The organism is Paraburkholderia sp. BL9I2N2 (assembly GCF_004339745.1).
In the GTDB taxonomy this organism is placed as follows: domain Bacteria; phylum Pseudomonadota; class Gammaproteobacteria; order Burkholderiales; family Burkholderiaceae; genus Paraburkholderia.
Genome location: NZ_SMGP01000005.1, coordinates 1 through 230,686 on the forward strand (window position 1 = coordinate 1; position 230,686 = coordinate 230,686).

A 230,686-nucleotide genomic window follows, 5' to 3' on the forward strand; every position below is an offset into this window, starting at 1 on the left:
AAGACATGGTGCGCACCAACAAGTTCTTCGAAGACGCGCGCCTGCCGGACGGCGAAGGCGCCACGCTCGCTGACTACAAGCGCAGCGGGTTCGATCGCGGTCATATGAGCCCGGCGGGTAATCGCTGGAATCAGGACGCGATGGCACAATCGTTCTCACTGGCCAACGTCGTGCCGCAAAACCGCGAGAACAACCAGCGTTTGTGGGCGCGCATTGAAACCTCGGTGCGCAAGATCGCCGTGTCGTACGACGATACCTATGTCGTCACCGGCCCGATCTTCAACGGCCAGCAGTTGCAGACCATTGGACCAACGCGCGTGTTCGTGCCGACGCAGTTGTTCAAGGTGGTCTACGTGCCGTCGCGGAAGCTGGCGTTCGCCGTGGTGGGTGGACAACGTCTCGACCAACCGTTACGACATCAAGACAATTCACGAACTCGAAGCAGCATCGGGCATCCGTTTTCCGGGCATTCGGAGAACCTCAAAGATCAGCGACCGGAGGACTGAAAGGTGTTTAAACCCTATTCGAACGACGACGATGTGCTGAACATTCAGGGCGATGCGTTGACCGTGAGTAACGGTACGACGCGCATCGTGCTGAATGGCACGCTGGAACTGACGCAGGATCAGCGCGGATTGAAGGCGGCGCTGGCACTCAAGGAAGCAGTGGATGCGATCGTGACCAGCTTGCAGGCGCAGAGCAATTTGCCCGCGAAAGTGAAGGATGAACCGGATGCGAAACCGGGGGTCGTCCAGAACCCGTTTCAATGACGCGCTAACTTAGCGCAGTCATGCGGAGGCGCGAAGACGTTCGCCGCCTTCGCCTTTCGCACGCGGTCTCACGTTTCGGAATACCCCTGCTAGCGCATCGTCGTATCCGGCACCGTTCACCGCCGTGGGCCGCGTAGCTGAAACTGCTTCGGGATCCCCAATATGTTTCAGCGGTTACGTTTTGTCACCACACCGTCGTCAACTCCTGTCTCCCCGCCAACGTTAAACCGGCAGCGCTGAAACATTTCAGCCGCGATACAAGAATCAACCAGGAATCAACCGGTTAACCAGGAGTTAAACCATGAAGACGCTTTTTCGCCGCTCTCGCTTCCGCTCTGCTCGTGTCGACCGCTTTCGCTCAAACGGCCGCACCGTCCACCACACAAGCCGCCCAGCCCGCGCAGACGCAGCCCGCTGGCCAGGCGAACCTGAAGGCGAGCACCGCCGTGCAAACGGGCGCCACGGACGAAGGCGCCGCGGCAACGAAAGCGCCGGCCAAAGCCGCCACCAAAGCGCAAGTGAAGAAGACTTCCGCCCATCACACGGCAAAAGCCCACAAGACCACCAAGAAAGCCGCGGCAGAAACGAGCGCCGCCAAGACTAAAACGGAGAGCGCGAAAGAGGCCAGCAATGCCCCGGTGAAAGCCGACGGCGCAAAGACCGACACGACGAAAACGCAATAACACGTGATCGGTTCCGGCACGCACCGGCCAGGCATGTGTAGGTAATCGAAGCCGAATGTGCCGTTCAGGGAGGGCGAGTCATATGACTCGCCTTTTTTCATGCGCGTTTCGGATCGCGTCGAGTTCTTGCACGTTAAGGGAGCCGTATGATTTTTCCAACGAACACCCCAATTTTTGCACCGCGTTTACCCGCAGACGTCTAATCTGAAGCTGTCTTGATCAACCATGGCGTCGACGAACGCCGCATCACATGGCTCTCACACAATCAATCGACAGTTTTGCCACTCAGCCGCTCAACGAGCCGCACGTTCAACGCAACAACGTCATTCCCTTTCCCGCGACGCGCGTCCGCTTGCAGGTAACCCTGCCGCACCGATCGTACGAACTTCCCGGCACCCAGCTTCGCGTCCTGCTTCATTCTCCTCTCGGTGTCTACGTCGTCTCCACAGAAGCGGTCCGCCAGGAAATCCGCGTGCAACTCGACATTGCCCCCGACGACCTCGACTTCACGCTGCACACGCTGATCTCGACGCTTCCCGCTGCGACGATCGGGCCATTGAAGCGCCGCAGCGCGGCCGCAAAGGCGCGCTAATCATGTTCTCAGGTATCTGGTTGCCCATCGTTACGCCGCTGCGTAACGGCGAAGTCGATATCGACTCATTGCAGCGCCTCGCGGAATACTACTTGCGCACGGAGATCAGCGGCATCGTCGCGTTGAGCACGACGGGCGAAGCCGCCTTGTTACAGGAAGCCGAGCGCCTCACCGTATTGCAGGCGCTGACCGAAGTGACCGGCTCCCGTCTGCCGATGCTGATCGGCGTCGGCGGGTCGAACACACGCGACGTCCTGCACGATATTCAGCGCTATGAGCGCTGGGAATGCGCGGGCTATCTGGTCTCCGCGCCGTCATACGTGTGTCCGGATCAGGCAGGCGTGCAATGGCACTTCGAGCAGGCCGCGCTCGCGACCGAGCGCCCCATCGTCCTGTACGACGTACCGCACCGAACCGGCGTGACGATCGCGCCGGATACCGTCGCGCGACTCATCGAGTGCGGCAACATCGTCGCGATCAAGGAGTGCGTGAAGGAGCATTTCGACAAATTGAGCGCCCTGCCGATCAACGTCCTGTGCGGCACGGACGAAGCGTTGGACGATTGCCTGCATCACGGCGGAACAGGCGGCATTCTGGCCAGCGCGCACGTCTGTGCGGATCTGCTGGTCGCGTACCAAGACCTGCTCGGGGCTGAACGCGAGGTGGACGCGCGCAATCTGTTCGCCAGCTTGCTGCCGGTCTTGCGGCTCCTGTTCGCCGCGCCGAATCCGTCCGCAATCAAAGCCATGCTGGCCTTCGATCATGCGCTCAGCGACGAAACACGCATGCCGATCTCGCGCGCTTCGGCGCAACTCGTCGATCGTCTGAGCACCGCGCGCGACAGGCTGCAGGATTTGCGTGCCGAGTTTGCCGGCGTGATGAACTAGCGCACTCCCATTCGATCTATCCTCACTGCGCCGCGAATGAGTACTTCATTCGCGGCGCAAGCTTGCGTCGAAACGCTGCATATTCAGCACGACGCGGCGCGCATAGCCACGCCCGCCGCCGCTGTAGCGAAACAGCGCGGCATCGATATCGCCGTCGCTCTCGTCGAGGTAGCGGCGCAGAATGGTCGAGCCGATCCGCACATTGATTGCCGGATCCGACAGATCGGTTGCGCCCGCGATCAATTGCGGATGTGCGGCGGGCAGGATCTGCATGAGCCCTCGCGCACCCGCGACGCTGACCGCATGGCGATCGAAGCTCGATTCAACCGCCATTACCGCAAGCAGCAAGACGGGCGAGATCGCGTGGCGATCGGATTCGATCAGCACGGCGCGCGCGATCTTCAGCGATTCCATTGGCGCCACGCGAAATTGCGCGCGCAACATGGCGGTGATATCGCTGAGAGCCGGCAAGCTGGTTTCTGAAGTCGCCTCGCTCGCAACGATGGGGGCCTGTGCAACCGGCTGAGCGTCAGCCGCATGCGCGGCAGTGGCGCATGAGACGAAGATCGCCGCAAGCATGATCGTCAAGCCGGATACCGGATAGCGGCCGGCTTTTCGTTGTACTGGCACACCATCCAGAACACCATTTCCACGCATATTTTCACTTCCTGACCGGGGTGTCTCGACCTTACCGGGCTGGATGTAGCGAATCGCAAAAGAAACAGGGGCGCGCCGTAAAATGCTTATAAAGATTTCAGCGCCGCGTAGTGAATTGCGGCGGCCGTATACATCTCTTTTGCACCGGGCGGCGCGTTATTGAGCCATTCGATATGGCGGAAATGTCAGACTCCAATGATCGATCATCGGAAAGTCATCATGTCCAGTCTGAACATCCGCCAGCACGCCGCCGTTTCGCTAGATGACACCAGCGACACGCCGCAACGCGCATCGCTCGCCGGGCGGAAGACGGCTCGTCAGCGCACGCTTGTGCTGACCGTCGCGAGCAGCGCCATCGCGGCCATCGCTATTGCGGTGGGCTTGCCCTCGATGGGTATCGCGGTCTATCTGGCCGCCACGCTGCCGTTTGCCTTCTTCTCGTGAGCAAGGCGAAAGAAAAAAAGCAAAAGCACAGCAATCAATCCGCAGCGGGATTCAACTCCGCCAGCGCGCCAAGTTTTTGCACATCGGTGATTTCGATTTCCGCATAGCCGAGTTTCAGCGCGCCTTGTGTTTCGAACTGCTTCAACACCTGGTTGATCGTTTGCCGGGAGAGCGCCAGCATCAATGCGAGGTCTTCTTGTGGGACTTTGAGCACGCGCCGCAATGCGCCGGGCTCGCCGTAGCCACCTGCCATCAATAACAAGCGGCGCGCCACGCGTTGCGCGGCGGGCAACAACGCGGTCTCTTCGATCGCGTCGAACGCAAGACGCAGCTTTTGCGTCAACAGCAAACCAAAAAGATGCCAATAAGCGGGCGTGCGTTCGAGCAGCACGGCGAGTGCGGCGCGCGGCACATGAAACAGCTCGGAATCGCGTTCGGCATACGCGTCATGGGTTCGCGGCCGGTTGTCGAACAGCGCAATCTCACCGAACCAGTTCACCGGCTCGATGACGGCAAGCAAGGCCTCCTTGCCCGCCGAACTGGCCGCGCCGATTCTCATCAGGCCATCGAGCACACAATAGAGGCCATCATCGGAATCGCCGCGCGTGAAGAGTCGCTGACCGGCAGCGAGACGTTCGACACGCCCCGCTTCGATCAACTGCGCCTGCATCGCGGGCGGCGCCGAGCGAAACCACGCGCTGCGCCCGAGCAACGCGGCAAGCTCATTCGATGAAAAACTCGCAGTCATAGAACGGCACTCATGCCCGATTGTCGGCTACCCGATGGTTTCAAATTCCGCTGCCCGCGATTATGCTGACTTTGAAGGAGGAGCGGCATCCATGAGAACGCTGACGCAACAGCTTACGCAATACGCGGCCTACCATCGTGACCGGCGCAATATCGCCACGCACTTCGTCGGCATTCCGATGATCGTGCTGGCCTTGGCGGTGTTATTGAGCCGGCCTGCTTTCGCTGTCGGCGAATGGCCGCTAACCTTGTCGCCGGCGTGGGTGTTATTCGTCGCGGCAACGCTGTATTACCTCGTGCTCGACGTGCCGCTCGGCGTGATGATGGCGTTCGTGTCCGCCCTCTGCGTCGCGTTCGGCCAGTGGACGGCCACGCAATCCACGTTCGCGTGGCTCGTGATCGGCGTCGGGCTCTTTCTGATCGGCTGGGTGTTTCAGTTCATCGGCCACGTTGCCTACGAACATCGCAAGCCGGCCTTTGTCGATGATGTGATCGGTCTGCTGATCGGACCGCTGTTCGTGCTGGCCGAAGCGTTGTTCGGCTTCGGCTGGCGGCCCGCGCTACGCGAAGCGATCGAAGCGCAAGTCGGTCCGACGCGTATCAATGCTGACCGTACGGCGGCACATCGCTGAAGCGCGCCGCCCGCTTCATCGCCGGGACGCTCGATCCGAATCAACCCAACTCAGTTCGGCGCGAAGCGAACGAGGCGCACGCTGTGCAATGCCGTCAACGCGACCGCGATCCAGATGGGAATGTAGGTGGCCAACTGTCCCGCGCTCAACGTTTCACCGAGCAACGTGATCGAGATCAGCACCAGCAGCACCGGCTCGACGTAGCCGAGAATGCCGAACAACGCGACCGGCAACAACCGGCTCGCCTTGAGATACGACGCCAGCGCAATGGTGCTCAGCGCGCCGAGGCCAGGCAACAACAGACACCACATGTCGAGACGGCCGGAGATCATCGGCAGCGAGCCACCGCTGATCACGAACACGATTGCCGGCGGCAACAGCAGCACCATCTCCACGGTGAACATGGCGAGCGAATCGTGATTGATTTTGCGGCGCAACACGAAATACGGCGGATAGCCGAGCGCGACGAGCAAGGTCGGCCACGAAAACGCGCCCGTGATCCACAGCTCATGTGCGACGCCCGCCGCCGCGAACGCAACGGCCCACCACTGCAATCCATCGAGGCGCTCGTGGTAGTAGAAGCGCCCGACGAGCACCATCACCAGCGGCAGCAGGAAATAGCCGAGCGAGACGTCGAGCATCCGGCCGTGCAGCGGCGCCCATAGAAAGACCCACAGTTGCGCGCCGAGCAAGGCCGCGCTTACGATCATCGCGACGCCGAGTCTCGGCTCGGTCACCATGCGGTAAAGAAGTTGCCGGAGAATCGGCAGGCGCTTTCGCAACGCCACCAGCAGTAGCGCGCCCGGCACAGTCCAGACGATGCGCCACGCGAAAATATCGAGGCCGCTCAGCGGCGCGAGCAATGTGGCGTAAGCGGACAGTAAAGCAAACATTGTCGATGCGCAGACCGACAACGCGATGCCGCGCTTTGGGTCATACTGGTTCATCGAGCGCCCCGTTGGGCAAGCGCGTCGACGTGCAAGACGGCGCGTGTGCAGGCAGATATGTTTGTAGCGCAGCATTCAATCGCGCGGCGTTCGTTGTTGTCATTAGAAGTGAGGTCTCACAAGCGGGCAGTGCGTATCCGGCACTGCGTTTTTTTGTCTTCGATAAGCGACGCAAAGGCGGCATTCTAGACGGGTTATCCGTTCGCGACTCCGCATGGTGTCGTCGGCGGGCTGAAATTATTCCGTGCGCATCGCGCGTCGATGGACTAGAACATAACTTCACGTGCGGCCAACAACGCCGGGCTTTTCACCGGCAACGCCGCACATCATCTCGCGCCAAGCGGCTCAAGCGCGAATCTTGCTACTTAGTCTTGCGACGCTGTTTGCGTCACCGTTCGCAACGCCCTGCAGGAAGTCCCCTTGGGGACGGCATGTGCAGCATCCATGAGCCGGGCCGGCGATGGCAGTCCTACGGACCGAGCCCGCCCTTCTTCTCCGCGGCACGCCTCAACTGCGTTTCATCACGCGTGCCGCCGCCCGGCAGCAATCCCGCTCATCGAATGTGACTACTGGAGCCAGCATGACCCAGCCAGCCCTATCGCACGACGCATCGCCCGACCTACGCTCCGCCTTTGCCGCCGACGTTCGCGCAGGCCTCACCCATACGCCGCAGAAAGAGCTGCCATCGAAGTATCTGTATGACGAAGTGGGCTCCGCGCTGTTCGAAGTGATTACCGTGTTGCCGGAATACGGCGTGACACGCGCCGAGGAACGTCTGCTGACCAGGCACGCCGCGGATATCGTCGCGCATCTGCCGCACGACGTGACGGTCGCGGAACTCGGCAGCGGCAGCGGCCGTAAAACACGGCGCATTCTGGAAGCGCTGTGTAAAAAACGCCCCACTTCTTACTGCCCAATTGAAATTTCGCGCAGCGCATTGCAGTTGTGCAGGCGCGAACTCGGCGACATCGAGCGCATTTCGATTGTCGGCTACGAACGCGATTACCTGGCCGGCCTCGCTGAAGTGAGCAAGCAACGCGCGGCGGACGAGCGGTTACTCGTACTGTTCCTTGGCAGTACGATCGGTAATTTCGGCAGACTCGCGGCGACGCGTTTCCTGCGCGATATCCGCAACATGCTCGCTCCCGGCGACGCTTTGCTGCTCGGCACGGACCTGATCAAGCCGACGCCCGTCCTGGTGGCCGCTTACGACGACTCGATCGGCGTCACTGCGTCGTTCAATCTGAACCTGCTGGCGCGCATCAATCGTGAACTCGACGGCGACTTTCCGCTGGAGGCGTTCGAGCACGTCGCGCGCTTCAACCCGGACGCGCGCAGCATCGAAATGCATCTGCGGGCGAAGCGCGATATCACCGCGCGCGTGGGCGCAGCGCAATTGACGGTGTCGCTCAAGGCGGGTGAAACGATCTGGACCGAGAGCAGCCACAAATATCGCGCGGAAGAAATGCCCGCTATCGCGGACGACGCCGGCTTCGTGTGCAGCCATCAATGGATCGAAGACGAATGGGGCTTTGCGGAGAGTCTGCTGGTGGCGCGTTGAGCGCGGACGGCCGCTGACTGGGCCGCTGACTGAAGCACGGTCACGCAAACAAGGCGGCGCGCCATCGTGCATGATGGCGCGCCGCCTTTTGTTTTTGCGTGTCTTGCGTGCTGTACGTGCGGCCGCTCAGTGCTGTTCGAAACGTTCGTAGCGCTTTTCGGTGGCGCGCTCTTCGCCGGTCACCTCGGTCACGCGCGCCGCCGGCGGCCCGTGACGCAGCCACGAGAGCATCCGGTCGACCTGGTTGGCCGAGCCCTGCAACATGGCTTCGACGGAACCGTCGTCGAGATTCGCCACCCATCCCTTGATGCCGAGCGCGTGAGCCTGCCGCACGGTCGCGTGGCGAAAGCCGACGCCTTGCACGGTGCCGCGCACGCGCACGTAATACGTTTCGATCCGCTGGTCCAGATCCGGGGCCATGCCGTCCTCTCTTCGCAAACTTTCAAGCCGGCATTCTAGTCGTGTCGCGGCGAGCTTGCTCGGCAAAGCGCGCGTTCAACCGCGTCTCGTTGAAACGACCCGCACGACACACGGCGCGCGCGCCACGTACAATCCGTCGACTGTCATGCAGGGAATGGAAACAGAATGACTGAACAGAATCGCGATCTCGTGCTCGTCACCGGCGCTTCCGGCTTCGTCGGCTCGTCGGTGGCGCGCATCGCGCAACAGAAAGGTTTCAAGGTGCGTGTGCTGGTGCGCGCCACCAGTCCGCGTCAGAACGTCGAGTCGCTGGACGCGGAGATTGTGATCGGCGATATGCGCGACGAAGCGTCGATGCGCAACGCGCTGCGCGGCGTGCGCTATCTGCTGCACGTGGCCGCCGACTATCGTCTGTGGGCGCCTGACCCGAGCGAAATCGAGCGCTCGAACCTCGAAGGCACCGAGGCGACCATGCGCGCGGCGCTGAAGGAAGGCGTCGAGCGCATCGTCTACACGAGCAGTGTGGCCACGCTGAAAGTGACCAGTTCCGGCCAGTCGGCCGATGAAACCTCGCCGCTCAAAGCCGATCAGGCGATCGGCGTGTACAAGCGCAGCAAGGTGCTGGCCGAACGCGCGGTGGAGCGGATGGTCGCCGAAGACGGCCTGCCGGCGGTGATCGTCAATCCGTCCACGCCGATCGGACCGCGCGACGTCAAGCCGACGCCGACGGGACGCATCATCGTGGAAGCGGCGCTCGGCAAGATTCCGGCGTTCGTCGACACGGGCCTGAATCTCGTGCATGTGGACGACGTTGCGGCCGGCCATTTCCTCGCGCTCGAACGCGGCAAGATCGGCGAGCGCTATATTCTTGGCGGCGAAAATCTGCCGCTTCAACAGATGCTCGCGGATATCGCGGCGCTGACCGGCCGCAAGGCGCCGACGCTAAGCTTGCCGCGCTGGCCGCTCTACCCGCTCGCCATGGGTGCCGAAGCGGTCGCCAAGATCACGAAACGCGAACCGTTCGTCACCGTCGACGGGTTGAAAATGTCGAAGAACAAGATGTATTTCACGTCGGCGAAAGCGGAACGTGAGCTTGGCTATCGCGCCCGGCCCTATCGCGAGGGCTTGAGCGACGCGCTCGACTGGTTCCGGCAAGCGGGCTATCTGAAGCCGTGATGTCTGCGTGAATAAGCGGCTCGCACCGGGCGATCCGGTGCAGCCGCAAGCATTTTGTTACAACGTCACTGTGTTAGCGACAGGTAAAAGCCTACGCGCAGCAGTTAAAATCGTGGGTCTTACCAGAGAAACCTCGCATGAATCTTCACGAACAGCTCGGCGCACTCGAATTGGGCGTCGATCAGCTCATTCAGGCTGTCGTGGCCCCGCAGGCCGAAAACATCCCCGAGACACCCGTAGAGCACGCTGCGCCGCAAGCGCCGGCGCAGCAGGCCGCGTCCGAATCCAATGCGGAAGCAACTGAGACCGAGGCGGTCGTCGTCGAAGACGAGGCGGCGGCTCCGAAGCTTCAGCCCACGCTCGAAATCAATCGCCCCGCGCAGAACGAGATCACCATGACGATCGGCGGCCAGACGGTCGCGCTGCGCGCGGAGCAGATCGGCCAATTGATCGAAGAGTTGTCGAACGCCCGCGCGTCGATGACGCCGGAACCGCCGCCGGGCATTCCGCCGGGCTGGCGCTTCGTGTCCACGAAAAATCCGGTCATGGCGGTGCAGAAGCAGTCGAACGGCGATCGTTTGCTGGTCATGCGCCACACCGGCCACGGCTGGGTACCGTTCACGTTCTCGCCCGACATGGTGATCCAGCTCTACATGATGCTCACCAAAGGCTGATGTGAAAAAGCGGCGCCGAGAGCGCCGCTTTTCTATTCCGCTGCGATTGCTGACCGCTGCTTCAGCGTTCCTGCACCGGCGCCTGAACCCGCGCCTTCCATTGCCCGCCTTTGCCGCGCCAGTAGCGCACCGCCGACGCAAACGTCGCGCCGACATAGAACAACGCGACCAGCGGCAGAAACGGTGCCCACAGTGGTGAGCGGCGATAATAGCTCAGCATCGGCGCATAAGCGCAGCACATGGCCGCCCACGCGAGCCACGCCGGCCAGCCCGTCGGACCGAGCACCAGTGCGGCCACCGGCGGCATCAGGTAAATGATCGCCATGCCGGCCAGCGTACCCGCCAGCAGCAGCGGCGAGTAATGCAACTGCGTGAAGGCGGTACGCGCGATCATGTTCCAGATCTCACGCCAGCTATCGTACGGACGCAGTGACACGCTGCGCGCCGCCACATCCAGCCGGATCGGATGACGCCCCGTGCCGCGATGCTTGATGCGCGCGGCGAGACTGCAGTCGTCGATCAACTCGGCGCGGATCGACTCGATGCCGCCCGCTTCTTCCAGCGCGCTATGGCGCACGAGCATGCAGCCGCCCGCGGCCGCCGCCGTACGATTGCGCGGGTTGTTGACCCACGAGAACGGGTACAGCTTGGCAAAGAAGAAGACGAAGGCCGGAATCAGCGCCTTTTCCCAGAACGAATCGCAGCGCAAACGCACCATCAGCGAGACGAGATCGCGCTGTTCCGCATCCGCACGCGCGACGAGTTGTGCGACCGCGTCGGCGGGATGGCCTATGTCGGCGTCGGTCAACAGAAGCAAGTCCGCGGACAAGCCGAGCGTGCGCACGGCCTCGATACCTTGCGACTGCGCCCACACCTTGCCGGACCAGCCCGGCGGCAGTGGCTTCGCGCTCAGCACGGTCAGACGGTCCGGGCATTGCAGCTGCAACGCGGCCGCGCGAGCGGCGTCGGCGGTGCCGTCGGTGCTGTGGTCGTCGACGACGATCACATGGAATTCGCCTTCGTAGTCCTGCTCAAGCAGCGTGGTGACCGCCTCGGCGATCACATCGACTTCATTGCGGGCCGGTACCACGGCCGCCACCGCCGGCCACGTTGCGCGCGGCTCGATGGTCAGCGGCGCAGCGGGGCGCGCGCGCCAGAAACCGCCGCGCGCAAACAGCAACACACACCAGATCAGCAAGGAGAGACACGAAAGAAGAAACAGAACCACCGCCATTAAGCATTACCCTCGATTGAACGCGCTTGCACGCCGACGCGCCGCGACAGCCACATCACCACGGTGCGGGCCGCGACGACGCACCAGTCAAACGTATTGAGCACCGGCCGCTCGTGAAACACGTCGTAGCCCGCCTTCTCGATCCGTTCGAGAAAGCGCAGGCCGCCGTGAACGGCGCCGCACAACTCGAGGCCCAGCCGCCCTGGAATTCGCAACGCGAGCGGCGCGCCGCGCACCAGCGTCTCACGGACGAAGGACACTTCGTGCGCCATGAGCGCCCGCCAGTCTTCGTCGGCGACACCGTTGGCGATGTGCGCCTCGGTCACGTTGAAGCGCCGCATATCGGCGCGCGGCAGGTACACGCGGTCCTTTTTCCAATCGGCGGAGACGTCCAGCCAGAAGCTGATCAACTGCGACGCCGTGCAAATCGCGTCGGCGTCGGCGAGATTTCCTGGCGTGGCCGCGCCGATCAGATGCAGCATCAGATGCCCGAGCGGGTTGGCCGAGTGGCGGCAGTAGTCGAGCAGCGCGGCGCGGTCGGCGTAACGACTGGTGTCGATGTCCTGGCCGCACGCGTGGAGCAGATCGTAGAACGGCGCGAGCGGCAGTTTATACTGTGCGACCACGCCGGCGAGCTTGCCGAACAGCAGCGGATGGACTGGCGCCGCGCGCCGCTCCGCTACCGCGTCGAGGCCCGCGCGGAAGTCGGCGAGACGGGCGTGCCGCTCGGTTGCGCTCCAGTCGCCTTCGTCGGCAATGTCGCCGGCCGTGCGGACAACCTGGTAGATAATGCCGATCGGCGTGCGCAGCGCCTTTGGCAGCAACACGCTCGCGACCGGAAAGTTTTCGTATTGATCGACGTCCATCCAGCGAGCCTCGAAACCCTTTTGTAAGGCGGGCGCCCACGCGCCGCAGGACTACGTAGTTTAAGGGTTCCGTCAAACCGTTGCAGCGTGCAATCATTGCCACATCCACATTGCCGCAACCAGCCGCTCAGGGCGCCGGGCATCGATCCGCTGCTGCGGCGTCTGCCCAACACCCGCCGGGCGCCGCCGAAGCAAAGCCGGCCTGATAGCGTTAGAATGCGCGTTTGGTTTTGCTGTACCGGCACGTCGCCGGGGCTCAAGACGTCAACTAATTAGATGGTCGCGGCGATAAAGTCATATTTACCGACTTCTTCGAAACCCGCGTCAGTCGGAGTTCGCCAACTTATGCGAGTCATCCTTGCTCAACCCCGCGGCTTTTGTGCGGGTGTTGTTCGCGCAATCGAGATCGTCGATCGCGCGTTACAGCAACACGGCGCACCCGTGTATGTCCGCCACGAGATTGTTCACAATCGCCACGTGGTCGACAATTTGCGCCAGAAGGGCGCGCGCTTCGTCGAGGAACTCGACGAAGTGCCGCAGGGCGCCGTGGCGATTTTCAGCGCTCATGGTGTCGCTCAAACCGTGGAGCGTGACGCGCAAGCGCGGGGTCTCGACGTGCTCGACGCGACCTGCCCGCTGGTCACCAAGGTGCACGTGCAGGGCCGCCAATACGTCAGCGCCGGCCGCACGCTGATTCTGATCGGCCACGCCGGGCATCCGGAAGTGGAAGGCACGATCGGCCAGATTCCAGGCAAGGTGCTGCTGGTGCAGAGCGAGGCCGAGGTCGCGCATCTGGACCTGCCGCTCGACACGCCGCTCGCTTATGTCACGCAGACCACGCTGTCGGTGGACGACACGCGCGGCATTATCGACGCCCTGCTGCGCCGCTTCACCGACATCGTCGGTCCGGATACGCGCGACATCTGCTACGCCACGCAGAACCGCCAGGCAGCGGTGCGCGAGTTGAGCAAACAGGTCGACGTGCTGCTGGTGGTGGGCGCAACCAATAGTTCGAACTCGAACCGGCTGCGCGAAATCGGCAGCGAAAGCGGCGTGGCGAGTTATCTCGTCGCCGACGGTTCGGAAGTGAAGCCGGAATGGTTTGCCAACGTGCAAACGGTCGGCATCACGGCCGGTGCTTCGGCGCCGGAAGAGATGGTCAAAAACGTAATCGATGCGCTGAGCGCATTGGGGCCTGTCGATGTCACGACGATGGCGGGCCGTGAAGAAAAAGTCGAATTCAAGTTGCCATCGAAGCTGATGCAACCACTCGCTGCACGCGAAGTTTAAGGAGGACGTCTTGTCTATTCCGCTGCTACAGAAAGTCCGGGTCGGCGCATACATCATGCGTCAGCATCTGTCCGGGAACAAACGCTACCCGCTCGCCCTGATGCTGGAGCCGCTGTTCCGCTGCAATCTCGCCTGCAATGGCTGCGGCAAGATCGACTATCCGGATCCCATCTTGAATCAGCGTCTGTCGCTGGAAGAATGCCTCGGCGCTGTCGACGAATGCGGCGCGCCGGTGGTGTCGATCGCAGGCGGCGAGCCGTTGCTGCATAAGGAAATGCCGCAGATCGTGAAGGGCATCATCGCGCGCAAGAAGTTCGTGTACCTGTGCACGAACGCGCTGCTGATGGAAAAGAAGATGGACGACTACGAGCCGAATCCTTACTTCGTCTGGTCGGTTCACCTCGACGGCGATCAGCAGGCTCACGATCACTCGGTGTCGCAGGAAGGTGTGTACGACAAGGCTGTCGCCGCCATCAAGGAAGCGAAGCGCCGCGGTTTCCGCGTGAACATCAACTGCACGCTGTTCAACGACGCCGTGCCGGAACGCGTCGCCGCGTTCTTCGACACGCTGGGCCCGATGGGCGTGGACGGCATCACCGTCTCCCCGGGTTATGCGTATGAGCGCGCGCCTGATCAGCAGCACTTCCTGAACCGCGACAAGACCAAGCACCTGTTCCGCGAGATTTTCAAGCGCGGCAACAATGGCAAGAACTGGTCATTCAGCCAGTCGGGCATGTTCCTCGACTTCCTGGCCGGCAATCAGACATACGAGTGCACGCCGTGGGGCAACCCGGCGCGTACCGTGTTCGGCTGGCAAAAGCCGTGCTATCTGGTCGGCGAAGGTTACGTGAAGACCTTCAAGGAACTGATGGAAACCACGCAGTGGGAAAAATACGGCACGGGTAACTACGAGAAGTGTGCCGACTGCATGGTGCACTGCGGCTTCGAAGCGACCGCCGTGATGGATACGGTGGCGCATCCGCTGAAGGCGCTGAAGGTCAGCCTGCGCGGTCCGAAGACGTCGGGCGCGTTCACCAAGGACATTCCTTTGGATAAGCAGCGTCCGGCCGAGTATGTCTTCTCCCGCCACGTCGAGATCAAGCTGGAAGAGATCAAGGTGTCCGGCAAGGGCAAGAAAGTGCAGACGGCGACGGCGGCACACTGAGCGGTCGATGGGGCGGTCTAGCACCGCCCCTGGTCGTGAATACAAAAAAGCGCGGTGGCCAGCAAGCCACCGCGCTTTTTTTATACCTCAGGCCTCACGCACGACGTCAGGCCATCAACCGTCACCCCGCGCTGCGCGCATTGTGAGCGGTCAAAAACTTGATCAACCCGTCGATGCCGCCTTTCGAAATCTGATCGGCGAATTGCGTCTGATACACCTGGATCAGCCAGGCGCCCATCATGTTGATGTCGTAGACCTTCCAGCCGGCGGCACCCTTGGTCATGCGATAGTCGATCGCATCATCGCCGCCGTTGCTCAACACGTGCGACTGCACGACAACGTCTTTGGCGCCGGCCGGAACGTTGACCGGCAAGAACTTGAACTTCACGTCCTGATCACGCAGTTGCGACAGCGAGGCCGCATAAGTGCGCGTGAGCAGCAGCGTAAACTGCTCGTACAGCTGCTTTTGCTGATCGGGTGTCGCGGTAGCCCAAGCCTTGCCGACCGCGATCCGCGTGGTTCGCTGGAAGTCCGTGGCCGGCAGGAAGCGTGACTCGACCAGTTGGGTGATCTTCGCCATGTCGCCGCCGCGCGCCTGCGGGTCAGCCTTCATCGCGGCCACCGTGCCCTCGACAGCACTTTTTACAACCGCGTCGGGCGCGCTTTGCGCATATGCCGCGGTGGATACCACGGCCGCAGCCAGAAAAGCAGACAGATAACGTTTCATACGCTCGACAGAACCTGAAAGAAGTAAGCGCCGCCGGGGTTGCAAGCACGCAGCGAACGCAGGATAGACCAGTATACCGAGATTGCGTTCCCGCCCCGAAGAGCGTCTGCGGGAGCCGCACTTGCTACCGAACCGGAGACTGAGCCCTCCGGCTCTGTATACTTGTGCACTTTCGTCAAAAACAACAACCGTGATAAGGCCACGTTCGCCTACATGCTGAAGTCATCTATTGTCCGTCTTGTCGCCTATTCAGTGCGTCATCCGATGAGGATCGTCGCGCTGTCGCTCGTGCTCGCCGTTTTGAGCGGTTTCTACGTTGTCTATAACTTCAAGATCAACACGGACATCAGCCGTCTCGTCGAGACGGACAAGCAATGGTCGTCGCTCGAAAATGCCATGGACCAGGCGTTCCCGGATCGCGGTCAAACCGTGCTGGTGGTCGTCGAAGCGCGCGCGCCGGAATTCGCCGACGCCGCCGCGCAAGCCCTGACCACGGCGCTCAAGGCCGATCCGAAGGAGTTCGTAGCGGTTTCGCAGCCGGCCGGCGGTCCGTTCTTCGAACACAACGGCCTGCTGTTCCCGTCGACCGACGAAGTCATGTCGACCACCTCGCAGCTCGTCCAGTCGCGCCCGCTCGTCAACGCTCTCGCACACGATCCCAGCCTGACCGGCCTTGCCGGTACGCTGACCACGAGTCTGTTGCTGCCGCTTCAGCTGGGTCAGGTGAAGCTCGGTGACATGAGCCATCTGCTATCGCAAAGCGCGGCCACGCTCGACCGCGTGCTGGCCGGCCAGCCGGCCGCCTTCTCGTGGCGTGCGCTGGTCGACAAGAGCGCGGCCACCGAGCCGGCGCGCGCCTTCGTCATCGTGCAGCCGGTCGTGAACTACGACGCGCTGGAGCCGGGCGCGACGGCCTCGAAGTCGATCCGCGACACCGCCGCCGCGCTGCACCTCGACTCGCGCTTCGGCGCCACTGTCCGTCTGACGGGCGAACAGCCGCTCGCGGACGAAGAGTTCGCGTCGGTCAAGGACGGCGCGGTGCTCAACGGCATCGGCACCTTCATCGTCGTGCTGATCATTTTGTGGCTGGCCCTGCGCTCGGGCCGCATGATCGCCGCCGTGTTCATCACGCTGTTCGTCGGACTCGCGATCACCGCGGCGCTCGGCCTGATGCTGGTCGGTGCGCTCAACATGATTTCGGTCGCCTTCATGGTGCTGTTCGTCGGGCTCGGGGTCGATTTCGGCGTGCAGTTCGGCGTCAAGTATCGTGAGGAGCGCAATCGCGACAATCGTCTTTCCGCCGCGCTCATGCATACGTCGCACAGCATCGGCGTGCCGCTCACGCTCGCGGCGGTCGCCGTCGCGTTGAGCTTCTTCTCGTTCCTGCCGACGGCTTATCGCGGCGTGTCCGAGTTGGGCGAGATCGCGGGCGTCGGCATGTTCGTCGCGTACTTCACCAACATGACGTTGCTGCCGGCCCTGCTGAAGATCTTCCGGCCGCCCGGCGAAGCCGGTTCGCCAGGCTTCAAGCGCCTCGCGCCCGTCGACGATTTCCTGGACCACCATCGCAAGCCGGTGCTGATCGGCACGCTGATCATCGTGATCGGCGCCACGCCCTTGCTCACGCATTTGCGCTTCGACTTCAACCCGCTGCATTTGAAGGATCCACACACGGAATCGATGGCGACGCTGCTGTCGCTGAAGGATTCGCCGGAAGCGGCGGTCAATAACGTGCATGTGCTGGCACCGTCGCTCGCCGACGCCGACCGCATGGCCGCGCGTCTGCGTACGTTGCCGGAAGTGGGCCGCGTCAATACGCTCGACACCTTCGTTCCCGCCGACCAGCAGCAAAAGCTGATGCTGATTGCGAGCGCCGCGCAGCAGCTGTTGCCCGCGCTGCAGCAACAACCCGCGCCACAAGCGACGGACGCGGTGCGCGTCGCCGCGCTCAAGCGCGCGTCGAACCAGCTCTCGCTCGCCGCCGACGATCACCCGGGCCCAGGCGCCGCCGAAGCCAAGCATCTGTCCGCCACATTGCAGAAGTTAGCCGCCGCCGATGCGGCCACGCGCGATCGCGCCGAAACCGCGATGTCCGACACGCTGCGCATTGCGCTGAAGCAGTTGGCCAACCTGCTGCAACCCACCGAGATCACCCGCGAGAATCTGCCCAAGGAAATCTCCAAAGGCTGGGTTTCGAAAGACGGCCGCGCCCTCGTCGACATCTCGCCGAAGGTGAAACCCGGCACCGATCCGAACGACGACGTCATGCTCGCGCACTTCGCCCACGCGGTGAAGAAGGCGGAGCCGGGCGCGATCGGCGGTCCGATTTCGATCCTGCATTCGGCCGACACCATCATCAAGGCGTTCCTGCAGGCCGCCGGCTACGCGCTCGTGTCGATTGCGATCCTGCTGTGGATCGCGCTGCGGCGCATCGGCGACATGTTGCGCACGCTGGTTCCGCTGCTGGTGTCGGCGCTCGTGACGCTCGAGTTGTGCGTGGTATTCGGCATGCCGCTGAACTTTGCGAATATCATCGCTTTGCCGCTGATGCTCGGCGTCGGCGTAGCGTTCAAGATCTACTTCGTGATGGCGTGGCGCCACGGTCAGACTGGCCTCCTGCAGTCGAGCCTGACGCACGCTGTGCTGTTCAGCGCGGCGACCACGGCGACGGCGTTCGGCAGCCTCTGGCTGTCGCACCATCCGGGGACGTCCAGTATGGGGCGCCTGCTGGCGCTCTCGTTGTTCTGCACACTGATCGGCGCAGTGGTGTTTCAACCCGTGTTGATGGGCAAGCCGCGCTCACGTCGCGCGGAGCAAAAAGGAATATAAGCATGAAGCTGCGTAACACCGCGCTGGCACTCGTCGCCACCGGTTTCATTTCTGGCTGCGCCACCGGCCCCGACCGTAAGCCCGGCGACCCGCTCGAGCCGATGAACCGGGCCGTGTTCAATTTCAACGACGGATTGGACCGCTATGTCGCCGTTCCAGTGGCGAAGGGTTACCAGAGGGTGACGCCGCAACCGCTGCGCACCGCCGTGAGCAACTTCTTCTCGAATCTGGGCGATCTGACCAATGCCGCGAATGCGCTGCTGCAGTTGAAGATCACCGACGCGACCGAGGACTTCGTCCGTTTCGCGTTCAATTCGACCTTCGGTCTGGGTGGCCTGCTCGATTGGGCGACGCCGGCCGGGCTGCCCAAGCATCATCAGGATTTCGGCCTGACGCTGGGTCACTGGGGCATTCCGTCGGGCCCGTACCTGGTCCTGCCGCTGTTCGGCCCGAGCACGGTGCGTGACAGCATGGGGCTTATCGTCGACGTGAAGTTCAACCCGCTGAACTACATGGAGCCGGCGGTGCGCAATCCGCTGTACGTGCTGCAGTTCGTGAGCGTGCGCTCCGACCTGCTGGGTGCGTCGGACCTGCTGCAACAGGCTGCCTTGGACAAGTACTCGTTCGTGCGCGACGCCTACACGCAACAACGTCGTGCGCGTCTGCGCGGCACCAGCGACAACGCGGCGCCGCTGCCGAACTATGACGATCAGGGCGATTCCGGCGCCTCGTCGGCGCCCGCAGCGGGCGCGCCGGCAGCAGGCGCTCTGCCCAACTACGCGGATCCGGGCGACGCCGCGGAAGCCCCGAATGCGGCCTCTGGCGCCGCCACGGGCGCCCCGGCAGGCGTGCCCAACTACACCGATCCGGGTGAGACGCCCGCGAGCGGCGCAGCGGGCTCGACTCAGCCGGCCGCGCCGGCTGCGGCACCCAACGGCGCTTCAGGCACGGCCGCACCGACACCGCCAGCGGCGCCCTCCGCAGCGCCGGCCGACAGCACCCAGCCGGCCTCAGCGCCGGTGACGCAATAAGTATCGGGATTCAGGCGGGGGCCCAGAACGGGCGCCCCGTAAAGCCGAGCTAGACGCCGGCCAAGACAGGACAAGCTACAACTTCGGCGTGCAACGCGCCGCAACCTGGGTTAGAGCCAATCAACCGGCTCAATGCAGGCTATCCACCTCGGCGCGCGACGCAACCCGCTCTTCTTCCACCGCAACCGCGCCTTGCGGCACCGGCCGCGAATTCTCGCGATAGCGGGCAAACGCCTCATCCGCATAACGGATCCGCGTGCGCCCGTGAGGCGCCGGCTCGCCGTTTTCGTCGAGATTGACGAACACCATCTTCTCCACGGTCAGGATACTTTTGCGCGTGATCTTGTTGCGCACTTCACAGCGCAACGTGATGGAGGTGCGGCCGAAATGCGTGGCGGTCATGCCGAGTTCGATGATGTCGCCCTGCCGCGCCGAACTGACGAAATTGATCTCGGACATGAACTTGGTCACGACGCGCTGATTGTCGAGTTGGCAGATGGCGTAAATCGCGGCTTCTTCGTCGATCCAGCGCAGAAGGCTGCCGCCGAACAGCGTGCCGTTGGGGTTCAGATCTTCGGGCTTGACCCACTTTCTGGTGTGGAAATTCATTCGGTACTCCGTGTTCGAGGCACCTGGGCCGCGCGCTTGGCAGCACGACATAGGGTTAACACTGACATTGTACCAAATATAAGGGTTTTCCCTAGTATTTCAATATCTGCTGAATAAAAGGGACAGCGCCGTCGCGACGCGCGCTTCAGATGGTGGCCATGCGCAAGGCCCCGGCCTCGCCCATCGCACGCCGTGCCTGGACCAGCGAGAGGCGCGCCGCCCGAGCGTCGACGGCAAGCTGGAGCAGCGCGCCGAGTTGCGACGGCTGCCGGATCAATTCCCGCAGAATCGGCCCGAGCGCCGTGCTGCCGTCGTCGCGCAGGCCGGCGGTCGCCGCGGAAGGCAGCGTGCGCCACGCCGGATCCACGATCGCGCGGCACACGGCAAACGGAACCCCATGCGCGGCAGCCTTCGCGCCGGCAATGTGCGACTCCATATCCACCGCCAAAGCGCCGTTCGAGCGATGCAGCACGTCCTTGTCGCCCGCCGTTACCAGCGGCGCGGTGACGGCCGCCATGAGACCGCGCCGCAAACGCGCGGAGAGCGGCCCGGCCGCCAGCGCGGCTGCGAGCCTGTCGGACCATGGCCGATCGGTCTGGAGGCGCCCAAATGGCCCGTCGACGGCATCCGCAACGATCAGCGAGCCCGGTTGCAGATCCGGCGCCAAACCGCCCGCCGTGCCGAAACTGATGATGCCCGAACAGCCTCGCGCCACTGCCGCGCTCAACGCGCGCTCCAGCAGATCGGCGCGCGCCGCGTAGACGACCTCGACGCCTTCGCCACGGGCGATGCGCGCCTCGAACGCCATGCCCGTCACCACGATCACCGGCGAGGGACTGCGGCCGTCATCGGCTGACGGCGGGGTGGATAGCGGCATCCGTTACATCCCGACCGCGACGCGCGTGAGGCCGTTGCGCTTCAGATGACGGAAGCGCGCCAGCGCCCACAACGGGAAGAACTTGCGATAGCCGTGATAGCGCAGATAGAACACGCGCGGGAAGCCCGTCGCGGTGAAACGCGTTTCGTCCCACAGGCCGTGCTCGCGCTGTTCGCGCTGCAAATACGCGACGCCGCGCGCGACCACTTCGTGATTGACCTCGCCGGCCGCCATCAGGCCCATGAGAGCCCACGCGGTTTGCGAAGCCGTGCTCGGCGCGCGCTCATAGCCGTGGTAGTCGAGCTTGTAGCTCTCGCCGCCCTCGCCCCAGCCACCGTCTTCGTTCTGGATCGACAGGAGCCATTGCGCCGCGCGCTTCATGCGCGGGTCGTCGTGCGGCATGCCGGCGGCGTTCAGCGAACACAGCGCGGTCCACGTGCCGTAGATGTAGTTCAGGCCCCAGCGGCCGTACCAGCTGCCGTCCGATTCCTGCTCCTTCAACATGTACGCGAACGCGCGTTGCGCCGGCTCGCTGTTCTGCGGCAGTTCGCCGAGTTGCGCGAGCATCGACAGACAGCGGCCCGAGACGTCCGCGGTCGGTGGATCGAGCAAGGCGCCATGATCCGAGAACGGAATGTTGTTCAGGTAGTACTGCGTGTTTTCCGGCTCGAACGCGCCCCAGCCGCCGTCGCTGCTCTGCATGCCGATCACCCACTCGCGCGCTCGCGCAATCGCTTCGCGATCGACATCCGATTGCGTAATCGTCGCCGAGCGCTGCATCGCCATCACGACCACCGCCGTATCGTCGACGTCCGGGTAGTGCGCGTTGTTGTACTGGAACGCCCAACCGCCCGGCCGCACATTCGGACGGCGCGAAATCCAGTCGCCGCGCACATCGAGAATCTGCAGCGGACGCAGCCACGCGAGTCCGCGTTCGGCGGCCTGTTCGGCATGCGCCTCGCCGGTTTCGAGCAGCGCGTGCGCCGCGAGCGAGGTGTCCCAGACCGGCGACAGACACGGCTGGCAATATGCTTCGTCATCCTTGATAACGAGCAGCTTTTCGATCGACTCGCGAGCAATCGCGCGATTCGCATGATCGGCCGGATAGCCGAGCACGTCGTACATCATTACCGAATTCGCCATGGCCGGGAAAATCGCGCCGAGGCCATCTTCGCCATTGAGCCGTTCATCGACGAAAGCCACCGCCTCGCGCACGGCGCGCTCGCGCGTGGCCTTCGGGAACAGGCCGTCGACGGCGCGCAGCAGCACGTCCACGCCACTGAAAAACCGGAACCAGCCGGCATGCTGATGCGGCGCCCGATCGCGCGGACCGGTGTTGACCGGCGCGCCGCGGAACAGCTCGTCGATCCGCACACGGCGCGGGTTGCGCGCCACCGGCCGCTTCGCATTGAGCACGAGGAGCGGCACGATCACGGTACGCGCCCAGTACGACACCTTCGACAGATGGAACGGGAACCACATGGGCAACAGCATGATCTCGACGGGCATCATCGGCACCGCGCGCCAGGACACCACGCCGAACAGCGCGAGCAGAATCCGCGTGAAGACGTTCACGGTTTCGGCGCCGCCGTTGGCGAGAATCGCCTCGCGCGCACGAACCATATGCTCGGCGTCAGCCGGGTCGCCGATCATCTTCAGTGCGAAATACGCCTTCACGCTGGCGCTGACGTCGAGCGCGCCGTCGGTGAACAGCGGCCAGCCGCCGTCGGGCAACTGGATGCGGCGCAGATAGCGCGCGATCTTCTGTTCGAGTTCCACGTTCGGCGTTTCGCCGAGGTAGTGGACCAGCAGCACGTATTCGGCGGGAATCGTCGCATCGGCTTCGAGTTCGTAGACCCAGTGGCCGTCCGCCTTCTGCGCGGCGAGAATCGCATCGGTCGCGCGCGTGATCGCGGCGTCGAGCGATGCCTTGGGCACATCACCCGCAACAGCCGGCGCGGACGCGCCCGGCGCTGCGTCAGCGAAATCGGACAGCACGGCGTCCAGCGGCTGGGCTTGAGATAAATCGTTCATCGGCGTTCCATCGGTTCATTCAGCAACGTATCCGCGGCCTTCTGGCCGGAGCAAATCGCGCCTTCAATCGTCGCGGGCAGGCCGGTAGCCGTCCAGTCGCCCGCGAGCATCAAGTTATTCCAGCGAGTGCGCGTGCCGGGCCGCCGCGTTTCCTGATCCGGCAGCGCAGCGAAGGTCGCACGTTTTTCCACGACGACTTGCCAGGCCGGCATCGGCGCGACCGGCAAGCTCGCCGCCTGAGCCACTTCGGCCCAGACGGTGGCCGCGAGTGCTTCATGCGGCGTGTCGAGCAACCGCTCAGCGCCGTTCACCGTCACCGACAAGCGGCCTTCGAAGGCGAACAGCCACTCGGCCGTGCCGTTGAGCAGCCCGGTGACCTGCGGCAAACCAAACGGCGGCTCGACCGCGAAATGCACGTTGACGGTCGCCGCGAAGCGCGTCGGTGCGCGCAAACCTTGCACGAGCGTTTGCGCGATTTCCGGCGACACCGCGAGAATCACGGCCTGATTCGCGTCGAGCGCGATGCTTTCGGCGGCGAAATTCAGCGCTTGCACGCGGCGGTTGTCGGCGGCAAAGACGATTCCGTCGAGGCGCGAGCCCAGCCGGATCGCCGCGCCGCCGTGCTGCAACAGCCGCAGCGCCGGATCGACGAACGCGCTGCCCAGCCCGTTGCGCGCCACCAGCGGCCGGCACGCGAGCCCGCCGGCAAGCAGCGCCTCGCGCACCATGGCGCCAGTCAGTTCCGCCGACGCTTCACGCGGCTCGATGTTCAGCATGGCGTGAAACAGCGGCCGCAGCAGACGGTCCCACAGCGGTCCGTTGCAGCGCATGGTCTGCGCGACGCTGCGCCCGGGTTTGGCGAACAGCAGCGGCGCGAGCGCCAGATAGTCGCCTGGCCCGGTGTTCGGCACGCGCGCGTTCGGGTCGAAGATCCACCACGGCAGGCGTCCCGGCGACAGACGCACGGTCCAGCGTGCCCGCGTGGCCAGATCCACGAACGGATATTCGGGCTGGGCCGGGCCGACCAGTTCGTCGGCGGCGCCGATCGCCCGCGCGTAGTTGAGCGTCGCGGCATTGCCCGACAGCACCATGTGATTGCCGGTGTCGAGCGTCGCGCCCAGCTTGGAGTCGTAGTACGAACGGCAACGGCCGCCCGCCTGGGCAGCCGCTTCATGCAGCACGACGTGCGCGCCGCGCCGCTGCAACTGCACTGCGGCGGCCAGACCGGCAAGGCCCGCGCCGACCACATGTACGAGCTTTTGCATCAGCTCAGAAGAGCGCGTAACGCGCGACGATCCACAGCATGCGGAGCTTTGGCTTGCTGACCTTCGTGCGCGGAATGTCGAAGCCGCGCTCCAGCGTCCGTTCGAGCAGCACGCGATACACGCCCGACATGATGCGCGGCGCCCGCACCTGGTTGCGCGGCTCGCGGTCCATGATCGCGTCGGAGGCGGCGAAGTGTTCCTTGGCCCGCTCGGCGAGCGTGGCGCACACGCGCGGCAGCGACGGGTCGTCGGCGATCTGCGTGGGGCTCGTCACCGCAATGCCTTCGCGCGCCAGCAATTCGTGCGGCAGATAGCAGCGGTTGATGCCGGCGTCTTCGTCGATATCGCGCAGGATGTTGGTGAGCTGCAGCGCGCGGCCCAGATGATGCGCGAGCAAACGGCCGGGCTCTTCCTGCATCCCGAATATCCTCACCGATAGACGGCCCGCCGCGCTGGCGACACGGTCGCAATAGAGGTCGAGCGTCTCTTCATCGGGGGCGCAGATGTCGGCGGCGGCGTCCATCGCCATGCCGTCGATCATCGCGTGAAAATCGTCGCGTTGCAGATGAAACGTGTGAATGTGCCGCGTCAGCGCGCGCAGCGAAGCGCGCGGCGCGCCGGCGTAGCACGCGTCGATATCGGCACGCCAGCGTTCGAGCGCGGCGGCGCGTTCGGCGGGCGGCAGGTCGCTGTCGGCGATATCGTCGACAGCGCGGCAGAAAGCGTAGACCTGATACATCGCGTCGCGCTGCGCCGCCGGCAGGATGCGCATTGCGAGATAGAACGAGCTGCCGGATGTGGCGGCAGCGGCGTCGATTTCTGTATCGTCCACGACAAGATTGGAAACAGCCAAGACGATCTCCGCTGGAGGCGCCCGCTGAAAGGCGTTCAAGAAGTTTTATGCCTGCCCGCAGGGCCGGCGGCACGCGCGCGGGGACACGCGCGAAACACCCGGCTGGGAGGCCGGAAACGGCGAAAAGTATATCAACGTTTGTGAGATGCCGCAGTTTCGTCGGCGGATAAGGGGCCGGAAGGAAGCCTGAAGCGGGTCAGGCAGTGCGCTTCACGCCATCCACTGTGGCTTGTACGGCGCCGCTGGCGAGGCGGAACGCCGCTGTGGAGCGGCGCTAGACGAACCCGACCGAGCGGTTGCGTCCTTGCCGCTTCGCGCTATACAGCGCGGCGTCGGCTTCGTTGATGAGCACGTCATACGAAGGCACGCCGACCCGCGCCGACGCGCCGCCGACGCTCGCCGTCACCGGCACGCTCGTACCCTGCACTTCGACCGGCGTGTCGGCGATCGTGCAGCGGATCTTTTCCGCGACGCGCATCGCGTCGTCGAGCGGCGTGCAAGGCAGCAGCAACGCGAATTCCTCGCCGCCGAAGCGCCCGAAGGTATCCTGCGCCCGCACCACCTCGGCGACGCGCTGCGCCATCACGCGCAACACCGTGTCGCCGACACCGTGGCCGAACTGGTCGTTGATTTTCTTGAAGTGATCGAGATCGAACAGCAGCACCGACATATCGCCGCCGTAGCGCTGCCAGCGCGTGTATTCGTCGCGCAGGCGCGCTTCGAAGAAGCGGCGGTTGGCAATGCCGGTCAGGCCGTCGCGATCGGCATATTCCTGCAGCTTCGCGACCGCCTCTTCGCGTTCGCGCTGCACGATGCTCACGTGCGTGACGTCGGAAATGGTCACGCACACGGCCACCACTTCGCGCTCGCGCATGAGCGGCATGAAGGTGCAGTCCTGCTGCATGAAATCGACGCCGCCGGTAATCGGCCGGTCGTGATCGAACTTGAAGAGATACGGGCGCTGTTCCCACGAGCTGAATGCAAAACTGCCGAGCTGAAACACGCTTTCGATCTTGCGTGCCAGCCACACGCGCGGCAGTTCGGGAAAATGCGTGAAGAGCGACTTGCCGACCACCTGGTCCGGCGTCAGTCCGCTGTGATCCTGCATGAAGCGGTTCCACATGAGCACGTTCATGTCGCGATCCAGCACGAAAATGCCGAAACCGACACGTTCGACCACCAGATCGCTCAACGAGTCCACGGGCACATTCATAGGCTCGACAGCAGCGCGTCGAGCGCGCCGTTCATGTGGCGAATCGATTCTTCGGCCATCAACATCACGAGATGCGCGCGGAAGCTCTGGTCCTCGAGCGCGAAATTCACTTCGACCAGCAAGGCCACTTCCCATTGCAGCACGCCGGGCTGGAAGACCTCGTCGAGCGTCATGGCTTCGCCGAGCAAACCCGGCGCGGAGAAGATCGGCGTGCGGCCGAGCTGGTCGAGAATGCACGACACGCAGGCGCCGGTCAGCACGTTGGCCACATCGAACACCAGCTCTGTCTGGCTCACCGCTTCGTAGGACGAGCGCGAGTACGGGTCGCTGACAAGCGCACACAGTTGCTCGATGCTGTCGCTGCGGCAGATCACCAGCGCCTCGCCCTTGATATCGGAGCGAAAGCCCTGGCGCACCGCGCTCACCGTGTCCTCGATCCCGGTCATCTCCCGCAGCGCCTGCGCCGCCTCGCTGACCGCCACCACCTTCACGCGCGGCACCGACAATTCGATGAACGCATCGAGCAGCCGCGCCAGACGCGTCGCGGCTTGACCCATCGCCAGATTGGCGACCTCTTGCAGCGCGTCGCGCTGATCTTCGTTGAGGACTGGCTCAGACATACAACCCGTACTCCTTGAGGATGGGCAGTACCGCCTCGGGCGTCACGGGCTTGGCGATGAAGGCCACGGCGCCGAGCGCGCGCACGCGCGACTGGGCCATCGGCTGAACATCGGCGGAGACGACGATGACGAAGGTGTTCAGATCCTCGTGCTGCAACGCTTCCAGCACCTGATAGCCGGTCATGTCCGGCATGGTCAGGTCGAGGAACATCACCGACGCCTTGCCTTCGCGATACAGAGCGAGCGCTTCGCGCCCATTCGATGCGTAAGACACGTCGACCTCCCAGTCCGGCGGCAATGCCTTGGTGAGCACTTTGCGGGCAAGCAATGAATCATCGGCGATCACAATGGGCAAAGGCATGGGCGGGTCGGAAAGCGGAATTAGCTCATTCGCGTTAACGGCGGATCGAGGCGGATTCTTTAGCGCGAAGTCTGTCGACCAGCGTCAAAGTCGGCTGAAGCTTGCTGAAATGCGGATTGCAGGCGAGCGGGGAGCGCGCGCGGCGAGGCGCGTTGGACGGAACCGGTGGGAACGCCTGAAAGCGTACGCGCACGGTGGACGACGGCTATGACCGGCATGTTCGAAGCCTACCCCGTAGATGAATCTGCGCGGCTTCATGGATCGGGCTGGTCCCTTGCCGCGCACGTGATTCCGCGAACGCCTTCCGCCACGCGTGGTACGCATGGCCTGGCTGGGTGCCCTCGCGGCAGATGCATCCGAACATGGCGGACGCATTTTTATCATGGCGCTGATTTTCGAAGTAAAACGGCGGAAAGGCAACTCGCCAATTTCACTTTCATTAAAGAGATTTTCCCATTAAATACTATTTTTGAAAATCTTTTGGTAGATTTGGAAGAGATTCTTTTACTTCCATCCTTTTGTGTACGTTTGCGCTTCTCGATTCGTCGCTGTTTTAAAAAGCAGACAATTGAGTCGTCAGTCGATGGGCGGTCCGACAGCCGCCCGAGGCGGTCCGGTTGCCGCGGGTAACTTCTACCGCCGCTCCGTGTCTATGCTTCTCGTATGATGCTGACTCCCGGCCTCTGTCCCGAACGACCTTCGCATTACCGACAATGACACCAGACCGGTTCGAACCGCCGCCCGCGAGCCGCCTTGCCTCTCACCGGCAGGACGAGGCATTGTTCCCCGCCGTGCCGGAACAGAATTTTCAGGTGCGGCGCATCACGTTGATCGCGCTGCTGATCGCTGCGATCGTCTTGCCTTGCGTGTATGTCGCGGCCATGGCGCTCAGCGATCTGCGCACACGCGAGGCCGACGCCACCGACATGACGCTGCGCACGGTGCGGATCGCGGAAGAGCATGCGCTGAAAGTGTTCGACATGAACGAGACGCTGGATGCGCGCATCGTCGATCTGACCGAGGGTCTGGACGACGACGGCATTCGCGAACGCGAAGCCGCCATTCACGAGAAGCTGCGCGTCATGGGCGGCGGCTATCCGCAAGTGGCCGCCGTGTCGATCTTCGGGCGCGACGGCGCCTTGCTCGCCAGCAGCCGCTACCTGCCGTCGCCGGTCATCTCGGTCGGCGAGCGCGAGGATTTCACCGGCATTCGCGACGGCAAGGATCTCGAGCATGTGTCGAAAGTCATGACGGGACACGTGGCCGGCGAACAGGTGTTCAACATGGGCGTCGAACGGCCCGCCGCCGACGGCTCGTTCGCCGGCGTGGTCTCCGTTGCGCTGCGGCCGAGCTATTTCGACGCGTTCTACCGCGAACTGCTCGGCGGCAACAACAGCGGCACGCCGATGACCATGAGCCTCGTGCGCACGGACGGCTCGATCCTCGCGCACTATCCGCGCACGCCGCGCGAGCCCACTGCCATGGCACCGCAAACGCCGTTCGCCGAAGCGCTCGCGCAGGGACGGCGGGCCGGCGTGGTGCGCATGCATTCGAATGTCGACGGCGAAGATCTGATTCTCGCGTTCCGCCACGTCGGTTCGTATCCCGTCTACGTGGTGTGCGGCTATCGGGCCTCGGCGATCTGGGCGGCGTGGTACCGGCATCTCGGCGTGCTGATCCTGTCGATGTTCACGCCGTCCATCGCGCTGTGGTGCGTGATCTGGTTGTCGCTGCGCCGCCTGGGCGCCGAACAGGAGGCGTGGGAGCGCTGGCAGGCCGAAGCGTCCATGCGCCGCTCGATCGAATCGGCGTATCGCCAGTCGCGCAAGATGGAAGCGCTGGGCACGCTGGTCGGCAGCGTCGCGCACGATTTCAACAACCTGCTGATGATCCTCTCGGCCAACGTGCAGATTGCGCGGCGGCGCGGCGTGACGGGTCTGGACCGCGAATTGTCGGCAATGGAGCGGGCGCTCAAGAACGGCCAGTCGCTCACGCGGCAATTGCTCGGCGTGGCGCGCAAACAGCCGCTGCGCAACGAGACGCTGTCGCTCGAACGCTGGCTGCCGGCCTGCCGCGAATTGCTGCGCGCCTCGCTCGGCGCGAAGGTGTCGCTGGTGATCGATATCGGCGTCGAGATCTGGCCGATGCGCGTCGACGTCGCGGAACTGGAGCTGGCGCTCATCAACGTCGCGGTGAACGCGCGCGACGCCATGCCGAACGGCGGGCGCTTCACGGTACGCGCCACCAATATCCAGTTCCGGCACGAAGACGGCTTTCCGCTGACGGGCGACTTCGTGCAACTGTCGCTCGAAGATACAGGCGTAGGCATGGCGCCCGACGTACTCGCGCGCGCCTTCGAACCGCTGTTCACCACCAAGCCGAAAGGCATGGGTACGGGCCTCGGCTTGCCGCAGGTTTTCGCATTCTGCGAGCGTTCCGGCGGCCTCGCCGCGATCGACAGCGCGGTCGGCGCGGGCACTTCCGTGCGTCTCTATCTGCCACGCGCCACGGCTGAGCCGGAGGTCGACGGACCGCCCGAAACCGGCGCCGAGGAGAACGGCGCGCCGCCGGGCTTGCGCATTCTGCTGGTCGAAGATAACGAGGAAGTGGCAGCCGGCACCGAAGCCCTGCTGCAGATGATGGGCCATCAGGTCACGTGCGTCTTCAACGCTGACACCGCGCTGCGCCTGTTCGACGACGCCCACGCGCGGCAAGCGCGCACCGGCGAACCGCTGCCGTTCGATCTGGTGCTGTCCGACATCCATATGCCCGGCACCATGAACGGCATCGATCTGGCCGAGGCGGTGCTCGCATTCGAGACCAAACTGCCGGTCATTCTCGTCACCGGCTACGCGGAAGAACTCGACCGGGCGCGCCACGTGGATGTGCGTGTGCTCTCCAAGCCTTTCGATATCGGTTTGCTGGAAGAACTCCTGCAAGCGATCCAGCACGATCTGACGCAGACGGGCGCCGACCCGGCGGCGCATCCGGCGGAGTAAGCCCGCGTTGGCGGGCGGGGGACCAAATCTGACATTTACCGGTGGTTGTAAAAGCGCGGTGGCGGCATGCCGCGCTTTTTTGCGCCGCCGCCGCGCGCAGGTCGGTGCGGGCGGGCGCGGCAGGCCCGTCGCACGGGCCCGGCATGATCGTTGCGGCGTCAAAATAAGCAACGGGAGCGGCGCGTTGGCGCGTCGTCCGTCCTGCCTAAATACGTCGGGAGACAGCCATGCGACACACCGTGATTGGTTTATTCGACACCTTTGCTCAGGCGGAAGCCGCGCGCGACACGCTCGTCCAGACCGGTTTTGGACGCGAGACGATCGAATTGCAGGCGAATCCGGAACCGTCGGTGGGTTCCGCAACCGACGAAGTCGCCAGTTCGGGCGTGCTGGCAAATATCGAGCGTTTCCTGTCGAGCCTGTTTGCAAGCGGTCCACGTGCGCCGGAAACAGCGCGCTACGCCGAGGCCGTACGCCGCGGCGCGGTGCTCGTGTGCGTCAACGCGGCGAGCGAAGCCCATGCGGACCTCGCTCGCAATACCTTGACGAGATTGGGCGCGACCGATATCGGCGAACGCTCGCCCGATTGGGACACGCCTGTGGAAGACTCCGGCCGCGAGCATTCCGTCCTCGATGAACTCGGCATCGGCTCTATGACGCCCCGTACGTCGAGCGTATCGACGCCCAGCGCGGCCGCGACTACGCGGCCTGCCACGATGGCTGATCCAGGGTACACCGTGCCGCCCGGCAGCAGCGACGCCGAGCCGTTCGTGCCGCCGCCGCTCAGCGAGCGCCCGCTGACGGATCCGGTCAACGAACCGGTCAGGGACCCACTGGTCGGCGACGTAGGCCGTAGCGCGATCGCTGCGGGCTCGGTACCGGGTTCGGGCGCGATCATGCAGCCCTCCGAAGTCGTCCCCGAAGCGAGCCAGCCGACCGCCGGTTTAGGCGGCCAAATGCCGAACGAATATCTCGAGTACGAGGAAGACTTCCGCGCGCACTACGACGAGCAGTACGCCTCCGAAAACGCACGTTATGAAGACTATGTGCCGGCCTACCGCTATGGCGCGGAGATCGGTAAGGACATGCGGTATCGCGACCAGCCTTGGGACGACGTCGAACCGGAAGCACGACGTCATTGGGAAAGCACCTCGCCGGACAGCACGTGGGAGCGCTTCAAGCTGGCCGTGCGTCATGGCTGGGAGCGCGTAACGGGACATCATCACGTCTGAGCCTGAGCAATTCGTGGCGGCATGCCGTGGAGGTCACGGCAATGCCGCCGCGTTCAGTCTCGTCTGACGCGCTCGCGCCTTTCGCTTCAAGCAGCGGTCTGGTGCTTGACCCACGCGACGTAGCGGTCGACGAAAGTCTGCAGAAATTTGCGTGTACCGTCGCTCAGGATCTCGCCTTTTTCGTTGATGACCGCCGCATCGTGCTTGATGAACACCTCGGGTTGGCCGAGCGTCGGCACATCGAGATACGCCAGCACATTGCGCAGATGCTGTTGCGCCAACGCCGTGCCGGTCGCGCCAAGCGACGTGCCGATCACGGCGCCGGGTTTGCCGGCCCATGAATTGGTGCCCCACGGGCGCGAACCCCAGTCGAGCGCGTTTTTCAGCACGCCGGGCATGGACCGGTTGTATTCGGGAGTGACGAACAGCAGGCCGTCCGCGGCTTCAATGCGCTGCTTCAAGTGCTTGCCGGCTTCGGGATAGTCGGCGTCGTAATCCTGGCTGTAAAGCGGCAGCGAGCCGATGTCGATGAATTCGAAGGTGAAGTCGGACGGCGCCAGTGAAATCACGGCTTGCGCCAACTGCCGGTTGAACGACTCGCGGCGCAAGCTGCCGACGACGACTGCAATGTGATGGGCCATGATTCGCTTCCTTGTTGTGAGGCGCTCGGGGCGCAAAGGGTACGAACTGTCCATGATAGGCAATAGCTGCGCGCGCGGCGGCGACGGGCGGCAAAATACTGCCCCGCGACTATTGGGGCAGGTACGGCAGCGGTGCGCGGTGGATAACTCTGCATCCCACAAAGTTATCCACAGATTCACTGAATAACCTTGTGGATAACTGGTACTTTTGCCTTGTCAATCAAGCATGCTTTCGGTCTAGGACGTTTTGAGGCAAACAAGCGTTTGTTGCCTGTCCTGCTCAGCCGGAAATCCACGCGACGGGCATAAATGACCGATGACGCGCGCCGCGTGAGCAAGTCTACTTGATGGAGGATCGAGCCATGAGTCCGAATTACGCAGGTAAATCCCACGACGAAGCAGTGGCTGCTCGCAACAAGGAAAAGCAGCGGGCACAGGAACAGCCCGGCGGCGAGATGGCCGTCGACGGTACGGAAGCGGACGCCGCGCATAGCAGCGGCGAGTTGTCCGAACGCGGCAAGGAAGTGTGGCGCCGCGGTAGCGGCATGGATGGCGGCGGGAAGATTTAGTTGGCGGTAGCGCGGCGTGCCTATTGTCTTGCGCCGTCGCGCAGCGCTTGGCGTTCCGCGGTTCGCGACGGTGGCGCCTTACCAAGCCATGAAGGCGAGGCGTTGTGCCTTCCTGGCTTACGTCACGAGTTGGTCTCGCTGCGTGTTCAGCGTCTCACTCCGGCACGGCAATGTCGCCATCCACCAATTGCCAGCCGTAGGTCTCGGCAAACAACTGGGCCGCATCGGCGTCTTCGAAAAAGGGCATGTCGGCGTGCCCCTGGAACGGGTAGATCACCCGCTCGTCGCTCAAGCGGATCACTTTCAGTGTCGGCACCGTGCCGCTCGAGGTACGGCGCGACGACGCCATCACCTGATAGTTCGCACGGCCCGTAAGTGCCGGAAGATTCGCGCCTTGCGAGCGCCTGGAAGCTTGACTTGCCATTGGCGCGCGCATCAGAGCCCAGCGATCGACTGGCCTGCAACCATGCCGTCGATGACCTGCTCGGCGTAGGTGGCTGAAGCAATGCGCGCGTCGCCGGCCGCGCCGAACGGTGAACGGCTCGGCACGCGAAACACTCTGCTGCTGGTCATCGTATCGTCGGTGCCGCGCCGGCAGATTCGCACGGCGGCATCGAAGCCCGAATCGTAGTGGCGAACGCCATCGAGACCGCTCGGCTGGTGCGGATACACCAACGGATAGATCTCTAGACCCCGGTAGCTTCTGATCGTATTGCCCATGATGCTCGTCTCCGATGAAGGCTTTCGTGGAACGTGGCGTCGTTGTCGGGCGCAATGCCGGCCGGACCGCGGCGTACCAGCGAAACGTGATGTTGATCGACGATGCGTACAGAGCGGCCGCATCAATCAAGCCGGGCCGACGACATCGCAGAACTGTGTAGGAGGAAGGGACCCTGTTCGGTGCAGGGCGCTGTGATGCGAGGCGTTTGCGTCAGGGACTGCGCGCGATGCGCAGGAGAACTGCAAGCTGTTGACCCACTGTAACACGTTAGTAGGGTGAACATTGAACGCATTTGTGTGCCGGGCGCGAGTGTTGCTTCGGAGTGCCGGGTATTGTTTTCCGCTGCTGCGATGCGCGGCGTCTCCTGGACCGAGTTTCTATGGATTTTTTGCCCGATGGCGTTCGCCGCGTTGATTCGGGCGTGTAACGGTGTTGCACGGACGACCTCATGCCAGAATCAGGCAGTCAGTCTAATTCTCTGGTTCAAAAGCAAAAGGGCGCCAACATCGGCGCCCCTCTTTTTGTCTTCGAAAAACTTTCTCGTCGACGGGTCCGTGCCCGTCAGCCGATCAGTTGCCGAAGAATACGTTGCAATAAGACGCCGGGCCGTTGCACTGCGACGGAGCGGCAGCCTGGGCTGCGCCGGAAGCGGCGGCAAACAGGGCGACGGAAGCGATCAGGGCGGAAAGAATGCGTTTCATGGTGCTGCTCCTCAGCGTTTGGTTCGCGATCTGGTGCGATCGATGGACTGAAGAATATCGACTGAGGGTTCGCCGACAAACAGCGAAGTCAATAAGACTTTTTTTCAAATATTGAAATAATCCGGTAAGCCGCCTGGTGTAGTTTCGGGCACCAATTGGCGGTGGGTATTGCTTGCCCGGCGCTACGCCGCCAACATCAATCGCGAGCGATTTCACTTTCCGCAATAATCTATTGTCATTGTCATAACGGCCTGCACGGCGCGACTAAGCTCATCTGGTCATCGCTCATGGTCGGGCCTATGTTCAATACCGATTCGATTGCGCAGGCGCTCGCGGGAGAATGGCGCACGAGCTCAGCCACAGTGCGAGGAAAATCACCCGCTCATGAATCACTACGATCCAAGAAAAAACGCGCGGCAGGCAGGATCGCGTCAATGGGGCAGTCCATGGCGCAAGTAGGCGGCACGGCGCTCGACGATCCGGTTTATCTGACGCAATTGCGGCGCGACCTGGTGCGTTTTGCCCGTCTTCAATTGCGCGACGCCGCCGCTGCGGAAGATGCCGTCCAGGAAGCGCTCGCCGCGGCATGGACGCAAGCCGATCGATTCGCCGCACAGTCGGAACACAAGACATGGGTGTTCGGCATCCTGCGGCACAAACTCGTCGACACCCTGCGTGCCCGGCGACGCACGATCAACCTGTCGGCGCTCGAATCCGAACTCGACGGTGAAGCCTTGCTCGATCGCGAGCTGTTCAAGGACAACGGCCATTGGTCGCGCGAAACAAAGCCGCGTCCCTGGCCGACGCCGGAAACCGCGCTGCGTCAGCAGCAGTTCTGGGCCCTGTTCGAGATGTGCCTCGAACACTTGCCGGAGCACATCGGACGCGTGTTCATGATGCGCGAATTCCTCGATCTCGATACCGAGGCGATTTGCGCCGAATTGCAGATGACCGCCAATCATTGCAGCGTGCTGATCTACCGCGCGCGGCTGCGCTTGCGCACTTGCCTGAGCGAAAAGGGCCTATCCAGCGAGGATGCGAATGGGGAAATGTAAGCACATCACGCGCTTGTTGTCCGACGCGCTCGACCGTTCATTGACGACCGGCGAATGGGTCGCGATCCGGCTGCATCTGCCGACCTGCAGCGGCTGCCGCAACTATCGCAAACAGATCCGTCTGCTGCGCGTGGCGGCGCATACCGTCAGCGGAATCGCGACGCCGGGCGCGTTGAATAGCGACGATTGAAGCGCGCTGTGCGTCGTGCTTGGATGGCAGGGCATGCGTGGGCGCGCCGCTTGGTCTAGCGCTCGCCGGGCGGCGTGTTCTGGTAGTGCTCGAAGAAACGCGCATGCGACGCTTCGTCGATCGAAACGGGATGCGGTGTGGCGCCGGCCGGATGTTTCTCGAGCTGCGCGCGCGTGCGAATCGGCCGATGCTGGAAATTGCCGCCGCAGTTCGGACACACGTTGCGCAGCGTAGTGAGCGCACACACTTCGCAGAAGGTGCACTCGTACGTGCAGATCATGGCATCGGATGCGTTCGGCGGCAGTGACTTGCCGCATCCTTCGCAGGACGGTCTCAGTTCAAGCATGGTGACTCCGCGTTTTCAGGGAAGCGAGCTGCGGGACCGCTGCTCGCCTGCCAGGCAGTGTAAGTGGCGTCGGCCGCCCGGAATGGACAGCCGCGCATCAATTCCTGCCAACGCCGCGAGAGCCTGGTGCGTGCTCACGTCAGCACGGTCCACAACACGAGCGTGAGCGCGAGGCCGACGACGGACACGATCGTCTGCAACACCGACCAGACCAGCACCGTCTGCTTCAGTTGCAGGCCGAAATACTCGCGGACCATCCAGAAGCCCGCATCGTTCACGTGGCAGAAAAAGACCGAACCCGCGCCGATGGCGAGCGCCATCAGCGAATTGTGCGTCGTGCTGAGACCGGCGACGACCGGCGCGACGATGCCTGCCGTCGTGGTGGTGGCAACCGTCGCCGAGCCCGTCGCCTGGCGCAGCGCGACGGCGATCAGCCACGCCAGCAGAATCAGCGGCATGTGCGCGCCGACCGCGATCTTGCCGATGGTCGAGCTGATGCCCGCCACCACGAGCGCCTGCTTGAGACCGCCGCCGGCGCCGATGGTCAGCAGCAGCGCGGCGATGGGCGGCAAGCTCTTGCGCAGAATGCCGCCGACGCGCTCGCGCGCCATGCCGCGCGACCAACCCAGCGCCACCACGGCGAACAGCACGGTGAGGCCGAGCGCGACCAGCGGCTCACCCAGGAAATTCAACGTGTTGAACAGGAACGTTTCGGGCTGAAGCAGCAGCTTGGCGACGGTGCGCCCTAGCATCAACACGACGGGCAGCAGGATCGTGATGAGCGAGATCGCGAAACTCGGCGGCTCGCCAGTGTCCTCCTTGGCGCTGAAGAGCTTGCCCATTTCCTCCGGTTCGACCACGTGCATCCGCTTGGACAACCAGATGCCATACAGCGGACCCGCGAGAATCACCGCGGGAATCGCAACGATCAGACCGAGACCGAGCGTGAGGCCGAGATCGGCGTGCAATGCGCTCACCGCGATCAGCGGACCCGGGTGCGGTGGCAGGAGTGCGTGCAGCGTGGTCATGCCGGCCAGCGCAGGAATCGCAATGCGCAGGATCGGCTGCTGCGAACGGCGCGCCATCACGAAGATGATCGGCACCATCATCACGAGGCCGACTTCGAAGAAGAGCGGCAAGCCGATGATCAGCGCGACGACTGCCATCATCCACGGCAGCGTGCGAGGCGTCGAGTGTTTGAGAATGGTCGAGACGAGCCGGTCGGCGGCGCCGGATTCGGCCATGAGCGCACCGAGCATGGCGCCGAGCGCAATGATGATGCCGACGTCGCCGAGTAGCGCGCCGGCGCCTTTACTGAATGCGCTGGCGACAGCCTCGAGCGGTAGGCCGGCGGCGAAACCCGCGGCGAACGTGCCGACCAGAATCGACAGGAACGGCGCGAGTTTCAGCACGCTGATGAAAACGATGATCAGTGCGAGCCCGAGCACGCACGACAGAATGAGTTGGGTGTCGTGGGATGACCACGGCGCGAGTGTTGTCGTCAGATGCACGATGTTCCTTTTTTGTCGAATGACGCAGCCGCGGCCGGGCGCGGATGACGAATTGTAGCGGCCGCTTCAGATTCGACGCAGTTACGCGGACAGATTCGAAGGCCGCAGTGCTTCGTTCCGTCCGCGTGATTTGCTTATGCGAATTTATCGGTTCGTCCAGGCTTGCAGACGAATTATCGTCGGAGCCAATCGGTCCGTTTTGCGTCCGTCTTTTTTACGAGCCCTGTTATGTCACGTCATCCGCTGCTCACGCGCCGCGCGTTCATTGCCGGCGTGAGCGCAACGCTCGCTGCCGCCACGCTGCCCGTCATTTCCGCGTCCGCTTTTGCCGCCGAGGCGCACGCCAAGGAATTCCGCATCGGTTATCAGAAAGCCGCCAATACGCTCGTGTTGCTGAAGGCGCACGGTACGCTCGAAAAACGGCTCGCGCCGCTGGGCATCACCGTCAAATGGACCGAGTTTCCTGCGGGGCCGCAGTTGCTCGAAGGACTGAATGTCGGCGCCATCGACTTTGGCTATGTCGGCGAGGCGCCGCCCGTGTTCGCGCAGGCCGCCGGCGCGAACTTCGTCTACGTTGCCTATGAGATCCCGACGCCGCATGCCGAAGGCATCCTCGTGCATCAGGATGCGCCGATTAAAACGCTGGCCGATCTGAAGGGCAAGAAAATCGCCTTCAACAAAGGCTCGGATGTTCACTGGTTTCTGGTCGCCGCGCTGCAGAAAAGCGGCGTGAAGTACAGCGAGATTCAGCCAGTCTATCTGGCGCCCGCCGATGCGCGCGCCGCCTTCGAACGCGGCGCGATCGATGCGTGGGCGATCTGGGATCCGTTCCTCGAAGCGGCGAAGCGGCAGTCGAATGCGCGCTTGCTGGCGGATGCCGACGGCATTGTGAGCCATCACCAGTTCTTCCTGAGCGCGCGACAGTTCGCGCAACAGGACGCCGATGTGCTCGCGATCACGATGGACGAAGTGGGCAAAGAAGGCGCGTGGGTGCGGGAGCATTACAGCGAGGCTGCCGCGCAACTCGCGCCGATTCAGGGGCTCGACGCCGGCGTGATCGAAGCGGGCTTGCGGCACTATGCGCACGTGTATAAACCTGTCGATGCCAATGTGCTCGCGGAACAGCAACGTATCGCTGATACCTTCAGCGAGCTGCGCATCATCCCGACGAAGATCGTTACCAAGGATGCGGCGTTGCCTGGTAGCAAGGTCTAGTCTGCAGGCGTAGCTTCGATTTGCTGGCCTTGCTACGCCATTCAGGCGAACAGTGCGGCGACGTTTTCCGGCGGGCGGCCGATTACCGCACGCCCGTTTCGCACGACGATCGGCCGTTGCAGAAGGATCGGATGTTTCTCCAATGCTTCGTATAACTGAGAGTCAGTCAAGGAGGTGTCGGCGAGTTGCAGTTCCTTGTATTCGGCTTCGTTGTCACGAATCATTTCGCGGACTGTGCAGCCTAGTTGTGCGTTCAGTCGCTTGAGCTGTTCGACCGTGAGCGGATGCCTCAGGTACTCGACAATTTCTGTCGCTTCGTTTGCGCTGTTGTAGGTGGTGGTGATTAGCTCGCATGCGGCGCGTGATTTTGAGCAACGGGGGTTGTGGTAGATCGTGATCATGGGTTTTGGGGTGGTGTGGGTGGTTGCGGGATGCTTGTGCATGGCGCACGTTGGATGGGATTTTAGCGGGTGGGGAGAAGGCGGAGCGAGGCGGTGCTGTAGAGATTTTTGAATTGGCGAGGTCGCGAGATAAGCAGGCAGTGGATGTGGCTTCGGAGAGGAAAGGCGAGACATAACCGTAATCGCGTGACGTGCGTGATGGTCACGTTCGGCTAGGCTTTCGCGTGAAGAGGTATTTTTCTGTTCGCTTCACTTCCGAGTTCATTGCGTCTGCGAAATGGTATCGGGCGCGGCAGGCCATGCTAGGTCTTTGTAGATTACCTCCCCTGCGGCGCGTGAATGCGATTTGGCGAGTTTCCGAACGCCATACGATCCATGAACTCCCGGCTAGTGCGACTTGCGGGCAAATGGCTCGGCTAAACGGAGCTAAGTGGTGAACGGCGCCCCCCTGTTTGTAATTGCTCAATTTCGCAGTTTATGCGCATAAACTGTCCTACCGACTTCCGCGATGGTCGGATTTCTCAAGCGGCGCAGCCTTCGATCTGCGCATGCTGTGCACAACCGTCCTCGGTGCTCGTGGGTGTAGCTGGTGCCTACGCTACTCGGCTACTCGTGTAGTTCGTTGCACCGATCATCGTGGCAACGCATTGAACTGCGGGCCGGCTCTCTCTAGCAAATCACGGTCATGGCAAAGCCCGCTGCGGGGCTTTATGCGCATAAATCTCGCGGCCAGTTCCGGCGACCTATCACGGGTTCATCGGCAGCGCATGTCACGTTGCCGACAACGCTCGCGTTGATGAATACAGCGATCCGAACACGGCGCGAGCGCAATCGAATTGGCGCCATGCAGGCCAAACCGGTCAGCCGGCACATCGCCCCAGCACCCTCTCTCAACCTCAACAGCGCCGCCCATCACCGCGCCTCCATCCTTTATGCGCATAAACCTATCCGAACGGCTAATCCTTCTCGTGTTTACACAAAAACGATTGAAATACGAATTCATCCAGGTAAAATCCATTTGCGTCTAAAAAGAGGAGGTGAAGATTGGCAGCTGAAATCATCGCGGTAACTCAGCAGAAGGGCGGGGTCGGGAAGAGCACAATCGCGATGCACCTCGGCGCTGCATTTCATGAGAAAGGCAAACGCGTCCTCGTCGTAGACGCAGACGGTCAAAACACGCTGATCCACTGGGCCAGTGCATCATCAGACGGCGACACCGGTATCCCCTTTCCAGTCGTCAACCTCTCCGAAGCAGGCAGCCAGATCCATCGCGAGATCAAGAAGTTCGTGTCTGACTACGACATCATCGTCGTCGACTGCCCGCCGTCTATCACCGAGAAAGTCTCCGGCGTCGTCCTTCTCGCTGCGAGCGTCGCGGTGATCCCGACATCCTCATCGCCCGCGGACTACTGGTCGAGTATCGGACTGGTGAAGCTTGTCCAGCAGGCTCAGGTCATGAACGAAGACCTCCGTGCCGTCTTCCTGCTCAATAAGACCGAAGAGAAACGGATGCTGACGCGTGAACTGAAGCGTGCGTTGGAAGAGCTCGGGTTCCCGCTGCTCAAAACACAGATCCCGACTCGCGAGGCCTACAAGCAGGCTATGGCGTTAGGGCAAACAGTGCTTCAGATGAATGATCGCGGCGCCAAGCTGGCCGCCATCGAAGTACGGGCATGCGCGAATGAGATCGCCGCCTTGCTCCCGTGAAATTTATGCGCATAAAGGACCCTGAATGAAACCCTCCCAATTCGCCAAAGGCTTTCAAGCACGTCCTGATTCGACCAGCAGCGAAAAGCGAACCGCGCTCGATCGCCTGAACGCTATCGACGGACTGGTCAAGAATGACCCGAAGAATAGCGAGGCGGCGGGGCGTACCCTCGCGCCCGTCATGACATCGCAGAGCGTTGCCGAAGTCGACGCTGTTGACACAGCCAATGAATCGGCGGCCTACCGCACCTGGCGCAACGAGCACGGCTACCGGCCAGGCCAGGTCATCGAGCTGGCGCTTAAGACGATCAAGCCGAGCCCGTTCAATCCGCGGCACTTCTATCTGAAGTCGTCGATTGCCGAACTCGCTGTCAATCTGGCAAAGCAGGGGCAGCAGCAGGCGATTCACGTCATCCCGGATTACGACAATCCCGGCACCTACTACGTCAGCGATGGCGGACGACGCGTGCGGGCCCTGAAAGAAGCAAACAAGGAATCAGTGAAGGCGATCGTCATCGATCTGCCGATCGGTATCCAGAGCTACAAGCTCGGTTACGACCTCAACGTCCAGCGCGATTCGCAGACGGTGTTCGACAACGCGGTCGTATGGAAACGCTTTCTCGACGACCGGCATTTCCAGAGTCAGAAGGAACTCGCCGAACACCTGGGGCTAGACGAGTCGACCGTTGCAGTCGCCTTGTCGATTGCCAAATTGCCTGAGGTCGTCATGCACGAGATGGTCGCGCGACCAGACCGCTTCGGCTCGAACATGGCGTATCAGGTGGGGCGTTATCACACTGCCCGCGGCGCCGATGCAACGCTGCGTCTGATCAACAAGATCCTCTCGGACGATCTGAGTACGCGGCAAGTCGCAGACATCGTCAAGGGCAGGGCGAGCGCTCAGGAAAGCACCAAACCAGCGGGCCGGCAACGCTATGCGCAACGTCTGGAAATCAAACTCGACGGTGTGTCGGTCGGCGATCTCAAATCGTACGGCGATGATCGAATCGAACTGCGTCTGAAGGGGCTCACGCGTGAAAAGCGCGACGACATCCTTCGCCAGATTGAAAAGATGTTGAAGTAAGAAAGACTAGTACAGAGATGGGGCACGCGGCAGCCAGGAGCCGCGCCCCGCTCGCTAGATGATTACGCCGCGCGCGATTGGCTCAGCGTGAAGGCTAGCAGGTCACCGTCAGTCGGCTCGCCCCAGGTCTTGCGAGCCAGCCAATCGAAGAATGCCGTTTCGACAATCTTCGAATCCAGCCCTCGGCGGCGCCAGTCGTCGCGCATGTGCGTGCCAAGTCCCGGCAATTCATCTTCTTCAAACGACTGCCGCGCGATCTCCCGCTCGGACTCACCTTGTTCGTCGTACAACTCGCGCGCTTCCTTGCGGCGATACGCCGAGTACTCGCCGAGCAGACGCGCCTTGAGGTCGTCGGCCGGCGCAGCAACCGCAGCCTTGCCGCCACCACTCGACGGCAACGCTTCGACCGGCGGCGCGTAACCTTTCTTCAATGCGTCCTTGAACAACGCGGGCGCACTGCGCACCGGCGGCAACGACGTGCTGCGCATGCGTTGCTCGGTCATCTGCAGCGCGGCGCGAATGCGATTTTCTTCGCTGTCGGCGTAGAGCGTTTGCGCTTCTTTCAGCGGGATGCCGATCTTCACCATCCGGTCGACCAGCGTACTGTCGAACACGTTCGGATGTTCGTCGAGCGCGAGCATCGGCTGCTTGCGTTCGGTCACGCGAAACTGTATCTCGGCGACCCGGCGTCCTTCCCGGTGCTCGATCAGTTCGACGAAGATGTTCGTAACGGCGTTGACCTCGGCGATGGCCGGGCGCAAGTAATCACGTTTGAAGTATTTGTACTCGCGCTTCGCTTCATCGCCCGCTTCCGTGTCCGGCGTGCCGGAGAGGATAGGGCGCCACCACTCCCACGTCTCGCGCATCGTCAGATGGCTCGGGTTGGTCAGGTAGCGCACGCAAATCTCGTACAGCGCGAGACCCGCGCTACTGCGCAACTGGCTCTGGAACTGGAGACTCAAGCGGGCATACTGAACCGGATCGAGCAGCTTCTTCTTGATCTTCGGCGCAAATGAGAATTCCACCCAGACACGGCGGGTGGTGGGGTCTTCGAGAATTTCGGCGTCGGCAATCAGCGTGGAAATACCCCATTTCCGCCCCGGCTTCTGACTGGACGTGCCGGTGCTCCATTCGACCTGCACCGACACCATGCGCCGCAAGTGCTCCTTGACGAGCGCGGTGTCGTTGGAATCAAACGCGGAGTTCGCGACGATATCGGACAGCAAGGCCCGATACGTGTCGCCGGATTCGTCCGCTTGCTGAGCCACGGCGAGGAGCACGTTGAACAGTTTGCGGGTAAGGAGCGTGATTTTGCCGCTTTTAGGCTGAATCGCGATCGCCTCGACGGCTTTGCGCAATTCGGCCGAGCTCGGGCTGACTACGTCGGTCTTCTTCGCGCGCTTCGTGGCCATGCGTCTGGTCGAGGAGGGATTTGGCGAGAGCATACCGGCTGCGGTGATACGCGTCTATAGCGTGGATCTCACCGTTGCGGGTGAAGCGAGTTTACGAGGCGCGACTCACCTCGAGCAACTCCCGAAAACCCTCACCTCAGCCGTTTCGCGCCAGGTTCGGGCCATCCTTGCAGGTCGCGGGCCTGGCAAATTCGGACCATTTCCGCAGCGGGCGCGAACCGAAGCCATCTGATCCCGAATGTTCTCACCTCAAAAAAATTCGAGAATTTTGACGGGTTGCCCGCCGACCCGGTGCACTTGCGGTCTACGAAGTCGGTGAACAAGCTTCGAGCAATATTTGGCCAGCAGGGGAGGGCTGCCGGCGCAAAGCGTGCGACGCTGGCAAGCCAAGCGGTCGAATCGACGCCACCCTAACAAGCAACGCCTCCGCATGCGTGCTCCGCTGCGCGAAGAGCGCGCCGAGCACCGCTACAAGCCTGTCGCCGGCCTTCTTGACCCGCCCTGCACGCAGCTCTGCCCATGCATTCACGCGATGCAGCAGCCCCACGGCCGGATCTCGCCGCAGGCGTCGCAAGCTTTCCAACCGTGCACCCGGCCCAGATCGGCACCGCCGGAGCTTCGTGCATTGATGCCACTGCCACTTGTGCAACCGTTATAGGCAGTGGTCGACCAAGACGCCCTGACTCGCTGGGTTCGGATCAACACTCTCGAAGCCCCCGAAAAAGCTCACCTTAATGCTAGCGGCATGCTTGGAACGACGCGGCCTTCAGGCGTGTTGAACTCCCAAAGCACGGAAAAACGGTCCCGAAAAACCTCACCTTAGGGCTATTTGAGGGTCCCCAACCACCTGAAAAAAGAGCCCCCGAAAAACCTCACCTTTGCGAAATCAATCAAAAATACTCAATGATTTCATAATCTTATAGATTTCACTTTAGCCGCGTCATCTGTGAACGCTCCCGTAAAACCTCACCTCATAGCCGATTTCGGTGAATTCCGGAATTTTTGATCCCGGCCGTCGCCGTCCTGAAAAATCTCACCTTTCGATTTCAGCGACCGTAAAACGCAAACGACTTCGGCAGCGTCGGTAGGGCTTTTCCGGGCGATGGAAGCCATTTTGGTCCTGTATTTCCTCACCTTAACGATCGCCGAGCACCCAAACGACTCCTGAAAAACCTCACCTTTGATCCAAACCAGGTGCATTTCATGGACGACGCATGCCACAAAACCCGACCTCCCGAATTTCCTCACCGTTGGCAGGCAGCGATCGGCCGACTCATCGCCGTCGACTTTGGATTCAGCCCGAAAAGCAGCCTCGCTCCCGAAAACTCTCACCTTAGGCACCGGAATGCACAGAAATAAGGCAAAAATGCCACCCCTCCCCCGTAAAATCTCACCTTCGGTTCGCGTTTTCTCCCGACTTGACTCACCAATGGGGTTAACGAGCTCAAAATAAGGCCGAAATTGGGCGGACGAATTCATCCCGAAAGCGCTCACCTTCGCCCTGGTCAACTCTCGAACAGACTTTCGAGCGCTGCCGGGCGATCCACGTCATTCAGGTCCTGCAAAATCTCACCTTTGGTCACACCGCACTTTTGGGGTGGCTCCTGAACCCGCTCACGTTCTGTCCCGGACCCGCTCACCGAGGCCCCCGAACCTCATCACTCGACATTCCCGCAAGACCTCACCACCTCTCCCGCAAAGCTTCACCTTACCGGGCTGGAACCCTTGCCAGATAAGGCTTTGCCATGGCGTTAACGTTTTTAACATGGGTTCAAAGGTGTTTACTTTTATTACTCTCTAGCATTTCCCCGCGTGTCCTTCGGACAAAGCCTTCCAACCAAAGTAGCCTTGATGAAGCGCTCGTGAAACAGTGCACGATCGCTGTAAAATCTTTAAAAGCTCTTTCTTTACAAGACCTTATTGGCTATTCTTCGTTTTGTTTCACGGAAAAAATCAGCTAGCGCAAATCCGCCGACTCACTTCTAGCAACAAAACACGCCTTTTCTCGAATCCATGTCCCAGCCCAACAAATGCGTAGCAAACAGTACGTAAATTGTTATGATTCATCCAATTCGAGCGACATCGAGGTATACATGAATCTGGATCAGGAACGGCAATCCATTCGGAACGAGCTTGAAGCTCTGCGAGCCAACGGGGCACGGCGACAAGAACTTTCGCTGCATGCATGCAAGCGACTGTTTTTTGATCTGGGAATCCGGCCCTCCATGGCCACCGTTCGTGATCTGACCCAGACCGGCAGCGCGAGCGACATTCCTAAGGACATCGACCACTTCTGGGAGCGCATCCGAAGTGTGTCGCGCGTGAAAGTTGGCGCCGGCGCTATTCCGAAAGCACTCGAAGACCGTGCCGGCGAATTGCTGGGCGTACTTTTCGAAGAAGCCGTCGCTCATGCACGCACAACGCTCGACGACGAGCGCGAGGAAATTCGCGCGCAGATCACCGCCGCCGACCAGCGCGCTCGAGAAGCGGAAATTCGTCAGCAAGCATCGGAAGACGCGATCAAGCGCAGCGAATTGCGAGCGGAGGCCGCCTGGGAACGTGTTCGCGCGCTCGAAACCGAGTTGTCGAGCACAACCACACACGGCAATGCTCACCAGGAGGGTTTACAGGCAACGGTGCGCCGACTCGATCACGAAAATGAAGCGCTTCGTCAACGGCTCGACACCGAACTCGCGACCAATGCAACGCTCCGGGACCGGATCGACGCATTGCACGTCGAATTGCGCCAAAGCACTGAACACTATGCGCAGCAGATCAAGGACGCCGTCGCCGAAGCCGAGCGGCGCGTCAAGCCGATGCTGGTCGAGCTCGACTCCTTGCGCAGCATGGCGGGCACTTATCAGTCCGGGGTGCGCGAAGCGAGCCGCAAAGAATTTGAGTTTATTCAGCAAATCGCCGCGGCCAAGGCGCGCGGCGACCGGCTCGACGCTCAGTTGCGCGAGCAATCCGACGAAGTAGACTCGCTCACGAAAGAGGTCGCCGTCCTGCGCGGTCAGCAAGGTATCGATCCGGCGATCGCGAGTCTGCTCTGCTCGCTGGTCGAAGCTGGCCGGTTGACGGGTGACGAATTAAGGGTGATCGGCACGGCGGCGGATGGTCATGTCGCCCTGCCGCTGCGGTGCCCAAAATGTGAGGAAGGTGAGCCGGAACTGTCGCAAGTGGATCACCGCTTCGAACTGCAATGTCCGGAGTGCGATCACTCGTCGGGTCTCGGCAAATCAAGGCTGGAGGCGGTTAGCCGGTTTCTGTCGAGCGACCCGATTGCGGCGTCGGCGTGACGTTTGACGCGGTGCAATAACGGACAAATTGGCAAAGGTGAGGAAATTCGGGACTCGAAAGGTGAGGAGTTTCAGGACTCGGCGTCTCCCCTTTTCCTTGTCAAACGCCCATCACGCCTAGGTGCTGGCAGCGGCGGAACGGCCGGATCCGGCACCTCTGCGGCAGGAGAATCTTGCTGATCCATCCAGTTTTGCCACGCGCGATGCAGACGGTTCGCCGACACCGCCTGCACGAACCCGAGCCACTGCCCGACCAGTTCCGCCTCGACCCCGCTTTCGAACAGATCGGCCGCAAACGTGTTGCGCAATGTTTGCGGACTGGCTCGCGACGCTCGCGACTCGGCGATCCCGGCACCGTCGATCAAGGCGTCGACCGCGCGCAGCATGGTGGCTTTATGCATCGGACGTCCGGAAGGCGATGCGGGAAAAACCAGATTACCCGCCAATTCCGACAGACGCCGTTCGGCGAGCCACGCGTCGAGAATCGCGGCGGCGAAAGGTGCGAGCCGGGTGCGCCGCGTCAGCATCGGATTGGCCGACTCGATTGTTACCCAAGGCGATCCCACATTCACGCAACTAACCGTAAGCGAAGCAGCCTCGCCCGTTTTCAATCCGCCGCCTAAAAACACGGCAATCAAAGCGCGGTCGCGCCGCTCCCGCCAACGTTGCGCCGCAGACAAATCCGGCAACGGCGAAAACAGATGCGCGATCAATGCGGTTCGTTCGGCGTGGTTGAGAAAGCCGGTCGGCTCGTTATCGCGTGCGTTTCGCCACGCTGCTTCGCCATCCTGAGCAATGAAGCGCGCCGGATTGGTCGAAGCGGATTCGATCTCGCGCACATGATCGAGCACTCGCTCGATCAGCCGCAAATACCGTACACGTTGAGTCTTTTTGACGTCGAGTCCGGTGACGAATTCGGCAATCGTGTGAGCTTCGACCGTGACCAGACTCTTTTGACGCGCGCTCAGCCAATCGAGAAAAAGCCCCCACTGCGCCTGGTAGACTTCAGCGGAAGAACGGCGGAAATGTTGTTTGGCTAGCCATGCGTCGAACGCGATTTGCGGGTCGCGGCGCCAGTCTTCACGTTGCTGATCGAAGAGATCCGTGGACGGCGCTGGACGCGGGACCGGGTCGGTCAGGTGAGGAGGTGACATGGGTTATTCTTCCGTTAGTTGCACCCATTGTAGGTGGCAACGGATGGAAATGCAGCCCGGATTCAGTCGCCCCAAGCGCGCGCGTGTTTCAAAGGCGCGTTCTCGGACGACGGCTGCGCAGCCCGCCGTGCCGCTTCTTCATAAGCACTGACCGCGAACGCGAACACCGCCGGCAGTGCCGTGGACGTGCCGAAGTCCACCGCCTCGTCCGTTTCCGGATACGGCAAATCGGACGGTCGTTGAAAAAGACCCAGCATCACCGCGTCGTGCCGGCTGGCGAAGCCGAGGTCAGCCAGCGCTTCGGCTTCGATGGCATGCAGCAAACGCCAGGTGAGCGGCACCTGTTGCACGATGTAGCGCGCAGCAATATTGCGGACGATGTGTTCGAGATCACGCGCTGCGGTTTGATAGCGCAGCGCGGCCAGAGCGTGGTCGGTCGAGTCGGTTGTCAGCTTGTTCATGATCGGCTCCAGTCGATACCCTGTACTGTACAAATATACAGTGTCGGATGCAACCTCGGGCGAAGTCCCGATTCCGCCAACAACTAGCCACGGTGCGCCGGAACATCAGCCGTGAATCACCACCAGCAGCGCCTTCGCCTCGCCCTTGCCGGCGTTGCGGATCGCGTGCGGCTCGTCGGCGACATAACGCGCGGTGTCCGCCGCCTTGAGCCGTTTCGTCGCGCCGGCCGCCTCGATTTCGATCGATCCTTGCAGCACGGTCAGATGCTCGCGCGTGCCGGGTTCGTGCGCGTTCGACACCAGCGCCCCACTTGGCTGCAGCGTCAATTCGTACCACTCGAACTTGCCGGCCAGCTCGATTGGCCCCCACACTCGCAATTGATACTTGGCGTCGTGCCCGCTCAAAGTGGGAATCTCGTGCGGCCCGGAGACAGCGATCGCTTCCGGCGTCTTTTGTGGCGCGAAGAGCGAATCGAGGCTGACGCCGAGCGCATTGGTCAGCCGCCAGGCGACCGCGATGGTCGGATTGGCCTTGTCGCGCTCAATCTCCGAGAGCATCGATTTCGACACGCCGGCCGCACGCGACAGATCGTCGAGCGTCATGCGCCGTTCGGCGCGCAAACGCTGAATCTGTTCGCCGACGCGCGGCGGCGCCGCGACTGCCGGGACCGAAGTTGCGCCTGGGATGGGCGCCGCGTTGGCCGCGGCGCGGCGGATACCCGAACTTGCCATTTCCTGACCCATCGTTTAGAGTTGTTCGACATACCGGATTTTAGTTCGGAAAAACGAAAAAATCCGATAAAACTGACAGCCGACTATAACAGGCCGCCTCGTGGTCGCACATGCCGAACACGCTGACACGGGCGCTATCACCCTTTTCAGGAGTCTGGTTCATGCGTGACCTTTACCTCGCCCATTTGCGCGGCACCCTCGAGCAGATTCGCGCTGACGGCTTTTACAAGAACGAGCGCGTGATCGCCAGCCCGCAATCGGCCGACATTCGTCTGGCTAACGGGACGGACGTGCTGAACTTCTGCGCCAACAACTACCTCGGCCTCGCCGGCGACGCACGCCTGATCGAGGCCGCCAAGCAAGGTCTCGACAACGACGGCTTCGGCATGGCGTCCGTGCGCTTCATCTGCGGCACGCAAACCGTGCACAAGGATCTGGAACACGCGCTCGCCGCGTTTCTGCAAACCGACGATTGCATCCTCTATTCCAGCTGCTTCGATGCGAACGGCGGCCTGTTCGAAACGCTGCTCGACGAAAACGACGCGATCATCAGCGACGAACTGAACCACGCGAGCATCATCGACGGCGTGCGGCTGTCGAAGGCGAAGCGCTTTCGCTACAAGAACAACGACCTCGCCGATCTCGAAGCGAAGCTGATCGAAGCGGAGGCCGCCGGCGCGCGCTTCAAACTGATCGCGACCGACGGCGTGTTCTCCATGGACGGCATCATCGCCGACCTCGCCGGCATCTGCGATCTGGCCGACCGTTACGGCGCGCTCGTGATGGTCGACGACTCGCACGCCGTGGGTTTTGTCGGCGAACACGGGCGCGGCACGCCGGAACATTGTGGCGTGCTGTCGCGCATCGACATCATCACCGGCACGCTGGGTAAGGCGCTGGGCGGCGCATCGGGCGGTTACGTGGCCGCGCGCAAGGAGATCGTGGAGTTGCTGCGTCAGCGCTCGCGTCCCTATCTGTTCTCGAACACGCTGACGCCGAGCATCGCCGCCGCTTCGCTGAAAGTACTCGAACTGCTGGCGAGCGAAGAAGGCGCGCAATTGCGCGCGCGTGTGCGCGAAAACGGCGCGCACTTCCGCAGCAAGATGAGTGCGCTCGGTTTCACGCTCGTGCCCGGCGAACATCCGATCATTCCTGTCATGCTCGGCGACGCGCAGCTCGCTTCGAAAATGGCCGATGCACTCCTGAAGGAAGGCGTGTACGTGATCGGCTTCTCGTTCCCGGTCGTGCCGAAAGGCCGCGCACGCATTCGCACGCAGATGAGCGCCGCGCACACGCCCGAACAGATCGACCGCGCGGTGGATGCATTCGCGCGCGTCGGCCGTGAACTCGGTGTCATCTAATACGGAGGCGCACATGAAAGCATTGGCAAAACTCGAACGCGCTCCCGGCCTCACGCTCACGGACGTCAAGAAACCCGAAGTCGGCCACAACGACGTGATGATCCGCATCACGCGCACCGCGATTTGCGGCACCGATATTCACATCTGGAAGTGGGACGACTGGGCGCAAAAAACGATTCCCGTGCCGATGCATGTCGGCCACGAATACGTGGGCGAAATCGTCGAAATGGGCCAGGAAGTGCGCGGCTTTGCGATCGGCGATCGCGTGTCGGGCGAAGGACATATCACCTGTGGCTTCTGCCGCAATTGTCGCGCGGGCCGCCGGCATTTGTGCCGCAATACGGTGGGCGTCGGCGTGAATCGTGAAGGCGCGTTTGCCGAGTATCTGGTGATTCCGGCATTCAACGCATTCAAGATTCCGCCCGAGATTTCCGACGACCTCGCCGCGATTTTCGACCCGTTCGGCAACGCCACGCACACTGCGCTGTCGTTCAATCTGGTCGGCGAAGACGTGTTGATTACCGGCGCTGGACCCATCGGCATCATGGCGGTGGCGATCGCGAAACACGTGGGCGCGCGCAATGTCGTGATCACCGACGTCAACGACTATCGCCTCGAACTCGCGCGCAAGATGGGCGCGACGCGTGCGGTCAACGTCTCGCGCGAATCGTTGCGCGACGTGATGGCGGACCTGCACATGACCGAAGGTTTCGACGTCGGGCTGGAAATGTCCGGTGTGCCGAGCGCCTTCACCGGCATGCTCGAAGCGATGAACCACGGCGGCAAGATCGCGCTGCTCGGCATTCCGCCCGCGCAGACCGCGATCGACTGGACTCAGGTCATCTTCAAAGGCCTTGAAATCAAGGGCATTTACGGACGCGAGATGTTCGAGACCTGGTACAAGATGGTCGCGATGCTGCAAAGCGGCCTGGATCTCTCGCCGATCCTCACGCACCATTTCAAGGTCGACGACTATCAGGAAGCGTTCGCCACGATGCTCTCTGGCGAAAGCGGCAAGGTGATTCTCGACTGGACGGCCGCGTGAGTTAACACGCGCCGACGCACGGCCACGCTTGCAGTCTCAGCGTGCAGCAAAAAAACGCTTGGACCAACGCCCGCACCGCGCTCACCCGCCTGCGGGCGTTTTAACGAACTCGGCCTGAATGCGCACATGAATATCGTCGCCGACGGCCGGATACCACGTCGCCAGGCCGAACTTCGCGCGACTGAAATGCCCCTCGGCCGAAAAGCCGAGCGTGTCTTTCTTCGTGAGCGGATCGGGGGCAAAACCATTGAAGGTGACGTCGAGCGTGACCGGTTGTGTGACGCCATGAATCGTCAGATCGCCGGTCAACGTGCCGCGCGATTCGCCCGTGCGCTCAAAACGCGTGCTGACGAAGCGAATCTCCGGATAGCGCTCCACGTCGAGCATGTTGGCGCTCTTCACCATTTTGTCGAGCAAAGGCACATTCGTATCGATGCTCGCGGCGTCGATCGTCACCGACGTCGTGCTCTTGTCCAGACCGCCTTCGTTCCAGTCGAGTTCGCCCTTCTTGCGATCGAAGCGCGCCGTGAAGCGTGAATACTTGAAATGATCGATGTCGAAGGTAATGCTGCAATGATCCGGATCGATTTCGTAGCGGCCGGGCGGCACGCGTGTTTCGTTCTGGCTGACCGTGTGCGTGAGCACTTGCACGGGCGTGCAGGCCACCGCCGTCAGTAGTGTTGCGCTGAGCAGGGCGCGCATGAAGGTGGCGCGGAGAGTCAGTGTACTCATGAAGTTCGTTCCCGTTGACCGATCGTGCTCAAGATAACAGTTCGCGCACCCAACCTGCAAAAACGCAAAAGACTTGACGAGGGAGAATGATCGTTCTACCCTTCGTCCATGGCTACCGAAACTCACACTGAACCAGTCGCACCCGGCAGCGCGCGCGAGCGGCTGCTGGACGCGGCTGAAGCGTTGATCTACGCCGGCGGCATTCACGCAACCGGCGTGGACGCGATCGTCAAGCAGTCCGGCACGGCGCGCAAAAGCTTTTACACGCATTTCGAATCGAAAGATGCGCTCGTGGCGGCCGCGCTCGACCGGCGCGACGAACGCTGGATGAACTGGTTTATCGCGGGCACGCAACGGCATGGCAAGACGGCGCGCAAACGCCTGCTCGGCATGTTCGAGGTGCTGCGCGAATGGTTTGCATCGGAGGATTTTCACGGTTGCGCATTTCTGAACGCATCCGGTGAGATTGCCTCCGCGGACGACCCGATCCGGATCGTCGCGCGCCATCACAAGGAACGCCTGCTGGCGTTCGTGCAAACCGAATGTGATGCATTCGCGGCGGAGTCGGACATCGACGCCCGTCGCACGGCGCGCTTGTCGCGTCAATGGCTGATCTTGCTCGACGGCGCCATTGCCGTGGCGCTGGTGAGCGGCGAGCCCGATGCCGCCCTCGACGCGCAAGCTGCAGCCCAAGTCCTGCTCGACGCGGAGTGCGCGGGCGAGCCAGGCATCCCGCCAAGCAAACGACCGCCATCCCGGCGAACCGCAACCTGACTGAGGAATTACCATGGCCGACTCGATTGAAACCCGCCCGCCGCTGCCGCCCTTCACACGCGAAACCGCAATCCAGAAAGTGCGCGCCGCGGAAGACGGCTGGAATACCCGCGACCCCGAGCGCGTGTCGCTCGCCTACACGGTGGATAGCGTGTGGCGCAACCGCGCCGAGTTCACGCATGGTCGCGCGGAGATCGTCGGCCTGTTGCGCCGCAAATGGGCGAGAGAACTCGACTACCGTTTGATCAAGGAACTGTGGGCATTTACGGATAACCGCATCGCCGTGCGCTTTGCCTATGAATGGCACGACGATTCGAACAACTGGTTCCGCTCGTACGGCAACGAGAACTGGGAATTCGACGAGCACGGACTGATGGCGCACCGTCACGCCAGCATCAACGATATGCCGATTCGCGAAGCGGACCGTCTTTACCACTGGCCGCTCGGCCGCCGCCCCGACGACCATCCCAGTCTGTCCGATCTCGGTCTCTGACCTGGCGCAGGTGAACGCGTGCTGCGCGTTCACCGCTCTGCCATCGGTTCTCCGTTACTGTTATGTCTGCGCGGCCGGGCACGTGTTGTGCCCGCGCGCCCGAGCGTGTCCTCAACATCGCCTGTGCGGCTTGAGGTACAGTGCGCGACGGACGGCATGCAAGCATACCCGGAACATAGATGACGCCGGCGCTCGACCGGTGGCGGAGAGGACATGCATTTTCGGCAGATCAACAAGAATATCCGACGTACCGCAGTGGCGCTCGTTGCCAGCCTCGCCGCTGCGTCGGCCGCCCATGCGGGCAATTGGTGCGAGGGCGGCGTATGGGTCGACGCCATGCTGGGTTCGTATCACATCAACCCTGATCCAAACACGCATTTCGAGCAGTTCAATCCGGGTCTCGGCGTCGAATGCTGGCTCAATAACCAATGGGCGTTGACTGCCGGTGGCTTTCGCAACTCGCTGCGCCGGCCTTCCTACTATGGCGGCGGGGTGTGGGCGCCGGAGTTCGCGCACTGGGGCATCGTGCGGATCGCGGCGATCGGCGGGATCATCTCGGGCTATAACTACGGCAACTGGGGCTTGGGCCACGACCATACGATCGGGCCGGTGGTCGCGCCGATCGTCATGGTCGAATACAAGCGTGTGGGCGCGAACTTCATCGTGATTCCGCCGATCCCTTCCGATAATCTTCCGTTCACCATTGGGTTTCAATTGAAGGTGAAGTTCTAAGCAAACTATCGATATCCAGATAGCTTGCAATCATCCGAAGGCACCGGGCAACCAGCAGCCCGAATTACATTTTCTGTCGATTACTGCTTGCAGCAATACGTGCAACTATCGGCACCAAACGAGGGTTGAACGCCGGGATCGAGCTACCACGACATTCAGCTCGAGCGACGATTGCATCGATGGTGACTCGTGCCACTGCACGGTGTGCTCGCTTCGCGAAGTGCTTCAGGCGCCGATCGCTCACAGGATGCCGCGCCCAGATCAGCGCTGCAAACCAACCGATCACCGTCCATCCGAGCAAGACGTTCACCATGGTCACCGCAAAGGCGTCTTTGCGTTCTCTGGCGTCCGCAATCATTGCGGGCGCCAGATACAGCATCAGCGCACCCAGAACCACCGCACCTTCGATAATCTTCAACATTTCAACACCTCGCTACAGCCTCGGTACGCGCACGACTTTCAGATTAGTGACCGGAGTACAAGCGACCAAGAGACTGGTCGGGTTGACGGCTGCCGGATTCCGAAGACGACCCAACTACGCCACCGTACGAATCATTGACCGAACCGACCGCATTGCTGCGTTCGACTGCGACCGTTTGTGCGCTCTGGCCGCGCTGCGACGCCGGGGCGCCAACCGACGGGCGATACGAAGGTGCCGGACCATACCCACTGGCAAATGCGGGAGCAGCGAAAGCGGTAGTAGCTGCGACGAGCAAGGCTGCAAGAAGTTTGCTTTTCATGATGAATCTCCAATGCGATTTTTTAGGAGCACCGCGGGTCGAGTGAGACCCGCGCCGTTGACAAGATGTACTTTAGACGGCGCCTATCTTTTTTCTATGCCAATAGCGTGAAATCACAGTTGCTGCAAACCAAACAATGAAGCGGAGTGCGGCCCATGGCGGGTTTCCGGGCATCACCGTGCTGAGAAAGGCCGATTACGAACAGCCTGCGGGTGACCAAAAATTCGCGTTCAGGACGAACCAAAGGGCGAAAACATGGATTCGCCCGCGGTGCTAGCATCGTTGACGGACAAGTTGTGACAACCGCGCAGTGCAGGCCCGACCTGCGAGTGGAGATCCGAAATGTCATCACGTATCGACAAGTCTTCGCTGGTGTTCGACAGCATCGAAAACGATGAGCACAACCGATGCGTGGACCTGTTCCTACGTTCGGACGGCACGTACGGATTCGAAGAATTTCGTCGCGATGTCGAAGACGGCGGAGCCTGGACGCCGGTCCAATACTATTCGGGCGCTGTGTTTCCTTCGAAGGAGGAAGCGCTCGGCGCGGCAATCAAAGCAGTCGTTTGGCTTGCCGATAGGGTGGCTCGTTGAGGTGAGCCGTTCCAGGATGGTGAGGAATTCCAGGAGATAGCGCCGCACCGATAAATAGTGAGGAATTCCAGGAGATGACATCGCCACGATCAAAGGTGAGGAATTCCAGGAGATGACGCTCATCACGGTCAACGGTGAAGCTTTCCAGGAGACAGACAGCTCAAACTTGCCGAGAGGTGAGGCGTCCCAGGAGCCGGAACAGCACCTTAACCACAAACAAGAGACGGCAAGGTGAGCCGTTCCAGGAGATCACCCGGCAAAGGTGAGCGATTCCAGGAGGTGAGTCAACGCCGCGCTGAATCCGCACCTGAGATAAGGTGAGGATTTCCAGGGAGTTCTCTTCATAGCACGGACGGTGAAGCATCGAGCGCTCAAATACCTCACCTTGAAGCGTATCGGCGCAGCGCCGATGCCGCTCATCTGCTTACATCCTCTTCCATATACAAACAAAGCGTGAACGCGCCAGCTTGCCCGCGCAGCGCTGCGAAAAACCACGTGACCCACGCTATAAGGCGTCACACACACTCACGCGTTTCGCGGCAACGGCCATTCATCGCCGAACTGTAACCGCTTCGTAAAACATGATCTTTCGCCGGTTGATAAGTTGCGCATGACACGCAACGTCGCCGCTCCAAACACGAGCGACGACGTGGCGTGACCATAGACCCATCGAAGGAGAAAGCATGAAGAAGTTATTGGCAATCGCGGCACTGGCCGCCTTGAGCGCTACCTTGAGCGGATGCTGGTGGGGACCGCCTCCGGGTTGGGGCGGCGGCGGTCCGGGTCACGGCGGCCCCGGCGGCGGCCAGGGTGGCGGCGGTCCCGGTGGAGGCGATGGGCCTCATGGTGCGATCTTCGTTCCTGGCAACGCGGCCCAAGCCTGATCGATACACACTGGCCACGCTCAAAGGTGAGGGAATTCGGGAGCAGAGGTCCGAGTTCTTATCGAGCACGTCTCTGCATGAATTTGACATCGATTTCTTGGGAAACTAGCATTCGCTCAACGCATTTTGATGCCTCCCGCGATTAGACGTCCAACCTTGCTAGAAATCACCATGCACGCCAAGCTCGATAAAGCCGGCCGTCGCGCTGCCGAAGACCGCGCGCAGTGCTCGCACAACGGCACGATCGACTTCGGCTCCGCGGTGCGCGCGCTCGGTGAGGCCGGCATCGAATCGTACTTCACCGATTACCGGCACGACGAAGTTCACGTCGAGCGCTTTCTTCAATGACGCCCAACGCCTTCGCCAAAGAAATCAAGGCGGCGCTCGCCCCGCACGCCGACACTGACCGCGCGCTCGCCATGCGCGCCTATATGCGTCACCAGTTCGACTTCATCGGTGTGCCGACGCCGCTGCGGCGGCAAGCGGTAACGCCCGTTTTCAAGCGGCTGGCGGTGGAGAACGCCGATCACTTGCTGGCGTGCGCCAATCGCTTATGGACGATGCCGGCGCGCGAATACCAGTACGTCGCGACAGATCTGCTGGCGCGCAACTGGAAGACGCTTGCGACCACCGACATCGCGCATTTGCTGGCCATCGCGCAGCATGCTTCGTGGTGGGATTCGATCGATCCGCTCGCGGCCGTGGTCGGCGACGTGCTGAAAGCGGCGCGAATCGGGACGCCGCAGGCGCAGGCGGTAATGGATGCCGCGCTTCAGCACGAATCGCTGTGGGTGCGACGTATCGCGATGATTCATCAACTCGGCTGGCGCGGGCATACCGACGAAGATCGCCTCTTCGGCTACGCACGGGCGCTCGCCGCGGAAAATGACTTCTTTATCCGTAAGGCGATCGGCTGGGCGTTGCGCGACTACGCGCGGCACGCGCCCGACGTGGTGAGCGGTTTTTTATCGGCCTCGCGAGACCTTATCTCGCCGCTCACCTTGCGCGAGGCGTCGAAGCATCTTCCGCCGATTCGCTGACGCTTCGATCGCGTAACGTTCGCCCGCGTGCGGTCTAATCACCGCCGTGCGCGAGCGCAACACGCGCTTTGTCTTCCGGACTATCCGCAACGAAATACTTCTTCGCCCACGAGCCATTCGGCGCCAGCATCAAACGCTCATGCGTGCCGTCGTTCTTTTGCCGTATCGCCAACGCACGCGCCCGATAGTGCTCGTAGAGCCGCAGAAATTCCGCGAGATACGTGCCGGCGATGCGGCGGTCGCGAATCTCCAGCAGGTTCTCGTCGTTGAAATGTTCCGAGTTGTTGCTCATATTCGCCGAGCCCGTGTAGACAATCGGATTGGCGCCCTCTGCGTCGATGACCAGGAACTTGTGGTGAATGATGACCGGCGCGTAGCTCGGTGCGTGTTCGCCTGGAAAAAGGCGCAGCTCGGGTTCGAAGCCTGCCGGCACGGTCGCCGGTGAAAAATACTCCGCGTCGATCACGTCGTGCTTGTCCCGGCCGCGGTGATATAGCTCCATGTTGGCGAGCGCGGTCGTCGAGACGATCTGCCCATTTTTCTCCGCCTCCTCTGCCGCCTCCGCCGACTTCGGGCTGATGTGGTTGACGAGGCCGAACATCATCCGGCCTTTGTCGCCGGCCGCGAAACAGGCATCGCGCAGCGGCGCGTCGGTCGGCATGAAGAGGCAGAACACCACGGAGTGCTTCGCCTTGTTGATCGCGTCGACGATCGTGTCGATCTGCAAACGCGAGTCCTTCGCTTCCGGCGAAAAACAGACCCGCACTTTCGCGCTGCCGATCTGAATCGACTCGGACCAACCCGGCGTGAGCTTCGCCGTCGCCGCAATGCTCGGATTGCCGGCGAGCGCCTTGGCGCGTTCGCTGTACAGCGTGGCCAGTTCCGGCGAATCGAACAGATGGAGCACGTTCGCCTGCTCGGTGATGCCTTCGGTGGTGAAGTTGGCCGAGCCCGTCAGTACGCGCGCCGGTGACGCCTCGCCATTGCCGTTGTCCACCACGATGAACTTGTCGTGCATGATGTGCGTCTTGTCGCGCGGCGCGAACGTGGCGACATCGGCGAGCTCGTCGACAGCGGGTTGATTCGGCGACGGTGCCGGTGGCTTGCCCTTCTGCGACACCTTGTGCGAGTCGTAAACAATGGCAAGCGATGCTTTGCCCTGCTTCTTGCCGAAAGCCTCGAAGGCGGGAATCGCCCAGAGCGGATCGGTCAGGTGGTACACCGCCGATGCCGCGCGATGCGCGTGATCGAGCGTCAGCGCGAACACTTCCTGCAAGTCGTTTGCAAGCCAGGTGCGCAGGCGCAATGCCTGTTCCGCCGAAGGCGCTGCGTTCGGCGCGAGATGCAGCGCCTTGACTTTACGCGCGAACGCTTGCGAACTGACCACGGCGCGGTTGAACCACGAGCCGATGTTCGCCTCCATATGCGCGGGCAAAGTCAGCTTGCATTCGCCTTTTTGCGCGTCGAGCAATTGCGGCGCTTCCGGCGTGCCGATCACCGGATAGACGAGATAGGTGAACGACTTTTCCCGATCCGCCTCATCGATTCGCGCATCCCACCACATGAATTTCTGAATGGGCGCCTCATTCGTCGGCGCGTCTTTCTGCGTATCCGGCACTACGCCTTTGAACGTCAACCGGTTGGGGAGCCAACTGCTGGCTTCGCGTTCGTGTCCATCGGCGGCGAGAAAACCCGGCGTCCGTTTGATGGCGAAACCGAGGAAGTCTTCGCGCTTGCCGCCTTCGGGCCAATCGAAAGCGAGTAGGACGAGTGTCGGGGACAGATAGCTGCGCACGCTTACATTCATCATTTGGCTCCATGATGTCGAATGGAGCTTTAGTCTGGATGCGCAGTTTGTTGAAATGGTGACAAGACGCGAAATCAAAAAAAGGTATTGATTAACGGCGTTTTATTCGGAAACTTTAGCAATATATTTAACGCGTTGAATGCGCTCTAAAAGTCTGCGGTCATCGCTTAGTAACATGCGTGCGCAATACTCCGCAGCGCTGCAAGTCAGACCAAATTTCGCATAAAACGCGCTGCTCCCAACGAGGGCTGACGCGAAGGCCAGACCCCGGGGGGTTCACATGACTATTCGTCATCGCATCACGCTATTGGTTGTTTTGATGTTCGTCGCCTTATCGGCGATCGGCGGCTACGCCGTCTACCAGACGCGCGGCAGCGCCGCCGAGGTGCGCAAGGTCACGGAAGGCGTCGTGCCCAGCGCGCTCGCTTCCGCCGACCTCGTGTCGCAAGTCAAGGATGTGCAGCTCGCCACGATGACGCTGGTCTACGCGCCCGACGCCAACATGGTTGCCCAGGCGCAGGACGACCTGACGAAGAAGCGGGCCTCGTTGCAACAGGCGCTCGCCTTGCAAGCGAAAGATGCCGCGAGCCACGCCCAGAAGGGTCTCGTCTCGCAGGCCAACGACAGCCTCGAAAACTATTTCTCCGCGATCGCCGAGACGGCCAAAATGAAGGCCGACGGTAAGAACGAACTCGCGCAGGCGTATCTGTTCGCCAATGTCGCGCAGTATCGCGACGAACTCGAAGGAATCGTCGAAACCTTGCGTGTCGAGAAGAATCGCGAGAAAGACGAGGCGATCAGCACGCTGAACACCACGCTCTCGACCACGACCACGGCAATCGCCGTTGTCACGGGCATCGCGATCATTCTGCTGACTTCCATCGGCTCGCTGCTCTACCGTCAGATCACGCGCCCGCTCAGCCGCATGCAGGCGATGATGAGCGAGATCGCCTCGAGCCAGGACTTTGCGCGGCGTGTGCCGGTGGGCCGCCTGGATGAGATCGGCCATTCGATCGTCGCCTTCAACGGCATGATCGAGAAAATTCAGGAAAGCTCGGCGCAACTCAAGCAGAAAACCGCCGACATTCAGGCGATGTTGCAGAACATGCAGCAAGGCATTCTGACCGTGATCGACGGCGCCGTGATTCACACGGAGTACTCGGCGTATCTGGAAGACATCTTCGAAACGAAGGATATCGCCGGGCGCGGTTTGATGGATCTGGTGTTCGCGGATACCGATCTCGGTTCGGACGCGCTCTCGCAAGTGGATGCGGCCGCGCATGCGTGTCTTGGCGAAGACTGCATCAACTTCGAGTTCAATCAGCATCTGTTGGTCGGCGAGATTTCCAAACGCATGCCTGACGGCCGCGTGAAGATTCTCGACTTGAGCTGGTCGGCGATTACCGATGAAAACGACGTGATCGTGCGCCTGATGCTCTGCGTGCGTGACGTGACCGAATTGCGCAAGCTCGCGGCGGAAGCCAGCGAACAACGCCGCCGCCTCGACATGATCGGCGAAATTCTCGCGGTCAGCGAGGAGAAGTTCCACCACTTCATCGAAAGCTCGGCGGGCTTCATCAGCGAGAACGAGCGGATCATCCGCAAGCATTCGGAGGCGGATCACGCGGCGATTGCCGAACTGTTCCGCAACATGCACACCATCAAGGGCAATGCGCGGACCTACAACCTGCAGCATCTGACCAACGTCGTGCACGAAACCGAGCAGAGCTATCACGAGCTGCGCCAACCGGACGCGGATCGTTCGTGGGATCAGGAGCACTTGATGCGCGAACTGACGCGCGTGCGCGAAGCTATCGACAGCTACGCGAAGATCAATGAACAGAGCCTCGGCCGCAAGAACAAGAACCAGCCGAACGACACCGGCAACTCCGGCCACTACGTGATGGTCGCTAAGGAACATATCCAGCACACGCTGAGCATGCTGGACCAGACCAACGCCGGCGAACTGCATGAGCTTCAGTCGATGCGTGATGCGCTGCGCCGCACGCTGAGCGCACTGGGCAGCGAAAGCGTGCGCGACGCGCTCTCCGGCGTGCTGGACTCGCTGCCGTCGCTCGCGAGCGAATTGGGCAAGCCCGCGCCGACCGTGCGTATCGACGATAACGGCTACCGTCTGCGTGGTCAGGTGGGCGGCACGCTGAACAACGTATTCATGCATCTGTTGCGCAATTCGATGGACCACGGCATTGAAACCGCCGAGGCGCGCAGCGCCCACGGCAAAGCACCAGCCGGCACGATCGCTGTCGAAGTCGGCGTGGACAATGGCGCGCTGCAGATCACGCTCAGCGACGACGGCCGCGGCCTCGCGCTCGAACGCATTCGCGGCATCGCGATGGAGCGAGGCTGGATCGGCCGCGACGACACGCTGAGCGACGAAGCCATCGCCGATTTCATTTTCCGGCCAGGCTTCTCGACCGCGGAGACGGTCACGGAGTTGTCGGGCCGCGGTGTCGGTATGGACGCCGTGCGCGACTTCCTCAAGCGCGCGAACGGCAGCATCGAACTGCGCTTTACCGACGATCACAAGGGCGCGGCGTTCCGTCAGTTCCAGACGATCGTCTGTCTGCCGGACAGCCTTGCCGTCGATACGCTCGGCTTGGACGCGCGTGGCGAAGCCGGCGCACTGCAACTCGACGCGATGGCGGACTGAGCGCCGCATCGGCGTACGTCGCGACGGAATTCGAAGGGAACGGTTGTGATTCAACAGTATGTATTGGCGATGGCTGCAGGCAGCGCGGTGACCGCGCTGCTGGCATTTGCCGCGCACAAGCTGCACAGCTCGAAGCTGACGGCACGGCTGCGCGCTGAAGCGCAAGCCAGCATCTCCAGGCTCGAGGCTGAGCGGGCCGATCATGGCGCAGCCATTCGCGCGCGAGAGCAGGTCGAGCAGGAACTCCTCGCTTTGACCACGCAGTTGCGCGAGGGCCTGATGCAGCAATCGGCAAGCGCCGACGAACTGCGCGCCTCATTGAAAGCGGCCGCCGAGGACAAAGATCAATTGGCGCATCAGGCGCGGCAGATTGCCGGCGAAGCCGAGCGTCTGAAGAGTCTCGGTGCGACGTTCGAGCGCTGGCACGAACAGATGATTTCGCTGATGACGCAAAACCACGACATGCACGCGAAGAATCAGGAGCTGTCGTCGATTGTGCGGCACGTGGTGATCGTGTCGCTGAACGCGTCGATCGAAGCTGCACGCGCGGGGCCTGCCGGACGCGGCTTCGCGGTGGTGGCGAGCGAAGTGCGCGCGCTCGCCGCGCGTTCCGAAGAATTGTCGAAGAGCTATCGCGACAGTTTGCACCGCAACGACCTGACCACGACGTCCACGTTTCAGGACATTCAGGCGGGCGGCAAGATGATCGCGGCATCGCTCGCTAGCGTCGAGTCGCTGGCCCATCAGTTTCATTCGAAGCTGCACGAGGTGGCGGTGTGATCTCGGCCCACGCCAAGGACAGCTTCGACCGCATTTTCCGCAAGGCCGCGCAGGCGCGTTTGCCGCTGAATTCGGGCGAGCTGTGCGAGATCGCGCCGATAGCGGACGCCAGCGTCGGCGTATCCAAAGATACGCAAGTGGTCGTGCTGACCATCTCGTCGATCGTATTCAGGCTGCTGCTGATTCTTCATTTCGACGAAGACGACACCACACGCGGCTACTACCTGAAAGACACGGCGGACGAGCGGTCCTTCCAGGAAGTCTTTCTGGAAATCTGCAACCTGTGTTGCGGGGCGATGAATCAGGAATTGCTGCGCTACTTCCCCGACCTCGGCATGTCGACGCCTTATGTGCTGAACGCGCGTTGCCTGCCGCATCTGCATGAACTGAAGCCGGCTCTGTTGTCGTCGTATGCGATCACGCTCGACTGCAGCGTGCGGTTTGCCGCGACGGTGTGCGTGTGCGCGCATGCGCCGCTCGACTTCGTCGCCGATACGAGCGTTGTCGAAGAAACCAGCGGCGAGCTGGAGTTGTTCTGACCGTGAAATGGATAGCCGCTGTGAGCAGGAACGCGACATGAACATGAACAAGCCGGTCAGCAAAGTGCTGGTGCTGGACGACTGCCCGGCGCACAAAGAGGCGCTGAAGCGCTTTTGCGACGAGAACAATCTGGTCGGCGTGAAAGTCGGCAAGAACCGCTTGCAGTCGGTGCTGCGCTCGAATATCGATCTGGGCGCGGTGCTGTTCGCCGAGAGTTACGGCGGCTCGCCGGAAGCGAGCGCCGAGATCGCGATCAGGATCAACGCGGTGCGCCCCGAGTTGCCGATCATCATGCGCCGGGATAACGACCCAGCCATGGACGGCTTGCCGGAGAGCCTGCGGCGCGTGGTCTGCGCCGCGTACGTCGCGCACGATATGGCGCCGCTGCGCCAGGTGATCGACGACTACATCTTCAGCCTGGATTATCCGAACGCACTAGTGCGCGGCATCGCCGACATGACGCAGGCCATTCTCGGCGACGTGTTCAAGGACCTGACCATCACGTGCGACACGCCGTATATCGTGCGCGACCGCATCATCTTCGGCGAGGTGTTCAGCCTGATTCCGCTGGAAAGCGCCTGGTGCCGCGGCTACATGATGATGCAGGCCGAAGAGACGCCGATCCTCGAACTGCTCGATCGTTATCAGATGATCGACAACGGGCGGCACGGCGAAGCGGATTTCCGCGACCTGAACAGCGTGCTCGGCGAAGTGACGAATCTGATCTGGGGTTCCTTCAAGAACCGCTATGTTGGCGATGCGGACGCGTGGGCGCGCAGCCAGGTGCAGGTGCCGCTGCTGGTGAATCACAAGCACAAGTACATCTCGTTCGGCAGCGGCAATCCGCAACTGTGCTTCACGTACTGGCTGAAGGATCCGCAGTCGAGCCGTGCGGTCAAGTTGCATCAACGTTTTGTGTTCAGCCTGAGCTGGTCGCCGGAAGACTTCAAGGAAGTCACGGACGACGTCGGCGCAATGGTCGAGGCAGGCGAACTGGATCTGTTCTGAGTGTTGTCATAGGAAAAAACATGTCGAAAATTCTGGTGGTGGATGACTCGAGCACGGTGCGCGACGAAGTGGCCGGCTTTCTGAAGAAGAACGGTCTGGACGTCGACACAGCTGTGGACGGCAAGGACGGCCTCGCCAAGCTGAAGGCCAGCCCCGGTATCAAGCTGGTGATCAGCGACGTCAACATGCCGAATATGGACGGTCTGACGATGGTCGAGAAGATTCGCGGCGAGCTCGCCAACAAGACCGTCAACGTCATCATGCTCACAACCGAGAGCAGCCCGGCAATGAAGGAGCGCGGCAAGGCGGCCGGCGTGAAGGGCTGGATCGTCAAGCCGTTCAAGGGCGACGCGGTGCTGGAAACGTTCCGCAAACTGGCAAGCTAAGCGCTTGTTTCGCTGCAAGCGAGCGCAAAGGTGAGGTTATTCGGGAGCTTCGCGCAGGCCGGTGTTTGAGTCTGTTTCGCAGTCGCGGCGACTGTCGAAATACGGGAAAAACGCTAATAAACCGGCTGGCGCAGTGATCGAGGCGATGCTTCCGGATGCCTCCGCTTGATCAAAGGTGAGACTATTCGGGACCATCCGGGTATTCGCACAAGGCTCGCCACAAAGCCTGGTTTATTGCGACATGCGCTGACCATGCCGCTTTTTCTGCTCCTAAAGCCTCATCGCGCCTCGGATCGAAAACGGTGAGCGGCAAATTCGATCGGCACTCACCACGATGCTTTGTTTCAGCACGATGGTGTCGCTGGCCAGCATATATCGATCACAGCACCCATCCCCCGCGCGAATCGCGCGTCTTCATCACGTGCGAAGCCCTGCACGTACACGGCTGCTTACCTGGGTATGCAAATTACTCCATCGGCTTTAAAGGTGAGAGTTTGCGGGAGTGGCCTGTTCTGGAGTAGTCGAACCACGCCCAGCATGCCTTTGCGGCCTGCCCCCAAGCTCGAAAGGTGAGGGTTTTCGGGAGCAATTCGACGCCTGCCTCGTCCCGAACCCCAAGCGCTCCGTGTCAAAGGTGAGGTTTTTCGGGAGCCCACCTGCAAATCGTACGGTGCGCCACACGCGCGGACTCATATCACGTTTCGCGTTGAAAGAGTTGGGAAGAAATTGGCAACCTAGGGGGCTGTTCCGCGTTTTGAGAACAGCCGCATGCGGGGAAGATGGCGACGCGGACGACAGGGTGCGCGGATCGGCTATATCCGCATGCCAGATGCCTGTCTCTGAAAAACGATCGTCTCCTGGAATCAGTTGGATGAGTCAGCATATTCTTTTCGTGGGTGCCGACGCCGGCTTGACTGCCGTGGTGGGCGAATCATTGCGCGGTCAGGGCTGCGGCGTGTCAGCACGTCCGCCTGCTGCCGGGCTCAAGCATGTGGTCGAGATGGAGCGGCCTTCGTTGCTGGTGCTCGACATCTCGGCGCCGCACGGCGACGGCCTCGCCGTGTTGCGTGACTTGCGCATGAGCGGCAACGACGTGCCCGTGATTCTGCTATCGGCAAGCAGCAAAGCGATTGATCGCGTGATCGGTCTCGAACTCGGCGCCGACGACTTCATGAGCAAGCCCGCCGACCCGGCTGAACTGCTCGCGCGCATTCGCGTGTTGCTGCGACGACGCGGCTCGCTCGCGCCCGGCGCGCCGGAGACGCGGCCGCCGTATCGCTTCGGCCGCTGCGAGCTGAACTTCTCCGCGCGCGAATTGCGTCGCGACAACGAGCACTTCGCGTTGCGCAGTTCGGAGTTCGCGTTGCTCAAGATCTTCGTCAATCACGCGATGACCGTGCTCACGCGCGTGCAACTCAACGAGAAACTGCGCGGCAATAGCGTGTTGCATCAAGGGCGCAGCCTGGACGTGTCGATCTGGCGGCTGCGTCGGCTGATCGAAATCGATCCCTCGGAGCCGCGCTATGTGCAAACGGTGTGGGGACGCGGCTATGTGTTCGTGCCGCACGGCGAACTCGGTGCGGCCGAGCGCGATGTGATGGTCGCGCCCGGCGTGTAAATCGGCGGGGAGTCAGGCGAAAGGTGAGGGTTTTCGGGAGCGCTCGATGCGCCCCGTTATCAACGCATTAAGCCGGCTTCGCGATCTCGCGAATGTCCGCGACCGGCGTTTGGCCGAATGCATCGCTCAATGCGTAATCGAGCAACTGGGTGGCGCATTGCTCGGGCGTCGACAGTTGGCCGTTGCGCTTGAGGTCTTCGAATCTCTCGCGCATGGGGAACTGTTCGACGCCGCTGCCGCGAATCTCCGCCTGCATATTCGTATCGATCACACCGGGCGCCAGACTGCAGATACGCAACGCACGATTCGCGTCGAGTGCGACGGCGCGCGCGTGATGATCGAGCGCGGCCTTCGTCGCGCAGTAGATGCTCCAGCCGGGATACGCATTGCGCGCCGCGCCGCTGGAAATGTGCACGATGCGCCGGTCGGTTGCGTCGACGGCGGCCGCGGCGAGCGCGCTGGCCAGCATCAACGGCGTGGCGACATTGAGGCTCACGGCGGTCGCGATGGATGTCGCGTCTTGTCCTTCAATCGGGCCGATGGGCTGCACCATCCCCGCGTTGTTGATCAACAGAACCGTTTGCGCGCCGCTGACGAAGCCACGCAGCGCATCGCTCGCGATCCATTGCGCGACGCGTGCGGTGTCGGCCAGTTCCAGTTCGATTTCTTCGAGCAGCGTCGGGAAGCGCGCTTTGAGCGCGGCATGACGCGAGCGGGACAAGCCCAGCACCGCGATCCCGCGAGCCAGAAGTTGTTCGGCGAGCGCCTCGCCCAGACCGCGCGTGTGGCCGGTGACGATCGCACGGATCGGGGAAGAAGTGGTCATGTCGGTCCTTGGGATCGTTGGCTTGGAAAGGCCGCTATTTTCTCACGCGACATTTTTCCGCGTGCGGCGGCCCTCACTGCGAGCGCGTGCGTTTCACGTCAAGCCGAGCGAAAACGCTCGCGATACTGCATCGGCGTCGCGCCGATTCGCTTGGCGAAGACAATGCGCATGCGGTCCGCCGTGCCGAAGCCGCAGTCGTACGCAATCGCCTTGAGCGCCGCGCCGCTGCTTTCGAGCAGCTTGCGCGCCGCATCCACGCGGGCGCGCTCGACGAATTCATGCGGCGTCACGCCGGTCTCCTGCACGAACACGCGCGCGAAGTTGCGTGCGCTCATGCCCGCGACATCCGCCAGTTGCTTCACCGTGAAGCTCTCGCGAATCCGTTCCATGACGTGCGCCTGGACTTTGGCAACCGGCGAGGTGTCGTCGGCGGGCGCGGTCAGGTAGGGGCTGAATTGCGACTGGCCGCCTTGCCGCTGCGCGAACACCACCAGACGTTTGGCGACGGCGAGCGCCGTGTGCGGACCGTGATCCTCGGCGACCAAAGCGAGCGAAAGATCGATGCCCGCAGTCACGCCGGCCGATGTGACGAGTTGCCCGTCGCGCAGATAGATGCGGTCGAAGTCGACGCGCGCCTTTGGAAATTGCGCCGCCAGTTGCGCTGCGTGCTGCCAATGCGTCGTGACGTTGCGGTCGTCGAGCAGGCCCGCGTGACCGAGCGCGAACGCGCCGGTGCAGATCGAACCGTAGCGGCCGCACTGGGGGGCGACGTTCGCCAGCCAGTCCAGCAGGGGCGCATCAGGCGTGGTGTCCGGCAGCTCGGGGCCGCCCGCGACCAACGCAAGATCGAACGGACCGCGGGCCTTGTCGAAGGTAGTGTCGGCGACCAGCATCATGCCGTTGGATGCTCGCAGCGGTGCGGCTTGAGCGCTGAGCAACCTCACCTCGTAGGCATCGGCGGGCGCGATGAAGCGGTTGGCTTCGGAAAACACGTCGACGGGACCGGCGACGTCGAGCGCCTGCACGCCGGGAAAGATCGCGATCGCGACGGTGGGCATCGGAAGACTTCCTTTGACGAGGGACGGGATCCGCGAGGCACGGCACCTATTTTCTGCATCTGGCGTCAGAATAGGCGGATCGCACAACAACGCGGCGTCTCGCCATGGTAATCAAAAACCTTCTCCGAAGGCTCGACCTCACCACGCTGCAACTCTTCCTCGCGGTTTACGAAGAAGGCACCCTCACGCGTGCCGCCGAGCGCGAGGCGATCGCCGTCTCCGCCGCGAGCAAGCGTCTGCTCGAACTCGAACAGGCGGTCGGCGCCACGCTGTTCCAGCGCAACGCACGCGGCATGACGCTCACGCCGGCAGGCGAAACGCTGCTGCATCACGCGCGCCGCGTGATGCGCGACATCGAGAATATCGGCATCGAACTGGCCGGTCATGCGAGCGGCGTGCGCGGCTATGTGCGCATGATGGCGAACCTGTCGGCGATCGTCGAATTCCTGCCGGAAGATTTGCGCGCGTTCCAGTTGCAGCACGAACGCGTCAAGCTCGATCTGGAAGAGCGGCCGAGCGGCGGCGTGGTCGAAGCCGTCGACGACAGCCTCGTCGACGTGGGCATCTGTTCCGGCGACGCCGACACGCGCGACCTGCACGTCGAACACTACCGGCGCGATTCGCTGGTGCTCGTGATGCGCGACGATCATCCGTTGGCGGCGCGCGAGAGCGTTGCCTTCGTCGAAACGCTGGACGGCGATCACGTTGGCCTGCACGCCGCGAGTTCCATCAATGCCCGCACGCATCTCGCCGCGCGTCAGGCGGGCAAGCCGCTGCGACTGCGCATCCACGTGCCCGGCTTTGACGCGGTCTGCCGGATGGTGCAGGCCGGCATGGGCGTCGGCGTGTTGCCGCTGAAGGTGTATCAACTCATGGGCCGTCCGCTGGGTCTGGTCGGCGCACCGCTCGAAGACGACTGGTCGGAACGCAGCCTCGTGCTGGTGGTGCGCGACGTCGACGCATTGTCGCCGGTGAGCCGCCTGCTGTTCGACCATCTGCGCTCCATCGAAGCCTCGGAAGCCCCGCCCACCACCGCTTGACGAAGAGCGTTCGCCGTTCGCGAACGGTCGTTGGCGAATTGCGGTTGGACGCTGCGGCCGCGCCGCTCATAAGCTGTCTCTCAACACGAAACCAGCTTCGGAGACAGCATTATGGGTGGACCCCTTCAGGGTATCCGCGTCATCGAGATCGGAACCCTCATCGCCGCGCCGTTTGCCGCGCGCCTCATGGCCGAGTTCGGCGCCGACGTCATCAAGATCGAAGCGCCCGAGACCGGCGATCCCCTTCGCAAATGGCGCAAGCTGCATGAGGGCACCTCGCTCTGGTGGTATCTGCAGTCGCGCAACAAGAAGTCCATCTGCGTGAATCTGAAGTCGGCGGACGGTGTCGAGATCGTCAAACGGCTCGCGGCCGATGCCGATGTCGTGATCGAAAACCTCCGCCCCGGCGCGCTGGAAAAGCTCGGCCTCGGCTGGGACGTGCTGCACGCAATCAATCCGAAACTGACGATGGTCCGCATCTCCGGCTATGGCCAGAGCGGCCCATACCGCGATCGGCCGGGCTTCGGCGCGATCGGCGAAGCAATGGGCGGCATCCGTTACACGACTGGTGATGTGGACGGCGCGCCGGCGCGCGTCGGCGTGAGTCTCGGCGATTCGCTCGCGTCGCTGCATGGCGTGATCGGCGCGTTGATGTCGCTGCTGCGCGTGAAGACGGGGCAGGGCGAAGGCCAGGTGGTCGATGTCTCGCTGGTCGAGAGCGTGTTCAATCTGATGGAAAGCCTCGTGCCCGAATACGATCTGCTTGGCCATGTGCGCGAGCGCAGCGGCGGCGCGCTGCCGGGCATCGCGCCGTCGAACACGTATCGCACCGAAGACGAGGGCTTCGTCGTGATCGCCGGCAACAGCGATCCGATTTTCAAGCGCCTGATGCAGGTGATCGGCCGTCCCGATCTCGCCGACGATCCCGCCTTGGCGCGTAACGACGGCCGCGTTCAACACTGCGCAATGCTCGATCAGGCGATCACCGAATGGACCTCGCACCACTCCACCGACGACGTGCTGGCGGCGCTCGAACGCGCTGAAGTGCCGTCTGGGCGCATCTATTCGGTGGCCGACATCGTCGCCGATCCGCACTACCAGGCGCGCGACATGTTGTTGCAGGCGCAACTGCCGGGCGGCGCGTCGGTGAAGATGCCGGGCATCGTGCCGAAGCTCTCGGACACGCCTGGCGAAGTGCGCTGGCAAGGGCCGACGCTCGGTGAGCATACCGGCAGCGTGCTCAGCGAACTCGGATTCGCCAACGAAGATATCGAGCGGCTCCGCCGCGAAGGAGCCGTGCAATGAATCGCGTTTTGAACACCCCGCACTACGACAAACTGATCGTGCAGGAAGTGGCGCCGCGCGACGGTTTGCAGATCGAACCCACCTGGGTCGACACGCCCGACAAGATCGCGCTGATCAACTCGCTATCCACCGTGGGCTTCACGCGCATCGAGGCCGGCTCGTTCGTTTCACCGAAAGCGATTCCCGCGCTGCGTGACGGCGAGGCCGTGTTCCAGCAGATCGAGCGGCAACCGGGCGTGATTTACGTCGCGCTGATTCCGAATCTGAAGGGCGCCGAACGCGCGCTGGCTTCGCGAGCGGATGAACTGAACCTGGTGATGTCCGCGAGTCAGACGCACAACCGCGCCAACATGCGGATGAGCTGCGAGTCGTCGCTGGTGGCGTTCGGCGACATCGTGCAGCACGTGAAGGGCTCGGGCGTGCTGTTGAACGCGTCGGTGGCGACCACGTTCGGCTGTCCGTTCGAAGGCAAGATCGACGAAGACCGCGTGATCAGCATTGTCGATACATACCGCGAGATGGGGATCGAGGGCATCACGCTCGCCGACACGACCGGCATGGCGAACCCGCGCCAGGTGACGCGACTGGTCACGCGCGTGCTCGAACGACTGCCGGCCGCGGCACTCACGCTGCACTTTCACAACACGCGCGGGCTGGGTCTTGCGAATGTGTTGGCGGCATACGAAGCCGGCGCGCGCCGCTTCGACGCCGCGTTGGGCGGCCTCGGCGGCTGCCCGTTCGCACCGGGCGCGTCCGGCAACATCTGCACGGAAGACCTCGTGAACATGTGCGACGAAATGGGCATTCCCACCGGGATCGATCTGGAAAAGCTGATCGCGCTGTCGCGCGGCTTGCCCGCGTTGCTCGGCCACGACGTGCCGGGGCAACTGGCAAAGGCGGGTCGTAACTGCGACCTGCATCCCGTACCCGAATACGTTCTACAAATCTAACCCTCCCCTAATCGATTAAACGACCGGACGGCTTCGCCGAATCCGGCATTGGAGACGAACATGAGTGACCTGGGCGCAGTCGCAACCGGCAACCGCGAGCACAGCGCGAACGATGCTTCGGCCATCATCCGCAAAGTCGCGTGGCGGTTGATGCCGCTGATCATGATCTGCTATCTGTTTGCATTTTTTGACCGCATCAACATCAGCTTCGCGAAGTTCCAGTTGCAGAGCGACCTCGGCTTGTCCGATACCGCATACGGTCTCGGTGCGAGCCTGTTCGTGATCGGTTACGTGCTGTTCGAAGTCCCGAGCAATCTGTTTCTGTACAAGGTCGGCGCGCGGCGCTGGATCGCGCGGATCATGATCTCGTGGGGACTGGCGACGGCCGCGATGGTGTTCGTCAACAACGAGTGGCAGTTCTACGGGTTGCGTTTCGTGATCGGCGCAATGGAAGCGGGCTTCGCGCCGGGCGTGCTGTACTACCTGACGCTGTGGTTTCCGCCGAGCTATCGCGGGCGTATCACGTCGATGCTGTTTCTCGCGTCCGCGTTTTCCGGACTGGTCGGCGCGCCGCTCGCGGGGCTCGTGATCGGACACATGAACGGCGTGCTGGGCATGCCTGGCTGGCACTGGCTGTTTCTGCTCGGCGGGTTGCCGTGCATCGTGCTCGGCTATCTGGTGCTGAAGCTGCTGAAGGATCGTATCGAAGACGCGGGTTGGCTGTCGCCGGCAGAAAAGTCCTTTCTGTCCGGGCAGATTGCGCAGCAAAGCCGTCATCCGGACACCGGGCATTCGTTGATGGGTGCCATCAGAACGCCGGGCTTTCTCACGCTTGGGCTGGTGTATTTCCTGATTCAGGTGGCGTCGTACGGCTTGAATTTCTGGGCGCCGCATCTGATTCACGTGGCGGGCACGAACAACCCGACAGTGATCGGTTTGTTGACGGCGGTGCCTTATATTGCCGGCGCAATCTGCATGGTGGTGGTCGGGCGCTTGTCCGATGCGAGCGGCGAACGGCGCAAGTTCGTGTTCGGCTTGCTGGTCATGTCTGCGATCGGCTTCTTTGCAGCGGGGTTCTTCGACAAGCAGACGGCGTTGCTGGTCGTCGCGCTGGCTGTGATGGGCGCGGGCGTGGTCGCTTCGATTCCGGCGTTCTGGGCGTTGCCGCCGAAGCTCGTCACGGGCGCCGGCGCCGCCGGTGGGATCGCCTTGATCAATACGCTCGGGCAGCTCGGCGGCATTGTGAGCCCGATCATGGTGGGGCGCGTGCGAGACCTGACCGGCAGTACCACGCCGGCCTTGTACGTGATCGGCGCGATGAGCCTGGTGTGCGCGCTGATCGTGTTGTACGGATTGCCTGACTCATTGCGACGCAAGGAAGCCGCGCGGTAAAGGCTGACCTGACGCGATCGGTCAGCCCCTGCCATGCAACGCGGCGATTTCCTGCAGGTCCAGATCGTGTTCGAGAACGCTCAGCAGTTCATCGTGAAGCAAGCCCGTTCGATGCAGCTGCAATAGCTCGACGCGTGCCGCCGAAACGGCGGCCAGCACCACGTCGTAGTGCGCGGCGCGTTCTTTCGCAGGAAAGGTGGCTTCGTCCTGATGGGCCTCGGTAATGCGAGCACGATAGCTGTACTGTTCCAGCAAGCGCGGATGAATCACGCTGCCATCCGCCCCATGCACGAGCGGCTGAATGGCGGCGAGCTGCGCGGCTTCGAGCCGTGCCCACGCCTGCGGCTCGGTCAGATGCTGTTCGTTTCGTTCGGCTGCGTGGTCCGGATTGATCCAGCGAATCAGCGCTCCGATCGTCGTGCCTTGACCGAGCACCGTCACCAGAATCACGGCAAATGAGGCGACCAGGATCAGATCGCGGCCGGGCATCTCCTCAGGCAAGGAGAGCGCGATAGCCAGCGTGACCACGCCTCGCATGCCGGCCCAGCTCGTGACAGTGGCCGAGCGCCAGTCGGGCGTGCCGCCCGTGCGGCGCGCCAATTTGCACACCAGCGCCTTCAACCATTCCACCGCGAAGACCCACACGAATCGCGACAGCACGACCACCGCGAGCACCGCGCCGACGACGGGGGCGAACGCGGCCAACACGTCGCCGACGCCGCCTAGCCGCACGATCACGCCGCGCAGCGACAGTCCGATCAGAATGAACACCAGCGCTTCCATCAGGAAGATCACGACCTGCCAGAAGGCCGTGCCGCGCATGCGTACCGCCGCCGAAAAGACTTCGTGCTGATGCCAGCCGAGCACCATCCCGCAACTCACGGTCGCGATCACGCCCGACACATCCAACGTGTCGCCGACGATATAGCTGGCCCACGCGGACAGGGTCGATGCGGTGATGATGAGGTATGCGTCGTCGAGATAACGCAGAAGCTTGACGAGCACGAAACCGATCGCCACGCCCACCGCTATGCCGCCCAGTGCGAGCACGGCGAAGCGTCCGATCGCATGCTGCGCGCTGAAGGTGCCGGTTAGCGCGGCTGCGACGGCGAAGCGGAACAGCACGAGGCCGGCGGCGTCGTTGAGGAGGCTCTCGCCTTCGAGCAGTACCATCAGGCGGCGCGGCAGCGCGACGCGTTCGAGCACCGCCTTCGCGGCGACGGCGTCGGGCGGCGAGACGATCGCACCCAAGGCGAAGCACGCGCCCCACGGCAGAGCGGGCACGACCCAATGCACGACCAGACCGACCGTGAGCGTGGTGAACGCGACGGCGCCGATCGCGAGCAGCAGGATGCCGCCGAGATTGCCCTTGAACTCGTCCCACACGGAGAAGTACGCGCCGTCCATGAGGAGCGGCGGCAGGAACACGATCAGGACCAGTTCGGGATCGAGATTGAAGCGTGGCAGTCCGGGCACGAAGGCCATTGCGGCGCCGCCGACCAGCAGCGCGGCGGCTGGCGGCAGACGCAGCCGCTTGGCAAGCAGTTCGAGACCGATGATCGCGACGAGCGACAGCAGGACGACTTTGAAGCCCATGACGGACGACATGTTCGGCCTCGGCAAATGGCTGGGGAACTACTTTTTATCACACAGCGGATGGGGTGCCTGTGGTTGTGACGAGACAGGATAGGCGTGTGGCGTCAAGCACTTGGGTGGGCTGTGCGCAGGTTGTCCACAGGCTTATGGACAATTTGTGGGGATAACTGACAGTTCGCGTCGAACCGCATTCCGGCGTCACGCGTTTCCAGCGCATTCGCCCGCAAAGTGCCGACCGGTGCTCACGCATGAACCGCAGGTCGATACCTCCATCGCATCAACCACTTGGCTGGGATGTAAGAAGGTTGTCCACAGGCTTGCCAACATTTTAGGTGGACAAGTTTTACCTTCGGCGCGGACGCCGAAGGCACACCGCCTAGGTGCTCAACTCAACTCAAGTCTTCAACGGCGACGCAGCCACCGCTTCCCGCGACTGCACCTGCAAAACCGCATCGCGCTTATCAAGCAGATGCTGCCGAAGAATCGCACTCAGCTTCTTACCATCCCGCGCTTCAAGCGCCTTCAGCATCTCGTCGTGATCATGAATCGCGCTATCCCACTTCGGAATCTGGAAATTCGACCGAAACCTGAGCGCCTGCAAGCGCCGATTCACCGCGACATAAGTCTGCCGCAGAGCCGAGTTCCTGGCCGCCTCATTGATCTTGTCGTGGATCGCCTGATTGCGGCTGTAGTACCCGGCCAGATCGTTCTGCGTACGGCACGCGAGCATCGCGTAATGCAGCGCCTTGATCTCGGCGAGTTCAGCAGCCGTCATCCGCTCGGCCGCCAGTTCGCCGGAAAAAGCTTCGAGACCACTCATCAATTCGAAGGTTTCGCGCAATTCAGCCTCCGACATCTTCGACACCGACGCGCCACGATTCGGCGAAATCTCGATCAACCCTTCCGCGGCCAACACCTTCAGCGCCTCGCGCAGCGGCGTGCGTGAAATACCGAGCGTTTCGCACAACTCGCGCTCGTTCAATTTCTTGCCCGGCTCGAGCACGCCTTCGACGATGAAGCGCCGAATGTGCTCCACCACCGTGTCGTGCAAGCGCTGCCGCTCGACCTTCGGCATCAGCGGGGAAGTGGCGACGTCGGCCTCGAAATCCGAATTTTGCATACAAAAGCCCTCAACATCTCATTAGCTCGGATTTTATAGGAAGCTGAAAGATTAGTTAATAGCGCGGGTAAACACCGGTGCCAGCGGGCAATTTTCGCCTTGGGATCGTCGGGGTTCGTCTGATATAGTTTTTTGAATGCAAAATTCAATCGGAGGAGCCCAATGCTCAAGCTAGACTTTCACCCCGCTGGCCGTCACTTTTTGCAGATTCCGGGTCCGAGCCCGGTGCCCGACCGTATCCTCCGGGCGATGAGCTACCCGACCATCGACCACCGCGGTCCGGAGTTCGGCGAACTCGGTCTGAAGGTGCTCGACGGCATCAAGAAAATCTTCAAGACGCAGCAACCCGTGGTGATTTACCCGGCCTCGGGCACGGGCGCCTGGGAAGCGGCGCTCTCGAACACGTTGAGCCCCGGCGACCACGTGCTGATGTTCGAAACCGGCCACTTCGCCACGCTGTGGAAAAAGATGGCGGAAAGCCTCGGGCTGAAGCCGGAGTTTCTCGGCCTGCCGGGCATCGAAGGCTGGCGTCGCGGCGTGCAGCCGCAAATGATCGAAGAGCGTCTGCGCGCCGACACGCAGCACGCGATCAAGGCGGTGTGCGTGGTGCACAACGAAACGTCCACGGGCGTGACCTCCGATATCGCCGCCGTGCGTCGCGCAATCGACGCAGCGGGTCATCCGGCCTTGCTGCTGGTCGACACGATCTCAGGCCTCGCGTGCGCCGACTATCGTCACGACGAATGGGGCGTCGACGTCACCGTCTCGGGCTCGCAAAAAGGTTTGATGCTGCCGCCCGGCATCAGCTTCAACGCGATCTCGCCGAAAGCCGTGGCCGCCAGCAAGCAGGCAAAACTGCCGCGCAGCTTCTGGGATTGGACTGACATCGTCGAGATGAACAAGACCGGTTACTGGCCGTACACGCCGAACACGAACCTGCTTTACGGACTCAATGAAGCGCTCGAGATGATTCTCGGCGAAGGGCTCGACAACGTGTTCGCCCGTCACGAACGTCTCGCCGAAGCAACCCGTCGCGCGGTGCGCGCGTGGGGTCTGGAGATTCAGTGCGCCGATCCGTCGGTGTACAGCCCGGTGCTCACGGGCGTGATGATGCCCGACGGCATCGATGCCGATGCGGTGCGCAAGCTCATCTACGAACGCTTCGACATGTCGCTTGGCACGGGCCTCGGCAAGATGAAAGGCCGCATGTTCCGCATCGGCCATCTCGGCGACTGCAACGACCTGATGCTGCTGGCCACGCTGGCCGGCTGCGAAATGGGTCTGCGGCTCGCGGGCGTGCCGCTCAAGGAAAGCGGCATGCCTGCCGCTATGGAATGGTTGAGCCAGCCGACCCAAGCCTCGGGCCTGAAAGCCGCGGCCTGAGGACACGAGGCGCAACCAACGGCTCGCAAAAAAGGGACTTCCCTGACGAAGGAAGCCGCGCACAGAACGCGGCCCGAACTAATGCGATGGTCCCGCGGCGCAAGCCGCTGCCGGGCAACGACGCAGCGCGCCATCTCAGGCCCGCCGTCGACACATGCAATGGAGAGAGACGATGAAGCGGTTTCGTGTGACCAGTGCGACCAGTATCGTTCTAGTGATGCTCTGCATCATGTACTTCATCACCTACCTCGACCGCGTCAACGTCAGCACCGCGGCGGCGGGTTTCGGCAAGGAATTCCATCTCTCGCATACGGAAGTCGGCCTGGTGTTCTCGGCCTTCGCGTATCCGTATCTGATCTTCCAGATTATCGGCGGATGGGTCAGTGATCGCTTCGGTGCGAAACGCACGTTGATATTTTGCGGCGCCATCTGGGGCGTCGCGACTCTGCTGACGGGTTTTGCGGGCGGCCTGGTTTCGCTGCTGGCCGCGCGCGTGCTGCTCGGCTTCGGCGAGGGCGCGACGTTTCCCGCCGCCACTTCCGCGATGGCGCGCTGGGTCGCCAAGGAAAAACGCGGCTTCGCGCAGGGCATCACGCATGCGGCCTCGCGGATCGGCAATGCGGTGGCGCCCGGCCTGATCGTGCTCGTCATGGCGACCTGGGGCTGGCGCGAGTCGTTCTATATCTGCGGCGTGTTCAGCTTGTTGTGGGTCGCCGTGTGGGCGATTACCTTCACCGAACATCCGAAAGATCATCCGCGTATCACGAACGACGAGCTCACCGCGCTGCCCGCGCCGAAGCCGAAAGTCGCCGGCGTGCCGTGGGGCAAACTGTTTCGCCGCATGTGGCCGGTCACGATCGTGTACTTCTGCTACGGCTGGACATTGTGGCTGTTCCTGAGCTGGATTCCGCAATACTTTCTGCACAGCTATCACCTGCAACTTCAGAAGTCGGCGATCTTCGCTTCGGTGGTGTTCTTCGCCGGCGTGATCGGCGACACGCTCGGCGGCATCGTGACCGACGCGATCTTCACGCGCACCGGCAGCCTGAAACGCGCACGTAGCTGGATGGTGTCGGTCTGCATGTTCTTCTGCCTGCTCTCGCTGATTCCACTGATGTTCACGCACAGCCTGTATCTGTCGATGGCGTGTCTCGCGTCCGGCTTCTTCTTTGCCGAAATGACGATCGGTCCAATGTGGGCGATTCCGATGGATATCGCGCCGGAATACTCGGGCACCGCAAGCGGCATGATGAACACCGGCTCGGCACTGGCGGCGATCATCTCGCCGGTGGTCGGCGGTTTCCTGATCGACTACTTCGGCAGCTGGGAATTGCCGTTCGTCGGCAGCATGCTGTTGATGGCGATCGGCGTGGTGCTCGCGTTCCGCATGCAGCCGGAAAGCAAGTTCGCGCTCAACGCAGCTGATAAAGCGCATGTTCCTACCGGCATGGGCGTTTGAGCGCGCTACACCGTTCCATCTTTCCGCCTCACGACACGACACTATGATGACAGCACTCAGCCGGCTTCTCGCCGATGCACGCCGCAATCACGCCACGCTCGACACGTTGCCGCCGGAGCACACACCCGCCGACTCCGCCGCGGCGTATGCGATCCAGCATGAAATCCTGGACGCATGCGGTGCGCGGATCGCCGGCTGGAAGATCGGCGCGAAGTCCGAAAGCGGTCCGATCCAGGGCGCGCCGTTGCCCGACCTCGACTTGCATGCCGACGGTGCGCGTTTGCCGCGCGAAGTCTTCGCGCCGTTGGGCCTTGAACTGGAAATCGCGTTTCGCTTCGGACGGCGCTTCGACGTTTCCACCACGCCGTATAGCGAGGCTGAAGTGCTGGCGAGCATCGGTTCGATCGGCGCGACCATCGAAATCGTGGCGAGCCGCTACGCCGAATGGCCCGCCGTCGACAAGCTCGCTCAACTCGCGGATTTGCAGAACCACGGCGCGCTGATCGTGGGCGAATTCACGCCGTATCGCGAGGATTTTCCGTTCGTGGCGCCGTCGCTGCATTTCGATTTCGACGGAAACGATGTGGTTAAAGCCACGCCTGCCAATCCGGCCGGCGATCCGCGACGCCTGCTGACGTGGCTCGTCAATCACGCCACATCGCGCGGCATTGCGGTGACGCCGGAGATGGTCGTCACAGCCGGCTCCTACACCGGCATGTTCTTTCCGCAGACGGCGGGCACGGCGAGCGGGCGCATTGAAGGACTCGCGCCGGTCAGCCTCACGCTGTACTAGCCGCTTCCCTGTTTTTGCCATAGGCCGACGATATGACGAACCCCACTTCCGCTTTACTCGTCAAGCCGATCCATCTGGTTCCATCCGCCGCGCGCCTGACGAGTCCGCTCGCGCAGCATCTGCGCAAATCACTGCGCGGCGACGTGCTGTTCGATGCGGCGAGCCGCGGCCGTTACGCGACCGACGCGTCGATCTACCAGATCACGCCGATCGGCGTGGTGGTGCCGCGCGACCAGGACGATCTGCGCATTGCGCTGGAAATCGCGCGCAGCGAGAAGGTGCCGCTGCTCGCGCGCGGCGCGGGCACGAGCCAATGCGGCCAGACGGTCGGCGAAGCACTGGTAATCGACACGAGCAAGTGGTTGAACAACATCGTCGCCTTCGATGCCGAAGCGCGCACGGTGACGGTCGAACCGGGCGTCGTGCTGGATCATCTGAACGCGTGGCTCAAACCGCACGGTCTCTGGTTTCCGGTGGACGTTTCGACGGCCGCGCAATGCACGATCGGCGGCATGGCCGGCAATAATTCGTGCGGCTCGCGCTCGATCGAATACGGCAACATGGTGCACAACGTCGACGCGATCGACGCAATTCTCGCCGACGGCAGCGAAGCGCGTTTCGCCTCGTTGCGCGAGGCGCCGCAAGGCGCGCGCTTGCAGCAGATACTCGCGGGCGTGAAGCAGATCGCCGAACGCGAGCGCGACGAGATCGTGGCGCGCGTGCCGAAGGTCTTGCGCCGCGTGGCGGGCTACAACATCGACGTGTTCGATTGCCAGAACCCGCGCGCCTATACCGACGACGGCGTCGCGAACCTCGCGCATCTGCTGGTCGGCTCGGAAGGCACGCTTGCGTTCAGCCGGCAATTGACGCTCAGGCTCGCGCCGCTGCCCGCGTATAAAACGCTCGGCGTAGTCAACTTCCCGACCTTCTGGCAGTCGATGGAGCTGACGCAGCACATCGTCAAGCTGAAGCCGGTGGCGGTGGAGCTGGTCGATCGCACGATGATCGATCTGGCGATGGACAATCCGGCGTTTCGTCCGGTGATCGGCAAGGCGCTGGTCGGTGAGCCACAAGCCATTCTGCTGGTGGAGTTCGCGGGCGAGGACCGCGACGCTCAACTCGCGTCGCTCAAGCAGCTCACGGAACTGATGGCGGACCTCGGCTTGCCCGACTCGGTCGTCGAGATGCCGGACGCGAACGAACAGAAAGCGCTTTGGGAAGTGCGCAAGGCCGGGCTCAATATCATGATGAGCATGAAGGGCGACGGCAAGCCGGTGTCCTTCATTGAAGATTGCGCGGTGCCGCTCGAACATTTGGCCGAATACACGAGCCGCCTGACCGAGGTGTTCCATCGAAACGGCACGGAAGGCACCTGGTATGCGCATGCGAGCGTCGGCACGCTGCACGTGCGGCCGATTCTCGACATGCGGCGCGACGGCGCGGTCAAGATGCGCGCGATCGCCGAGGAAGCCGCGGCACTCGTGCGCGAATACAAGGGCGCCTATTCGGGCGAACACGGCGACGGACTGTGCCGCGGCGAATGGGTCGCGTGGCAATATGGCCCGCGCCTGAATCAGGCGTTCAGCGAGATCAAGGCGCTGTTTGATCCGGACAACCGCTTCAATCCCGACAAAATCGTGCGTCCGCCGAAGATGGACGACGCGCACAATTTCCGCTTCGCACCGGGCTACAAGGAACATCGCATCGAAACGGCGCTCGACTGGTCCGCATGGAATGTCGAACGCGATCCGCTGACAGGACAGGAGACCTTGCCGGGCAGTGGCAACGATCTGTCCGGCGGTCTCGCGAAGGCCGTCGAGATGTGCAATAACAACGGCCACTGCCGCAAGTTCGACGCGGGCACCATGTGCCCGAGCTACCGCGTGACGAAGGACGAACAGCACGTCACACGCGGACGCGCGAATACATTGCGCCTCGCGATTTCCGGTCAACTCGGCGAAGCGGGTCTCGCGAGCGACGACGTGAAGGAAACGCTCGATCTGTGCGTCTCCTGCAAGGGCTGCAAGCGCGATTGCCCGACAGGCGTCGATATGGCGAAGTTCAAGATCGAGGCGCGGGCGGCGCGCGTCAAGCGTCACGGACTGCGTCTGCGTGACAAGCTGGTGGCTTTTATGCCGCGTTACGCGTCGACAGCGAGCCGCATGCCGGGTTTGATGGCGCTCGCCGATAACGTGCCGGTGCTGTCGGCGTGGTTCAAGCGGTCCGTGGGCTTCGCGCCCGAGCGGAGCTTGCCGCGCTTCAAGAAGTCGTTCCTCGCTGATGCGGTGTCATCGCGCAACGCAGCCCAAGGTGTCGCACTCAAAGAAGTCCTGCTGTTCGTCGACACGTTCAACAACAACATGGAGCCGGAAAACGCGCGCGCTGCGCAGCAGGTGCTGGAGGCCGCGGGTTACACGGTGCACTTCAATACGCGCCAGGGTGAGCGGCCCGTGTGCTGCGGCCGCACGTTCCTCGCGGCGGGTCTCGTCGATGAAGCGAAGCAGGAAGCGCGGCGCATGCTCGATCTGTTCAAGCCATTCGTGGAGCGCGGCGTGCCGATCGTCGGGTTGGAGCCATCGTGCTTGCTGTCGTTGCGCGATGAGTTCCTGCACTACGGCTTTGGCGATGAAGCGCAGCGGCTGGCGAAGCAGGCGCTCCTATTCGAAGAGTTTCTGGTGCGCGAGGAAAAGGCCGGACGTTTGCAGCTCGCGTTGAAGCCGTTGGCCAAACAACAGGCGTTGGTGCATGGTCATTGCCATCAAAAGGCCTTCGACGCCTTTACGCCCGCGCAAACCGTGTTGAAATGGATTCCTGATTTCAAGGTATCGACGGTGGAGTCGTCGTGCTGCGGGATGGCGGGCAGTTTCGGCTATGAGGCCGAGCATTACGCGACGTCGCAGGCAATGGCCGAGCTGTCGCTGCTGCCGGCGGTGCGCAAGATGGATGGCAACACGCTCATGGTCGCGGACGGCACGAGTTGCCGGCATCAGATTCACGACGGCGCCGGCGTCGACGCGATCCATGTGGCGCGCGTGCTGGCGATGGCGTTGCAGTAAATGCAGTAGCAGCAGTAGCGCAGAACGCGCCGGCTCGCGCTCAGGCGGCGATAGCCTGCCGATACGCGGTCGGCGCCACGCCGACGCTCTCGCGGAAACGGTGGCTGAAATGGCTGGCGTTGGCATAGCCGCATTGCTCGGCGACCTGCGCGAGCGGCAGCGCCGTGGAGCGCAATAGCGTGCGGGCGCGTTCGAGCCGCTGCTGCGCGATCCACGCGGCGGGCGGCAGTCCGAACGAGGTGCGGAACATGCGCGCAAGATGAAATTCCGATAACGCCGCTACGCCGGCCAGCTCGCCGAGTGTGAGCGTCTGCGAAAGATGGCTTTCGATATAGTCGTGCAGCCGCCGGCGAGTCGCGACCGACAATCCGCCTTTAAGCGACGCATCCGTGCGGCGCACGCCTTGCGCGCGCAACAGCAGACTCAGCACTTGATGCGCGGTCTCATTGGTGCGCAGCAAACCGTCGGGATCCTGCCAGTCTTCGTTCGCAAGCGATTGACACAACGTGGCGATGCGGGCGTCTTCGAAATACGTGCGATCGGCGAGCGTCAGTTCGCGCGGCTCGAGGTCGAGTTCCTGAACCGCACGCTGCGTGAAGTGCTCCGGAAGGAAGTACAGGTGCATGAAATGCATGTGGCCGCGCACCCACCAGCGTGATTCGTGGTCGCCGGGCAGCGCACAGAGCCGCGACGGCGCGCCGTAATGCCCCGGCATTTTCTGACGCTCGGTGCGATAGCCGCCGTCCAGATAACACGACAACGTGTGATGGCCGGGCCGATCGTAGACGGTCTCGGCTTCTTCCGTGTCGCGAGTCCAGACGGCGATGGCCAGCCGATCGCCGAGCCACGCGAAGCGGTCCAGATTCGCGTTGGCGCTGCTCAGCGTGTGACACACCGACTGAAGGCCGAACGGCGATTCGGTGGGGTGGGTCACAGGGGCGTGCGGTCTGGCGTTCACGAAGCGGGCGAAATACTTGTCATGACTGAATAAGCGTCAGTATACGGCCGCCCACGCGCGGCGGCTTGCCACTCCGAAAAAGTGCGCAATCCTGGACAAGTGCGGCCGGTCTGGCTGCGGCATAGTGGGCTTCCGTATTTGCTGCTGCAGGCCTGACCATGAATTTGTCCCTCTATGCCGCCACCGTTTTGATTTGGGGCACCACGTGGATCGCGATCAAATGGCAACTGGGGGCGGTGCCGCCGCCGGTGTCCATTGCATGGCGTTTCTGGATCGCGGCGCTGGTGCTGTTCGCGTTGCTGCGTATCATGCGCCGGCCGATCTGGCCACCGCGCGCCGCATGGCGATTCCTGGTCGCGCAAGGATTGGCGCTCTTCTGTCTGAACTTTCTGTGCTTCTACTACGCTGAACAGGTGGTGCCGAGCGGCCTGGTGGCGGTGGTGTTTTCCACCGCGCCGCTGCTGAATTCGATCAACGGCCGTCTCTTCATGGGCCGGCCGTTGCAACCCACGGCGATTGCCGGTGCGGCGCTGGGGCTCGTCGGTATCGTGTGTCTGTTCGTGCAGCAGATGACGGGACACCTCGGCGATCACGCCGCGTGGTTCGGGCTTGCGATCGCGTTTCTTGGAACCCTGTGCTTTTCGGCCGGCAACCTGTTGTCGAGCCGCATGCAATCGATGGGTCTGCACCCGTTCGCCACGAATAGCTGGGCGATGCTGATCGGCGCCGGCGTCTTGACGTTGGGAAGCGTAGTGGCCGGTTTCTCGTTCGCCGTCGAGCCGTCCGCGCGTTATCTCGGCGCGCTCGCCTATCTCGCGATTTTCGGCTCGGTGATCGGCTTCACGGCTTATCTGATGCTGGTCGGGCGCATCGGACCCGAGCGGGCTGCTTACTGCACGGTATTGTTTCCGATCGTGGCGCTGGCGGTGTCGACGGTGTTCGAAGGCTATCAGTGGTCCGCGCTGGCCGTGGTCGGACTGTTGCTGGTGGTGGCCGGCAATCTGGTGGCGTTCGATCTCACGCGGCGTATCTTCGTGCGGCGAGTGCGGACTTCCTGAGGGACGTTTTCCCGGCGAGGCGGCGCGCTAATCGGCCGCCGTGCCGAGAGTGCTGGAGAGTCACCGTTTGCCAACGCGTCTCTTTATCAACGGTGATGATTCAGATTGGCACGGCCGCACCTGCGGGCGATTGAGGTGAGTATTTTCGGGAGCCTGGAAGGCGGTTGAGAAAAGCTCCGGTGAGCTTTTCCGGGAGTGCGGAAATCAAGCAAAAATCAAAGCTGGCACCTCCCCATCACCTCCGCATTAACCACATGGGTAGACGAACCCACCCATCACCCGTATAATCCCAGCACCCTAACCGCGAAATCGCAGCTAGATAGGCCCAGTTAGAAGGGGTTCGATGCAAACTAGCAGCACTTTGCATCCGCTCTGACGCCGGTTGAAAACCCGGCATTCAAGAGGGGCCCAAACCCCGTCGGACAAGCAGCCCAGCGCTGCTGCCGAATATCATCGATGGATCTGGCACCAGTTTTCCTGACTGGTCCGCCACCGAAGGCGAAATCACACCGCCTTCGCGCCGGGCAAAAACAAACCCCCGGCACCACTCGGTTCAACTCGCGGCATCTGTCGCGTCCCGAACTTCCCATTCGCAGCGTCATCACGACGCCTGCGCGGCGCGGCTATTTCCGCGCGTCGCTCGAACAAGGAGGCGCATCTTCATGATTCAACGTCCTGCCAGACTGATCGGCAGTCTTGTAGCCATCGGTGTCGTCGTCGCGTTGCTGTGCCGCGCGGTCGACCCCAGCGCGCTGCATCAGTACGCGCCCGATCTCGTCTACTACACCAAACGGCACCTGCTGCTCGTCGGCTACTCCATGGCGCTCGCGCTGCTAGTCGGCATTCCCGCCGGCGTATTGCTGAGCCGCCCGTCGCTCGCGCGTCACGCCGAACGCTTCATGCAGATCTTCAACATTGGCAACACGATTCCCTCGCTGGCCGTGCTGGCGATCGCGCTCGGCATCTTCGGCATTGGCGATATTCCGGCGCTCGTCGCGCTGTTTCTCGCGTCGTTGCTGCCCATCACGCGCAATGCCTACGAAGGCATGAAGAATGTCGCACCCGCGCTGCGCGAGGCGGCGCGCGGTCTCGGCATGACGGGCTGGCAGTCGCTGTTGCGCGTGGAGTTGCCTAATGCCATGCCGATCATCATCGGCGGCGTGCGCACGGCGCTCGCGATCAACGTGGGAAGCGCGCCGCTCGCCTATCTGATCGGCGCGGACAGTCTCGGCACGCTGATTTTTCCGGGCATCTATTTGAACAACCAGCAGCAGCTTTTGCTCGGCGCGGCGGCCACCGCGATTCTCGCGCTGGTACTGGACGGCATCGTCTCGGCCGGCAGCCGCTACCTGCTCGCGCGACGCGGGGTGACGGCATGACGAATCTGTTCAAACGCAGCCGCTGGCTCGCCGCCGGCGCATTCCTCTTCACGAGTCTTCAGGCGAGCGCGGCGACGCTCGTACTCGGCGGCAAAAATTTCACCGAGCAATACGTTCTTACCGAGATCACGTCGCAATACCTGCGCGCGAAGGGCTACACGATCGACGCCCGCACCGGCCTCGGCAGCACGCTGTTGCGCAGCGCGCAGGAGAACGGCCAGGTCGATATCACGTGGGAATACACGGGCACCGCCGCGATCGTCTACAACAAGATCACTGAAAAGCTCGATCCGAAGACGATGTACGAACGCGTGAAAGCGCTCGATGCGAAACGTGGCCTCGTGTGGCTGGATTGCTCGCCGCTGAACAACACGTACGCACTCGGTCTGCCGCAACAAGTGGCGCAGCAAACCGGCATCCGCACGATTTCGCAACTCGCCGCGAAGATGGCGGCGGAGCCGAAACAGAAACACGTGTTTGCGATGGATGCGGAGTTCGCCAATCGACCGGACGGCCTGAAGCCGCTCGAAGCCGCGTACGGCATGCAGTTCAGCCGCGCGGAAACGCGGCAAATGGATCCGGGCCTCGTCTACACGGCGCTGCATAACAACCAGGTGCCGATCGGGTTGATCTACACGACGGACGGCCGCGTGAAGGGCTTCAACATCATGCCGCTCGAAGACGACCGCCACTACTTCCCCGCATACAACGCCACGCCGGTGGTGCGCAAGACGACGCTCGACCAGAACCCGCAACTCGCGCCGCAATTGAACGCGTTGTCCGACGCGCTGAACAACGACACGATGCTGGAAATGAACAAGCAGGTCGACATCGACGGCAAGCCGGTGCGCGAAGTCGCGGCGGAGTTCCTGCGCACGCACAAGCTGCCCTGAGCGGAGATCTTCTTTATGACTGTATTCGACTATCTATCGGCCAACTGGCCTGAATTGCTGCAACTCACCGCGCAACACGTGTGGCTGGTGGGAATCGCGGTGGGTTGCGCGATTGCCGTCGGCGTACCCTTGGGTATCCTGATCAATCGGCACGAGTGGCTCGCCGCGCCGCTGCTGAGCATTGCGACGGTGGTGCTGACCTTGCCGTCCATCGCACTGTTCGGCTTGATGATTCCGGTGTTCTCGCGCTTCGGCCAGGGCATCGGCGCAGTGCCGGCGATCACCGCCGTGTTCCTCTATTCGCTGCTGCCGATCATGCGCAACACCTACCTCGCGCTGCGCAATGTCGACGCCGGCATCAAGGAAGCCGGCATCGGTATCGGCATGACGGTGTGGCAACGGCTGCGGCTCGTCGATTTGCCGCTCGCCGTGCCGGTGATTCTCGGCGGCGTGCGCACGGCCGTGGTGATGAACATCGGCGTGATGACGATCGCCGCGGTGGTCGGCGCGGGCGGTCTCGGCACGCTGATCATCCGCGCGATCGGCCAGAGCAACATGATGAAACTGTTGGTGGGCGCCGTTCTCGTGAGCTTGCTCGCGATCGTCGCCGACCTGCTGCTGCAAGCGCTGCAACGCTTGCTGACCCCGAAGGGAGTACAAAAGACATGATCGAACTCGACAAACTGACCAAGACGTTTACGCAGAAGGACGGCCAGCAGGTGAAGGCAGTCGACTCGGTGAGCCTGACTGTCGGCGAAGGCGAAATCTGCGTGTTTCTCGGCCCGTCGGGCTGCGGCAAGACCACCACGTTGAAGATGATCAACCGTTTGATCGCGCCGACTTCGGGCCGCGTGCTGATCAACGGCGAGGACACTTCAGGTCTGAACGAAGTCGAATTGCGCCGCCACATCGGCTACGTGATCCAGCAGATCGGCCTGTTTCCGAACATGACGATCGAGGAGAACATCACGGTCGTGCCGCGCCTGCTCGGCTGGGACAAGAAGCGTTGCCGCGAACGGGCCACGGAGTTGATGTCGATGGTCGCGCTCGATCCGAAGCAGTATCTGAAGCGCTATCCGCGTGAACTTTCGGGCGGCCAGCAACAGCGTATCGGCGTGATTCGCGCATTGGCCGCCGATCCGCCGGTGCTGCTGATGGACGAGCCGTTCGGCGCGGTCGACCCGATCAATCGCGAGTCGATTCAGAACGAGTTCTTCCAGATGCAGCGTCAGCTGAACAAGACAGTGATCATGGTGAGTCATGACATCGACGAGGCGATCAAGCTTGGCGACCGCGTCGCCGTATTCCGCCGGGGTCAACTGGTGCAATACGATCATCCGGATACGCTGCTGGCGCATCCGCGCGACGAGTTCGTCGGCGCGTTCGTCGGTCAGGACAGCACGTTGAAACGCCTCTTGCTAGTGAAGGCCGGCGACGCCGCCACCCAGCCGGAAACCGCGCATGCCGACATGCCGGTCGCGCGCGCATTCCAGATGATGGACGACAGCGACAGCCGCTATCTGACCATCGTCGATGGCAAGCAGCAGGCGCTCGGCTATGTGACGCGCCGCTCGGCGCGCGCGGGCCAGGGTGTGTGCGGCGATCATCTGACTGCATTCAAGGCGACGGTCAGCGCGGACGAGCATCTGCGCATCGTGCTGTCGAAGATGTACCAGTTCAATTCGTCATGGATGCCGGTGCTGGATGGCGACGGCCGTTATGTCGGCGAAGTCACGCAGGATTCGATTGCGGACTATCTGAGCTCGGGCCGCTCACGTCGGCAGACGGGTCAGCCGGCGATCGTGTCGCCTGCTGTCGCCGCGGCGGAAGCGGCGGCCGCGCAAGCTGCGGCCGCTGAGCACGTTTGATATTGGGTAGTCAACAAAACGGCGTGAGCGCGGCGTCGCGAGTCGAATCGAGCACCGGCCACGGCAATGAATCGGCCGGCGGCGCGGTGGCCGTTCTCACCATGCCGGGTGCGCTTTCGAATACCTCGACGAGCCAGTCGACGAAAGCGCGCACGCGTGGTGAAATCTGGCGGCTCTTCACATACGTCACTGAAACGGGCACCGGCGCGGGCCTGCACTTCGGCAACACTTCGACCAACTTTCCCGACGCAAGGTACGGCGCGGCAACCGCGTGCCCAGGCTGAATCAAGCCGAGGCCTTCGAGTCCGCAGGCGAGGTAAGTGTGTTCGTCGTTCACCTGGATGAAGCTGTCCAGTTTCACCTTGCTCGCTCGCGCCGCCACGCTGAAGTCGAAGTCCATGCGGCGGCCGTTACATGGCGGAGTTGCACAAAGACGGACGCGACTGGCTGCTGCTAGAAAACCATTGCCCGATTTGCGCGGCGGCGCGAACCTGCCAGGGATTTTGCCGCACGGAGTTGCAACTCTTCGCCGAGATTGTCGGCGAAGACGGTTCGATTGAACGCGAGGAGCATGTGCTGGCAGGCGCGCGTCGGTGCGCTTATCGCATCCACGTAAATAGCAAATAGCACCGCATTTGTGCGCAGGCTTATGCGCTTCGGATTGTTTGGATAATTCAACATTTAATGCGAATTTTTTATCAATATATTTCCGATTTTTCTATGCGAGGATAAAACGCCAACATTTACGCGTGCGCGATTGCCTATCGGTCCGCACGCCTGCGATGTGCGCCGGACACGCCGACCCTGCGCGCTTCGCACCTTGCAAGGAAATACCGTCGTGACATTGTTCTCTCGCCTGGGCGTGGCCGTTGTTATCTTACACAGTCTTATCCCGCTGAATGCGTCCGCGCAATCGCAACTCAATTACACCACCTCATGGATCGGTAATAGCTTTGGTTTCGGCGACGGCAAATGGATGCAGCAGGATATCCAGGCCATCAGCGTCGGCGGCGACGGCACCGTTTATACCAACGCGCCGTGGGACGAAAGCGGTAGTGAAATCGCCGCCTACCGCGCGGGCGACAAGATCGCTGTCGCGGGTTCGACGCATGGCTGGGGCGCGGCCGGTGGCGACGCGGTCGCGGTGAATCACACGTACCTGTATGCGGCGATGTCGATCGGCAACGAGAGCAACGCCCTGGTCGGCGCGGATTATCCGGCAGCCAATCTGACCTGGTACGGCATCACGCGCCGCACGCTCGCCAATCTGGCGACTGGCGCGCCGTTCAGCGGCGGTATTGGCAATAGCGCCAATGCGACGAAGAACAGTTTCCTGCCGCTCGAGACGGTGGCAACTGGCAACGACGCGAGCATTCGCGGCATGACCGCCACCGACAGCGAACTGTATGTGGCCGACACCTACGCCAACCGGATCGTCGTGTTCGACGCGAATTCGATGCAGCGCTTGCGCTCGTGGAACGTGACATCGCCGGGGCGCATTGCGGTGGATACCGATTCGACGCTGTGGGTGATGAGCGGCGTCTCTTCTGGAAGCCTAACGATTCAGCACTATGCTGCGAACGGCACTGCGCTCGCCGGTACATTGACGCTGCCGGCGGGCGCGGTGCCGGCTGATATCGCGGTCACGCCGGCGGGTCAAATCCTCGTCGCGGACAACGGTCCGTCGCAACAGATTCTTGTCTTCAACAAAGACGCCAACGGTCAACCGCATGCCGCCGCGGCGATCGGCACGCGCAACGGCATCTTTCACGCGGTCAAGGGCGTGCCCGGCAATTGGCGTTTCAACGGCATGACGGGCATCGGCGTCGATGCCGCGGGCAATCTGTACGTCGCGCAGAACGGCGAAGGGCCGCGACCGGTCGGATCGGCATCGGTTGGACAAGGCGCGGTGCTCGAAAGCTACGTGTACAGTTCGCACGCCCTCAATTGGCGCTTGTACGGCCTCACGTTCGTCGATAGCGCCGCGTTCGATCCCGCCACGCCCAATTCGGTCTACACAGGCTCGAAGCGCTTCACGCTCGATTACAGCCAGCCGGTCGGCCACGAATGGTCGTACGCGGGTTTCACGCTCGATCGTTTCGACTATCCGGACGACCCCACGTTTCACGAGCCGCGCGGCGTGCGTGGCGAGCCGATGGTGCGTCGAATCAACGGCCAGCCGTTTCTCTACACGCTCGATCCGGGCGCGCATTATCTGAACGTGTACCGCTTCGATGCCGCGCACGGTGAAATGGCGATTCCGTCGGGCCTGCTCGCGCAAAATCCGCTGCCGGGCACATGGCCCGCGGCGCAGCCCACGTATGGCGAATGGCTATGGCGCGACAGCAATGGCAACGGCAGCGTCGACGCCAGCGAGATCAGCAGCAATCCGTCGACCGGCAGCACCGTCGGCAACGGCTTCTGGTGGGTCGACACGCCGGGCAATGTCTGGCTCGCCACGCCGTTGAGCGGCATCCGCGAAATGCCGCTGCAAGGCCTCGATTCCGCGGGCAATCCGATCTACACATACGCCAGCTCGAAGATGTTCGCGATGCCGCAGCCGTTCACGCGGATAGCGCGGATCGTCTATATCGCGGCGACCGACACCATGTACATCTCCGGCTTCACCAGCGCGATTCCATGGGATGCGACGCATTGGAAAGAGGCCGGCCCGGTGCTCGCGCGTTATGACAACTGGAGTTCCGGCACGCCGACGCAGCAGTACACGATTTCGCTGCCCTGGAACACACAAAGCAATCCGCAAACGACGACCGTGGGCGTCGCGGTGGCGGGCAATTACATCTTCGTGGCCGAGCTGTACACCCAGAAGGTGGATGTGTACGACGCGCGCACCGGCCAGGCCGTCGGCTATATGACGCCGGGCGCGAGCGTCGGCAACACGAGCGGCTGGGTGGACGTGTATCTTGGCATCAGCGCGGCGCAACGCGACAATGGCGAGTACGTCGTCCTGCTCGAAGACGACGCCCGCGCAAAAATTCTGATGTATCGATGGACGCCTTAACGCCGATCGCGTTCGCCCCGTTCACGAATGGACGGCAACGCACGATCGGTATATAACAACATGAAAGGATGGCTTGTTCACCGCTGCATCAACAGGAGCGAAGTTTCATCATGACGCAAGACGTAACGCCTAAGCCACCCACGGGCGACCGGCCCGATCTGGAAAACCTCGACGCAGCGCTCAGTCACGTGGATCAGCAGGTATCGTCGGGCAGCATTGCATCCGGCGCCGCGAAGGGCATCCTGTATAGCCTGATCGAAACGCTCGGCACGTTTGTCGGCGATCCCGATCTGCCGGAGCATGCACGTTCGGGTTACGAAGGGCTGCTGGAAGCCGCTCGCGAGCTGCGCGCGAGGCTGGATCACTAAAGGCGATGGCGCGTTGCCGGTCAGCGGCGCGATTCGCATCGGCATGGATGCCGATGTCGAACGGCCGTTGCTTCTGTTTGGGGTGACGGCATAACGCGGCTGCGATTCATCATCGCATTCGGCCGCTGCATTTCGGCGTCGCCGCTGTCTATGATAAAAAGGCGCACTGTCTCCAATATTGCGCCTTTTTTATGCTCTCTGCGTCTGCTATCGCGCTGCTGGCCGTCGGCATTGTCGTCGTGCTGATCACGCCCGGCCCCACCAATACACTGCTTGCCGCGGCCGGCTTGCGCCAGGGTGTGCGGCGCTCACTGCCGCTGATCGCCGCCGAACTAGGCGGCTATCTCGTCTCGATCTCCGTGTGGGGGCATTTCCTCGTCCAGGCGGCGCATGCGCTGCCCTGGCTGCCCTCGGTGTTGCGCGTGGCGGCCGGCTTGTACATCGCGTATCTCGCCGTCGACATGTGGCGCGCGGCAGTCGCCTTGCCCGACTCGGCGCAGCGGGCGAGCGGCATGCGCACGTTGTTCGTGGCGACGCTGCTCAATCCAAAAGGCTTGCTGTTCGCCGGCACGATCTTTCCGGCTGTCGCTTTCGCGCACCTGCCGGCCTACGCCTTTTCGATGCTGATGTTCGCGTGCCTGCTGGTGCCGATCGCGCTCGCGTGGATCGCGTTCGGCGCGGCGCTCGGCAGCGGCAGGCTCAGCTGGCTCAATCCGGTGAAGATGCAACGTGGCGCTTCGATCGTGCTCGGCGTGTTTTCCTTGTCGATTGCGTGGGCGGCACTGCATTGAGTGCGGCGCTGATCGGGCGTTCAGGCGGCCACGCTGTCGCCCAAGGCGTCGTCGACCATTAACGCGTCGAGCCATTCCGGCGGCGCGGACGTGATTTGTAGTTGCGGCGTGCCGTGCCAATCCGCGCAGCGTTGCAACGCGCGGCGCAGATCGCCGGCGAGACGGGCGCTCAGACGCACGCCCGGTTCGATGTGCAGCGACTTCAGTTCGAACACGCCTTGGGTCCGGTGCGCTTTCGCATCCACGCGGCCGACCAGACGCCCACGGCTCAGCAGCGGCAATACGAAGTAACCATATTTGCGCTTCGCCGCTGGCGTATAGCATTCGATCGCGTAGTCGAAGTCGAACAGCGCCGCCGCGCGCTTGCGATCCCACACCACCGGATCGAACGGCGACAACACGGTAGTGACCGTCGACGAGAGCTTGCCGCTCGCGGCATCGTCGAGTATCGCGGCGAAGTCTCGATGCACGAACGTGTCCTGCTTCCAGCCTTCCACCTGCACCGGAATCAGTTCGCCCTGGTCGGCGAGCGCATGCAGTTCGTCGCGGTACGGGCGTCGTGGCAGCCGGTAGTAGTCGGCGACCCAATCGGCGCGCGCGACACCGAGCGCACGGCAGGTGCGGCGTAACACGGCTTCGGTCACGGTGTGCGCGGGCGGCAGATCGCGCGCGTCGTCCCAATCCGGCAGCACCCGCTCGGTCAGATCGTAGACGCGGTGAAAATTGCGCCGCTCGGCCACCATCAATTGACCGATCGCGAACAGCACTTCCAGATGGCGTTTCTCCGGCTTCCAGTCCCACCAGCCGTTGCTCTTGCCCGCCTCGCGGGCAAAATCCGCGGAGCGCACGGGACCGCTCGCGCGAATGTGCGCGAGCAGCTTCTCAACGTCCTTGCGATATTTCTTGTGCCACTCGGCCGCGTATTTCCAGCCCATGCCGCTCGGATCGAGCATGCGATGGCGCAGCAGGCCGTAATCTTCGATCGGCACGAAACAGGCTTCATGCGACCAGTACTCGAACAGCTTGCCTTCGGCGAGATGCTCGTCGAGCCATTGCTGCGGATAGGCGCCGAGCCGGCTGAACAACACGAGATAGGGGCTGCGCGCGACGACGTGAATCGTGTCGATCTGCAATTGCGCCATGCGGCGGATCGTGTCGAGCACGTCGGCCTTGACGGCTTTGCGGCGCGGCGGAGTCAGCAAACCTTGCGCGGCCAGATGCAGGGTACGGGCGGCGGAAAGCGAAAGAGTCTTCACGCGGGCGTCGATCAGTGAGTGACTGCGATGGGGGCGGACACAAGGCCCGGCCTGGATTAGCAGCCACTACTGTAGCGTGAAGCGCCCAAACTTGCCTTTACCACCCGCGGCCGTGATGCCGATCCCAGCCGCGATGACGGCCATGATCGTGGTGCCAGTGACGGTGGCCGCCGCGATAGTAGTCGTCCCGGTAGCCGTAACCGTAGACCGGTTGGGGCGCATACACGACGGGCGGTGGCGCATAGACCGGCGGCGCTGCGTACACCGGGCCTGGTGTGTTCACGAACACGCCGACGTCCACCCGCGCCGAGGCGGCAGTCGATGCGCAGGCGGCGGCAAGGCCGAAGGCGGCGAAAACGATCGCGCGTTGGAACATGCTTGTCTCCTGTCGAATGGCTGACGACAATATTACGAGACAGAAAGGCAAGCAGGTGCAACCAGTTGAAGGTGTGTGTAACAGCAGGTTACCCGCCGGCGGTTGCAAGGCCGGCGGGCATTTTCAGACCATCGAAATCATTCAGGCGCTCAGCGGGACCGCTTCTCCCGCCGATACCGCAAGCAATTGATGGATCTGCGCGACCACGGCGGCGCCTTCGCCGACGGCCGCCGCGACCCGTTTGGTCGAGCCGGCGCGGGCGTCGCCGATCGCGTACACGCCCTCGACCGTGGTCGCGAGATCGCAGGCCGAGGCGCCGTCGGCACTCGTGCCGGTCAGCACGAAGCCTTTCTCGTCGAGTTCCACGCCGCAGGTACGCAGCCAGTCGGTATTCGGGTCCGCACCGGTGAAAAGGAACAGATGGCGCGTGTCGAAATGATCGGTGCCGTCGGGCAACGGTTTTTTCAGGGCGACCGACGACAAACCGCTTTCGTCCGCATCCAGCCGGCCGATCTCCGAGTTCGGATGCACGAACACATTCGGCAGCGAGCGGATCCGGTCGATCAGGTAGCGCGACATGGTGGCCTCAAAACCGCTGCGCCGGATCAGTACGTGGACCTTGGCCGCATGCGTCGCCAGATAGACGATCGCCTGGCCGGCCGAATTGCCACCACCCACCAGTACGACTTCCTGGCGTTTGCACAGCTTGGCTTCGACCGGCGACGCCCAGTAGTAGACACCGCGTCCCTCGAAACGGTCGAGCCCTTCGAGCGCCGGGCGCCGGTAGACCGCGCCGCTCGCGATCACAATGGCGCGCGCCGTGATATGCCCGCCGCACTTCAGTTCCAGCCGATGCGGCCGCTCCGCGCAATGCAGCGCCTTCACGTTGACCGGAATCGCGACGTGCGCGCCGAATTTCTGCGCCTGCACGAACGCGCGGCCCGCCAGCGCCTGACCGGAGATGCCGGTCGGAAAGCCGAGGTAGTTCTCGATCCGCGAACTCGCGCCGGCCTGGCCGCCTGGCGCGCGGCTGTCGAGCACGATCACCGACAGGCCTTCGGAGGCCGCGTACACCGCGGTGGCGAGCCCAGCCGGTCCGGCGCCGACAATCGCGACGTCGTACACATGCGCATCGTCGAGATCGGGCAGCAAGCCGAGGCACGTGGCGAGTTCCGGCATGCTCGGGTGACGCAGCACCGAGCCGTCCGGGCAGATCACCAGCGGCATGTCTTCTTTTTGCGCGGCGAATTGCTCGATCAGACGCAGCGCGTCTTCGTCGCGTTCGTCGATCACGGAATGCGGATGGCCGTTGCGCGACAGGAAGCCTTGCAGCATGACGAGCCGGGCGTCGCTGCTGTTGCCGATCAGGATCGGCCCGCCCGCGCCCTTTTCGATCAGCGACACGCGCCGCAGAATCAGCGCGCGCATGATGCGCTCGCCGAGTTCCGCTTCGGCGACAATCAGCGCGCGCAGCCGGTCCGGCGGAATCAGCAAGGCTTCCACCGAACCGAGCGCCATGCCGTTGACCAGCGCGGGTCGTCCCGACAATTGACCGACTTCGGCAAGGAAATGCCCAGCGCCATGTTCGTTGATCAGCACTTCGCGTCCAATGCCGTCGCGTTGATAGACCTTCACGCGCCCTTCGAGCACCACGAACATGCCGGGACCGGTGAGACCGGTCTCGAACAACAGCTCACCGGCTTTCCAGTGGCCAATCTCGCCGAACTTGCGCAGACGACCGATTTCCGCGCAGGTGAGCGCGGGGAACATCTGATGCATGCGCGTCGAGAGTGACGAAAACGGCGCGTCGGCGACGACGTCCTGCTGTTGCCCTACTGCTTGTTGCACTTCAGCTTCTTGAGTCGAAAGCATTGAACCGCTCCTTCGGTGTTCATTGATGGATCGAACGAGAGGCGAAGCGGCGCGGCGCCAGAAGGCGCGAATCCAGGTGCGCTGCTTGCGCTATACGGCCTTCGGCGCGACGTCGTCGACCGCCACGTCGGGCGGCGGCATGTTGGGCAGCGAGTCCACCGGCTTGCCCGAGTCGCGCCAGGCTTCCATGCCGCCGCGCAGCGGCAGCACATCGGAGAAACCGGCTTCGTTCAATTGCTTGGCCATCCATGCCGCGGAAATCTCATTCGGGCAGGAACAGTAGATCACCAACTTCTGATCGTGCGGATAGGTCGCGACGATCTCGCCGAGCTGCCGCTCGTCGGCGAATTGCGAGCCCGGAATGATGAACGGATCGAGCTTGCGCTTCTCATGCGAACGGATGTCGAACAGCACCGGCGTTTTGCCCGCCTTCACGAGCGAGGCCAGCTCGTCGACTTCGATGCGCGCGGACGCGAGCTTCGAAATCAGCTGGCGCCGGCGCACCCAGCGATACGCGGCATACGCCAGCAGCAGGCCGACGGCGACCAGCGCGGCCGTTCGGCCAAGGCGTCCGGCCATGGCGAACAGCATGTCGATCTGCCTCGCGAACAGCGCGCCGATGATCAGGCCGGTGCCAGACCACAATGCGGCGCCGATGCTGTCGTAGGTGAGGAACGTGCGGTAGCGCGTGCCCATGGCGCCCGCCATTGGGATCGATACGATCGACAGTCCCGGCACGAACTTGGCGACGGCCAGCACGCGCACGCCCCAGCGACCGAAAAAGCGTTCGGTCTTTTTTACGCAGGTGTCACGCGAGAGCGACAGGCGGCAAATCGTTTTCAGCGTATTGCCGCCGTACATACGGCCAGCGAAATACCACGCGCTGTCGCCGATCAGCGTGGCGAATATCGACAGGATGAGCACCGGCGCCAACTGCGTGCCCACGGAACCGGGATGCATGGCCGCCATCGCCCCAAACAGCACGAGCGACGGCATCGCCGGAACCGGCAGCCCGATCGAGGCGGCGAGCACGTTCACGAAGACGAGCGCCGGCCCATATTGCTCGACGAGATCATGTAGCATCGGCTTACATCCGCAGCCCTTTCGGGCGCGGCGCAGGTAGGAAATGCAAAGGAGAATGCAAGGATTATGGACGCATTTTCAAGACGTGCAAACGCCCTGAAAAGAAGCCCTTTACTTGGGTGTGGAATGCGCAATCTCAAGCACACTCAACCACTTGAATGACGCATTAGCAGCGCGACTTGAACAAAACAAGAAAGGCGTGAATGTCGTGCGATGTTGCTAAAGCGGAAATAATGCCCGATGGAAGGCCGTAGACGCCCGCTCAGCAAGCAATTAGAGAACGGTGATGCTAAAGCGTCACGCGGCATTCACACTGAAAGTGCAATGCCGCGTGACGGATTTCATTGACGATGATTGTGCTGTTCGCCGGGCAATTCGGCGCCGTGCGCGCGAATCGCGGCAATCAGTTCGGCTGGCGTGATTTCGTAGCGCACTTCGCGGTGAATGCCTGGCTTGCGCTCATCGACTTCGATCAAAAGAATGCCTTTGCCGTCTTCTGTCGATTCGAGGCGCAGCGAGCGAAGTTCGCGCGCCGTTGCGTCGTCGTATTCGGTGAGCAGGGCCATTGACCCGGAAGACCCGGTAGTGCGCATCGAAGTTGTCCTCGTTCCGTTGTTGATCGAACCATTGTACGGGCAGGATGGTGCGGCGTCTGTCTCGCCACCGTCACGCTTCACGTGGTTGCCGGCGCAGTTGCCTGCGTGCCGCACGCCGCCAAGCGCGTTGACTGGCGCGGCCCGCCGGGCAGCGCGTGTCGTCACGTCCCGCCGTGACAACCAGTTTAACGCGACTCTCGGCAACGACGGATGCATTTTTCGTGCCCCGTGACGGTGCGATTCTTCTCCATGACTGTCACGCTGTTGACGCGCGCTCCGGTTAGGGGAAATGGGCCGGGCGCGGCGTACGTCGCGGCTAGCGCATCTTGTCCAGATCGCTGAGTTCGGCAACGCGCAGCGGTGCGTCGGCGGCGAGGAAAAACTCGTCGAGCTGCGGCGGGGCGGCCGCTGTGCCGCTCAACATCGCGTGAACTTGCCCGCGATGATGGATCTGATGGACGAACACATGCGGCAGCACGCTGCCGATCTTCTCGCGTTGCACCCCGACCGGCGGACCACGGTCGATCTGGACTTCGCGTTGCAGATCGTCGTCGGTAAGCGATTCGCAGAAGGCGAGCAGTTGCTGATCGCTCCGCGCTTGTGCATCCCACAGGTCGGCTGCGCGCGGATAGGGCAATTCGTTATCGAAAATGGTGAGGCCTGCGCCGCCGCCGATCAGCGCATCGAAGTAGTAGCGGTCCACCAGAAGGATGTGATTCAACGTGAGCTGTAACGATGGGAAGAAGCTCACCCTGCGCTCGGCGAACGCTTCGTCGGTCAAGGTGAGGCAGGCGCGGTAGAGGCGCAGGTTCGACCAGGCGTTGTTGCGCGCCATGGCGGCGAGGTGCGAGGACAGCGGATTGACGCGTGGCGAGTCGGAAGGGGTCACGTCGGCCTCCGGTAGCGGGAATCGGCATGAGGGTGCGCTTGCGCGTCGCCGTGATCGCACGCGTGGCGCGAGAATGGAAACGCTGCCTGTCTAGCGTAGCATCGCTTCGCGCGAGGCGATCGACGTGTGGCGCGTTCGTGAAGACGCGTTCCCGTATTCCCTCACCGTTCGCTTTGTCTGCTGGACGGGTGGCAATAAATGATCGAGGACAAAACCTCAACAATCCTCAACAGCGCAAGCACCGCAGCCAGTCCACAAAAAAAATAGGCCCGTCCACGGAGAGGGCGGGCCGCTAAACGCCGTTGTTACTCGGGTCAGCCTGCCCTTGCAAACAACTGGGCGCTGACGCTTCCATCGTGCTGCGTCAATACTGGACTGTCGAGGTGGGGGTAACGCCGATCTATCAGATTAATTCGGCTTCTTCCTGCTCGACATCGTGTCCGGTGACTGGCGCACGGTGTCGGTTGATCTCAGGCGCCGACGTTTGCGCTGCATCGGCGGCGAACGCTCGACGCTTCGTGTCGGCGGCGCGTTGCGCCGGCGCTGCGTCGGCGACGGTGAACAGGCGCACCGCTTCATCCAGCACGTCCGCCTGTTCCGCCAGACGCTGCGCGGTGGCCGCCGCCTGCTCGACGAGCGCTGCGTTCTGCTGCGTGGCGCCGTCCAGATGCGAGACCGCCTGATTGACCTGGCGAATGCCTTCCGCCTGTTCGCTGCTCGCATTCGCCACGTCGACGATGATCGACGACACGCGCCCCACCGCCTCGTCGATCACGCGCATCTGCGACGTTGTCCGCGCAACCAGTTCGGTGCCGGCCGCGACTTCGGTGGCACTCGCTTCGACCACCGACTTGATTTCCTTCGACGACGCCGCGCAGCGTTGCGCCAGCATGCGCACTTCGCTCGCGACGACGGCGAACGAGCGGCCTGCTTCGCCCGCGCGCGCCGCTTCGACCGCGGCATTCAGCGCGAGGATGTTGGTCTGGAAGGCGATCCCGTCGATCACGCCGGTAATGTCGGCGATACGTCGCGATGCCGCTGTGATGCCCGCCATGGTCTGCTCGACCTGGCCGGCGATCTTGCCGCCGACCGTTGCCGCCGCCTGGGCGTCTCTTGCCAGATCGAGCGCGCGCACGGTGGCGTCGGCATTGGCTTGCACGGTGGTGGTCAGTTCTTCCATGGTGGCGGCGGTCTCTTCAAGCGACGCCGCTTGCAACTCAGTGCGTCTCGCGAGATCGACATTGCCGCTGGAAATTTCGCGTGCGTTGTCGAGCATGCCGGTGATTTGCGCGCGCACGTCGTACACGATCGCCGCGAGATTTGCCTTCAACTGATTCAGCGCTTGCAGCACGTCGCCGAGGTCGTCGTGGCGCGCGATCTGCAGATCGGCGGTCAGATCGCCGGCGGCGAGACGCGTGGCGAATCCCGACATGTCGCGAATCGGCGCGGCGAGTTGGCGCGTCAGCACCTGCCATGACGCAATGCTGACTGCCGTGGTGACGCCGAACGCCATCCAGAACGGCACAGGCGGTGCGCCTTGCCATGCGGCGAGGCCCGTCAGCAGAAGCGCCAGCGGCGTGATCGCGTAGCCGATTGCCGCACGCGTCGCAACAGGAAGGCGCATGAGCGCCTGCAAACGCCCCAGCACGCCGGTGCGCACCACCACGCCGCGGCGCAACTGCACGCCGCGCGACTCGCCGGTGCGCATGCGCGCGTACAGCGCTTCGGCGGCGCGCACCGCATTGTGTTCCGGTTTCACGCGTACGCTCAAATAGCCGACGACCGCGCCTTTCTCCACCACCGGCGTGACATTGGCATGCACCCAGTAGTGATCGCCGTTCTTGCGGCGGTTCTTCACGAGCGCGGTCCAGGGACGGCTGTCGCGGATCGTCGCCCACATGTCGGCGAAGGCTTCGCGCGGCATGTCCGGATGGCGGATCAGGTTGTGCGGCTGGCCGATCAGTTCGTCGCGCGTAAAGCCGGACACGGCGATGAAGGCCGGATTGCAGTACTGGATGCGGCCGGTCAGATCGGTCGCGGATACAAGCATGTGTGACGACGGGAATTCGTACTCGTGCCCGGTGACAGGCTGGTTATTGCGCATGGCTTTCCTTGCTGGTGCTAGCCCGCGCGTGGGCGCGGCGCTTACATGGTTGCAAGGAATATCGGCAATTAACCCCGAGGCCTTGAGGGTTTCCCAGTAAACCACTCAGGTTTAGGCCGGCCTAAGCCGTTAATACAGGGTTGATTGACGCATCGTGGATGGCCGCGTGAAACAGCGCCGGATGCGTCGCGCGATACCTTCAAAAGGTCTACACTGCGCCCGTATAAGGACTGCAGACGCATCTCGTCCCTCGATTTCGCAGCGGTCTGCCTGCGCAAATCTGCCACTCACGCGAGCTGATGCAGAAGATCCTCGACCGTACTCAGGAGTCGTTGGCGCAGGCTTTCGCCACGCTCGCGCAGAACGCGAAACGCCAGCAGCGCCTGTATCTGGCGACGATCGGTTCGCTGATGCTGATCGTGCTGATTTTCGCGCTGGTGCTGGCGGTAGCGGCGGGGCTCAAGCACCTCGAATACCGCCGCACCCTCGAGTCGCAAAATGCCGCCGAGGTTTCCCTGCTCCTGCATCAGGAGGAGTCGTTCCTGCGGCGCGCTGAATTGACGCTCGATTATTACTACGGCGGCGCCGCGGCGCCGAGCGCGCCGGATGCGACACAGCAGGCGATCCTCAAGAGCGGCGTCGCGCGCGGCAAGGTAGACCGGGTGGATGCAGATTTCGACCTGGTGGTCGGCGAAACCACGCGCAACGCGTGGGGCCCGCAACTGGGCGAAAAACTCGGGCGCCTCTACGAATCGGCGCAATCGACGCTCGTGACCCAGCAGGCTTTTGAACTGCGGCAACGGGCGACGCTGATCGGTTTGAACGAAGACTATGCGGTGATCCTGCCTTCGCTGGGGCAACCGCTCGTGGGCCAAACTGGCAGCGCCGATCAGGCCGTCACGTCGACGCCGCAACCGGCGATCGTGAGCTTGCTGCGCGAGACGCTCGAACGGCACCTCGAGGCGCAAACCGGCAAGCGCGTGCCGGGGAAAGGCGAGCGCGTCTGGCTGGGACCGTACCGCGATCCGCTGCAGAACCGTCCGGTGATTTCCGCGGTGAGCGCCTACTATCACGGCGACACGCCCACCACGCTGATCAGCATGAACATTCCGCTGGACGTGCTCATATCGAGTATCGCGCCCGCCGACAGCGAGGGCGTGATCCTGCTGATGACGGCGGATCGCCGCATCGCCGTGTCGTCGACGCCGCTCGACATGCCAATCGCCAACCTGCTGCGGCAGGCGGTGGCGGCAACGCCAAGCCACGTCTTTCACTACAGCCCCGAGGGCACAATTTTTCACGAGCCGCTGGGGCCGGGCTTCGGCTTCCTGGTCGGCTACATACCGTGGAGTGCGCTGATCGTCGCACTTGGCTGGCAACTGGGGGTAATTGGCTGCCTGACGGCGCTCACCCTGCTGGCGATTGCACTGATGGCACGCTATTTCGGGCTGCGGTTGTTACGTAATTCGTTTGCGGAAACGTCACGCGCGCTGGAGAGCGAAACGCTCAACCACATTCTCGTCAGTGCGACGCCGGTTGGGTTGTGCATCGTTCGACAGAGTGACTATTCAATCCTGACCGCCAACGCGCTTGCGGCCGAGTTGCTCGGTATCGAGGCCGACGGCAGCCGGCTTCCGCCGCATGTCGTCGGCGAGTTTCTGGCTCAGGCGCCGGATCAGACGTCGGCCACGGCGATTGCGCGGGTGGCTGCATTCGTCGCGCCCGCGCACCCGGCGCATCAGCATCAGTCTCCGCAGCAGTCGCAAACGGAGCCGCAAACCGCATCGCCATCAGACAAAGGCGGCGGCGCGCCCTCGCGGTTTCTGCAATTCATATACGCGCCCGTGCGTTACGCTGGTGAGAACGTGCTGTTCTGCGCGATTCTCGACGTCACCGCCCAGACCATGCTCGAGCAGCAATTGCGGCATGCACAGCAGACATCCGAGGCGCTGATGCGCGCGCGTACGAATCTCTTCGCCGCGCTGAGTCACGAAATTCGTACGCCGTTGAACGCGCTGCTCGGCAATGTCGAACTATTCGCCCGCACGCCCGGCCTCGAGGCGCATTCGCAACGGTTTGCGACATTGCGTGTTGCAGCAGATGCTCTGCGCCGCGTCGTCAACGACATTCTTGACTTTTCGAAGATCGATGCCGGCGTGATGTGGCTGGTCAGAAAACCGTTTCGTCTCATCGACGAATTCGAAAGCATCGCCCTTTCCTACGCGTCGATGGACGGCGGCAGCTCGATCCGTTTCTATGCGTTCCTCTCACCGACCCTCGATCAGACCTTGATCGGCGATCGAATGCGCATCGCGCAGATCGTCAACAACCTGCTTAGCAATGCGTTCAAATTCACCTCGACCGGCAAGATCACGTTGTATGCCGAAGTGATAGACGATTCACCGGATTGCGCGATTTTGACCTGCCAGGTTTCGGATTCGGGCGCTGGCATGAACGAGGAAACGCTGGCGCGGCTTTTCAAACCGTTCGCACAAGGCGAACTGGGTGCATCGCGCGGTGCGGGCGGCACGGGCCTCGGTCTCGCGATCTGCAGACGCTTATGCGAGGTGATGGGCGGCCAGATTGCTGCGGACAGCGTGCCTGGTGTGGGCAGCGCATTTCGTGTATCGATCCCGCTCGCGAAAGCGCCCGTCGATTCGCTCGCGCCGGCGACGGTCCCCGAGCAACGCGGGACGGTGCTCGTCTTGTCCATGGAACGGGAAACAAGCGAGTTGCTGGACCGCTGGCTTCAGCACGCGGGTTGGATGGGACATCTGGTAACCACGCTGGCCGCCGCGCAACTGTGGCTACGCGTGAATGCTCCCCCTGATCTGTTGCTCGTCTCCGGCGAATACGATCTCGAGGTGATTGCCGCGCTGCGTACGTCGCAGCCGGTCGGCGCCGTGTGGATCACGCGTGGCGGCCCGCATTATCCCGAGGCGCGCGGCGACGGCGTGTTCGAAGTGAGTGAATTCAGCTGGACGGCGATTCTGTCGGCGATCGAACTGGCGCGCGGGGGCACATCCGCAGCGCCGACTCCTGCGCCCGCAATGGCCGATTCGGTGGGAATCCATCCGACGCTGCGAGGTCTCCCAGTCCTCGTCGCGGAAGACAATCCCTTGATCCAGAATCTAGTTGCCGAACAACTGGTCGAATTGGGGTGCGTGCCCACTATTGCCCCCGACGGCAAACACGCGCTGAGGTTATTCGAACAGACAGGTTTCGAGGTGGTGCTAACCGACATCCACATGCCGGAGATGGATGGTTACGGACTGCTGGCCGCGCTGCGCAAGCTGCGTGCGACCGTGCAGGTGCTCGCCTTCAGCGCCGTGGCCGAACATGAGGGGGCGCACAACTGGCGCGAGCGCGGCTTTAGCGGATATGTCGCCAAGCCGGCGACGTTGAGCGAGTTGCAAGCGGCGTTGCTGGAGGTGGCACCGGCTTCGGCACCACTGCAGGTGGCTCCGGAGAACGTAGCGCCTGACAAGGCGATGGCTCCCGCTCCTAACGCAGGGAGCACGCTCAGCGCGGACGACAAGGCGCGCTACTCGGCGATGCTCAGGGAGCACTTGCAAAAAGATCTGCCGAAGCTGCTCGCCATCGTCGAAGAGGAAGATGTGCAGGCGTTGGCCGGCTGGGCGCATAGCGCGAGCGGCGCGTTTGTCGTCGTGCAGGAGCCGCAGTTCGTCGACCAATGCCGGCGGTTGCAACGGTTATGCAATGACACCGGACGCTGGACCACCGAGATGGACGAACTCGCGATCTCGCTGCACGACGCTTTATTGGATCACTACGGACTCGACGAGGAGTCGGCGCATTGACCCGCCATTCTGCTTTGCGGGCTCAACCCGGTCGTTTGGCAATGAAGTCGATTTCTACCAGCGCGTCGCGCGCCAATCCGGTGACGCCGATACAGGTTCGCGCCGGTAGCGCATCGGCGGGGAAGTAGGCGCGGTAGATCTCGTTCATCGGCGCGTAATCGCGCTTGAACTCGGTCAGGAAGATGCGTGCGGCCACCACGTTTTGCAGGCCGAGGCCCAGGCCTTGGAGCACCAGCACGAGATTGTCCATCACGCGCTTGGTTTGGGCGACGACACCTTCGGGAAGCGGTGCGGCGTCGTCGGTTGGGGAGGTCGGCATCTGGCCGGTCAGGAAGACCCAGCCGCCGGCTTCGGCAGCATGCGAGAACGGGCCGACCGGCGTGGGTGCAGAGGGAATCATCCAGAAAGAAGGTGCTGAACTCATGGCAGGGTGTGCTGGGCAAGATCGGATGTCGGGATGACAAGGTAACCGATCAAAAGTCAGGATGCCGGCGCGATGCCGGCATCGTGCCCAGTTCCCGCCCGCTCAGACCAAACCAGTCGCGTAATAAACCGCGATCACAAAGAACACCGCCATCGTCTTGATGACCGTAACCGCGAAGATGTCGCGATACGACTGCCGATGCGTCAAGCCCGTGACCGCCAGCAGCGTGATCACCGCGCCGTTGTGCGGCAGCGTGTCCATGCCGCCGCTCGCCATGGCGACGACCCGGTGCAGCACTTCCATCGGAATGTGCGCCGCTTCCGCGCCCTTGATGAACGTGTCGGACATGGCCGCGAGCGCGATGCTCATGCCGCCCGACGCCGATCCCGTGATACCCGCCAGCGAGCTCACCGACACGGCTGCATTGACGAGCGGATTGGGAATGCTCTTCAACGCGTCGCTGACCACCAGAAAGCCCGGCAACGCTGCGATCACACCGCCAAAACCGTACTCCGACGCCGTATTCAACGAAGCCAGCAGCGCGCCCGCCACCGCAGCCTTGGTGCCGATCGCGAAGCGCTCGCGCACGCGGTTGAACGCCGTTACGACGACCATCACGATACCGAGGAGCAGTGCGCCTTCCACGGCCCAGATGGCGACCACGGCCTTGATCGTGGTCGTGACCGGCGCGTGGATGCCCGGCAGGATGTCCGGCGCCACGGTGTACGACGCGCCGTACCAGTTCGGAATCCAGCGGGTCAGCAGGAAGTTCGCGACGCCGACCAGAACCAGCGGCGCGACCGCCAGCAACGGATGCGGCAGTTGCTTCGATTCCACGCGCTCCGGCTCGTTGACGAGTTCCGTGCCGTAACCTTCGCCGGTCGCCATCGCCGAGCGGCGGCGCCATTCCAGATACGTCAGGCCGACCACGATGATGAACAGCGAGCCGATCACGCCGAGTGCGGGCGCGGCCCACGAAGTCGTCTTGAAGAAAGTGGTCGGGATGATGTTCTGGATCTGCGGCGTGCCGGGCAGCGAATCCATGGTGAACGAAAACGCGCCGAGCGCGATCGCGCCGGGCATCAGGCGTTTCGGAATATTGCTCTGGCGGTACAGCTCGGCCGCAAACGGATAGACGGCGAACACCACCACGAACAGCGAGACCCCGCCGTAGGTGAGCAGCGCGCACACCGCAACGATCACCGCATTGGCGCGCGAGCGGCCGATATAGCGGATCGCGGCGGCCACGATCGATTCCGAGAAGCCCGACAGTTCGATGACCTTACCGAACACGGCGCCCAACAGGAACACCGGGAAGTAGAGCTTCACGAAGCCGACCATCTTCTCCATGAAGATGCCGGTGAAAACCGGCGCGACGGCGGCCGGATCGGTCAGCAGAACGGCGCCGAGCGCGGCGATTGGTGCAAATAGAATGACGCTGTAGCCGCGATAAGCGGCAAACATCAGAAACGCCAGCGCGGCGAGGACGATGACAAAGGACATTGAGTCTCCAAAGCTTGGTTGTTCTACATGGTCGCCGTTCCGAGGGTGCGACGGCACGGCGCCGGGCAAACGCAGGTTCCGTGCCACGCATACGGCAACGGCCAGCCGCTTGATTTCCGCGGACCGAAGGTCGAAACGTGATCGGGCCGATTGTACCCAAACGTCTCTAAAACGGGACGCAAATTGGCTGAAGTTAGGCCAAAGCAAGGTTAAACCCTTATGTAGCAAGCTTGCTGGCGATCTCTTCAATGAGATAAGCTTGTCTACGAAATGAGACAAGCATAATAAAACGATAGCCGGAGACAGCGACAGCATGATGAACGACTGGGCGGGCCTTCCCGCCACCTACGGCGACGTACTGCGCCGGGCGATGGATTCGCTCTTCCGCACATTCGAAAATTTCAGCGAAGGCACATTCATCGTGGATGCCGACGCGCGCGTGGTCTGGATCAACAAGCGCTATGCGGCGCGCTTCGGTTTTTCGGACCCGGAGCAGGCCATCGGCCGCGATTGCGAAGCGGTGATCCCGAACAGCTTGATGCGCGAGGTCGTCGTCACCGGCAAACCGATTCTGCTCGATATTCTGGAAACGGACCGCGAACCGCTCGTTGTGACGCGTTTGCCGCTGAAGGACGATGCGGGAGTCACGGTGGGCGCCGTGGGCTTCGCGCTCTTCGACGAACTGAAGGCGCTGACGCCGCTCTTTTCCCACTACTCGCGCGTGCAGGAAGAGTTGATCGCGACGCGCCAGTCGCTCGCGCAGGCGCGGCGGGCCAAATATACGTTCGGCAGTTTCGTCGGCACGAGCGCGGCCAGCCTCGAAGTGAAGCGCCAGGCGCGCCGCGCGGCGCAGCTCGAGTCACCGGTGCTGCTGCTCGGCGAAACCGGCACCGGCAAGGAGTTGCTTGCACATGCCATCCACGGCGGGTCGGCGCGCGCAAATCAGCCGCTCGTGACGGTCAACGTCGCGGCGATTCCCGACACCTTGCTCGAAGTCGAATTCTTCGGCGCCGCGCCCGGCGCCTACACCGGTGCGGACCGCAAGGGGCGCGTCGGCAAGTTCGAGCTCGCGAACGGCGGCACGCTGTTTCTCGACGAAATCGGCGATATGCCGCTGCCTTTGCAGGGCAAGCTGCTGCGCGTGTTGCAGGACAAGGAGTTCGAACCGTTGGGCTCGAACCGGATCGTGCGCGCCGACGTCCGGATCATCGCGGCGACGTCGGCCGATTTGCCCGCGCTGGTCGCGGCGGGGCGCTTTCGCGCGGACTTGTTCTATCGGCTGAACGTGCTGACGATCCATGCGCCGCCATTGCGCGAGCGAGCCTCCGATATCGAGGCGCTGGCTTACGCCATGCTCGAGGATCTGTCGACCCAGGCGCGTGGCGCCAGTCACTTCGAATTGCAGGATGACGCGCTGCGGCTGCTGTGTTCGTACGGCTGGCCTGGCAACGTGCGCGAATTGCGCAACACGCTGGAGCGCGCGGTGATGCTGTCCGACAGCGAGCGGATCGATGCCCGGGCGCTCGCGCCGTTTATCGGCCCGGCGCACGGCGGCGGGCATCGTCCGACTGCGTCCTTGCCCGAGGCGCTTTCGCCGCTGCCCGCTGCGGGCGCGCAGGCTGGCGCGCCTGAACCGGCCTCGTGGAGCGAGGCGATGGCGGCCTTTGAGAAGCGTTTCCTGAGCGACGCTTTGCGCGCCAACGGCGGCCGCGTGATCGAGACGGCGAACCAGATTGGCATGGGCCGCGCGACACTCTATAAGAAGATTGCGGCATACGGCATCGACGTGTGACAACGTTCGTCGATGGCGATTGACGCAGCGTAATTGACGCGTGGCACAATCGCGTGATCGAAAAACAAGACGTGATCGGGGTTTCAAATGAAACGCAGTCTCTCCTTCTTCGCGCGCCGCGCCTGCGCCACGCTGGCGGCCGGCGTGATGGTCGCGTTGAGCGGTTGCAGCAGCAGCGCGCCGCTGTTTCTGCCGGACGGTCGCGCGACCACGCTGGTGCAGTGCCCCGCCGGTTCCGACTCCTGCTCGCAGCAGGCCAGCGCGGGTTGCGGCGGCGCATTCGATGTCGTGCGCCAGTCCACGGAGAATGGCACGCTGAACCTGATTTACGCCTGCCGGGCGAAATAACGGCTCGCCGGCGCGAAGACCGGCGCGACCAACGCCTTAAGCATCTTTCCTTCAGCCCGCGGTTCGGCAACGAATGCGGGCGTCTCGCTCGCCGCACCGATTTCAGCCGCGCGCGGCAAACTGGTTCACGCGTTGCTTCATGGTCGTCACGATAAGCGTATGGCCGTCATAAAGACCTGTATCTAATGCGGGTTCTCTCCGCGTCTATGATGCGAAATGGGTAATTAATGCCGCGCTTCACATTATTTTTCTTGTCGCCGGGCGCAATTAAAAACGCCGCAATTTTCATCGTTTAGCCAAGTCGGTGCGGCACCCAACGGAACGCGAAGTTTAGCCGCAGTACTCTCTTGCCAGTGGCTCAGGATTCAAGTGGCAAGGAGGTTTTGCCGGTTTGATCGCTATTGCGGGAAGTGTTAGGAAGGATTTTCCGTTCAGCCGAAAACGGAAGTTTTTGCGGCACGCTTTATGCTTCGATTTACGCATTGAAAATAGTTCAACGAGTAATCCGGGGAAAGCAATGAATCATCATCAACTCGAAAAAGATATTGAACATCTCGAACACGTAATCTCGCATATCTCCGCTGAAGACCGCATCCCGCTGTCTTATTGGCGAAACCGTATCGATTCCGTTTCCGGCGCGGCCCTGGTGCCGTCGCAGGCGACCCGCATCAAGCGGCTCAACGCCGCGCTCTCGGCGCTGGAGCGACGGCAGAAAGCCTGAACGCCTGCGCAGTGGACGGCAGTGACGTACCCTTCGATCGGCTAACGTTTTCTGCAAAAATAAGGGAACGTAACGGCCACGCACCGTACGTGGCGTAGCGCATTGTCTCGACACGGTGCAAGCCGCGTCTTTTGATGCGCACGCGCTAACGGCGTCCAGGCGGCGGATGTGCGCCCACCGCGGACGGAAGGCGCGCGTCAGGCAAGGGCGCGCAGGTCGCCACCTCCATCCACTGATTCAGGACAAACATGCAACCAGCAGGACTTTCCGCGTCTCGGCTGACGGCGCTGACCAACGCCATGCAAGGCTATGTGGAACGCGGCGAAGTGGCGGGCGTGGTGTCGATGGTCTGGCGGCGCGGCGAGATCGGTTATTTCGAGCCGCTCGGCTGGCGTGACGAAGCGGCGCAGTTGCCGATGGAGCGCGACACGCTATTTCGCATTGCTTCCATGACCAAGCCGGTGACCAGCGCGGCGATCCTGATGCTGATCGAAGAAGATCGGCTCGCCCTCGACACGCCGATCTCACTCTGGTTGCCCGAACTGTCCGCGCCGCGCGTGCTGCGCGACCCCGCCGGCCCGCTCGACGAAACCGATCCCGCCAGAGCGTCGCTCACCGTGCTGGATCTGCTGACGCACCGCGCCGGCTTCGCCTATCACTTCACTGCAACCGGACCGCTGGCCGAAGCTTACGCCGACGCCTTCAACGGTTTTGAAGCGCGCATGGACGGCAACGCCTGGCTTGCCCGCATTGCGGGTTTGCCGCTGATGTTCCAGCCCGGCTCGCGCTGGCACTACGGCATCGCGACCGATGTCCTCGGCGTGCTGATCGAACGCGTGAGCGGAATGTCGCTCGGCGAGTTTTTCCGGACGCGGATTTTCGAGCCGCTCGGCATGCGCGATACCGCTTTCTGGGTGCCTGACGCGCAACTCGCCCGGCTGGCCACGGCTTATGGCGTCGAACAGGGCACGCGGCGGCGTATCGTCGAGGACCATCCGTCGTCGAGCCGGTGGGCGAATTCGGACCGTTTCCAGAGCGGCGGCGGCGGGCTGGTTTCGACGGCGCAGGACTATCTGCAATTCGCGCAACTGCTGCTTGGCCGCGGACGGGTCGGCACGACGCGTTTGCTGTCGCACCGCTCGGTCGATCTGATGCGCTCGAATTTTCTGACGCGCGACCAACGCCGCGTGTCGGCCTTCGGTCATGCGCTGTGGGCAGGCCAGGGGTTCGGCCTCGGCGTGTCCATCGTCGACGATCCGGCGCAGCAGTTGCCGCTCGGCTATCGCTCGATGGGCTCGTTCGGCTGGCCGGGTGCGTATGGCACCAGTTGGTTCGCCGATCCGGTGGAAGACCTGATCGGTCTGATGCTGATTCAAAGGCGCTCCGTCGAACCGTTTTCAATGACAGTGGACTTCGAACGCCGCGTGTACGATGCAATTGACGATTGAGCGAACCGGCCGCGTCCGGGCCAGCGTCTTTTAAGCGTGTTATCCGCTCGCGGTGTCGGGCTTCTCTATCCGGCAATTTATTCGTCTGATAGTGTCCGCACTTCAGTTCTCGTCAAAATGATCGGAGTACCCGTCATGGCCTCGTACAAGCAGTTGACTGCCCAGCTCGAAAAACTCCACAAGGAAGTCGCGGCGGCACGCGAGAAGGAAGTTGCCCAGGCGATCGCCGAGATCAAACAGAAGGTGGCCGAGTACGACCTGACTGCTGAAGAACTGGGTTTCACGAGCAAGGGCACCGCAGCCCGCAAAACGCCGTCGGTCGCCAAGTATCGCAACCCGAAAACCGGCGAGACCTGGAGCGGCCGCGGCCGTTCGCCCGCCTGGCTCGTAGGCAAGAATCGCGAGCGCTTTCTGATCGAAGGTTGAAGTGCTTCGGCGCATGACGTGCGCGTGAGTCATGCACCGGATTGTCTAAAGTGATGTCGCGGGCGGTTTTTCTCGCACCGCTGAGCAGGTCCCGAAAACGCTCACCTTTCGCGTGAACCTGTCGCGTGAGTCGTGGCCTTGGTCACGTGGCCAACTCAAAGCCTGGTTGCTTCGGTGAGCCTGGTTTTATCGAATTACGCACCTTGCGGCAAGCTTGCCGCGGCAGGCCGCCGTGACTGACCCACTTCCTCCGAAAGCCGTGCCAGCCTTTGCTGGCGGGCGTTCCCAGGCTCTGCGAAGAATCGCTGCAGCCGACCCTTAAGTTTCTCTTAGCTGCATCTAACGCATTCGACGCTGTGCAGACTTTCGCTGCGCAGGTGCGCGACTAATGGTCGGCACGCTCACCGTTTGCTGCGATTCGAGGACGCACATGCTGTGGTCCCGAAAACCCTCACCTTTGCGCTTCCCGATACGCGCAGGCCACTGCGCTCGGGACTAACCCGGAGTTGAGTTCCTCTCATACCCCGCATCAAAACTCATCGATACGTGGTCGCGGATGCCGAACGTCACAATCGGTCATCCACTCACCTCGACGGAAAGACCATGAGCGCATCGACGGACAAACAACTCTTTATCGGCGAAGGATTCGAAGGCCCCGGCGTCAATCTCGCGCACATCAACGTGCTGGTCGGCCCGCGCAACGGTCCGGCCGGGCAGGCCTTTGCTACCGCATTGGCGACGCCTTCGGCGGGCCACGCGCCGTTCGTCGTGATTGCGCGCCCGGGCGTGCCGACCAAGCCGCTCACGCTGTATGTCAACAAGGCGCAGATCGGCAGCGACTTCCACGGCAACGCGACGTGGGGCGCCTCGCAAGCCGGCATCGCGAAGGCGGTGGCCGAGTCGCTGGAGAACGGCACGCTGCCGCCCGAAGCGGAAAACGACTGGGTGGTGGTGTCGGCGAACTGGGTCAACCCGTCGACCGACAATCTCGACGCCGTCTTCGAGAACAACTACCGCGCATGCAAGAACGCAATCCTCGCGGCGATGAAGGGCCTGCCGCATCGCGATGAAGTCTTCGCCGCCGCGCGCGACGTATCGAACCCGTTCTACACACCGAAGCAACGTTAATGGCACGCAGCGCGGCCGGTGAGTGCTCATGCGCAACTAACCGTCCGCGCTGCCGGATGCGATCAGGAAGGAGACACGCACTATGGAATACATTCGCCTCGGCCAATCCGGTCTGAAGGTTTCGCGTCTGTGCCTCGGCACGATGAACATGGGCACGCCGCAATGGAAGCCGTGGATTTTCGACGAAGCGCAAAGCGAGCCGATTGTCCGTCATGCGCTGGAAGCAGGCGTCAACTTCATCGACCTCGCCGATTTCTATTCGACCGGCGTGGGCGAAGAAGTGGTCGGCCGAATTCTGAAGCGTCTCGCGCGACGCGAGGAAATGGTCGTGGCCACCAAGGTCGGTTATGACATGGGCGCGTATCAGAACGCCGGCGGCCATTCGCGCAAGCACATCATGGACGGCATCGACGGTTCGCTCAAGCGCCTCGGCATGGATTACGTCGACATCTACATGCTGCATTTTTTCGACGTGAATACGCCGGTCGAAGAAACCATGGGCGCACTCAACGATATCGTGCGCGCCGGCAAGGCTCGCTATATCGGCGTCTCGACCATGTACACATGGCAGTTCGCCAAGATCATGCAGGTCTGCGAGCGCAACGGCTGGCATAAGCCGATCAATATGCAATTGCAGTTGAACCTGGCGTACCGCGAGGAAGAGCGCGAGATGATTCCGTATTGCCAGGATCAGGGCGTCGGCGTGTCCGTCTTCAGTCCGCTGGCGCGCGGGCTGCTCACGTGCGATCCGAATTCGACACGCAATCAGACTGACTTCTTCACCGCGCAAATGTACGGCGATGTGGCTTCGCGCGAGATTGCAGCGTCGGTGGCGCGCGTGGCCGCGCGGCGTGGCGTTTCGGCCGCACAAATCGCGCAGGCGTGGGTGCTGAACCACGGCGGCGTCGCAAGCATGCTGGTCGGTGCGGATACGCCGGCGCAGTTCGACAGCGCGCTCGCCGCGCTCGGCACGACGCTTTCGGCGGACGAACTGTTCGAGCTCGAACGCAACTACACGCCGTGCGATCTGATCAACGACTACACCGCAGGCAAACGCATTGCGCGCGAAGCGCGCTTTGCACAAGGCGTGTTCGTCGAAACCCTGGAGAAGGCCGCATGAACGAATTTCTTCGCACGGGGCATTACATTGGCGGCGAGTGGTACGAAGGCGCCGACACATATGCCGTGCTGAACCCCGCGTCCGGCGAGGTCGTCGCCCAAGTGGCCAAAGGCGGCGCGGCGGAAACCGCGCAGGCCATCGCGGCTGCCGAGCGTGCGTTTCCCGCATGGCGTTCGCTGACTGCAAAGGAACGTAGCGCCCGCGTCAAACGTTGGGGCGAGTTGATGCTCGAGAATCGCGACGCGCTTGCCGAATTGCTGACGCTCGAGCAAGGCAAGCCACTTGCAGAAGCGCGCGGCGAAGTCGGCTATGCGGCCAGTTTCTTCGAATGGTTCGCGGAAGAAGCGAAGCGCGCGTACGGCGACGTGATCCCGAGTCCCAATCCGAACGCGAAGATCATTGTGACGCGCGAACCGGTCGGCGTGGTCGCGGCAATCACACCGTGGAATTTCCCGCTCGCCATGATTACGCGCAAGGCCGGCCCCGCGCTCGCGGCCGGCTGCACGATGGTGCTCAAGCCATCGGAAGAAACGCCGTTGTCCGCGTTTGCTTTGGCGGTACTGGCCGGGGAGGCAGGCATTCCGCCCGGCGTATTCAACATCGTGTCCGGCGATGCCGTGGCGATCGGCGGCGCGCTCACGGAATCCGACGTGGTGCGCAAGCTGTCGTTCACCGGCTCGACGCGTGTCGGCAAGCTGCTGGCGAAGCAGTCGGCGGACACGCTGAAGAAGCTGTCGCTCGAACTCGGCGGCAACGCGCCCTTCATCGTATTCGACGACGCGGATCTCGACGCCGCCGTGCAAGGCGCAATGGCGTCGAAATTCCGCAACACCGGGCAGACGTGTGTGTGCGTCAATCGCTTCTACGTGCAGGACGGCATCTACGACGCGTTCACGTCCGCGTTGACGCAAGCGGTGCGTAAGATGCGCGTCGGCAACGCGTTGCAAGGCGAGGTCGAACAAGGTCCGCTGATCAACCAGGCCGCGCTGAAGAAGGTCGAAACGCACGTGGCCGATGCATTGGAGAAGGGCGCGAAGATCTTGACCGGCGGCAAGCCGCACATGCTCGGCGGCACCTTCTACGAGCCGACCGTTCTGGTCGACGCCAACAATTCAATGCTGATCGCCGAGGAAGAAACCTTCGGACCGGTAGCCGCGTGTTTCCGTTTCAAGACCGAAGCGGAAGCCATCGCCGCGGCTAACGACACACCATTCGGCTTGTCCGCATATTTCTACACACGCGACCTGGCTCGCGCGTGGCGCGTCGGCGAAGCGCTGGAAAGCGGCATGGTCGGCATCAACGAAGGGATTCTGTCCACCGAAGTCGCGCCGTTCGGCGGCGTCAAGCAATCGGGTCTCGGCCGCGAAGGCTCGAAGTACGGGCTCGATGAATACACCGAACTGAAGTACATGATGATGGGCGGCCTCGGACGCTGATCTTCACACGGCGCGTCCGCCGTACGTCATGCACACGCATGACTCACCGGCGGACGACGCAATCGGGCGCGCGGCAACACGCCGGCCACGCCCGGCGATCCATACTAACGAAGGAGACAGCGTGAGCAATCAGGATATGCAGGCGGCCACTCTCGGCCTCGCCCCCACTTTGCCGGCGGCAGCGGCATCCGCGCACGGCCCCATTCCTCTCGACGACGTTCCACTGAACGCCTTTCACGTCAAGATCGCCGGGCTGACGTTCGGCGCGCATTTCACTGAAGGTTTCGCGCTCGGCACGATCGGCTATGCGCTCGCGTCGCTGAATCGCCAGATGCCGCTCGACGCTTTCTGGATGGGCATGATCGGCAGTTCCGCGTTGATGGGCATTTTTATCGGCAGTCTGGTGTTCGGCTGGCTGTCGGACCGCATGGGACGCCAGAAGATTTTCTTGCTGAGCTTTCTGATCATCACAGCGGCCGCATTCGCGCAGTTCTATGTGCGCTCGCCGCTCGAACTGTGTTTGCTGCGTGTGTTGATCGGCTTCGGCATGGGAGGCGATTTTGCGGTGGGCCATGCGATTCTCGCGGAATTCTCGCCACGCAAACATCGCGGGACCTTGCTTGGCTCGTTCAGCGTGGTGTGGACGATCGGCTACGTGGTGGCGAATGTGCTCGGCATGCACTACGCCGATGCCTCGCCGGATGCATGGCGCTGGTTGCTGGCATCGGCGGGTGTGCCGGCGTTGATCGTTCTCGTGTTGCGCATGGGCACGCCGGAGTCGCCGCGCTGGCTGCATGGCAAAGGCCGCACGGCGGAAGCGAAGTCGATCGTGCTGAAGCACTTCGGCGCGAACGTCATTCTGGATGGCGGTCACGATGAGCACGCGCGATCGGCGGGCGGTTTCATGCGTCTGTTCAAGGCGGATCTGATCCGCCGCACGATTTTCAATTGTGCTTTCTTCGTGTGTCTCGTCATTCCTTACTTCGCCGTTTATACGTTTTTGCCGACCATTCTGAAGGCGATTCATTTGAACAACGATTCGAGCGCGGATTTTCTGTTGAACGGGTTTCTCGTGCTCGGCGCGTTGATCGGCATCTGGTTGACGATCAAACTTCCGCGGCGCGTGTTCCTGATCGGCTCGTTTGCGGTGACGTGCGTTTCGCTGATCGCGTTGAGTTTGCTGCCGGAGTCGGCGACGCTCGGCATGATCGTCGCGTTTGGGATTTTCACGCTCACCATGTCGGCGTTCTCGAATCTCGTCGGCGTGTTTCCGCCCGAGTGTTTTCCCACCGAGGTGCGCGCGTGCGGCGTCGGGTTGGCGATTGCGTGCAGTCGTCTCGGCTCGGCGATCGGAACGTTTCTGCTGCCGCTCGGCATCGTGCATCTGGGCTTCCATATCACGATGATGGCGCTCGCGGCGGTGCTGTTGATCGGCATGGTGGTGTCGATTGCGTGGGCGCCGGAAACGAAGCATCTGACGTTGAACGAAGCTAGCGGCGCTTAACGCGCGCTAACGCTGTAAAGAACCCGCCGCATCGGCAACGATGCGGCGGGTTCTTTTTGTTTTGGACCGCCTGAAAGTCAAGGCGAGCGAACGGAAAAACCTGCTTTTCATTCAACTCGACGGACTACCCGCTGAAATCTGGGATTTTTCTTAATCTACCGTCTCCGATTCAACTGCCGTTGGCAATGTGATTCCCGGTGCGGCTCAGAGATTCACCATCATTGGAAAGTGTTCCCTGAGTACGCTGTTCAACAAACCGATAGTCGCTTGCCCAGGGAGCGGAACAGCGGTGTCCGGCATGACGGGGGTTTATCCAACGAACGTCGCGTGGGTTGGCATGAGGATGCGCGATGCTAACGGCAAACCGATGGTCGGATCCTCTCGCGACGATCAACCCGGCGATGTTTCCGACGGCCGGCTCAGTCGCCGCAAAGACACCGTTTTCTCTGGGCCTCAACTGCCAGTCCGGCGTGAAGGTCTCGGTGACCTTCAGTTCGACGTCGGGCAATTCTGGCGTCGCCTCAGTCCTGGCGAACGCAGGTTCGGCAACGGGCATCGGTGTTCAATTGCTGGATGCGTCGCAGTCGCCGATTACACTGGATGTGGCACTTCCGCTTACGTCGAGCACGACAGGCAATATGTCGTTTCAGTTTTTCTCGCAGTACTACCGGCTGGGTGTTGCGCCCGTGGTTGCCGGAACGGCTCGGGCGACAGCTATCTTTACGATGAGTTATCAATAGCCAGGCCGCGCGCCTAAGCCGTTTTCACTGCGGGATTCCATCTGTCCCCGCGCAGACGTGTATCATTCGTCCCGGCGCTGTTCCAACCCGGCATCCCCGCACTATTTACCGCTAACGCGCGGCGTCTGCCGCCGCGTGGCCCGGATCCGCCGCGCGAGCCGCGTCTACCCGTCCGTTTCCCCTCCCGGCGTGCTTTGCCAGGTGGAACGGAAACGCAAACCGCCGCCCGCCGTGGCCGGCAGTGCCCGAACCCTATTTGTCGCCAGACCCGATGTCAGTCTCTGAACTCAAACGCCGCCGCACGTTCGCGGTCATTTCCCACCCGGACGCGGGTAAGACCACGCTCACCGAAAAGCTGCTGCTGTTCTCGGGCGCGATCCAGATCGCCGGCACCGTGAAGGGCCGCAAGAGCAACCGCTACGCGACGTCCGACTGGATGGAGATCGAAAAGCAGCGGGGCATTTCGGTGGCGAGCTCGGTGATGCAGTTCGAGTACGGCGACGCCGTCATCAATCTGCTCGACACGCCGGGCCACGAAGACTTCTCTGAAGACACGTATCGCGTGTTGACCGCGGTCGACGCCGCCGTCATGGTGATCGACGGCGCGAACGGCGTCGAAGCGCAAACGCTCAAGCTGCTCGAAGTCTGCCGCAGCCGCAAGACACCGATCGTCACCTTCATCAACAAGCTTGACCGCGAAGTGCGCGAGCCGCTGGAACTGCTCGACGAAATCGAACAGCATCTGGGCGTGGCCGCCGTGCCGTTCACGTGGCCGATCGGCATGGGCAAGGAGTTTCAGGGCGTCTACGACATCCAGCGCGACCAGGTGCGCCTGTTCCGCGCCGGGCAGGACAAAGCGGGCGGCGAAGTCGAAACGCTGCAGGCGCTGAGCGACGAGGAAGGCGAACGCCGCTTCGGCCATAGCTGGGTCAAGGCGAAAGAAGAGATCGATCTGATCACCGGCGCGACGCCCGATTTCGATCGTGAGCAGTTCCTGGCCGGCCAGCAGTCGCCGGTGCTGTTCGGCTCGGCGATCAACAACTTCGGCGTGAAGGAAATTCTGGATGCGCTGGTCGATCTGGCGCCGCCGCCGTCCATGCGTATGACGGTGCAGCGTCCGGTTATGCCGGACGAGCCGAAATTCACCGGCGTCGTGTTCAAGGTGCAGGCGAACATGGACCTGGCGCACCGCGACCGCGTGGCGTTCATCCGCGTGTGCTCGGGACGTTTCGAGCGCGGCATGGCCGTCAAGGTGACGCGTTCGAACAAAACCTTCCGCGCTAACAACGTGGTGACGTTCCTGTCGCAGCGTCGTGAGACGGTGAGCGAAGCGTATCCGGGCGACATCATCGGTATTCCGAATCATGGCACGCTGAGTCTCGGCGATACGCTGACCGAAGGCGAGCAGTTGCAATTCGTCGGCCTGCCGTTCTTCGCGCCGGAAATTTTCCAGACCGTGGAAGTGGTCGATCCGATGCGCGCCAAGCAGCTCGGCGAGGCGCTCAAGCAACTCGGCGAAGAAGGCGCGATTCAGGTGTTCCGTCCGGAAGTGGGCGGCCTGATGATTCTCGGCGCGGTCGGGCAACTGCAGTTCGAAGTGGTGTCGCACCGTTTGTCGACGGAATATAAGGTCGACGTGCGCATGGCGCCGGCGCGTTATCGCATGTCGCGCTGGGTGACTTGCGACGATGCAGCCGAGCTGCGTCGCTTCACCGATTCGTACGCGGCACGGATCGCGCTCGACGCGTCCGACGCACCGACGTATCTGGCCTCGCACGTATCGGAAATCGAAGTCGCGCAGAAGGCGTGGCCGAAGATCGTGTTCAACGAATTGCGCGAGCACTCGGGCGCGCCGTTCAAGAAGGCGATGTAAATCCGCCGCGCTGGTCCCAAGCGCAAAGCAAGGCAACGCAAATCAGAAGGCCTCGTCGAAAAACGAGGCCTTTTGCATTGACGCCCATACGGCTGCCGACAAAAATCATCAACGCTCACCCCAGCTTCAACACTTCTTCCCGCATCCACCCCGCCAGCGCCTGCACATGTTCGAGCCCCACATGCCGCTGGGGAATATCGAGCCAGTACCCGAACGGCCCGCTCACTTCGACATCGGAAAACTGCGCGAGACTGCCGTCCGCCAGTTCCTCGACGATCATATTCCGGTCGACGACCGCCAGCCCCGCGCCTTTACTTGCCGCGCGAATCGCCTGCTCCAGCGTCGAGAACTCGATGCCGTTGTCCGCGTAACGCGCGGGCATGCCCGCCTTGGCCAGCCAGTTAGGCCACAATTCGAGCCGGGCGTCATTGTGCAGCACGTGTAGCGCCGGCATGCGTTCGAGCAGCGTGTCGAGCGGTTGACCGAGCAGGCGGGGCGCGCCCACGAGCACGTGGCGCTCCATCATCAGCAATTCGGAGTGCGCATCCGGCAGCGCCTGGCGGCCGAAGCGAATCTGGCAGTGAAAGTCGCCGTGCGCCTCGGTGCGAACAGATAATTCGACGTCAGGCAATTCCACCGCGAGCGAACCCAGCCGCGGCGAAAACCATTGCGTGGCGAAAGTGGGCGGCAGAGCGAGCACGAGACGCCGCCGCCCCTTGGCGGCCGTGATTTGGCGGTAGCCACGCTCGATCGTGTCGAAGGCTTCGGACAGGCATGGCAGCAATTGCAGGCCCGCCTGTGTGAGACGGATGCCTTTGTGGTCGCGCTCGAACAGTTTCGCGCCGAGCGATTCTTCGAGCAGCTTGATTTGCCGGCTCACCGCGCCTTGGGTCACGCACAGCGCAATGGCCGCGCGATTAAAGCTCATGTGACGAGCAGTTTCTTCGAAGAAGCGCAACGCGATCAGCGATGGCAAGCGCCGCATAAATCACCTTCTGTTACTTTTAATCGTGCGCGATTCGGCCGGAAGATGGTCGGACTGCGGACTCTGGTTGTGCTGCGTCGCCAGCCGCGCGTTTGTCTCCTGCACGCGCGATCCGAACCGCCATCGGCCGGCGATTTTTCAACCGGAAGCGGCCATCGTGGCGGCCGGAAGATTGTCGCATTGGCGCCCGTCGTTTTGCTTGATCTCGATAAGAAATATCCGTGGCGGGCCCTGAGCCGTCGACCGCGACCGGGATGCCTACCCGGCGTTCGAGGAGAAGCGCCGCGCGAGCGCTCAACTTCGCCTATGCTGACGAGACGCGCCCGGCCGCCGAGCCGGCTCGCCTTCCCCCGTCTTCGGAGCGCCCGTGACCGTTCGCAATCTCGACGCCTTGTTTCGACCCAAATCCGTCGCCGTGATCGGCGCTTCCGAGCGGCCCGGCAGCACCGGCGCGATGGTGTGGGCGCGCGTGCTGGAAGGGGGCTTCGAAGGCCCGCTGTGGCCGGTCAATCCGAAATACGAAACGCTCGGCGACCATGCCGTGATCGGCGACCCCGGCGACCTGCCGGAAGCGCCCACGGTCGCGCTGATCTGCACGCCGCCGGCGACGTGGCCGGGCATCATCCACAAACTCGGCGGCTTGGGCACGCGCGCGGCGATTATCGTCGGCGAGGTACGCTGCGATGAAGACCGGCTCGCGCTGCGGCACGCGCTCTCGGCCGCGCGCCCGAATCTGCTGCGGATCGTCGGGCCTGGCAGTCTCGGCGTGGTGTCGCCGGCATTGCGCGCGCATCTGGGCGCGCCGTCGTGCACGGTGAAGGCGGGCGGCGTCGCGTGGGTGTCGCAGTCGAACGCACTGACCAATGCCGTGCTCGGCTGGGCGCATGCGCGCGGCCTCGGCTTCTCGCACGCCGTGGCGCTCGGCGGCGAAGCGGACGTGGACGCGGGCGACGTGCTCGATTATCTGGCTAGCGACCCCGGCACGCGCGCCATCCTGCTCGAACTGGATACCGTGCGAGCGGCGCGCAAGTTCATGTCGGCGGCCCGCGCGGCGGCGCGCAACAAACCGGTGCTGGCGCTACGCTCCGGCCGCGCCGATCCTGCGGACGGCCTCTATACCGCAGCGTTCCGCCGCGCCGGCATGGTGCGGGTCGATGCGCTCGACGATCTGCTCGACGAGATCGAGACGCTCGGCGTGGGCCGTGTGGCGGCGGGCGCGACGGCCACGCTGATTACGAGCGACAGCGGCTTGGCCACGCTCGCCTGCGACGCCTTTGCCGCGGCTGGCGACACGCTCGCGCCGTGGCCCGATGAAGCGTCGGATGCCTTGAAGCAGACTTTGCCGTACGCGGTCGGCGGCAATCCGCTGCAACTCGGCGACGACGCGCGTCCTGAGCATTTCGGCACCGCGCTCAAACTGCTCGCGGATCATCGCAGCACCGGCACGGCCTTCGTGGTTCACGCGTCGACGCATGGCGCGCCAGTCGGCGAAGTGGCGCAGGCCTTGATCGCGAATCAGCGTTTCGCTTATCGCGGCTTGCTCGCGTGCTTTTTCGGCGGCGTGGATGCCGCCACGCGCGACGCGCTGCACGCGCAGGGCATCCCGGTTCATACGACGCCGCAGCGCCTCGCGCGCGCCTTCGCACGGCTGCTCGATTACCGGATGGGGCGCGAACTGCTGATGCAGACGCCGGAGGGCTTGCCGGCGCAAATTCCCGAATGCATCGACGCGGCGCAAGCTCAGGTGCGCGCGGTGCTCGGCGCAGGTGAGCACCAACTAACCGGCGAGGCGGCGGCGCGGTTTCTGGGGCGTTTCGGGTTGCGGGTGGAAGCGGGAAGCGGAAGTGCGAGCGAGGGCGGGGCGGCGGACGCTGCGCGAGACGTCGCACGGGGATCGGCGCAGGGTGCCGCGACAGACTCCGCGCAAGGACAGCGGCAGGAACCAGCGTTGGGCGCTACGGCTGGTTTCGCGCAAGGACAGGGGCAGGGCCAGGAGGAGGCGCCGGGCGCTACGGCTGGTTCGGCGCAAGGGCGAAGTCAACAGCAAGCGAGCGCGCAACGCGCTGTGAAAGCCTCAACAGTAGCTTCGGCTGCACCGCAGTCGCCGGACTGCCCGGAAGGAAGCGCGGACTCGTCTACCAGACCCGTCGTCGATATCGCTGTCGAACTCCACGATAACGACAACTTCGGCCCTGTCTTCAGCTTCACGGCGCCATCGGCTGACGGTGTGTCCGAATCGCTGCGCGTCTACGGCCTGCCGCCGCTCAATCCGATGCTCGCGCGCGACATCGTCACGCGTTCGCCGTACGCGCGGCTGGTTGCGCCGGAGCCGGCGCTGGCCGCACTGACGGCGCTCTCGCAAGCCGTCTGCGACGTCAAGGAACTCGTCGGTCTTGCGCTGACGCTTAGGGTGTACCGCGATCACGTGATAGTCGTCGATCCCACGCTAACCGTCGCGCCGACGCGCAGCCGCCTCGCGATCATGCCGTACCCGCGCCGCTTCGAAGAGACGCTGGACTGGCAGGGTACGCGGGTGACGGTGCGGCCGATCCGTCCGGAAGACGAGGCCGCGCACCATGACTTCGTCGAAGCGATGACGCCCGAAGATTTGCGCCTGAGGTTTTTCGGCGCGGTGGGCAGCTTCGACCACTCGCAGCTCGCGCGCATGACGCAGATCGACTACGACCGCGAAATGGCGCTGATCGCCACCGTGCAAAGCGAAGAAGGCTTCACCCGGACGCTGGGCGTGGTGCGCGCGGTCGCCGATCCCGACAACGAAACCGCTGAGTTCGCGGTGGCGGTGCGCTCGGATCAGAAGGGCCGGCGCCTCGGCCAGTTGCTGATGGACCGGATTATTAAATATGCGCGGGTGCGCGGCATCCACTGGCTGGTCGGCGAGGCGCTGCGCGAAAATACCCCGATGATCGGACTCGCCAAAGCCTGCGGTTTCACGATTACGCGGACGGAGGATCCGGGTGTGGTCGGGTTCAGGATGGCGCTGGATGAGCCAGCGGCTAACTGACCGAGCGAGGCGGCGGTAAGAACGGTCGGGGAGGAAATTTCGGGAGATCGTGTTAACGCATGTCGACGTCGCGGCGAACTTTTGAGCTGGCCGTAGTGGGTGCCACTCATTCCGCATACCGACAAAAACCACTAAATCTTCAGACGTTTCTCAAGCCTTGTAAAAGGGAGCTTACATAGACTCTTACAGTCAGATTACTTTCTGGCTCCGAGTATCCGCATAGGTGTATCCAGCGAACTGTTGCTCGGGTGGGATTTTATTTAGCTCTCTTAACAGGTCAACAAATGAATCACAAGAAACGTACCCGCGAGACTCACCAGGGCACGGGGAAACCAGGCTACCGGCTGGCGCTCGTGCCGGCAATGTTGATGGCGGCGTTGGGCTGCGCCAATACCGCTTGGGCCGTCGACGGCGGTGTCGTGGCAGCGGGCGCCGGCGCCATCAAAACGCAGGGCAACAAGACGACCATTTCGCAATCCAGCGACAAGATGATCGTCAACTGGAAGAACTTCAACATCGGTAAAGACCAATCGGTGATCGTCAATCAGCCGGGCGCCACCTCGGCTGTGCTCAACCGTGTGACGACCGCGGACGCGACGCAGATCGACGGCGTGCTGAAGGCAAACGGCCGGGTGTTCGTGGTCAATCCTGCCGGTGTGGTGTTCGGCAAAAGCGCCAAGGTCGATGTGGGAAGTCTGGTGGCTTCGACGCTCGACGTGACCGACCAGCAGTTTATGGATGGCGGCAAGCTAGGCCTGAACGGTAGCAGGAACATCAATCTCTTTTCGCGCGGCGGCGAAGGCAAGGTCACGAATAACGGTCAGTTGACCGCGCAGGAATCGGTGATCCTGTTAGGCACTCAGGCCGCCAACTACGGCACGATCCGCGCCAAGGACGTGACACTCGGTGCAGCAAATGGCGTGGCGATGCAGATGAACGATTCGGCCTTTGGGGTCATGCTTGGCCGGCAGGCGCAGAATGCGCTGGCGGCCAACTATGGTGTGATCGCAGCGAAGGGCGGCGACGTCAATCTGTCCGCGGCGGCCACTGGCGCCATGCTCGCCACTGTCGTTCAGAACACAGGGACGATTGAGGCGACCAGTGCGTCGTCGGGTAAAGGCGGCTCCATCACGCTGGGTTCCGAACTCGACGGCAAGATCGGTGTGGGTGGCCGTCTGACAGCTGACAAGGCTATCAGGATCGTTGCCTCACCGATGGCCTATGTCGATTCTCCGTTCGACGCATCCACGCAACCTGACGGCGGATATTACGGACTCACGGGCCACGATATCACGGTGGAGTCAGGCGCAAAGCTGCACGCGGCGACCGGCGACGTCAGAATCGACACAGCGGGCGGTAATGTCAGCATGAATGGCCAGATTGACGCAGGCAGCGCCGCTATCAGCGCCGATCGCGGCATCGTTGCCACGAACGGCGGGATTAACGCCGACCGTGTGTCGCTGACGGGTGGCGTTATTGACATCAATGCGCCGATCCGCGCGGGGAGCCGCGTAGATGTTTCCGCTGACGGCGATGTGAACCAGCATGCGGACGTGAAGGCAACTACCGGTTCGGTCAACGTGGCCGGCATCAATATCATCCAGGCCGATGGCGTCAAAACCTCGGGCGATACCAGCGTCTCGCTGATATCGAGGTCGGTTCGGCCGCATACGGTGACCACTGGTCAAATCCGCGTGGCGAATGTCACTGGCAAGACCATCAATATCAACGGCGGCGACATCACGCTGGCGGGGGATCTGAAGGCAGACAATGACATCGCGGTTAGATCGCTACGAGGCAGCATTCCGTGTCAAGGAGAGATTTGCATTGCCGTGATGCAAGGTGGCCACCTGGTCCAGACAGGCAACGTGACCAGCCGCAACGGCAACGTTACATTGAACGCCGCAACCACTGTCTCGCAGCAGCCCTCGTCCCTTACCAAAGCCGGTAACGACGTCACGCTTAAAGCCTTCGACGTTCAAACCGGCCGCATTCAGGCCGGCAACAAGATTGCTGTCGATGCGTACGCGGCGCATATCGGCGGCAAACTGACGGCCCGCGAAATCAGCCTGCCGGCCAACACAGAGAACACGGACGACAACATCCGCATTAAGGCCAAGTCCGCGAACCTGTAATAGCAAGCGAGCGTGATGACGCACTTGAACGGTCCTTCATCACGCTAGTTGCAATCTTCCCCAAGCCGGGCAGGCAAGCCGACGTAACGAAGGGAGAGGCGTGCATCGCCTCTTCCTTTCTGACTGCGTAGTCGCAAACCTTCCTCATTCCAGATTCATGCGTCAGCACGGCTCTCATGAGCCTCTGCTGGCATTTATATTTCCAGCCCACTCATCGTGAAAGCCGTTCACCGATATCGGCCTGTACGCCGTCGTTTTGGTGTCGCATGGCTGCCATTACTCGGCGCGACCGCATGGCACACTGCCGCGCAAGCCTACGAGCCGACGAATGCCGGCTCACTGCTTCGGCAAAATCCCGAACTGACGCGCGGAGTCGGCACCGAGCCCGGAATCGACCGATCGGCGCCAACACAGTCTTCAACCCCACCCGAACCCACACCCGAAAACGGCGAGCTTTCATTCGCCGTCCATAGCTTCGACTTTGGCGGTGCGCTGTCCGCAGAGGAAGAACAACGCGCCGACGAATTCCTTGCGCCGTGGCGCGGGCGTAACGTCACGCTTTCGCAATTGCGCGTGCTGCGTGACGCGCTTACCACTGTCCTGTACCACGGCGGCGATTCTCTCGTGCGCGTCATCCTGCCGCCCCAGACAGTGACGGACGGCGTCATACACTTCGAGATCACGCGCGGCCACGTCGAATCGGTCAATGTCGAAAACAGCTCCGACGTGGCGACCAAACGGCTCAGGGAGATCCTCGAAAGCACCAGCAACGGCGCGCCTTCGCTGCGCGATATCGAGCGCAACGCACGCCTTGTCGAGGACATTCCCGGCATCGGCTCGGCGACATCCACGTTATCAGCGGGAACGCAGCCGGGCGGCACGGTTGTCACGGTCGACGTGGCGCCGGGCGATCGCTACTACGGCGCGGCGAGCGTCGATAACGCGGGCTCGAGGCAAGCGGGCTGGCGCAGATTCGGCCTGACTGGTGGCGTCAACAATATGCTGGGACTAGGCGATCAGTTGCAGGCTACGGTCTATCTGACGCCGCGCTTCATGCAGACCAAGGCAGGAGAAGACGGGCAAACCCGCCTGGGCCGCATTTCCTACGACATGCTCACGGGCCTGGGCGCGAGTCGTGCTGGTATCGCGTACTCGCACGTGGATTACCGGCTCGGCGAAATGTTCACGGGCTTGGGTACGGGATCGGCCAATGTCGTCAGCATTTACGGCGTCGAGCCGTTGATCCGTTCAGACTCCGCGAGTCTCGATCTCGGCGCCAATCTCGACCTCAAACGTTCCAGCGACGAAAAGTTCGACAACGTGCTCCAAACTAGCCAGCGCAGTTTCGTTGCATCGGTGCGGGCTGACGGCGCCCTGGCTGGTGCAATCATTGAGCGGCGCAATGTGATCCAGTACAGCGCGGTCCTCAGTCGCGGCACGGCAAAGCAGAGTGAATTCGACTATTCAAACAGCGCGCCCATGCTCGGCAGCCGACGATTCGACTTCTACAAGGCCGAACCAGCCATCGCCTACGTCCAGGCCATTACGCCGACCATCCGCGCGACGGTCCAGATGCGTGGGCAATGGGCCAGCCGCAGTCTCGACAGCTCGGAGCGGATGGGCCTCGGCGGTCCCTCGGCCGTGCGCGCCTACGATCAGAATGCGGCCTCGGTCGACGACGGCCTGATCTTCTCGATCGCCGCGAGCAAATCCATACGCAGTTTGCCGGGTGCCGCCGTGCAGGTGTTCTATGACGATGCACGAGGCAGAACACGTCAGGATGGTCCGATACCGGGCGCCTTCGTGCGATTGCAAGGGTATGGCATCGGCGCGAGCTACAGCGGCAAGCGTGTGGCCGCGCAATTGAGTTACGCGATGCGCGCGGGGCATCCCTTGGCGCAAACGGCTCGGCAACAGACGTGGGTTACGGTATCAACGGTCTTCTAGCGGGATCGAATGGCGGCGACAACGCCCACCCACCACACCCGCGCTCAAAAGAAAAAGGCGGCACGGAGCCGCCTTTCTTGTCATACGCGTATGGAGTGCCACCCGCGATAACAGGGTTCTCAGACTTACGCCGCGAGTTTCTCCGCAGCGGCGTCGACCTGATCACGCGTCACCGCCAACTCCTCCAACCACGCGTCCCCATAAACCGCCCCCGTCTCACGTTCCAAACGCGCAATCGTCGCCGCGCAACGGCTCGCATCCTTCGGCGTCGCGATAAACGACTTCACCGATTCACCCGCCTTGAAGGCATCGAACAACGGCACGCGAATATCGTCCGGCAGCGCGCGCGTCGTCCATTGATACGGCTTGCCGTTGAACGTGAATTGCGGCGGCAGCACCCGCTCCTTCTTCGCGGCCGGAATCAGGCCGTACGTGCGCGCGGCTTCGCCGATCTGCTCCGGCGAAAACAGTTCGTCCGGGCTGATGTCGAATTGCTGAATGAACGTCTCGATGCTTTGCATCGCCGCCGCGCGGTCGTCGCGGCGCTTTTGCGCATGAGCGACGATGTCGCGCAGTTCGTCGGCTTCTTCAGGCGTGATCGTGAAGCTCGACTGCTTCTGCTGGAGTTCGGAAAAACGCTGGAATTCGGAATCGGTCAGAAGTTTCGCCATTGCTTATCGATGAGCGCGCATGAGCGAACCCATGCGGCGTGATTTTTGAGAGGGTCGCCATTCTAAACCATGTGCGCGAGGCGTCGAATTTCGACGAGCCGCCGCGCGGGTTCGCTTGCCCGCATGGCACGCTAGGCGGCGTTCTCGTGAAACATCGACAGCGCCTGGACCGTCTCGCGCAAGAGCGCGGTGGCGGCTTCAAGCGTCGGCGCGACGTATTCGTCGATACGCCGCAAATATGGACAGGTGAGGACCGCGATCGCCTGACCGGAAGGACCCTGGATCGGAAACGTGACGTCGGTCACGCCGAACGTCTGCTGGCTGTCCTTCTGCGAAAAACCCGCCGTGCGAATCCGCTCGCAGGCCTGCTCGAGCGCGGCGCGATCGATGGTGACCTCGCCCTTCACCTTGGTGTGTTCGGCCAGCATCTGTTCGCGCTGCTCGATGCTTTGAAACGCCAGCATCACGCGGCCCGAACCCGTATCGATCAGGCCGACGCGCGAACCGAGCCGCACCGAGATGCCCCACGTACCGGGTCCATCCACCTGCGCGATCACCAGCAGATTGCCGCGGTCGTACACCACGAGGTGACACGACTGTTCGGCAGCGTCGGCAAAGCGCTGCATGAGCGGCAGTGCTTCGGAGATCAGACGGTTCATCGGCGGATGACGGTGGGCGAGCGCGTACAGCTTGAGGCTGAGCGAATACCGGTCGCCCGCCGCCGAGCGCACCACGTACTGACGCGCGACCAGCCGTTCGAGCATGCGATACATCTCGCTCGCATTGCGTCCGAGCAGCTTGGTGATTTCGGCGCGCGTCAGTCCTTCCTTCTGCTCGGCGAGCAGTTCGAGGATGTCGAGGCCTTTGTCGAGCGCCGGGGCGCGGTAGCGGTCGGCGTCGTCTTTGTCGTCTGCGTCCATCGTGAGCGAGGTTCCTTGGGCTGTTCTCATTATGTGGCGCGTGAGTGTAAGTGCGTGACGAATCTCGTAGAGGCGGCGTTCGTCCAGGGAAAACACGGACGGTTAATGCAGTGTACATGCCTTGACTTAAAAAAGTCCGTATATGAATAATACGTTCATTGGTGAATGAGCGCACGCCAATACTCACACGAATCGATCAGAAAGCGCTGGACGAAGTGCCGGGCCCCGCAGCCGGGTTCACGCAGTTCCCACAACAACCATCGTGTATGAGATGGGAGTCAGTGCTAAAGCGCTGAGTCCCATCGACACAGGAGACAACCATGTCGTTCACGAAAGGGCCGCTCACGGCCCGCCGTTTGTTCCGCAGTTCGTTGTCCGCGGTTGCAGCCGCTGCGTGCCTCGCCGGACTCGGTGTGACGGGCGCCGCGCAAGCCGCCGACACCGGCAAGATCGGCCTCGGTCTGCCGCTGCTGACGTCGCCGTTCTGGCAGTCGTACAACAACTATCTGCCCAAATATGCGAAGGAGAGCGGCCTCGACATCCTCGCGCCGGTCAATTCGAATGGCGATCCTGTCCAGCAGATCACGGACATGAACAACCTGCTGAACCTCGGTGCGAAGGGCATCGTGGTCGGCCCGCTGGATTCGGCCGCGATCAGCCGTGCGCTCGACGCCGCCGCGGCGCGGAATGTGCCGGTCGTCGCCGTGGACGTCGCGCCCACGCAAGGCAAGGTCGCGATGGTGGTGCGCGCCGACAATCACGCGTACGGCGAGAAGGCGTGCAAGTACATCGGCGAGCACGTGAAGTCCGGCAAGGTCGTGCAGATCATGGGCGACCTGGCATCGGTCAACGGGCGCGACCGGTCTGAAGCATTCCGCTCTTGCATGAAAGGCTATCCTGGCGTGTCGGTGCTGGAAATTCCCGCAGCCTGGAAAGGCGACGTCGCGGCCACTGCGCTCGACAGCCTGCTGACCGCCAATCCCGACGTGAAGGGCATTTACATGCAGGCAGGCGGCGTCTATCTGTCGCCGACGCTGCAAACCTTGCGGCGCAAGCAGATGCTGTTTCCCGCCGGCGATGCGAAGCACGTCGTGATCGTCAGCAACGACGGCATTCCTCAGGAATTCGAGGCGATCCGCCGCGGCGATATCGACGCAACCGTGTCGCAGCCCGCCGACTCGTACGCGAAATACGGCCTGTTCTATATCAAGGCGGCGTTGGCAGGTCAGACCTTCAAGCCGGGCCCGACCGATCACGGCAGCAACATCATCCAGTTGGCGCCCGGCATTCTGGAAGACCAATTGCCCGCACCGCTCGTGACGAAATCGAACGTCGACGACAAAGCCTTGTGGGGTAACACGGTCAAATGAGCGAGCTCACGCCCTCCGTGCCCGTGGTCGAAGCGCTTGAGGTCACCAAACGCTTCGGCTCGACGGCCGCGCTGAACGACGTGAGCATCCGCGTGATGCCCGGCGAGTCGCATGCGCTCGTCGGGCGCAACGGCGCGGGTAAATCGACGCTGGTGTCGATCCTCACCGGCCTGCGCAAGCCCGACACCGGCGAGGTGCGTTTCAGCGGCGCGGCCGCGCCGTCGATCGCGAATCGCGACGCGTGGCGTGAGCGCGTGGCGTGCGTCTATCAGCATTCGACCATCATCCGCGATCTGAGCGTCGCGGAGAATCTGTTCATCAACCGGCAGCCGTTGCGCGGTGGCGTGATCGATTGGCAAGCCATGCGGCGCGACGCGCGCGCGTTGCTCGATCACTGGAAGATCGACGTGCGCGAAGATGCCCGCGCCGGCGATCTGTCAGTGGAAGCGCGGCAACTGGTGGAGATTGCGCGCGCGCTGTCGTACGGCGCGCGCTTCATCATTCTCGACGAACCGACCGCGCAGCTCGACGGCGACGAGATCAAGCGCCTGTTCCGGCGCATCAGCGAGTTGCAGCGCGAGGGCGTGACGTTCCTCTTCATCTCGCATCATCTTCAGGAAGTCTATGAAATCTGCCAGGCGGTGACGGTGCTCCGCGACGCGCGGCATATCGTCAGCGCGCCGGTTTCCGCGTTGCCGCGCGAGCAGTTGATCGAAGCGATGACCGGCGAACGCGGCGGTCTCGCCGTCGCCGATGCGGCGGCGCGCGCCGCGTTGCCCGCAGACACGGCGGTCGCGCTGGAAATTAAAGAACTGGCCGGCGCCGATTACGAAGGCGTGTCGTTCACTGTCAAACGCGGCGAAGTCGTCGGCTTGACCGGCGCGACGAGCAGCGGCCGCACGAGCGTGGCCGAAGCGGTTGCGGGTCTGCGTGCCGCCAAACGCGGCACGATCAGCGTGGACGGCGCAACCTTGCCGCCCGGCGATGTACCCGCGGCGCTCGCGCACGGCATCGGCTGTGTGCCGAAGGATCGGCATCACGAAGGCTTGGTGCTCACGCAATCGGTTGCGGAAAATGCATCGATGACGATCGCGCGCGTGCTCGGCAAGTTCGGCATCGCGCCGCCCGCGAAGAAGAACGCCTTCGGTCAGAAGATGATCGACGCGCTCGGCATCGTCGCGCAAGGTCCGGAGCATGTCGTGTCGGGTCTGTCCGGCGGCAATCAGCAGAAAGTGGTGATGGCGCGCGCGCTGGCCACCAATCCCAATGTGCTCGTGCTGATCGATCCCACCGCGGGCGTCGACGTGAAATCGAAAGAAGCGCTGCTCTCCGTCGTGGATCGCGTGCGCGAAGAGGGCAAAGCCGTGCTGGTCGTGTCCGGCGAGCTCGACGATCTGCGCACCTGTGACCGCGTGCTGGTCATGTTCCGTGGCCGTGTCGCGGCCGAATTTCCCGCGGGTTGGCAGGACCACGACCTGATCGCATCCGTTGAAGGAGTCAGTCTCCATGAAGAATAGTGTGCCCAGTCCTGCATTCGGCACCGCGCAAGCTGCGGCTCAGCCGCCGTTGGTCGCGCAGGCGTCACGCGGCAAACGCGCGCGCTCCGAACTCGCGCGTCTGCGCGAGTTGGCCTTGCTGCCCGCGCTAGCTTTGCTGATCGTGATCGGCGCGTTTGTCAGCCCGAGCTTTCTGACCAAAGCCAATCTGATCAGCGTGCTGGGCGCGTCGGCGGCGTTGGCGCTCGTCGTGCTTGCCGAATCGCTGATCGTGCTGACCGGCAAGTTCGACTTGTCGCTCGAATCGACGGTCGGCATCGCACCCGCCGTGGGCGCGATGCTGGTGATGCCGGCGGCGTCGGCGGGCTTCGGCATGCAATGGCCGGCGGCGGCCGGCTTGCTCGCCATTGTGGTGGTGGGCGCGGTGATCGGTTTGATCAACGGCTTTCTCGTGGTGCGCTTGCGGCTCAATGCGTTCATCGTCACGCTGGCCATGCTGATCGTGTTGCGCGGCATGCTGGTCGGCGCGACCAAAGGCGGCACGCTGTTCGATATGCCGCCGTCGTTCTTCGCGCTCGCCACCACTATCGTGCTCGGCTTGCCTTTGTCCGTGTGGCTCGCGGCGGTGGCGTTCGCGATTGCGGCCTTCATGCTGCGCTATCACCGGCTGGGGCGCGCGTTGTACGCCATCGGCGGCAATCCGGAAGCGGCGCGCGCGGCGGGGATTCGCGTGGAACGCATCACGTGGGGCGTATTCGTGCTCGGGAGCATACTTGCCTCGGTGGGCGGTCTGATCGTGACCGGCTATGTCGGCGCGATCAACGCAAACCAGGGCAACGGCATGATCTTCACGGTGTTCGCGGCAGCGGTGATCGGCGGCATTTCACTCGACGGCGGCAAGGGCACCATGTTCGGCGCGCTCACCGGCGTGCTGCTGCTCGGCGTCGTGCAGAACCTGCTGACGCTTGCCCAGGTGCCGTCTTTCTGGATTCAGGCGATTTACGGCGCGATCATCCTGGGCTCGCTGATGGTGGCGCGCCTCGCCAGCGGCGAAGGTCAAAACTAATGCGCACGCACCTCGGAGAACTCATTTGACCAACCGCCCATTGCAAACGGACTCACGCCTGATCCTGCTCAGCCCCGCCGACAACTGCCTGATCGCGGCGGCGCGTCTGGACTGCGGCACGCAAGTCGAGATCGAAGGCGAGCGCGTGACGCTCACCAAGACCATCGAACTCGGCCACAAGGTGGCGCGCCATGAACTTGCGAAAGACGACAAGGTGCTGCGCTACGGCGCAGTGATCGGTCACGTGACAGAAGCCGTGGCGCGCGGTGCGCATCTGCATACGCACAATCTCGAAAGCGATTACCTGCCGACGTACACACACGACGCGGGCCACGAATTCGTCCATCACTGATGTGGGCACAATGACGTGGCCTCGCGCCGCGCTGGATCGATCATGACTGACATTTCCGTAGCATCTCCATCTGCCGAATCGCAGCAGCCCGCGTTGCAAGGCTATCTGCGCCGCGACGGCCGCAAGGGCATCCGCAATGTGGTTGCGGTGGCGTATCTGGTCGAGTGCGCGCATCACGTCGCGCGCGAGATCGTCACGCAGTTTCGCGAACCGCTCGACGCGTTCGACGATCCTTCCGCCGAACGCGAACCGCCCGTGCATCTGATCGGCTTCCCCGGCTGCTATCCGAACGGCTACGCCGAGAAAATGCTCGAGCGGCTCACCACGCACCCCAACGTGGGCGCGGTGCTGTTCGTATCGCTCGGTTGCGAGAGCATGAACAAGCACTATCTGGTGGACGTGGTGCGCGCGAGCGGCCGTCCCGTCGAAGTGCTGACGATTCAGGAAAAGGGCGGCACGCGCAGCACGATTCAATACGGCGTCGACTGGATTCGTGGCGCGCGCGAGCAACTCGCCGCGCAGCAGAAAGTGCCCATGGCGCTGAGCGAATTGGTGATCGGCACGATTTGCGGCGGCTCGGACGGCACCAGCGGCATCACCGCGAACCCGGCGGTGGGCCGCGCGTTCGATCATCTGATCGACGCGGGCGCGACGTGCATCTTCGAGGAAACCGGCGAGCTGGTCGGCTGCGAATTCCATATGAAGACGCGCGCGGCGCGCCCGGCGCTCGGCGATGAGATCGTGGCCTGCGTCGCGAAGGCGGCGCGTTATTACTCGATTCTCGGCCACGGCAGTTTTGCGGTCGGCAACGCGGATGGCGGACTCACCACGCAGGAAGAAAAATCGCTGGGCGCGTATGCGAAGAGCGGGGCGTCGCCGATTATCGGCATTATCAAACCCGGCGACATTCCACCGACCGGCGGCCTGTATCTGCTCGACGTGGTGCCGGACGGCGAGCCGCGCTTCGGCTTTCCGAACATCAGCGACAACGCGGAGATCGGCGAACTGATCGCCTGCGGCGCGCATGTGATTCTGTTCACGACCGGACGCGGCTCGGTGGTCGGCTCGGCGATCTCCCCGGTGATCAAGGTGTGCGCGAATCCCGCGACGTACCGCAACCTTTCCGGCGACATGGATGTCGATGCAGGCCGCATTCTCGAAGGCCGCGGCACGCTCGACGAGGTGGGCCGCGAAGTGTTCGAGCAAACGGTGGCGGTGTCGCGCGGCGCGGCTTCGAAGTCGGAGACGCTCGGTCATCAGGAGTTCATCCTGACGTACAAGACGTTCGAACCGGTTGGGCCGGCTTGCTTGCCGTCGAGCGCCGCAGCGCAGCATCGGGTCGTTGCGATCGAGCCGCACTGAGCGGCAGGTCCGCGGGCCTGGCAACAAGCCGTCTGTATACACCGTGGGCAAACCTCGCCCATGCATGGTAAAACACGAATGGGATCGGACTAAGTGCTTTGCATGGGACCAGCGTAGGCGTTGAACCGCCGACTCTGGTCGACAGCGAAAGCGCCAACTCCGATCGACACTGGAGACGCGCTCAATGACCGCAACGATCGGATCGAAGATCGGGCAACGGCGCCGCATCGGCCGCGGGCCTTTGCAGGTGACCGGATTGGGACTCGGAACGGCGCCGCTCGGCGGCCTCTACCGCGATCTGACCGATGAAGAAGCACACGCCACCATTGCCGCCGCGTGGAACGCAGGCGTGCGCTATTTCGACACCGCGCCGCATTACGGCAACACGAAGGCCGAGCATCGTCTGGGCGACGCGCTCCGGCGCTATCCGCGCGGCGACTATCTTCTGTCCACCAAAGTGGGCCGCCGTTTCGTGCCGCGCACCACGCCTTTCGACGACAAGGAAGGCTGGCAAAACCCGCTTCCTTTCGAAGCGATTTACGACTACACACACGACGGCATTCTGCGTTCGTTCGAGGACAGCCAGCAGCGCCTCGGCATCGTCGAAATCGACATTCTGCTGGTGCACGATATTGGCCGTGTCACGCACGGCGACAACCATCCCCATTACTGGCGGCAGCTAACCGAAGGCGGCGGTTTTCGCGCGCTGGACACATTGCGCTCGTCTGGCGCGATCAAGGCAGTCGGACTCGGTGTCAACGAAGGCGCGGTCATACTCGATGCGATGGCCGAGTTCGATATCGATTGCGCGTTGCTCGCGGGCCGTTATACGCTCCTCGAACAGACCACGCTCGACGACCTGTTGCCGGCCTGTGAAAAACGCGGCGTCAGCATCCTGTTAGGCGGCGCGTTCAACTCGGGCATTCTGGCGCGCGGCGTCGAAGGTGATCTGAAATTCAATTACGGCAAAGCGCCGCCCGAAGTGATCGAGCGCGTCGCGCGGCTGGAAGCGGTTTGCCGTACGCACGGCGTGCCGCTCGCGGCCGCTGCCTTGCAGTTTCCGTATGCGCATCCGGCGGTCGCCACCGTGTTGACCGGCGCGCGCAGTGCCGACGAATTACGCGAGAACGCCGCGTCGTTCGAGAAGCCGATCCCCGCGGCCTTGTGGTCCGCGTTGCGCGACGAAGGCTTGCTCGACAGCCGCGCACCCGCGCCAGAGGATTGAGTTGACGATGCATATCGATGCCCACCAGCACTACTGGGATCCCGCTCGTGGCGATTACGAGTGGCTCACGCCGGAACTAAAAATCCTGTACCGGACGTTCGGCCCGGAGGATCTCAAGCCGTTGCGCGAACGCGCGGGCATCGAACGGACGGTGGTGGTGCAGGCGGCACCGACCATCGACGAAACGCGTTTTTTGCTGGACATGGCGCGCCATGAGCCGTCGATTGCGGGCGTGGTCGGCTGGGTGCCGCTGTTGCTGCCCACGGCGCCGGAGGTGATCGAAGCCTTGGCGCATGAGCCGAAGTTCAAGGGCGTGCGGCCGATGCTGCAGGATTTGCCGGACGACACATGGATCGCGAACCCCGATCTCGCGCCGGCGATCGAAGCGCTGATCGCGCACGACCTCGCGTTCGACGCGCTGATTTACGCGCGCCACGTCGAGCCTTTCGAGACCTTCGCGACGCGCTTTCCGGCGCTGCGCATCGTCGTCGATCATGGGGCGAAGCCGCCCATCCGCTATGGACGCGCGGGCTATCCAAGCTGGGCCGATGCGATCACGCGGCTCGCGCAACTGCCGCACGTGCATTGCAAGCTGTCGGGCCTCGTCACCGAGGCATCCCCCGGCTGGAGCGAGGAAACGCTGCTCCCGTACGTCGATCATCTGCTGAAGTCATTCGGTCCGGCGCGCTTGATGTGGGGCAGCGACTGGCCGGTGCTCGATCTGAACGGCGACTATCTGCTTTGGCATTCGGTGGCCAACACGTTGCTCACGTCGTTGAGCGAGGGCGAGCGCGAAGCGGTTTTCGGCGGCAATGCCGCCGCGTTTTATCGACTGTGATTTCTGCAAGAGACCTGAAGCAGAAGCAAATGCAAAGCCCATTCAACTGGAGTCGTAGATGACACAAAGACTGGCCGGCAAGACGGCCCTGATCACAGCGGCAGGACAAGGCATCGGACTCGCCACCGCCGAACTCTTCGCACGCGAAGGCGCGCGTGTGATCGCCACGGATATCCGCATTGACGGGCTCGCCGGCAAGCCGGTCGACGCGCGCAAGCTCGACGTGCGCGACGACGCGGCGATCAAGGCGCTGGCCGCCGAACTCGGCGCGATCGACGTGCTGTTCAACTGCGCGGGCTTCGTGCATGCGGGCAATATTCTCGAATGCAGCGAAGAGGATTGGGACTTCGCGTTCGACCTGAACGCGAAGGCGATGTACCGCATGATCCGCGCGTTCCTGCCCGCCATGCTGGAGCACGGCGGCGGCTCGATCATCAATATGTCGTCGGCGGCATCGAGCGTGAAGGGCGTGCCGAACCGCTTCGCGTATAGCGCCTCGAAGGCCGCGGTGATCGGGCTGACCAAGTCCGTTGCTGCGGACTTCATCACGCGTGGTGTACGCTGTAACGCGATCTGCCCGGGCACGGTGGCTTCGCCGTCGCTCGAACAGCGGATCGTCGCGCAGGCTCAGGCGCAAGGCGCGACGCTGGACGCCGTGCAGGCCGCCTTTGTGGCGCGTCAGCCGATGGGCCGCATCGGCAAGCCGGAAGAGATCGCCGCGTTGGCGCTGTATCTCGGGTCCGACGAATCGTCGTTTACCACGGGCCATGCGCATGTGATCGACGGCGGCTGGTCGAACTGACGCACGCCGACCCACGCCGACTCAAGCTGAACCACGAACCGAACACCACTGAAAGGAAGTGCAAGGATGAAACTGCTTCGTTATGGGCCGAAAGGCCAGGAAAAACCGGGCCTGCTCGACGCGCAAGGCAAGCTTCGTGATCTGTCGAAAGTAGTCGCCGATATCGACGGCGCCGCGCTGACCGACGAAGGTCTCGCCAAACTGCGCGCGCTCGATCCGGCCTCGCTGCCGCTGGTCGAAGGCAATCCGCGCATGGGTCCGTGCGTCGGCAAGATCGGCAAGTTCATCTGCATCGGCTTGAATTACGCGGATCACGCGGCCGAATCGAATCTGCCGGTGCCCTCCGAGCCGGTCATCTTCAACAAGTGGACGAGCGCGATCAGCGGCCCGAACGACGACGTCGAGATTCCGCGCGGCTCGAAGAAAACCGACTGGGAAGTCGAGCTCGGCGTGGTGATCGGCAAGCCCGCGAAATATATCGACGAAGCCAACGCACTCGATTACGTCGCTGGATATTGCGTGATCAACGACGTGTCGGAACGCGAATGGCAGATCGAACGCGGCGGCACCTGGGACAAGGGCAAGGGTTTCGACACGTTCGGCCCGATCGGCCCGTGGATGGTCACGCGCGACGAAGTCGCCGATCCGCAGAACCTGAGCCTGTGGCTCGAAGTGGATGGCCACCGCTATCAGAACGGCAGCACGAAGACGATGGTGTTCGGCGTCGCGAAACTGGTTTCGTACGTGTCGCAGTGCATGAGCCTGCAACCGGGCGACGTGATTTCGACCGGCACGCCGCCGGGCGTCGGCATGGGCGTGAAGCCGAATCCGGTGTTCCTGAAGCCGGGCCAGACAATACGTCTGGGTATCGAAGGTCTGGGCGAGCAAACGCAGAAGACGTACGCGGCGGAGTGATTCGCGCTCGCAAGCTTGACTGCATGAAGAAAGGCGGTTTCTGCATCGACAGGCAGGAACCGCCTTTTTAGTTGGCGTCGTTACCGCTCAGTTGCGCCGTTCCATGAGCAGTCGCCTGAGCGGCGCCGCTACACGATCAACTTGCGTGTCTTCGGCGGCGCCGCTCAGGCGCGTTGTTCCGCAAGCAAGCGCGCGAGCAGCGCCACCAACTGATCGACGTGCGTGTCCTCGGTGCGCCATGACGACACGCTGATGCGAAACGCCGGCCGGCCTTGCCAGACAGTCTGGCCGAACCACGTTTCGCCCGACGCCTGCGCCGCTTCGCGAATCGCCACCGTCTGCGCGTCGGTCTTCGCGCGCACCAGCACCTGGTTCAACACGACGCGATTCAGCACCTCGAACCCGGCGGCGCGCAGACCTTCAGCGATTCGCGCAGCCTGCGCGCAATGCCGGTCGACCATCTCCTGCACGCCGCTGCGCCCGAGCGAACGCAACGCCGCCCAGATCGGAATGCCGCGCGCGCGGCGCGAGAACTCGAGATTCACGTTCTTCTGCGCGTCATGCGCGCCTGTCAGATAGACCGCGTCGCTGTTCATCGCCGATGAAAGCGCCTGCGCGTCGCGGCAGATCGCCATGGCGCCGTCGTAGGGCGTGTTGAGCCACTTGTGGCCGTCGGTGGTCCAACTGTCGGCGCCGTCGATGCCATCGGTCAGCGCCCGTTTCGACGACGCCCGCGCCCACAGACCGAACGCCCCATCCACGTGAATCCATGCGCCGGCCGCCTTGGCGCGGGGAATCAACTCCGCGAATGGATCGAATTCGCCGGTATTCACTTCGCCGGCTTGTACGCAGAAGATCGTCATGTCGTCGAGCGGCGGCAATTGCGCGGGGTCGATGCGGCCATGCTCATCCACGGGCGCGCTGATCACGCGCTTCATGCCGAAGCCGAGCACGCGCAACGCCTTCTTCACCGTGATGTGGGCCATCTCGGAGATCACGACGCGCACCGGCGGCGCGCCGTCCAAACCGTCGTTGTCGAAATCCCAACCCTTGCGCGCGAGCAGCGCGCGTCGTGCCGCCGCGACGCAAACGAGCGTGCACGCCGTCGCGCTGGTGCCGAAGCCGATCGCCGCTTCGCGCGGCAGATCGAGCGCGTCGAGCACCCAGCGCGCCGCGATTTTCTCCAGCGTGGCCGCGACCGGCGAGTTGTCGAAGGTCGACGCGCACTGGTCCCACGCGCCCATCAGACGCTCGGCCGCCGCGGCGGCCGGCAACACCGCGCCGATCACAAAGCCGTAATAGCGCGGATCGTTCGACGCTACCGTGCCGGGCGTTCCGCTTTCGTCGAGCAGACGCAGCACGTCGGCGGGCGCGTGGCCATGTTGCGGGAAGGCTTCGTCGAAGGCGGCGAGTTGCGCGAGCGCGGCCGCATCCGGAAACACCCGGCGCTTGCCGATGCCTGCAAGGTAAGCGTGCGCGCGCCGGTCGGCGTCCGCGAGAATTGCGAGTTCGTCCATGTGGCTCCCTTGATGATCGAAAAACTGTTGGCGCGGTCCCTTGAAGACCACGCGCCTAAAGATTGGCGAGGTCGCGGCCGAGCTTCTGCAACTCGGCGTCGATGCGCTTGTAGTACGTGAATTTGCCGATCCGCTGCGCGCGCACGAGTCCCGCATCGGCGAGGATGCGCATGTGACGCGTGGTGGTGGCGGGCGCTATGCCGAGCTTGTCGGTGATGAACGTGCAGCACACGCCGACTGTTTCGATATCCGCATGGTCCTGATACGGGAAATGCCGCGTCGGCTCTTTCAGCCAGCGCATGACGGCGAGCCGGCTGGCGTTGGCGAGCGCGTTGATGCGGGTGAGTTCGTCTGTCATGAGGCGGCGCGCCGAACGGAGTCAAAGATCGATAACGTTTCGTATATTAGCTAAATGACGAAACGTGAACAAGCGCGGTGATGACGGCGCGATGTGCTTCAGCCACGCGGGTGAAGCCGCGTCAGCCCGAGTGTTCGTGCTCGCCGTTCTCGCTGATCCGGTTGACCGTGCCTTGTGCGACGGCAATCAGCTTTTCGCGGTTGCCTTCCATCACATACACGTTGCATTGGCAGGTCGCCTGATGCTGGCCCGCGTAGACGACCTTCGCGCGCGCGATCAGCGTGCCGTTGATGGCCGGCCGCAGGTAGTTGATCTTGTATTCCCCGGTCACGACCTTCGGCCCGAGCAGCAGCGCGCCCGCGAAGGTCAGCGCGTTGTCGGCGAGATAGCTGATGACGCCGCCATGCACGAAGCCGTGCTGCTGCCGCAGTTCGTCGCGGATCGGCAGACTCAGCGTGAGTTCGCTGGTGCTTGTCTGCATCAACTCTGCGCCCAACAGCATGCTGAACGGCTGGGCATGCAGTGCGCCGCGCGCCCGGTCGAGGAGGTCGGTCATTGTGATTCCTTCGGGCGTGGCCCGCGGTGGCAATCTGCACTGGCCTGCGTCGTGCAGTCCCTACCCACTCTAGGAAGCGCGCACGCACCGCGTCAAGGTGAATCGGTAATTTGCGCCGTGCATTGTTGCGCGAATTGATTGCAATAGTGAAGTTGGCCGATGAAAAGGGGGCGTAAGACGATCTTTGATGGAATTGGGCTCAAGCACGGCGCGCTTATGCCGTTAACCCTGACGTAGCTCCCGTCATTCTTTGTCTTCAGGTATTCACGATGTTCAGCAAGATCAAGGTCGCATCCGGCCTGTTGTGTGTTCTGGCCGCGTTCTGCGTTTTTCAGCTTGTCACGGTGGGTTTGGGGTTCTGGTCGCTCACGCGTACTCATGACGACGTGGGCGATCTGTCGAACATCGCCTTGAAGCAGGTGGACGCGGTCAACGAAACGACCCAGCATTTGATGGACGCGCGCATCAACCTCTCGCGCGCCGGGACGCGCATGGTGCGCGGCGGCTCCGAGCCGACCGATATCGTGCAGCACGCCCGCGAACAGTTGACGGCCGCCGACCAGTCGTTCGCGGCGTTCATGAGCGCGCCGAAGACCGGCGACGAAAACGGCGCCCGCGCCGCCGCGCTCGCCGAGCGCTACAAGAAGCTGCACGACGCGCTCGCGGAACTGGTGCAGTTTCTCGATTCGAACAACATCCAGGCCTTCCTCGATCAGCCGACGCAGTCGTTCCAGGACGCCTACCTCGGCGAGTCGCATAACTTCGTGCAATTCGGCAACGCCGCGAGCCGTGCGTCGCTCGATTCGATCGATACGCGTATGGCGACTTTCCGCGCCGTCAGCATCGTGATCCTGCTGGTGCTGGTGGCCGGCACGTTCGCCGTGTACGCGGCGCTGCGCCGTGGCGTGGTGGCCCCGCTGGAAGAAGCGGGCCGTCACTTCGACCGTATCGCGCAAGGCCGCCTCGATCAGCCGATCGCCGGGCGCGGCACCAATGAAATCGGCCGCCTGTTCTCGGGTCTCGCGAAAATGCAGGCGAGCGTGGCGCGCACCGTGCAGACCGTGCGCGAATCCGCCGATTCGATCCACTTGGGCGCCGACGAAATCGCGACCGGCAACGCCGATCTGTCGGCGCGCACTGAAAACCAGGCGGCGTCGCTCGAAGAAACCGCGTCGAGCATGGAGGAGCTGACGGCTACCGTCCGTCAGAACGCCGAGCACGCCCGTGAGGCCAACGCGCTCGCCGAGACCGCGCTCGAAGCGACCTCGCGCGGCAGCGAAGTGGTCAACGAAGTGGTCGACAAGATGCGCGGCATTGCGCAGAGCTCGGACAAGATCGCCGAGATCATTTCGGTGATCGACGGCATTGCGTTCCAGACCAACATCCTTGCGCTGAACGCGGCTGTGGAAGCGGCGCGCGCGGGCGAGCAGGGGCGCGGCTTCGCCGTGGTGGCGGGCGAGGTGCGCGGCCTCGCGCAGCGCAGCGCGCAATCGGCGAAGGAAATCAAAACGCTGATCAGCGAATCGGTCGCCGAGATTCAGGGTGGTTCGACGCTGGTCGAGCATGCGGGCGAGGCGATGAGCAACGTGTCCGCCTCGATCTCGCGCGTCACACAGATGATGGCGGAGATCAGCGCGTCGTCGCTCGAGCAGAGCACAGGCATCGAGCAGGTCAATCAGGCGGTGGTGCAGATGGATGAGATGACGCAGCAGAACGCGGCGCTCGTCGAAGAAGCTGCCGCGGCGGCGGCTTCGCTGCATCAGCAAACGCAGCAATTGAAGCAGGCCGTTTCCGTGTTCGAAATTTCTGAATCTGTGTTGCGCACGCAACAATTCGACGACGCACGCGGGCCATCGGCCGATTTTTCGTTGTCCGGTATGCGCGCAATTTAAATCGCGCAAGCGCTCAAAAAGAAAACGTCAGACAAAGAAAATGGCCCGCCGAAGCGGGCCATTTTGCATTAGACGCAAGCGCCTAAGGGTGCCTCAACGTACCTGACGGTACTTAGGCCGGCTGGATGTTCGCAGCTTGCTTGCCCTTCGGGCCTTGCTTAACTTCAAACGTCACCTTCTGGTTTTCCTGCAGGGACTTGAAGCCGCTGCCTTGAACTTCCGAAAAGTGCGCGAACAGGTCTTCGCCGCCGTCGTCCGGCGTGATGAAGCCAAAGCCCTTTGCATCGTTAAACCACTTCACAGTACCTGTTGCCATTTTTAATCCAGTAAATGTTGTGTGTTGCATTCGCGACCGCTATTTCTCAACACGAGATCGAGCGCGAAGTAGGAGTTGTATCACGTCTTTATGACGGACGCCAATCAACCAGTATTCGGGTATTCCCCGGCTCCGGCATTTTTGAGGCCTGGAAAGCAATTGGAAGGCTGTTCCCGCGGGTAGGGTAAACTGCTTGTATTACTCTTCCAGGAAAAACATTGACACATTATTTGCAAGAAGAACTTACCTCGTTCTGGAGTCGTTTGACCCCCTATCTGGCGATATTGGAGTCTAAATCACCTCAAGAAGGGGCCCCGGACCCGGTCGGCCGTATCACCGTCGATACCGAAGACCGCCAGGCTTTCGCCCTTCACACAACCGATCAGAAGCCGCACGGCGACACATCGGACACCCCCACCGGCAACAGCGCAACTTATATGCGTTTTAAATCTGCCGACAGCGGTTGGAGCCCCTGGCAGCGCGAAGAGTATTGATCGACCGGGCGGTCGGTTTGTGTTTCCGCGCCCCGTCGTGAGATCGCGGCCGGCGTTCAGCCGGCCGCGATCGGTCGGGCACCTAGCCGTTTTTCGGCCTTAGCCTTTGCGCCCGCTGCGGCGCGTGCGCTCGTAAAAATCATTCGGCTTGGTGCGGATCCAGCGAACGAAGGTGCGTACCGCCTCGTCGTTGAGCAGCGCCTCGACCGTTGAATAGCGCTGCGCCAGTTCGGTTTCCGAGAACAGCGCGTGGAGCTGGCGGTGGCAAATGCGGTGCAAGGCGGCGACTTCCTTGCCGCCTTTCGTTTTCGGCACCCAATGATGCAGGTCGCGTTGGCTCGCCGGGATCGGTCGGCCGCAGAGTGGACACACTTCGTCAGCCGGCGGCGGTCGATACCAAGGTTCGGCGAGTTTCTTGGCCATGGCCAGGATGGCTAGCGAAGTTGAGGCGTTCGCACGTTGCGTGGGTTTTTGTCGGCCGCGTTCAGGTCGGCAACGCGTCGTAGGCGGTCGCGAGGTGATAAGGCGTGGTCGACGGCATGTCGGCGCGCGCCACTTCACCCGCCGGCGTCTTGCATTCGAACCAGCCTTGCGGACGCAGAAAGCGCTGCTGGAACAGTTCGATTTGCCGCGGCAGTGCGGCCCGCGCCGCCGGGTCCCCGTGGCTCGCCAGCGCGCGCAGATATTCGGTTTGGGCCCAGATCCGCTGGGTCGCGTCCTTGACCCGGCCGGTTTCGTCGAGCGAGGCGTACACGCCGCCGGTTTCCCGGTCCACTCCATGTTGCTGCGCGAAGCTGAATGCACGCGGCATGGCTTCGACGAGACCCGAGCCTTCGAACACCGCGCCCGCCTGCTTGACCAGCCAGAACCATTCGAACTGGTGACCGGGTTCCAGACGGTTATCGTCCGCGCCGATCGGCAGTTCGGCGATGCAGCCCGTGGGCGCATGCACGAAGCGCCGCGCGAGCGCACCGGCTAGACGTCGCAGCGCGGCGTCGAAAGCGTTGTCGTGCGTGGCTTCGCGAGCGGCCAGCCAGGCTTCGGTGAGGTGCATTAAGGGATTCTGGATCGGCGTGCCCGTCACGTCCGCGAAGTCCGAGGTCAGCGCGGCGTTGAACAGATCGTCTTCAGCGGCGAAGTTCGACTGGATCAGCGCCGACGTGCGATGCACGACTTCCAGAGCGTCGCGTTTTCCCGAGCGCCGGGCGTACTCCGCGCACGCAAACACCACGAAAGCGTGCGTGTACAGGTCCTTGGTGGTGTCGAGCGGTGCGCCTTGCGCATCCACGCTGTAGAACCATCCACCGTTGCGCGTGTCCTGAAAGGTATGCACCAGCGAATCGAACAGCACCTGCGCATGGGCGGCGTCGCCCGCTTGCGAGAACACGAACAATTGCCGCGCGCAGGCCATGGCCCGGTAGCGCTCGGCAGGCAGCGCCTGATGATCCTCGGCGCTGACCGCTTCGTAGGGCAGCTTCAGTGCGGTGTTGAAACCCGGGCCGCGCCAGATCGGCAGCACCACGCCAGTGAAGTGATCGCGCAGACTGGCAGCGAGTGCGGCGGTGGAAGCGGCGGGTGGGTTCATGCTCTGCATAGTCAAATGGGTCAAACAGGGTATGTCGAAGCGAAGCGGCCGCGGAGTGGGTCCGTAGCCTGAGTTTCAGAGTGCGGCGCGGTTGCCGGCAAACCTGCCGCTGAGCGTGGATGCTACCTGCTTTGCAAATCGGCAACCGCAAAATCGAGACAGCGATTGGGCGCGCGGTCCGCGTGGCGCGTGCGGCTTAGCATAAAGCAAACGGGTTCCACTGGCACTGCGGCGCCGGTGCGGAAAATACTCCAAATAGTTTCCGATAAGGAGGAAAAACAATGCTGGGGAATCTCGAACTCATCGCCCGTCTGGTGGTGGCCGCGGCGCTCGGCAGCGTCATCGGCTTCGAGCGGGAGCGGCTTTCGTGGGCCGCGGGCCTGCGTACGCACATGCTGGTGTGCGTCGGTTCGGCGCTCATCATGATCGTCTCGGCCTACGGTTTCGCCGAAGTGCTGACCGGCGACCACATCGTGCTCGACCCTTCCCGGATGGCCGCGCAGGTGGTGTCGGGCATCGGCTTCCTCGGCGCGGGCTCGATCCTGCTGCGTGGCGAAATCGTGCGCGGACTGACGACGGCTGCGAGCCTCTGGTCGGTTGCCGCGATCGGTCTTGCGGTCGGCGGCGGGCTGTACACGGCGTCCATCGCGGCGACCATCATCATTCTGATTATCCTCGCCGGCATCAAGCCGCTCGAGCGCCGCTTCATCACGGTCAAGCAACGGCGCCAGCTGACGATGATCGTCGAGCGCGGCGCCATGACGTTCCACTCGCTGCACGACGAACTCGGCGCCGCGAGCCCGCGCGTCAAGCAGTTCGTGATGCAGCAAAGCGAGGACGCGCCCGAGTGCGATGAAGTGGTGATCACCTTGCATCGCGTGTCGAATACGGAATATGAGGCGATCTGCGGCCGCTTGCGTCAACTGCACGGCGTCAAGCAGTTCCGGCAGGACGACACGACTTCCTAAAAACGGAAAATCCTCGCCGAATGGCTTCGGTGGGCGCGGGCGGCCATGCGACAATGCGGTCTCGAAAAATTCCAACGGCATTGACGAGCGGTGCTCGGCGCCCGCATTCCGGCGACGACCGCTTTTTTCTCTATGGCAGATTCCGTAGCATCCACGCAGTCCCGGCCTCAGCGCGCCGCTTCGAAGAAGCGTCGCCAGGCCACCGTCTCGACCGAAACTGAAAACAAGCTGGCGCGCGCCGCGCGCTCGGCACAACGCCTCGCGCAACTGAGCGAGGCGTCCCGCGATGACAGCACGCTCGATCTGTTCCCCGACGATCCCACCCGCGCCACGCTGGAAGCGATGAATATCGACATCCGGCAAGGCACGCTGCACGGTTTCGAATTACCCGATGTGGTGTTGGCCGCGGTCGGCGCGATCGATGCCGGCGACAACGTGCCGGTGGACGCGCGGGCTGCGCGCCGCACGCCTCGTGCTGCGAAGTCGGATGATCAGCCGGTCCCGGTCAACGCGCTATTGAGCGGGCTCGAAATCGAGCCGTTGGTGGCGACTGGTTCGGCGGCCGGCGACGTGGGTTTGGGTGACGCGAAAGCGGCGGACTCGGCCACTGCCGCTGAAGAGAAATCGGCGGCACCAGCGCGTGACGCATCGGCGCCGCTTTCGCCCTCGATGGCGGCAGCCACCGTGGCGCGCAGCGTGACCGCGCTGCGCCAGACGTCCGAGCCAGGGGCAGCAACTGACACTGCGACGGTGCCGCCTTCAGGCGGCGGCAAGGCGCCGCAACGCTTTGCGGCGACTTTTGCCAAGGCGGCTTCGGCTTCGGCTTCGCAAGAACCGGCTGCAGTCGCGGCCGGCGTGGCGGACACAACGACGAGCGAACCCGCGTCCGCACAGTCGGACGCTGCTACTGAAGGTTCGAAGGTTGGCTTGCAGGCGTCGACGAATTCATCGGCGTCCGCACAGGCTAACGCCGCGTTTGCCACGCCGTGGCGCGAAGCCCGCCGCGCCGAGGCGGCCGCGGCGGCGCTGCGGGCCGCGCCGGAACTCGATCGTGCGCGGGCAACCGCCTTCGCCGACACCGTCGACGCGCTCTACGGCGTGATCGCCGATCAGCGCCGCGCCGCGACCGATCATTCGCGCCGCATGAAATGGATGCTGTCGATCGTGGTGGGCGCGTTGCTGGTGACGGTCGCGATCGGCATCACGCAAACGTTGCTGCTGATGCGCCTCACGCGCGAGACGACGGCCCAGCAGCATCGCATCGAACAGATGATGCAGAACCAGCAAGCGGCGATGGCCAGTTTGCTCGACACGCACATGGCGATGGCGAACGCAGCCGCCGCCACTGCCGCTTCCGACGCGGCCGTCGCTGCGGCAGCGCCCGCCGCGCCTCAGCAAGCCGCCGCTGCGCCGGCGCATGCGAGGCGCGTCGTGCGAGCGCAGCATGCGCATAAGCCGAAAGCCGTTACCCCGCATTGACAGTCAGTGAGCGCCGTGGCCGGCGATGAGCCGGCCGCGGTGAGCCACTCGGCACTCGCCGGCCGCCGCTCCCCGCTTACCAACGTTCGCGCGGTACCCGCCGACCGCCAAGCTCGCCATTTCACCGGATAGACGCCGTAAGGCGCCGCGCGTTTCCGCCACGCCGCAACTCAAACCCCGCGTTCTACACTTTCAATGCTGTTGCGAAGCCGGACCGGATACGCCAGCGCATCTTCTGACGGGAGCCACCATGCCGACTCGCGAACACAAATACTCCATCGAGGAACTGTTGGGCGCAGTTCTGCGCGATCAGGGCATCCACGAGGGCCACTGGGCGCTGAATGTCGAGTTTTCAGCGACGGGCGCCGCCGTCAAGCCGCAGGACAATCCGGCACGGACGCTGCCGGGGCTGATCGTGTCGGTGAATAGCGCGACGCTGATGCGCGCGGACAACACGGCGGCGGGCGCCGTCGACGCCGCGGTAGTCAACCCGCGCAAGGCCGCGGCGAGCCCGAAGCCAATGCGCAGCAGGAAGCCGGTATCGACCACGTTGCAGTAGACCAGCCCTTTGACCCTGGATTGAAAAAACAGGGACGTTGTCATGATGCAACGCAACATGTGAAAAATACCCGCGACAACGAACCACACCGAAAAATTGCTGCATTGCACTAGCTTTTGCCTAGGGAAAACCCTATACTTCTTCTTAAGGGAAAACCCTAGCAAATGCAGTAACTAACCGGGAGTCGCCATGAGCTTCATTTTTGCATTGTTCCAAAAGGTCAGCGACCTCTTTGCGTCGCCCCATCTGCCGCTGGATGCGGACTACTCGTACGAAGCGCGTAGCCGCGAAGCAGAACGCGTTCGCAGAGCACAAGCTACGTTGTTCGGCGTCAAGCTGAGCGACTAAAAGCAAAGTCGTACCGGCCCAAGCGCGGAGCAACCGCGTACGGGCGCGCATGTCGGATGCGCATCGCATCACCATTGAAGCCACAGTTCGCGAAACGCGTACCGTGGCTTTTTGTTTTTTTCGGACGCTTTTCCGCCGCTCAGGGCTTGTCTCCGAATATTTCCGGGCCGAAATGAATGTAACGGAGCCTGAACGATGGCCGCGGAGCCGGCGTGGCCCGGTCACCGCGCATGGCTTTGTAGACAGGGCGCGACAGGCAAAAAGCGCTTTGGCCATCCGTCCCTTTCTATGAAATGTGCGCTTACAAGTGCTCACGTCTTCATGCGGTTTGCGCCGCTAAAGTTGGTCTCAAGCGTACGGCGTCTGGTTTGAGCCTGAAATTGCAGGTTCAGGTCGATCTCGAGCACGGACGCTGGCTTGATACAAAACTTTGATGGGAGGTCACTATGAAAACCTTGAACAAGACATCGCGTTCGATCATTGCAACCTTGCTGGCTGGCGGCGCGCTGCTCGCAGCTGGCAGCGCATTTGCCCAAGAACGCGTGGTCGTGGAAAACGGCCCGGCGGTCTACGGTCAGCCGCACATGATGCCGGTGGGCGTGTCGATCAATATCGGCTGGCACGGCGATCGTTACTATGACGGCCACCGCTATTGGGCTCATGACGACTGGATGCGCCATCATCCGCACGACTACGATCCGCATCACCACGACGACCATCGTCCGCAGCAGCGCTATTAATCCGCGCGTAACGACGCCGCCGACGCGGCGTCAGTGGGAAGTCCACAAAGCCGGTCCTTCCTTGCGGAAGACCGGCTTTGTCACATTCGGGCTTGCGAGCCGGCGCTCGACGAATTGATCGACGCCGACTGCATCGGCCGCGCAGCCGTCATGCCCGCGTCAGGATCGGCCGTCGAGGATATCGGCCCGCGCCAACCAGCCGCGACAATGCGAATATCTCGTCCGCTAATCGCGGTTCAGGCGTAGGCCCCCAGTCGCTGTGCAAAGCGCCGCGCGCATTCGAGTCCGAATGCCGTTGGAGCGATGCCGCGATCGTGGTGCACGTCAAAGCCCATTCTCCATGCAGCGATCCGTTTACCGTAGCAGGTCAGCGAGTCTAGCGACTGCATCACGAACACAATGGACGGCAGTACTTCTGCATACAGCGCCTCAGCACGCGCCTCGTCTCCAGCAACAAAGGCTCGCTGAATAGCGACCTGCCTGTCGAAGGTATCCGGTGCAACGATCAGGCCGGCGCAACCTGCGCGCAGATTGTCGATGATCTCCTGACCGCCGCGTCCGTTGAATACGGGCAGAGGTGTTCCGAGCGCGCGTAACTGGTCGATGGTCTGACGGACCACAATCGCGGGTCCTTCGCCTTTGAGCCATCGAAAATTGTCGCGTTGACGCGCGAGTTCAACGATCGACTCAGCGGACAGTCCAACGCCGAGATACTCGGGCGCGTTTTGTATGCCAACCGGAGCATGCACGCGCTCCATCACGTCAGCGAAAAAATCGAAATAGAACGATTCGGGCTGATTACGCGCGGAAGGCGGCTGCAGGATCAGCCATGACGCACCACGCGTCACGGCGTAATCGGCAAGCTCGGCCTGGGCGTCAACGGTGTCGCCCGTGATCGTGACGGCGAGCGGCACGCGCGCGCCGATGTCAGTGCTGGCCCAGTCGATTACATGATGCTTCTCTTCGAGCGACATGCGATGCACTTCGGTCGCGAGCCCGAGGATCACAATGCCCGGCGCGCCGGCGTGAATCGTGGCATCGACCTGCGCGCGCATTGCGTTTCGATCCAGCTGATTGTGCGGGTCGAAATACGCGTACAGAACGGGCCAGATTCCACCGGGAGGAAGTGCATCGTTCGCCGTCATTGGACTGTTTCCTTGTCAATGGGCATTAGTGTGAGTCGCGCGGCACAGGTGCGCCGCTCGATCCAACCAGGAAGTCCAGATCCGCGCCCTGATCCGCTTGCAGCACATGTTCGACGTAGAGCTTGTAGTAGCCGCGTTTGGGCGCCTCGGGCGCCTGCCATGCGGCGCGCCGGCGCGCAAGTTCCTCGTCGGTGACGTCAAGATGCAGGCGGCGTGCTTCGACATCGAGTTCGATCATGTCGCCGGTCTGCACGAACGCGAGCGGCCCGCCCGCAGCCGCTTCCGGTGACACATGCAACACGACCGCGCCGTACGCCGTCCCGCTCATGCGGCCGTCCGAGATGCGGACCATGTCGGTGATGCCTTTTTCAAGCACCTTCTTTGGCAGCGGCATATTGCCGACTTCCGCAAAACCGGGATAACCCTTCGGCCCCGCGCCTTTTAGCACCATGATGCAGTGCTCGTCGATGTCGAGTGAATCGTCATCGACTTTGGCGTGTAGTTCTTCGACGTTCTCGAACACCACTGCGCGACCGCGATGCTTGAGCAGCGCCGCGGTGGCCGCCGACGGCTTGATCACTGCGCCATTCGGCGCCAGGTTGCCCTTGAGCACCGCGATGCCGGCCTTCGGCTTGAACGGCTCGGCGAACGTGGTGATGACTTTCTCGTCGTGATTCGGTGCGTTGCGCACGTTGTCCCAGATCGACTTGCCGTTAACGGTCAGCGCTTCTTTATGCAAGAGCCCCTGTTCGCCGAGTTGCTTCAACACCGCCGGCAAACCGCCCGCGTAGTAAAAGTCCTCCATCAGATATTCGCCCGACGGTTGCAGGTTCACCAGACACGGCACGTTCGAACCCAGTTCCCAATCTTCTAGCGATAACTCCACGCCAATCCGCTTGGCCAGCGCGATCAGATGAACGACCGCATTGGTCGACCCGCCGATCGCCGCATTCGTGCGGATCGCATTTTCAAAGGCCTGGCGCGTCAGGATCTTGTCCATCGTCAGATCCTCGCGAACCATATCGACGATGCGCCGGCCCGCGAGATGCGCGAGCACCTGACGGCGCGCATCGACCGCGGGAATCGCCGCGTTGTGCGGCAAGCCCATGCCGAGCGACTCGACCATCGAGGCCATCGTCGACGCCGTGCCCATCGTCATGCAGTGACCGCGCGAGCGGTTCATGCACGACTCGGCTTCGGTGAACTCTTCCTGCGTCATCGTGCCGGCGCGCACTTCCTCGGACATCTGCCAGACACCTGTTCCCGAGCCGATGTTCTTGCCGCGAAACCGGCCATTGAGCATCGGTCCGCCGGAAACGGCCAGCGCCGGCAGATTGCACGACGCTGCGCCCATCAGCAACGCGGGCGTGGTCTTGTCGCAACCCACAAGCAGAATCACGCCGTCCATCGGATTGCCGCGAATCGACTCTTCGACATCCATCGAGGCCAGGTTGCGAAACAGCATCGCGGTAGGGCGCAGATTGGATTCGCCAAGTGACATCACCGGAAACTCGAGCGGCAAGCCTCCCGCTTCATGCACGCCTTTTTTCACGTATTCCGCCAGCTCGCGAAAATGCGCGTTACATGGCGTGAGTTCCGACCACGTATTGCAGATGCCGATAACCGGACGTCCGTCGAATTCATCGTGCGGAATACCCTGGTTTTTCATCCACGAGCGGTGGATAAATCCATCCTTGTCGTTCCTGCCGAACCAGCTTTGTGAACGAAGCTTGCGCATGTCCTGTCTCCTGGAAACCTTCGTGATGAGGTGATGCCGTATCTATTAGAATCGTCCCGGCGCGAGTTGTACTCATAGTCTGAGCTTAATTGGCCATGGCTTAATGGTAATCAATGAAAGGGCATTGCGCCTATCAGCATGCAGTGGTGCCTTCAAGATTCGCAACTCAGAGTCTCATCTCACGGATCGCCGAAATGCAGTCATACGTGATAGCAAAAGGCACGGTAGGCACCGCACCTTTCGACGTGTCGGCCAAAAAATGACGATAATGTTCCCAAGGAACGATTACAGGTCGTGCTCCGTCGTCGGAGACGCCGCCGAATCTAAAAGAAAACATGAGACGACTGCTCCTCGCTGCGTTGGCAGCCACTTCTTTCGTGACCTGCGTTCATGCGCAAAGCAACGCGTCCGGCCCGCTCGTCACGCCCTCGGGCAACCTGCAATTCGTGCGTGTCGACCACGATTTCGTCGGGATGCTCGACAAGGAAGTTTTCGATCGCTTCGGCGCAAACACGCTCAGTCATTTCGATGACGTCGGCAGCTCAGATGACACCGTCACGCGCATGCTCGTGCAAACTGAATCCGGCCCGGTGCTGTACGACTTTCGCCACCATCCGCCGCTTGTGCAACGCTCGGGTAAGCGCATGACGGTCAAGCGCGTGTTCTGGCAAGGCGATGAAGTCGTGATGCAAAGCTCGCAAGGCTGGTTCCGATTCCAACGCGGCGTGCTGACGAAGCTGCAGTCGTCGACAACGACGTACCATTGAATCCGCGCTCATCGGTGATGACATACATCGCTTCACGATGTCAGGCACGCCTTGATCTCGACACCGCGGAGTCTGGAAAAGCTCATGTCATTCCTCCGTCGTTGCAGGTTTTTCCACACTGCATCGACACAGCAAATGCACGGCAAACATCAAAATCACGCACACCTGGCGTTTTGGATGCTGCTGTCGATGCAGGCCAGCGGCCCGCGCCACTCTGCGGTATAAATGCCGTCTCGCCCCATTCGCAAAGCCCCTAAACCCCCATGCCCCACTACTTCTACGACCCCGCCACCGGTCATGGCCTCCCGCACGATCCGTTCAAAGCCATCGTCGCCCCGCGTCTGATCGGCTGGATTTCCTCGCGCGACACCGAAGGCACATTGAACCTCGCGCCCTATAGTTTCTTCGGCGCGTTCGCGACCTTTCCGGCGATCATCGGCTTCTCCAGCGAAGGCCGCAAAGACAGCGTCGCCAACATCGAAGCCACCGGCGAATTCGTCTGGAACCTCGCCACCAAGCCACTCGCTGAGCAGATGAACCGCTCGTCAGCGCCAGTCGCGCCGCACGTCGACGAATTTGAACTCGCGGGCCTCACGCCCGCGCCGGGCCGCAACGTGGCCGTGCCGCACGTCGCCGAATCGCCGGCGGCGCTCGAATGCAAGCTGCTGCAAGTGGTGCGTCTGCATACGCTCGACGGCAAGCCGATGGACAACTACCTGTCGCTCGGGCAGGTGGTCGGCGTGCATATCAACGAGGCGTATCTGAAAGACGGCCTGTTCGACACCCACGCAGCGCAGCCGATCATGCGCGCCGGCTACCGCGCCGACTACGCGGAAATCGGCGACATGTTCCAGATGTTCCGCCCGACCGCATAACGTCACCGCGCTTGAGAACACGTCGCGCCGCGCAAGGCGGCGCGACGTCCACGGCATTGCCTCGGAAGCGCGCAAAAACAAAAAAATAGAGTCCGCGCACTGGCCCGCTTGATGCTTGCAACCGACGCTCCACTGCGTCGTTGTCAATGCCGGCTCACTCGCGAGGAGCGCGATCATGTCCACCGAATTCGCCACGCAATTCAGTCATGTCCGTCCGCAAGACACGTCCTATGAGGATCAGGGCTTGCGCGACTTTTTTCTCTACCGCGATTTAGGCATCGCGCAGGCGACCGGCGGCAAGGTGCTCGCGCAACTCGTCAAGGCGAATCACGCACCAGAGCAAGGCACCGGCTGGCACCGTCATGAGGCCGATTTCCACATTGTGATCATGTTGAAGGGCTGGGCGCGCTTCATGTACGGCGACAAGGAGACGCTCGTTGCCGCCGGCGATTGCGTGCATCAGGCGCCGGGCATCGTCCACTATCTGTTCGACTACTCGGAGGATATGGAGTACATCGAAATCGTCTCGCCGGCCGATTTCAAATCGATCGAAGTCGAAGGGCCGTGCGAGGTGCCCGCAGTGACGCCTTGGAAGAGCGTCGCGGCGTAGCGAAGCCAACAGCGGCCGCCTGTTTGCTTGTGTAGCGTGAGGACTACGCAATCAAGCAAGCCGCCGCCAACAACAACTCATTGCGTCGCTGGCGGCCGCCTGCGCGAAGCACGCGGCGCCTGCGGCTTGATAGCAGCCGTTGAACCCGCGCTCGACGTGGCGCTCGATCCATTCGACCCGACCGACGTCGCCGCATCCCCATCCACATCGACCACCGCCGTCGCCGCCGGCGCCGCGGGAGTGACTTCTGCAGCCGCCGCAGCAGGCACCGGCTGGATCGTGCGCGCGCGCGAACTCACCAGCACCGCACGCGGTTCGTTGTCGTAGATCACGGCGCGCACGCGCGGGTAAATGTGCCGCTCCCAGCGGTGTCCATTGAACACGCCGTAATGTCCCACGCCGGTCTGCACGTGATGGGTTTTCAAATAGGGCCGCAACTTGTCGCACATGTCCTGCGCGGCGAGTGTCTGCCCGACGGCACAGATATCGTCCTTCTCGCCTTCCACGGTGAGCAACGCCGTGCGGCGAATCTTCGACGGTTCGACGAGACGCCCTCGCACTTCGAGCGCATGCAACGGCAGTGCATGCCGCTGAAACACCGTATCGACGGTTTCCAGATAGAAATCGGCCGTCAGGTCCATCGTCGCGAAGTATTCTTCATAGAAAGTGTGAATCGTGTCGGCCTTCGCCGGATCGCCTTTGGCGCGCTCGTAATGCATCGTCTCGAACGAGTCGAGATGCCGGTTGAGATTCATCGCCATGAACGCGGTCAATTGCACGAAACCTGGATACACGCGCCGATGCGCGCCCGCAAAACCGAACGGCACCGCGCTGATCAGATTCTGTTCGAACCACTCGATCGGTTTGCTTTTGGCGAGTTCGTTGACGCGCGTCGGATTGATGCGGGTATCGAGCGGACCGGCCATCAGCGTCATGCTGGCTGGTTGCGCGGGATGATCGTCGGCGGCCATGAGCGCGACCGCGGCCAGTGCGGCGACGGTCGGCTGGCACACGGCGAGCAGATGCGCGCCGGGTCCGATCGTTTCGGTGAAGTCGATCACATGCTGCACGAATTCGTCGAAGCCGAAGCGGCCCTGGCTCAACGGCACGTCGCGCGGGTTGTGCCAGTCGGTGATGTAGACGTCGTGTTCGGCCAGCATGGTGCGCACGGTGCCGCGCAGCAGGGTGGCGAAGTGGCCGGACATCGGCGCGATCACCAGCACACGGGGCTGCGGCGCCGACGGCTGGGTCTCCTTACGGAAATGCAACAGCGAACAGAACGGCGTGTGCGCGGCGACTTCCTCGACGACCGGCACGGATTTGCCTTCGCATATCACGCTGTCGATCTCGAACGGCGGCCGCACGGGCGTGAGTCCGGCCAGCGTCAACAGCTCGCAGGCCGCGCGGATCGAGCGTCCGTGCGATGTCTCGCCGAACGCAGGCCATGCGTCGAGCGAATGATTCACCAGCGAAGCGCCGTGCCGCATCGGCAGCATGATGTCGGCGAAAGCCTGGTATGTAGGATATGCGAACAGGTTCATAACCTTCGCACGAATGCTGAAAAGGAAGGAACCCAAATAAAGGCAAGTCATGTGCCATGCATGCACACGCACGGGTGCAGACGTGCCCCCGCGTTGGCATAGCATTTGCGCGAGTCGGGGCAACGGGCCGAATTTGCCGCGCTTTGGTGCGCGCACGCACGGCAACGTGCACGCATGGCGTCAGGCGTCGACCGAACGCCTCATCTGGAGGAGAATCGTATGGCGAATACCACGCTCACCATCAGCAGCAAGAATTATTCGTCATGGTCGTTGCGCGGCTGGCTGCTGGCCAAGTTCAGCGGCTTGCCTTTCGAAGAGATCGTGATGCCGATCGACGATCCCGCGGCACGCGCTGAACTCCTGCTGCTGTCGCCGTCCATCCTGGTGCCGTGCCTCGTTCATGACGGCATCAAGGTCTGGGACACGCTGGCGATTGCGGAATATCTGAACGAACTGAAGCCGGACGCGAAGCTGTTGCCCGACGATATTCGCGCCCGCGCGCATTGCCGCTCGATCTGCGGCGAGATGCACTCGGGTTTCGGTTCGCTGCGCTCGGCTCTGCCGATGAACCTCAAAGCGCACTTCCCGGGCTTCAAGGTGTGGGCGCGGGCGCAGTCGGATATCGACCGCATCGTGACGATCTGGAGCGAATGTCTGAAGCAGTACGGCGGGCCGTTTCTGTTCGGCGAGCGCACCGCGGCGGACGCGATGTACGCGCCCGTGGTGACGCGTTTCGTGACCTACGACGTCAAACTCGATCCGGAGATCGTCGAGTACGGACAGCGGATCATGGCGCTGCCCGAGATGCAGGAGTGGATCGCCGACGCACAACAGGAAGTGGAAGAGATCGACGAGCTGGACGTCGAGTTCTGAAGAAGCCGGGCGGCGCCGCTGCCGCAACAGCGGGCGGCGTTCGGCGCGATAGGCCGTACTGCAGCGCGCCGCGCCGGCCCCGACTGCGCCTCAATCGCGTCCGCTTTCCAGTTTGAACACGCTGACCACTTGTGCGAGACGCGCGGCCTGATCGCGCAACTCGGCCGCCGCGAGTTCGGCCTCGCCGACAATCGTCGCGTTCTGCTGCGTGGCTTCGCCGATCTGCGTGACAGCGAGATTCACCTGCTCGATGCCGCCCGATTGCTCGCGCGACGCGACGCTGATCTCGCCCATGATCGCGCGCACCTGGCCGACCTGTTGAACGATGCCCTGCATCGTCGAGCTGGCTTCTTCGGCGATCTGGAAACCGCTTTGCACGGTCGCCGTGGACGTCGCGATCAGACTCTCGATCTCCTTCACCGAAGCCGCGCTGCGCTGCGCCAGCGCGCGCACTTCCGAAGCCACGACCGCGAAGCCCTTGCCGTGCTCGCCGGCGCGTGCCGCTTCCACCGCTGCGTTCAGCGCGAGGATATTGGTCTGGAATGCGATGCCTTCGATCACGCTCGTGATCTCGGCGATCTTCTGCGACGAGCGGCTGATCTCGCCCATCGTCGACACCACGCGTTCGACGGCGCGGCCGCCTTCGAGCGCGGCGTCGGCGGCGCGCGTGACGAGCGTGTTGGCTTGCGCGGCGTGGTCGGCGTTCTGCTGCACGGTCGAGGTGATCTGTTCCATGCTGGCCGCCGTTTCCTCGAGGCTGCTCGCCTGCGTGGCGATCCGCGCGGCGATATTGCCGCTGCCGGTGGCGATCTTTTCGGTGCCGTGCGACATATCCGTCGATGCATTGCGCACTTGCGAAACGATGCGCGCGAGACCTTCGCCGATGCCGTCGATCGACTGCATCAGGCGGCCGATTTCATCGGCGCGCGCGTTCGCGCCCTTCGCCACGCGCACGCTCAGATCGCCCGAGGCGAAACGTTCGGATGCCTTGGCGGCTTCTTCGAGCGGGCGGCTTACGAGGCGTCGCACCGCAAAGAGAAACACGGCTGCGAACACGCCGACGAGCACCAGGCCGAGCAGCAGGAATTCATTGCGCGTGGTGATGACGTCGGCCATCACTTCGTCGCGCGGCGCGACGCCGCCCACGAGCCACTGCCATTCCGGCACGGTAACGAACGACACGAACTTGTCGCGCGAGCCGCGCTCGCCGAGCGTTGCATCGGCGGAGCTGTATTCGAGCTGGCCTTCCTTCATGTCGAGCATCTGCTGATACGGCGCGTTCGCGTTGTCGGCATTCTGGCCGGCGGCGGCCGGATGCACGATCAGCTTGCCGCGATCCGCGCCGCTCGACGCGTTGACGACGAAGTAGTAACCGCTGTCGCCGATCTTCAGGCTGCGAATGCCGTCCTGGACCGACTGAATTTCCTTGTCCACGTTCACGCCGACGAACAGCGCGCCGATCACGCGGCCGCTTGCGTCCGTGATCGGCCGGTATTGCGTGATCAAACGTTTGCCGAAGAGCGCGGCGAGTCCGGTGTAAGGCTTGTTCGCGAGCAGCAGCGCGTAGGCCGGCGCCTTGCGGTCGAGCAGCGTGCCGATGGCGCGCGAGCCGTCCTGTTTCTTAAGCGAAGTCGTGACGCGCACGAAATCATCGCCGCTGCGCGCGAAGATGGTGGCCACCGCGCCGCTGCGTTCGAGAAACAGATCGGGGATGGAAAAGTCCATGTTCAGGACTTTGTCGCCCGCCTTGATGGTCGGCGTGGCGACGCCGCCGATGTCGACCTTCTGGGTCTCGTCGAGCGTGTAGCCGGTGGGCAGGAAGCTCGCGAACAGCGACATCGAGCGATCGACCTCGTTCGACAGGGCTTTGTCGAACAGCTTGATCATCGCGGCGATCGAGCGGTCTTTATCGGCGATGCGTTCGAGCACCTGATCGCTGATCTGCTTGCCGGCGGTGCGGGTGAGCGCCCACGTGAACGCGGCGAAAATCAACGCCACCAGCACGCACGAAAGTACGGCGAGCCGCGCGCCGACGCTGGCGCGGCGCAAAGAGAGAAATTCCATGGACGTTTGCAGAGTAGAGGAGGACAGGCGAGGCGCGAGCCATGCGTAGGCATGCCCGGCATCGATGCCTTGTTTACGGCTGCGGTGTCCGCTTTCTTTAGAATTTTGAAAGCGCTTCGTAATTGGTCGTGCTGCCAGCGGCGCTTAGGTCCCGTACCGCGCTCAGTCCGCCGAACTGCGCTGCGCGCCACGCTAGGCGCGCAGCGATAGCGCGTTGGTGACGACGGCGTAAAAGGCCCCGTCGCGTGCGGGGCATTTCTGTCCGCGTTCGCTCAGCGCGCCGAACGATCCTGCGCGCCGCGCCAAGTGCGCAGCAGCAGCGCGTTGGTCACGACGCTCACGCTCGAAAACGCCATCGCCGCACCGGCGAGCATCGGGTTCAGCAAGCCGAAGGCGGCCAGCGGAATCCCGATCAGGTTGTAGACGAACGCCCAGAACAGGTTCTGCTGGATCTTGCGCCACGTCTTGCGCGAGATGTCGATGGCGTCGGCCACGAGCGCCGGATCGCCGCGCATCAGCGTGATGCCGGCCGCATGCATGGCCACATCGGTGCCGGTCGCCATCGCGATGCCGATGTCGGCGGCGGCGAGTGCGGGCGCGTCGTTGATGCCGTCGCCTGCCATCGCCACGATGCCGGCGCTGCGGATCTTCAGGTCGCGAATCACGCGGGCCTTGTCGTCGGGCAGAACTTCCGCGTGGAATTCGTCGATGCCGAGCGCCTTGGCCACGCTCGCCGCGCTGCCGCGGTTGTCGCCAGTGACGAGCACGCTCTTGATGCCCATTTGCGCCAGCCGTTCGACGGCGGCGCGTGCCGTCGGTTTGACGGTGTCGCCGAAAGCGATCAAGGCGAGTGCCGCAGGCGCTTGCGGATTACGCTGCATGAGCCACGAAACGGTGTTGCCCGCCGCTTCGAGTTCGTGAGCGCGTGCAGTGAGCGCCTGCGGCAAGTCGATGCCGAGTTCGTTGAGCCAGCGTGTGCTGCCCAGCGCGAGGGTGCGTCCGTCGACTTCCGCTTCGACGCCGCGGCCTGCGACCGCGCGCGCGGCGCTCGCCTGGCGGGCGAGAGTCTGAACGGATGCGTCCGCGTCGCTACCATTCGTCTGCGCCGCTTCATACGCCTTGACCACCGCGCGCGCCAGCGGGTGATCGCTATGGCGCTGCACTGCCGCGGCAAGCGCCAGCGCCTCGTCGCGGCCGATGCCGCCGATCGGCTCGAACGCCGTCACCGAAGGCTGGCCGAGCGTCAGCGTGCCGGTCTTGTCGAACGCGACGATCGTCACGCGATGCGCTGTTTCCAGCGCTTCGGCGTCTTTGATCAGCACGCCGTGCCGCGCCGCGACGCCGGTGCCGGCCATGATGGCTGCCGGCGTGGCGAGGCCAAGCGCGCACGGGCACGCGATCACCAGCACGGCGACCGCGTTCAGAATCGCGGTTTCGCCGCCAGCGCCGGCGATCAACCAGCCCACTAGCGTGAGCGCGGCAATCGCCAGAATCGCCGGCACGAAGATTTCGCTGACCCGGTCGACGAGGCGCTGGATCGGCGCCTTCTCCGCCTGCGCGCTTTCCACGAGCCGGATGATTCGCGCGAGCGTCGTTTCCGCGCCGATCGCGGTCGTCGTCACGGCAATCGCGCCTTCGCCGTTGATCGAGCCGGCCGTGACCGCGTCGGCCACCTGCTTCGGCACCGGCAGGCTTTCGCCGGTGATCAGCGATTCGTCGATATGCGTACGGCCTTCGAGCACCGCGCCATCGACCGGGACGCGTTCGCCGGGACGCACGATCACCACCGTGCCGACGCGCACTTGCGCGAGGGGCACGTCGCGCTCGTCGCCGCCGACGCGAATGCGCGCCCGGTCGGGACGCAGCGCATTGAGGGCGCGGATGGCGTCCGTGGTCTGGCGCTTGGCGCGCGCTTCGAGCCACTTGCCGAAGCGCACCAGCGTGATCACGACCGCCGACGCCTCGAAATACAGATGCATCATGTCGCCCGGATGGGTCGCCAGTTCGTAGACGCTGATGCCATACGCCGCCGACGTGCCGAGCGCCACCAGCAAATCCATGTTGCCCCGCGCCGGCCCGCACGGCGCGATAAGCCGCGCGATAGAAGCGCGCGCCGAACACGAACTGCACGATCGAGGCGAGCGCGAGTTGCAGCCATGGCGAGAGCATCGCGTGCAGGCCGAACCATTCGCCGACCATCGGCGCGACGAGCGGCAGCGTCAGCACGGCGGAGGCGAGCACGGCTGCCAGTTCGCGGCGGGTCTGGTCGCGCTTGCGGTCGGCGGGTAAGGCGTGGTCGGCTTGATCGGCCGCTGCCGTTTCATCCGGCGGCACGATCAACGTCGCTTCGTAACCCGCTTTCTTGACGGCGGCGATCAGCGCGTCCGGCGCGGCAGTCATGCCATCCAGATTGACGGTTGCGGTTTCGGTCGCCAGATTCACCGACGCGCCGACCACGCCCGGCACCTTCGCCAGCGCTTTTTCGACGCGCATCGCGCACGAGGCGCAAGTCATCCCGCCGATCGCCAGTTCCGTCGGCTGCTGCGCAACGAGTGGCGCGGTCTCCGTGGCGGCGAACGGCGTGGCGTCGTAGCCCGCCTTGCGCACGGCGTTGGCGAGTGTGTCGGGATCGACGCTGGCGTCACTTTCGATGCGCGCTCGCTCCGTGGCAAGATTCACCGACGCACGCGTGACGCCCGGCACTTTGGCGAGCGCTTTCTCGACGCGCAGCGCGCACGAGGCGCAAGTCATTCCGCCGATGTCGAGTTCGGCGGTCCGGGCGGAAGGGGCGGCAGCGTCCGTGGGGCGCTGCGGGTCGGCAAGTTCTGTCATGGTAGGCAAGGCTCGTGGCGGCATCGGGCCGCGTCATGAACCCAGTATTGACCTTCCCATGATGGGAAGGTCAAGGGCGAATTGCAGGGCGCGCTTCAGAGCGCCGATATCTTGCCGAAACGCCCGCTCAGAAGGCCGGCGGCGCATCCAGCATGGCCTGGCCGACGGCCTGCTGTTCGTCGGTAGAGCGTGCCAGCAGGGTTTCGGCCGCGCCGCGCCGGTCGTCCGCAAGCTTGTTCTGGCCGAGCTTCCACTTGCCGACCAGGCGCGTCACCTCGATCTCGATGCCGACGATCGCGCCGAGCATCTGGGAGATGAAGTCGGCGGGCGCGTCGCCCATCTTCCACGGCACCGGTTCGCCGGCTTCCATCTTGCGCGTCAGACGCGCGACCAGGCCGCGCACGAAGGACTCCTCGTCGCGCACGACGATCCGGCCATGGGCGTGCACCACCATATAGTTGTAAGTCGGCACCTGCCGATGCGCCTCGCGCTTGCTCGGATACCAGTTCGGCGAGACGTAGGCGGCCGGACCCTGGAAGATCACGAGCGCATCCGGGTTCGCGGCCGCTTCCTGCCACACCGGGTTCGCGCGGGCGACGTGAGCGCGCAGGATGCCGTGCGTTTCACTGGCCGCGGACGGGGCTTCGAACTCGAACGGCACATGGTTCGCGTCGAGCCCGTTCGGTCCGTTGGTGATCAGCGCCCCGAAAGGCTGCTCGGCGATCAGGCGATGGAGAACCTCTGGGCGGTTCTCTTCGAAATGGGCGGGCATATACATAAAGCGCTCCGGATACGAGGGGGCGAAAGAGCAGCGATGAAAGGTCGCCCAAGGCGTGGGGCGCCGGGGCGGATGTAACAAAAAACGTCAACCGTACCGCAAAAGGACGGCGTGCGCGCGCGAACCCGCGCTATTCCTGCCTTTGCGCTTGCCTGGTAATCAAGGATACGATACAACCCGATGTTGTCGGCATCGCGAACCGCGGACTGGCTGCGTTGGGCTTTGGGAGGCCGCGCAAACAGGGTTCGCCGCACGCCGGCGTCTCCCTTAGGACCACCCGTTCCGCCACCTGAACGAATGATAAAAAATCGCCGAGATTTGTTTTCGATTCACTGGACCTGCGCATCGTTCGCAGGCCTCGCATTTCTGGCCGGTTGCGCGTCGACCCCCACTGCGACACAAAAATCCACCGGCTGGATCAAGGACGAAGTCGCCGACTCGTACGTATTCGGCTACCCGCTGGTGCTGATGGGCGTCGCGCGCGACGCGGCGGTCGGTACCGATCCGGGCCAGGCGCCGCTCAATACGCTGCGCCACGCGCAGGCATTGCCGCCGATCGGCGCGTCCAATCCGATACGGCCGAGTCTCGATACATTCGATTCGACCGGCTGGCTGGACGTCGGCAGCGAACCGGTGATCGTTTCGCTGCCAGACTCGCACGGCCGCTATGTCGACGCCCGCGTGCTCGACATGTGGACCAATGTGGTGTGGTCCACCAGTTCGCAGTTCGCCACGCGTGCGGCGGGCATCAAGGCGCAGGCGATCGCCTTTGTCGGTCCGGGCTGGCAAGGGGACTTGCCCAAAGGTGTGACGCGCGTCGACGTGCCGACCCGCAATGCATGGGTGAGCGTGCGTATCCAGTCGAACGGCACGCGCGATCTGACGGCGGTTCGTAAGCTGCAGCGCGCGATTCGCGTCGCGCCGCTGAGCATCTACGCGGGCGACGGCCGCTCCGCCTCGATCACACCGCCGCGCAGCAATGCCGCCGACGCGGCAGCGGCCGCGTCCGGCACGCCGGCCGCGCAAGTCGCCGCGCTCGACGCGAACGGCTTCTTCACGCGACTCGCGCAGGCTTTGCCTGACAATCCGCCGACGCCGGCCGATCCGCACGCGCTCAAATTTCTCTCGGACCTCGGTGTGACGCCCGGCGAGCCGGTCAAGCTGCCGAACGCGCCGGAGGCCATCGCGGCCGGTCTCGCCGACGGTCATGAACGCGTCGTCTCGCCGCCATCCAACTTGCTGAGCGGCAACGGCTGGAGCTGGTTCGGCGACGGCGTGGGCAACTACGGTCCCGACTACGCGATGCGCGCCTATGCCGCTTACGCGCAACCCGGCATCGGCACGAAAGACGACGAAGTTCGCGCGGTCGCCACCCAGGACAGCGACGGTCATGTGCTCAACGGCGCAAACCGTTACGTGATCCACTTCGCGCCGAATCAGTTGCCGCCGGTGCGCGGCTTCTGGTCGATCACCGCCTACACGAAGGACGGTGCGCTCGGTGAAAGCGCGCCGGCGCGTCTGGCGGTCGGCGACCGCAACGGCGCGCGCCGCAATCACGACGGCTCGCTCGACGTGACGGTGTCGTCCGCTCGCGGCAAGAGCGGCAACTGGCTGCCGGCGCCGCGTGCCGATCTGCAACTCGTGTTGCGTCTGTATGCGCCCAAGCCGCAAGCCACCGACGGCAGTTGGCAACCGCCGGCCGTCGTGCGTCAGTGATACCTGCGTGTCCATGACGTGACAGCCGCGCATCAGTGACGAGCGGTTAGCGCATCGCGAAACGCATGTCCGCCGCATCGACTCGGCGGACATGCGACGCTATCGCGCGGAGGAATGTGTAAGCCACGCCTTACATTTATATCCGACGAAAGATTCACGACTTATACTGCCGCTTGCGGGATTTTCGTTTTCGCGGCGGGCTTGCCGCCGCACTACCCAAGACCGAGCATGGCAAGCCTCAATAAAGCATCACTAGCCTCGTCCATGCAGACCGTGCGCGATGTCGCGCAGTCACGCCGCACCCGGCGTGTCATTACCGGTCTGCTGATCTTCGTTGTACTGTTTGGTCTGCTGGGCTTCTTCGCGGCGCCGCCGCTGATTCGCCACATTGCCGAACAACAGCTCAGCAAACAACTCGACCGCCCTGCCACCATCGGCCGCATTGCGCTCAATCCGTACACGCTCAAGTTCGAAGCCGATCGTGTGCATATCGGCGAGCGCGGCGGCGCGGGCGACTTCGTGGATATCTCGCGGCTCATCGTGCAGCCGTCGTGGAGTTCGCTGTTTCGCGCGGCGCCGATCATCGACGAAGTGCAGCTCGATTCGCCGCGCTTTCACATTGTTCGCTACGATGCGCAGCGCTTCAATTTCACCGACCTGATCGAGAAATTCGCAAAGCAGCCGGCCAAGCCCGATAGCAAGCCGACTCTGTTCTCCGTATCGAACATTCGCCTCGAAAACGGCCAGATTACGTTCGACGACATACTGCTCGGCGCGACGCATGTGATCGATCAATGGAAGCTCGGCGTTCCGTTCATCGCCACGCTGCCGTCGAAAACCGATATCTTCGTCGAGCCTTTGCTGCGTGCGCGGATCGACGGCAGTCCGCTTGCCATCGACGGCAAGACCAAGCCGTTTGCCGCGTCGCGCGAGTCGGAAGTGTCGTTGCGCTTCGACGGGCTCGATGTGCCGCGCCTCATGTCGTACGTGCCGACCAAACTACCGGTGATCGTGCAGTCCGGCAGACTGTCCACCGATCTCAAGCTCAACTTCGTGGTCTCCAACGACGCGCCTTCGTTGCGCGTGGCGGGCACCGTCGATATGAACGACGTGGACGTGCAGGATCAGAGCAAGGCGCCGTTCTTCGCGGCGCGCGCGGTGCATGTGGCCGCCGCCACGCTCGAGCCGTTGAAGAGCCTCTATCACTTCGACGAGATCCGCATCGAGGCGCCCACCGCCAATCTTGCGCGTGACAAAGACGGCGTGGTGAGCGTCGAGAAGATGTTCGCGCCCGCGCCCGCATCTGAAGCGGATGCGGCGCAACCGGCCGCGAGCGCGCCGCTTGCGGCGTCCGGTTCGAAGGCCACCGAAAAGACGGCGCCGCCGCTGGATCTGTCGATCAAACGCTTCTTGCTCAATGACGGCACCGTGAATGTTCACGACGCCGCCGCCTCGCGCCCCATGGACGTCGGCCTGCAAAAACTGGCCGTGACGCTGACCGATTTCTCGACGCTCGCCACCGCGCCCGCGCACTACACGCTGAACACCGATTTCAAGAATGCCGGCGGCTCGCTCGGCGTGGCCGGCGCGTTCGGCCTCGTCGCGAAAACGGCCAGTGCGAAGCTCGATCTGAAGTCGTTGAAGCTGCCGCTGCTGCAACCGTATATCGACACCGCGACTGTTGCGCAGATCACGGACGGCGCGCTTTCGGCCAGCGCCAATGTCGGCGCGAACTGGTCGAAGTCGCCGGTTGCGGTGATGGTCACCGATTCGCAACTGGACCTGCAATCGCTGAAAGTCGGGACGCGCGAGAGCAAGGATCCGCTGATCTCGCTTGCGCAAGGCAGCGTGAAGCTCAAGCAGGTGGATCTGGCGGCGCGCACCGCCGAGATCGCCAGCGTCGATACGACCGGCCTCGCGCTCGACGCGCAGCGTCTGAAAGACGGCAGCATCAACCTCGCCGCGCTTGCCGGCCAGCACGAAGCGGCGCAGCGGCGCACCGCGATTCACGCGGTCAAGAAGGCGCAGGCGGAAGGGCCCGCATGGCACTACAAGATCGGCGAGCTGACCGTGAAAGACGCCACCGCCAATTTCATCGACAACACCACGCCGCAGCCGGTGAAGCTGAACATCACGCCGCTGCAGCTAAAGGTGCAGAACATCAGCGACGACCTGAGCCGTCCGCTGCCGGTCGATCTGCAGGCGACGCTGAACAAGAAGGGCACACTCGGCGTCAAGGGCGACGTCACGGCGACGCCGCTCAAGGTGGCCGTCAAGGTGAACGCCAACCGGCTCGACGCGGCGGCCTTCGAGCCGTACTTCGGCAGCAAGCTGAATGCGGTGATCGCGAGCGCGCTGCTCAATGCGAACGGCGACCTCGCGTTGAATCAGGCGAAGTCGCTGAAAGCGACCTATCACGGCGACGTGGCGCTCGTCGAAGTCCGTATGCTCGACAAGGCGACCTCCGATCCGTTCGCGGGTTGGGGCTCGCTTGCGTTGTCCAACCTTAAGGCGGACTACGACGAGCACGGCACGGTGGTCGACGCGGGCCGCGTCACGTTCACCAAGTTCTATGGACGCGTGCTGCTCGACGCGCAGGGCAAGCTCAATCTCAAGGACGTCGTCGCGCATGAAAGCGGCGCAGCGCAATCGCTGACGCGCGACAAGAGCGGCGCCGAGCCCGTGCCGTTGACGCCGCAAGCGGCATCGACAGTCGCGGCTGCGCCCGCGCCGGCCTCGTCGACCGCGCCCGCCACGGTGACGGCGGCTACGCCGCCGCAAAGCCCGGTCAAGCTCCACTTCGGTCAACTGGTGCTGCAACAGGGCCGCGTGACGTACACCGACAACTTCATCAAACCGAATTTCACGGCGAATCTGGTCGGCATTCAGGGCACGGTCGGCGCGTTCGGCACGCAATCGACCACGGCCGCGCCGGTCGACATCGCCGCGAAACTGGCGGCCAACGGTCCGTTGTCGATTCGCGGCACGGTCAATCCGCTGATTGCGAAGCCGGCGCTCGATCTGACAGCGGTCGCGCACGATATCGAACTGACCAATCTCACGCCGTATTCGTCGAAATATGCCGGGTATCCGATCACCAAGGGCAAGCTGAACGTCGATCTGCACTACAAGCTGGCGAACGATCAACTGGACGCGAACAATCATATTTTCATCGACCAGCTCACGTTCGGCGATCACATCGACAACGATACGGCGACCAAGCTGCCCGTGCGTCTCGCGATCTCGCTGCTGAAGAATTCGCGCGGCGAAATCGACGTGAACCTGCCGGTGTCGGGCTCACTGTCGAATCCCGAGTTCAGTATTGGCGGCCTGATCTGGCATGCCGTGCTCAATCTGCTCCAGAAGGCGGTGACCGCGCCGTTCTCGCTGATCGCCAACGCATTCGGCGGTAGTGGCGAGGAGTTGGGCTATGTCGAGTTCGAACCCGGCTCGGCGAAACTGACCGACGCCGACACCCAGAAACTCGACACGATCGTGAAGGCGCTGTCCGATAAACCGTCGATCCGCATGGACCTGATCGGCCGCGTCGATCCGGCCGTCGACGAACCCGCGTTGCGCACCGGCTACGTGGACCGCCTCGTCAAGCAGCAGAAGATCAAGGACGTGGTGGGCAACGGCGAGAGCGTCGACTTGTCGACCGTCACCGTCGACCCGAAGGACTACGACAAGTATCTGAGCAAGGCCTACAAGTCGGCGGACTTCAAGAAGCCGCGCAATTTTGTCGGCCTGACCAAGAGCTTGCCGGACGACGACATGAAGAGCGCGCTCGCCGCCAACGCCCCGATCGATGAGGCCAGCCTGCGCCAGCTCGCACAACAGCGGGCGCAGAGCGTGCAGCAGTATCTGGACGGCAAGATCGACAGCAGCCGCGTGTTTATCGTCGCGCCTAAGCTGAATGCCGACGGCATCAAGGATAAGGGCGCGACGACGCGGGTCGACTTCGGCTTGAAGTGAGCGTGGTGAGGCCTGGCGCTTCGTGCGTCAGGCAGAATCCGGTGTTTTTCTTGAGCTCGCTGTGTTGAACATAGAACGTTGAACGTTGAGCGCACCGCCGCCGGCCGCGCATGCTCGCGGCGGCATGTGCTCAAGCGGCGCGCGTCGGCGCCTTCAACGCGGTTTGCTCGATCACGCGCGCGAGCGTGTCGAACGCGGGGCCGATCTTGTCGTTCGGCACGCACGCATATCCGAGCAGCAGTCCACGCCGCGCGGGCGTATCGCTGCTGTAATAGCTTGCGAGTGGGCGCACGATCACGCCGGCGTCGTAAGCGGCGGCCGTCACCGCGCGATCGTTCGCGTGATCCGGCAGGCCGAGCACCAGATGCAGACCGGCCTCGTCGCCCATCACCGGCAGTTCGTTGCCGAAACGCGCGGTGATGGCGTCGATCAGGATCTGCCGCCGTTCGCCGTACAGCGCGCGCATGCGCCGAACGTGCGAGGTGAGGTGCCCGTCCATGATGAAGTCGGTCATCACCGCCTGCTGCATCAACTGACCTTCGCGATACAACTCCGCCACGCCCGTGCGGAACGTATCCACCAGATGCTCCGGCGCGATCATGTAGCCGATCCGCAAGCCCGGAAACAGCATCTTCCCCAGGCTGCCGACATAGATCACCTGGCCGGCGTCGTCCAGTCCTTGCAGCGACGCGAGCGGACGGCTGCCGTAGCGGAACTCGCTGTCGTAGTCGTCCTCGATGATCCACACGTTGTGCTGGCGCGCGTATTCGAGCAGCGTGCGACGGCGCGCGAGGCTCATCACCATGCCGAGCGGATACTGATGCGACGGCGTGACGAGCGCGAGCCGCGGCGGCTGTTGCAGATCCTGTTCGCGCGGATTCAGGCCTTCGTCATCCACCGGCACCGGCACAAGGGTAATCCCCGATGACTGCAGCACGCTGCGTGCGCCCCAATAGCACGGTTCTTCCACCCACGCGCGGTCGCCGACATCGGTCAACAGACGCACCGCAAGATCGATCGACTGATGAATGCCCGTGGTGATGATGATCTGGTCCGGCGTGCAATTCACCGAGCGCGCCACGCGCAGGTAGTCCGACAACGCCCGCCGCAATGGCCGGTAGCCGCCGCCGGGCGCGTAGGTGAGCAGATCGGGATTGGCTTCCTTCCACAAACGCGCCTGCAGACGGCTCCACGTGCGCGCCGGAAATTCCGCGACGTCGGGCACGCCCGGCATGAACGCGCCCCACTGTTTGGCGGAAACGCCGGCTTTGTCGATCAGACGGCGTCCGCGGGTCGACAGATCGCTGAGGTCGCGTTTCGGCGGCTTGGGGCTTTCCCTGGCTGTACTGCCTTCTTTGTCGACGCTCGCCACGGTCGGCTTCCTGCGCATATTCACGGCGGCCGTGTCCGGCCGCGTGTCGGCGACATAGGTACCGCTGCCGGTGGTCGAGATCACATAGCCTTCGGCGGTCAGCTGGTCGTAGACGTGCAGCACCGTGTTGCGCGCAATGCCGAGGTCTTCGGCGAGCGTGCGCGAGCTGGGCAGCTTGGTGCCCGGCGGCAGCTGGCCGGTCAGGATAGCCTGCTGCATGAGCCGCAACGTCTGCCGGTAGACCGGTTCGGCGGCCGCGCGGTCGAGCCGCGCGGCAAGCCAATCCGACAAAATCACGGTGTCCAAGTGGTTCTATCCGGAATAATGAAATGGTTCCATATTGTAGAACCGTAACGGTCTATAGTGAGCCACGCAATTGCTGCAATCCCGCTGCTTTGCACGGGAGCCAGCCGGACCGCAGAGGAGACTTGGACGATGAAAACCGAAGACGTGATCGTCAGCTTTCGAGGTGTGCGAAAGACCTACGACGGCGAAACGCTGGTCGTCAAACAGCTCGACCTGGATATCTATCAGGGCGAGTTTCTGACGCTGCTCGGGCCGTCCGGTTCGGGCAAGACCACCTGTCTGATGATGCTGGCGGGTTTTGAATTTCCCACCGGCGGCGAAATCTGGCTGGATGGCACGCTGCTCAATACCGTGCCGCCGCATAAGCGCAACATCGGCATGGTGTTTCAGAACTACGCGCTGTTTCCGCATCTGACGGTCGAGCAGAACGTCGCGTATCCGCTTACCGTGCGCAAGATTTCGGCGGAAGAGCGCGCGCATCGCACGAATAACGCGCTCAAGATGGTGCGCATGGAGAGCTTCGCAAAGCGCTATCCGGCGCAGCTTTCCGGGGGCCAGCAGCAGCGTATCGCACTTGCCCGCGCGCTGGTGTTCGAGCCGAAGCTCGTGCTGATGGACGAGCCGCTCGGCGCGCTGGACAAACAGTTGCGCGAACACATGCAGTACGAACTTAAATCATTGCACGAGAAACTCGGCGTCACGTTCGTGTACGTCACGCACGATCAGGGCGAGGCGCTGACCATGTCCGATCGCGTCGCCGTGTTCGATAAAGGCATCGTGCAGCAACTCGATACCGTGGACCGGCTGTATGAATCGCCGTGCAATGAGTTCGTGGCGAACTTCATCGGCGACAGCAACAAGCTGCGCGGCACGATCGCGAATGTCGACGGCGAGTATTGCGAATTTCATCTGATTGACGGCACGCGCCTCACGGGCCGCAATATCGGCGGCGCGCAAGCGGGGACGCCGGCGGTCGCGTGCATCCGGCCCGAGCGCATGAAGCTGGCCAACGGCTTGTCGCGGCCGGGCGCCAACGCGCTCGCCGGTGAAGCGCGCGGGCTGATCTATTTCGGCGACCACGTGCGCATGCGTTGTGGTCTGCCGCAACAGGACGAGTGCTTCGTGAAGGTGCCGCTCGGCACCGGCGTGCTCGACACCTTCGCGCCCGGCGCACCGGTCGCACTCGAATTCGCACCCGAGCATCTGCGGATTTTCGCAGGGGCGTGAACGCGTCGAACGTGCAAGATGTTCGACGCAGGCAGGGCAGATCAAGCAGCACATAACAAAGTCGCACTGAACGTATGAAGCACACCACCAAAGGAGAGCAACACACCATGAGCAAGATCGGGAAATCGCGCTGCGCCATCGCTGTCGGTGCTGTGGCGCTCGCGCTGGGCGCCGCGCAAGTCAATGCGGCCGAATTGACGGTCGTCAATTTCGGCGGCGCGAATGGCGACGCGCAAAAGGTTGCATTCAACCAGCCGTTCGAAAAGGAGACCAGCAACAAAGTCACCGCCGTCGAATACAACGGCGAGCAGGCCAAAGTGAAGGCGATGGTCGAAGCCAAGCATGTGAACTGGGACGTGGTGGAAGTCGAATCGGGCGATATCGGCCGTGGCTGTGATGAAGGGCTGTACGAGAAACTCGACTGGTCGAAGATCGGCAAGAAGGCGGATCTGATTCCCGAAGCACCGCAAACTTGCGGTGTGGGCTTCTTCGTGTGGTCGACGGCGCTCGCGTACAACGCCGACAAGCTGAAGACGGCGCCGGCCGGCTGGGCCGATTTCTGGGACGTCAAGAAATTCCCGGGTAAGCGCGCAATGCGCAAGGGCGCGCGCTACAACCTCGAATTCGCGTTGATGGCCGACGGCGTGCCGCCGAAGGACGTCTACAAGGTGCTCGCCACCAAGGAAGGCCAGGACCGCGCGTTCAAGAAGCTCGACGAACTGAAGCCGAACATCCAGTGGTGGGAAGCGGGAGCGCAGCCGCCGCAATTCCTCGTCGCGGGCGACGTGGTGATGTCCACTGCGTATAACGGCCGGATCGACGCCGCGCAGAAGGAAGGCAAGAACCTGAAGGTGGTGTGGAACGGCAGCATCTACGACCTCGACTACTGGGCGATTCCGAAGGGCACGCCGAACAAGGCGCTGGCCGAGAAGTACATCGCCTATTCGATTTCGTCGAAGCCGCAACAGGACTATGCGCACAACATCGCGTACGGTCCGGTGAATGTGGCGGCTATCAAGGCGCTCGATCCGAAGACGCTTGCGAATCTGCCGAACTCGCCGGCTAATGGGAAGAATGCGGTGCTGCAGAACCTGGCGTTCTGGACCGATCATGGCGATGAGTTGGAGCAGCGGTTTTCGTCGTGGGCTTCGAAGTAGTTAGTGTTGTGTGAGGGCGTGGCGGGTTCGATGCCGCCGCGCCTTCGAGTTGTGAAATGACGCGCGCGCATGCAGTACCCAAGTGCGCGCGCTTCCAAGGTAAAGCAGGAGACAGGTGTGACTACGATGACGATCGCTGCCGATTCGACGCCTGAATCAAGTGGCCGACTCAAGCGCGAGCTGAAGGCCGCGGAAGCCAGAAAGCGGGCCATGGCCCTGCTGCTGATCGCGCCGCTCGCGATTTTTCTGCTGCTGATTTTTGTCGTGCCGATCGGCGCGCTGCTCACGCGCGCCGCGCAAAATCCCGAAGTCGTCAAACGCGCTGCCGCATACGCTGGCGTCGTTGAGCGCGTGGGATCGCAAGACACCGCCGCCGGATACCGCGTATGCCGCGCTGGCTGTCGACCTCGCCGCGATCGCCGACAGCGACGGCATGGGCGCACTCGCTCGACGCCTGAACGTGGAGATTCCGGGCTACCGTTCGCTGGTCGCCAAATCCGCGCGCGCCATGCCGTTCGTCGACGACAACAGCAAGCCCTTGCAACTGACGCCCGCCCAGATGCACGCGAAATTCGCCGAGCTTGACGAACGCTGGAACGACGTCGCGTACTGGCAAGCCATCGCGAAAAATTCCGGCGCGTATTCGCCGTTTTATCTGCTGGCTTCGCTGGACCACAAACAGGACGCGTTCGGCCACATCATTCCGACCGACCCTGATCAACAGATTTATCTCGCCGTGTTCAGCCGCACCTTTGTGATCGGCGCCGCAGTGACGTTCTTCGCGCTGCTACTCGGCTATCCGCTCGCCTACTGGATTTCGACGCTGTCCGAACGTCGCGCGAATCTGGTGATGATTCTCGTGCTGATTCCGTTCTGGACCTCGATCCTCGTGCGCGTTGCGGCATGGATCGTGATTCTGCAAAGCGAAGGGCTGGTGAACAAGGCGCTGGTCGGCAGCGGGCTGTTGCACGATCCGCTGGCGCTTCTGTTCAACCGCACCGGCGTCTACATTTCGATGACGCACATTCTGCTGCCGTTCATGATCCTGCCGCTCTATAGCGTGATGAAGTCGATCCCGCCGACCTATCAGCGCGCCGCGATTTCTCTCGGTAGCCATCCGTTCGCCGCGTTCTGGCGTGTGTATGTACCGCAGACCTATCCGGGCATCGGCGCAGGCGCGTTGCTGGTGTTCATTCTGGCAATCGGCTACTACATCACGCCGGCGTTGCTCGGCGGACCGAACGATCAGATGGTCAGCTACTACGTCGCGTACTTCACCAACGTGACCATCAACTGGGGGATGGCGTGCGCGCTCGGCGGCTTGCTGCTCGCCGCGACGCTGGTGCTGTACGTCATTTACGGGCGCTTCACGCGTTCGTCACTGAGCCTCGGCTGAACGGAGTCTATTGCGATGAAACTTGCCAAGCCTTTGTTCGCGCCGCATACGTCTTTCGTCGAACGCGTGTGGTATTTCGCGTTGCGTGCGCTGGCGGTGCTCACGCTTCTGTATCTCATCTTGCCGGTGCTGGCGATCGTGCCGCTGTCGTTTTCGTCGAGCACGTTTCTGGTGTATCCGATTCCGGGCTGGTCGTTGCGCTGGTATCAGAATCTGATCGCGTCCGATGAATGGCGCATGGCGGCCAAGAACAGCTTTATCGTCGCGCCCTCGGCGACGGTGGTTGCGACCGTGCTTGGGACGTTGGCTGCAATCGGACTGACCAAGGCGAACTTCCGCGGCAAAGGGCTGCTCATGGCGATCCTGATCTCGCCGATGATCGTGCCGGTGGTGGTGGTCGGCGTCGGCATGTACCTGTTCTTTGCACCGCTTGGGTTGGCCAATACCTACATCGGTCTGATTCTCGCGCATGCGTCGCTCGGCGTTCCGTTTGTCGTGACGACGGTGGCGGCGACCTTGCAGGGCTTCAACTACAACCTGGTGCGGGCGAGTTTATCGCTGGGCGCAAATCCGGTGAAGACGTTTTTCCGTATCACGTTGCCGGTAATCGCACCGGGCGTGATTTCGGGTGCGCTGTTCGCATTTGCGACTTCATTCGACGAGGTCGTCGTGACGCTGTTCCTGGCGGGCGCGGATCAGACTACGTTGCCCCGACAGATGTTCACCGGTATCCGCGAAAATATCAGCCCGACCATCGCCGCGCTGGCGACCATTCTGATTATTTTTTCCACCAGCCTGTTACTAGCGCTCGAGTGGCTGCGTGGGCGAAATGCAGCGCGGGCAGTCAAGGTCTGAGTATCTGCTGATGACAGATTTTATTTGAAACGCATCACAATTAACATTTTCCTGACGCTAATCTAAGATTGCTCCCATTCCCTATGCATCAGCATATCTTCATACTCGTAGCCCTCGATAAGAAGATGCGCTCGACGCGGGGAATCAATGAAACACCAGCTAATGGTGCTTGTGTGCGCGCTAGCCTTAACGGCCTGCGCGGACCACGGCGCGCGTGACCGGCTTGGCGTTCAAGACGCCACCTTATTGCATAGCGGATTCGGCGTCACTCAGGACGAAGCCGCGGGCGCGGTCAACTCACAATGGATCAGCACCTATGCGCCGGTCGTAAGCAGCGGCACGGCGTTGGCACTACTGCAGACGCGGCTCGACCGTTTGCCGGGCGATAAGAACGGCTATTTTCAAGCCAAGGCACAATGCTGGATCAATGCCGCTCAACAGGCGCGGCAAGCCGACGATCACTGGGGCTTTGTCGAAGAAGCGATTGGCCAGGCAGCCATGATCACGATGAGCCTCGAGAACGGTGCGCCGTTATCGGCTGTCAATCCCGCGCTGCGCACCGTGTCCACGGTGCGCCCCGATCTTTGGAAGATCGTCAATACCATCAAGTCGGATCCCGCTGTTGCGCAATGTCCGCAGGCGCTGCCGCCGCTTGCTTGTGCCGAAGTCGAGCTGATGCAAAGCGGGCATGACGCATGGCGACGCAGTTTCTCCAACGCCGAGAAACGCCTGCCTGAAGTGCAGGACAACTTGCGTCAGTCGGCGGAAACTGCGCTGCAATGCAAGCAGGCTGTACAAACGCCGACGTCTGCTCCGGCGCCCGCACGTGGTCCTGCCTCCGCCTCAGCTGCGAATTCGCCGCGGACGATCACGTTAAAAACCGATTCTCTTTTCCGTTTCAACGGCGGTGACGCCGCCGCGATATTGCCCGCTGGCAAACGACAGTTGAACGACGTGGCAATGCGTTTGAAGAAGATTCCTGCCATGCGTGAGTTGAAGATCACCGGCTACGCTGACCGCCTCGGCGACAAGTTTTACAACATCGGTTTGTCCATGCAGCGCGCGCTCACGGTCGAGCGGTACTTGCGAGCGCGCGGCGTGAGCTTGCCGATGACCGCACAGGGCAGGGGCAGTGAGAATCCGTTGGTGGACTGCCGGCAAACGAAGCGAGATGTGTTGATGCGATGCCTCGCGCCGAATCGACGCGTCGAGATTGAACTCGTCGCGGTGGCCCCGTAGTGTGCCCTTGGGTGGAAAGCTAGCAAGCGTGCCGCACAGATCGATGCGTCTTCGACCTTGACGCTGCCAACGATCAATGTCGCAAAGCGTGTATTCAGGAGGATTAAGAAAAGTGTCAACTATTCTGGTTATCGACGACCATCCTGCGTTTCGCATGGTCATCAAAATGCAGCTCGTGCAATTGCTTGGCGTTGAAGAGGTGATCGAGGCCGATAACGGCCAGAGCGCTGTCGAGATGGCCCGCATACACACGCCAGAGCTCGCCATATTGGATCTCGACATTCCGCGCATCAGCGGACTCGATGTGATTCCCCGACTCAAGCTCGTTCATCCTCCGATTCGCGTGATGGTGCTGTCGAGTCACGATCCGGCGACGTTCGCGCCGCGCGCGATGCGCTCGGGCGTGCATGGTTTCGTCGGCAAGTCGCAGGAAATGAAGGAGATCATGCGTGGGGTAGAGGCGGTGCTGGCAGGCTATACCGTGTTCCCGGTGACGGCTAATGGCGGCGGTATGGCGTTCGCTGGTGGGGAGGAAGGTGAAGAAGCCAGGATCGGGCTGCTATCGGATAAGGAGCTCGTGATTCTGCAGATGCTTTCGAAAGGCATGTCGAATAAGGCGATTGGGGATGCCTTGTTTATCAGCGACAAAACCGTCAGCACATACAAGAGCCGTATCCAGGAGAAACTCGGCCTTTCGTCGTTAGCAGGTCTCATCGAGTTCGCGACTTTGCACCGTTTGGTCGAGTAGGTTTGTGGGCTATGAATACTGCGAGTCTGTCTCGTTCCTCTGCGTCCACATGGAGCCAAACGCTTAAAGATCTGCTGGATGCCGCGTCTGTAGAATCTCGCGCGTTTGTCCTCGAAGAGAGCGCGACGAACCTGCGCGAGCTCATCGATGGTGTTTTCGCATTGCTCATCTCGTTTGCATCTCGTCGCGATTTGCACCTGCGTGCGAACGTCGACCACACTGTCGCCGAAACGATTCGCGCCGACGGTGTCCGGTTAGGCCAAGTCCTTTTCCATTTGCTCAACCGAACGGTCCAACTCAGCGCGCAGGGAGAGATTTCGCTCGTCGTGTGGGCGCAGTCGTTGAATTCGGGCTCGCAACGTATCTTTATCAGCGTGGTCGGCGGTGCGGATAAGCATGCTGCCGTCGCGCCGTCGCAGCCTTCGGCTCCAGTCGCTGGTGACTCACAGGTAGCCAAGCGACTCGCCGACGCCGACGCGTGTTTGCCACTCTGCACACTACTGGCGCAGTGCATGCGCGGCGAGCTTTCCATCGCGACCATTTCAGAGAAGGGCCCTCGCGCGACCTTCAACGCGCTGTTCGCCGTCGAACAACAGGAGCCATCCGCGGGAACGGCTAGCGGCAATGCACAAGCGCCTTTTCTTCGGAACACCACGCAGCCACGGGACGTTTCCGCAAGCGCCTCGTTTGAGCCCTTTGAAAGCCGTTATCTGGATGCATTGGCCGAAGAGGGAGTCGATCTTCACGCGTTTCTCAACAACTGGCGTGAAGCAATGAATGACGACCTCGAGCGCCTCAACGCCTTGCATCGTGAAGGCGACTTCGATCATTTCCATAGCGTGCTGCATCGGTTGAGCGGAGCAGTGGGCCTCGTCGGTGCGCGCAGTTTGATGGAGGCGTTGCGGCGTGCGAGTACGTCGCCCCTGGAACACAGCACCGGCTCAATCGACGCGCTAACGGCGCGCGCCAGAACCCTGGTCACGCAACTCGAAGCAACGTCGCGCGCATACCGGAGCACCTCACAATGAATCGACCGCTTGCCTTGATCGAAGGCGACTTGGCGCTTCCAATTCCGCGGCCGTTCGATGTCTTGCCGCCGCCTTTCGGCTCACGGCGTCGGCAGGCCCAGGCCATGGCACAACGCGAACCGCAACCCGCGTCACTCACCGCTGCCCGACAGGCAATCCAGGATGCGGTACAACACCCGTCGCCGCCAGCACGTCGTGGACCATTACCACCCGGTGTGAAGTTTCTTTTTTTCTACAAACTGCCGGCGCAACGCGATCATTCTCATCGGTTTGCGGAGCAGTTGGCCGAAGCCAGGTACTACCTGAACATGGGTCAAGTGCGCCCGAGGTCGACCCGTTCGGATCATATGCTGGGAGCGGCGATCTTCGCGGGCTGCAGCATTGCACTGGCCTGGCTGCTGGCCACCTGTACGACGCACGATGCCGACAGGACGACAGCCACGACTACGGCTGCGGCTAAGTCGATAACGCAGCCGGTTGCATCGGCAGACGGAAGTAAGATGGCGCCTGATCCACGCGAGCGTGCCAAACCGGCACAGCCGCCGGTCGAATTCACCCGCGCGATCGCGCGAAGCATACCCTTGGCCGCTAGTTCGCCGAAGGCGACGAGTCCCATCGCTGTTCCTACGCCAAACACAGCGAAGGCGAGCGAGGTTTCTCGCGAGACGCCGAAGCCGCAGCATGTCGAAAGCCTTGTGCCGCATCCAACCGCACGAGTGTCTATGCATCAGGACACGGCAAGCCAAGCCGCAAAGCCTCGCCATCGGGTCCCAATCACACACCTCAGCAAACTGCAAGCGGACGAACGCCCGGCACCAAGCCACACGGCCAAGCCATCCGGACCCGGACAACCGTCCACGTCGCAACAACCCAATTGGACCGCGCGCCCTCCGTCCGCAACCGACACAGCCGAGCGCGCCGCATTGCTCGATTGGGCGGCCCAGCAACGGCGCGCGAACATCACGACGCGGGCTCGCATCCCGGTGCCGAAAGATACCGACTGGAGCGCCTACCTAACGCAGCGTCGGATCACCGACGACCCTGAAGCCTTCGGCACAAGCGGCGCCGGCAAATAGCGCCCAAAAAGTAAGCAGCCAAAAAAAAAGCCCGACCACCGGTCGGGCTTTAAAGTCAGCTGCGTCCTCCACAGGACGCAGCCCCTGCAAAACAGCTCGCAGCTACTGCACAGGTAAGCGAATACCTTAAGCAGCCAGCAGCGAACGCAGCACGAACGGCAGAATCCCGCCGTGCTTGTAGTAGTCGACTTCGATCGGCGTGTCGATACGCAGCAGCACCTGCACGCGTTTTTCCTTGCCGTCCTTGCCGCGAATCACCAGCGTCACTTCCTGTTGCGGCTTGAAGTCCGCGCCGAGGCCTTCGATGTCGTACGTTTCTTCGCCGGTAATGCCGAGCGATTGCACGCTATCCGAGCCCTTGAACTGCAGCGGCAGAACGCCCATGCCGACCAGGTTCGAACGGTGAATCCGCTCGAAGCTGCGCGCGACCACAACCTTCACACCCAGCAGTTGCGTGCCCTTCGCAGCCCAGTCACGCGACGAGCCCGTGCCGTACTCTTCGCCCGCGAACACGACGGTCGGCGTGCCGGCGTCGATGTACTTCATCGCTGCGTCGTAGATCGACATATTTTCGCCGCTCGGCTGATGAATCGTCAGGCCGCCTTCCACGCGCGAGCCGTCTGCCTTCGTCGGGATCATCAGGTTCTTGATCCGGACGTTCGCGAACGTGCCGCGCATCATCACGTCATGGTTACCGCGGCGTGAGCCGTAGCTGTTGAAGTCGGCCTTCTGCACGCCGTTTTCCTTCAGCCACTTGCCTGCCGGCGAGTCTTCCTTGATCGAGCCAGCCGGGCTGATGTGGTCGGTCGTGACCGAGTCACCGAAGATGCCCAGTGCGCGCGCGTCCTTCACCGCTGCGATGCTGTCGGCCGGCGTCATCGAGAAGTCCTTGCCGAAGAACGGCGGCTCGGCGATGTAGGTCGACTTCGGCCAGTCGTAGACTTGACCTTCTTCGCCTTCGATCTTGCTCCACAGGTCGCCCTTCTTGGTCAGCGACGCGTAGTTTTTGCGGAACGCTTCCGCGTCCAGCGCGAACTTGAGCAGGTCGTTGACTTCATCGCTGGTCGGCCAAATGTCGCCCAGGTAGATGTCCTTGCCGCCCTTGCCCTTGCCGACCGGTTCGGTCATCAGGTCGCGCGTGATGTTGCCGGCGATCGCGTAGGCGACGACCAGCGGCGGCGAGGCCAGGAAGTTGGCGCGGATGTTCGGGTGAATACGCGCTTCGAAGTTACGGTTGCCCGACAGAACCGCTGCCGCGACGATGTCGTTCTTCGTGATCGCTTCGTTCAGTTCCGGCGTCAGATCGCCCGCGTTACCGATACAGGTCGTGCAACCGTAAGCGGCCAGCGTGAAGCCGAGCTTGTCGAGGTACTTCAGCAGGTCGGTCTTCGTCAGGTATTCGGTGACGATACGCGATCCCGGAGCCAGCGACGTCTTGATGTGCGGAGCGACCGTCAGGCCGGCTTCGACAGCCTTCTTCGCCAGCAGGCCGGCGGCCAGCAGCACGCTCGGGTTCGACGTGTTCGTGCACGAGGTGATCGCGGCAATCAGGATGTCGCCGTTCTTCACGTCGACGCCATTGCTCGTCGTGTATTGCGCGTCGAGGTCTTCGGCCTTCTTCGCAAAGCCGTTTTCCGCAACCGGCTTGGAGAACAGGTCGCTGAACGTCGACTTCACATTGCCGATTTCGATACGGTCTTGCGGGCGCTTCGGGCCTGCCAGCGACGGTGCGACCGTGCCCAGATCCAGCGTCACGACTTTGGTGTAGTCGATGTCGCCTTCCTTCGGCACGCCGAACAGGTTCTGCGCCTTGAAGTACTTCTCGAAGGCCGAGATTTCCGCGTCCGTGCGGCCCGTGCCCTTGAAGTAGTCGATGGTTTTCTCGTCGACCGGGAAGAAGCCCATGGTCGCGCCGTATTCCGGCGCCATGTTGCCGATCGTCGCGCGATCCGGCAGCGACAGCGAGCGCGTGCCTTCGCCGAAGAACTCGACGAACTTGCCGACAACCTTTTCCTTGCGCAGCAGTTCGGTGACAGTCAGCACCAGGTCGGTTGCCGTCACGCCTTCGCGCAGCTTGCCCTTCAGGTTCACGCCGACCACGTCCGGCGTCAGGAAGTACACAGGCTGGCCGAGCATGCCGGCTTCCGCCTCGATACCGCCCACGCCCCAGCCCACCACGCCGATGCCGTTGATCATGGTGGTGTGGCTATCGGTGCCGACCAGCGAATCCGGGTAGTACACCGTGTCCGCGCCTTCGGCCTTCTTGTGCACGCCGCGTGCGAGGTATTCCAGGTTCACCTGGTGAACGATACCGACGCCCGGCGGCACGACCTTGAACGTGTCGAATGCCTGCATGCCCCACTTCATGAACTGGTAGCGCTCGTTGTTGCGCTGGAATTCCAGTTTCATGTTCAGGTCGAGCGCGTTCTTTTCGCGGAAGTGATCGATCTGCACCGAGTGATCGACGACCAGATCGACCGGGACCAGCGGTTCGATCGACTTCGGATCCTTGCCCATTTGTTTCGCGACGCCGCGCATTGCCGCGATGTCGGCGAGCAGCGGCACGCCGGTAAAATCTTGCAGCACGACGCGCGACACCACGAACGGGATCTCGTCGACGCGCGCGGCGGTCGGCTTCCAGTTTGCGAGTTGCTCGATGTGTTCTTCGGCGATTTTCTTGCCGTCGTAGTTACGCAGCACCGATTCCAGCACGATTCGGATCGAAACCGGCAGGCGGTCGATCTTGATGTTCAGTGCCTTGCCGAGTTGCGGCAGGGAGTAGAACTTGCCTTTGCCGGAACCGCTGTCGAATTCCTTGAGCGTTTTGTGGAGGTTGTGGGCCATGGTGTTTTCCTTGGTTTGATCGCGGAACTACAGTACTTAACTAGATGACGTACAGATCGACGTATTCATTGACCGGCATGGCTTCGAGCCTTGCCTGATCCAGCGACACGTCGAGAATCGCCAGTTGTTGCTTGACCGGAAAGCGGCGCGCGAGGTTGGTCTTGAACTTCTCGACCAGCAACGGAATCCCGTCTTCGCGACGACGCTTATGACCGATCGGGTATTCGACTACGACTTCGTCGAATGTCGATCCGTCGTTGAATTCGATCGTCAGTGCATTGGCGATCGAACGCTTCTCCGGATCGTGGTAATCCTTCGTGAACTGCGCGTCTTCGACGCATTCCATCTTCGCGCGCAGCACATCGAGCCGCGCGTCCTGCGCGATCGAATCTTCATAGTCCGCGGCCGTCAGCCGGCCGTGGATCAGCGGAACGGCGATCATGTACTGAATGCAGTGATCGCGGTCGGCCGGATTGTTCAGCGGTCCTTTTTTATCGATGATGCGAATCGCGGCTTCGTGCGTGCGGATCGTGATCTTGCTGATGTCTTCGACGCGTTTGCCTTCAGCCGCAAGTTGCGCGTGCAATTTCATCGCGGCTTCCACTGCGGTTTGCGCATGGAATTCTGCCGGAAAAGAAATCTTGAAGAGGACGTTTTCCATCACGTACGAACCATACGGACGCTGGAACTGGAACGCGTTGCCCTTGAAGAGCACGTCGTAAAAGCCCCACGTCTTCGCCGTCAGCACCGACGGATAGCCCATCTCGCCGGTCTTCGCGATCAGCGCGAGACGCACGGCGCGCGAGGTCGCATCGCCCGCGGCCCATGACTTGCGCGAGCCGGTATTCGGCGCGTGGCGGTACGTGCGCAGCGCATGCCCATCGACAAACGCCTGCGACACCGCGTTGATCAGTTCGTCGCGAGTGAGGCCGATCAACTGGCCGACCACCGCGGTCGACGCCAGTTTCACCAGCAATACATGATCGAGCCCGACCTTGTTGAAGGAGTTTTCGAGCGCGATACAGCCTTGAATTTCGTGCGCCTTGATCATGGCGATCAACACGTCTTTCATCGCCAGCGGCTGTTTGCCCGCTGCGATGGCGCTGCGCGAGAGCCAGTCGGCCGTCGCCAGAATTCCGCCGAGGTTATCCGACGGATGCCCCCATTCGGCGGCAAGCCAGGTGTCGTTGAAGTCGAGCCAGCGGATCATGGCGCCAATGTTGAAGGCGGCCTGAACCGGGTCCAACTGGAACGACGTGCCCGGCACCTTCGCGCCGTTGGGGACGATCGTGCCCGGCACGATCGGTCCCATCAGCTTGGTGCAGGCCGGGTAGGTGAGCGCCTCGAGTCCGCAGCCGAGCGTATCGATCAGGCAGTGACGCGCGGTTTCCAGCGCGAGGCTGCTATCGATCTGATAATCCAGAACGTAATCGACGATATCGGCCAGGACTGGGTCCGGGTCGGGTCGCACGTTGGAAATCGGAGCGGACATCGGAGAGCTTTCCTGATGACGATGATTAGTTGCTGGTCTTGTCGATCGCGTTCGATTGCGTCGGAGCCGGTGCGCCTTGCTGCATCGCTGCCGTCTTGCACTCGTCGGCCAGGCGCGAGCTGTCCTTGTCCGAGAACAACATCGCCTTCGTCGGGATCACGACCAGGTCCATACCCGTTGCGGCATCGTGGAAGCGGTCTGCCCCCGTGGTGGTCGCTTCGCGCGGCAGATTGTAATTTTTGTTAGCCCAGTGAACCGTGACGATCTGGTCACGCTTCATGTCGCCCTTCAGTTCGAAAGCCTGGCCTTCGTTGCACGACCACTTTTCCGCGCCTTCCGGTACCGGATCGACCTTCGCTTCCTTGGCCGGGTTCGGTTTGCGCTTGATCAGGCGCTTCGGCTGCGGTTTTTTCGGCGCAGCGCTGGCAGCCGGCTTCGTGGTGGTCGCCGTTTGCGCGGCGGCGTCAGTCGCGACGGACAGCATCGTCGTGGACAGGGCGCCAATCACGGCGGCGATCATCAGCTTTTTCATGGAGAAAACCTTTCTATCTAGTTTCAGTTAAACATTCCGCGGCCTACCGGTCCTGGCGACCGCGTGGTTGAACTGCACGCGCTTTGAAAGCGCACAGCGACCGCTATTTTCTCCTATTTAGCGGCAGGTACTTCAAATTCTCAGGTCCGGTGTAATTCGCGCTCGGACGGATGATCTTGTTGTCGACGCGCTGCTCGATGATGTGCGCGCTCCAGCCTGCCGTGCGCGAGATCACGAAGAGCGGCGTGAACATGGCCGTGGGCACACCCATCATGTGATACGAGACCGCGCTGAACCAGTCCAGATTCGGGAACATCTTCTTTGCGTCCCACATCACCGACTCCAGCCGCTCGGCGATATTGAACAGCTTGCTGTTGCCCGCTTCCCTCGAGAGCTTCTTCGCGATTTCCTTGATGACCTTGTTGCGCGGGTCGGAGATCGTGTACACCGGGTGACCGAAACCGATCACCACTTCCTTGTTCTCGACGCGACGGCGGATGTCCGCTTCCGCTTCATCCGGCGTCTGGTAGCGCGACTGGATCTCGAACGCGACTTCATTGGCGCCGCCGTGCTTCGGCCCGCGCAGCGCGCCGATTGCACCGGTGATGGCCGAATAGATGTCCGATCCCGTGCCCGCGATCACGCGGCCCGCAAAGGTCGATGCGTTGAACTCGTGCTCGGCGTACAGGTTCAGCGACACGTGCATCGCGTCGACCCACGCCTTCGACGGCTCCACGCCGTGCAGCAGATGCAGGAAGTGGCCGCCGATCGAATCGTCGTCGGTTTCCACTTCGATACGCTTGCCGTTGTGCGAGTAGTGATACCAGTAGAGCAGCATCGAGCCGAGCGAGGCCATCAGCTTGTCGGCGATGTCGCGCGCGCCCGGCAGGTTGTGGTCGTCCTTCTCCGGCAGTACGGTGCCGAGCACCGACACGCCGGTGCGCATCACGTCCATCGGATGGGCGGCGGCCGGAATCCATTCGAGCGCGGCCTTGACGTTCGCGGGCAGGCCGCGCAGCGCTTTCAGCTTCGTCTTGTAGGCGGTCAGTTCGGCCTGGGTCGGCAGCTTTTCGTGCACGAGCAGGTACGCGATCTCTTCGAATTCGCAGGCGCTGGCGATATCGAGAATGTCGTAGCCGCGGTAGTGCAGGTCGTTGCCGGTCTTGCCGACCGTGCAGAGCGCCGTGTTGCCGGCCGTCACACCGGACAGGGCGACGGATTTCTTCGGTTTGAAGCCGCTTTGGGGTTCGTTGCCGCCTTGTGCACCGGCGGTTTGCGTCGTCTCGCTCATCTCCCGCAATCTCCTTTGTGCCTGCTCGATGCTTCTGATTGACCCATGCGTTCGACGCTCGCCGTCTGCAGCGCCACATGATGCCGTGCTTCGATTGCCTGGCGGCGTGCGCATTTGCCGCTCACCGCAGCCGCGCTGATTGCCGCAGCGACTTTCATGCTCATGATCCTGCTTGCACGTCAGTGCCCACTTTCGTGAAAAGCGGCGCGGCGTCTTGCGGGACGGCGCGACCGGTGGCTTGCGCGCGGCGCAGTACCGACCAGTAGTAGCGATAGCTGGCGCGGTCGTGCAGCGTGTCGTGATAGCGGGTCGGGCCCCATTGTGCGGACTGCGCGGCCAGCAGGATGTCGGTGGCCGTGGCGATCTCTTCGTCGCGCGGCGCGAATGCGGCGACGATCGCCTCGATCTGCGCCGGATGGATGCTCCACATGCGTGTGTAGCCGAATTCGTTACGGGCGCGCGCGGCGTCGTTGGCGACCACGCTCATGTCGCGCACTTCCGTGCTGACGTTGTGCGACGGCACTTTGCCGTATGCATGGCAGGCCGCCGAGATTTCCAGCTTCGCGCGCCGCACCAGCGGATGATCGAACTGGCCGGGCGAGCGCATGGCGGTATCGGGAATCGCGCCGTCGTGCGCGGAGACGAAGTCCATCAAGCCGAAGCTCAGCGCTTCCACGCCGGGCAGCGCGGCCAGATCGAACACACGCGTCAGCGCGCCGTGCGTTTCGACCAGCAACTGCACCGGCACCGGTTGCGCAATGCCGAGCTCGCGCCGCGTCGCCTCGACGAACGCGACCATTTCGGCGGCATCGGGGACGTTGCGGATCTTCGGAAGAGTGATGTAAGCAGGCGCTCGCTTCGCGGCACGCAGAATGAGACGGACGTCGTCGCGCCAGTGCGCGTGATCGAAGTCGTGAATCCGCACGCCGACGCGGCCGAAGCGGTCGTGCTGGCTGCCAAGCAACGAGGCGACCAGTTCGGCGTGCTGCGCTTCGCGGCCGACCTGCGCGCCGTCTTCGCAATCGAGCGTGATGTCGAACACGGGGCCCAATTGCTGCTGCAATGCCAACGATTTCAGCATCAGCTTTTCGCTGCCGGCGTAGTGATCGCAGGCAGGCAGCACAGCGGGCGGCACTTCGCCGTCAAACAGCACTTCGGCGGGTGTGAGGGCGCGCATCTTCGGCGTCAGGGGCGTGGGTAGTGTTTGGAGAAATCTGATTCGGGCGCGCTCTGCCGGACCGTCACGGCAACTGAGCAAAACGCGCTCGGATCAGATGCGAATAGCCGCATTCGCACGTAAAAAAACCGGAACTTGCTGCGGTGGCGCCTGTGAGCGCCCCCGGACATTTCGCATCGCGCCAGGCTGCCTGAAGGCGGCCTGGCGTTGTCTCACGAGTTCCGGTTCGTTTGCATCAGCCGCTTAGCCGAGCAGGTGTTGAACGCCTTCGCGCTCTTCCAGCAACTCGTTCAGCGTGCCGTCCATCTTTTCGCGCGAGAACGCGTCGATTTCCAGACCTTCGACGCGCTTGTACTCGCCGTTTTCGCACGTGACCGGCACACCGTAGATGATGTCTTCCGGAATGCCGTACGAACCGTCCGACGGGATACCCATGGTGACCCACTTGCCGTTCGTGCCGAGCACCCAGTCACGCACGTGGTCGATTGCAGCGTTGGCCGCCGACGCTGCCGACGACAGGCCACGCGCTTCGATGATCGCCGCGCCGCGCTTGCCGACGGTCGGGATGAACGTGTTGCGGTTCCACTCTTCGTCGTTGATCAGCTTGGTCAGGTCTTGACCTTCTGCCGTTGCGACGCGGAAGTCCGGGTACATGGTCGGCGAGTGGTTGCCCCACACAGCCAGCTTTTCGATCGACGCGACCGGCTTGCCCGACTTGGCGGCCAGTTGCGACAGCGCGCGGTTGTGGTCCAGGCGCAGCATGGCGGTGAAGTTCTTCTTCGGCAGATCCGGCGCCGACTTCATGGCGATGTAAGCGTTCGTGTTGGCCGGGTTGCCGACCACCAGCACCTTCACGTCGCGGCTCGCGACCTTGTTTAGCGCCTTGCCCTGAACCGTGAAGATTTCGGCGTTCGCCGACAGCAGGTCCTTACGCTCCATGCCTTTCGAACGCGGACGCGCGCCGACCAGCAGAGCCACGTCTGCATCTTTGAATGCAACTTCGGGATCGTCGGTGATCACGACGCCCGACAGCAGCGGGAATGCGCAATCATCCAGTTCCATCACGACGCCTTTGACGGCGCCTTGCGCTTGCGGCAGGTCGAGCAATTGCAGGACCACCGGCTGATCCTTGCCGAGCAGGTCGCCATTGGCGATGCGGAACAGCAGGGAGTAAGCGATTTGACCTGCGGCGCCGGTGACGGCAACGCGCTTTGCGGGCTTAGCCATTGAGAAATCTCCAGGACGATGCGTTAGACGCTAGGGAAAACGCCATTCTATATGCGCGTTCAGCGAAGCGTTGTGAAACACGGCGGAATTCACTGTCGCGGACTGCCTCGCCAATTGCCGAGGCCGAGCGGCGCGTTGGGGCAAGACCGCCATGCCGGAAATCTGCACTACAGCACAGGAGCGGAATATGAAGCGCCGGGTAGCCGCTGCACGGTGCGGGCTCCTGCAAACAGCGCGTTTCGGCAAGCGTCTGACCAACGAATGGCGGCGAAATCGAAACCTGAACTGCGTGGGAACAGCATGGTGCACAGTGGCTGCCGGTGCGTCGCGGCGCTGCATCAAAACAGCCGCCGAAAAACCCGCAAACCCTTGCTCGACAAGGAGTGTAGGAGTCGTCAGACACAAAGTCAACATTATCTTATGTCTTATATAAGACATATCTATTGCGGGGAAAACCCTAGACGCGGCCTAGCCCTTTATGATGAAATGCGCGGATGAATTCGAACCCGGCGAACACCACGAATCCGAGCGGCCAAGGGGTCGCGGGCGAGGGTGTACCTACTGCGCCTCCGGCCACGTCGCCCACTTTCAGCCCCTTGTACCAGCAGATCAAGGGGTTGATCACGCAGAGCCTCGAAAGCGGCGAGTGGAAGCCGGGCGAGATCATTCCTAGTGAAGTCGAATTGGCGGCCAGATACAAGGTCAGTCAGGGGACGGTGCGCAAAGCGATCGACGAACTTGCCGCCGACAACCTGCTGGTGCGCCGCCAGGGCAAGGGCACGTTTGTTGCGACGCACAACGAAGACCGCGCCCAGTTTCGGTTCCTCAGATTACTGGCCGATGACGGCGCGGAACACCCGCACGTCAGCCGCCTGCTCGAATGCCGGCGCTTGCGCGCTTCGGCGGACATCGCCCGGCAACTCGATCTGAAACCGGCCGATCCGGTCGTATTGATCAAGCGCTTGCTGCAGTTCGACGGCGAAGTCACCGTGCTCGATGAAATCTGGTTGCCCGGCGCCGTGTTCCGTGGCCTGACGCTCGAGCGGCTGTCGGAGTATAAAGGTCCCCTCTACGCGATGTTCGAGACGGAATTCGGCACCCGCATGATCCGCGCAACGGAGAAGATTCGCGCGGTGGCGGCTGAGCCTTCCGTCGCCGATCTGCTGCATGTGCCGGCGGGTTTTCCGCTGCTATCGGTCGAGCGCGTGTCCTATACCTATGGAGACCGGCCGGTCGAAGTGCGCCGTGGTTGGTATGTCACAACCGGGTACTACTATCAGAACGATCTAAGCTGAATCGGGCTGAATGAAGGCGCTGCGTCCCACACGCGCGCCTGTTTGAAGGCGCCTTTATCGCGCGCGCTGTAACGGACCTGTCGTGGTTTTCGCTGCAGCGCGATATAAAAAGGCGCTAAAATTGCGGATTAGTGTGACTACATAGTAGGGGTCTAGCATGGCTGAAGCCGTAAAAAAACCGAGGCCGGAATTCCGGAACATCGGTATCGGGCAGATATTGACGGCATACCGTCTCCCGCTAGCGGGGCGAGTATCGATCTTGCACCGCTTGAGCGGTGGTCTGCTTTTTGTTTTTCTTCCGTTCCTGCTGTACCTCTTCGATCAGAGTCTGACATCGGAACTTAGTTTCGAAGTCTTCAAAGGTTTCCTCTCCAACATCATCGTCAAGCTCATCACGCTCGTTCTGGCGTGGGCTTTCCTGTTTCACTTCTGCGCCGGCATCCGTCACCTCGTGATGGACACGAACCACAACGCGGTCACGAAGGAAAAAGGCAAATCGACTTCCATCGTCGTTCTCGTCGTGTCGTCGCTGCTCACCATCGCATTCGCGGCAAAACTGTTCGGAGCATTCTAAAAAATGTCAGCTAATAACCGAATCGGTTCGAAGCGTCTCGTTGTCGGCGCTCACTACGGTCTGCGCGACTGGCTGGCCCAGCGCATCACCGCCGCCGTGATGGCGATCTACACGGTGATCCTGCTCGCGTGGTTCTTCGGCGCGCGCGATTTCTCGTACGACGGCTGGGCGTCCATCTTCGCCACGCAGTGGATGAAGCTCGCCACGTTCGTCACGCTGCTCTCGCTGTTCTATCACGCGTGGGTGGGTATCCGCGACATCTGGATGGACTATGTGAAGCCCGTTGGCATCCGCCTGTTGCTTCAAGCGCTGACGATCGTCTGGCTGCTCGCCTGTGCGGGCTACGCTGCGCAGATTCTCTGGAGAGTGTAAAAGAATGGCTGCAATCAAGAATTCTCTGCCGCGTCGCAAGTTTGACGTGGTTATCGTCGGCGCGGGCGGCTCGGGGATGCGCGCTTCGCTGCAACTCGCGCGCGCCGGTCTGTCGGTCTGCGTGCTGTCCAAGGTGTTCCCGACGCGTTCGCACACGGTCGCTGCTCAAGGCGGCATCGGCGCATCGCTCGGCAACATGAGCGAAGACAACTGGCACTACCACTTCTACGACACGATCAAGGGTTCCGACTGGCTCGGCGACCAGGACGCGATCGAGTTCATGTGCCGCGAAGCACCGAACGCCGTCTACGAACTCGAACACATGGGCATGCCGTTCGACCGCAACGCTGACGGCACGATTTACCAACGCCCGTTCGGTGGCCACACGGCGAACTATGGCGAAAAGCCGGTGCAACGCGCTTGCGCGGCGGCTGACCGTACCGGCCACGCACTGCTGCACACGCTGTACCAGCAAAACGTCGCTGCGAAAACGCAATTCTTCGTCGAGTGGATGGCGCTGGATCTGATCCGCGACGCCGACGGCGACGTGCTCGGCGTGACCGCGCTGGAAATGGAAACGGGCGACGTCTACATCCTCGAAGGCAAGACCACGCTGTTCGCCACGGGCGGTGCCGGCCGGATCTTCGCGGCATCGACCAACGCGTTCATCAACACCGGCGATGGCCTGGGCATGGCGGCGCGTTCGGGTATTGCGCTGCAAGACATGGAATTCTGGCAATTCCACCCGACCGGCGTGGCCGGCGCGGGCGTGCTGATTACCGAAGGCGTGCGCGGTGAAGGCGGCATTCTGCGTAACTCGAACGGCGAGCGTTTCATGGAACGCTACGCGCCTACCCTGAAGGATCTGGCGCCGCGTGACTTCGTGTCGCGTTCGATGGACCAGGAAATCAAGGAAGGCCGCGGCGTAGGTCCGAACAAGGATCACGTGCTGCTCGACCTGTCGCACATCGGCGCCGAGACGATCATGAAGCGTCTGCCGTCGATCCGCGAAATCGCGCTGAAGTTCGCGAACGTCGATTGCATCAAGGAGCCGATCCCGGTCGTGCCGACCATCCACTATCAGATGGGCGGTATCCCGACGAACATCCACGGCCAGGTGGTGGGCACGTCGAAGGGTCACGAAGAGCCGGTCAACGGTTTCTACGCAGTGGGCGAATGCTCGTGCGTGTCGGTGCACGGTGCGAACCGTCTCGGCACGAACTCGCTGCTCGACCTGGTGGTGTTCGGCCGCGCGGCCGGCAACCACATCGTCAAGCACGTGAAGGAAATCAAGGAGCACAAGCCGCTTCCGGCAGACGCCGCCGATTTCTCGCTGGCACGTCTGGCCAAGCTGGAGAAGTCCTCGTCGGGCGAATACTCGCAAGACGTCGCGGCTGAGATCCGTTCCACGATGCAGGCTCACGCTGGCGTGTTCCGCACATCGGAATTGCTGGCCAAGGGTGTCGAGCGTATTCGGGAAGTGGCTGACCGCGTCGACAACATCTACCTGAAGGACAAGTCGAAGGTGTTCAACACGGCCCGCGTCGAAGCGCTGGAAGTGGAGAACCTGATTGAAGTGGCCCGCGCCACGATGGTTTCCGCCGAAGCGCGTAAGGAAAGCCGCGGCGCGCACGCGCAGAACGACTTCGAACATCGCGACGACGAAAACTGGCTGCGCCATACGCTGTGGTTCAGCGAAGGCGATCGCCTCGACTACAAGCCGGTTCACATGCAACCGCTGACGGTCGAATCGGTTCCGCCGAAAGCGCGGACCTTCTAAGGCACAAGTCAAAGGAATTCAGAAATGGCAAAGCGTACATTTGAAATTTACCGCTACGACCCGGACAAGGACGCAGCGCCGCGCATGCAAACGTACGAGATCGAGATCGACTCGCACGAACGCATGCTGCTCGACGCGCTCGTCAAGCTGAAGGCTGTCGACGAAACGCTGTCGTTCCGTCGCTCGTGCCGTGAAGGCGTGTGCGGTTCGGACGCAATGAACATCAACGGCAAGAACGGTCTGGCGTGCCTCACGAACCTGAACGACCTGCCGCAAAAGATCGTGCTGCGTCCGCTGCCGGGCCTGCCCGTCGTGCGCGACCTGATCTGCGATTTCACGCAGTTCTTCAACCAGTATCACTCGATCAAGCCGTACCTGATCAACGATACGCCGCCGCCGGAAAAGGAACGTCTGCAGTCGCCGGAAGAACGCGACGAGCTCGACGGCCTGTACGAATGTATTCTGTGCGCCAGCTGCTCGACTTCGTGCCCGAGCTTCTGGTGGAATCCGGACAAGTTCGTCGGCCCGGCAGGCCTGTTGCAAGCCTACCGCTTCATCGCGGATAGCCGCGACGAAGCGACGGGCGAACGCCTCGACAACCTGGAAGATCCGTACCGTCTGTTCCGTTGCCATACCATCATGAATTGCGTCGACGTTTGCCCGAAGGGCCTGAACCCGACCAAGGCAATTGGCAAGATCAAGGAATTGATGGTTCGCCGCGCGGTCTGAGATGGAATCAACATCGCATCAGTCCGACCCTCTCCGCCGCGCGCGCCTTCGCTGGCGCGCGCGGCGGGGCCTGCTGGAAAACGATCTGATCTTTGAACGTTTTTTCGGCCGATATGAGCATGACCTCAGCGATGCTGACGTGGGCGCACTTACACGGCTGCTCGAGCTGAGCGATAACGACCTGATGGACTTGCTGCTCGTGCGCAAGGAACCGGAAGGCGACCTTGCCGACCCGGATGTGATCCGGGTGCTGGAGCTGCTGCGTAATGCCTGACCGGCATGACCGGCTTGAGCGCTGCTTGTCCGCGCTTGTCCGTTGTCCCAGGCGTGCAATTATCGAAACCCTGTTTCCATACTTCGATTGAGGATGTGCTATGACCCCGTCAGATGTTAAAGCCACGCTATCGTTCAGCGACAATTCGCCGAGCGTTGAAATGCCGATTTACAAGGGCACTCTCGGCCCGGACGTGATCGACATCCGCAAACTGTACGGCCAGACCGGCAAGTTCACGTACGACCCGGGCTTCATGTCGACGGCGGCTTGCAATTCGGCGATCACGTACATCGACGGTGACAAGGGCGAGCTGCTGTATCGCGGCTACCCGATCGACAACCTCGCGCAAAACGCCGACTTCCTCGAAACCTGCTATCTGCTGCTGAAGGGCGAACTGCCGAACGCACAGCAAAATGCCGAATTCGTCAAGACGGTCACGAACCACACGATGGTGCATGAGCAAATGCACTTCTTCTTCCGTGGTTTCCGTCGCGACGCGCACCCGATGGCGATTCTGGTCGCCGCAGTCGGCGCGCTGTCGGCGTTCTATCACGACTCGCTCGACATCAACAATCCGCGTCACCGTGAAGTGTCTGCCATTCGCATGATTGCGAAGCTGCCGACGCTGGTGGCGATGGCGTACAAGTACAGCATCGGCCAGCCGTTTGCGTACCCGAAGAACGACCTGTCGTACAGCGCGAACTTCATGCACATGATGTTCTCGAACCCGTGCGAAGAGTACAAGGTCAACGACGTGCTGGTGCGCGCGCTCGACCGTATCCTGATCCTGCATGCGGACCACGAGCAGAATGCATCGACCTCGACCGTGCGTCTCGCCGGTTCGTCGGGCGCGAATCCGTTCGCGTGTATCGCAGCGGGTATCGCGTGTCTGTGGGGCCCGGCGCACGGCGGTGCGAACGAAGCCGCACTGAACATGCTGGAAGAAATCGGCTCGGTCGACAACATTCCTGAGTTCATCAAGCAGGTGAAGGACAAGAACTCGGGCGTGAAGCTGATGGGCTTCGGTCACCGCGTCTACAAGAACTACGACCCGCGTGCGAAGCTGATGCGCGAAACCTGCCACGAAGTGCTCGAAGAGCTGGGCCTGCACGACGACCCGCTGTTCAAGCTGGCCATGGCACTGGAAAAGATCGCACTGGAAGACGAATACTTCGTGTCGCGCAAGCTGTACCCGAACGTCGACTTCTACTCGGGCATCGTTCAGCGCGCGCTGGGCATCCCGACCTCGATGTTCACGTGTATCTTCGCGATGGCACGTACCGTCGGCTGGATTGCGCAGTGGAACGAAATGATCGCTGATCCGGAACAGAAGATTGGCCGTCCGCGTCAGCTGTTCATCGGCGACACGCAACGTGAAGCCAAGCCGATCGCGCAACGTTGATCAGGTTTGAGTCCGCTTAATTCGTAGTGGCTGCGTGCGCTGCGAGTCAGGACGGAGTCTGCTGATAAAGGCGCCCCGACGGGTTTTCCGTCGGGGCGTTTTGTTTTCAGCTTCTTGTCCCGCGCACTGAGCATGCATTTGCGCGGCACTGCAGCAGGCGGGAGATGGGTGCGCTCTTGCCGGGTAACGCCAATACAGGTATCGACACTACCACCCAACTCCCTGTTTTTTATCGGTTTTCTCCCTGATTGAGCGGCCCAGGCGGGGCGCTGCGTGGCATAATCGACCGACACGGTCAGCCCGCAGTCAATACTACCCCGCATACCATGGCACAGACTCTCTACGACAAATTGTGGAACACACACGTGGTCCACACGGAAGAAGACGGTACGACGATTCTCTACATCGACCGTCACCTGCTGCACGAAGTCACCAGCCCTCAGGCGTTCGAAGGCCTGAAGCTGGCTGAGCGTCCGGTGTGGCGCATCAGCGCGAATCTGGCGGTCTCGGACCACAACGTCCCGACCACGGACCGCAGCCACGGCATCGCCGATCCGGTTTCCAAGCTGCAAGTCGACACGCTCGATTCGAACTGCGACGCTTACGGCATCACGCAGTTCAAGATGAACGATCTGCGTCAGGGCATCGTGCACATCATCGGGCCGGAGCAGGGCGCTACGCTGCCCGGCATGACGATCGTCTGTGGCGACTCGCACACGTCCACGCACGGCGCGTTCGGCGCGCTGGCGCATGGCATCGGCACGTCGGAAGTCGAACACGTGCTGGCCACGCAAACGCTCTTGCAGAAGAAGAGCAAGAACATGCTGGTCCGAGTCGAAGGGCAACTGCCGCGCGGTTGCACCGCGAAAGACATCGTGCTCGCCATCATCGGCAAGATCGGCACGGCAGGCGGCACCGGCTACGCGATCGAATTCGGCGGTTCGACGATTCGCGCGCTCTCCATGGAAGGCCGCATGACGGTTTGCAACATGGCGATCGAAGCAGGTGCGCGAGCCGGCATGGTTGCGGTCGACGATACTACGGTCGAATACCTGAAGGGTCGCCCGTTCTCGCCGGAAGGCGTGGAGTGGGATCACGCGGTCGAATACTGGAAGCAATTCAAGTCGGACGAAGGCGCGCAGTTCGATCGCGTGGTCGAACTGAACGCAGCGGAGATCGTGCCGCAAGTCACGTGGGGCACGTCGCCGGAAATGGTCACGGCCGTGGACGGCCGCGTGCCGGATCCGGACCGCGAGAAAGACCCGGTCAAGCGCGACGCCATGGAGCGCGCGCTGAAATACATGGCGCTCGAACCGAACGCGCCGATCGAGTCGATCAAGCCGGATAAAATCTTCATCGGGTCGTGCACCAACGCGCGCATTGAAGACATTCGCGCCGCGGCTTACGTCGTGAAGAAGCTGGGCCGCCGCGTGGCGCCGAACATCCGTCTGGCCATGGTAGTGCCGGGTTCGGGTCTCGTGAAGGCACAGGCGGAACGTGAAGGCCTCGACAAGGTCTTTACCGATGCCGGTTTCGAATGGCGTGAACCGGGTTGCTCGATGTGTCTCGCCATGAACGCCGACCGGCTGGATCCGGGCGAACGTTGTGCGTCCACGTCGAATCGTAATTTCGAAGGTCGTCAGGGCGCCGGTGGCCGTACCCACCTCGTGAGCCCCGCGATGGCTGCGGCTGCGGCCATCGAAGGGCATTTCGTCGATATTCGCAAGCTTGGATAAACACGCATGATGAACATGAATCGCACCACTCTATTGCGCCGCTTCGCGCTCGGTACCCTGGCTGGGCTGTTGCTGGGTCTGGCCGGTTGCAACACGGTGCACGGATTCGGCGAGGACATGTCGCACCTCGGCAATTCGATCAGCAACCACGCTGATAAATAAGCGGTTTTTGATTTTTGCCGGCCATGCGCCGAGCGGCTTTCCGGCCGCCGCGCGCATCGCCCGGTCTTGAAACAGGCGCAAGCGTCATGGATAAATTCATCGTACACACCGGCGTCGTGGCGCCGCTCGATCGCGAGAACGTCGATACGGACGCGATCATTCCGAAGCAATTCCTGAAGTCGATCAAGCGCACGGGTTTCGGTCCGAACGCGTTCGACGAATGGCGCTACCTCGACCACGGCGAGCCGGGTCAGGACAATTCGAAGCGTCCGCTGAATCCGGATTTCGTGTTGAACCAGCCGCGCTACCAGGGCGCTTCGGTGCTGCTGGCGCGCAAGAATTTCGGTTGTGGTAGCTCGCGCGAGCACGCGCCCTGGGCGCTGGAGCAATACGGCTTTCGCGCGCTGATCGCGCCGAGTTTCGCCGACATTTTCTATAACAACTGCTTCAAGAACGGCGTGTTGCCGATCGTGCTGACCGAACAGCAAGTGGATCACCTGTTCAACGAGACGTATGCGTTCAACGGTTTCAAGCTGACGGTCGATCTCGAGGCGCAAGTCGTGCGCACGTCGGACGGCGGCACCGAATATCCGTTCGAAGTCGCGGCGTTCCGCAAGTACTGCCTGCTGAACGGCTTCGACGACATCGGCCTCACGCTGCGTCACGCGGACAAGATTCGCCAGTTCGAAGCGGAGCGCATTACGAAGCAGCCTTGGCTGAATCACCGCATCGTCGGTTAAGCGCGTCGGGTCTCTGAGGCCCGCTCGTTGATTCAAGCTCGCAAGAAAACGCCGGGGCGCCCCAAGTTTTCTTGCCCCCGCGGGGGGCCTGACGCGAAGCGACAGGTCTGGGGGCACTCTCACTCTCGAAGCAAACATCAAGGAATTCGCATGAAGATCGCAGTCTTGCCGGGCGACGGCATCGGTCCCGAAATCGTCAAGGAAGCCGTCAAGGTCCTGAATGTACTCGGCGAAAAGTTCGAACTCGAAGAAGCGCCGGTTGGCGGCGCGGGCTACGAAGCGAAGGGCCACCCGCTGCCCGACTCGACGCTGACGCTGGCGAAAGAAGCCGACGCGATCCTGTTCGGCGCCGTCGGCGACTGGAAATATGACTCGCTCGAACGCGCGCTTCGCCCGGAGCAGGCCATTCTGGGTCTGCGCAAGCATCTGCAACTGTTCGCGAACTTCCGTCCGGCGATCTGCTATCCGCAACTCACCGGCGCGTCGTCGTTGAAGGAAGAGATCGTCTCGGGCCTCGACATCCTGATCGTGCGTGAACTGAACGGCGACATCTATTTCGGCGCGCCGCGCGGCGTGCGTTCGTCGCCGGACGGGCTGTTCGAAGGCGCGAAGGAAGGCTTCGACACGATGCGTTATTCGGAGCCCGAAGTGCGCCGCATCGCGCACGTCGCGTTTCAGGCGGCGCAAAAGCGTCAGAAGAAGCTGACGAGCGTGGACAAGGCCAATGTGCTCGAAACCTCGCAGTTCTGGCGCGACGTGATGATCGACGTATCGAAGGAATATGCGGACGTCGAGTTGTCGCACATGTATGTCGATAACGCCGCGATGCAACTGGTTAAGGCGCCGAAGGCGTTCGACGTGGTCGTCACCGGCAACATGTTCGGCGACATTCTCTCCGACGAAGCGGCCATGCTGACGGGTTCGATCGGCATGCTGCCGTCCGCCTCGCTCGACAAGAACAACAAGGGCTTGTACGAGCCGTCGCATGGTTCGGCACCGGACATCGCCGGCAAGGGCGTCGCGAATCCGCTCGCCACGATTCTGTCGGCGGCCATGATGCTGCGCTATTCGCTGAACAAGGCGGAGCAGGCGGATCGTATCGAAAACGCCGTGAGAAAGGTGCTCGAACAAGGCTATCGCACCGGCGATATTCTTACGCCGGGTTGCAAGCAGGTCGGCACCGTCGCGATGGGCGACGCGGTCGTTGCAGCGCTGTAAAAGCAGGCAAGTAATGCAGGCAAGTAAAGCGGTAGTCAGGTCGACAAACGGCCTTTAAAACGCGAATTGGCCTCGAAAGAGGCCGATTCGCGCAATACGGACGGCAGCGGCGGACATTGACGTCGCCGGATTCCGGTTTTCGTGTATATTGTAGCGATGGCGCACACAGCTCAAATCTCCTCGATTTCGACACTGCACGGCAAAACGGCCCGTGTGGTTGAGCTCGCCATTACCGCCAAAGCTTCCATTAAAACGATTACCCCGAAAACGATCACGAAGCGCTGATCGTCCGTCGTGCCCGCTCATCTTCCCCGCGCGGTCACTGCGGGCAAAGATGCGGGGAAGTTTCCATTCGAAGGGTATGAAGTCATGAACGTAGGTCTCGTAGGTTGGCGCGGCATGGTCGGCAGCGTCCTGATGCAACGCATGCAGCAGGAAGGCGATTTCGATCTTATCGAACCGGTGTTTTTCAGCACCAGCAACGCGGGCGGCAACGCGCCGTCGTTCGCCAAAAACGAGACCAAGCTCAAAGATGCGACAAGCATCGACGACCTGAAGAAGTGCGAAGCGATCATCTCGTGCCAGGGCGGCGACTACACGAACGAAGTGTTCCCGAAGCTGCGCGCCGCGGGCTGGAACGGCTACTGGATCGACGCGGCGTCGTCGCTGCGCATGAAGGACGACGCGGTCATCATTCTCGATCCGGTCAACCTCGACGTGATCAAGAACGCGTTGGTCAAGGGCCAGAAGAACTTCATCGGCGGCAATTGCACCGTTAGCCTGATGCTGATGGCGCTCGGCGGCCTGTTCCGCGAAAACCTCGTCGACTGGATGACGGCTATGACGTATCAGGCCGCTTCGGGCGCGGGCGCGCAAAACATGCGCGAACTGCTGCAGCAAATGGGCACGCTGTACGGTGCGGCGAAGGAAGACCTGGCGGATCCGTCGTCGGCGATTCTCGACATCGACCGCCGCGTGCTGAGCGCGATGAACAGCGACCGTATGCCGACCGACAACTTCGGCGTGCCGCTCGCCGGGTCGCTGATTCCGTGGATCGACAAGGATCTCGGCAACGGCATGTCGAAGGAAGAGTGGAAGGGCGGCGCGGAAACCAACAAGATTCTCGGCAAGCCCGCCATGGGCACGCCGGGTTCGATTCCGGTCGACGGCCTGTGCGTGCGCATCGGCGCAATGCGCTGCCACTCGCAGGCACTGACCATCAAGCTGAACAAGGACGTGCCGCTCGACGAAGTGAACAGCATCCTCGCGTCGGGCAACGACTGGGTCAAGGTCGTGCCGAACGAGCGTGAAGCGTCGATGCGCGATCTGTCCCCGGCGGTGGTGACGGGTACGCTGACGGTGCCGGTCGGCCGCGTGCGCAAACTGGCGATGGGCGGCGAATACCTGTCGGCTTTCACGGTCGGCGATCAGTTGTTGTGGGGCGCTGCGGAACCGCTGCGTCGCATGCTTCGCATTGTGCTCGACAAGTAAAGTAAACTACGCGCTCACGACGCGTAGAAAACTCAAGAAGCGTCGCGCTTGCGCGGCGCTTTTTTCATTGTGTGCTCCGATTATCTTGTCTCTTTCCAACCGCAAAAAAGGGCTGCGCGCTGACGCGCCAGGAGTCCCGATGAACCTTCGACTCTCATCCCTTCGGGCTATGTTCATTCATCGAGGTGCGGGCCGATTGGCCGCTGCCACGGCTGCGGCTCTCGCGCTGGCGGGTGCTGGCATGGGCAGCGCTCTCGCCGCGCCGGGCGATGCCGCGAGCGCGCCGGACGCCGCCTCCGTTTCGTACGCGAACGGCGGTCAAGTGACGGTACGGCCTGGACAGTCGCTGAACGACGTGGCGATTGCCGTCACGCAGTCGCACGACAAAGCGACGCTCGCGCGCGCCTCGCGCGCGCTCTTCGATGCGAACCCGAATGCCTTCATGAGCCACGACCCGAGCCGGTTGCGGCTGGGCGCGGTGCTGACGGTGCCCGTGTTGGATGCGTCGGGCGCGCTGGCTGCGTCGGCGGCGGGTGTTGCGGCGGCGGCTTCCGCGGCTGCGCCTGCTTCCACGTCGAATGCAGCCCCGGCGACCGACGCGGCGAGTGCTGCAGCGCAGGTCAACGCGGCGGCGGCAAGCGCAGCAAGCGCTGCGACTCGCGCGGCGACGCCGGCCGCGCCTGCTGTTTCGGCGATGGCCAGTGCGGCCACTGAGGCAAGCTCGGTGGCGCTTGGCGGCACGGCTTCATCGGCGCCGGTCGCGGGATCGCAGGCGGCGGCACTGCCGGCCAGCGGCACCCATGAGTGGACCGGTTCGATCCAGCCCTCGGCTAGCGAGGCTGCTGAAGGCGCATCCACGGCTGGTGCAGGAACGAATCCGGCGACGACCGCCGCGCAGCCGGCGTCGCAACCGCGCGCGCAGGTGTCGAGCTTGCAGCAATTGCTCGCGCTGAAGAATCGAGTGCTGATGGAGTTGCAGAAGCATGGCATCGGCGGGACCCCGCCTGCTTCGGGCACCGCGTCGAACAATGTCGCGCAGCCGGCAGCTGGCGTGTCTTCAGTGGCGGCTGTGCCGAGTCATGGCGCTACGCCGGTGGCATCGACGTCGAATGATGCCGGCATGTCGCAGACGGAGTTGAGCGTGGCGGCGGCGGTCGGCGCGGCGCTGGTCGCGCTGCTGGCGGCGTTGCGTATGGGCCGGCGTAAGCGCGAACGTGCGGCGGCGGAAGCTGCGTCGGCGGATGGCGATGCGGCGGTGTCCACGCGCACGACGGGTCCGCAGGACATCGTTTCGACGCGCGAGCACGTTCCGGTGCGCGAAGCGTCGGACGCCGGCGATGATGCGGCCGTGGGAAATGCGGCGGCGCTGGCGGCTGCGGAACGTGAAGCTGCCGAAGGTGACGCGGCGGCGCGTGAAATGGCGGAGCGTGTGGCGGCGGAGCGCGACGCGGAGATTCGTCAGGTGGCTGCGCGGGAGGCGGCGGAGAAAGCGGCGGCGGAACGTGTGGCTGAAGAACGGGCTGCGGCAGAGCGTGCTGCGGCGGAACGCGCTGCGGCGGAGCAAGCAGAGGCCGAGCGCGCAGCGGCAGAGCGCGCGGCGGCGGAACGTGCGGCAGCGGAGCAAGCAGAGGCAGAGCGCGCAGCGGCGGAACGCATGGCAGCGGAGCGAGCAGAGGCCGAGCGCGCAGCGGCGGAACGCACGGCAGCGGAGCAAGCAGCGGCAGAGCGCGCAGCGGCGGAGCGGGCAACCGCAGAGCGTGCAGCGGAACAACATCCGTCAGGCCACGCAACCTTCCCCTTACCCGACCACATCTCGCAAGAGCGCGACGCAACACACGCGTCCGTCGAACCCGCGCAATTGGATTCGAACACCGCTCCATCCGCTCAGAGTGGCTTCACTCCCGAGCCTCTCCCGGCGCCGTACCACGACGACTTCGATAGCGCGACCACGGCCGCAAGCCTTGCCGCCGCTGCGGAACTCGGCGCCGAGGCGTTGCCGCTGGCGCCCCTCGAACCCGTCGACGAAGCCTTCCTGCACGAGGAACCTGCCCATCGTCTGCAATGGGACGACGTGCCGGCTGTGCCGCAGGAACCTTCCGTCGAGCCGCACACGACTTCGGCGTTCGGCCAGCCGTACAGCGACGCACCGGTGCCGGCCGCGCCGTTGGCGGGTGAGACGCAGCAAGCGCACGCCGAACCGTCGTATGAACCACACCAAGCGGCCCAATCGGCCCAAACGGCACCATCCGATGCCGCACCGAAGCTCGAGCCTGAAGAACCGCTAGCGCAACCCCAGTCCGCGCCAGCAGCCGTGCCGGCCGAATTCCCGCGCGACGCCGTCGATGCGTTCGGCAGCCTCGACATGCCGTTGCCCCCGCGCGTCGAGTCGTCCGCAGACGCCCTGCAAGTGCCCGCCTCACTGTCGACCCAACCGGTGGCATCGCCGGAATTCACGGCGAAACATGCTGCGCCGTTACCGCACCCGGACGACGACGCGCCGCATATCGCCGACGAAATCACCGCCGGCACCGCAGGCCACGCGGCCGTCGCGGGCCTGGGTGCGGGTTTAGGTACGGGCTTCGGCGCATCCGGCTTCGGCGCGTTGAAGCTCGATTTCGACCTCGAGTTGCCGCCGAGCCCGGCCCAGCCGTTGCCGGCGTTCACGCAGAACGATCTCGGCCGCATCGCTCGCAACAAGCTCGAACTGGCGGCCGAGTACATCGAACTCGGCGATCTGTCCGGCGCGCGCGCGCTCATCAACGAAGTGATCGAGACGAACGATCCGGGTACGCGCACCGAGGCCCGCGCGTTGCTCTCAACGCTCGCCCCGTTGTCGTGAAGCGTATTGCTCTAGGCGTCCAGTACGACGGTTCGGCATTCTGCGGTTGGCAGTCGCAACCGCACCGCAACACCGTTCAGGACGAGCTCGAACGGGCGCTGCGCGAGTTCGCGCAGACGCCGGTGCAAACCGTCGTCGCGGGCCGCACGGATACAGGGGTGCATGGTCTCGGCCAGGTCGTGCACTTCGACACAGAACTCGATCGCGCCGACGTGTCCTGGGTTCGCGGCACCAATTCGTTCCTGCCGAAGACCATCTCGATCCAGTGGGCCAAGCCGATGCCCGACGAGTTCCACGCACGTTTCTCGGCGTTCGAGCGGACCTATTACTATGTGCTGTACGTTCATCCGGTGCGCTCGCCGATGCTGGCGACGCGCGCCGGTTGGGTGCATACGGCGCTAGACGTCGGCGCGATGCGGGCGGCCGCGGCTCATCTGATCGGCGAGCACGATTTTTCGGCGTTCCGTTCGTCGCAATGTCAGGCGAAAACGCCGGTCAAGCATCTGTATCAGATCGACGTACGGGAGCAGGGCGACTTCGTCCATTTCCGTTTTCGGGCGAACGCCTTCCTGCATCATATGGTGCGCAACCTGATGGGCTGTCTCGTCTACATCGGCCGTGGCCGTCGCCCGGTCGAATGGATGGCCGAGGTGCTCGCGAGCCGCGATCGCGATTTCGCCGCGCCGACCTTCATGCCAGACGGCTTGTATCTGGCGCAGGTGGGCTATCCTGAGCAATTCGCCGTGCCCGCGCCGCAGACAGGCAGCGTGCCGTGGAGTACCGTATGGACCGAGCAAGCCCAAACATGAAAGCAACCGAAACCCTCGCGAACGAATCCCACGCCGGCGCGCAGCAGGCGGCGCCGCATCGCACGCGCATCAAGCTGTGCGGCCTGTCGAAGCCGGAAGACGTGCCCCACGCCATCGACCTCGGCGCCGACGCGATCGGCCTCGTGTTCTACCCGCCGAGCCCGCGCTCGGTCAGCGTCGCGCAGGCAGTCGAGCTGGTGCACGACGTGCCGCCGTTCCTGTCGGTGGTCGGCTTGTTCGTCAACGCCACGCCGGACTGGATCCGCGAGGTCGCGAGCAACGTGGGCCTCACGCTGTTGCAGTTTCACGGCGACGAGACGCCGGAACAGTGCGAATCGCTTGCCGGCGTTGCGGGTTTGCCTTGGTTGCGCGCGTTGCGCGTTGCGGCGGATACTCAGCCCGCCGATTTGGTAAAATCGGCGCTTAGCTATTCAGCAGCCAGCGGCCTTCTGTTCGACACCCATGTCGAAGGATACGGCGGCGGCGGGAAGGTCTTCGATTGGTCACTTATTCCAGCAGAGCTCGCGCGTCGGGCCGTTTTGAGTGGTGGGTTGAACGCGCAAAACGTCAGTGATGCGATCCATCGCGTGCGCCCGTACGCGGTCGATGTCTCGAGCGGCATCGAAACGCCGGGCGCCAAGGGCGTGAAAGATCACGCCCGGATGGCGGCGTTCGTACGCGCGGTACGCGCAGCGGACGCCGAATGATTCCGGCGCGGCGGTTGTCTCGCACGAGAGCCGCGCGCCACACTGAGAAGAGTGATCACCATGTATAACTTGCCTGACGAAAGAGGCCATTTCGGCCAATTTGGTGGCGTGTTCGTCGCTGAAACGTTGGTTCACGCGCTCGACGAGCTGCGTGCGGCGTACGAAAAATATAAGCAAGACCCGGAATTCGTCGCCGAATACGAGCGCGAACTGAAGTATTTTGTCGGCCGTCCGTCGCCGATTTATCACGCACAGCGCTGGAGCGAGATGCTCGGCGGCGCGCAGATTTTTCTCAAGCGTGAAGACCTGAATCACACCGGTGCGCACAAGGTCAACAACGTGATCGGGCAGGCGCTGCTTGCCAAGCGCATGGGCAAACCGCGCGTGATCGCGGAAACCGGCGCCGGCCAGCACGGCGTGGCCACGGCCACGATCGCCGCGCGGTTCGGCATGGAGTGCGTGGTCTACATGGGCGCGGAAGACGTGCGCCGCCAGGCCGCCAACGTGTATCGCATGAAACTGCTCGGCGCGACCGTCATACCCGTCGAGTCGGGCTCGCGGACCTTGAAGGACGCGTTGAACGAAGCCATGCGCGACTGGGTCACCAACGTCGAAAACACGTTCTACATCATCGGCACGGTCGCGGGGCCGCATCCGTACCCGATGATGGTGCGCGACTTTCAGCGTGTGATCGGCGACGAGTGCAAGGTGCAAATGCCTGAACTGGTCGGTCGTCAGCCCGATGCGGTGATTGCGTGCGTTGGTGGCGGTTCGAATGCGATGGGCATCTTTTACCCATACATTGACGACACTTCGGTGAAATTGATCGGCGTCGAGGCTGCCGGCGACGGCATTGAATCCGGCCGCCACGCAGCGTCGCTGATCGGCGGAAGTCCCGGCGTGCTGCACGGCAACCGCACGTACCTGCTTCAGGATGAAAACGGCCAGATCATCGAGACTCATTCGGTGTCGGCGGGTCTGGATTATCCGGGTGTCGGTCCTGAGCACGCGTGGTTAAAAGACAGCAAACGCGCGGAATATGTCGGCATCACCGACGAAGAAGCGCTCAAGGCGTTCCACGATTGCTGCCGCATCGAAGGCATCATCCCGGCACTGGAATCCAGTCACGCGCTGGCCTATGCCACGAAACTCGCGCCGACGTTGCCGAAGGACAAGTACCTTCTGGTCAATTTGTCGGGCCGCGGCGACAAGGACATGCATACGGTCGCTGAGCGATCGGGCATTCAGTTCTGAGCGCCGCGACGATGCGTGACGAGTTCGACGAGCCGCAGCCGGCGACTGTAACCACGGAAACCACGCCGGCCGCCAATGCAACGGCGGCCGAGGCGCCTGCATCGCTGTTGCCGCAAGTGCCTGCCGGCATACGGTTGTTGAACCGCGATTTTCTGACCGATGTAGCGAACATTCCCGACGGATCGATCGACCTGATCGTATGCGATCCGCCTTACGGGCTCGGCAAGGACTATGGCAACGACTCCGACATGCGCACAGGCGAAGACTTTCTCGCCTGGACGCGTGGCTGGCTCGAACTGGCCATTCCCAAGCTGAAACCGTCAGGTTCGCTCTACATTTTCTGCACCTGGCAGTACGCGCCGGAAATCTTCAGCTTCCTGAAGACAAAACTCACGATGATCAACGAAATCATCTGGGACCGGCGTGTGCCGAGCATGGGCGGAACCGTGCGCCGGTTCACTTCGGTGCACGACAACATCGGCTTTTTCGCGGTGTCGAAGGATTACTTCTTCGATCTCGATCCCGTCCGCATCCCGTACGATGCCGCCACGAAGAAGGCGCGTTCGCGTAAATTGTTCGAAGGCAGTAAGTGGCTCGAGGTTGGCTATAATCCAAAGGATGTCTGGTCGGTGTCGCGACTGCATCGGCAGCATGCCGAGCGCGTCGCGCACCCCACCCAGAAGCCCCTGGAAATTGTCGAGCGGATGGTGCTGGCAAGTTGTCCGAAGGGCGGCCGCGTGCTCGACCCTTTCATGGGCAGCGGCACCACCGCGGTCGCTTGCGCGCGTCAGCAGCGCGAATTCGTCGGCTATGAGATCAATGAAAGTTACTGCGCGATCGCGCGCGAACGCGTCAGCGCGGCTGCCGCGCCGCCCGTAGCGCGTCGGGTCAAAGCCAAAACTCAACGGCAGACCGAAGTGCAATGAGCGACGTGCAATGAGCGCGCTGCGCAGTAACCCAAATCCGAGAATATTCCATGTCCCGTATCAAGAACACGTTTGCTGCGCTGTCCGCCCAGGGTAAGAAAGGCCTGATTCCGTTCATGACGGCTGGCGACCCGGACCCCGCGCGCACGGTCGAATTCATGCATGCGCTCGCCGCCGGCGGCGCCGATGTGATCGAACTCGGCGTGCCGTTTTCCGACCCGATGGCCGACGGCCCGGTGATCCAGCAATCGTCGGAACGCGCGTTGGCGCATGGCGTGTCGCTGCGCCACGTGATCGCCGACGTCAAGCGCTTCCGCGAAACCAACGACACCACGCCCGTCGTGCTGATGGGCTACGCCAATCCGATCGAACGCATGGGTACCGAAGCCTTTGCAAAGGCGGCGAAGGAAGCCGGGGTGGATGGCGTGCTGGTTGTCGACTATCCGCCGGAAGAGTGCGTTAATTTCGCCGAACAGATGCGATCTGCCGGCATCGATCCGATTTTTCTGCTCGCGCCCACGTCGACCGACGAGCGCATTGCGGAAGTCGGCAAAATCGCCAGCGGCTACGTCTATTATGTGTCGTTGAAAGGGGTGACCGGAGCGGCAAATCTGGACGTTTCCAGCATCGCGAGTAAAATCCCGGCCATCAAGTCGCGCGTCCCCCTGCCGGTGGGCGTCGGTTTCGGTATCCGCGATGCGCAAACCGCACGTGCGGTGGCCGAAGTATCCGATGCCGTCGTGATCGGCAGCCGTATCGTGCAATTGCTCGAACAGGCGGCGCCCGAAGCCGCTGCCGAGACGCTTACGCGTTTCGTCGCCGAAGTGCGCGAGGCGCTGGATAGCGTCGCGACTGCCCGATAACAGTTATTTTTGTCTTCTGTAGTGTAAGCGGCGGGCTTGTCCCGCCGTTTGCGCGATCGTAGACCCGAGAAGGATTCAATATGAGCTGGCTCGACAAACTGCTGCCGCCGAAAATCAAACAAACCGACCCGAAAAACCGTAAGGGGATTCCGGAAGGCCTGTGGATCAAGTGCCCGTCGTGCGAAGCCGTGCTGTATCGCAACGACGTCGAGGCCAATCTGCATGTTTGCCCGAAGTGCGACCATCACATGCGCATTGGCGCGCGTGAGCGGCTCGACGGCCTGCTCGATCCGGAAGGGCGCTACGAAATCGGCCAGGAAATCGTCCCGGTCGACGCGCTCAAGTTCAAAGACAGCCGCAAGTACCCGGATCGCCTGAAAGAGGCGATGGACGACACCGACGAAACCGACGCGATGGTCGTCATGGGCGGCGCGATCCACACGCTGCCGGTGGTGGTGGCCTGCTTCGAGTTCTCGTTCATGGGCGGCTCGATGGGTTCGGTGGTCGGTGAACGCTTCGCGCGCGGCGCGCAGAACGCGCTTGAACAGAAAGTGCCGTTCATCTGCTTCACCGCTTCGGGCGGCGCGCGGATGCAGGAAAGTCTGCTGTCGCTGATGCAGATGGCCAAGACCACGGCCATGCTCACCAAGCTCGCCGAAGCCAAGCTGCCGTTCATCTCCGTGCTGACCGATCCGACCATGGGCGGTGTATCGGCCAGTTTCGCGTTTCTCGGCGACGTGGTGATCGCGGAGCCGAAGGCGCTGATCGGTTTTGCCGGCCCGCGCGTGATCGAACAAACCGTGCGCGAGAAGCTGCCGGAAGGCTTCCAGCGCGCCGAATTCCTGCTGACGAAGGGCGCGATCGACATGATCGTCGACCGTCGCAAGCTGCGTGAAGAACTCGCGCAATTGATGGCGCTGTTGAGCCATCAACCGGCTGACGCCGTCGCGTAAGCAGGCACTACGGTGAACCGTCGTCGCGCTTTATCAAGCGCGGCGGCCGTCAGAAAAGCAGTAAAAAACAGCGCGCCGCGTGAGTGATCAAGCGGCGCGCTGTCATTTCCGGGATAATCACGGTCTCGCAACGCAGCGACGGTTGCTGACGGCGGCCAGCGCGGGCGGGTGCGGTTTTCGCGCATAAAGTGCCCGCCGGATCAGGCTCTGGCCGCAGCCGCAGCCGCAGCCGCAGCCGCAGCCGACCGCTTCGCGCCGCGCCCATTCGCAACACTGCCTAATCGATTCACTCGCGATTCACCCGATGACCACATTCCCCACCCTCGACGCGTGGCTCACGCACCTTGAATCCGCGCATCCGGTCGGCATCGACATGGGTCTGGCCCGCATCAGCCAGGTGCGCGACGCGATGCAGTTGTCGTTCGCGTGTCCGGTCATCACGGTCGGCGGCACGAACGGCAAGGGTTCCACGTGCGCGATCCTCGAATCCATTCTGCTGCGCGCCGGGTTCACGGTCGGCTGTCACACGTCGCCACATCTCCTGTCGTTCAACGAGCGCGCGCGGGTGAACGGCGAAATGGCGAGCGACGCGGATCTGCTGCCGCACTTCGAAGCCGTCGAAGCCGCGCGTCTGAGCCTCGCCGAACCGGTCACGCTGACCTACTTCGAATTCACGACGCTCGCGATCATGAGCCTGTTCGCTTCGCGCGGACTGGACGCGGTGATTTTCGAAGTCGGCCTCGGTGGCCGCCTGGACGCGGTCAATATCCTCGATACGGATTGCGCGATCATCACCAGCATCGATATCGATCACACGGAGTATCTCGGCGATACGCGCGAGAAAATCGCCTTCGAAAAGGCCGGCATTTTCCGTCCGGGCAAGCCGGCGATCTGCGCGGACCCGGTGCCGCCACAATCGCTGATCGATTACGCGGAAAAAATCGGCGCTGAATTGTGGCTGTTCGGCCGCGATTTCCGCTACGAGGGCCAAGCGGGCAGCGAGCGCCAGCAATGGAGCTACGTCGGCCCGACCCTGCGGCGTTCGGCGCTGGCCTATCCGGCACTGCGCGGCGCGAACCAGTTGATCAACACGTCGGCGGCGCTCGCCGGTCTTGAGGCGCTGCGTGACCGCTTGCCGGTGTCGGCGCAGGACATCCGCCTCGGCCTCGCCAACGTGGAACTGCCGGGCCGCTTCCAGGTGCTGCCGGGCAAGCCGGCAGTCGTGCTGGATGTCGGCCACAATCCGCATGCGGCCGCGGTGCTGTCGCAAAACCTCGGCAACATGGGCTTCTTCCCGTACACCTACGCGGTGTTCGGCGCGATGCGCGACAAGGACATTGCCGGCGTGCTGGCGCACCTGAAAGGCGAAATCGATCACTGGTGCGTGACCGATTTGCCGACGCCGCGGGCGGCGTCCGCGGAAGAACTCGAAGCGGCCTTGCGCGAGCAGGGCGTGGGCGAGGGCGCCGACAGCAGTGTGACGCGCTACGCCACACCGGCAGAGGCTTTCCAAGACGCGCTAAACCGAGCGTCAGAGAATGATAGAATCGTGGTTTTCGGCAGTTTCTATACGGTAGCAGGCGTGATGGCCTACCGTAAATCGCAGCAACACTGAACGGGCGCCAGGCTCGAACCAAGCGATTCATGGGAATTTTCTCGTTCGGCAAGAAAGACGACGCGCCCACCCGGCGCGGCGCAAATACCAGTTCCACCCGGGCCGCCCGTGGCGAGCGCGTGGAGCGGCGAACCCGCCGCACGGAGCGCACCGTCGACGCCGATGCGATGCTGCTCGACCCTACGTTGCCGGAAAAGCAGCGTGCGCGTCGCCGCCTCGTCGGCGCGATCGCGATGGTCGTGGCGGCGGTCGTCATCCTGCCGATGGTGCTGGACTCGCACCCCAAGCCCGTCACAGACGACATCTCCATCGACATTCCAAACCGTCCGGCGCCGAAGCTTGCCAAAGCCGCGGAAGACACGCAGGCCGGTGTGGCGCCCGATAACCCTGTAACGCCAGACGCGGCACTCGCCGCATCCGGTCTCGCGCCGGCAACGGCAGCCAAGCAAGGCCAATCCAGCGCCGCGAAGCAATCGAGCGCGGAGACGAGCGCAGCGGCGTCCGCGGCCAAGCCGGCGGCGAAACCGCAAGCGCCGTCCGTGGCGGCCAACACTACGCCTGCGGCGCCCGCAACGGCTGCCAAGCCGGCGGCGAAACCGCCGGTCACGCATAACGCCGCGACCGCACCGGCTGCTCAAGCCCCAAGCTCGGATGACACAAACACGGCCGCCAGCGCGGACGCGAATTCCGGTACGCCGGCTTCGCCGCCGGGCAGCCGTTTCGCCGTGCAGCTCGGCGCCTTCGCGAATGACGCCAACGCGCGCAATTGGGCCACCAAGTTGAAAGCGGCGGGTGTGCCCGCATATACCGAACATCGAAAGCAGGCTGACGGCTCCACGCTCACGTTGCTGCGTGCCGGCCCGTTCGCCGACCGTGCAGCGGCAAGCGCCGCCATCGCAAAGGTTCGCGAGGTCGGCTTGACGTCGGGCGCGAACAGCGGCGCTGCACAGTAAGCCAGCGATGTTCACTGCCTTCGACTACGCTGTAATGGCGGTGATCGGTTTGTCGGCGCTGCGCGGCACATGGCGCGGGTTTTTGTCGGAGATATTTGGGCTGATCGGCTGGATTGCGGCGTTTTTCATTGCTTGCCGCTTTGTCGGTTACATCGTGCCGTTCATCCCGTCCAACTGGCCGGGCGGCGCGTTGACCCAATGGCTGCTGGCCTTTGCATTGGTGGTGGTCGGTGTGGTGCTGGTGGCGAGTGTGCTGAACGCCCTTTTGAGCCGCATCGTGCAGGCAACCGGCTTGAGCGGCGTGGACCGCTCGCTCGGTTTGATGTTCGGCCTCGTGCGCGGGGTCATTCTGGTGCTGATTCTGGTCGCCCTGGCTGGCTTGACCGAACTGCCCCAACAGGAATTCTGGCGCAATGCCCTGCTTCGGCCCTATGCGGTCGAGGGCGTGCACGTAATGAAACCGCTGCTTCCCGAGACGCTTGCTGCTTACGTCCGAGTGTGACGATCAGGCGAGTGGCTAGGGAAACGCAGCAGGACTCCGGCGCAAACCGGCTGCCTTTACGTTCGGTCGCATAGCTTCGCGAACGCCCCGAAAGAAGTCTCTCGGGACACCATCGCAGGCAGCGGCCGCCATGACGAATTTCGTACCTTTGAAGGACATGCCATGTGCGGCATCGTAGGCGTAGTTTCCCACTCTCCGGTCAATCAGCTGATCTATGACAGCCTGCTGCTCCTGCAGCACCGCGGTCAGGACGCCGCCGGCATCGCGACAGCGAACGGCAGCAACTTCCACATGCACAAGGCCAACGGCATGGTGCGCGACGTGTTCCGCACGCGCAACATGCGCAGCCTGCCCGGCACCACCGGTATCGGCCAGGTCCGCTACCCGACCGCCGGTTCCGCGTCGAGCGAAGAAGAAGCCCAGCCGTTCTACGTGAACGCGCCGTTCGGCATCATCCTCGCGCACAACGGCAATCTCACGAACTGGCAGCAACTGAAAGATGAGATGTTCCGCATCGATCGCCGCCACATCAATACCAATTCCGACACGGAAGTGATGCTCAACGTGCTCGCGCACGAATTGCAGCTCTCCAGCTCGGGCTTGCAACTCGATCCGGCCGCGCTGTTCAAGGCTGTGTCGGGCGTGCATCGGCGGGTGCGCGGGTCGTACGCGATCGTCTCGCTGATCGCCGGTTACGGTCTGCTGGGCTTCCGTGACCCGTTCGGCATTCGTCCGCTGTGCCTCGGCAAGCAGGAAACGGCGGAAGGCGTCGAGTGGATCCTGGCGTCGGAGTCGGTGGCGATCGAAGGTATCGGCTTCGAGTTCGTGCGCGATGTGGCGCCGGGCGAAGCGATTTTCATCGACATCGAAGGCAATCTGCACTCGCAGCAATGCGCCACGAACCCGAGCCTGAACCCCTGCATTTTCGAACTCGTGTATCTCGCGCGTCCGGACTCGGTGCTCGACGGTGTGCCGGTCTACAACGTGCGTCTGCGCATGGGCGACTACCTCGCCGAGAAAATCAAGCGCGAGCTGCCCGACGTTCCAATCGACGTCGTGATGCCGATTCCCGATTCGTCCCGTCCGGCCGCGATGCAGGTCGCGAAGAAACTGGGCGTGGAATACCGCGAAGGCTTCTTCAAGAACCGTTACGTCGGCCGCACCTTCATCATGCCGGGCCAGGCCGTGCGCAAGAAGTCGGTGCGCCAGAAGCTGAACGCCATGGGCATCGAGTTCAAGGGCAAGAACGTGCTGATCGTCGACGACTCGATCGTGCGCGGCACCACTTCGCATGAAATCGTGCAGATGGCGCGCGATGCCGGCGCGAACAAGGTGATCTTCGCTTCGGCGGCGCCGCCGGTGAAGTTCCCGAACGTCTACGGCATCGACATGCCGACGCGCGGTGAACTCGTCGCCCACGGCCGCTCGGACGACGAAGTCGCGCGCATGATCGGCGCAGACCACCTCGTCTATCAGGACGTCGACGCGCTCAAGCAGGCGGTGCGCGATATCAACCCGGCGCTGAAGGAATTCGAAGCGTCGTGTTTCGACGGCAACTACGTGACCGGCGACGTCACGACCGAGTACCTTGACCGCATCGAAACCGCGCGTCTCGCACCGTCCTCGCAATCGGACCGCGACGCCGCGAGCGAAGCGATCGACGGCGGCGCCCCGGCCCGTTCGCAACTGCATTTGCAACTGTCGGTAGGTTGAGCGCGGCTTGAATGAGGCCGCTCCCGGCGTGGCGCGCTGCACGCCGCGCCGGGAGCGTGTTAGCATGACGGCTTGCGTCGATTTGAACTCAGCTTGCGGACGCGGGGCAACCCGAAACAGCTAAAGCGAATGGTGGAAAAGCCGCATTCATCTACCTCCGCTCCAGCTTTCCCCCGCACATGAAGCCCGCTTATGCCGACGCAAAAGCGGGCTTTTTTGTTGCTGCCGTCCGGCTTGATACGCGCGTCCCAGTTCATCTGAGACGCAAACGCCGAACGCAGCCATGGAACATTGGAAACCAGAACCAACATGGACGACTCCCTGAACTTCGACACGCTGGCAGTCCGCTCGGGCACGGTGCGCAGCGACTTCAACGAGCATTCGGAAGCGATTTTCCTGACCTCGAGCTTCGTGTTCGCGAGTGCCGCGGACGCCGCAGAAAAATTCAAGAATTCCGAAGACAACTACACCTACTCGCGCTTCACGAACCCGACCGTCTCGATGTTCCAGGATCGTCTGGCCGCGCTCGAAGGCGGCGAAGCCTGCATGGCGACGGCGTCGGGCATGGCCGCGATCATGTCGGTGGTGATGTCGGCGTTGCAGGCGGGCGACCATCTGGTCAGCTCGCAGGCGCTGTTCGGTTCGACGCTCGGCATGTTCTCGCAGATCTTCAGCAAGTTCGGCATCACGACCACGTTCGTCGATCCGACCGATCTGGACGCGTGGAAAAACGCGGTGCGCCCGGAGACGAAGATGTTTTTCCTCGAAACGCCGTCGAATCCGCTGACCGAAGTCGCCGATATCGAGGCGATCAGCAAGATCGCCAAGGCGTCGAATGCGCTGTTCGTGGTCGACAACTGTTTCTGCAGCCCGGCCTTGCAGCAGCCGCTGAAGCTCGGCGCGGACGTCGTGATGCATTCGGCCACCAAGTTCCTCGACGGTCAGGGCCGCGTGCTCGGCGGCGCGCTGGTCGGCACGAAGCAGTTCATCATGGAAAAGGTGTTCCCGTTCGTCCGCAGCGCCGGGCCGACGTTGTCCGCGTTCAACGCCTGGGTGTTGCTCAAGGGCATGGAAACGCTGTCGCTGCGCGTTGAAAAGCAGTCGGCGAATGCGCTCGAAATCGCGCACTGGCTGGAAACGCATCCGGCCGTGAATCGCGTGTTCTATCCGGGGCTCGAATCGCATCCGCAGCACGCGCTGGCCATGCGTCAGCAGAAGGCGGGCGGCGCGATTCTCTCGTTCGAATTGAAGGGCGACACGCCGGAGCAGATGCGCGCGAATGCATGGCGGGTGATCGACAACACGAAGATCTGCTCGATCACCGGCAATCTTGGCGATACGCGCACCACCATCACGCATCCGGCCACGACCACGCATGGTCGCGTGACGCCGGAAGCGCGCGCGGCGGCGGGGATCAGCGAAGGCTTGATTCGTCTTGCAGTCGGTCTGGAAAATGCCGGCGATATCCGCGGCGATCTGGAGCGCGGTCTCGCGGGTTGAGCGAGGTTCGAGCGAAGGCTCAATGAAGGACAGGCGGGCCGCTCGGGCGGCTCGCGCAGTGAAACTCAGTGCAGTGAAAACTCAGTGGCGCAACGCGCGCCACTGACCGGGCGCCAGCCCGAAACGCCGTGTGAACGCGTGCGTGTAGGCGCTCTGATCGCCGAAGCCGATGTCCAGCGCGATATCCGTCAACGAAAGGCGCGGATCGGCGAGCAGCGTGATCGACGTATCGAGCCGCAGCCGCTGCAAATAGCGATGCGGCGTCTCGCCGAAGGCCTCGATAAAAAGCTGATGAAAGCGCCGCATGCCGAAGCCGCAATGCGCGGCGAGGTCGGCGATCCGCAAAGGCTCCGATAAATGCGCGCGCAGCCAGCGGTCGATACGCGCAAAGTCGAGACCCGCGCCGGCTGCCTGGGCGCCGGCCGTGGTGCCCGCATCGGCCACCAACGCCGCGCCGAGGCGCGCGGCTGCGTCCCAATGAAAACGCCGCGTATCCAGATCGTCGCCCAGAACGCCGCCGGTAGCGTGCGCCGCGATGCGATGCACGAGTTGCGCAAGCGAGCCTTCCACGGAGACGGGCCGCGCGCGGTCGAACAAACGCTCCGGCACGGCCAGCGAAGTGGCCGGCAAATCCAGCACCAACTGCCGGTTCTCGCCGACGCCCGCGTAATCGTGCCGCGCGCCCGCCGGGATGAGCCAGGCGGTACTGGCGTCGAGCCGTTGTGCGACGCCGTTCACCGCCATCACCATCGCGCCGTCGAGCCCGAGCACGACCTGGTGAAAGTCGTGCACGTCCGACGCTTCGATCGCGCCGTAGCGGCGCAGCGAAACGGTAGGAGCGGTAACGGCGGCGTGGCTCATCGACGGGTGCGCGGTGACAGAACTGCGAAAAGCTTAGACGCCGAGCAATTCGACTTCGAACACGAGCGTGGCGTTCGGCGGAATCACGCCGCCCGCGCCGCGCACGCCGTAGCCGAGTTGCGGCGGAATAGTCAGCTTGCGCGTGCCGCCGACCTTCATGCCTTGCACGCCTTCGTCCCAGCCCTTGATGACCATGCCGCCGCCCAGCACGAAAGCGAACGGGTCATTGCGGTCCTTGCTCGAGTCGAACTTCTGGCCATCGGTCAGCCAGCCGGTGTAGTGCACGCTGACGGTCTTGCCGGCCACCGCTTCGGCGCCGGTGCCTTCAACGATGTCTTCGTACTTCAAGCCGGATTCGGTAGTCACAGTCGACATGTGTCGCTCCTCAGGTCAAAAACGTAAAAACCGACATTGTAGGCGTGTTGGCGCCGCATGCCGAGGATTGCCGCGTGGCACGCGGATTGCGTGCTGATTGGCCGTCCGGCCAGGCTGGTGGCGCCGGACGGCATGCCTATAATGGGGCTTCTTTCAATCATCATGCACTGCCTGAGAGGGCTCGATCGTGACAACGTCTTCAACCGGGACTACCGGCGAAAAGCCGGTGCCTTCCGGCTTCGCCGTATCCGAACGTACCGCGCATCTCCGCGCGGAAACCGCGCTGTTCATGCGTGACCATGTGCTCTCGCTGGTGTCGCACGATCTGCGCGGTCCGTTGAATGCCATTCATAGCTGGGCGTACGTGCTGGAGCGCAAGCTCGACGCGAACGACCCCAACGCGCAGCGTGCCGTCACCGGCATTCGCAATGGCGTGGACCAGCAGGTCAAGTTGCTCGAGACGATCGTCGACGCCACGCGCGCCGAAACCAAATCGCTGGCGCTTGCCTATGCGTCATTCCCGCTGCATCCGCTGCTCGATGAAACCGTGGAAGAAGTCCGCTCGGGTCTGGCCCGGACGCGCGGTGTGGAAGTCACGCTCGACTCGCAACTCGCCACCGAGCAGCTCAACGGCGACCGCGAGCGCCTTGCCGCCGCGCTATGGCTGATGCTGACGTTCGCGGTCGAAACGAGCCCGGAAGGCGCCACGGTCGTCCTGTCCACGAAAGCCGACACGAGCGCATGGCACGCCAGCCTCGCGTACGACACGAACAGCGCCGCGTTGCAGGATCCCGCGTTGCCCCATGTGCTCGAAGCGTTTGCCCGCAAGCAGGCGCGCGAGCCGCGCGAGGCGAAACGCATCGCGTGGGTGCTGGCGCTGTGCAAACGCGTCGCGGAAGCGCACGGCGGCAGTTTCGAGCAAGTCGACGCGGCCGGCAGCGAGCCGGGCGGCAACGCTACGGCCACGCTTGCGCTACGCATCCCGCTGAGCGCAACAGCACCAAAGTGAACGGTTGGACTCAACCACTTCGTTTGCGCGATTCAGATTTCACCGAGCTTTCACCCTCTATACTGACAACTTTTGTTGCCGGAGCCTTTCGCTTTGATCCAGGTCGTCGCCCTTATCGGTGCGTTGTTTCTCGTTGCCCTCAACGGTTTCTTTGTTGCCGCTGAGTTCGGTCTGGTCAAACTGCGGCAGACGCGCGTGCAAAGCCTTGCCGCCAAACATGGCATGCGCGGACGTCTGCTGGGCAAGGTGCACGGCCGCCTCGACGCCTATCTGTCCGCCTGTCAGCTCGGCATTACCCTCGCGTCGCTCGGACTCGGCTGGATCGGCGAGCCCGCCTTCGCGGAACTGCTCACGCCGCTCTTCACGCTGCTCGGCGTGGAATCGGAGAAGCTGATCCACGGCATTTCGCTGTTCTTCGCGTTCTCGTGTATTTCGTTCCTGCATATCGTGGTGGGCGAACTGGCGCCGAAGTCGTTGGCGATTCGTGAGGCGGAGAAGGTTTCGCTCTGGGCCGCTACGCCGTTGTACGGCTTCTACTGGGCCATGTATCCGGCGATCTGGGTGCTCAATACGAGCGCGAATGCCGTGCTCAAACTCGCCGGGCTCGACGCCGATCACGGCCACGACTCGCACTACTCAACCGACGAACTCAAGCTGATCCTGCGCGGCCGCCGCGCCAACGTCGCAACGGAACTGGGTTCGCCGGACGGTGCCTACAGTCAGGACGAGTGGAACACGATCGCGCACTCGCTGGATTTTTCGCGCATGACGGTGTCGGACCTCATGCGTCCGGCCTACGAAATGGTCGGTTTGCGGCGCGATCTGCCGTTGCGCGAAAACATGCAGGTGGTGGCGCGGCATCGCTTCAGCCGCTATCCGCTGTTCGAAGACGCATCGGGCGAACGCGTGGCCGGCATGATCCATTTGAAGGATCTGCTGCTGGCCCGCCATGCGGGCAGCACGCTCGACGATCTCTCCAAATACGCGCGGCCCGTGCAGTACGTGACGCCGGAGATGCCGGCGCTCGAACTGTTTCGCCGCTTCCGCAAGGGTGCGCCGCACTTCGCGCTGGTCGGCCACAAGCGTTCGAAGCCGATCGGGTTCCTGACGCTCGACAATCTGCTCGGCGCACTGGTCGGCCAGATCCACGACGAATTCCGTCAAGGCGACGCCGACTGGACGCGCATGGACGACGGCACCTTGATGGGCAAGGGCAGCTTGCCGGTGGTGTCGCTGGAACGCGCGTTGGGGATCGACATCGACGAAGGCAAGGCCGAATCGGTCGGCGGCCTCGTGATTCAGGCGCTCAACGATCTGCCCACCGAAGGGCAGCGCGTCGAGTTCGACCGCTTCGACGTCGTCGTCAAGAAGATGAAAGGACCGCGGATCGTGCTCGTGCGCGTCTATCCGAAAACCTTCGATGACGAAGGCGGCTAAGCCGCGATAGCGCTGCAACACGCCACAGGTAGAATTGGCGTCCACACCATTGGGGGCGACATGGGATATCTGTTGGTGCTGTGCGTCGGGTTGCTGGCCGGCACGCTGAGCGGCGTGGTCGGCACCGGCTCGTCGATGATGCTGATGCCCGTTCTCGTGATGCTGTTCGGTCCGCAACAGGCGGTGCCGATCATGGCGATCGCCGCGATCATGGGCAACTTCGGCAAGGTCCTCGCGTGGTGGCGCGAGATCGACTGGCGGGCGTGCGGCGCCTACTGCGTGACCGCCGTGCCGGGCGCGGCACTCGGTGTGCGCACGCTGCTTGCGTTGCCGCCGCACGCGGTCGAAATTGCTTTGGGTTTGTTCTTCGTCGCGATGGTGCCCACGCGGCGCTGGCTCGCGCGCCGGGATATCAAGTTCTCTTTGTGGCAGCTTTCCCTGATCGGCGGCGTCGTGGGTTTTCTTACCGGGATCGTCGTGTCCACCGGGCCGATCACAGTGCCGGTGTTCATGTCTTACGGCCTCGTAAAGGGCGCTTTTCTCGCGACCGAAGCGGCGGGCTCCTTGACTGTCTATGCCGCCAAAGTCGCAGTCTTCAATCATTTCGGCGCGTTGCCTTTGCATGTGGTGATCGATGGCTTGATCACCGGCTCTGCGCTCATGGTCGGCTCGTTTGCCGCGCGGCTGATTGTGGTTCGTATGAGCCCCTCGACCTTCAAACTGGTCGTCGACGGCTTGATGTTGTCTTCGGGACTTTCACTGTTGTGGGCAGCGGGACGCTAGGTTAGCCGACAGAAGCCTGAAACACGTCATCGGCCCTTCCCTTGATTTTTCACATCCTGATTGTACAAAGGGCGCGTGTGGCGGGACACGAAGAGCAGAGCACTTCAGCGGAATAACGCCTCATTCCGACCAGGTCCATAAAAAAGGCGGCGAGAGCACATACGCTCCAACCGCCTTCGCCCAGAAGATCAAGAGGATCAACTACGCGGCACGCCGTCCTCCACCAACACAGCGATCGGCATCGCGCCGAGCGCATCGCGCAGATACAGCAGACCGTTTTCATCGACCTTCGGCGCAGCGGGACTCAGCCAGTCGAACAGCGCTCGCGCGGATAGATCGGACGGCATCTCCAGCGCCGTGTCCTCCCATTTCGCGGGATCGACCATCGGCAAATCGCCATCGTCACCGAGCAAGCCGGCCGCGAGCCGGCTCGCTATCACCACGGCCCACGCATTGCCATGCCGCCGCGCAAACGCGATTACACTCGACGCGTGCTTCCCGCGCACGGCGAGCGGCAGATACTCGCTCTGGCTCAGCAACTCCGGCAAATGCGCTCGCAACGCGAGCACGCGCTGCACCACCGCGAGCTTCACGCGTCCATCGCGCCAGCTCGGCAGGAATTCCGACGGCGGCGTCTGTACGAGCCACGCCTCGCGCTTGGCGAAATCGACGGGTCTGCGGTTGTCCGGATCGACCAGACTGAAGTCCCATAACTCGGTGCCCTGATAAAGATCGGGAATCCCAGGCGATGCCAGCCGCAACACGGTTTGTTGCAAGCTATTGAGCGCGCCGGCGCGGCCGATTCTCGTGACGAACGCGGACAACGCCTTCAGGAAGCCGTCACGCCGCTGCGGTGCGAGGATGTCGAACAGGAAATCGCGACAGGCGGCCTCGTACCCTTCGTCGGGCGCGAGCCAGTTGGTTTGCAGCTTGGCTTCGCGCAGCGCCTTCAATTGCCATTGCGCGACGCGCTCGGCCAGTTCCTTCACGCCGGCTTCATCGTCTGGTTGCAAATCCGGCGGCCAGCAGCCCACCAGTGTTTGATAGAGCATTGCTTCGGCGGCGGGGCCGGGCGCCCAGTGGTAGGTCGTGTCCTGGCCGACGCTGCTGACGGGTTTGCCGTCGAACGCGCGACGATGCGGCGCATTCAACGTGGACCACGCGCGCAACGTCGCGCTCCAGTCCTGCGCGATCTCGCTCAACACAGCGAGCCGCGCACGCACGTCTTCGCCGCGTTTGTGATCGTGCGTGGCCGTTGCGAGCATCGCGTGCGGGAAGTGCTGCGAACGCTCCAGATTCGCCGCGTGAAACGCTTCGACCGACAGCGCGAATTCGCCCGGGTCCGAGCCGACTTCATTGCGCGACAACAGCCGGCCATAGCGATAGCACGCCGTATCTTCGACCGCCTTTGCGGCAACCGGCGCGGTCAGTTGTGAAAACAGCGTCTGCGCGGTGCGTCGCGCGGAACCGGCATGGCTTGGCGGTGTGCCGTTCTGGCCTTGTTGCTGCGGTGCGCCGCTTCGTCCGGGCGGCGGTTCTTCCGCGCTACCGCCGAGCCACGCATTCACGCGATCGAGCGCGACAAGATCCGCGCGCGAAAGCGTCTGTCGCGCGCCCTCCAAAGCCTGCTCGAAATAGACGTTATCTGCCGCGCTACGCAGACCGTTCTGCGGATAGATTCGATACACCGGAAAATGCACGACCAGTTCGGTCAACACACGCCGCAGCGTAGTGAAGGTGAAATCGCGCGTGGTCAGCGAATCGCGGGCAATGCGATGCAACGCGCGCGCCGCGCGGTCGAGTTCCGCCGACAGGTTTTCCGCGAGAATCTTGCGGCGCGCGATTAGCGCTTCGTCTGCAAAACGGGGGCTGCGGCCGGTCAGTTCGGCCCACGTTTGTGCGAGCGGTTCGGCGCCCGCCGGATCGTGCAGCAACGCGCCGACGTCGCTCATGAAATCGTAGCCGGTCGTGCCGTCCACGGGCCAATCGTCGCGCAGCGGTTCGCCGCGGCCGAGAATCTTTTCGACCACCACATATGGCGCGGTATCGCGCAGTTCCGTGAGACGCTGACGCAAACGCTGACAGTATTCACGCGGCTCGGCGAGGCCGTCGACGTGATCGATCCGCAAGCCGTCCACCACGCCTTCCTGGTACAGACGGAAAGGCAGCGCATGCACGGCCTCGAACACTTCGGGCCGTTCCACGCGCACACCGGCGAGTGTCGAGATGTCGAAGAATCGCCGCCAGTTCACCTCGTCGGACGCGGTGCGCCACCACGCCAGGCGGAAGTGCTGCCGCTCGATCAGCCGATGCAGTCGGTCACGCGTCACCGGATCGTCAGGGGCATACGCCTGCAGCGCGATTTCGATCGCCGAGGCACCGTTTTGTGCGACGAACTCGCGCAGCATGTCGCGGCCTTCAGCGGCGCGCGGATGATCGGTCGGTTGCGTCGTGAGTCCGTGGAAGCGCTCGGCGAGCGCGTTGAGATCGGCGCGGTCGGCGCGTTGCAGAATCGACGCGTAATCGGTTGGGCACACGGGAAACACGTGCGGGCCGTAGCCGATATAAAAGCGCCCGATGTCGGCCGCGAAATGCAGCGCGATGCGGCCTGCCGCGAGTTCCTCGCCGTACGGCGCGCCGAGTGTGGGCACCAGCACCTTGCCGCGCAAGGCGGGATCGGGCGAATGCCAGTCCACGTCGAAGTGCCGCGCATAAGCGCTATGACGGCCCCATTCGAGGATGTCGAGCCACCACGCGTTGCTCGATCCGCCGACGCCCATATGATTGGGCACGGTGTCGATGATCAGCCCCATGTTATGCGCGCGCAGTTTGTCGACGAGGCGCTTCAGGCTCGCCTCGCCGCCGCACTCGGCGCTGACCTGGGTGTAGTCGACGGTGTCGTAGCCGTGCATCGAGCCCGGTTCGGCCGTCGTAATCGGCGACGCGTACACGTGGCTGATGCCGAGCGCGGCGAAGTAATCGACGTGCTTCGCGGCATCGTCGAAGGTGAAGCCTCGGTGAAACTGGAGGCGAAGCGTGGAGCGCGGGACGGTCATGGCGTATCAGGCTCCGAAGAAGCGTTGGCGGAAGGAACCGGGGCGGTCGCGGCGCGGCGCGCGCGATCGACCGCGAGCAGCCGGTCGCAGAAAGTGTCGTCCTCGAACAGTTCGTCGATCGGCACGCTCACGCGGCGCCGCCAGTTCGGATGCTCGTCGATCGAGCCGGGCAGATTCGGCTGCTCGACTTGCGCAAGCAGATCCTCGAGCGGAAACGTGACCAGCGGGCCGGGCGTCGCGGCCACGAAGGCGAGCGCTTCGTCCACGGGCGCGCGGTCGGGCGGCGGCGCCGCGACGTCGGGCGCGGCCACGCCCGCTTGCTGGAACGCGCGCCACAACTCGGCGCGGTCTTGCGCGCGCACTTCCTGGGCCGCTTCCTCGGGATCGCGGCCGTCAGCGCGCGCCATCGTCTGGCCGATCCTGTTGCGCCACGTGATGTCGCTGCCGCGCCACCAGCCGGCGACCGTCGGCAAATCGTGCGTGGTCGTCGTGCCGACCGCATTGCAGTCCCAAGCCGAAGGCGGCTTGAATCCTTTGCCGTCGTGCGCGCCCTCGAACCACAGCACGCGAATCCCGGCGATGCCGTGCTCTTCGAGCCGCTCGCGAAAACCGGGCGGCACGGTGCCGAGATCTTCGCCGATCACGATCGCGCGATGCCGCCACGATTCGAGCGCGATCAAACGCAGCAGGTCTTCGAGCGGGTAGCGCAAATAAGCGCCGTTACGCGCGCTTTCGCCTTCTGGTACGAGCCACAGCCGCCGCAAGCCGAGAATGTGATCGATGCGGATGCCGCCGGCATGCGCGAACGCCGCGCGCAACATGTCGATGAAAGCGGAAAAGCCCTGCGTGCGCATGGCGCGCGGCGAGAACGTGGTGAGTCCCCACGCCTGGCCGGCCTGATTGAACAGATCCGGCGGCGCGCCGACCGATACGCCCTGCAGCATGTCGTCGCGATACGACCATGCATGGCTGCCGGCGCTATCGCATCCCACCGCGAGATCGGCGATCAGGCCGACCGCCATGCCGGCATCGCGCGCCGCATGTTGCGCGTGCGACAAACCCTTGGCGGCGAGCCATTGCAGAAACAGATGAAAATCGACCTCATGACGATTGGCCTCGGCGAAGGCTTCGACTTCCGGGCTGCGCGGATCGCGCAATGCCTCGGGCCAGTTGCGCCAATGTCCGTTGCCGCCTTCTTGCGAGAGTTGCGCCGCCTGCAGCGCTTCGAAACGCGCGTGATCTTCGAGCGCGCGCCCGGCGCGTTCGCAGAAGCCGTGAAATTCCAGCGCGCGCGGCGTGTGCTGCGCGCGTTCGTGCGTGCAGAAATGCTCGTACAGCGTGCGCAAGACTTTCAGCTTCAGCACGACCGCGTTCGGCCAGTCGATCAGCGGCAAGCGTTCGAGTTTCGACCATGTGTCGCCGGCCTGTGCGGCTTCGAGCGCGGCATGGGCCGCATCCGCGCCGAACACGGCGGCGGGATCGATATGCGTGACGTTCAACCACAAACGCGACGACGGCGAATATGGACTGAAGCGCTCCGGCTCCGCGCTGAACATCGCATGAGTCGGGCTGACGGCGAGCGCGTGCGCGCCACGCTTCGCGCTTCCGACGGCGATTTGCGCAAGCGCCGAATAGTCGCCGATGCCGCCGTCGCCGGTGCGGCGCAAGCCGTATAACTGCGCGGCGATGCCCCACAGCGGCGGCGTGGGCCTGTTGTCGCCGCTGTCATCGTCGTTGTGCAGCGTGCGCCAGGCGTCGGCGACCGTATAGCAGCGCGGCGGCGCCACGGCCAGCGTCACGCGTTGATCGTTGATCACGAGCGTGTGATAGCCGGCCTCGTCGATCGGTGCGAGCAACGCTTCCTCGCCTTTGGGAGCAGTAAACCTGCCGTCGATGATCGAGCCGCTTTCAAGCTCGATCCGATAATGGATGCCGGATTTGATCGCCGCGACGTGCAAGGCAATGCCGCGCCCGACTTCCGCGGTCATCAGCGGCGGAAGTTTGCGGCCCGACAATTCTGCTTCCAGCGCGGCAGTGCTTTGGCGGATTTGCGTGGCGTTGCCGCACGGCAAACCCATCCGCTCGAGCAGCACGGCGAGTGTGGTCTCAGGCACATGCTGCGTCGTATGGTGCGCGTCCTGCCACTCCACCTCGAAGCCGGCGCGCGAGGCGAGAGTGACGATCGTGTTGTTAGGGCGTCGGGTAGTCACGCGTGGCGCTCCTGTTGGCCCGCAATGCGAGCATCGTGGCCGATGGCGTAGTCGCAGACGTCGCCGGTCAGCCACGCGACGAACGTGTACGGCGGCAACACCTTGACGTCGATCTGTTCGCGCACGCGTGGCGGCGTTTCGAAAATCACCTTGCCGGCCGGAATTTCGGCGCACGCCACGTTCTCTTTCGAGAGATTCAGCGCGACCGATAACGTCTCGCCGTCGCAGAGTTTCCAGCGCGCGATCAGCGCATTGGCGTCGCCGCCATTCGCCGCGGTCAGCACGATCACGCCGCACGACTTGCTATGTTGCAGGCGCGGGGTAATCAGTTTGGCGCGCACAGCGAGCGCGGATTTGTAGAAGTGCATCCAGTCGAGGCGGTCTTTCGCTTCATCGCCTTCGTGATTCGGCGCTGTGTGCGACGCCGCCGGCGACGATGCCGCGAACGTCTTCACGTCGTTCGGATCGGGAATCTGCGCGCGGCGTTTCTCGTCGCTGAACGAGGAAAAGCGCGCGAATTCGCGGCGCCGTCCTTCGCGGACCGCGTCGGCGAGATCGCCGGCGTAGTCGGTGAAGAACAGGAAGGGTCGTGTGGAGCCGTACTCCTCGTCCATGAAGAGCAGCGGGATTTGCGGCGACAACAGAAGCAGGCCGGTGGCGGCGCGCAACGCGTCGTCCGAGGTCAGTTTGCGCAGCCGCTCGCCGAACGCGCGGTTGCCGATCTGATCGTGATTCTGCAGGAACATCACGAACGAAGTGGGCGGCAGATGACCGCTCGCTTCGCCGCGCGGTTTGCCGTCGTGTATCGGCGAAGGGTCGCCCTGATAGGCGAAGCCTTCCGATAGGACGCGCGCGAGACGGCGGATCGGCTGGTCTTCGTACGCGTGGTAATAGCCTTCCGTTTCGCCGGTCAGCAGCACGTGCAAGGTGTTGTGCGCGTCGTCGTTCCATTGCGCGTCGAAATGCGTTTCCAGCAGGCTCGCGTTGTTGTGCTCGTTTTCCAGCACCAGATGCACGTGCCGGCCGTGCTGCACTTTGGCGCGGATATGATCGGACAATTCGCGCAGCCACGCGTGGTTGTCGATAGCGTGCACCGCGTCGAAACGCAGCCCGTCGAGACGATATTCGTTGATCCAGTAGACGGCGTTATCCGTGAAGAAGTCGCTCACTTCGCTGCGCTCGAAATCGATCGCCGGGCCCCACGGCGTGTGCGTGCCTTCGCGGAAAAATGAGCGGGCGTACTGGTGCAGATAGTTGCCGTCCGGGCCGAAGTGGTTATAGACCACGTCGAGAAACACCATGAGGCCGAGACCGTGCGCGGCATCGATCAGCGCTTTCAGATCTTCTGGGCGGCCGTAGGCGGAATCGGGCGCATACGGCAACACGCCGTCGTAGCCCCAATTGTGCTTGCCGGGGAAGTCGTTCAACGGCATCAGTTCGATGGCGGTGACGCCGAGCGCGGCGAGTTCCGGCAGGCGCTTCTGCACACCTGCATAACCGCCCATTGCGCCGACGTGCAACTCGTACAACACCGTTTCTTCCCAAGGCCGGCCATGCCAGTTCGTGTGTTCCCAACGGTACGCGCGCGGATCGATGACTTCGCTCGGCCCATGCACGTCTTGCGGCTGAAAGCGCGACGCCGGATCGGGCACCGCATGCTCGCCATCTAACCTGAAGCGGTACAGCGTGCCCGCGCCGCCGTCGACGCTTGCTTCGAACCAGCCGTTACCGGCGGGCGTCATATCGTGCGTGCCTTGGGCAGGGCCGTTTTCGATTTCCACCTGGACGTGTTGGCAGGAAGGCGCCCAAAAGCGAAACCGCGTGCGCGGCTTCGTGCCCGTCGCGCCTAGCAACTGCGCGCCGAACGGCAAACAGTGCGCGTGATGATGCGCATGAGGATCAATCGGACTTTCGGACATGATTCGTCACCATTCAGTTTTGCTTTCGAGCCGCGTGTTACGCGTCGCTCGCGGCGCCGCTACCGCCTAAGTAGTCGGCGACATATCGCTACTGGGCGGATGCGCACCAGGATCGGGCGGAAGCGCAGTCAAAAGCCGCGGTCCGTGCTGCGCGCCGGCCTTCCAGCCCGCCTGCCAATCCGCTTCGCCCACCGGCTGCGCAGCCAGCATCACGAGGCTATGCGCGGCCACTTCGACCTCTCCAACCGCCAGCCGATGCGGCGTGCTCTCCGGCTCAGCAGTGTCTAACAGCACGTGCCATTCCAGGTGCGGGGCGGGCGGCGTAAAACGCAGTGTTTCCTCGTTGGCGTTGAGCATCATCAACAATACTTCTGTTTCGCCGTTTAAGCCTGGACCCGCGCGCCGCAGCGTGAACGCGCGGCCTTCGGGATCCTGCCAGGCCTCGATGGTGAGCGGGTCGCCGTGCTCGTCGAACCAGCCCACGTCGAACAGGCCGGGCAACACTTCACGATCGCCGAATAGAAAGCGCGTTTCGCGCAACAGCGGATGTTGCTTGCGCAGCGCGATCACGCGCGCGACGAACGCGGTCATCTGCTGCCCGTCCGGCGATTCCGCGCGCTCCCAGTCGAGCCATGAAATTTCGTTGTCCTGGCAGTACGCGTTGTTGTTGCCGTTCTGCGTGCGCAGCGATTCGTCGCCAGCCAGCACCATCGGCGTGCCGAGCGCCATCAGCAGCGTGGCGATCAGCGAGCGCGCCACGCGTTTGCGCGTGGCGAGAATCGCGGGGTCGTCGCTCGGGCCTTCCACGCCCCAGTTGCGGCTGCAATTCTCGTTGTGGCCATCGTTGTTGTCTTCGCGATTGGCTTCGTTGTGCTTCTGCTCGTAAGCGGTGACATCCGCTAACGTAAAACCGTCATGCGACGTGACGAAATTGACCGACGCCCACGGCTTCCTGAAGCGCCGGTTGAACAGATCGGCCGAGCCGGTCAGACGCGCGGCGAGATCGGGCCGCAAACCGGCGTCGCCGCGCCAGAAACGGCGCACGGTGTCGCGGAAACGGTCGTTCCATTCGCCGAAACCCGGCGGATGATTGCCGAGCTGATAACCGCCCGGTCCGATATCCCAAGGCTCGGAAATCAGCTTGCGTTGCGACAGAATCGGGTCCTGGCGCAACGCGTCGAAGAAACCGGAGCCAGGATCGAAACCGTGCTGCTCACGGCCGAGCGTAACGCCGAGATCGAAACGGAAGCCGTCGATGTTGAAAGCGGTCGACCAGTAGCGCAGCGAATCCATCACCATTTGCAGCACGCGCGGATGCGGCAGATTGACTGTGTTGCCGCACCCTGTGTCGTTGATATGGTGACGCTCGTCGCCGGGAATCAGGCGGTAGTAGCTGGCATTGTCGAGGCCGCGCCACGACACCGTTGGCCCCATCTCGTTGCCTTCGCAGGTGTGGTTGTAGACCACGTCGAGAATCACTTCGATGCCGGCCGCGTGCAACTGACGCACGGCGATGCGCATTTCGTCGAGCCGGTGCGTGCTCAGATACGACGGCTCCGGTGCGAAAAATGCCGCCGTGTTGTAGCCCCAGTAGTTGCGCAGCCCGCGTTCCACCAGGAAGCGGTCGTTGAGAAACGCATGCACCGGCAGCAATTCGACGGCGGTCACGCCGAGTTTCAGCAAATGCTCGATGAACTCCGGCGAAGCCAGCGCCGCGAACGTGCCGCGTTCGTGCTGACGCAAATCGGCGCGCAACATCGAGGCGCCGCGCACATGCGTTTCGTAGACGATGGTTTCGCCCCACGGTACATTCGGGCGCTTGTCGTGCGACCAGTCGAACGCTTCGTCGATCACCACGCACTTCGGCATGGCGGGCGCCGAATCGCGCCGGTCGATAGAAAGGTCAGCGCGATTCGAATGCACGCGATAACCGAACAGCGCATCCGACCAGCGAAACTGTCCGACCAGTTTGCGCGCGTACGGATCGAGCAGCAGCTTGTGCGGGTTGAAGCGATGCCCATGCTGCGGCTGATACGGCCCGTGCGCGCGAAACCCGTAAGCGGTGCCCGGATGCGCGTTGGGCAGGTAGCCGTGCCAGACTTCGTCGGTGCATTCGGGCAGTGTGAAGCGGCGGATTTCCTTGCGGCCGGTCGGATCGAACAGGCAAAGCTCGATTTTTTGCGCGTTCGCCGAAAACACCGCAAAGTTGACGCCGAGGCCATCCCAGCTGGCGCCGAGCGGATACGGCGAACCGGGCAGAAGCCGGTCGGGCATTGCATGCGACATGATTCCCCTTCCTTGTTCTGATTGTTGAACGCTGTCGTGGGTCTTCATGCAACGAGCGCGCGGCGCGAAGATTTCGCACGCCGCGCGCTCGCTTCACAGCATCTCCATCAATCCGCGCGCAATACGATCGTCGCAAGCGGCGGCAGCGTCAGTGAAGCGGAATGTGGCCAGCCATGGCTCGATTGGGAGTCGGTGTGAATCACGCCGCCGTTGCCCATGTTCGAGCCGCCATACACGCCGGCGTCCGTATTGAGCACTTCCGACCAGCGTCCGCCGCGCGGCATGCCGATCCGGTAACCCACCCGCGGCACCGGCGTCATATTGCACACTACGACGAGTTCGCGGCCCGCGCCATCGGTGCGGCGATAGGCGAACACGCTGTTGCCGCTGTCGTCGCCGATCAGCCATTCAAAGCCGCCCGGCTCGCAGTCGAGCAGATACAGCGCGGGCTCTTCGCTGTACAGCCGGTTCAGGTCGCGCACCAGCTTCTGCACGCCGTGATGGTTCGAATCGTCGAGCAGATGCCAATGCGGCGACGTATCGTGATCGAACTCCGCCATCTGGCCGAATTCGCCGCCCATGAACAGCAGCTTCTTGCCCGGATGCGTCCACATGAAACCGAAGTACGCGCGCAGGTTGGCGAACTTCTGCCACCTGTCGCCGGGCATCTTGCCGAGGAGCGACCCCTTGCCGTGCACTACTTCATCGTGCGAGAGCGGCAGCACGAAGCGCTCCGAATACGCGTACACCATGCCGAACGTCAGCATGTGGTGATGGTATTGGCGGTAGACCGGATCTTCTTCCATGTAGTGCAGCGTGTCGTGCATCCAGCCCATGTTCCACTTGAACTGGAAGCCGAGGCCACCGTCTTCGACACGCGCCGTCACGCCCGGCCACGCGGTCGATTCCTCGGCGATCGTGATTGCGCCCGGCGCGCCCGGCACGTAGCCGACTTCGTGATTCAGGCGCTTGAGGAACGCAATCGATTCGAGATTCTCGCGGCCGCCGTAAATGTTCGGCACCCACTCGCCAGCGGCGCGCGAATAGTCGCGGTACAGCATCGATGCGACCGCATCCACGCGCAACCCGTCGACGTGATAGCGCTTCAACCACGCCAGCCCTGACGCGACCAGGAACGCGCTCACCTCGTTGCGGCCGAGGTTGTAGATCATCGTGTTCCAGTCCTGGTGATAGCCTTCGCGCGGGTCGGCGTGCTCGTAGAGCGGCGTGCCGTCGAAGTCGATCAGGCCGTGCGCGTCGTTCGGAAAGTGCGCCGGCACCCAGTCGAGAATCACGCCGAGTCCGGCTTCGTGCGCCTTGTCGACGAACCTCGCGAACTGCTCGGGTTTGCCGAAGCGAGCCGACGGCGCGAACTGCCCAAGCGGCTGATAGCCCCACGATCCGCCGAACGGATGCTCCGCAATCGGCATGAACTCCACGTGAGTGAAGCCCATGCTTTTCACGTACGGAATCATCCGCTCCGCGAGTTCATCCCAGTCGAGTCCGCGCTGACCTTGTTCCGCGACGCGCAGCCAGGACTCGGCATGCGCTTCGTAGATCGAGATTGGCGACCGCGGCGTCTGCTTGCTGGCGCGTGACTGGATCCATTCGTGATCGGTCCACGGAAACTGCTCGATCTCGTCGACATGCGCCACGATCGACGCGGTGCCCGGCGGCTTTTCCGTTTGCATCGCGCAGGGATCGGCCTTCAGGGGCAGCGGATGACCGTCGCGCGAGAGCAGCTCGTATTTGTAGCGCGTGCCTGGACCGACGCGCGGCACGAACAATTCCCACACGCCGGCCTGATGTCGCAGCCGCATCGGATGACGGCGGCCGTCCCACGCATTGAAGTCGCCCACCACCGAAACGCGCCGCGCGTTCGGCGCCCACACGGCGAAGCGCACGCCCGGCACGCCGTGGAATTCCATCGGATGGGCGCCGAGGCATTCGAGCACCGCGTACGGATCGCCGCCGGCGAGCCGGCCGAGCGGCTCGTCGCCGAGAACCGGACCGAACGAATATGTGTCCTCGATTTCCTGCACCACGCCATGCCAGTCGATGCGCAAACGGTACGGCGCCGCGGCCGTGACGCGGCCGGCAAAGAGGCCCGGCCGCAACTGTTCGAGCTCGCCGAGCAACGCACCGTCGGCGCGGGAAATCACGCTGACGTGCGCGGCGTTCGGCAACAGTGCGCGCACCACCGGCCCCGCGTTCGTCTGATGCAGCCCGAGCTGTGAGAAAGGATCGGGGTGGCGCGCTTCGACGAGCGCGTCGATCTCGAGCGGTTGAAGGCCTACGGCCGGATCATGCTCACTCATAGTCGCCCTCGGCCGGGTTAGGCGGCGTGGCGGCGCCTGGCGCCTGGGTTGAAGAATCGTGGCCGTGTGCGCCGGTGTCGCCGAGCAGACGGCTGGCGAGCGCGGCGAGGCCGCGTACCGGCAAGCTGAGCCACGTCGGGCGGTTGGCCGCTTCGTAACGGATTTCGTAGGCGGCTTTTTCGATCAGGAACAGATCGAGCAAGGCCTGTTCGGCTTCGGGCGCGACGAGCGGCGTCGACGCTTGCGCTGCAGCCGCGCGGTATTCGTTGAGGAACGTCTCGGTGGCATACGCGCGGAAACGGTCGAACAGCGCGCGCTTGCGATCGGCGGTCTGTTGCGGCGCGGCCTCCGTGGTGGACTGCGCAGCGGCGCTTGCGTACGACAGCGAGCGCATCAGGCCAGCCACGTCACGCAGCGGGCTCGACTTTTGACGACGTTCTTCGAGCGTGCGTGCCGGCTCGCCTTCGAAGTCGATCAGATACGCGTCGCCCTGCGCGACCAGCACCTGGCCGAGGTGGAAGTCGCCGTGAATGCGAATGCGCAGCGCGCCCGCGTCGGCGGAAACCAGCTTGTCGACGACGGCCACCAGTTCCTTGCGACGGTCGATCAGGCTTTGCGCCAGCGCCTTGGTTTCCGGATCGCTCATCTGCTCGATGCGCGGCGCGAGCAGATCGAGCGCGCTGGCGAGCATCGCCTGCGTGCCGTCCACCCATGCCTTCACCTGCTCCGCGCTAGCGGGTTCCGGCGCGAACGCCGGGTCGTCCGTCGGCGAGGCGAGCGTCACGTGCAATTCGCCCAGCCGTTTGCCGATGATGCCGGCCAACGTGCTGTAGCCTTCCACCAGAATCGCCTCGTTGGTGCGGTCCGACGCCGATTGCGATTCGGTATCGACGGCGATTGCGAGTTCGTCCACGGAGCGGCGCAGATAGTCGAGCGACCAGTTCCACGCGTCGCCCTGATTCTCGATATAGCCTTGCAGAATACACAGCGTATGCGGCACACCTTCGGGATCGACGCGCACCACTTCGCCATAGAGCGGCGCGGTATTCGCGTAGCCCAATTGCGTCAGGTAACGGCTGATTTCCGCTTCCGGATGGATGCCGCTCACGAGGCGGCGCACCAGTTTCAGCACGACCGCATCGGCGATGATCAACGAACTGTTGCTCTGTTCCGCCGCGAGCCAGCGGATCTCCGGCCGTTCGCCGAGCCCCTCGAGTTCGGCGAAACGCTCAGTCGGCAGAAACTTGATTTCGCTCTTCTGCACGGTCGGCACCACGGCGCGTTCGCGCAGCTTGCGCATCACGCCATGCGCGAAGATCGGCAACGCAAAGGCGTCCGTCAGATGTCCCACGTTGCGGCCGCGCCGCACGCGCGCGAAGGCCAGTTGCTTGAACAACGGGAAAGTCGTTTCGCCGCCCCACGTGATGGCGATCGGCACCACGTAGCGTTCGGTGTGACCACCCACGTCCGCCTCGATTTCGGTGAAGGCGAAACCGCCGTGCGGAATCGTGGTCAACGCCGCGAGCCGTACCGCATTGAGCTTCTGATCCTTCGACGCAAACCAGCGGCGCCGGCTCAGCCACGAAGGCAGCACTTCCGATTCGAGCAGGCGTACGTTCTCCGGCGTCGGACCGACCTGGCCTTCGCGGATC

At 62.8% G+C, this 230,686-nt stretch carries 201 protein-coding genes and 3 pseudogenes (1 of these 204 cut by a window edge); 125 read left to right on the top strand and 79 right to left on the bottom strand.

From position 1 onward, the window contains the following. From B0G74_RS41665 to B0G74_RS41685, 5 genes and pseudogenes are all read left to right on the top strand, one after another. A pseudogene (locus B0G74_RS41665) lies at positions 1-517 on the top strand (DNA/RNA non-specific endonuclease); the annotation flags it as partial. Continuing rightward, the gene (locus tag B0G74_RS41670; RefSeq protein ID WP_132383314.1) at positions 510-770 is read left to right on the top strand and encodes a hypothetical protein; all 261 of its coding nucleotides are present in this window, start codon (positions 510-512) and stop codon (positions 768-770) included. The pseudogene B0G74_RS41665 and the gene B0G74_RS41670, both read left to right, overlap by 8 nt. A gap of 341 nt (positions 771-1,111) precedes the next feature. Next, positions 1,112-1,453: a hypothetical protein gene (locus B0G74_RS41675; protein ID WP_243658571.1), complete on the top strand. Its 342-nt coding sequence runs from the start codon at positions 1,112-1,114 to the stop codon at positions 1,451-1,453. Positions 1,454-1,703: 250 nt separating this feature from the next. Then, a complete protein-coding gene (locus tag B0G74_RS41680) occupies positions 1,704-2,045 on the top strand; it encodes a hypothetical protein (RefSeq protein ID WP_132383318.1) in 342 nt (113 codons plus the stop codon). Positions 2,046-2,047: 2 nt separating this feature from the next. Beyond that, on the top strand, positions 2,048-2,932 hold the full coding sequence (locus tag B0G74_RS41685; RefSeq protein WP_132383320.1) for a 4-hydroxy-tetrahydrodipicolinate synthase: 885 nt from the start codon (positions 2,048-2,050) through the stop codon (positions 2,930-2,932). Positions 2,933-2,977: 45 nt separating this feature from the next. Here B0G74_RS41685 and B0G74_RS41690 read toward each other — a convergent pair whose 3' ends face one another. Next, positions 2,978-3,562 (bottom strand): lytic transglycosylase domain-containing protein, encoded by a 585-nt coding sequence (locus tag B0G74_RS41690; protein ID WP_243658572.1) that lies wholly within the window; start codon positions 3,560-3,562, stop codon positions 2,978-2,980. A gap of 246 nt (positions 3,563-3,808) precedes the next feature. Between B0G74_RS41690 and B0G74_RS41695 the strand changes: the two genes are divergently transcribed. Further along, positions 3,809-4,033 (top strand): hypothetical protein, encoded by a 225-nt coding sequence (locus B0G74_RS41695; RefSeq protein WP_132383333.1) that lies wholly within the window; start codon positions 3,809-3,811, stop codon positions 4,031-4,033. A 34-nt stretch (positions 4,034-4,067) separates the two neighbouring features. Here the strand turns inward: B0G74_RS41695 and B0G74_RS41700 are convergent, their stop codons facing one another. Next, positions 4,068-4,781: a Crp/Fnr family transcriptional regulator gene (locus tag B0G74_RS41700; RefSeq protein WP_132383335.1), complete on the bottom strand. Its 714-nt coding sequence runs from the start codon at positions 4,779-4,781 to the stop codon at positions 4,068-4,070. A 91-nt stretch (positions 4,782-4,872) separates the two neighbouring features. Between B0G74_RS41700 and B0G74_RS41705 the strand changes: the two genes are divergently transcribed. Continuing rightward, entirely contained in the window at positions 4,873-5,412 is a 540-nt protein-coding gene (locus B0G74_RS41705; RefSeq protein ID WP_132383337.1) for an Mpo1-like protein, read from the top strand. A 50-nt stretch (positions 5,413-5,462) separates the two neighbouring features. Here the strand turns inward: B0G74_RS41705 and rarD are convergent, their stop codons facing one another. After that, positions 5,463-6,359, bottom strand: coding sequence for an EamA family transporter RarD (gene rarD / locus B0G74_RS41710; protein WP_132383339.1), 897 nt, complete (start codon positions 6,357-6,359; stop codon positions 5,463-5,465). A gap of 580 nt (positions 6,360-6,939) precedes the next feature. Between rarD and egtD the strand changes: the two genes are divergently transcribed. Continuing rightward, positions 6,940-7,920, top strand: coding sequence for an L-histidine N(alpha)-methyltransferase (gene egtD, locus B0G74_RS41715; RefSeq protein WP_132383341.1), 981 nt, complete (start codon positions 6,940-6,942; stop codon positions 7,918-7,920). A gap of 126 nt (positions 7,921-8,046) precedes the next feature. Here egtD and B0G74_RS41720 read toward each other — a convergent pair whose 3' ends face one another. Further along, the gene (locus B0G74_RS41720) at positions 8,047-8,340 is read right to left on the bottom strand and encodes an acylphosphatase (protein ID WP_063500556.1); all 294 of its coding nucleotides are present in this window, start codon (positions 8,338-8,340) and stop codon (positions 8,047-8,049) included. 165 nt (positions 8,341-8,505) lie between these two features. Here B0G74_RS41720 and hpnA point away from each other — a divergent pair, with 165 nt between their 5' ends. After that, positions 8,506-9,516, top strand: coding sequence for a hopanoid-associated sugar epimerase (hpnA, locus tag B0G74_RS41725; protein WP_132383343.1), 1,011 nt, complete (start codon positions 8,506-8,508; stop codon positions 9,514-9,516). A gap of 137 nt (positions 9,517-9,653) precedes the next feature. Then, positions 9,654-10,190, top strand: a complete 537-nt coding sequence (locus B0G74_RS41730) for a hypothetical protein (protein ID WP_132383345.1) — start codon at positions 9,654-9,656, stop codon at positions 10,188-10,190. 61 nt (positions 10,191-10,251) lie between these two features. On the opposite strand, the gene B0G74_RS41735 is transcribed toward B0G74_RS41730, so the two are convergent. Further along, a complete protein-coding gene (locus B0G74_RS41735; protein WP_132383347.1) occupies positions 10,252-11,424 on the bottom strand; it encodes a glycosyltransferase in 1,173 nt (390 codons plus the stop codon). Beyond that, positions 11,424-12,290, bottom strand: coding sequence for a squalene synthase HpnC (gene hpnC / locus B0G74_RS41740; RefSeq protein WP_132383349.1), 867 nt, complete (start codon positions 12,288-12,290; stop codon positions 11,424-11,426). Before hpnC ends, B0G74_RS41735 begins: the two co-directional genes overlap by 1 nt. Positions 12,291-12,635: 345 nt before the next feature. On the opposite strand from hpnC, the gene ispH reads away from it, so the two are divergent. Then, positions 12,636-13,580: a 4-hydroxy-3-methylbut-2-enyl diphosphate reductase gene (gene ispH / locus B0G74_RS41745; RefSeq protein WP_132383351.1), complete on the top strand. Its 945-nt coding sequence runs from the start codon at positions 12,636-12,638 to the stop codon at positions 13,578-13,580. 10 nt (positions 13,581-13,590) lie between these two features. Beyond that, positions 13,591-14,745 carry an adenosyl-hopene transferase HpnH gene (hpnH, locus tag B0G74_RS41750; RefSeq protein WP_132383353.1) on the top strand — a complete coding sequence of 385 codons (1,155 nt, stop codon included), beginning with the start codon at positions 13,591-13,593 and terminating at the stop codon, positions 14,743-14,745. A 121-nt stretch (positions 14,746-14,866) separates the two neighbouring features. On the opposite strand, the gene B0G74_RS41755 is transcribed toward hpnH, so the two are convergent. Further along, positions 14,867-15,472 (bottom strand): ABC transporter substrate-binding protein, encoded by a 606-nt coding sequence (locus tag B0G74_RS41755; RefSeq protein WP_132383355.1) that lies wholly within the window; start codon positions 15,470-15,472, stop codon positions 14,867-14,869. Positions 15,473-15,685: 213 nt separating this feature from the next. Between B0G74_RS41755 and B0G74_RS41760 the strand changes: the two genes are divergently transcribed. Together B0G74_RS41760 and B0G74_RS41765 are read left to right on the top strand one after the other, a co-directional pair. Further along, positions 15,686-18,301, top strand: a complete 2,616-nt coding sequence (locus tag B0G74_RS41760; RefSeq protein ID WP_132383357.1) for an MMPL family transporter — start codon at positions 15,686-15,688, stop codon at positions 18,299-18,301. A gap of 2 nt (positions 18,302-18,303) precedes the next feature. Further along, positions 18,304-19,332: a VacJ family lipoprotein gene (locus B0G74_RS41765; RefSeq protein WP_132383359.1), complete on the top strand. Its 1,029-nt coding sequence runs from the start codon at positions 18,304-18,306 to the stop codon at positions 19,330-19,332. A gap of 129 nt (positions 19,333-19,461) precedes the next feature. On the opposite strand, the gene B0G74_RS41770 is transcribed toward B0G74_RS41765, so the two are convergent. The 8 genes from B0G74_RS41770 to B0G74_RS41805 form a co-directional block, all read right to left on the bottom strand. Next, positions 19,462-19,941 carry a hotdog domain-containing protein gene (locus B0G74_RS41770; protein ID WP_132383361.1) on the bottom strand — a complete coding sequence of 160 codons (480 nt, stop codon included), beginning with the start codon at positions 19,939-19,941 and terminating at the stop codon, positions 19,462-19,464. Between the two features lie 145 nt (positions 19,942-20,086). Beyond that, positions 20,087-20,818 carry a phosphorylase gene (locus B0G74_RS41775; protein ID WP_132383363.1) on the bottom strand — a complete coding sequence of 244 codons (732 nt, stop codon included), beginning with the start codon at positions 20,816-20,818 and terminating at the stop codon, positions 20,087-20,089. A 3-nt stretch (positions 20,819-20,821) separates the two neighbouring features. After that, positions 20,822-22,852 (bottom strand): squalene--hopene cyclase, encoded by a 2,031-nt coding sequence (gene shc, locus B0G74_RS41780; protein WP_132383365.1) that lies wholly within the window; start codon positions 22,850-22,852, stop codon positions 20,822-20,824. Continuing rightward, positions 22,849-24,117 (bottom strand): hydroxysqualene dehydroxylase HpnE, encoded by a 1,269-nt coding sequence (hpnE, locus tag B0G74_RS41785; protein ID WP_132383367.1) that lies wholly within the window; start codon positions 24,115-24,117, stop codon positions 22,849-22,851. Before hpnE ends, shc begins: the two co-directional genes overlap by 4 nt. 4 nt (positions 24,118-24,121) lie before the next feature. After that, entirely contained in the window at positions 24,122-24,970 is an 849-nt protein-coding gene (gene hpnD / locus B0G74_RS41790) for a presqualene diphosphate synthase HpnD (protein WP_132383369.1), read from the bottom strand. A gap of 274 nt (positions 24,971-25,244) precedes the next feature. Beyond that, a complete protein-coding gene (locus B0G74_RS41795; protein ID WP_132383371.1) occupies positions 25,245-26,183 on the bottom strand; it encodes a diguanylate cyclase in 939 nt (312 codons plus the stop codon). Further along, a complete protein-coding gene (locus tag B0G74_RS41800) occupies positions 26,180-26,803 on the bottom strand; it encodes a chemotaxis protein CheC (protein WP_132383373.1) in 624 nt (207 codons plus the stop codon). The genes B0G74_RS41795 and B0G74_RS41800 overlap by 4 nt, the downstream gene beginning before the upstream one ends. Continuing rightward, positions 26,796-27,164: a response regulator gene (locus tag B0G74_RS41805; RefSeq protein ID WP_132383375.1), complete on the bottom strand. Its 369-nt coding sequence runs from the start codon at positions 27,162-27,164 to the stop codon at positions 26,796-26,798. Before B0G74_RS41805 ends, B0G74_RS41800 begins: the two co-directional genes overlap by 8 nt. Positions 27,165-27,877: 713 nt before the next feature. On the opposite strand from B0G74_RS41805, the gene B0G74_RS41810 reads away from it, so the two are divergent. Continuing rightward, positions 27,878-30,163: a hybrid sensor histidine kinase/response regulator gene (locus tag B0G74_RS41810; protein ID WP_132383376.1), complete on the top strand. Its 2,286-nt coding sequence runs from the start codon at positions 27,878-27,880 to the stop codon at positions 30,161-30,163. Positions 30,164-30,390: 227 nt separating this feature from the next. Beyond that, a complete protein-coding gene (locus B0G74_RS41815) occupies positions 30,391-31,395 on the top strand; it encodes a hypothetical protein (RefSeq protein ID WP_132383378.1) in 1,005 nt (334 codons plus the stop codon). A gap of 86 nt (positions 31,396-31,481) precedes the next feature. On the opposite strand, the gene B0G74_RS41820 is transcribed toward B0G74_RS41815, so the two are convergent. Beyond that, positions 31,482-32,036 (bottom strand): NAD(P)H-dependent oxidoreductase, encoded by a 555-nt coding sequence (locus B0G74_RS41820; protein WP_132383380.1) that lies wholly within the window; start codon positions 32,034-32,036, stop codon positions 31,482-31,484. A 362-nt stretch (positions 32,037-32,398) separates the two neighbouring features. Between B0G74_RS41820 and B0G74_RS41825 the strand changes: the two genes are divergently transcribed. Beyond that, positions 32,399-32,605, top strand: a complete 207-nt coding sequence (locus B0G74_RS41825) for a hypothetical protein (RefSeq protein ID WP_132383382.1) — start codon at positions 32,399-32,401, stop codon at positions 32,603-32,605. A gap of 154 nt (positions 32,606-32,759) precedes the next feature. Here B0G74_RS41825 and B0G74_RS41830 read toward each other — a convergent pair whose 3' ends face one another. From B0G74_RS41830 to B0G74_RS47600, 3 genes are all read right to left on the bottom strand, one after another. Then, a complete protein-coding gene (locus tag B0G74_RS41830; protein ID WP_243658573.1) occupies positions 32,760-33,029 on the bottom strand; it encodes a DUF6723 family protein in 270 nt (89 codons plus the stop codon). Positions 33,030-33,040: 11 nt separating this feature from the next. Continuing rightward, positions 33,041-33,325, bottom strand: a complete 285-nt coding sequence (locus B0G74_RS41835) for a hypothetical protein (protein ID WP_132383386.1) — start codon at positions 33,323-33,325, stop codon at positions 33,041-33,043. 570 nt (positions 33,326-33,895) lie between these two features. Continuing rightward, positions 33,896-34,027 carry a hypothetical protein gene (locus B0G74_RS47600; RefSeq protein WP_279388651.1) on the bottom strand — a complete coding sequence of 44 codons (132 nt, stop codon included), beginning with the start codon at positions 34,025-34,027 and terminating at the stop codon, positions 33,896-33,898. 446 nt (positions 34,028-34,473) lie between these two features. On the opposite strand from B0G74_RS47600, the gene B0G74_RS41840 reads away from it, so the two are divergent. Then, on the top strand, positions 34,474-35,082 hold the full coding sequence (locus B0G74_RS41840; protein WP_132383983.1) for an RNA polymerase factor sigma-70: 609 nt from the start codon (positions 34,474-34,476) through the stop codon (positions 35,080-35,082). Continuing rightward, on the top strand, positions 35,069-35,272 hold the full coding sequence (locus B0G74_RS41845) for a zf-HC2 domain-containing protein (RefSeq protein WP_132383388.1): 204 nt from the start codon (positions 35,069-35,071) through the stop codon (positions 35,270-35,272). The genes B0G74_RS41840 and B0G74_RS41845 overlap by 14 nt, the downstream gene beginning before the upstream one ends. Before the next feature lie 55 nt (positions 35,273-35,327). On the opposite strand, the gene B0G74_RS41850 is transcribed toward B0G74_RS41845, so the two are convergent. Continuing rightward, positions 35,328-35,618, bottom strand: coding sequence for a DUF1272 domain-containing protein (locus tag B0G74_RS41850; protein WP_132383390.1), 291 nt, complete (start codon positions 35,616-35,618; stop codon positions 35,328-35,330). A 134-nt stretch (positions 35,619-35,752) separates the two neighbouring features. Further along, positions 35,753-37,129, bottom strand: coding sequence for a gluconate:H+ symporter (locus B0G74_RS41855; RefSeq protein ID WP_132383392.1), 1,377 nt, complete (start codon positions 37,127-37,129; stop codon positions 35,753-35,755). A gap of 228 nt (positions 37,130-37,357) precedes the next feature. Here B0G74_RS41855 and B0G74_RS41860 point away from each other — a divergent pair, with 228 nt between their 5' ends. Next, entirely contained in the window at positions 37,358-38,344 is a 987-nt protein-coding gene (locus tag B0G74_RS41860; RefSeq protein ID WP_132383394.1) for a sulfonate ABC transporter substrate-binding protein, read from the top strand. A 41-nt stretch (positions 38,345-38,385) separates the two neighbouring features. On the opposite strand, the gene arsC is transcribed toward B0G74_RS41860, so the two are convergent. Then, entirely contained in the window at positions 38,386-38,745 is a 360-nt protein-coding gene (gene arsC, locus B0G74_RS41865; protein WP_132383396.1) for an arsenate reductase (glutaredoxin), read from the bottom strand. Between the two features lie 685 nt (positions 38,746-39,430). On the opposite strand from arsC, the gene B0G74_RS41870 reads away from it, so the two are divergent. The 3 genes from B0G74_RS41870 to B0G74_RS41880 are packed head-to-tail and all read left to right on the top strand — an operon-like array spanning position 39,431 to position 41,536. Next, on the top strand, positions 39,431-39,814 hold the full coding sequence (locus tag B0G74_RS41870; RefSeq protein ID WP_132383398.1) for a hypothetical protein: 384 nt from the start codon (positions 39,431-39,433) through the stop codon (positions 39,812-39,814). Continuing rightward, entirely contained in the window at positions 39,790-40,452 is a 663-nt protein-coding gene (gene parA / locus B0G74_RS41875) for a ParA family partition ATPase (RefSeq protein WP_012428795.1), read from the top strand. The genes B0G74_RS41870 and parA overlap by 25 nt, the downstream gene beginning before the upstream one ends. Before the next feature lie 25 nt (positions 40,453-40,477). Further along, entirely contained in the window at positions 40,478-41,536 is a 1,059-nt protein-coding gene (locus B0G74_RS41880) for a ParB/RepB/Spo0J family partition protein (protein ID WP_132383400.1), read from the top strand. A gap of 62 nt (positions 41,537-41,598) precedes the next feature. Here B0G74_RS41880 and B0G74_RS41885 read toward each other — a convergent pair whose 3' ends face one another. Next, positions 41,599-42,948, bottom strand: coding sequence for a replication initiation protein (locus B0G74_RS41885; RefSeq protein WP_040124205.1), 1,350 nt, complete (start codon positions 42,946-42,948; stop codon positions 41,599-41,601). A gap of 2,093 nt (positions 42,949-45,041) precedes the next feature. Between B0G74_RS41885 and B0G74_RS41890 the strand changes: the two genes are divergently transcribed. Continuing rightward, a complete protein-coding gene (locus B0G74_RS41890; RefSeq protein ID WP_132383402.1) occupies positions 45,042-46,247 on the top strand; it encodes a DNA-binding protein in 1,206 nt (401 codons plus the stop codon). A gap of 71 nt (positions 46,248-46,318) precedes the next feature. Here B0G74_RS41890 and B0G74_RS41895 read toward each other — a convergent pair whose 3' ends face one another. From B0G74_RS41895 to B0G74_RS41905, 3 genes are all read right to left on the bottom strand, one after another. After that, positions 46,319-47,401 (bottom strand): tyrosine-type recombinase/integrase, encoded by a 1,083-nt coding sequence (locus B0G74_RS41895; RefSeq protein WP_132383404.1) that lies wholly within the window; start codon positions 47,399-47,401, stop codon positions 46,319-46,321. Positions 47,402-47,463: 62 nt separating this feature from the next. Further along, on the bottom strand, positions 47,464-47,862 hold the full coding sequence (locus B0G74_RS41900; RefSeq protein ID WP_132383406.1) for a DUF2471 family protein: 399 nt from the start codon (positions 47,860-47,862) through the stop codon (positions 47,464-47,466). Between the two features lie 105 nt (positions 47,863-47,967). Further along, positions 47,968-48,606: an XRE family transcriptional regulator gene (locus tag B0G74_RS41905; RefSeq protein WP_132383408.1), complete on the bottom strand. Its 639-nt coding sequence runs from the start codon at positions 48,604-48,606 to the stop codon at positions 47,968-47,970. A gap of 149 nt (positions 48,607-48,755) precedes the next feature. On the opposite strand from B0G74_RS41905, the gene B0G74_RS41910 reads away from it, so the two are divergent. Both B0G74_RS41910 and tdh read left to right on the top strand, forming a co-directional pair. After that, the gene (locus tag B0G74_RS41910) at positions 48,756-49,955 is read left to right on the top strand and encodes a glycine C-acetyltransferase (protein ID WP_132383410.1); all 1,200 of its coding nucleotides are present in this window, start codon (positions 48,756-48,758) and stop codon (positions 49,953-49,955) included. A 13-nt stretch (positions 49,956-49,968) separates the two neighbouring features. After that, positions 49,969-51,000 (top strand): L-threonine 3-dehydrogenase, encoded by a 1,032-nt coding sequence (gene tdh, locus B0G74_RS41915; RefSeq protein WP_132383412.1) that lies wholly within the window; start codon positions 49,969-49,971, stop codon positions 50,998-51,000. Between the two features lie 81 nt (positions 51,001-51,081). Here tdh and B0G74_RS41920 read toward each other — a convergent pair whose 3' ends face one another. Further along, on the bottom strand, positions 51,082-51,732 hold the full coding sequence (locus B0G74_RS41920) for a YceI family protein (RefSeq protein WP_132383414.1): 651 nt from the start codon (positions 51,730-51,732) through the stop codon (positions 51,082-51,084). 108 nt (positions 51,733-51,840) lie between these two features. Between B0G74_RS41920 and B0G74_RS41925 the strand changes: the two genes are divergently transcribed. The 3 genes from B0G74_RS41925 (at position 51,841) to B0G74_RS41935 (ending at position 53,731) form a co-directional block, all read left to right on the top strand. Then, complete coding sequence (locus tag B0G74_RS41925) at positions 51,841-52,506, top strand: TetR/AcrR family transcriptional regulator (RefSeq protein WP_132383416.1); 666 nt, start codon at positions 51,841-51,843, stop codon at positions 52,504-52,506. A gap of 13 nt (positions 52,507-52,519) precedes the next feature. After that, entirely contained in the window at positions 52,520-52,999 is a 480-nt protein-coding gene (locus B0G74_RS41930) for a nuclear transport factor 2 family protein (protein ID WP_132383417.1), read from the top strand. A 213-nt stretch (positions 53,000-53,212) separates the two neighbouring features. After that, complete coding sequence (locus tag B0G74_RS41935; protein WP_132383419.1) at positions 53,213-53,731, top strand: hypothetical protein; 519 nt, start codon at positions 53,213-53,215, stop codon at positions 53,729-53,731. 64 nt (positions 53,732-53,795) lie between these two features. On the opposite strand, the gene B0G74_RS41940 is transcribed toward B0G74_RS41935, so the two are convergent. Further along, positions 53,796-54,152: a superinfection immunity protein gene (locus tag B0G74_RS41940; RefSeq protein WP_132383420.1), complete on the bottom strand. Its 357-nt coding sequence runs from the start codon at positions 54,150-54,152 to the stop codon at positions 53,796-53,798. A 43-nt stretch (positions 54,153-54,195) separates the two neighbouring features. Beyond that, the gene (locus tag B0G74_RS47240; RefSeq protein WP_132383422.1) at positions 54,196-54,471 is read right to left on the bottom strand and encodes a hypothetical protein; all 276 of its coding nucleotides are present in this window, start codon (positions 54,469-54,471) and stop codon (positions 54,196-54,198) included. Positions 54,472-54,813: 342 nt separating this feature from the next. On the opposite strand from B0G74_RS47240, the gene B0G74_RS41950 reads away from it, so the two are divergent. The 4 genes from B0G74_RS41950 (at position 54,814) to B0G74_RS41965 (ending at position 56,989) form a co-directional block, all read left to right on the top strand. Continuing rightward, on the top strand, positions 54,814-55,065 hold the full coding sequence (locus tag B0G74_RS41950; protein WP_132383423.1) for a hypothetical protein: 252 nt from the start codon (positions 54,814-54,816) through the stop codon (positions 55,063-55,065). 683 nt (positions 55,066-55,748) lie between these two features. Next, positions 55,749-55,949, top strand: a complete 201-nt coding sequence (locus B0G74_RS41955; protein ID WP_132383425.1) for a hypothetical protein — start codon at positions 55,749-55,751, stop codon at positions 55,947-55,949. 171 nt (positions 55,950-56,120) lie between these two features. Continuing rightward, complete coding sequence (locus tag B0G74_RS41960) at positions 56,121-56,297, top strand: hypothetical protein (protein ID WP_243658574.1); 177 nt, start codon at positions 56,121-56,123, stop codon at positions 56,295-56,297. Further along, the gene (locus B0G74_RS41965) at positions 56,294-56,989 is read left to right on the top strand and encodes a DNA alkylation repair protein (protein ID WP_132383427.1); all 696 of its coding nucleotides are present in this window, start codon (positions 56,294-56,296) and stop codon (positions 56,987-56,989) included. Before B0G74_RS41960 ends, B0G74_RS41965 begins: the two co-directional genes overlap by 4 nt. A 34-nt stretch (positions 56,990-57,023) precedes the next feature. Here B0G74_RS41965 and B0G74_RS41970 read toward each other — a convergent pair whose 3' ends face one another. Beyond that, positions 57,024-58,796, bottom strand: a complete 1,773-nt coding sequence (locus B0G74_RS41970; protein WP_132383985.1) for a phospholipase D-like domain-containing protein — start codon at positions 58,794-58,796, stop codon at positions 57,024-57,026. A 280-nt stretch (positions 58,797-59,076) separates the two neighbouring features. On the opposite strand from B0G74_RS41970, the gene B0G74_RS41975 reads away from it, so the two are divergent. The 6 genes from B0G74_RS41975 (at position 59,077) to B0G74_RS42000 (ending at position 65,799) form a co-directional block, all read left to right on the top strand. Then, positions 59,077-61,467, top strand: a complete 2,391-nt coding sequence (locus B0G74_RS41975; protein ID WP_132383428.1) for an ATP-binding protein — start codon at positions 59,077-59,079, stop codon at positions 61,465-61,467. A 45-nt stretch (positions 61,468-61,512) separates the two neighbouring features. Continuing rightward, positions 61,513-62,247 carry a methyl-accepting chemotaxis protein gene (locus B0G74_RS41980; RefSeq protein WP_132383430.1) on the top strand — a complete coding sequence of 245 codons (735 nt, stop codon included), beginning with the start codon at positions 61,513-61,515 and terminating at the stop codon, positions 62,245-62,247. Then, positions 62,244-62,786 carry a hypothetical protein gene (locus B0G74_RS41985; RefSeq protein WP_132383432.1) on the top strand — a complete coding sequence of 181 codons (543 nt, stop codon included), beginning with the start codon at positions 62,244-62,246 and terminating at the stop codon, positions 62,784-62,786. Before B0G74_RS41980 ends, B0G74_RS41985 begins: the two co-directional genes overlap by 4 nt. A 37-nt stretch (positions 62,787-62,823) precedes the next feature. Then, positions 62,824-63,795, top strand: a complete 972-nt coding sequence (locus B0G74_RS41990; RefSeq protein WP_132383434.1) for a chemotaxis protein CheX — start codon at positions 62,824-62,826, stop codon at positions 63,793-63,795. 20 nt (positions 63,796-63,815) lie between these two features. Then, positions 63,816-64,181: a response regulator gene (locus tag B0G74_RS41995; RefSeq protein ID WP_007178665.1), complete on the top strand. Its 366-nt coding sequence runs from the start codon at positions 63,816-63,818 to the stop codon at positions 64,179-64,181. 871 nt (positions 64,182-65,052) lie between these two features. Continuing rightward, positions 65,053-65,799, top strand: coding sequence for a winged helix-turn-helix domain-containing protein (locus B0G74_RS42000; protein ID WP_132383435.1), 747 nt, complete (start codon positions 65,053-65,055; stop codon positions 65,797-65,799). A 67-nt stretch (positions 65,800-65,866) separates the two neighbouring features. Here B0G74_RS42000 and B0G74_RS42005 read toward each other — a convergent pair whose 3' ends face one another. Then, entirely contained in the window at positions 65,867-66,625 is a 759-nt protein-coding gene (locus B0G74_RS42005; protein WP_132383437.1) for an SDR family oxidoreductase, read from the bottom strand. Positions 66,626-66,723: 98 nt separating this feature from the next. Further along, on the bottom strand, positions 66,724-67,683 hold the full coding sequence (locus B0G74_RS42010; protein WP_132383438.1) for a GlxA family transcriptional regulator: 960 nt from the start codon (positions 67,681-67,683) through the stop codon (positions 66,724-66,726). A 104-nt stretch (positions 67,684-67,787) separates the two neighbouring features. On the opposite strand from B0G74_RS42010, the gene B0G74_RS42015 reads away from it, so the two are divergent. The 4 genes from B0G74_RS42015 (at position 67,788) to B0G74_RS42030 (ending at position 72,370) form a co-directional block, all read left to right on the top strand. Further along, entirely contained in the window at positions 67,788-68,723 is a 936-nt protein-coding gene (locus B0G74_RS42015) for a LysR family transcriptional regulator (protein WP_132383440.1), read from the top strand. Positions 68,724-68,834: 111 nt separating this feature from the next. Continuing rightward, complete coding sequence (locus B0G74_RS42020; protein WP_132383442.1) at positions 68,835-70,028, top strand: CaiB/BaiF CoA-transferase family protein; 1,194 nt, start codon at positions 68,835-68,837, stop codon at positions 70,026-70,028. Continuing rightward, positions 70,025-70,978, top strand: coding sequence for a hydroxymethylglutaryl-CoA lyase (locus tag B0G74_RS42025; RefSeq protein ID WP_132383443.1), 954 nt, complete (start codon positions 70,025-70,027; stop codon positions 70,976-70,978). Before B0G74_RS42020 ends, B0G74_RS42025 begins: the two co-directional genes overlap by 4 nt. A gap of 60 nt (positions 70,979-71,038) precedes the next feature. Further along, complete coding sequence (locus tag B0G74_RS42030; protein ID WP_132383445.1) at positions 71,039-72,370, top strand: MFS transporter; 1,332 nt, start codon at positions 71,039-71,041, stop codon at positions 72,368-72,370. 21 nt (positions 72,371-72,391) lie between these two features. Here B0G74_RS42030 and B0G74_RS42035 read toward each other — a convergent pair whose 3' ends face one another. Further along, positions 72,392-73,978, bottom strand: coding sequence for a Na+/H+ antiporter (locus tag B0G74_RS42035; RefSeq protein ID WP_132383447.1), 1,587 nt, complete (start codon positions 73,976-73,978; stop codon positions 72,392-72,394). Between the two features lie 382 nt (positions 73,979-74,360). Beyond that, a complete protein-coding gene (locus tag B0G74_RS42040; RefSeq protein WP_132383448.1) occupies positions 74,361-75,086 on the bottom strand; it encodes a GntR family transcriptional regulator in 726 nt (241 codons plus the stop codon). A gap of 162 nt (positions 75,087-75,248) precedes the next feature. On the opposite strand from B0G74_RS42040, the gene B0G74_RS42045 reads away from it, so the two are divergent. The 4 genes from B0G74_RS42045 (at position 75,249) to B0G74_RS42060 (ending at position 81,777) form a co-directional block, all read left to right on the top strand. Beyond that, positions 75,249-76,469 carry an aminotransferase class V-fold PLP-dependent enzyme gene (locus B0G74_RS42045; RefSeq protein ID WP_132383450.1) on the top strand — a complete coding sequence of 407 codons (1,221 nt, stop codon included), beginning with the start codon at positions 75,249-75,251 and terminating at the stop codon, positions 76,467-76,469. A 172-nt stretch (positions 76,470-76,641) separates the two neighbouring features. Further along, a complete protein-coding gene (locus B0G74_RS42050) occupies positions 76,642-77,928 on the top strand; it encodes an MFS transporter (RefSeq protein ID WP_132383452.1) in 1,287 nt (428 codons plus the stop codon). Between the two features lie 43 nt (positions 77,929-77,971). Beyond that, the gene (locus B0G74_RS42055) at positions 77,972-78,721 is read left to right on the top strand and encodes a 2-keto-4-pentenoate hydratase (RefSeq protein WP_132383454.1); all 750 of its coding nucleotides are present in this window, start codon (positions 77,972-77,974) and stop codon (positions 78,719-78,721) included. Between the two features lie 32 nt (positions 78,722-78,753). Then, a complete protein-coding gene (locus tag B0G74_RS42060) occupies positions 78,754-81,777 on the top strand; it encodes an FAD-binding and (Fe-S)-binding domain-containing protein (protein WP_132383456.1) in 3,024 nt (1,007 codons plus the stop codon). A 40-nt stretch (positions 81,778-81,817) separates the two neighbouring features. Here B0G74_RS42060 and B0G74_RS42065 read toward each other — a convergent pair whose 3' ends face one another. Next, positions 81,818-82,711, bottom strand: a complete 894-nt coding sequence (locus B0G74_RS42065) for an AraC family transcriptional regulator (protein ID WP_207915803.1) — start codon at positions 82,709-82,711, stop codon at positions 81,818-81,820. Between the two features lie 182 nt (positions 82,712-82,893). On the opposite strand from B0G74_RS42065, the gene B0G74_RS42070 reads away from it, so the two are divergent. From B0G74_RS42070 to B0G74_RS42090, 5 genes are all read left to right on the top strand, one after another. Next, positions 82,894-83,793: an EamA family transporter gene (locus tag B0G74_RS42070; RefSeq protein WP_132383460.1), complete on the top strand. Its 900-nt coding sequence runs from the start codon at positions 82,894-82,896 to the stop codon at positions 83,791-83,793. A gap of 662 nt (positions 83,794-84,455) precedes the next feature. Continuing rightward, positions 84,456-85,172, top strand: a complete 717-nt coding sequence (locus tag B0G74_RS42075) for an ABC transporter permease (RefSeq protein WP_132383462.1) — start codon at positions 84,456-84,458, stop codon at positions 85,170-85,172. Next, positions 85,169-86,065 (top strand): glycine betaine ABC transporter substrate-binding protein, encoded by an 897-nt coding sequence (locus tag B0G74_RS42080; RefSeq protein ID WP_132383464.1) that lies wholly within the window; start codon positions 85,169-85,171, stop codon positions 86,063-86,065. Before B0G74_RS42075 ends, B0G74_RS42080 begins: the two co-directional genes overlap by 4 nt. 15 nt (positions 86,066-86,080) lie before the next feature. Beyond that, a complete protein-coding gene (locus B0G74_RS42085; RefSeq protein ID WP_132383466.1) occupies positions 86,081-86,734 on the top strand; it encodes an ABC transporter permease in 654 nt (217 codons plus the stop codon). Next, positions 86,731-87,933: an ABC transporter ATP-binding protein gene (locus tag B0G74_RS42090; protein WP_132383468.1), complete on the top strand. Its 1,203-nt coding sequence runs from the start codon at positions 86,731-86,733 to the stop codon at positions 87,931-87,933. Before B0G74_RS42085 ends, B0G74_RS42090 begins: the two co-directional genes overlap by 4 nt. Positions 87,934-87,943: 10 nt before the next feature. Here B0G74_RS42090 and B0G74_RS42095 read toward each other — a convergent pair whose 3' ends face one another. Together B0G74_RS42095 and B0G74_RS47745 are read right to left on the bottom strand one after the other, a co-directional pair. Next, positions 87,944-88,333, bottom strand: a complete 390-nt coding sequence (locus B0G74_RS42095; protein ID WP_132383470.1) for a LysR substrate-binding domain-containing protein — start codon at positions 88,331-88,333, stop codon at positions 87,944-87,946. 53 nt (positions 88,334-88,386) lie between these two features. Then, on the bottom strand, positions 88,387-88,614 hold the full coding sequence (locus B0G74_RS47745) for a hypothetical protein (RefSeq protein ID WP_165924044.1): 228 nt from the start codon (positions 88,612-88,614) through the stop codon (positions 88,387-88,389). Positions 88,615-88,771: 157 nt separating this feature from the next. On the opposite strand from B0G74_RS47745, the gene B0G74_RS42105 reads away from it, so the two are divergent. The 3 genes from B0G74_RS42105 to B0G74_RS42115 all read left to right on the top strand — a co-directional run bounded on the left by B0G74_RS42105 (position 88,772) and on the right by B0G74_RS42115 (position 92,114). Then, positions 88,772-90,955, top strand: a complete 2,184-nt coding sequence (locus B0G74_RS42105; RefSeq protein ID WP_132383472.1) for a hypothetical protein — start codon at positions 88,772-88,774, stop codon at positions 90,953-90,955. A 110-nt stretch (positions 90,956-91,065) separates the two neighbouring features. After that, a complete protein-coding gene (locus B0G74_RS42110; protein WP_132383474.1) occupies positions 91,066-91,323 on the top strand; it encodes a hypothetical protein in 258 nt (85 codons plus the stop codon). Between the two features lie 191 nt (positions 91,324-91,514). Beyond that, positions 91,515-92,114, top strand: a complete 600-nt coding sequence (locus tag B0G74_RS42115; RefSeq protein ID WP_132383476.1) for a LysE family translocator — start codon at positions 91,515-91,517, stop codon at positions 92,112-92,114. A 20-nt stretch (positions 92,115-92,134) separates the two neighbouring features. Here the strand turns inward: B0G74_RS42115 and B0G74_RS42120 are convergent, their stop codons facing one another. From B0G74_RS42120 to B0G74_RS42150, 7 genes are all read right to left on the bottom strand, one after another. Beyond that, positions 92,135-93,370, bottom strand: coding sequence for a winged helix-turn-helix domain-containing protein (locus tag B0G74_RS42120; RefSeq protein WP_132383478.1), 1,236 nt, complete (start codon positions 93,368-93,370; stop codon positions 92,135-92,137). Between the two features lie 97 nt (positions 93,371-93,467). Next, entirely contained in the window at positions 93,468-93,746 is a 279-nt protein-coding gene (locus tag B0G74_RS42125; RefSeq protein WP_132383480.1) for a hypothetical protein, read from the bottom strand. 141 nt (positions 93,747-93,887) lie between these two features. Further along, positions 93,888-95,618: an FAD-dependent oxidoreductase gene (locus B0G74_RS42130; RefSeq protein ID WP_132383482.1), complete on the bottom strand. Its 1,731-nt coding sequence runs from the start codon at positions 95,616-95,618 to the stop codon at positions 93,888-93,890. Between the two features lie 90 nt (positions 95,619-95,708). Further along, positions 95,709-96,701, bottom strand: coding sequence for a DedA family protein/thiosulfate sulfurtransferase GlpE (locus tag B0G74_RS42135; protein WP_132383484.1), 993 nt, complete (start codon positions 96,699-96,701; stop codon positions 95,709-95,711). Positions 96,702-97,042: 341 nt separating this feature from the next. Continuing rightward, positions 97,043-97,294 carry a hypothetical protein gene (locus B0G74_RS42140; RefSeq protein WP_007178686.1) on the bottom strand — a complete coding sequence of 84 codons (252 nt, stop codon included), beginning with the start codon at positions 97,292-97,294 and terminating at the stop codon, positions 97,043-97,045. A gap of 319 nt (positions 97,295-97,613) precedes the next feature. Next, positions 97,614-98,186, bottom strand: a complete 573-nt coding sequence (locus B0G74_RS42145) for a DinB family protein (RefSeq protein ID WP_132383486.1) — start codon at positions 98,184-98,186, stop codon at positions 97,614-97,616. Between the two features lie 403 nt (positions 98,187-98,589). Further along, positions 98,590-100,290 carry a PAS domain-containing methyl-accepting chemotaxis protein gene (locus B0G74_RS42150; protein WP_132383488.1) on the bottom strand — a complete coding sequence of 567 codons (1,701 nt, stop codon included), beginning with the start codon at positions 100,288-100,290 and terminating at the stop codon, positions 98,590-98,592. A 299-nt stretch (positions 100,291-100,589) separates the two neighbouring features. On the opposite strand from B0G74_RS42150, the gene B0G74_RS42155 reads away from it, so the two are divergent. Then, the gene (locus tag B0G74_RS42155) at positions 100,590-104,111 is read left to right on the top strand and encodes an ATP-binding protein (RefSeq protein ID WP_132383490.1); all 3,522 of its coding nucleotides are present in this window, start codon (positions 100,590-100,592) and stop codon (positions 104,109-104,111) included. A gap of 22 nt (positions 104,112-104,133) precedes the next feature. Here the strand turns inward: B0G74_RS42155 and B0G74_RS42160 are convergent, their stop codons facing one another. Further along, positions 104,134-104,535, bottom strand: coding sequence for a RidA family protein (locus tag B0G74_RS42160; protein ID WP_132383492.1), 402 nt, complete (start codon positions 104,533-104,535; stop codon positions 104,134-104,136). A gap of 102 nt (positions 104,536-104,637) precedes the next feature. Then, the gene (locus B0G74_RS42165; protein WP_132383494.1) at positions 104,638-106,038 is read right to left on the bottom strand and encodes a GntP family permease; all 1,401 of its coding nucleotides are present in this window, start codon (positions 106,036-106,038) and stop codon (positions 104,638-104,640) included. Positions 106,039-106,351: 313 nt separating this feature from the next. Between B0G74_RS42165 and B0G74_RS42170 the strand changes: the two genes are divergently transcribed. From B0G74_RS42170 to B0G74_RS42210, 9 genes are all read left to right on the top strand, one after another. Further along, positions 106,352-107,830, top strand: a complete 1,479-nt coding sequence (locus B0G74_RS42170; RefSeq protein ID WP_132383496.1) for a sigma 54-interacting transcriptional regulator — start codon at positions 106,352-106,354, stop codon at positions 107,828-107,830. 87 nt (positions 107,831-107,917) lie between these two features. After that, the gene (locus B0G74_RS42175) at positions 107,918-108,178 is read left to right on the top strand and encodes a hypothetical protein (RefSeq protein WP_132383498.1); all 261 of its coding nucleotides are present in this window, start codon (positions 107,918-107,920) and stop codon (positions 108,176-108,178) included. A gap of 517 nt (positions 108,179-108,695) precedes the next feature. Beyond that, positions 108,696-108,899 carry a hypothetical protein gene (locus B0G74_RS42180; protein ID WP_132383500.1) on the top strand — a complete coding sequence of 68 codons (204 nt, stop codon included), beginning with the start codon at positions 108,696-108,698 and terminating at the stop codon, positions 108,897-108,899. Between the two features lie 248 nt (positions 108,900-109,147). Beyond that, entirely contained in the window at positions 109,148-110,347 is a 1,200-nt protein-coding gene (locus B0G74_RS42185; protein WP_132383502.1) for a serine hydrolase domain-containing protein, read from the top strand. Between the two features lie 135 nt (positions 110,348-110,482). After that, positions 110,483-110,773 (top strand): H-NS histone family protein, encoded by a 291-nt coding sequence (locus B0G74_RS42190; protein WP_132383504.1) that lies wholly within the window; start codon positions 110,483-110,485, stop codon positions 110,771-110,773. Between the two features lie 603 nt (positions 110,774-111,376). After that, positions 111,377-111,901 (top strand): formaldehyde-activating enzyme, encoded by a 525-nt coding sequence (gene fae / locus B0G74_RS42195; protein WP_132383506.1) that lies wholly within the window; start codon positions 111,377-111,379, stop codon positions 111,899-111,901. A gap of 82 nt (positions 111,902-111,983) precedes the next feature. After that, positions 111,984-113,021, top strand: a complete 1,038-nt coding sequence (locus B0G74_RS42200; protein WP_132383508.1) for an aldo/keto reductase — start codon at positions 111,984-111,986, stop codon at positions 113,019-113,021. Continuing rightward, on the top strand, positions 113,018-114,457 hold the full coding sequence (locus tag B0G74_RS42205; RefSeq protein WP_132383510.1) for an NAD-dependent succinate-semialdehyde dehydrogenase: 1,440 nt from the start codon (positions 113,018-113,020) through the stop codon (positions 114,455-114,457). Before B0G74_RS42200 ends, B0G74_RS42205 begins: the two co-directional genes overlap by 4 nt. A gap of 121 nt (positions 114,458-114,578) precedes the next feature. Next, positions 114,579-115,961 carry an MFS transporter gene (locus B0G74_RS42210; RefSeq protein ID WP_132383512.1) on the top strand — a complete coding sequence of 461 codons (1,383 nt, stop codon included), beginning with the start codon at positions 114,579-114,581 and terminating at the stop codon, positions 115,959-115,961. A 169-nt stretch (positions 115,962-116,130) separates the two neighbouring features. Here B0G74_RS42210 and B0G74_RS47250 read toward each other — a convergent pair whose 3' ends face one another. Further along, a complete protein-coding gene (locus tag B0G74_RS47250) occupies positions 116,131-116,517 on the bottom strand; it encodes a hypothetical protein (RefSeq protein WP_243658575.1) in 387 nt (128 codons plus the stop codon). A 455-nt stretch (positions 116,518-116,972) separates the two neighbouring features. Between B0G74_RS47250 and B0G74_RS42220 the strand changes: the two genes are divergently transcribed. Continuing rightward, the gene (locus B0G74_RS42220) at positions 116,973-118,574 is read left to right on the top strand and encodes a peptide chain release factor 3 (protein WP_132383516.1); all 1,602 of its coding nucleotides are present in this window, start codon (positions 116,973-116,975) and stop codon (positions 118,572-118,574) included. Positions 118,575-118,689: 115 nt separating this feature from the next. On the opposite strand, the gene B0G74_RS42225 is transcribed toward B0G74_RS42220, so the two are convergent. Further along, positions 118,690-119,559 carry a LysR family transcriptional regulator gene (locus B0G74_RS42225; RefSeq protein WP_132383518.1) on the bottom strand — a complete coding sequence of 290 codons (870 nt, stop codon included), beginning with the start codon at positions 119,557-119,559 and terminating at the stop codon, positions 118,690-118,692. Positions 119,560-119,926: 367 nt separating this feature from the next. Between B0G74_RS42225 and B0G74_RS47255 the strand changes: the two genes are divergently transcribed. From B0G74_RS47255 to B0G74_RS42245, 3 genes are all read left to right on the top strand, one after another. Next, positions 119,927-122,581, top strand: coding sequence for a GNAT family N-acetyltransferase (locus B0G74_RS47255; protein WP_243658576.1), 2,655 nt, complete (start codon positions 119,927-119,929; stop codon positions 122,579-122,581). A 368-nt stretch (positions 122,582-122,949) separates the two neighbouring features. Then, positions 122,950-124,716, top strand: a complete 1,767-nt coding sequence (locus tag B0G74_RS42240; protein WP_243658577.1) for a filamentous hemagglutinin N-terminal domain-containing protein — start codon at positions 122,950-122,952, stop codon at positions 124,714-124,716. 216 nt (positions 124,717-124,932) lie between these two features. Continuing rightward, a complete protein-coding gene (locus B0G74_RS42245) occupies positions 124,933-126,663 on the top strand; it encodes a ShlB/FhaC/HecB family hemolysin secretion/activation protein (protein ID WP_243658578.1) in 1,731 nt (576 codons plus the stop codon). A gap of 125 nt (positions 126,664-126,788) precedes the next feature. Here B0G74_RS42245 and B0G74_RS42250 read toward each other — a convergent pair whose 3' ends face one another. Further along, positions 126,789-127,334: a hypothetical protein gene (locus B0G74_RS42250; protein WP_132383520.1), complete on the bottom strand. Its 546-nt coding sequence runs from the start codon at positions 127,332-127,334 to the stop codon at positions 126,789-126,791. A 131-nt stretch (positions 127,335-127,465) separates the two neighbouring features. Further along, a complete protein-coding gene (locus B0G74_RS42255) occupies positions 127,466-128,254 on the bottom strand; it encodes an IclR family transcriptional regulator (protein ID WP_132383522.1) in 789 nt (262 codons plus the stop codon). A gap of 320 nt (positions 128,255-128,574) precedes the next feature. On the opposite strand from B0G74_RS42255, the gene B0G74_RS42260 reads away from it, so the two are divergent. From B0G74_RS42260 to B0G74_RS42300, 9 genes are all read left to right on the top strand, one after another. Further along, positions 128,575-129,624 carry a sugar ABC transporter substrate-binding protein gene (locus B0G74_RS42260; protein ID WP_132383524.1) on the top strand — a complete coding sequence of 350 codons (1,050 nt, stop codon included), beginning with the start codon at positions 128,575-128,577 and terminating at the stop codon, positions 129,622-129,624. After that, positions 129,621-131,141 carry a sugar ABC transporter ATP-binding protein gene (locus B0G74_RS42265; RefSeq protein WP_132383526.1) on the top strand — a complete coding sequence of 507 codons (1,521 nt, stop codon included), beginning with the start codon at positions 129,621-129,623 and terminating at the stop codon, positions 131,139-131,141. The genes B0G74_RS42260 and B0G74_RS42265 overlap by 4 nt, the downstream gene beginning before the upstream one ends. After that, on the top strand, positions 131,131-132,186 hold the full coding sequence (locus B0G74_RS42270) for an ABC transporter permease (protein WP_132383528.1): 1,056 nt from the start codon (positions 131,131-131,133) through the stop codon (positions 132,184-132,186). Before B0G74_RS42265 ends, B0G74_RS42270 begins: the two co-directional genes overlap by 11 nt. Positions 132,187-132,211: 25 nt before the next feature. Further along, complete coding sequence (locus tag B0G74_RS42275) at positions 132,212-132,538, top strand: UxaA family hydrolase (RefSeq protein ID WP_132383530.1); 327 nt, start codon at positions 132,212-132,214, stop codon at positions 132,536-132,538. Between the two features lie 42 nt (positions 132,539-132,580). After that, positions 132,581-133,900: a UxaA family hydrolase gene (locus B0G74_RS42280; protein ID WP_132383532.1), complete on the top strand. Its 1,320-nt coding sequence runs from the start codon at positions 132,581-132,583 to the stop codon at positions 133,898-133,900. 184 nt (positions 133,901-134,084) lie between these two features. Continuing rightward, complete coding sequence (locus B0G74_RS42285) at positions 134,085-135,125, top strand: aldo/keto reductase (protein ID WP_132383534.1); 1,041 nt, start codon at positions 134,085-134,087, stop codon at positions 135,123-135,125. Between the two features lie 7 nt (positions 135,126-135,132). After that, positions 135,133-135,963 carry an amidohydrolase family protein gene (locus B0G74_RS42290; RefSeq protein WP_132383536.1) on the top strand — a complete coding sequence of 277 codons (831 nt, stop codon included), beginning with the start codon at positions 135,133-135,135 and terminating at the stop codon, positions 135,961-135,963. A gap of 58 nt (positions 135,964-136,021) precedes the next feature. Then, on the top strand, positions 136,022-136,765 hold the full coding sequence (locus B0G74_RS42295; RefSeq protein WP_132383538.1) for an SDR family oxidoreductase: 744 nt from the start codon (positions 136,022-136,024) through the stop codon (positions 136,763-136,765). A 66-nt stretch (positions 136,766-136,831) separates the two neighbouring features. After that, a complete protein-coding gene (locus B0G74_RS42300; protein ID WP_132383540.1) occupies positions 136,832-137,680 on the top strand; it encodes an ureidoglycolate lyase in 849 nt (282 codons plus the stop codon). A 164-nt stretch (positions 137,681-137,844) separates the two neighbouring features. Here B0G74_RS42300 and B0G74_RS42305 read toward each other — a convergent pair whose 3' ends face one another. From B0G74_RS42305 to B0G74_RS42315, 3 genes are all read right to left on the bottom strand, one after another. Next, positions 137,845-139,197, bottom strand: a complete 1,353-nt coding sequence (locus B0G74_RS42305; protein WP_132383542.1) for a pyridoxal-dependent decarboxylase — start codon at positions 139,195-139,197, stop codon at positions 137,845-137,847. A 55-nt stretch (positions 139,198-139,252) separates the two neighbouring features. Then, a complete protein-coding gene (locus B0G74_RS42310; protein ID WP_106281679.1) occupies positions 139,253-139,555 on the bottom strand; it encodes a helix-turn-helix transcriptional regulator in 303 nt (100 codons plus the stop codon). A gap of 121 nt (positions 139,556-139,676) precedes the next feature. Then, entirely contained in the window at positions 139,677-140,111 is a 435-nt protein-coding gene (locus tag B0G74_RS42315; protein WP_132383544.1) for a PaaI family thioesterase, read from the bottom strand. A gap of 269 nt (positions 140,112-140,380) precedes the next feature. Here B0G74_RS42315 and B0G74_RS42320 point away from each other — a divergent pair, with 269 nt between their 5' ends. Next, positions 140,381-142,003, top strand: a complete 1,623-nt coding sequence (locus tag B0G74_RS42320; protein WP_132383546.1) for a methyl-accepting chemotaxis protein — start codon at positions 140,381-140,383, stop codon at positions 142,001-142,003. Positions 142,004-142,115: 112 nt separating this feature from the next. Here the strand turns inward: B0G74_RS42320 and B0G74_RS42325 are convergent, their stop codons facing one another. Further along, complete coding sequence (locus B0G74_RS42325) at positions 142,116-142,319, bottom strand: cold-shock protein (protein WP_007178724.1); 204 nt, start codon at positions 142,317-142,319, stop codon at positions 142,116-142,118. Positions 142,320-142,537: 218 nt separating this feature from the next. On the opposite strand from B0G74_RS42325, the gene B0G74_RS42330 reads away from it, so the two are divergent. Further along, a complete protein-coding gene (locus B0G74_RS42330; protein WP_132383548.1) occupies positions 142,538-142,813 on the top strand; it encodes a hypothetical protein in 276 nt (91 codons plus the stop codon). Positions 142,814-142,912: 99 nt separating this feature from the next. On the opposite strand, the gene B0G74_RS42335 is transcribed toward B0G74_RS42330, so the two are convergent. Next, positions 142,913-143,236: an HNH endonuclease signature motif containing protein gene (locus B0G74_RS42335; RefSeq protein WP_132383550.1), complete on the bottom strand. Its 324-nt coding sequence runs from the start codon at positions 143,234-143,236 to the stop codon at positions 142,913-142,915. A 61-nt stretch (positions 143,237-143,297) separates the two neighbouring features. Further along, complete coding sequence (locus B0G74_RS42340; RefSeq protein WP_132383991.1) at positions 143,298-144,407, bottom strand: AGE family epimerase/isomerase; 1,110 nt, start codon at positions 144,405-144,407, stop codon at positions 143,298-143,300. A gap of 272 nt (positions 144,408-144,679) precedes the next feature. Here B0G74_RS42340 and B0G74_RS42345 point away from each other — a divergent pair, with 272 nt between their 5' ends. The 5 genes from B0G74_RS42345 to B0G74_RS42360 all read left to right on the top strand — a co-directional run bounded on the left by B0G74_RS42345 (position 144,680) and on the right by B0G74_RS42360 (position 148,492). Then, the gene (locus B0G74_RS42345; protein ID WP_132383552.1) at positions 144,680-145,366 is read left to right on the top strand and encodes an MgtC/SapB family protein; all 687 of its coding nucleotides are present in this window, start codon (positions 144,680-144,682) and stop codon (positions 145,364-145,366) included. Positions 145,367-145,498: 132 nt separating this feature from the next. Further along, positions 145,499-146,845: a hypothetical protein gene (locus B0G74_RS42350; protein WP_132383554.1), complete on the top strand. Its 1,347-nt coding sequence runs from the start codon at positions 145,499-145,501 to the stop codon at positions 146,843-146,845. Positions 146,846-147,095: 250 nt separating this feature from the next. Beyond that, positions 147,096-147,404, top strand: a complete 309-nt coding sequence (locus tag B0G74_RS42355; protein ID WP_132383556.1) for a hypothetical protein — start codon at positions 147,096-147,098, stop codon at positions 147,402-147,404. Between the two features lie 189 nt (positions 147,405-147,593). After that, positions 147,594-147,752: a hypothetical protein gene (locus B0G74_RS46095; RefSeq protein ID WP_165924046.1), complete on the top strand. Its 159-nt coding sequence runs from the start codon at positions 147,594-147,596 to the stop codon at positions 147,750-147,752. Positions 147,753-148,198: 446 nt separating this feature from the next. After that, a complete protein-coding gene (locus B0G74_RS42360; protein ID WP_132383558.1) occupies positions 148,199-148,492 on the top strand; it encodes a hypothetical protein in 294 nt (97 codons plus the stop codon). A gap of 236 nt (positions 148,493-148,728) precedes the next feature. Here the strand turns inward: B0G74_RS42360 and B0G74_RS42365 are convergent, their stop codons facing one another. Both B0G74_RS42365 and B0G74_RS42370 read right to left on the bottom strand, forming a co-directional pair. Further along, positions 148,729-149,637 (bottom strand): dihydrodipicolinate synthase family protein, encoded by a 909-nt coding sequence (locus B0G74_RS42365; protein WP_243658579.1) that lies wholly within the window; start codon positions 149,635-149,637, stop codon positions 148,729-148,731. Positions 149,638-149,662: 25 nt separating this feature from the next. After that, complete coding sequence (locus B0G74_RS42370) at positions 149,663-151,375, bottom strand: IlvD/Edd family dehydratase (RefSeq protein WP_132383560.1); 1,713 nt, start codon at positions 151,373-151,375, stop codon at positions 149,663-149,665. A gap of 335 nt (positions 151,376-151,710) precedes the next feature. Between B0G74_RS42370 and B0G74_RS42375 the strand changes: the two genes are divergently transcribed. The 3 genes from B0G74_RS42375 (at position 151,711) to B0G74_RS42385 (ending at position 153,627) form a co-directional block, all read left to right on the top strand. Next, entirely contained in the window at positions 151,711-152,142 is a 432-nt protein-coding gene (locus B0G74_RS42375) for a hypothetical protein (protein ID WP_132383562.1), read from the top strand. Positions 152,143-152,405: 263 nt separating this feature from the next. Continuing rightward, entirely contained in the window at positions 152,406-153,017 is a 612-nt protein-coding gene (locus B0G74_RS42380) for a flavin reductase family protein (protein WP_132383563.1), read from the top strand. Between the two features lie 175 nt (positions 153,018-153,192). Then, positions 153,193-153,627, top strand: a complete 435-nt coding sequence (locus B0G74_RS42385; protein ID WP_132383565.1) for a cupin domain-containing protein — start codon at positions 153,193-153,195, stop codon at positions 153,625-153,627. 77 nt (positions 153,628-153,704) lie between these two features. Here B0G74_RS42385 and phaZ read toward each other — a convergent pair whose 3' ends face one another. Next, positions 153,705-155,168 carry a polyhydroxyalkanoate depolymerase gene (gene phaZ, locus B0G74_RS42390; RefSeq protein ID WP_132383567.1) on the bottom strand — a complete coding sequence of 488 codons (1,464 nt, stop codon included), beginning with the start codon at positions 155,166-155,168 and terminating at the stop codon, positions 153,705-153,707. Between the two features lie 219 nt (positions 155,169-155,387). Here phaZ and B0G74_RS42395 point away from each other — a divergent pair, with 219 nt between their 5' ends. Then, entirely contained in the window at positions 155,388-156,041 is a 654-nt protein-coding gene (locus B0G74_RS42395; RefSeq protein WP_132383569.1) for a glutathione S-transferase family protein, read from the top strand. A 90-nt stretch (positions 156,042-156,131) separates the two neighbouring features. Here the strand turns inward: B0G74_RS42395 and B0G74_RS42400 are convergent, their stop codons facing one another. The 3 genes and pseudogenes from B0G74_RS42400 to B0G74_RS42410 form a co-directional block, all read right to left on the bottom strand. Then, entirely contained in the window at positions 156,132-158,105 is a 1,974-nt protein-coding gene (locus B0G74_RS42400) for a methyl-accepting chemotaxis protein (RefSeq protein WP_132383571.1), read from the bottom strand. A gap of 272 nt (positions 158,106-158,377) precedes the next feature. Next, positions 158,378-160,937 (bottom strand): annotated as a pseudogene (locus B0G74_RS42405) (heavy metal translocating P-type ATPase). 127 nt (positions 160,938-161,064) lie between these two features. Further along, positions 161,065-161,715, bottom strand: a complete 651-nt coding sequence (locus B0G74_RS42410; RefSeq protein ID WP_132383573.1) for an FMN-binding negative transcriptional regulator — start codon at positions 161,713-161,715, stop codon at positions 161,065-161,067. 297 nt (positions 161,716-162,012) lie between these two features. Here B0G74_RS42410 and B0G74_RS42415 point away from each other — a divergent pair, with 297 nt between their 5' ends. Both B0G74_RS42415 and B0G74_RS42420 read left to right on the top strand, forming a co-directional pair. After that, complete coding sequence (locus B0G74_RS42415; protein ID WP_132383575.1) at positions 162,013-163,431, top strand: DUF1254 domain-containing protein; 1,419 nt, start codon at positions 162,013-162,015, stop codon at positions 163,429-163,431. A 228-nt stretch (positions 163,432-163,659) separates the two neighbouring features. Then, the gene (locus tag B0G74_RS42420) at positions 163,660-167,406 is read left to right on the top strand and encodes a DUF748 domain-containing protein (RefSeq protein ID WP_132383577.1); all 3,747 of its coding nucleotides are present in this window, start codon (positions 163,660-163,662) and stop codon (positions 167,404-167,406) included. 130 nt (positions 167,407-167,536) lie between these two features. On the opposite strand, the gene B0G74_RS42425 is transcribed toward B0G74_RS42420, so the two are convergent. After that, positions 167,537-169,084, bottom strand: coding sequence for a PLP-dependent aminotransferase family protein (locus tag B0G74_RS42425; RefSeq protein ID WP_132383579.1), 1,548 nt, complete (start codon positions 169,082-169,084; stop codon positions 167,537-167,539). Between the two features lie 129 nt (positions 169,085-169,213). Between B0G74_RS42425 and B0G74_RS42430 the strand changes: the two genes are divergently transcribed. The 7 genes and pseudogenes from B0G74_RS42430 (at position 169,214) to B0G74_RS42460 (ending at position 176,734) form a co-directional block, all read left to right on the top strand. Further along, positions 169,214-170,311, top strand: coding sequence for an ABC transporter ATP-binding protein (locus B0G74_RS42430; protein WP_132383581.1), 1,098 nt, complete (start codon positions 169,214-169,216; stop codon positions 170,309-170,311). Between the two features lie 107 nt (positions 170,312-170,418). Beyond that, on the top strand, positions 170,419-171,468 hold the full coding sequence (locus B0G74_RS42435; RefSeq protein WP_132383583.1) for an ABC transporter substrate-binding protein: 1,050 nt from the start codon (positions 170,419-170,421) through the stop codon (positions 171,466-171,468). A gap of 126 nt (positions 171,469-171,594) precedes the next feature. Beyond that, positions 171,595-172,864, top strand: a pseudogene (locus B0G74_RS42440) (ABC transporter permease). 15 nt (positions 172,865-172,879) lie between these two features. Further along, on the top strand, positions 172,880-173,719 hold the full coding sequence (locus B0G74_RS42445; RefSeq protein ID WP_132383585.1) for an ABC transporter permease: 840 nt from the start codon (positions 172,880-172,882) through the stop codon (positions 173,717-173,719). 147 nt (positions 173,720-173,866) lie between these two features. Next, positions 173,867-174,958, top strand: coding sequence for an OmpA family protein (locus tag B0G74_RS42450; RefSeq protein WP_132383587.1), 1,092 nt, complete (start codon positions 173,867-173,869; stop codon positions 174,956-174,958). A 112-nt stretch (positions 174,959-175,070) separates the two neighbouring features. Beyond that, positions 175,071-175,706, top strand: a complete 636-nt coding sequence (locus B0G74_RS42455; RefSeq protein WP_132383589.1) for a response regulator transcription factor — start codon at positions 175,071-175,073, stop codon at positions 175,704-175,706. A 275-nt stretch (positions 175,707-175,981) separates the two neighbouring features. Beyond that, complete coding sequence (locus B0G74_RS42460; protein ID WP_243658580.1) at positions 175,982-176,734, top strand: Hpt domain-containing protein; 753 nt, start codon at positions 175,982-175,984, stop codon at positions 176,732-176,734. A gap of 343 nt (positions 176,735-177,077) precedes the next feature. On the opposite strand, the gene B0G74_RS46100 is transcribed toward B0G74_RS42460, so the two are convergent. The 7 genes from B0G74_RS46100 to B0G74_RS42495 all read right to left on the bottom strand — a co-directional run bounded on the left by B0G74_RS46100 (position 177,078) and on the right by B0G74_RS42495 (position 186,373). Next, positions 177,078-177,350 (bottom strand): hypothetical protein, encoded by a 273-nt coding sequence (locus B0G74_RS46100; protein ID WP_165924047.1) that lies wholly within the window; start codon positions 177,348-177,350, stop codon positions 177,078-177,080. Between the two features lie 586 nt (positions 177,351-177,936). Further along, the gene (gene acnA, locus B0G74_RS42470; RefSeq protein ID WP_132383595.1) at positions 177,937-180,654 is read right to left on the bottom strand and encodes an aconitate hydratase AcnA; all 2,718 of its coding nucleotides are present in this window, start codon (positions 180,652-180,654) and stop codon (positions 177,937-177,939) included. 40 nt (positions 180,655-180,694) lie between these two features. After that, a complete protein-coding gene (locus B0G74_RS42475) occupies positions 180,695-182,146 on the bottom strand; it encodes a bifunctional 2-methylcitrate dehydratase/aconitate hydratase (RefSeq protein WP_132383597.1) in 1,452 nt (483 codons plus the stop codon). Positions 182,147-182,171: 25 nt separating this feature from the next. Continuing rightward, entirely contained in the window at positions 182,172-182,678 is a 507-nt protein-coding gene (locus tag B0G74_RS42480) for a hypothetical protein (RefSeq protein WP_132383599.1), read from the bottom strand. Between the two features lie 103 nt (positions 182,679-182,781). Then, the gene (prpC, locus tag B0G74_RS42485) at positions 182,782-183,969 is read right to left on the bottom strand and encodes a 2-methylcitrate synthase (RefSeq protein ID WP_132383601.1); all 1,188 of its coding nucleotides are present in this window, start codon (positions 183,967-183,969) and stop codon (positions 182,782-182,784) included. A 160-nt stretch (positions 183,970-184,129) separates the two neighbouring features. Further along, a complete protein-coding gene (locus B0G74_RS42490; RefSeq protein ID WP_132383603.1) occupies positions 184,130-185,146 on the bottom strand; it encodes an aldolase/citrate lyase family protein in 1,017 nt (338 codons plus the stop codon). A gap of 243 nt (positions 185,147-185,389) precedes the next feature. Next, on the bottom strand, positions 185,390-186,373 hold the full coding sequence (locus B0G74_RS42495) for a malate dehydrogenase (RefSeq protein ID WP_132383605.1): 984 nt from the start codon (positions 186,371-186,373) through the stop codon (positions 185,390-185,392). Positions 186,374-186,867: 494 nt separating this feature from the next. Between B0G74_RS42495 and B0G74_RS42500 the strand changes: the two genes are divergently transcribed. From B0G74_RS42500 to purF, 23 genes are all read left to right on the top strand, one after another. Next, on the top strand, positions 186,868-187,668 hold the full coding sequence (locus tag B0G74_RS42500) for a GntR family transcriptional regulator (RefSeq protein WP_132383607.1): 801 nt from the start codon (positions 186,868-186,870) through the stop codon (positions 187,666-187,668). Between the two features lie 157 nt (positions 187,669-187,825). After that, on the top strand, positions 187,826-188,242 hold the full coding sequence (sdhC, locus tag B0G74_RS42505) for a succinate dehydrogenase, cytochrome b556 subunit (RefSeq protein ID WP_132383609.1): 417 nt from the start codon (positions 187,826-187,828) through the stop codon (positions 188,240-188,242). A gap of 3 nt (positions 188,243-188,245) precedes the next feature. Beyond that, on the top strand, positions 188,246-188,614 hold the full coding sequence (gene sdhD, locus B0G74_RS42510; RefSeq protein WP_132383610.1) for a succinate dehydrogenase, hydrophobic membrane anchor protein: 369 nt from the start codon (positions 188,246-188,248) through the stop codon (positions 188,612-188,614). Positions 188,615-188,618: 4 nt separating this feature from the next. Next, positions 188,619-190,394 (top strand): succinate dehydrogenase flavoprotein subunit, encoded by a 1,776-nt coding sequence (sdhA, locus tag B0G74_RS42515; RefSeq protein ID WP_132383612.1) that lies wholly within the window; start codon positions 188,619-188,621, stop codon positions 190,392-190,394. 24 nt (positions 190,395-190,418) lie between these two features. Beyond that, on the top strand, positions 190,419-191,123 hold the full coding sequence (locus B0G74_RS42520) for a succinate dehydrogenase iron-sulfur subunit (protein WP_132383613.1): 705 nt from the start codon (positions 190,419-190,421) through the stop codon (positions 191,121-191,123). 1 nt (position 191,124) lies between these two features. After that, positions 191,125-191,397: a succinate dehydrogenase assembly factor 2 gene (locus tag B0G74_RS42525; protein ID WP_132383615.1), complete on the top strand. Its 273-nt coding sequence runs from the start codon at positions 191,125-191,127 to the stop codon at positions 191,395-191,397. 100 nt (positions 191,398-191,497) lie between these two features. Further along, positions 191,498-192,799 (top strand): citrate synthase, encoded by a 1,302-nt coding sequence (gltA, locus tag B0G74_RS42530; protein WP_132383616.1) that lies wholly within the window; start codon positions 191,498-191,500, stop codon positions 192,797-192,799. Positions 192,800-193,125: 326 nt separating this feature from the next. Further along, the gene (gene leuC, locus B0G74_RS42535; RefSeq protein WP_132383618.1) at positions 193,126-194,535 is read left to right on the top strand and encodes a 3-isopropylmalate dehydratase large subunit; all 1,410 of its coding nucleotides are present in this window, start codon (positions 193,126-193,128) and stop codon (positions 194,533-194,535) included. Between the two features lie 6 nt (positions 194,536-194,541). Beyond that, entirely contained in the window at positions 194,542-194,697 is a 156-nt protein-coding gene (locus B0G74_RS42540; protein ID WP_132383620.1) for an entericidin A/B family lipoprotein, read from the top strand. Between the two features lie 86 nt (positions 194,698-194,783). Beyond that, positions 194,784-195,437 carry a 3-isopropylmalate dehydratase small subunit gene (gene leuD, locus B0G74_RS42545; protein WP_132383622.1) on the top strand — a complete coding sequence of 218 codons (654 nt, stop codon included), beginning with the start codon at positions 194,784-194,786 and terminating at the stop codon, positions 195,435-195,437. Between the two features lie 150 nt (positions 195,438-195,587). Continuing rightward, positions 195,588-196,655 carry a 3-isopropylmalate dehydrogenase gene (leuB, locus tag B0G74_RS42550; RefSeq protein WP_132383624.1) on the top strand — a complete coding sequence of 356 codons (1,068 nt, stop codon included), beginning with the start codon at positions 195,588-195,590 and terminating at the stop codon, positions 196,653-196,655. Between the two features lie 369 nt (positions 196,656-197,024). Beyond that, on the top strand, positions 197,025-198,146 hold the full coding sequence (gene asd / locus B0G74_RS42555) for an aspartate-semialdehyde dehydrogenase (RefSeq protein ID WP_012428637.1): 1,122 nt from the start codon (positions 197,025-197,027) through the stop codon (positions 198,144-198,146). Positions 198,147-198,285: 139 nt separating this feature from the next. Further along, entirely contained in the window at positions 198,286-200,985 is a 2,700-nt protein-coding gene (locus B0G74_RS42560) for a FimV/HubP family polar landmark protein (RefSeq protein ID WP_132383626.1), read from the top strand. After that, on the top strand, positions 200,982-201,794 hold the full coding sequence (gene truA / locus B0G74_RS42565; RefSeq protein WP_132383628.1) for a tRNA pseudouridine(38-40) synthase TruA: 813 nt from the start codon (positions 200,982-200,984) through the stop codon (positions 201,792-201,794). The genes B0G74_RS42560 and truA overlap by 4 nt, the downstream gene beginning before the upstream one ends. Beyond that, the gene (locus B0G74_RS42570) at positions 201,791-202,501 is read left to right on the top strand and encodes a phosphoribosylanthranilate isomerase (protein WP_132383630.1); all 711 of its coding nucleotides are present in this window, start codon (positions 201,791-201,793) and stop codon (positions 202,499-202,501) included. Before truA ends, B0G74_RS42570 begins: the two co-directional genes overlap by 4 nt. Before the next feature lie 60 nt (positions 202,502-202,561). Next, positions 202,562-203,755 carry a tryptophan synthase subunit beta gene (trpB, locus tag B0G74_RS42575; protein WP_132383632.1) on the top strand — a complete coding sequence of 398 codons (1,194 nt, stop codon included), beginning with the start codon at positions 202,562-202,564 and terminating at the stop codon, positions 203,753-203,755. Positions 203,756-203,766: 11 nt separating this feature from the next. Beyond that, the gene (locus B0G74_RS42580; protein ID WP_132383634.1) at positions 203,767-204,681 is read left to right on the top strand and encodes a site-specific DNA-methyltransferase; all 915 of its coding nucleotides are present in this window, start codon (positions 203,767-203,769) and stop codon (positions 204,679-204,681) included. Positions 204,682-204,731: 50 nt separating this feature from the next. Then, positions 204,732-205,544 (top strand): tryptophan synthase subunit alpha, encoded by an 813-nt coding sequence (gene trpA / locus B0G74_RS42585; RefSeq protein WP_132383636.1) that lies wholly within the window; start codon positions 204,732-204,734, stop codon positions 205,542-205,544. A gap of 80 nt (positions 205,545-205,624) precedes the next feature. Continuing rightward, entirely contained in the window at positions 205,625-206,497 is an 873-nt protein-coding gene (accD, locus tag B0G74_RS42590; RefSeq protein ID WP_012428630.1) for an acetyl-CoA carboxylase, carboxyltransferase subunit beta, read from the top strand. A 304-nt stretch (positions 206,498-206,801) separates the two neighbouring features. After that, a complete protein-coding gene (folC, locus tag B0G74_RS42595; protein ID WP_132383638.1) occupies positions 206,802-208,112 on the top strand; it encodes a bifunctional tetrahydrofolate synthase/dihydrofolate synthase in 1,311 nt (436 codons plus the stop codon). A gap of 29 nt (positions 208,113-208,141) precedes the next feature. Beyond that, on the top strand, positions 208,142-209,065 hold the full coding sequence (locus B0G74_RS42600) for an SPOR domain-containing protein (RefSeq protein ID WP_132383640.1): 924 nt from the start codon (positions 208,142-208,144) through the stop codon (positions 209,063-209,065). Positions 209,066-209,072: 7 nt separating this feature from the next. Further along, positions 209,073-209,567 carry a CvpA family protein gene (locus tag B0G74_RS42605; RefSeq protein ID WP_132383642.1) on the top strand — a complete coding sequence of 165 codons (495 nt, stop codon included), beginning with the start codon at positions 209,073-209,075 and terminating at the stop codon, positions 209,565-209,567. 162 nt (positions 209,568-209,729) lie between these two features. Continuing rightward, positions 209,730-211,280 (top strand): amidophosphoribosyltransferase, encoded by a 1,551-nt coding sequence (gene purF, locus B0G74_RS42610; protein ID WP_132383644.1) that lies wholly within the window; start codon positions 209,730-209,732, stop codon positions 211,278-211,280. Positions 211,281-211,339: 59 nt separating this feature from the next. Here purF and B0G74_RS42615 read toward each other — a convergent pair whose 3' ends face one another. Beyond that, entirely contained in the window at positions 211,340-211,591 is a 252-nt protein-coding gene (locus B0G74_RS42615; RefSeq protein WP_132383646.1) for a hypothetical protein, read from the bottom strand. On the opposite strand from B0G74_RS42615, the gene B0G74_RS42620 reads away from it, so the two are divergent. Next, positions 211,590-212,780, top strand: coding sequence for an O-succinylhomoserine sulfhydrylase (locus B0G74_RS42620; RefSeq protein WP_132383648.1), 1,191 nt, complete (start codon positions 211,590-211,592; stop codon positions 212,778-212,780). The two genes, B0G74_RS42615 and B0G74_RS42620, sit on opposite strands and share 2 nt — an antisense overlap. Positions 212,781-212,861: 81 nt before the next feature. Here the strand turns inward: B0G74_RS42620 and B0G74_RS42625 are convergent, their stop codons facing one another. Further along, the gene (locus B0G74_RS42625; protein WP_132383650.1) at positions 212,862-213,641 is read right to left on the bottom strand and encodes an AraC family transcriptional regulator; all 780 of its coding nucleotides are present in this window, start codon (positions 213,639-213,641) and stop codon (positions 212,862-212,864) included. A gap of 33 nt (positions 213,642-213,674) precedes the next feature. Beyond that, positions 213,675-214,016: an FKBP-type peptidyl-prolyl cis-trans isomerase gene (locus B0G74_RS42630; protein ID WP_027803023.1), complete on the bottom strand. Its 342-nt coding sequence runs from the start codon at positions 214,014-214,016 to the stop codon at positions 213,675-213,677. A 187-nt stretch (positions 214,017-214,203) separates the two neighbouring features. Between B0G74_RS42630 and B0G74_RS42635 the strand changes: the two genes are divergently transcribed. From B0G74_RS42635 to B0G74_RS42645, 3 genes are all read left to right on the top strand, one after another. Further along, positions 214,204-215,025, top strand: a complete 822-nt coding sequence (locus tag B0G74_RS42635) for a HAMP domain-containing sensor histidine kinase (protein ID WP_132383652.1) — start codon at positions 214,204-214,206, stop codon at positions 215,023-215,025. Between the two features lie 93 nt (positions 215,026-215,118). Continuing rightward, positions 215,119-216,462 carry a hemolysin family protein gene (locus B0G74_RS42640; RefSeq protein WP_132383654.1) on the top strand — a complete coding sequence of 448 codons (1,344 nt, stop codon included), beginning with the start codon at positions 215,119-215,121 and terminating at the stop codon, positions 216,460-216,462. Between the two features lie 60 nt (positions 216,463-216,522). Continuing rightward, positions 216,523-217,245 (top strand): sulfite exporter TauE/SafE family protein, encoded by a 723-nt coding sequence (locus B0G74_RS42645; RefSeq protein WP_132383656.1) that lies wholly within the window; start codon positions 216,523-216,525, stop codon positions 217,243-217,245. 197 nt (positions 217,246-217,442) lie between these two features. Here the strand turns inward: B0G74_RS42645 and treY are convergent, their stop codons facing one another. The 6 genes from treY to treS all read right to left on the bottom strand — a co-directional run. Next, entirely contained in the window at positions 217,443-220,301 is a 2,859-nt protein-coding gene (gene treY / locus B0G74_RS42650; protein ID WP_132383658.1) for a malto-oligosyltrehalose synthase, read from the bottom strand. Continuing rightward, positions 220,298-222,511, bottom strand: a complete 2,214-nt coding sequence (malQ, locus tag B0G74_RS42655; protein ID WP_132383660.1) for a 4-alpha-glucanotransferase — start codon at positions 222,509-222,511, stop codon at positions 220,298-220,300. The genes treY and malQ overlap by 4 nt, the downstream gene beginning before the upstream one ends. Next, positions 222,508-224,430 (bottom strand): malto-oligosyltrehalose trehalohydrolase, encoded by a 1,923-nt coding sequence (gene treZ / locus B0G74_RS42660; protein ID WP_132383662.1) that lies wholly within the window; start codon positions 224,428-224,430, stop codon positions 222,508-222,510. The genes malQ and treZ overlap by 4 nt, the downstream gene beginning before the upstream one ends. Positions 224,431-224,496: 66 nt before the next feature. After that, complete coding sequence (gene glgX, locus B0G74_RS42665; RefSeq protein WP_132383664.1) at positions 224,497-226,716, bottom strand: glycogen debranching protein GlgX; 2,220 nt, start codon at positions 226,714-226,716, stop codon at positions 224,497-224,499. A 107-nt stretch (positions 226,717-226,823) separates the two neighbouring features. After that, on the bottom strand, positions 226,824-229,034 hold the full coding sequence (gene glgB, locus B0G74_RS42670) for a 1,4-alpha-glucan branching protein GlgB (RefSeq protein WP_132383666.1): 2,211 nt from the start codon (positions 229,032-229,034) through the stop codon (positions 226,824-226,826). After that, a protein-coding gene (treS, locus tag B0G74_RS42675) for a maltose alpha-D-glucosyltransferase (RefSeq protein ID WP_132383668.1) crosses the window boundary here: on the bottom strand, positions 229,027-230,686 show its 3' portion. It continues 1,805 nt past the right edge of the window; only the last 1,660 of its 3,465 coding nucleotides appear in the window; its start codon lies off the right edge, out of view — the gene reads right to left on this strand; the stop codon is at positions 229,027-229,029. Before treS ends, glgB begins: the two co-directional genes overlap by 8 nt.

Bases quoted from the DNA above. Each gene is read 5' to 3' on its own strand.
- phaZ (WP_132383567.1), bottom strand. From the start codon at position 155,168: ATGAACCTGTTCGCATATCCTACATACCAGGCTTTCGCCGACATCATG.
- acnA (WP_132383595.1), bottom strand. From the start codon at position 180,654: ATGGCCCACAACCTCCACAAAACGCTCAAGGAATTCGACAGCGGTTCC.
- B0G74_RS42315 (WP_132383544.1), bottom strand. From the start codon at position 140,111: ATGACCGACCTCCTCGACCGGGCGCGCGGCGCACTGCATGCCCAGCCG.
- B0G74_RS42360 (WP_132383558.1), top strand. From the start codon at position 148,199: ATGAAAACCTTGAACAAGACATCGCGTTCGATCATTGCAACCTTGCTG.
- leuB (WP_132383624.1), top strand. From the start codon at position 195,588: ATGAAGATCGCAGTCTTGCCGGGCGACGGCATCGGTCCCGAAATCGTC.
- arsC (WP_132383396.1), bottom strand. From the start codon at position 38,745: ATGATCACGATCTACCACAACCCCCGTTGCTCAAAATCACGCGCCGCA.
- B0G74_RS41925 (WP_132383416.1), top strand. From the start codon at position 51,841: ATGGCTACCGAAACTCACACTGAACCAGTCGCACCCGGCAGCGCGCGC.
- rarD (WP_132383339.1), bottom strand. From the start codon at position 6,359: ATGAACCAGTATGACCCAAAGCGCGGCATCGCGTTGTCGGTCTGCGCA.
- B0G74_RS41770 (WP_132383361.1), bottom strand. From the start codon at position 19,941: ATGAATTTCCACACCAGAAAGTGGGTCAAGCCCGAAGATCTGAACCCC.
- B0G74_RS41850 (WP_132383390.1), bottom strand. From the start codon at position 35,618: ATGCTTGAACTGAGACCGTCCTGCGAAGGATGCGGCAAGTCACTGCCG.
- B0G74_RS42435 (WP_132383583.1), top strand. From the start codon at position 170,419: ATGAGCAAGATCGGGAAATCGCGCTGCGCCATCGCTGTCGGTGCTGTG.
- B0G74_RS41905 (WP_132383408.1), bottom strand. From the start codon at position 48,606: ATGGGTCAGGAAATGGCAAGTTCGGGTATCCGCCGCGCCGCGGCCAAC.
- leuC (WP_132383618.1), top strand. From the start codon at position 193,126: ATGGCACAGACTCTCTACGACAAATTGTGGAACACACACGTGGTCCAC.
- B0G74_RS46100 (WP_165924047.1), bottom strand. From the start codon at position 177,350: ATGGGACTCGTCGCCTTCGGCGAACTAGCGGCCAAGGGTATGCTTCGC.
- B0G74_RS41880 (WP_132383400.1), top strand. From the start codon at position 40,478: ATGAAACCCTCCCAATTCGCCAAAGGCTTTCAAGCACGTCCTGATTCG.
- B0G74_RS47240 (WP_132383422.1), bottom strand. From the start codon at position 54,471: ATGAAAAGCAAACTTCTTGCAGCCTTGCTCGTCGCAGCTACTACCGCT.
- B0G74_RS42080 (WP_132383464.1), top strand. From the start codon at position 85,169: ATGACGAATCTGTTCAAACGCAGCCGCTGGCTCGCCGCCGGCGCATTC.
- folC (WP_132383638.1), top strand. From the start codon at position 206,802: ATGACCACATTCCCCACCCTCGACGCGTGGCTCACGCACCTTGAATCC.
- B0G74_RS41760 (WP_132383357.1), top strand. From the start codon at position 15,686: ATGCTGAAGTCATCTATTGTCCGTCTTGTCGCCTATTCAGTGCGTCAT.
- purF (WP_132383644.1), top strand. From the start codon at position 209,730: ATGTGCGGCATCGTAGGCGTAGTTTCCCACTCTCCGGTCAATCAGCTG.
- B0G74_RS42295 (WP_132383538.1), top strand. From the start codon at position 136,022: ATGACACAAAGACTGGCCGGCAAGACGGCCCTGATCACAGCGGCAGGA.
- B0G74_RS42480 (WP_132383599.1), bottom strand. From the start codon at position 182,678: ATGAAAAAGCTGATGATCGCCGCCGTGATTGGCGCCCTGTCCACGACG.
- B0G74_RS42375 (WP_132383562.1), top strand. From the start codon at position 151,711: ATGAGACGACTGCTCCTCGCTGCGTTGGCAGCCACTTCTTTCGTGACC.
- B0G74_RS42055 (WP_132383454.1), top strand. From the start codon at position 77,972: ATGATGACAGCACTCAGCCGGCTTCTCGCCGATGCACGCCGCAATCAC.
- B0G74_RS41820 (WP_132383380.1), bottom strand. From the start codon at position 32,036: ATGGCCCATCACATTGCAGTCGTCGTCGGCAGCTTGCGCCGCGAGTCG.
- B0G74_RS42170 (WP_132383496.1), top strand. From the start codon at position 106,352: ATGATGAACGACTGGGCGGGCCTTCCCGCCACCTACGGCGACGTACTG.
- B0G74_RS41995 (WP_007178665.1), top strand. From the start codon at position 63,816: ATGTCGAAAATTCTGGTGGTGGATGACTCGAGCACGGTGCGCGACGAA.
- B0G74_RS41805 (WP_132383375.1), bottom strand. From the start codon at position 27,164: ATGCCTTTGCCCATTGTGATCGCCGATGATTCATTGCTTGCCCGCAAA.
- B0G74_RS42270 (WP_132383528.1), top strand. From the start codon at position 131,131: ATGAAGAATAGTGTGCCCAGTCCTGCATTCGGCACCGCGCAAGCTGCG.
- B0G74_RS42320 (WP_132383546.1), top strand. From the start codon at position 140,381: ATGTTCAGCAAGATCAAGGTCGCATCCGGCCTGTTGTGTGTTCTGGCC.
- sdhD (WP_132383610.1), top strand. From the start codon at position 188,246: ATGTCAGCTAATAACCGAATCGGTTCGAAGCGTCTCGTTGTCGGCGCT.
- B0G74_RS41970 (WP_132383985.1), bottom strand. From the start codon at position 58,796: ATGAATGTAAGCGTGCGCAGCTATCTGTCCCCGACACTCGTCCTACTC.
- B0G74_RS41935 (WP_132383419.1), top strand. From the start codon at position 53,213: ATGCATTTTCGGCAGATCAACAAGAATATCCGACGTACCGCAGTGGCG.
- B0G74_RS41930 (WP_132383417.1), top strand. From the start codon at position 52,520: ATGGCCGACTCGATTGAAACCCGCCCGCCGCTGCCGCCCTTCACACGC.
- B0G74_RS42540 (WP_132383620.1), top strand. From the start codon at position 194,542: ATGATGAACATGAATCGCACCACTCTATTGCGCCGCTTCGCGCTCGGT.
- B0G74_RS42225 (WP_132383518.1), bottom strand. From the start codon at position 119,559: ATGCGGCGCTTGCCATCGCTGATCGCGTTGCGCTTCTTCGAAGAAACT.
- B0G74_RS42420 (WP_132383577.1), top strand. From the start codon at position 163,660: ATGGCAAGCCTCAATAAAGCATCACTAGCCTCGTCCATGCAGACCGTG.
- B0G74_RS41755 (WP_132383355.1), bottom strand. From the start codon at position 15,472: ATGAAACGTTATCTGTCTGCTTTTCTGGCTGCGGCCGTGGTATCCACC.
- B0G74_RS42285 (WP_132383534.1), top strand. From the start codon at position 134,085: ATGACCGCAACGATCGGATCGAAGATCGGGCAACGGCGCCGCATCGGC.
- accD (WP_012428630.1), top strand. From the start codon at position 205,625: ATGAGCTGGCTCGACAAACTGCTGCCGCCGAAAATCAAACAAACCGAC.
- B0G74_RS41890 (WP_132383402.1), top strand. From the start codon at position 45,042: ATGAATCTGGATCAGGAACGGCAATCCATTCGGAACGAGCTTGAAGCT.
- hpnC (WP_132383349.1), bottom strand. From the start codon at position 12,290: ATGGACGTCGATCAATACGAAAACTTTCCGGTCGCGAGCGTGTTGCTG.
- trpB (WP_132383632.1), top strand. From the start codon at position 202,562: ATGTATAACTTGCCTGACGAAAGAGGCCATTTCGGCCAATTTGGTGGC.
- B0G74_RS42185 (WP_132383502.1), top strand. From the start codon at position 109,148: ATGCAACCAGCAGGACTTTCCGCGTCTCGGCTGACGGCGCTGACCAAC.
- treZ (WP_132383662.1), bottom strand. From the start codon at position 224,430: ATGTCCGAAAGTCCGATTGATCCTCATGCGCATCATCACGCGCACTGT.
- trpA (WP_132383636.1), top strand. From the start codon at position 204,732: ATGTCCCGTATCAAGAACACGTTTGCTGCGCTGTCCGCCCAGGGTAAG.
- B0G74_RS42255 (WP_132383522.1), bottom strand. From the start codon at position 128,254: ATGGACGCAGACGACAAAGACGACGCCGACCGCTACCGCGCCCCGGCG.
- B0G74_RS42095 (WP_132383470.1), bottom strand. From the start codon at position 88,333: ATGGACTTCGACTTCAGCGTGGCGGCGCGAGCGAGCAAGGTGAAACTG.
- B0G74_RS41885 (WP_040124205.1), bottom strand. From the start codon at position 42,948: ATGGCCACGAAGCGCGCGAAGAAGACCGACGTAGTCAGCCCGAGCTCG.
- B0G74_RS41950 (WP_132383423.1), top strand. From the start codon at position 54,814: ATGTCATCACGTATCGACAAGTCTTCGCTGGTGTTCGACAGCATCGAA.
- B0G74_RS42310 (WP_106281679.1), bottom strand. From the start codon at position 139,555: ATGACAGACGAACTCACCCGCATCAACGCGCTCGCCAACGCCAGCCGG.
- B0G74_RS42645 (WP_132383656.1), top strand. From the start codon at position 216,523: ATGGGATATCTGTTGGTGCTGTGCGTCGGGTTGCTGGCCGGCACGCTG.
- B0G74_RS41800 (WP_132383373.1), bottom strand. From the start codon at position 26,803: ATGTCTGAGCCAGTCCTCAACGAAGATCAGCGCGACGCGCTGCAAGAG.
- B0G74_RS42020 (WP_132383442.1), top strand. From the start codon at position 68,835: ATGGGTGGACCCCTTCAGGGTATCCGCGTCATCGAGATCGGAACCCTC.
- B0G74_RS42365 (WP_243658579.1), bottom strand. From the start codon at position 149,637: ATGACGGCGAACGATGCACTTCCTCCCGGTGGAATCTGGCCCGTTCTG.
- B0G74_RS42350 (WP_132383554.1), top strand. From the start codon at position 145,499: ATGGCAGATTCCGTAGCATCCACGCAGTCCCGGCCTCAGCGCGCCGCT.
- B0G74_RS42155 (WP_132383490.1), top strand. From the start codon at position 100,590: ATGCAGAAGATCCTCGACCGTACTCAGGAGTCGTTGGCGCAGGCTTTC.
- B0G74_RS42580 (WP_132383634.1), top strand. From the start codon at position 203,767: ATGCGTGACGAGTTCGACGAGCCGCAGCCGGCGACTGTAACCACGGAA.
- B0G74_RS42345 (WP_132383552.1), top strand. From the start codon at position 144,680: ATGCTGGGGAATCTCGAACTCATCGCCCGTCTGGTGGTGGCCGCGGCG.
- B0G74_RS41730 (WP_132383345.1), top strand. From the start codon at position 9,654: ATGAATCTTCACGAACAGCTCGGCGCACTCGAATTGGGCGTCGATCAG.
- fae (WP_132383506.1), top strand. From the start codon at position 111,377: ATGAGCGCATCGACGGACAAACAACTCTTTATCGGCGAAGGATTCGAA.
- B0G74_RS41685 (WP_132383320.1), top strand. From the start codon at position 2,048: ATGTTCTCAGGTATCTGGTTGCCCATCGTTACGCCGCTGCGTAACGGC.
- B0G74_RS42015 (WP_132383440.1), top strand. From the start codon at position 67,788: ATGGTAATCAAAAACCTTCTCCGAAGGCTCGACCTCACCACGCTGCAA.
- B0G74_RS42180 (WP_132383500.1), top strand. From the start codon at position 108,696: ATGAATCATCATCAACTCGAAAAAGATATTGAACATCTCGAACACGTA.
- B0G74_RS41940 (WP_132383420.1), bottom strand. From the start codon at position 54,152: ATGTTGAAGATTATCGAAGGTGCGGTGGTTCTGGGTGCGCTGATGCTG.
- B0G74_RS42090 (WP_132383468.1), top strand. From the start codon at position 86,731: ATGATCGAACTCGACAAACTGACCAAGACGTTTACGCAGAAGGACGGC.
- B0G74_RS42110 (WP_132383474.1), top strand. From the start codon at position 91,066: ATGACGCAAGACGTAACGCCTAAGCCACCCACGGGCGACCGGCCCGAT.
- B0G74_RS42220 (WP_132383516.1), top strand. From the start codon at position 116,973: ATGTCAGTCTCTGAACTCAAACGCCGCCGCACGTTCGCGGTCATTTCC.
- B0G74_RS42475 (WP_132383597.1), bottom strand. From the start codon at position 182,146: ATGTCCGCTCCGATTTCCAACGTGCGACCCGACCCGGACCCAGTCCTG.
- B0G74_RS42190 (WP_132383504.1), top strand. From the start codon at position 110,483: ATGGCCTCGTACAAGCAGTTGACTGCCCAGCTCGAAAAACTCCACAAG.
- B0G74_RS47600 (WP_279388651.1), bottom strand. From the start codon at position 34,027: ATGAAACGCATTCTTTCCGCCCTGATCGCTTCCGTCGCCCTGTTTGCC.
- ispH (WP_132383351.1), top strand. From the start codon at position 12,636: ATGCGAGTCATCCTTGCTCAACCCCGCGGCTTTTGTGCGGGTGTTGTT.
- B0G74_RS42050 (WP_132383452.1), top strand. From the start codon at position 76,642: ATGAAGCGGTTTCGTGTGACCAGTGCGACCAGTATCGTTCTAGTGATG.
- B0G74_RS41845 (WP_132383388.1), top strand. From the start codon at position 35,069: ATGGGGAAATGTAAGCACATCACGCGCTTGTTGTCCGACGCGCTCGAC.
- B0G74_RS41960 (WP_243658574.1), top strand. From the start codon at position 56,121: ATGCACGCCAAGCTCGATAAAGCCGGCCGTCGCGCTGCCGAAGACCGC.
- B0G74_RS42525 (WP_132383615.1), top strand. From the start codon at position 191,125: ATGGAATCAACATCGCATCAGTCCGACCCTCTCCGCCGCGCGCGCCTT.
- B0G74_RS41705 (WP_132383337.1), top strand. From the start codon at position 4,873: ATGAGAACGCTGACGCAACAGCTTACGCAATACGCGGCCTACCATCGT.
- B0G74_RS42410 (WP_132383573.1), bottom strand. From the start codon at position 161,715: ATGTATATGCCCGCCCATTTCGAAGAGAACCGCCCAGAGGTTCTCCAT.
- B0G74_RS42165 (WP_132383494.1), bottom strand. From the start codon at position 106,038: ATGTCCTTTGTCATCGTCCTCGCCGCGCTGGCGTTTCTGATGTTTGCC.
- B0G74_RS42630 (WP_027803023.1), bottom strand. From the start codon at position 214,016: ATGTCGACTGTGACTACCGAATCCGGCTTGAAGTACGAAGACATCGTT.
- B0G74_RS41830 (WP_243658573.1), bottom strand. From the start codon at position 33,029: ATGGCAAGTCAAGCTTCCAGGCGCTCGCAAGGCGCGAATCTTCCGGCA.
- B0G74_RS42030 (WP_132383445.1), top strand. From the start codon at position 71,039: ATGAGTGACCTGGGCGCAGTCGCAACCGGCAACCGCGAGCACAGCGCG.
- B0G74_RS42140 (WP_007178686.1), bottom strand. From the start codon at position 97,294: ATGCGCACTACCGGGTCTTCCGGGTCAATGGCCCTGCTCACCGAATAC.
- B0G74_RS42335 (WP_132383550.1), bottom strand. From the start codon at position 143,236: ATGGCCAAGAAACTCGCCGAACCTTGGTATCGACCGCCGCCGGCTGAC.
- B0G74_RS42070 (WP_132383460.1), top strand. From the start codon at position 82,894: ATGAATTTGTCCCTCTATGCCGCCACCGTTTTGATTTGGGGCACCACG.
- B0G74_RS42005 (WP_132383437.1), bottom strand. From the start codon at position 66,625: ATGACCACTTCTTCCCCGATCCGTGCGATCGTCACCGGCCACACGCGC.
- B0G74_RS42625 (WP_132383650.1), bottom strand. From the start codon at position 213,641: ATGAGCCACGCCGCCGTTACCGCTCCTACCGTTTCGCTGCGCCGCTAC.
- B0G74_RS42115 (WP_132383476.1), top strand. From the start codon at position 91,515: ATGCTCTCTGCGTCTGCTATCGCGCTGCTGGCCGTCGGCATTGTCGTC.
- sdhC (WP_132383609.1), top strand. From the start codon at position 187,826: ATGGCTGAAGCCGTAAAAAAACCGAGGCCGGAATTCCGGAACATCGGT.
- egtD (WP_132383341.1), top strand. From the start codon at position 6,940: ATGACCCAGCCAGCCCTATCGCACGACGCATCGCCCGACCTACGCTCC.
- B0G74_RS42380 (WP_132383563.1), top strand. From the start codon at position 152,406: ATGCCCCACTACTTCTACGACCCCGCCACCGGTCATGGCCTCCCGCAC.
- treY (WP_132383658.1), bottom strand. From the start codon at position 220,301: ATGACCGTCCCGCGCTCCACGCTTCGCCTCCAGTTTCACCGAGGCTTC.
- B0G74_RS41900 (WP_132383406.1), bottom strand. From the start codon at position 47,862: ATGAACAAGCTGACAACCGACTCGACCGACCACGCTCTGGCCGCGCTG.
- leuD (WP_132383622.1), top strand. From the start codon at position 194,784: ATGGATAAATTCATCGTACACACCGGCGTCGTGGCGCCGCTCGATCGC.
- B0G74_RS42150 (WP_132383488.1), bottom strand. From the start codon at position 100,290: ATGCGCAATAACCAGCCTGTCACCGGGCACGAGTACGAATTCCCGTCG.
- B0G74_RS41910 (WP_132383410.1), top strand. From the start codon at position 48,756: ATGCGTGACCTTTACCTCGCCCATTTGCGCGGCACCCTCGAGCAGATT.
- B0G74_RS42620 (WP_132383648.1), top strand. From the start codon at position 211,590: ATGGACGACTCCCTGAACTTCGACACGCTGGCAGTCCGCTCGGGCACG.
- B0G74_RS42035 (WP_132383447.1), bottom strand. From the start codon at position 73,978: ATGTCGTCCGTCATGGGCTTCAAAGTCGTCCTGCTGTCGCTCGTCGCG.
- B0G74_RS42125 (WP_132383480.1), bottom strand. From the start codon at position 93,746: ATGTTCCAACGCGCGATCGTTTTCGCCGCCTTCGGCCTTGCCGCCGCC.
- B0G74_RS42520 (WP_132383613.1), top strand. From the start codon at position 190,419: ATGGCAAAGCGTACATTTGAAATTTACCGCTACGACCCGGACAAGGAC.
- hpnE (WP_132383367.1), bottom strand. From the start codon at position 24,117: ATGCAAAAGCTCGTACATGTGGTCGGCGCGGGCCTTGCCGGTCTGGCC.
- B0G74_RS41840 (WP_132383983.1), top strand. From the start codon at position 34,474: ATGGCGCAAGTAGGCGGCACGGCGCTCGACGATCCGGTTTATCTGACG.
- B0G74_RS42260 (WP_132383524.1), top strand. From the start codon at position 128,575: ATGTCGTTCACGAAAGGGCCGCTCACGGCCCGCCGTTTGTTCCGCAGT.
- B0G74_RS42385 (WP_132383565.1), top strand. From the start codon at position 153,193: ATGTCCACCGAATTCGCCACGCAATTCAGTCATGTCCGTCCGCAAGAC.
- B0G74_RS42600 (WP_132383640.1), top strand. From the start codon at position 208,142: ATGGGAATTTTCTCGTTCGGCAAGAAAGACGACGCGCCCACCCGGCGC.
- B0G74_RS42495 (WP_132383605.1), bottom strand. From the start codon at position 186,373: ATGGCTAAGCCCGCAAAGCGCGTTGCCGTCACCGGCGCCGCAGGTCAA.
- B0G74_RS42570 (WP_132383630.1), top strand. From the start codon at position 201,791: ATGAAAGCAACCGAAACCCTCGCGAACGAATCCCACGCCGGCGCGCAG.
- B0G74_RS42560 (WP_132383626.1), top strand. From the start codon at position 198,286: ATGAACCTTCGACTCTCATCCCTTCGGGCTATGTTCATTCATCGAGGT.
- B0G74_RS46095 (WP_165924046.1), top strand. From the start codon at position 147,594: ATGAGCTTCATTTTTGCATTGTTCCAAAAGGTCAGCGACCTCTTTGCG.
- B0G74_RS42370 (WP_132383560.1), bottom strand. From the start codon at position 151,375: ATGCGCAAGCTTCGTTCACAAAGCTGGTTCGGCAGGAACGACAAGGAT.
- B0G74_RS42325 (WP_007178724.1), bottom strand. From the start codon at position 142,319: ATGGCAACAGGTACTGTGAAGTGGTTTAACGATGCAAAGGGCTTTGGC.
- B0G74_RS41795 (WP_132383371.1), bottom strand. From the start codon at position 26,183: ATGAATGTGCCCGTGGACTCGTTGAGCGATCTGGTGGTCGAACGTGTC.
- B0G74_RS42240 (WP_243658577.1), top strand. From the start codon at position 122,950: ATGGCGGCGTTGGGCTGCGCCAATACCGCTTGGGCCGTCGACGGCGGT.
- B0G74_RS41765 (WP_132383359.1), top strand. From the start codon at position 18,304: ATGAAGCTGCGTAACACCGCGCTGGCACTCGTCGCCACCGGTTTCATT.
- B0G74_RS42450 (WP_132383587.1), top strand. From the start codon at position 173,867: ATGAAACACCAGCTAATGGTGCTTGTGTGCGCGCTAGCCTTAACGGCC.
- B0G74_RS42000 (WP_132383435.1), top strand. From the start codon at position 65,053: ATGAGTCAGCATATTCTTTTCGTGGGTGCCGACGCCGGCTTGACTGCC.
- B0G74_RS42040 (WP_132383448.1), bottom strand. From the start codon at position 75,086: ATGCAAAATTCGGATTTCGAGGCCGACGTCGCCACTTCCCCGCTGATG.
- B0G74_RS42340 (WP_132383991.1), bottom strand. From the start codon at position 144,407: ATGCAGAGCATGAACCCACCCGCCGCTTCCACCGCCGCACTCGCTGCC.
- B0G74_RS42075 (WP_132383462.1), top strand. From the start codon at position 84,456: ATGATTCAACGTCCTGCCAGACTGATCGGCAGTCTTGTAGCCATCGGT.
- B0G74_RS42490 (WP_132383603.1), bottom strand. From the start codon at position 185,146: ATGCGCGCCCTCACACCCGCCGAAGTGCTGTTTGACGGCGAAGTGCCG.
- B0G74_RS42400 (WP_132383571.1), bottom strand. From the start codon at position 158,105: ATGGAATTTCTCTCTTTGCGCCGCGCCAGCGTCGGCGCGCGGCTCGCC.
- B0G74_RS42500 (WP_132383607.1), top strand. From the start codon at position 186,868: ATGAATTCGAACCCGGCGAACACCACGAATCCGAGCGGCCAAGGGGTC.
- B0G74_RS41815 (WP_132383378.1), top strand. From the start codon at position 30,391: ATGCGACACACCGTGATTGGTTTATTCGACACCTTTGCTCAGGCGGAA.
- B0G74_RS42430 (WP_132383581.1), top strand. From the start codon at position 169,214: ATGAAAACCGAAGACGTGATCGTCAGCTTTCGAGGTGTGCGAAAGACC.
- B0G74_RS42160 (WP_132383492.1), bottom strand. From the start codon at position 104,535: ATGAGTTCAGCACCTTCTTTCTGGATGATTCCCTCTGCACCCACGCCG.
- B0G74_RS41990 (WP_132383434.1), top strand. From the start codon at position 62,824: ATGAACATGAACAAGCCGGTCAGCAAAGTGCTGGTGCTGGACGACTGC.
- B0G74_RS42300 (WP_132383540.1), top strand. From the start codon at position 136,832: ATGAAACTGCTTCGTTATGGGCCGAAAGGCCAGGAAAAACCGGGCCTG.
- sdhA (WP_132383612.1), top strand. From the start codon at position 188,619: ATGGCTGCAATCAAGAATTCTCTGCCGCGTCGCAAGTTTGACGTGGTT.
- B0G74_RS42395 (WP_132383569.1), top strand. From the start codon at position 155,388: ATGGCGAATACCACGCTCACCATCAGCAGCAAGAATTATTCGTCATGG.
- B0G74_RS41720 (WP_063500556.1), bottom strand. From the start codon at position 8,340: ATGGCCCCGGATCTGGACCAGCGGATCGAAACGTATTACGTGCGCGTG.
- B0G74_RS42130 (WP_132383482.1), bottom strand. From the start codon at position 95,618: ATGCTTTCGACTCAAGAAGCTGAAGTGCAACAAGCAGTAGGGCAACAG.
- B0G74_RS42265 (WP_132383526.1), top strand. From the start codon at position 129,621: ATGAGCGAGCTCACGCCCTCCGTGCCCGTGGTCGAAGCGCTTGAGGTC.
- B0G74_RS42615 (WP_132383646.1), bottom strand. From the start codon at position 211,591: ATGTTGGTTCTGGTTTCCAATGTTCCATGGCTGCGTTCGGCGTTTGCG.
- shc (WP_132383365.1), bottom strand. From the start codon at position 22,852: ATGAACGATTTATCTCAAGCCCAGCCGCTGGACGCCGTGCTGTCCGAT.
- B0G74_RS41920 (WP_132383414.1), bottom strand. From the start codon at position 51,732: ATGAGTACACTGACTCTCCGCGCCACCTTCATGCGCGCCCTGCTCAGC.
- B0G74_RS41810 (WP_132383376.1), top strand. From the start codon at position 27,878: ATGACACCAGACCGGTTCGAACCGCCGCCCGCGAGCCGCCTTGCCTCT.
- B0G74_RS42010 (WP_132383438.1), bottom strand. From the start codon at position 67,683: ATGCCCACCGTCGCGATCGCGATCTTTCCCGGCGTGCAGGCGCTCGAC.
- B0G74_RS42415 (WP_132383575.1), top strand. From the start codon at position 162,013: ATGATAAAAAATCGCCGAGATTTGTTTTCGATTCACTGGACCTGCGCA.
- B0G74_RS41870 (WP_132383398.1), top strand. From the start codon at position 39,431: ATGGCAAAGCCCGCTGCGGGGCTTTATGCGCATAAATCTCGCGGCCAG.
- asd (WP_012428637.1), top strand. From the start codon at position 197,025: ATGAACGTAGGTCTCGTAGGTTGGCGCGGCATGGTCGGCAGCGTCCTG.
- B0G74_RS41955 (WP_132383425.1), top strand. From the start codon at position 55,749: ATGAAGAAGTTATTGGCAATCGCGGCACTGGCCGCCTTGAGCGCTACC.
- B0G74_RS41825 (WP_132383382.1), top strand. From the start codon at position 32,399: ATGAGTCCGAATTACGCAGGTAAATCCCACGACGAAGCAGTGGCTGCT.
- glgX (WP_132383664.1), bottom strand. From the start codon at position 226,716: ATGTCGCATGCAATGCCCGACCGGCTTCTGCCCGGTTCGCCGTATCCG.
- B0G74_RS42205 (WP_132383510.1), top strand. From the start codon at position 113,018: ATGAACGAATTTCTTCGCACGGGGCATTACATTGGCGGCGAGTGGTAC.
- B0G74_RS41975 (WP_132383428.1), top strand. From the start codon at position 59,077: ATGACTATTCGTCATCGCATCACGCTATTGGTTGTTTTGATGTTCGTC.
- B0G74_RS42605 (WP_132383642.1), top strand. From the start codon at position 209,073: ATGTTCACTGCCTTCGACTACGCTGTAATGGCGGTGATCGGTTTGTCG.
- tdh (WP_132383412.1), top strand. From the start codon at position 49,969: ATGAAAGCATTGGCAAAACTCGAACGCGCTCCCGGCCTCACGCTCACG.
- gltA (WP_132383616.1), top strand. From the start codon at position 191,498: ATGACCCCGTCAGATGTTAAAGCCACGCTATCGTTCAGCGACAATTCG.
- glgB (WP_132383666.1), bottom strand. From the start codon at position 229,034: ATGAGTGAGCATGATCCGGCCGTAGGCCTTCAACCGCTCGAGATCGAC.
- B0G74_RS42280 (WP_132383532.1), top strand. From the start codon at position 132,581: ATGACTGACATTTCCGTAGCATCTCCATCTGCCGAATCGCAGCAGCCC.
- B0G74_RS41835 (WP_132383386.1), bottom strand. From the start codon at position 33,325: ATGGGCAATACGATCAGAAGCTACCGGGGTCTAGAGATCTATCCGTTG.
- B0G74_RS42085 (WP_132383466.1), top strand. From the start codon at position 86,081: ATGACTGTATTCGACTATCTATCGGCCAACTGGCCTGAATTGCTGCAA.
- B0G74_RS41680 (WP_132383318.1), top strand. From the start codon at position 1,704: ATGGCTCTCACACAATCAATCGACAGTTTTGCCACTCAGCCGCTCAAC.
- B0G74_RS42025 (WP_132383443.1), top strand. From the start codon at position 70,025: ATGAATCGCGTTTTGAACACCCCGCACTACGACAAACTGATCGTGCAG.
- B0G74_RS41775 (WP_132383363.1), bottom strand. From the start codon at position 20,818: ATGCCGCTATCCACCCCGCCGTCAGCCGATGACGGCCGCAGTCCCTCG.
- B0G74_RS42250 (WP_132383520.1), bottom strand. From the start codon at position 127,334: ATGGCGAAACTTCTGACCGATTCCGAATTCCAGCGTTTTTCCGAACTC.
- B0G74_RS42445 (WP_132383585.1), top strand. From the start codon at position 172,880: ATGAAACTTGCCAAGCCTTTGTTCGCGCCGCATACGTCTTTCGTCGAA.
- hpnA (WP_132383343.1), top strand. From the start codon at position 8,506: ATGACTGAACAGAATCGCGATCTCGTGCTCGTCACCGGCGCTTCCGGC.
- B0G74_RS42135 (WP_132383484.1), bottom strand. From the start codon at position 96,701: ATGCTACATGATCTCGTCGAGCAATATGGGCCGGCGCTCGTCTTCGTG.
- B0G74_RS42305 (WP_132383542.1), bottom strand. From the start codon at position 139,197: ATGGACGAACTCGCAATTCTCGCGGACGCCGACCGGCGCGCGCACGCT.
- B0G74_RS41700 (WP_132383335.1), bottom strand. From the start codon at position 4,781: ATGACTGCGAGTTTTTCATCGAATGAGCTTGCCGCGTTGCTCGGGCGC.
- B0G74_RS42290 (WP_132383536.1), top strand. From the start codon at position 135,133: ATGCATATCGATGCCCACCAGCACTACTGGGATCCCGCTCGTGGCGAT.
- B0G74_RS41860 (WP_132383394.1), top strand. From the start codon at position 37,358: ATGTCACGTCATCCGCTGCTCACGCGCCGCGCGTTCATTGCCGGCGTG.
- B0G74_RS47745 (WP_165924044.1), bottom strand. From the start codon at position 88,614: ATGTTGAATTATCCAAACAATCCGAAGCGCATAAGCCTGCGCACAAAT.
- B0G74_RS41735 (WP_132383347.1), bottom strand. From the start codon at position 11,424: ATGGCGGTGGTTCTGTTTCTTCTTTCGTGTCTCTCCTTGCTGATCTGG.
- B0G74_RS42355 (WP_132383556.1), top strand. From the start codon at position 147,096: ATGCCGACTCGCGAACACAAATACTCCATCGAGGAACTGTTGGGCGCA.
- B0G74_RS41695 (WP_132383333.1), top strand. From the start codon at position 3,809: ATGTCCAGTCTGAACATCCGCCAGCACGCCGCCGTTTCGCTAGATGAC.
- B0G74_RS47250 (WP_243658575.1), bottom strand. From the start codon at position 116,517: ATGCCCGTTGCCGAACCTGCGTTCGCCAGGACTGAGGCGACGCCAGAA.
- B0G74_RS42060 (WP_132383456.1), top strand. From the start codon at position 78,754: ATGACGAACCCCACTTCCGCTTTACTCGTCAAGCCGATCCATCTGGTT.
- B0G74_RS42175 (WP_132383498.1), top strand. From the start codon at position 107,918: ATGAAACGCAGTCTCTCCTTCTTCGCGCGCCGCGCCTGCGCCACGCTG.
- prpC (WP_132383601.1), bottom strand. From the start codon at position 183,969: ATGAGCGAGACGACGCAAACCGCCGGTGCACAAGGCGGCAACGAACCC.
- B0G74_RS41965 (WP_132383427.1), top strand. From the start codon at position 56,294: ATGACGCCCAACGCCTTCGCCAAAGAAATCAAGGCGGCGCTCGCCCCG.
- B0G74_RS41895 (WP_132383404.1), bottom strand. From the start codon at position 47,401: ATGTCACCTCCTCACCTGACCGACCCGGTCCCGCGTCCAGCGCCGTCC.
- B0G74_RS42045 (WP_132383450.1), top strand. From the start codon at position 75,249: ATGCTCAAGCTAGACTTTCACCCCGCTGGCCGTCACTTTTTGCAGATT.
- B0G74_RS42200 (WP_132383508.1), top strand. From the start codon at position 111,984: ATGGAATACATTCGCCTCGGCCAATCCGGTCTGAAGGTTTCGCGTCTG.